Source organism: Candidatus Defluviibacterium haderslevense, from assembly GCA_016712225.1.
GTDB classification, from domain to species: Bacteria; Bacteroidota; Bacteroidia; order Chitinophagales; family Saprospiraceae; genus Vicinibacter; species Vicinibacter haderslevensis.
This window is the reverse complement of the sequence record JADJRL010000003.1, coordinates 3222987-3453672: the sequence shown is the minus strand read 5'-3', so window position 1 is coordinate 3453672 and position 230686 is coordinate 3222987. Positions and strand designations below refer to the sequence as shown.

169 protein-coding genes and 1 riboswitch (2 of these 170 only partly in view) are annotated in these 230686 nt (G+C 33.5%); of the genes, 105 read left to right on the top strand and 64 right to left on the bottom strand.

From position 1 onward, the window contains the following. The 3 genes from IPK88_13395 to IPK88_13385 all read right to left on the bottom strand — a co-directional run. A protein-coding gene (locus IPK88_13395; protein ID MBK8244418.1) for a gliding motility-associated C-terminal domain-containing protein crosses the window boundary here: on the bottom strand, positions 1–2985 show its 5' portion. Its footprint begins 2760 nt before the window's first position; only the first 2985 of its 5745 coding nucleotides appear in the window; it begins with the start codon at positions 2983–2985; its stop codon lies off the left edge, out of view. 248 nt (positions 2986–3233) lie between these two features. Next, positions 3234–8633: a gliding motility-associated C-terminal domain-containing protein gene (locus tag IPK88_13390; GenBank protein ID MBK8244417.1), complete on the bottom strand. Its 5400-nt coding sequence runs from the start codon at positions 8631–8633 to the stop codon at positions 3234–3236. Positions 8634–8857: 224 nt separating this feature from the next. Further along, positions 8858–12070 carry a PKD domain-containing protein gene (locus tag IPK88_13385; protein MBK8244416.1) on the bottom strand — a complete coding sequence of 1071 codons (3213 nt, stop codon included), beginning with the start codon at positions 12068–12070 and terminating at the stop codon, positions 8858–8860. A gap of 115 nt (positions 12071–12185) precedes the next feature. Here IPK88_13385 and IPK88_13380 point away from each other — a divergent pair, with 115 nt between their 5' ends. Beyond that, the gene (locus tag IPK88_13380) at positions 12186–12815 is read left to right on the top strand and encodes a hypothetical protein (GenBank protein ID MBK8244415.1); all 630 of its coding nucleotides are present in this window, start codon (positions 12186–12188) and stop codon (positions 12813–12815) included. Here IPK88_13380 and IPK88_13375 read toward each other — a convergent pair. Both IPK88_13375 and IPK88_13370 read right to left on the bottom strand, forming a co-directional pair. Continuing rightward, entirely contained in the window at positions 12812–15238 is a 2427-nt protein-coding gene (locus IPK88_13375) for a TonB-dependent receptor (protein MBK8244414.1), read from the bottom strand. The genes IPK88_13380 and IPK88_13375 overlap by 4 nt on opposite strands. 32 nt (positions 15239–15270) lie before the next feature. Beyond that, a riboswitch (TPP riboswitch) is annotated at positions 15271–15372 on the bottom strand. After that, positions 15331–15888: an ATP-binding protein gene (locus tag IPK88_13370; protein MBK8244413.1), complete on the bottom strand. Its 558-nt coding sequence runs from the start codon at positions 15886–15888 to the stop codon at positions 15331–15333. It overlaps the preceding riboswitch by 42 nt. 35 nt (positions 15889–15923) lie before the next feature. On the opposite strand from IPK88_13370, the gene IPK88_13365 reads away from it, so the two are divergent. Genes IPK88_13365 through IPK88_13335 form a run of 7 tightly spaced genes read left to right on the top strand, consistent with a single transcriptional unit; the run spans position 15924 to position 23418 of the window. Continuing rightward, entirely contained in the window at positions 15924–16484 is a 561-nt protein-coding gene (locus IPK88_13365) for a hypothetical protein (protein ID MBK8244412.1), read from the top strand. Then, the gene (gene era, locus IPK88_13360; GenBank protein ID MBK8244411.1) at positions 16484–17386 is read left to right on the top strand and encodes a GTPase Era; all 903 of its coding nucleotides are present in this window, start codon (positions 16484–16486) and stop codon (positions 17384–17386) included. The genes IPK88_13365 and era overlap by 1 nt, the downstream gene beginning before the upstream one ends. Next, on the top strand, positions 17383–18684 hold the full coding sequence (der, locus tag IPK88_13355) for a ribosome biogenesis GTPase Der (GenBank protein MBK8244410.1): 1302 nt from the start codon (positions 17383–17385) through the stop codon (positions 18682–18684). Before era ends, der begins: the two co-directional genes overlap by 4 nt. Position 18685: 1 nt before the next feature. Continuing rightward, complete coding sequence (gene rfbC, locus IPK88_13350; GenBank protein ID MBK8244409.1) at positions 18686–19231, top strand: dTDP-4-dehydrorhamnose 3,5-epimerase; 546 nt, start codon at positions 18686–18688, stop codon at positions 19229–19231. After that, complete coding sequence (rfbD, locus tag IPK88_13345; GenBank protein ID MBK8244408.1) at positions 19228–20100, top strand: dTDP-4-dehydrorhamnose reductase; 873 nt, start codon at positions 19228–19230, stop codon at positions 20098–20100. Before rfbC ends, rfbD begins: the two co-directional genes overlap by 4 nt. Positions 20101–20103: 3 nt before the next feature. Next, on the top strand, positions 20104–22818 hold the full coding sequence (locus tag IPK88_13340; protein ID MBK8244407.1) for a gliding motility-associated C-terminal domain-containing protein: 2715 nt from the start codon (positions 20104–20106) through the stop codon (positions 22816–22818). 3 nt (positions 22819–22821) lie between these two features. Further along, on the top strand, positions 22822–23418 hold the full coding sequence (locus tag IPK88_13335; protein ID MBK8244406.1) for a riboflavin synthase: 597 nt from the start codon (positions 22822–22824) through the stop codon (positions 23416–23418). Between the two features lie 2 nt (positions 23419–23420). On the opposite strand, the gene IPK88_13330 is transcribed toward IPK88_13335, so the two are convergent. The 3 genes from IPK88_13330 to IPK88_13320 are packed head-to-tail and all read right to left on the bottom strand — an operon-like array spanning position 23421 to position 28952. Next, on the bottom strand, positions 23421–24146 hold the full coding sequence (locus IPK88_13330) for a methyltransferase (GenBank protein MBK8244405.1): 726 nt from the start codon (positions 24144–24146) through the stop codon (positions 23421–23423). 11 nt (positions 24147–24157) lie between these two features. Next, entirely contained in the window at positions 24158–26197 is a 2040-nt protein-coding gene (locus IPK88_13325) for a hypothetical protein (protein ID MBK8244404.1), read from the bottom strand. Positions 26198–26207: 10 nt separating this feature from the next. Further along, positions 26208–28952 carry a TonB-dependent receptor gene (locus IPK88_13320; protein MBK8244403.1) on the bottom strand — a complete coding sequence of 915 codons (2745 nt, stop codon included), beginning with the start codon at positions 28950–28952 and terminating at the stop codon, positions 26208–26210. A gap of 55 nt (positions 28953–29007) precedes the next feature. Between IPK88_13320 and IPK88_13315 the strand changes: the two genes are divergently transcribed. The 9 genes from IPK88_13315 to IPK88_13275 all read left to right on the top strand — a co-directional run bounded on the left by IPK88_13315 (position 29008) and on the right by IPK88_13275 (position 38193). Continuing rightward, positions 29008–30063 carry an endonuclease/exonuclease/phosphatase family protein gene (locus tag IPK88_13315; GenBank protein ID MBK8244402.1) on the top strand — a complete coding sequence of 352 codons (1056 nt, stop codon included), beginning with the start codon at positions 29008–29010 and terminating at the stop codon, positions 30061–30063. Between the two features lie 301 nt (positions 30064–30364). Next, the gene (locus tag IPK88_13310; GenBank protein MBK8244401.1) at positions 30365–31204 is read left to right on the top strand and encodes a hypothetical protein; all 840 of its coding nucleotides are present in this window, start codon (positions 30365–30367) and stop codon (positions 31202–31204) included. A 13-nt stretch (positions 31205–31217) separates the two neighbouring features. Then, entirely contained in the window at positions 31218–31538 is a 321-nt protein-coding gene (locus IPK88_13305; protein MBK8244400.1) for a DUF3098 domain-containing protein, read from the top strand. Between the two features lie 205 nt (positions 31539–31743). Beyond that, positions 31744–32472 (top strand): tRNA pseudouridine(55) synthase TruB, encoded by a 729-nt coding sequence (gene truB / locus IPK88_13300; GenBank protein ID MBK8244399.1) that lies wholly within the window; start codon positions 31744–31746, stop codon positions 32470–32472. Between the two features lie 41 nt (positions 32473–32513). Further along, positions 32514–33422, top strand: a complete 909-nt coding sequence (gldA, locus tag IPK88_13295) for a gliding motility-associated ABC transporter ATP-binding subunit GldA (GenBank protein ID MBK8244398.1) — start codon at positions 32514–32516, stop codon at positions 33420–33422. A gap of 47 nt (positions 33423–33469) precedes the next feature. After that, positions 33470–34201, top strand: a complete 732-nt coding sequence (gene gldF / locus IPK88_13290) for a gliding motility-associated ABC transporter permease subunit GldF (protein ID MBK8244397.1) — start codon at positions 33470–33472, stop codon at positions 34199–34201. Positions 34202–34205: 4 nt separating this feature from the next. Next, entirely contained in the window at positions 34206–35900 is a 1695-nt protein-coding gene (gene gldG / locus IPK88_13285; protein MBK8244396.1) for a gliding motility-associated ABC transporter substrate-binding protein GldG, read from the top strand. A 2-nt stretch (positions 35901–35902) separates the two neighbouring features. After that, positions 35903–36919: a hypothetical protein gene (locus IPK88_13280; GenBank protein ID MBK8244395.1), complete on the top strand. Its 1017-nt coding sequence runs from the start codon at positions 35903–35905 to the stop codon at positions 36917–36919. A gap of 11 nt (positions 36920–36930) precedes the next feature. Beyond that, on the top strand, positions 36931–38193 hold the full coding sequence (locus tag IPK88_13275; protein ID MBK8244394.1) for a hypothetical protein: 1263 nt from the start codon (positions 36931–36933) through the stop codon (positions 38191–38193). A gap of 15 nt (positions 38194–38208) precedes the next feature. On the opposite strand, the gene IPK88_13270 is transcribed toward IPK88_13275, so the two are convergent. Then, a complete protein-coding gene (locus tag IPK88_13270; GenBank protein ID MBK8244393.1) occupies positions 38209–41145 on the bottom strand; it encodes a S8 family peptidase in 2937 nt (978 codons plus the stop codon). Between the two features lie 162 nt (positions 41146–41307). On the opposite strand from IPK88_13270, the gene IPK88_13265 reads away from it, so the two are divergent. After that, positions 41308–43251, top strand: coding sequence for a tetratricopeptide repeat protein (locus IPK88_13265; GenBank protein MBK8244392.1), 1944 nt, complete (start codon positions 41308–41310; stop codon positions 43249–43251). A 107-nt stretch (positions 43252–43358) separates the two neighbouring features. Here the strand turns inward: IPK88_13265 and IPK88_13260 are convergent, their stop codons facing one another. The 7 genes from IPK88_13260 to alaS form a co-directional block, all read right to left on the bottom strand. Beyond that, the gene (locus IPK88_13260) at positions 43359–45041 is read right to left on the bottom strand and encodes a hypothetical protein (protein ID MBK8244391.1); all 1683 of its coding nucleotides are present in this window, start codon (positions 45039–45041) and stop codon (positions 43359–43361) included. 335 nt (positions 45042–45376) lie between these two features. After that, entirely contained in the window at positions 45377–46357 is a 981-nt protein-coding gene (locus tag IPK88_13255; protein MBK8244390.1) for a pyruvate dehydrogenase complex E1 component subunit beta, read from the bottom strand. 567 nt (positions 46358–46924) lie between these two features. After that, entirely contained in the window at positions 46925–48337 is a 1413-nt protein-coding gene (locus tag IPK88_13250; protein ID MBK8244389.1) for a sugar transferase, read from the bottom strand. 1 nt (position 48338) lies between these two features. Continuing rightward, entirely contained in the window at positions 48339–49199 is an 861-nt protein-coding gene (locus IPK88_13245; protein MBK8244388.1) for a hypothetical protein, read from the bottom strand. Then, positions 49192–50160 (bottom strand): Gfo/Idh/MocA family oxidoreductase, encoded by a 969-nt coding sequence (locus tag IPK88_13240; GenBank protein MBK8244387.1) that lies wholly within the window; start codon positions 50158–50160, stop codon positions 49192–49194. Before IPK88_13240 ends, IPK88_13245 begins: the two co-directional genes overlap by 8 nt. 4 nt (positions 50161–50164) lie before the next feature. Continuing rightward, the gene (locus tag IPK88_13235; protein ID MBK8244386.1) at positions 50165–50452 is read right to left on the bottom strand and encodes a hypothetical protein; all 288 of its coding nucleotides are present in this window, start codon (positions 50450–50452) and stop codon (positions 50165–50167) included. Positions 50453–50474: 22 nt separating this feature from the next. Next, positions 50475–53111, bottom strand: coding sequence for an alanine--tRNA ligase (gene alaS / locus IPK88_13230; GenBank protein ID MBK8244385.1), 2637 nt, complete (start codon positions 53109–53111; stop codon positions 50475–50477). A 190-nt stretch (positions 53112–53301) separates the two neighbouring features. Here alaS and IPK88_13225 point away from each other — a divergent pair, with 190 nt between their 5' ends. Both IPK88_13225 and IPK88_13220 read left to right on the top strand, forming a co-directional pair. Further along, a complete protein-coding gene (locus IPK88_13225) occupies positions 53302–54285 on the top strand; it encodes a M23 family metallopeptidase (protein ID MBK8244384.1) in 984 nt (327 codons plus the stop codon). A gap of 119 nt (positions 54286–54404) precedes the next feature. Next, the gene (locus tag IPK88_13220; GenBank protein ID MBK8244383.1) at positions 54405–55823 is read left to right on the top strand and encodes a glycosyltransferase family 39 protein; all 1419 of its coding nucleotides are present in this window, start codon (positions 54405–54407) and stop codon (positions 55821–55823) included. 42 nt (positions 55824–55865) lie between these two features. On the opposite strand, the gene IPK88_13215 is transcribed toward IPK88_13220, so the two are convergent. After that, positions 55866–56372: a thioredoxin family protein gene (locus tag IPK88_13215; GenBank protein MBK8244382.1), complete on the bottom strand. Its 507-nt coding sequence runs from the start codon at positions 56370–56372 to the stop codon at positions 55866–55868. Positions 56373–56828: 456 nt separating this feature from the next. Between IPK88_13215 and IPK88_13210 the strand changes: the two genes are divergently transcribed. Next, complete coding sequence (locus IPK88_13210; GenBank protein MBK8244381.1) at positions 56829–59039, top strand: hypothetical protein; 2211 nt, start codon at positions 56829–56831, stop codon at positions 59037–59039. A gap of 35 nt (positions 59040–59074) precedes the next feature. On the opposite strand, the gene IPK88_13205 is transcribed toward IPK88_13210, so the two are convergent. The 3 genes from IPK88_13205 to IPK88_13195 all read right to left on the bottom strand — a co-directional run bounded on the left by IPK88_13205 (position 59075) and on the right by IPK88_13195 (position 73865). Then, entirely contained in the window at positions 59075–61300 is a 2226-nt protein-coding gene (locus IPK88_13205) for a T9SS type A sorting domain-containing protein (GenBank protein ID MBK8244380.1), read from the bottom strand. Then, a complete protein-coding gene (locus tag IPK88_13200; GenBank protein ID MBK8244379.1) occupies positions 61284–61922 on the bottom strand; it encodes a hypothetical protein in 639 nt (212 codons plus the stop codon). The genes IPK88_13205 and IPK88_13200 overlap by 17 nt, the downstream gene beginning before the upstream one ends. Positions 61923–62150: 228 nt before the next feature. Beyond that, a complete protein-coding gene (locus IPK88_13195; protein ID MBK8244378.1) occupies positions 62151–73865 on the bottom strand; it encodes an HYR domain-containing protein in 11715 nt (3904 codons plus the stop codon). A gap of 521 nt (positions 73866–74386) precedes the next feature. Between IPK88_13195 and IPK88_13190 the strand changes: the two genes are divergently transcribed. The 4 genes from IPK88_13190 (at position 74387) to IPK88_13175 (ending at position 83812) form a co-directional block, all read left to right on the top strand. Then, complete coding sequence (locus IPK88_13190) at positions 74387–77791, top strand: T9SS type A sorting domain-containing protein (GenBank protein ID MBK8244377.1); 3405 nt, start codon at positions 74387–74389, stop codon at positions 77789–77791. Positions 77792–78226: 435 nt separating this feature from the next. Then, on the top strand, positions 78227–80284 hold the full coding sequence (locus tag IPK88_13185) for an Omp28-related outer membrane protein (protein ID MBK8244376.1): 2058 nt from the start codon (positions 78227–78229) through the stop codon (positions 80282–80284). A 170-nt stretch (positions 80285–80454) separates the two neighbouring features. Continuing rightward, a complete protein-coding gene (locus IPK88_13180) occupies positions 80455–82518 on the top strand; it encodes an Omp28-related outer membrane protein (GenBank protein MBK8244375.1) in 2064 nt (687 codons plus the stop codon). A 94-nt stretch (positions 82519–82612) separates the two neighbouring features. Beyond that, positions 82613–83812 (top strand): pyridoxal phosphate-dependent aminotransferase, encoded by a 1200-nt coding sequence (locus IPK88_13175; protein ID MBK8244374.1) that lies wholly within the window; start codon positions 82613–82615, stop codon positions 83810–83812. Between the two features lie 22 nt (positions 83813–83834). Here the strand turns inward: IPK88_13175 and IPK88_13170 are convergent, their stop codons facing one another. The 5 genes from IPK88_13170 to IPK88_13150 all read right to left on the bottom strand — a co-directional run bounded on the left by IPK88_13170 (position 83835) and on the right by IPK88_13150 (position 89655). Beyond that, positions 83835–85259 (bottom strand): amino acid ABC transporter substrate-binding protein, encoded by a 1425-nt coding sequence (locus IPK88_13170; protein MBK8244373.1) that lies wholly within the window; start codon positions 85257–85259, stop codon positions 83835–83837. After that, positions 85216–86751 carry a glutamine-hydrolyzing GMP synthase gene (gene guaA, locus IPK88_13165; protein MBK8244372.1) on the bottom strand — a complete coding sequence of 512 codons (1536 nt, stop codon included), beginning with the start codon at positions 86749–86751 and terminating at the stop codon, positions 85216–85218. Before guaA ends, IPK88_13170 begins: the two co-directional genes overlap by 44 nt. Before the next feature lie 55 nt (positions 86752–86806). Beyond that, on the bottom strand, positions 86807–87742 hold the full coding sequence (locus tag IPK88_13160) for a transcription antitermination protein NusB (GenBank protein MBK8244371.1): 936 nt from the start codon (positions 87740–87742) through the stop codon (positions 86807–86809). A 73-nt stretch (positions 87743–87815) separates the two neighbouring features. Continuing rightward, on the bottom strand, positions 87816–89327 hold the full coding sequence (locus IPK88_13155) for a hypothetical protein (protein ID MBK8244370.1): 1512 nt from the start codon (positions 89325–89327) through the stop codon (positions 87816–87818). A gap of 1 nt (position 89328) precedes the next feature. Then, positions 89329–89655: a DUF1599 domain-containing protein gene (locus IPK88_13150; protein MBK8244369.1), complete on the bottom strand. Its 327-nt coding sequence runs from the start codon at positions 89653–89655 to the stop codon at positions 89329–89331. Between the two features lie 171 nt (positions 89656–89826). On the opposite strand from IPK88_13150, the gene IPK88_13145 reads away from it, so the two are divergent. Genes IPK88_13145 through rocD form a run of 4 tightly spaced genes read left to right on the top strand, consistent with a single transcriptional unit; the run spans position 89827 to position 93205 of the window. Then, on the top strand, positions 89827–90690 hold the full coding sequence (locus tag IPK88_13145; GenBank protein ID MBK8244368.1) for a DMT family transporter: 864 nt from the start codon (positions 89827–89829) through the stop codon (positions 90688–90690). A gap of 3 nt (positions 90691–90693) precedes the next feature. Continuing rightward, positions 90694–91353, top strand: coding sequence for a YigZ family protein (locus IPK88_13140; GenBank protein ID MBK8244367.1), 660 nt, complete (start codon positions 90694–90696; stop codon positions 91351–91353). Position 91354: 1 nt separating this feature from the next. Continuing rightward, the gene (locus IPK88_13135) at positions 91355–91951 is read left to right on the top strand and encodes a dephospho-CoA kinase (protein ID MBK8244366.1); all 597 of its coding nucleotides are present in this window, start codon (positions 91355–91357) and stop codon (positions 91949–91951) included. 9 nt (positions 91952–91960) lie between these two features. Then, positions 91961–93205 (top strand): ornithine--oxo-acid transaminase, encoded by a 1245-nt coding sequence (gene rocD, locus IPK88_13130; protein MBK8244365.1) that lies wholly within the window; start codon positions 91961–91963, stop codon positions 93203–93205. Between the two features lie 16 nt (positions 93206–93221). Here rocD and IPK88_13125 read toward each other — a convergent pair whose 3' ends face one another. The 3 genes from IPK88_13125 to IPK88_13115 all read right to left on the bottom strand — a co-directional run bounded on the left by IPK88_13125 (position 93222) and on the right by IPK88_13115 (position 95154). Then, positions 93222–93545: a hypothetical protein gene (locus IPK88_13125; GenBank protein ID MBK8244364.1), complete on the bottom strand. Its 324-nt coding sequence runs from the start codon at positions 93543–93545 to the stop codon at positions 93222–93224. Between the two features lie 199 nt (positions 93546–93744). After that, positions 93745–94575 carry a tetratricopeptide repeat protein gene (locus IPK88_13120; protein MBK8244363.1) on the bottom strand — a complete coding sequence of 277 codons (831 nt, stop codon included), beginning with the start codon at positions 94573–94575 and terminating at the stop codon, positions 93745–93747. Positions 94576–94644: 69 nt separating this feature from the next. After that, on the bottom strand, positions 94645–95154 hold the full coding sequence (locus IPK88_13115) for a hypothetical protein (protein MBK8244362.1): 510 nt from the start codon (positions 95152–95154) through the stop codon (positions 94645–94647). Positions 95155–95559: 405 nt separating this feature from the next. On the opposite strand from IPK88_13115, the gene IPK88_13110 reads away from it, so the two are divergent. Further along, positions 95560–96504, top strand: coding sequence for a T9SS type A sorting domain-containing protein (locus IPK88_13110; GenBank protein MBK8244361.1), 945 nt, complete (start codon positions 95560–95562; stop codon positions 96502–96504). A gap of 131 nt (positions 96505–96635) precedes the next feature. Here the strand turns inward: IPK88_13110 and IPK88_13105 are convergent, their stop codons facing one another. Next, the gene (locus tag IPK88_13105; protein ID MBK8244360.1) at positions 96636–96992 is read right to left on the bottom strand and encodes a DUF983 domain-containing protein; all 357 of its coding nucleotides are present in this window, start codon (positions 96990–96992) and stop codon (positions 96636–96638) included. Next, the gene (locus tag IPK88_13100; protein ID MBK8244359.1) at positions 96992–97885 is read right to left on the bottom strand and encodes a 3-hydroxybutyryl-CoA dehydrogenase; all 894 of its coding nucleotides are present in this window, start codon (positions 97883–97885) and stop codon (positions 96992–96994) included. The genes IPK88_13105 and IPK88_13100 overlap by 1 nt, the downstream gene beginning before the upstream one ends. 92 nt (positions 97886–97977) lie before the next feature. Here IPK88_13100 and IPK88_13095 point away from each other — a divergent pair, with 92 nt between their 5' ends. The 8 genes from IPK88_13095 to IPK88_13060 all read left to right on the top strand — a co-directional run bounded on the left by IPK88_13095 (position 97978) and on the right by IPK88_13060 (position 111639). Next, positions 97978–98817 carry a hypothetical protein gene (locus IPK88_13095; GenBank protein ID MBK8244358.1) on the top strand — a complete coding sequence of 280 codons (840 nt, stop codon included), beginning with the start codon at positions 97978–97980 and terminating at the stop codon, positions 98815–98817. After that, positions 98810–99790 (top strand): 6-phosphofructokinase, encoded by a 981-nt coding sequence (gene pfkA / locus IPK88_13090; GenBank protein ID MBK8244357.1) that lies wholly within the window; start codon positions 98810–98812, stop codon positions 99788–99790. Before IPK88_13095 ends, pfkA begins: the two co-directional genes overlap by 8 nt. A gap of 401 nt (positions 99791–100191) precedes the next feature. Then, a complete protein-coding gene (locus tag IPK88_13085; protein ID MBK8244356.1) occupies positions 100192–101061 on the top strand; it encodes a hypothetical protein in 870 nt (289 codons plus the stop codon). A 2-nt stretch (positions 101062–101063) separates the two neighbouring features. After that, positions 101064–102401: an NAD(P)-binding domain-containing protein gene (locus tag IPK88_13080; GenBank protein MBK8244355.1), complete on the top strand. Its 1338-nt coding sequence runs from the start codon at positions 101064–101066 to the stop codon at positions 102399–102401. Next, positions 102398–104239 (top strand): cytochrome c family protein, encoded by a 1842-nt coding sequence (locus IPK88_13075; GenBank protein MBK8244354.1) that lies wholly within the window; start codon positions 102398–102400, stop codon positions 104237–104239. Before IPK88_13080 ends, IPK88_13075 begins: the two co-directional genes overlap by 4 nt. After that, positions 104218–109236, top strand: coding sequence for a hypothetical protein (locus IPK88_13070; protein ID MBK8244353.1), 5019 nt, complete (start codon positions 104218–104220; stop codon positions 109234–109236). The genes IPK88_13075 and IPK88_13070 overlap by 22 nt, the downstream gene beginning before the upstream one ends. Then, positions 109223–110890 carry a hypothetical protein gene (locus tag IPK88_13065; protein ID MBK8244352.1) on the top strand — a complete coding sequence of 556 codons (1668 nt, stop codon included), beginning with the start codon at positions 109223–109225 and terminating at the stop codon, positions 110888–110890. The genes IPK88_13070 and IPK88_13065 overlap by 14 nt, the downstream gene beginning before the upstream one ends. Next, positions 110890–111639 (top strand): hypothetical protein, encoded by a 750-nt coding sequence (locus tag IPK88_13060; protein ID MBK8244351.1) that lies wholly within the window; start codon positions 110890–110892, stop codon positions 111637–111639. The genes IPK88_13065 and IPK88_13060 overlap by 1 nt, the downstream gene beginning before the upstream one ends. Before the next feature lie 78 nt (positions 111640–111717). On the opposite strand, the gene ccsA is transcribed toward IPK88_13060, so the two are convergent. Continuing rightward, positions 111718–114837 carry a cytochrome c biogenesis protein CcsA gene (gene ccsA, locus IPK88_13055; GenBank protein MBK8244350.1) on the bottom strand — a complete coding sequence of 1040 codons (3120 nt, stop codon included), beginning with the start codon at positions 114835–114837 and terminating at the stop codon, positions 111718–111720. A 678-nt stretch (positions 114838–115515) separates the two neighbouring features. Between ccsA and IPK88_13050 the strand changes: the two genes are divergently transcribed. The 14 genes from IPK88_13050 to IPK88_12985 all read left to right on the top strand — a co-directional run bounded on the left by IPK88_13050 (position 115516) and on the right by IPK88_12985 (position 124785). Next, positions 115516–115755 carry a hypothetical protein gene (locus IPK88_13050; protein ID MBK8244349.1) on the top strand — a complete coding sequence of 80 codons (240 nt, stop codon included), beginning with the start codon at positions 115516–115518 and terminating at the stop codon, positions 115753–115755. Beyond that, on the top strand, positions 115740–116033 hold the full coding sequence (locus IPK88_13045) for a type II toxin-antitoxin system RelE/ParE family toxin (protein ID MBK8244348.1): 294 nt from the start codon (positions 115740–115742) through the stop codon (positions 116031–116033). The genes IPK88_13050 and IPK88_13045 overlap by 16 nt, the downstream gene beginning before the upstream one ends. 449 nt (positions 116034–116482) lie before the next feature. Further along, complete coding sequence (locus tag IPK88_13040; GenBank protein MBK8244347.1) at positions 116483–116830, top strand: toxin; 348 nt, start codon at positions 116483–116485, stop codon at positions 116828–116830. A gap of 26 nt (positions 116831–116856) precedes the next feature. Continuing rightward, the gene (locus IPK88_13035) at positions 116857–117861 is read left to right on the top strand and encodes a DUF4065 domain-containing protein (GenBank protein ID MBK8244346.1); all 1005 of its coding nucleotides are present in this window, start codon (positions 116857–116859) and stop codon (positions 117859–117861) included. Between the two features lie 399 nt (positions 117862–118260). Continuing rightward, the gene (locus IPK88_13030; GenBank protein ID MBK8244345.1) at positions 118261–118767 is read left to right on the top strand and encodes an NAD(P)H-dependent oxidoreductase; all 507 of its coding nucleotides are present in this window, start codon (positions 118261–118263) and stop codon (positions 118765–118767) included. 30 nt (positions 118768–118797) lie between these two features. Further along, positions 118798–119220 carry a GNAT family N-acetyltransferase gene (locus IPK88_13025; protein MBK8244344.1) on the top strand — a complete coding sequence of 141 codons (423 nt, stop codon included), beginning with the start codon at positions 118798–118800 and terminating at the stop codon, positions 119218–119220. 35 nt (positions 119221–119255) lie between these two features. Beyond that, the gene (locus IPK88_13020) at positions 119256–119834 is read left to right on the top strand and encodes a Crp/Fnr family transcriptional regulator (protein ID MBK8244343.1); all 579 of its coding nucleotides are present in this window, start codon (positions 119256–119258) and stop codon (positions 119832–119834) included. A 73-nt stretch (positions 119835–119907) separates the two neighbouring features. Further along, a complete protein-coding gene (locus IPK88_13015) occupies positions 119908–120318 on the top strand; it encodes a glyoxalase/bleomycin resistance/extradiol dioxygenase family protein (GenBank protein ID MBK8244342.1) in 411 nt (136 codons plus the stop codon). Positions 120319–120412: 94 nt separating this feature from the next. After that, entirely contained in the window at positions 120413–121882 is a 1470-nt protein-coding gene (locus IPK88_13010) for a class A beta-lactamase-related serine hydrolase (GenBank protein MBK8244341.1), read from the top strand. A 39-nt stretch (positions 121883–121921) separates the two neighbouring features. Further along, positions 121922–122491 (top strand): SRPBCC family protein, encoded by a 570-nt coding sequence (locus tag IPK88_13005; GenBank protein ID MBK8244340.1) that lies wholly within the window; start codon positions 121922–121924, stop codon positions 122489–122491. Between the two features lie 109 nt (positions 122492–122600). Continuing rightward, positions 122601–123149, top strand: coding sequence for a hypothetical protein (locus tag IPK88_13000; GenBank protein ID MBK8244339.1), 549 nt, complete (start codon positions 122601–122603; stop codon positions 123147–123149). Positions 123150–123181: 32 nt separating this feature from the next. Continuing rightward, a complete protein-coding gene (locus IPK88_12995) occupies positions 123182–123655 on the top strand; it encodes a hypothetical protein (protein ID MBK8244338.1) in 474 nt (157 codons plus the stop codon). Beyond that, positions 123645–124355 (top strand): DUF4386 domain-containing protein, encoded by a 711-nt coding sequence (locus IPK88_12990; protein MBK8244337.1) that lies wholly within the window; start codon positions 123645–123647, stop codon positions 124353–124355. Before IPK88_12995 ends, IPK88_12990 begins: the two co-directional genes overlap by 11 nt. Before the next feature lie 31 nt (positions 124356–124386). After that, positions 124387–124785 carry a hypothetical protein gene (locus tag IPK88_12985; GenBank protein ID MBK8244336.1) on the top strand — a complete coding sequence of 133 codons (399 nt, stop codon included), beginning with the start codon at positions 124387–124389 and terminating at the stop codon, positions 124783–124785. An 11-nt stretch (positions 124786–124796) separates the two neighbouring features. Here IPK88_12985 and IPK88_12980 read toward each other — a convergent pair whose 3' ends face one another. Beyond that, positions 124797–124997: a hypothetical protein gene (locus IPK88_12980; protein MBK8244335.1), complete on the bottom strand. Its 201-nt coding sequence runs from the start codon at positions 124995–124997 to the stop codon at positions 124797–124799. 271 nt (positions 124998–125268) lie between these two features. Between IPK88_12980 and IPK88_12975 the strand changes: the two genes are divergently transcribed. Next, complete coding sequence (locus IPK88_12975) at positions 125269–125490, top strand: hypothetical protein (protein MBK8244334.1); 222 nt, start codon at positions 125269–125271, stop codon at positions 125488–125490. A gap of 328 nt (positions 125491–125818) precedes the next feature. Here the strand turns inward: IPK88_12975 and IPK88_12970 are convergent, their stop codons facing one another. Further along, positions 125819–126568 (bottom strand): hypothetical protein, encoded by a 750-nt coding sequence (locus IPK88_12970; protein ID MBK8244333.1) that lies wholly within the window; start codon positions 126566–126568, stop codon positions 125819–125821. 339 nt (positions 126569–126907) lie between these two features. Here IPK88_12970 and IPK88_12965 point away from each other — a divergent pair, with 339 nt between their 5' ends. Next, complete coding sequence (locus IPK88_12965) at positions 126908–127291, top strand: GxxExxY protein (protein ID MBK8244332.1); 384 nt, start codon at positions 126908–126910, stop codon at positions 127289–127291. Positions 127292–127577: 286 nt separating this feature from the next. Here the strand turns inward: IPK88_12965 and IPK88_12960 are convergent, their stop codons facing one another. From IPK88_12960 to IPK88_12945, 4 genes are all read right to left on the bottom strand, one after another. Then, complete coding sequence (locus IPK88_12960) at positions 127578–127748, bottom strand: hypothetical protein (GenBank protein MBK8244331.1); 171 nt, start codon at positions 127746–127748, stop codon at positions 127578–127580. Between the two features lie 158 nt (positions 127749–127906). Then, a complete protein-coding gene (locus tag IPK88_12955) occupies positions 127907–128416 on the bottom strand; it encodes a hypothetical protein (GenBank protein MBK8244330.1) in 510 nt (169 codons plus the stop codon). A gap of 10 nt (positions 128417–128426) precedes the next feature. Continuing rightward, positions 128427–129176: a hypothetical protein gene (locus tag IPK88_12950; protein MBK8244329.1), complete on the bottom strand. Its 750-nt coding sequence runs from the start codon at positions 129174–129176 to the stop codon at positions 128427–128429. Positions 129177–130399: 1223 nt separating this feature from the next. Further along, positions 130400–130594, bottom strand: a complete 195-nt coding sequence (locus IPK88_12945) for a hypothetical protein (protein ID MBK8244328.1) — start codon at positions 130592–130594, stop codon at positions 130400–130402. A 695-nt stretch (positions 130595–131289) separates the two neighbouring features. On the opposite strand from IPK88_12945, the gene IPK88_12940 reads away from it, so the two are divergent. The 22 genes from IPK88_12940 (at position 131290) to IPK88_12835 (ending at position 163839) form a co-directional block, all read left to right on the top strand. Beyond that, complete coding sequence (locus IPK88_12940; GenBank protein ID MBK8244327.1) at positions 131290–132672, top strand: T9SS type A sorting domain-containing protein; 1383 nt, start codon at positions 131290–131292, stop codon at positions 132670–132672. 614 nt (positions 132673–133286) lie between these two features. Next, a complete protein-coding gene (locus IPK88_12935; GenBank protein ID MBK8244326.1) occupies positions 133287–134390 on the top strand; it encodes a hypothetical protein in 1104 nt (367 codons plus the stop codon). A gap of 206 nt (positions 134391–134596) precedes the next feature. Continuing rightward, complete coding sequence (locus IPK88_12930; GenBank protein MBK8244325.1) at positions 134597–135970, top strand: hypothetical protein; 1374 nt, start codon at positions 134597–134599, stop codon at positions 135968–135970. 849 nt (positions 135971–136819) lie between these two features. Beyond that, positions 136820–137518 (top strand): WbqC family protein, encoded by a 699-nt coding sequence (locus tag IPK88_12925; GenBank protein MBK8244324.1) that lies wholly within the window; start codon positions 136820–136822, stop codon positions 137516–137518. Next, positions 137505–138335, top strand: coding sequence for a hypothetical protein (locus IPK88_12920; protein ID MBK8244323.1), 831 nt, complete (start codon positions 137505–137507; stop codon positions 138333–138335). The genes IPK88_12925 and IPK88_12920 overlap by 14 nt, the downstream gene beginning before the upstream one ends. A 549-nt stretch (positions 138336–138884) precedes the next feature. Beyond that, positions 138885–139259 carry a hypothetical protein gene (locus IPK88_12915; GenBank protein MBK8244322.1) on the top strand — a complete coding sequence of 125 codons (375 nt, stop codon included), beginning with the start codon at positions 138885–138887 and terminating at the stop codon, positions 139257–139259. Between the two features lie 408 nt (positions 139260–139667). Next, entirely contained in the window at positions 139668–140366 is a 699-nt protein-coding gene (locus tag IPK88_12910) for a phosphoribosylanthranilate isomerase (protein ID MBK8244321.1), read from the top strand. Beyond that, a complete protein-coding gene (locus IPK88_12905) occupies positions 140363–142060 on the top strand; it encodes a hypothetical protein (GenBank protein MBK8244320.1) in 1698 nt (565 codons plus the stop codon). Before IPK88_12910 ends, IPK88_12905 begins: the two co-directional genes overlap by 4 nt. A gap of 622 nt (positions 142061–142682) precedes the next feature. Next, positions 142683–142955, top strand: a complete 273-nt coding sequence (locus IPK88_12900; protein ID MBK8244319.1) for a tyrosine-type recombinase/integrase — start codon at positions 142683–142685, stop codon at positions 142953–142955. 422 nt (positions 142956–143377) lie between these two features. Then, entirely contained in the window at positions 143378–145186 is a 1809-nt protein-coding gene (locus IPK88_12895) for an SAM-dependent DNA methyltransferase (GenBank protein MBK8244318.1), read from the top strand. Next, on the top strand, positions 145186–146535 hold the full coding sequence (locus IPK88_12890; protein ID MBK8244317.1) for a restriction endonuclease subunit S: 1350 nt from the start codon (positions 145186–145188) through the stop codon (positions 146533–146535). The genes IPK88_12895 and IPK88_12890 overlap by 1 nt, the downstream gene beginning before the upstream one ends. Next, complete coding sequence (locus IPK88_12885) at positions 146535–149579, top strand: type I restriction endonuclease subunit R (protein ID MBK8244316.1); 3045 nt, start codon at positions 146535–146537, stop codon at positions 149577–149579. Before IPK88_12890 ends, IPK88_12885 begins: the two co-directional genes overlap by 1 nt. Positions 149580–149581: 2 nt before the next feature. Continuing rightward, entirely contained in the window at positions 149582–151330 is a 1749-nt protein-coding gene (locus IPK88_12880) for a hypothetical protein (GenBank protein ID MBK8244315.1), read from the top strand. Between the two features lie 1153 nt (positions 151331–152483). Further along, positions 152484–153272, top strand: coding sequence for a hypothetical protein (locus IPK88_12875; protein ID MBK8244314.1), 789 nt, complete (start codon positions 152484–152486; stop codon positions 153270–153272). A 1485-nt stretch (positions 153273–154757) separates the two neighbouring features. Further along, a complete protein-coding gene (locus tag IPK88_12870) occupies positions 154758–155528 on the top strand; it encodes a phytanoyl-CoA dioxygenase family protein (GenBank protein MBK8244313.1) in 771 nt (256 codons plus the stop codon). After that, positions 155515–156579 (top strand): hypothetical protein, encoded by a 1065-nt coding sequence (locus tag IPK88_12865; GenBank protein MBK8244312.1) that lies wholly within the window; start codon positions 155515–155517, stop codon positions 156577–156579. The genes IPK88_12870 and IPK88_12865 overlap by 14 nt, the downstream gene beginning before the upstream one ends. After that, positions 156564–157622: a PAS domain-containing protein gene (locus IPK88_12860; protein ID MBK8244311.1), complete on the top strand. Its 1059-nt coding sequence runs from the start codon at positions 156564–156566 to the stop codon at positions 157620–157622. Before IPK88_12865 ends, IPK88_12860 begins: the two co-directional genes overlap by 16 nt. A 1092-nt stretch (positions 157623–158714) precedes the next feature. Continuing rightward, positions 158715–161315 (top strand): patatin-like phospholipase family protein, encoded by a 2601-nt coding sequence (locus IPK88_12855; GenBank protein ID MBK8244310.1) that lies wholly within the window; start codon positions 158715–158717, stop codon positions 161313–161315. Between the two features lie 101 nt (positions 161316–161416). Continuing rightward, positions 161417–161554, top strand: a complete 138-nt coding sequence (locus tag IPK88_12850; GenBank protein MBK8244309.1) for a hypothetical protein — start codon at positions 161417–161419, stop codon at positions 161552–161554. A gap of 20 nt (positions 161555–161574) precedes the next feature. Continuing rightward, entirely contained in the window at positions 161575–162075 is a 501-nt protein-coding gene (locus tag IPK88_12845) for a hypothetical protein (GenBank protein MBK8244308.1), read from the top strand. A 481-nt stretch (positions 162076–162556) separates the two neighbouring features. After that, complete coding sequence (locus tag IPK88_12840; GenBank protein MBK8244307.1) at positions 162557–162853, top strand: hypothetical protein; 297 nt, start codon at positions 162557–162559, stop codon at positions 162851–162853. Continuing rightward, positions 162850–163839: a hypothetical protein gene (locus IPK88_12835; GenBank protein MBK8244306.1), complete on the top strand. Its 990-nt coding sequence runs from the start codon at positions 162850–162852 to the stop codon at positions 163837–163839. The genes IPK88_12840 and IPK88_12835 overlap by 4 nt, the downstream gene beginning before the upstream one ends. A gap of 142 nt (positions 163840–163981) precedes the next feature. Here IPK88_12835 and IPK88_12830 read toward each other — a convergent pair whose 3' ends face one another. The 3 genes from IPK88_12830 to IPK88_12820 all read right to left on the bottom strand — a co-directional run bounded on the left by IPK88_12830 (position 163982) and on the right by IPK88_12820 (position 167215). Further along, positions 163982–165553 (bottom strand): alkaline phosphatase family protein, encoded by a 1572-nt coding sequence (locus IPK88_12830; protein MBK8244305.1) that lies wholly within the window; start codon positions 165551–165553, stop codon positions 163982–163984. Between the two features lie 141 nt (positions 165554–165694). Next, a complete protein-coding gene (locus IPK88_12825) occupies positions 165695–166444 on the bottom strand; it encodes a hypothetical protein (GenBank protein ID MBK8244304.1) in 750 nt (249 codons plus the stop codon). A 627-nt stretch (positions 166445–167071) separates the two neighbouring features. Further along, positions 167072–167215, bottom strand: coding sequence for a hypothetical protein (locus tag IPK88_12820; protein MBK8244303.1), 144 nt, complete (start codon positions 167213–167215; stop codon positions 167072–167074). Between the two features lie 343 nt (positions 167216–167558). Here IPK88_12820 and IPK88_12815 point away from each other — a divergent pair, with 343 nt between their 5' ends. From IPK88_12815 to IPK88_12790, 6 genes are all read left to right on the top strand, one after another. After that, positions 167559–168428 carry an outer membrane beta-barrel protein gene (locus tag IPK88_12815; GenBank protein ID MBK8244302.1) on the top strand — a complete coding sequence of 290 codons (870 nt, stop codon included), beginning with the start codon at positions 167559–167561 and terminating at the stop codon, positions 168426–168428. Positions 168429–169065: 637 nt separating this feature from the next. Next, positions 169066–170154 carry a Fic family protein gene (locus tag IPK88_12810; protein MBK8244301.1) on the top strand — a complete coding sequence of 363 codons (1089 nt, stop codon included), beginning with the start codon at positions 169066–169068 and terminating at the stop codon, positions 170152–170154. A 744-nt stretch (positions 170155–170898) separates the two neighbouring features. After that, complete coding sequence (locus IPK88_12805; GenBank protein ID MBK8244300.1) at positions 170899–172014, top strand: C1 family peptidase; 1116 nt, start codon at positions 170899–170901, stop codon at positions 172012–172014. Between the two features lie 29 nt (positions 172015–172043). Beyond that, on the top strand, positions 172044–172442 hold the full coding sequence (locus tag IPK88_12800; GenBank protein MBK8244299.1) for a hypothetical protein: 399 nt from the start codon (positions 172044–172046) through the stop codon (positions 172440–172442). Between the two features lie 63 nt (positions 172443–172505). After that, on the top strand, positions 172506–172850 hold the full coding sequence (locus IPK88_12795; GenBank protein MBK8244298.1) for a protease inhibitor I42 family protein: 345 nt from the start codon (positions 172506–172508) through the stop codon (positions 172848–172850). Positions 172851–172969: 119 nt separating this feature from the next. After that, complete coding sequence (locus IPK88_12790) at positions 172970–173554, top strand: transposase (GenBank protein MBK8244297.1); 585 nt, start codon at positions 172970–172972, stop codon at positions 173552–173554. Positions 173555–173872: 318 nt separating this feature from the next. On the opposite strand, the gene dnaK is transcribed toward IPK88_12790, so the two are convergent. Together dnaK and IPK88_12780 are read right to left on the bottom strand one after the other, a co-directional pair. After that, a complete protein-coding gene (gene dnaK, locus IPK88_12785; protein ID MBK8244296.1) occupies positions 173873–175783 on the bottom strand; it encodes a molecular chaperone DnaK in 1911 nt (636 codons plus the stop codon). Between the two features lie 132 nt (positions 175784–175915). Then, positions 175916–176899: a DUF4249 family protein gene (locus IPK88_12780; protein ID MBK8244295.1), complete on the bottom strand. Its 984-nt coding sequence runs from the start codon at positions 176897–176899 to the stop codon at positions 175916–175918. A gap of 110 nt (positions 176900–177009) precedes the next feature. On the opposite strand from IPK88_12780, the gene panB reads away from it, so the two are divergent. Both panB and mltG read left to right on the top strand, forming a co-directional pair. Further along, positions 177010–177825: a 3-methyl-2-oxobutanoate hydroxymethyltransferase gene (gene panB / locus IPK88_12775; protein ID MBK8244294.1), complete on the top strand. Its 816-nt coding sequence runs from the start codon at positions 177010–177012 to the stop codon at positions 177823–177825. Further along, on the top strand, positions 177825–178859 hold the full coding sequence (mltG, locus tag IPK88_12770; GenBank protein MBK8244293.1) for an endolytic transglycosylase MltG: 1035 nt from the start codon (positions 177825–177827) through the stop codon (positions 178857–178859). The genes panB and mltG overlap by 1 nt, the downstream gene beginning before the upstream one ends. 60 nt (positions 178860–178919) lie before the next feature. Here mltG and IPK88_12765 read toward each other — a convergent pair whose 3' ends face one another. Then, on the bottom strand, positions 178920–179468 hold the full coding sequence (locus IPK88_12765; GenBank protein ID MBK8244292.1) for a hypothetical protein: 549 nt from the start codon (positions 179466–179468) through the stop codon (positions 178920–178922). Positions 179469–179571: 103 nt separating this feature from the next. Between IPK88_12765 and tilS the strand changes: the two genes are divergently transcribed. Beyond that, on the top strand, positions 179572–180894 hold the full coding sequence (tilS, locus tag IPK88_12760; protein ID MBK8244291.1) for a tRNA lysidine(34) synthetase TilS: 1323 nt from the start codon (positions 179572–179574) through the stop codon (positions 180892–180894). A 282-nt stretch (positions 180895–181176) separates the two neighbouring features. Here the strand turns inward: tilS and IPK88_12755 are convergent, their stop codons facing one another. The 3 genes from IPK88_12755 to mdh all read right to left on the bottom strand — a co-directional run bounded on the left by IPK88_12755 (position 181177) and on the right by mdh (position 183698). Continuing rightward, positions 181177–182064: a hypothetical protein gene (locus IPK88_12755; protein ID MBK8244290.1), complete on the bottom strand. Its 888-nt coding sequence runs from the start codon at positions 182062–182064 to the stop codon at positions 181177–181179. Positions 182065–182091: 27 nt separating this feature from the next. Continuing rightward, positions 182092–182619: a redoxin domain-containing protein gene (locus IPK88_12750; GenBank protein ID MBK8244289.1), complete on the bottom strand. Its 528-nt coding sequence runs from the start codon at positions 182617–182619 to the stop codon at positions 182092–182094. 143 nt (positions 182620–182762) lie between these two features. Then, the gene (gene mdh, locus IPK88_12745; protein MBK8244288.1) at positions 182763–183698 is read right to left on the bottom strand and encodes a malate dehydrogenase; all 936 of its coding nucleotides are present in this window, start codon (positions 183696–183698) and stop codon (positions 182763–182765) included. A 113-nt stretch (positions 183699–183811) separates the two neighbouring features. Between mdh and IPK88_12740 the strand changes: the two genes are divergently transcribed. Genes IPK88_12740 through xseB form a run of 5 tightly spaced genes read left to right on the top strand, consistent with a single transcriptional unit; the run spans position 183812 to position 189451 of the window. After that, positions 183812–185329 (top strand): T9SS type A sorting domain-containing protein, encoded by a 1518-nt coding sequence (locus IPK88_12740; GenBank protein ID MBK8244287.1) that lies wholly within the window; start codon positions 183812–183814, stop codon positions 185327–185329. 20 nt (positions 185330–185349) lie between these two features. Next, positions 185350–186819, top strand: coding sequence for a T9SS type A sorting domain-containing protein (locus tag IPK88_12735; protein MBK8244286.1), 1470 nt, complete (start codon positions 185350–185352; stop codon positions 186817–186819). A gap of 2 nt (positions 186820–186821) precedes the next feature. Continuing rightward, on the top strand, positions 186822–188027 hold the full coding sequence (sucC, locus tag IPK88_12730) for an ADP-forming succinate--CoA ligase subunit beta (protein MBK8244285.1): 1206 nt from the start codon (positions 186822–186824) through the stop codon (positions 188025–188027). Then, positions 188028–189281 (top strand): exodeoxyribonuclease VII large subunit, encoded by a 1254-nt coding sequence (xseA, locus tag IPK88_12725; protein MBK8244284.1) that lies wholly within the window; start codon positions 188028–188030, stop codon positions 189279–189281. Further along, positions 189257–189451, top strand: coding sequence for an exodeoxyribonuclease VII small subunit (gene xseB, locus IPK88_12720; protein ID MBK8244283.1), 195 nt, complete (start codon positions 189257–189259; stop codon positions 189449–189451). The genes xseA and xseB overlap by 25 nt, the downstream gene beginning before the upstream one ends. 9 nt (positions 189452–189460) lie before the next feature. Here the strand turns inward: xseB and IPK88_12715 are convergent, their stop codons facing one another. Continuing rightward, complete coding sequence (locus IPK88_12715; GenBank protein ID MBK8244282.1) at positions 189461–190969, bottom strand: LptF/LptG family permease; 1509 nt, start codon at positions 190967–190969, stop codon at positions 189461–189463. Positions 190970–191221: 252 nt separating this feature from the next. Here IPK88_12715 and IPK88_12710 point away from each other — a divergent pair, with 252 nt between their 5' ends. The 4 genes from IPK88_12710 (at position 191222) to IPK88_12695 (ending at position 195347) form a co-directional block, all read left to right on the top strand. Next, a complete protein-coding gene (locus tag IPK88_12710) occupies positions 191222–192067 on the top strand; it encodes a GntR family transcriptional regulator (protein MBK8244281.1) in 846 nt (281 codons plus the stop codon). Positions 192068–192230: 163 nt separating this feature from the next. Beyond that, the gene (locus IPK88_12705; protein ID MBK8244280.1) at positions 192231–193571 is read left to right on the top strand and encodes a DEAD/DEAH box helicase; all 1341 of its coding nucleotides are present in this window, start codon (positions 192231–192233) and stop codon (positions 193569–193571) included. Continuing rightward, positions 193568–194125 carry a DUF1415 domain-containing protein gene (locus tag IPK88_12700; GenBank protein MBK8244279.1) on the top strand — a complete coding sequence of 186 codons (558 nt, stop codon included), beginning with the start codon at positions 193568–193570 and terminating at the stop codon, positions 194123–194125. The genes IPK88_12705 and IPK88_12700 overlap by 4 nt, the downstream gene beginning before the upstream one ends. A 16-nt stretch (positions 194126–194141) precedes the next feature. Then, complete coding sequence (locus IPK88_12695) at positions 194142–195347, top strand: TIGR03862 family flavoprotein (GenBank protein MBK8244278.1); 1206 nt, start codon at positions 194142–194144, stop codon at positions 195345–195347. A 26-nt stretch (positions 195348–195373) separates the two neighbouring features. Here IPK88_12695 and IPK88_12690 read toward each other — a convergent pair whose 3' ends face one another. The 3 genes from IPK88_12690 to IPK88_12680 form a co-directional block, all read right to left on the bottom strand. Continuing rightward, positions 195374–195850, bottom strand: a complete 477-nt coding sequence (locus tag IPK88_12690) for a nucleoside triphosphate pyrophosphohydrolase family protein (protein ID MBK8244277.1) — start codon at positions 195848–195850, stop codon at positions 195374–195376. A gap of 91 nt (positions 195851–195941) precedes the next feature. Then, on the bottom strand, positions 195942–196490 hold the full coding sequence (locus tag IPK88_12685; GenBank protein MBK8244276.1) for an RsmD family RNA methyltransferase: 549 nt from the start codon (positions 196488–196490) through the stop codon (positions 195942–195944). 11 nt (positions 196491–196501) lie between these two features. Beyond that, positions 196502–197128 carry a DUF3822 family protein gene (locus IPK88_12680; protein ID MBK8244275.1) on the bottom strand — a complete coding sequence of 209 codons (627 nt, stop codon included), beginning with the start codon at positions 197126–197128 and terminating at the stop codon, positions 196502–196504. A gap of 78 nt (positions 197129–197206) precedes the next feature. On the opposite strand from IPK88_12680, the gene tsaD reads away from it, so the two are divergent. Next, entirely contained in the window at positions 197207–198226 is a 1020-nt protein-coding gene (gene tsaD / locus IPK88_12675) for a tRNA (adenosine(37)-N6)-threonylcarbamoyltransferase complex transferase subunit TsaD (GenBank protein ID MBK8244274.1), read from the top strand. Here tsaD and IPK88_12670 read toward each other — a convergent pair. Genes IPK88_12670 through folP form a run of 3 tightly spaced genes read right to left on the bottom strand, consistent with a single transcriptional unit; the run spans position 198204 to position 206320 of the window. Beyond that, the gene (locus IPK88_12670; protein ID MBK8244273.1) at positions 198204–200630 is read right to left on the bottom strand and encodes a Smr/MutS family protein; all 2427 of its coding nucleotides are present in this window, start codon (positions 200628–200630) and stop codon (positions 198204–198206) included. The genes tsaD and IPK88_12670 overlap by 23 nt on opposite strands. Then, positions 200602–205413 carry a translocation/assembly module TamB domain-containing protein gene (locus tag IPK88_12665; protein ID MBK8244272.1) on the bottom strand — a complete coding sequence of 1604 codons (4812 nt, stop codon included), beginning with the start codon at positions 205411–205413 and terminating at the stop codon, positions 200602–200604. Before IPK88_12665 ends, IPK88_12670 begins: the two co-directional genes overlap by 29 nt. 49 nt (positions 205414–205462) lie before the next feature. Beyond that, a complete protein-coding gene (gene folP, locus IPK88_12660; protein MBK8244271.1) occupies positions 205463–206320 on the bottom strand; it encodes a dihydropteroate synthase in 858 nt (285 codons plus the stop codon). A 423-nt stretch (positions 206321–206743) separates the two neighbouring features. Here folP and IPK88_12655 point away from each other — a divergent pair, with 423 nt between their 5' ends. Then, positions 206744–207874, top strand: coding sequence for a peptidoglycan DD-metalloendopeptidase family protein (locus IPK88_12655; protein ID MBK8244270.1), 1131 nt, complete (start codon positions 206744–206746; stop codon positions 207872–207874). A gap of 4 nt (positions 207875–207878) precedes the next feature. Here IPK88_12655 and IPK88_12650 read toward each other — a convergent pair whose 3' ends face one another. The 4 genes from IPK88_12650 to IPK88_12635 all read right to left on the bottom strand — a co-directional run bounded on the left by IPK88_12650 (position 207879) and on the right by IPK88_12635 (position 210513). Further along, positions 207879–208952: a sensor histidine kinase gene (locus tag IPK88_12650; GenBank protein MBK8244269.1), complete on the bottom strand. Its 1074-nt coding sequence runs from the start codon at positions 208950–208952 to the stop codon at positions 207879–207881. Continuing rightward, positions 208930–209616 (bottom strand): response regulator transcription factor, encoded by a 687-nt coding sequence (locus IPK88_12645; protein MBK8244268.1) that lies wholly within the window; start codon positions 209614–209616, stop codon positions 208930–208932. Before IPK88_12645 ends, IPK88_12650 begins: the two co-directional genes overlap by 23 nt. A gap of 61 nt (positions 209617–209677) precedes the next feature. Continuing rightward, a complete protein-coding gene (locus IPK88_12640) occupies positions 209678–210019 on the bottom strand; it encodes a DUF4296 domain-containing protein (GenBank protein MBK8244267.1) in 342 nt (113 codons plus the stop codon). After that, a complete protein-coding gene (locus IPK88_12635) occupies positions 210019–210513 on the bottom strand; it encodes a histidine phosphatase family protein (protein MBK8244266.1) in 495 nt (164 codons plus the stop codon). Before IPK88_12635 ends, IPK88_12640 begins: the two co-directional genes overlap by 1 nt. Before the next feature lie 68 nt (positions 210514–210581). Between IPK88_12635 and IPK88_12630 the strand changes: the two genes are divergently transcribed. From IPK88_12630 to IPK88_12615, 4 genes are read left to right on the top strand one after another with little or no spacing between them, the layout of a single operon-like run. Continuing rightward, positions 210582–212249: a hypothetical protein gene (locus IPK88_12630; protein ID MBK8244265.1), complete on the top strand. Its 1668-nt coding sequence runs from the start codon at positions 210582–210584 to the stop codon at positions 212247–212249. A gap of 11 nt (positions 212250–212260) precedes the next feature. After that, positions 212261–213580, top strand: a complete 1320-nt coding sequence (locus IPK88_12625; protein ID MBK8244264.1) for a hypothetical protein — start codon at positions 212261–212263, stop codon at positions 213578–213580. Beyond that, entirely contained in the window at positions 213581–214051 is a 471-nt protein-coding gene (locus IPK88_12620) for a 23S rRNA (pseudouridine(1915)-N(3))-methyltransferase RlmH (protein MBK8244263.1), read from the top strand. After that, positions 214044–214640, top strand: a complete 597-nt coding sequence (locus tag IPK88_12615) for a rhomboid family intramembrane serine protease (protein ID MBK8244262.1) — start codon at positions 214044–214046, stop codon at positions 214638–214640. Before IPK88_12620 ends, IPK88_12615 begins: the two co-directional genes overlap by 8 nt. Positions 214641–214654: 14 nt before the next feature. On the opposite strand, the gene IPK88_12610 is transcribed toward IPK88_12615, so the two are convergent. From IPK88_12610 to IPK88_12595, 4 genes are all read right to left on the bottom strand, one after another. After that, positions 214655–216430 (bottom strand): acyl-CoA dehydrogenase family protein, encoded by a 1776-nt coding sequence (locus IPK88_12610; protein MBK8244261.1) that lies wholly within the window; start codon positions 216428–216430, stop codon positions 214655–214657. Between the two features lie 15 nt (positions 216431–216445). Further along, complete coding sequence (locus tag IPK88_12605) at positions 216446–217354, bottom strand: prohibitin family protein (protein MBK8244260.1); 909 nt, start codon at positions 217352–217354, stop codon at positions 216446–216448. A 169-nt stretch (positions 217355–217523) separates the two neighbouring features. Continuing rightward, positions 217524–218981 carry a RagB/SusD family nutrient uptake outer membrane protein gene (locus tag IPK88_12600; GenBank protein MBK8244259.1) on the bottom strand — a complete coding sequence of 486 codons (1458 nt, stop codon included), beginning with the start codon at positions 218979–218981 and terminating at the stop codon, positions 217524–217526. 37 nt (positions 218982–219018) lie between these two features. Further along, positions 219019–222195 (bottom strand): SusC/RagA family TonB-linked outer membrane protein, encoded by a 3177-nt coding sequence (locus IPK88_12595; protein MBK8244258.1) that lies wholly within the window; start codon positions 222193–222195, stop codon positions 219019–219021. A gap of 748 nt (positions 222196–222943) precedes the next feature. On the opposite strand from IPK88_12595, the gene rmuC reads away from it, so the two are divergent. Further along, the gene (gene rmuC, locus IPK88_12590; protein ID MBK8244257.1) at positions 222944–224137 is read left to right on the top strand and encodes a DNA recombination protein RmuC; all 1194 of its coding nucleotides are present in this window, start codon (positions 222944–222946) and stop codon (positions 224135–224137) included. A 65-nt stretch (positions 224138–224202) separates the two neighbouring features. Here the strand turns inward: rmuC and IPK88_12585 are convergent, their stop codons facing one another. The 3 genes from IPK88_12585 to IPK88_12575 form a co-directional block, all read right to left on the bottom strand. Beyond that, positions 224203–225021, bottom strand: a complete 819-nt coding sequence (locus IPK88_12585; protein MBK8244256.1) for a hypothetical protein — start codon at positions 225019–225021, stop codon at positions 224203–224205. 159 nt (positions 225022–225180) lie between these two features. Beyond that, positions 225181–225867, bottom strand: coding sequence for a hypothetical protein (locus IPK88_12580; protein ID MBK8244255.1), 687 nt, complete (start codon positions 225865–225867; stop codon positions 225181–225183). Positions 225868–225974: 107 nt separating this feature from the next. Next, complete coding sequence (locus tag IPK88_12575; protein MBK8244254.1) at positions 225975–226523, bottom strand: glutathione peroxidase; 549 nt, start codon at positions 226521–226523, stop codon at positions 225975–225977. Between the two features lie 508 nt (positions 226524–227031). Between IPK88_12575 and IPK88_12570 the strand changes: the two genes are divergently transcribed. The 4 genes from IPK88_12570 to IPK88_12555 all read left to right on the top strand — a co-directional run. Further along, positions 227032–228249: a tyrosine-type recombinase/integrase gene (locus IPK88_12570; GenBank protein ID MBK8244253.1), complete on the top strand. Its 1218-nt coding sequence runs from the start codon at positions 227032–227034 to the stop codon at positions 228247–228249. A gap of 334 nt (positions 228250–228583) precedes the next feature. Continuing rightward, entirely contained in the window at positions 228584–228808 is a 225-nt protein-coding gene (locus IPK88_12565; GenBank protein ID MBK8244252.1) for a helix-turn-helix domain-containing protein, read from the top strand. Continuing rightward, positions 228801–229574, top strand: a complete 774-nt coding sequence (locus tag IPK88_12560) for a DUF5131 family protein (GenBank protein ID MBK8244251.1) — start codon at positions 228801–228803, stop codon at positions 229572–229574. The genes IPK88_12565 and IPK88_12560 overlap by 8 nt, the downstream gene beginning before the upstream one ends. Then, on the top strand, positions 229538–230686 hold the 5' portion of the coding sequence (locus tag IPK88_12555) for a hypothetical protein (GenBank protein MBK8244250.1). The gene runs 432 nt beyond the window's last position; 1149 of the gene's 1581 nt are visible here — the first part of the coding sequence; the start codon lies at positions 229538–229540; the stop codon falls past the right edge of the window. The genes IPK88_12560 and IPK88_12555 overlap by 37 nt, the downstream gene beginning before the upstream one ends.

The following is a 230686-nucleotide window of genomic DNA, read 5'->3' as shown; positions in this document are numbered from 1 at the left end:
GATTCCACATTTACAATTATAATCATCAACTACAATGAGTGATATACATCCATTGGCATCTTGAACCTGTATTGTGAATTGTGTAATACTTAATAAGGTATCCGAAAACCACTTATTACCAATAATTTTTCCACCTGTTGACAATAAAGTATAAGGAGGGGTTCCGCCGTTGATATCAGCTATTACGACAAACTTACCATCTGGAGTCACAACTCCACCTTCTAATACACAATCCTTAATGACATTAATTACTGCTGGTGATTCGTTGAATGTAATTTCTACAACATCTTGTCTTATACAAATTCCTTTATTACTTTCTTCAATTTCGAACCTGTATTTTCCAAAACCACTTTGTGCACTAACTTGCGTTCCTGCTGCTTTAGCATCTGTAAACAAAGCTCCGTTTCCACTTATGACTTTCCATGTAATATCACTTCCTGGTATAGATTGTATTCCTTTTAAATCATATACACTTCCGCAAACAGCATCATCCGGACCAGCTTGTGGGGTTGGTATTTGATAAAAGGTAAATTCAGTACCAGCAGTTTCACTTAGACAGCCGAGTAAAGCATCAATGCCTCCTCTACCGTCCTTTCTTCCTAGTATGGCTCCTATATAATAAGTTTGGCCAAATACAAAAGAAGGGTCATATCCAAAAGAAAAGGAATTGATGTCTCTAATTTTCGTTGCTAATGGATTGTTTGGATCTGAACAAATAAAGAAAATAACCGTATCTGCTGGATTCAAATCCAACACCTCTTTAGTTTTATCATAATTAACGACAACTGTACCGTCCTCACATAAATTATATCTGTCCGGTTGAATTTCTCCTAAGCTATTGGTGCATTTGCACTCATATGTATGAATAAATGTAAATTCACATCCATTAGCATCTCTAATAATAACAGTATCTTTAGTATTATTTAAAATAAGTTTTGACGTATATACATTTGATGCATCAATAGTTCCATTACCTTTTATGACGGTATATGCAGGTTGTCCACCAGAAATTTGGAAACGCACTTTAAAATCTTTGTTGTTTCCACTACAAATGTATGACTCAGTATCTTTTTTAGGATCATCATTAAATTTGAGAACAACTGTATCTGCTCCAGTGCAACCTAATCTAGATTCAGACCAAACAAAGGTATAAGTCCCATATTGATCAACATTAACATCAGATTTATCATCAAAAACATCAGTGATACTTACATTCCCTGGACCAGATAATTTCACCCATTGACCACCAACGTCTTTTTGACCTTTGAATTTATTTGCCAAACCACAGAGCGCTTCATCCGGACCCGCCTTAGGCGCAGGGGATGGTTCAATTTTCACATCTATACAGCATTCCGGGCTTTGACCACATTGATTGTCATAATAGTAACAAAGCGTACCTACATTAGATGGACCATTCCATAATACTTCAATAGTATTTGATTGAAAAGGGTTAGGTGTTAAAATGGTACCGTTGCTGACAGACCAATTATTTAATGAGTTAGGAGGTAAGATCGTGTCAATAAAATAAATTCCGGTTTTACCTCTACATACCTGAAGATCACCTTTAGGACAAACTTTATAATTTTTAAAGTCATCTTCATTAATCATTTCACAAAAATCGAAGAAACACAACTTAGATTCAGTTCCTAATTTTGCCAAAACGCCTAATTCAAGGCAATAATCTTCTTTTTTATCCATCTGAAAAAGTTCATCTGTACCAAGTGGCTTTTTAGCTGGATCACTTTTTAAATACCATTTATACATAAATTCAAAAGACTCTCCTCCTCCGCAAGTTTTTGTTCTATTAATAACTCTTGGTGTGATTTCTAACATCCCTCCAATACAAGCCTCTCTAAAAGTTACGTTAAAGTCTAGAAAGACAGCAGTTAATTTATATGAACTGTCACATCTGTAAGGCACACTAGCTTTTGACAAGAAAATGATCTTTTCATTTTCACAAGAACTAAAGGTTTGTCTGGTTGTAGGATCAATATAAACCTCCGTATTATCACATCCTATATGATAAATATTTGGTGGTTCAGGAACCGGATAAACTTCAAATGTAACTACTGAGTCGAAAACACAGCAATCAGTTCCCTTGAATTGATTTCGGTATTCACCTGGTCCTGTTACACTTTGATTATGCCATTTAAATGGAATTTGCTCAGCGCATAATAATCTTTGTGGTCCTAACTTATCAGGAATAGGTCGAACTTCAATAGTAGCACATTCAGGTCCTTCCTGATCACAAATTGAACCTGAAGAAGGATTCCCAATATAGGCAGTAACACAAAGTTGAAAATCTCCTTCATCTGGAAAGTCTAAATCTATATTATCATCATCTCCTCCAACTATATTACCATCTAGAGTCCATTCATAAGTAGGCTCACAATTTCCGTTCTGACCTCCTACTTTGAAATTTATATTACAAGCTCCTTTACACAGTTGAATTCTCCTATCAGGATCATTATTAATTTTTCCTAAAGGACTTAAGTTAGGTTGAGAACCACCGGAAGTGGTAATGGTAAAATCACAAACATCACCGCTACAACCATCCACAAACAAATAATAAGTTTTACATGCGGTCAAACTAGCCGTAATGGTAAATTGCCCAGGACCAGTACAATTCGGATTACAAGCTACAGATTCTGCACAATCGCAGTCACCCCAAATCCCCATCTGAACACCTGTACCATTTACTGAACAGTTTGCATATGTAATCGTAATGGTAACCAATCCACCATCGCAAACAAATGCCCACCATGCTGTGTTATGAGCTCCTCCACCCGAAGGACACAAAGGCGAACACCCGGTGGGGTTGCTGTAATTTGGATTGGAACAAGTATAGCCATTTACTTCATCCAAAGAACATAATACGTTAGCATCTTCGCAGTTATCTGCAGATGGCGGCGTACATTGAGCTGAAATTTGGGTCGCAGTTATCCCTAAGAGTCCAATCAATAATAGTTGTAATAATCTATTCATGTTGTTTATGTTTGACTTATGTATTATATTAATTAAATATGTTTTATCCAAATTTTACGTATAAATGTAGGCATTTTGCAAATGTTAATCAAAATAATTTGTAATAATTTATTAACAAACCAAAAACTATACCCATTCTTCAACAATCAAAGAAAAATATTTCGTTGAAACCTTAGGTATTTCCTACTTTACAAGCTTCATAGTGTAGACCTTGAAATTAAGTATTTCGCTGCTTGGAGATAAAAATTTTATCTTAATAATGTAAAATCTCCTGTTTTAGTAAATTCCTCACCCGAAATCGATAACACTTTGATTTTATAAACAAATACTCCCGGATTTACATTTTTGCCATCCAGGGTCCCATCCCAACCAAATTGACCTGCGCTTGGTAAAAAATTGTTTAAAGTGTATACCCCATTTCCCCAGCGGTCATAGATTTCAAAACTAATGACTTTTACGATATCCAAACCCGTTTCAAAGTTAAAGAGATCATTTACTTTATCCCCATTAGGTGAAAAAATAGTTGGGATATATAGGGAAGGCTCTGTAATTACTTTAATCGTCACATCATCAGACTTTTTACAGCCATTTTCGTCAACTATAGTCAATCTATAAGTTGTTGATACAAAAGGACTAGCTGCAGTATTTATACATGAAGAGCAAGATAAATTATTGTTGGGGGTCCATTGAATCGAAAATAAGGTTAATGTATCTGCATTTGTATTCCCATAAAGTTGAGCAGATTGCCCCAATCTTATCGTTTGGTCTCTATCAATGTCTAAAGTTAATACGGGAGGGTCTGAAATGGACAGGGTGGTATCATAAGGACATCCGAATTTATCTTTAAAAAATAGGTGATAATTACCAGGAGGTAAATTATTGATCGTTGAAATTCTGGAGTAGGATTTATTGTCAAATGAAAAGGTAAATGGCCCATCTCCACCAATGAAATCTGAAATCTGTATACTACCGTTGTTAAATCCTGTACATGATGGTAAATTAAGATCAAGATTGACTCCCTTTATTGGTGAAAAGGATTCAACTAAATTAAATTTTGGATTTGAAGTACACCCATTATTTAAATTTTCAATAATTACTTCATAAGTTCCATTCCCTGATACCAAAATGCTATTTGTATTTTGACCAGATTTAATCAATCCATTTGATGTATTCCAAAAATAAGTATACTGGACTGATGAATCCTTAGGTTTCGCTAAGAGTCGAATGTCTGTTTGTTCACATTTTAATGAATCCAATTGTATTAAATCTATAACTGGAGAAATGGTATCTTTTAAAACGATAACAGTTGTATCCGTGCTACATCCTTGGCTATTTGTAACCTTAAGATTATATGATCCTGATTGGGTTACAATAGGAAATCTTTCTTTAGAACGAAATTGATTTGGTCCCATCCATTCAAACAAGGTATCTAATGCGCTAAATTGACTAGTTAAACGAACCGAATCCGTTTTACAAGTTTGATTTCCACCGCTAGCACCAACTATAGGGAAGGTTTTTTTATTGTCTAAAATAACTTGCTTTTGTGCGGTGCACTGATTGTCACATTTGACGATAACAGTATAAATTCCAGTATCACGAGCAATTGGACTTTGATTATTAGAAAAGAAAATATTATTTGGATCCAACCAAAAATAAGTTGCTCCAAAACACTGGCTTGAAGAAATTAATTGTACAGAATCCGCATTACATGGAAGCGAAACATTTGAAGCAACAATATTGGGCGGAAGCGTATCAACAATCACAGTTGCTGAATCCATTGAAATACAATGATTTTTTTTCGATTGTACTATTACTCTATATAAACCACCTTGAATAACAACAGGTTTCGAACCAATTAGCAGATTGTTATTGACATCGTACCAATTTACATTTACAGCAGTATCATTGGAGACTAATGTGATATCTAATTTTGATCTTGGTCTTGCACAATTGATTGTATCGGCTATTGCAATAATTATTGGTGGATTAATGTCTTCAATAACTTGAACAACTGTATCAAAAGTACAATAATTGGTTCCTTCTAGTTTTAAACTATAAATCCCAGCTTTTTGAAATACCGGAATTGAATCCGTAGATGAATTAAATCCAGGAGCAGACCATAAATAATTTACTTTGGTCGAATTCAATTTGACTTTTGCCTTTGCAGTTAAGTTTAAACAATTTATAGTATCGATATTTACATTTAAAATCTTTGGCCTTAATGTGTCATATTTCAAGGTAAAGGAATCAATTGCATAACATCCGTTGATATCAATTATCTTAATAACATACTTTCCTATTATAGGATTTGAAATTATGCGCAAATAAGATTTTTGATTGAGCGGATTGGTCCATTCTACTGAATCCTGAGCATTAATATTTAATACTTCTAGCTTTGGACTAGATTTAATGCGACAATTGATAGATGTGTCGGAAATTTTAAATTTGGGAATGGTAATTTCTGAAATAACTTGAATGGAATCAAATGTCACACATCCAAATTGGTTGGTTCCCTTAGCAAGATATTTTCCTGCTAATTTAGAATTAATTATTTTGCCATTAATCGTTTTTGAGTCAGGCAAAATCCACTGCACATTGAGATTAGGGTCATTAGAATTTGATTTCAAAGTGCTGATGGGATTTCGACATCGCAAGGTATCTGCTGACAAATTTAATGGCGTAAATTTTTTATTTGATATGACGTTGACTTTTGAGCTCGCCTTGCAACCATTTGAGCCGGTCGCCTCAATCGTATGAATACCAGGAACATCTGTTTTCAAGGTTGCTAACCTTGAGGTATCTCCATTCGGCTTGGTCCATCTAAAAACCGTCAATGGATCAGGTGCACTTGCCCTTAAATCTACAGAAGTCTTTATACAATCAATGGTATCCGTAATAATATCAATAATTGGTTTTATAGTATCATAAACGATTTCAACGCTATCCACATTTATGCAGCCGTTTATCCCAATGGAATTAAAGTAATACCATCCTGCATCATAAACAACAATATTTTCATGATTAGAGCTAAAATTATTTGGACCTCTCCATCTGATCGTATCAATACTATATTGTAACAACAATACAATTTCCGAAGAGTCCTTTAAGCATGTCAATGGATTTCGTTTAATTCCTACAACTGGTGAATGCTTGTTTTTATTTATATCTATAGATTGTTGGGATGTGCAACCAGATGCTGATGTCACCACTAATTTATAAAATCCAGGTTCACCAACAGTAATATCTTTTTTAGTCTCTCTAAAATTCGAAGGGCCTGACCAATCAAATAATACACCATCAGGGCAATCAACCAAAATATGTGCACTATCGCGACTACAATCAATACTATCCGATTTAATCCTTATTAGTGGTCTATCATTAGATTCAAAAACGGTTAACGTGTCGACAGATTGACATCCGTTAGCTAAAGTTACGATTACTTTATAAAGTCCTCTTTCATAGATCCATGGATCTTTTGCTTTGGACGAAAATCCAACAGGCCCTGACCATTGATAAGTATAATTAGTACTGGTGGGCATGTTATGATTTAAAAAAATTTGAATGCTATCTTGGTTACATGGTAATTCATTGGCATTCAAATTAAAATCAGGAGAAATGGTATCTATACTAACTAACAAAAAAGTATCCAATATACAACCTGCAGTGTCTTTAATTTTGATATTATATCTTCCAGGGCATGTTATAATTTGGTCTTTTGAACTTGAATCTATGATACATGGACCTTGCCAAGAAATTGATTCAAGCGGATCAAGTATAATTGGATTCAAGTAAACAGTATCCTGATTACAAGAAATGGTATCCACACTACAAGAGAAATCAGGTATTTTAATTACTGATTTTACAATGAAATTAGTATTCGATTCACATCCATTTATACCGATAAGTTTTAAATTATACTGACCTAAATTCGTTGATTTAATCAAAGTATCAGTAGTATTCAAGACATTTGGTCCAGACCATTCATATGAAGACAGACTATCCCGATTGGCAATAAAAAAAATAGTTGAAGTATCAAGTCTACATGTTATATCGGTAACATTGATTTGAGGAATTAATATATTCTTATTTTCTAATACTGACACATCTATACTGTTAGAACAGCCATTCACATCAGTAACTATAACTTGATATAAACCACCTTTAGTAATGACAACATCAGAATCATTACTGATAACATTCATGCCATCCGACCAATTCCATTGTGGTGTATTGATATTCGTTTTTGCTGAAATAATAACTTGAGATTTAAGGCAGGTTATGGTATCAGACTTTACTTCCAAATCAGGTATGGCTCCATTTTGAATTACAGTATATTCAACAGAATCAATGCAACTACCCTTTTCAATAATCAGCTTGTAAGTTCCAGGTTTATTCACTTTTGGCCTAAGCAAATCATTTAGATCAGAAAAATTACCATCTAAGGTAGACCATTTAATATCAGCACCGGTTGGGAATGTAGATGACGAAATATCTATCACAACCAAAGATCTAAGACAATTGATTTCTTCAATAGGTTGCTTAAGTTGAATAACTAAATCTATTAAAGCTAAATTCAAATGAACCAAAGAATCGCAACCATTTGTGGCTGGTAAAAGAACATCATATTGCCCTGCCGTGTTAAAACTTTGGTTTCCAATCAAAAAATCAGAACCTTTACATATTGAAACTGCTAAATCTACAGGAGCTGGAATTGCTTTAATTTCCAAATTGATACAATCCTGAGACAGACCTGCACAAATACCGAATTTATTAGCTGTTAATTCATTTTCAAATGTACTTAAACGATAATTTTGTCCTGTTTTAGGTATTGCATTGCTATCTACTTTTGAATAAGAAATTCCGCAAATTTTATAATTTCCAGGAGGAGCGTTACGAAAATCTAATGATTTGGTCCGTTCAATGATGGTATCATTTTTTGAAACTAAAAATTGATAATCGTATGTATTTGGATCGGGAATGAATGCGGGTTGAATTGGTAAAAAAGGCAAGTTTAAATTGGCATCACCTTCACAAAAGGATTGTGCTGGAACATTAAAATATCCACCATTCGGGCTGCAATCTTTACAGACTATACCCGAGTTATCACAAAACAACAAACAAAAACTTTCAATGTGCCCTTCATAAAACAAATCATCATCTTTAATAATCAAAGTCCAGGTTCCATTGACAGATCCCTGATTAAAGTCTTCCAGATTACCTTTATGTGGATAATAAGTTCCATTGAAAAACTGCCCTAATATTCCCCAAGGCTGAATATTATCCCACCGAGGTTTAAATCCTGCATCGGGGATTGCAATTTGACTAAAGGGAACAAAGACTACATTCCATTTAGATAAGTTGGTGTTACCGCTAGAACCCACAGGGCCTATTAAAGTAATGGATTGCCCAGAGGGTGACATCAATTCAATGGTAAGATCTCCAATAAATTTATGGTCAAATTTAATTCGAACGCCACAAACACCTTGTTGCGGAGAAGCTAAATCATTCAATACTGCACCAGAAATCTGAAATTTTAAGGTCTGTGTTGTCTTATCTTTTATAATTAAATTAGTATCAATGCAACACCATTGAGAAAAGGCACTCTCAACCTTTAATATTAATAATAAAATTATTAAATACAGTCTCATTTCTATTAACTTTCAAGCTACTTTGGCCTAAGATTATGTAAAGATACCGCTATATTTGATTAGCTAAACACTTAAAAGTTGTATTAAGATGTTAATCAAAGCTTATCATTCTCTTAATCCATGATCCCAAAAAATTTAAAATCGTTGCTCTTATTAGAATCCTTTTATAAAAAAAGACCTTCTGCAATAGCTCCAGAAGGTCCTTAATATTATTTTTTCACTAATTATTTAGTTATCGTAAATTTTTTGATGAGCTGGTTTGTTTCAGAATTCACTCTCAAAAAATAGGTTCCTTGTGGAAGATTTGATAAATCTAATTGTTTTGAATCCAAATATTTTCCGTTTGTCTTTTCATGAAATAGTTCATTCCCAATGAGATCTGTAACTACTAGGTCAGTATTTCCAACAATTGGATCGACCATTTGAATTTCGAATATCCCAAAATTAGGATTTGGAAATATTTCCATCTGATCAACTTGATTCTTAATACCAGCAGGATCATTCAATCCAAAACCAGGATCTGAAATGATTTTTTTCTTTTTATTAGGTCTGTCTGGACACAAAACCGGAGATACTACTGTGATGTAATTTTGTTTAATGATAAAACTGGAACCATTTGAATTCTTAACAGTAAGTTTTACGGTATATATTCCAGATTTTTTGTATAATACTCTCGGGTATTGGATTGTGGAAGTAGCCGGTTCACCACCTTCTATCTGCCATAACCAATCATTAACATCTTTTGAAGAATGGTCATTAAATTGAACATAATCTCCGGCACAAACTTTAAATGAATTCACACTAAAATCTACTTTAGGAATTAGATATACTACAACTTGTTTTAGTAGTTCTTGAGTTCCACAAGAATTAGTGATTTTTAAACTCACATTGAATTCACCTTCTACAGTATAAACATGGCTTGGGGATATTTCAGTACTTGTTGTATTATCTCCAAAATCCCATAAATATGAATTACCAAATTGAGATGTATTCGTAAAAAATACTTCAGTTTTTACAATATTTGATGTAAAAGAAGGGATAGGTAATGATTCAACTGTAATAAATTGAGTTTTGGTTGTGCTTTCTTTATCAGACCCATTAATCGCAACTAAAGTTACATCGAATTTTCCAGGTGTGTTATAAACAACAGTTGGATTCAATAAAGTACTTGTACTTGGATTCCCACCAGGAAAGGTCCACTCATAGGAAGTTGCATTGGTTGATGTGTTTTCAAATTGTACAGTAAACGGAGCACAACCTAATGTATTTGGAACCTTAAAATTAGATCCTAAAGCTTTTGCTATTTCAACTTTCTGGGTATCACTGGTTGTACCGCAACTGTTTACAGCCTTCAATATAACTGTATACTCACCTGGCCCAGCATAACTATGAGAAGGATTTGACTCGGTACTTGACTTACTATCTCCAAAGTCCCATGAATAGCTTGTTGCATCAACTGAAGTATTTGTAAAATCAATTAAAGTCCCAACTGGTGGAGCATGAGTAAATGAAGCAATTGGAATTGTGTCTACAGTAATATATCCGTTTTCAACTTTTACAGAAGTAAATCTTGCATTCTTTGCAGTTAATTTAACATCAAAAACTCCTTTTCTTGGGTAAATAATCACTGGAGGATCTTTTAAAGTAGAAGTTGATGGCGTTCCACCTGGAAATTCCCAAATGAATGTATTTGAATTCGTGGAAGATAAATTTTTATATTTAACTTTTAAAGAAGCACAACCTCTAACTACATCAGCTGAAAAATTTGCTTCGTTTTGAGTTACGACAGTCACTTTTATAGTTTTTTTAACCGTACCACAACGATTGGTAACTTCTAGATCAACATTGTATATCCCATCATTTGCATAAGTATGTTGAGGCTCAAATTCAGTTGAAGTGGTTCCGTCTCCAAATTTCCATAGGTAAGTATCACCGTACATTGAGTTATTTGTTGTGGTCATGTCTCTATCGATCACAAAATAATCAAAAGCTGAAACTGCCTTAATTTCAACATCAATATATTGATTAAAGGTTATTACATCAGATCCAAAAGAATTAGTAACTCGGAGTGTTACATCGTATACCCCTCTTGTATTATAGGTTATCAATGGATTCTGTTGATTGGATGAAGATGGTGTCCCACCTGGGAATGTCCAAGCCCAAGAAGTTGGACCACCTGAAGACAAATCTGTAAACTGTACTTTATTATTAGTCGGAACACAAATTACAGTCGAATTGGCTTTAAAATTCGCTACCGGAGCGGCTCCACCTGTACTACAACCACTTGCACATCCTCTTGAATTGGCGAAATTACTGATAGCCGTTATTGAGGGAGCAGACCATTGATTAGATCCATTTACAGAAGGTGCCATAATATATGGTGAGCCTGATGCATCATGACCATAATTAAAATTATGTCCCATTTCGTGTGCTTGAAGGTTTCTAAGATTACCTCCTCCTGTTCCAAAATCACTACACACATTATATCTCAAATTTCCACATACTGTACCTACCCATGCTAATCCTACAGCACCACTGGTATATTTTCTAGTCCACGCAGTAGCTAAGCCATAAGGTGCTCCACCATATCCGCCTCCATTCGCCCAGCTCACATGGGTATCTAAGTGAGCATTTATATTATTAATACCATTCCAGGGATCACTACCAGTAGATGTCGCAACGAATATGGTTGATACATTTAATTCAATACTATGGGTAAATTCATTATCATAATTAGTCTGGACATTGGCTAATACACCTGTACACCATGCATCTGTTCCATTACCTCTAACTTGAAATACAGTAAAATCATTGGCCAAAGCAACATCAAAAGCAATACAATGTGATCTATTTTCATTCCCTAATGCATCATCAGCAATATGTGAGTTATCTTTCAATTCATCATAACCACACTTCACCGCTGCATTAACGAGAACATCACTTTCTTTGTAAACAACCAAAAGATCTTTAGGAGCATTTTGTACAAAACCGTATGCAGGTTCAAAGAAATATTTTACACCATTATCTTCAATAAATCCATAAAAGAATTGATCACTAATGGTCAAACTTCCCATATGTCCTTGAGATGCATTCGTAGTAATGCGATATGTTTTGATTCGGCCATCTTTTGGTATTTTCACGACACCTTGATCAGTTCCTAATTGTAGAAAATAATTAGACTTTAATAAATCGTATTCAAATAAGTCTAGATTCAGGCGTTTTGAGCCTAATTGTAAATCTAAATTTTGATGAACTGATCTGGATGTAAGGGCATTTTGAACTGAGTTAACATCCAGGGAAACTAACTCATAATTAGAGAATACCGTATTTAAAACAGGTTTTACTAATTGATTTTCAACCGTATTAGCTTTAAATTGTTGAGCTATTACCATGGTAGAAAACAATAAAGTAAACGATAGGAAAAATTTAAATTTCATGATTGCGTTAATTTATTAGACTGCAAGTTAAAAAAAAGTCCAAATTTGCACGGAATTATAACAATTCTAACTTTATATTTTTATTAATAAAATACATAATTAATTATATTACAATATGTTAAACATAATTAAAAAACATCTTTGTTTGTCTATTTTTATCTTTGCGATTGGATTTTTAGGGAGTACCCAACTGTTGGCCCAAAAAAAATCGAAAAAGAAAGAAAAAGAACCCAAAGTAAATATTTGGAAAGAGCGCATGTGGTATGGTGGTGGTGTAAGTTTAGGACTTCAGAGTGCAACCCTAGGAAATAGCGTTAATGGTAATATTTTTCAAATAGGAATTTCCCCATTAGTTGGTTATAAAATTAATTCTTTTTGGTCTGTTGGACCAAGAGTTGAAGTAGTTTATACCGGTGGAAGATTTTCAGATCCACCAGATATTTGGAAATACAATGCTGTCGAATATGGATTTGGGGTATTTTCACGACTTAAATTTCTAAGAGTGTTATTTGCACATTTTGAATATTCTGTATATAATGAAATAGATCAAAACGAATCTTTGATTTTAAAAAATAACCGCTTAATATCTCAAAGGAAGACTAGTGATCGATTGTTAGCTGGATTAGGGTATAATGGTGGAAATGAAATCGACTATGAATTTTACCTCATGTATAATTTTTTAGCAGATAAAGAATCCGTCCAATTACCCATTCAATATAGAATAGGATTCACCTATTTATTTTAGAATTGAATGCTAATTCCCAGATTCCAATGCCTTAAAGCTTGAGGAAAAACGCCCTTATAAGCATTATAATCAGAACTAGTACTACTTAAGTATGGGTCGCTTCCTACATTTATTAATTCTGTAGATTTAAATCTTGTACTCCAACCATGAGTACTGAATCTGGTATTAGCTAGATTAGAAATCTGAAAATAGCTACTCCATTTAGCATATTTAAATGGCAGGTTAAAATTTAATCTACAAGAACTGTATGAGTATTCGGGCAATCGTGAATCACTATAATTCGCCAAATTTAAATATTGACTTCCTACCCATTTTTGATTAAATACAAGACTTATTATTTCGATCTTGTGATTACTAAATAACAATGGAATCTTAATCTGGAAAAATAAAATACGATTTGGAGAATAACTTAAATCAACATTATCATGTTCAACCAATTCTTGATTTACCAATTCATAATTAGCATTATAAACTGGCAACTCCTCAACATAATGACTTACTTTATTTATAGAAAGATTACCATTCAAATCCAATTGCAGGTACTTAAATACATCCAGATGAGCTAATAGTTCCACACCTCTTCTAAAAGACTTTGGCACATTAATTCTCAAGGGTTCTCCTGTATCGTTTAAACCCCCATTATAAGCTAATTGATTCCGATATTCCATAACATAAGAATTTAAAATCAAAAGGCTTTTTTGATGTTGTAGTTTGATGCCCAATTCAAGATCTAGTAATTGTTCTTTCTTCACATCAACATTACTTAAAAGATCTTCCCTATACGGTTCACGTTGGTAAAATGATGTTGAAAAACTGGTCTCAATCTTTGAATTCAACTTATAATGGGCTAACAATTTGGGATTCCACAACCAAGCATTGAAATTCCGATGAATAGTACCGTAAACATCATCAAGTCCATCGATTTGATAGGAAATAAATCTGGTTTGTAACTCACCATTTATAGTGAATCTGGAATTCAATTTATAATTCAATTTGCCACTCCAATTGAGTTCATCTTTCTTCCCGGTATTATCATAATAATTTGAACCCAAGCCTTTAACTTGAGTCAAATGAGCCCATATAGCCTGTCCAAAATGATATCCCTGATAATGACTATAACTCAATGAAACCTGACTTGAAAAATATTTATTCCAACCTGTTTCAATACTGGCATTCATAAATAAAAAATGATTGGTCAACCATTTTAATCTAATAATGTCAGCACTAATTGTATCAGGATGCGTTAATCCAAATTCTCGTAATGTTTTATCCGCCTTATAATTCTCGTAATATCCATTTCCATAAGTATACTGACTACTTAAACTGAAATTGGATTTTTTACTTAAAATATGGTTATAAAAAAATTGAACATGTGTTTGCTTGTAATCATCATTTTCATTTTCATAGGGTGCATCTCCTTTTTCCTGTCCTGCGCTGTTGTATGTATACAATGAATCTATGACAAAATACTGAATGGGTAAACCAAACCATGCCTGACCGGTAACTTCAGTGCCGTGAATTACATTACAACGAATGCTATAATTTTTTTTAATTTTAGCCATACTTAAAAATAATGACCTTAACTTACTTTTAGAACGATCGATAAATCCATCAGAATCTAAACGTGAATAACGAAATTCAATATTATACGCATCTTCAAATAATCCTGTATTTAGATTAACTGAAAATTTTCTAGTATGATAATCCCCAAAGCCAGTACTAACCAATGCAAAGGGTTTAAAATAAAGTTTATTTAAAAACAAGTCAATAGATGCTCCAAAGGCGCCTGGACCATTGCGACTTGGAACAAATCCTGTTGAAACAGATAATTCATCTGTACTGGCTAATATATCCGGAATATCAACAAAATAAGCAATTGAAGATTCCGCATCATTCATTGGAATCCCATTTAAATTAATCTGGATATGAGTTGGATCAACGCCTCTTAATCTAATACCTGTATATCCTAAGCCATTACCTGCATCTGACTGTACCTGGGCAGAAGGTAATGCATTTAATGTGTAAGGAAGATCTTTAGTTTGGTCGAGATCCCGAATTGCATTCTCGTTTAAACTAATTTGTGAAACTGCTTGTTGCTGGTGCCATTTATCACCATAGACCACAATTTCATCAAAATTAATTCGCCTTTCTAAAACCACTGAAAAGTTTACATTTTGAGACAAAACATCTATTTTACGATATTCAGTATCGTATCCATAATCGATGGATAAAGCATAAGATCCGGAAGGTATGGAATCAAACAAATAAAATCCTTTTTGATCAGTGAATACCGTTAGATTCAACTGGGTTATTCTAATTTCAATATGCTGATAAGGGAGATTTGCTTCATCCAAAATATAACCTGATACCTTCCATTGAGCAAATGAAAAAATAGGTAAGCATAAAAATAGGAGTAGACGCATCTTATTTAATAAATTAGAGATAAAACAATAGATGCGCGATTTGCATTACTTCCCTTGATAGCATTACCTAACCAGGTTCAATGGGTATAATCTCAGCCAGTAAAATTTACAATACGGCACCCCTTTAACGGATCAAAGATACATGATTTTAGATAACGATTGATATAAAATTTCGCATTTGAAATTCTTTGTTGACCACTCCCTGTGATTATATAAAACGGCACCTTCAATAGGTTTAGTTCAATTAGATATTCCTTTGAAATCAATGCCCTAGTATGCTCATCTTCCCGCAATGGATCAAAAGTCCATGGCAAATCATCCATGCAGAACAAATAAGCATCTGGTTTGAATTCATATAAAGCTTTATAAAGCCAAGGATCTACCTTCCCAAACTTCAATCTGGACCAAATGATATAGGTTAAAAGATCTGTATCCTCTAATTGTAAGACATTAATTCTACCACTTGATTTCGAGCAATTAAGTTGCGATTGGGCCATGATATTCAAGTCATTATAAGAATATTGCCCTAGAGATTTTTGCAAAAAAAATCGCGCTTGTTCTGGAATCAGCGTACATTTGTAGTGATTTGACAAGATTAAAGCTAAACTGGTTTTACCAGTAGATTCCGGTCCTGTCAAAACAATTCTCATCCAAAACGTATTAATTAGAAACTATTTGTTAAATTATGCATGATATAGAGCCTTTTTATAATTGGCGCGATTTTTATATAAGTGAGGAAGACAAGGATTCACCTTTTTATAAAATGACCTATAATGAATTTGCGTATACTAACAAAATCTATAATTATTATGTTCACCCGCAATGGGATCAATTTGGATCTGAAACAATGTATATCAAAATATTGTTTGCAGATTATGAAGAAGGATATGGCATCTTAGAATTAATCGGTGAGTGGAATGATTGCATTGGAAATGATATTATGTATTTAAAAAGGGACATTATAGATGTAATGATTAAATCGGGAGTTAACAAATTCGTTCTTCTTTGTGAGCATGTTTTAAATTTTCATGGTTCTGATGATTGTTATTATGAAGAATGGAAAGAAGATGTAGAAGATGGAGGATGGGTTTGTTTTGTAAACACTTTGCCTCATGTTCTTGAAGAAATGAAGCGCACCATGATTCAATATCATATTCATATTGGTGAATCATTTAATGATATTAATTGGAGAAAGATGACACCTAATTATTTAGTAGAATTCATTGAAGACAAGATATTAAGTTAATGGAATCAAGCATTACTAAATCGGGATTTGTTAGTATTATTGGTCTACCTAATAGTGGTAAATCTACTTTAGTTAATGCATTTATCGGTACAAAAATGTCTATTGTTTCACATAAAGCACAAACAACTAGACAACGTATTTTTTCAATCTACACAAGCGCAGACACTCAAGTTGTATTTTCCGATACTCCAGGATGGATAGATCAAGCTAGATATCCTTTACAACATATAATGAATAACAATGTAGATGAATCAAAAACAGATGCAGATGTTATTCTCATCGTAGTCGACACTACTCAAAAACTCCAATTATCAAAAAATCTTTTGGATGATCTCATATTTATTGAAGCTCCAAAATTATTAGTTGCGAATAAAATTGATCGCATTTCAGAATACATGCTTGATCAAATATTATTACCAATAAAAGAACAAATCAAACACGACGAATTCTTTGCAGTATCTGCTTTAAATGGAATTGGTGTGGATGCATTAAAAAACAGAATACTGGAACACATTCCGGTACACCCACCCTATTTTCCAGAGGATATAAGTAGTGACCGCCCTATTCGGTTTTTTATTAGTGAATTAATTCGGGAACAAATTTACTACTTGTTTGAAGATGAAATTCCATACAGCACTTTTGTTCATGTTACAGCTTGCAAAGGAGTCGATGATCAAGCACCAATGGCAGTTATTTCAGCTATCGTTTATACGAATAAACAAAGTCAAATTCCAATACTATTAGGGAAAGGAGGCATTAAAATTAAACAACTTGGAATAAAAGCAAGGGAAGAAATTGAAAAATTTTTAAATCAGAAAGTATATTTAGATTTAAGCGTTAAACTGAAGAAGGATTGGCGAGATAATACTGAATACATTGAAAAAACAGGCATATTAAGATGAGATTTACAGCAGCAATTGTCGGGAGACCGAACGTAGGAAAATCAACATTATTCAACCGATTGATTGGATATAAAAAATCCATAGTTGATGATATAAGTGGGGTTACAAGAGATCGAATATATGATGTCTCTGAATGGAATGGAAAATCATTTTATGTAGTAGACACTGGAGGATTTGTGGCTCACTCTGCAGATATATTCGAAAAACAAATTCGCCGACAAGTGGAACTTGCCATTGCAGAGGCAAGTGTAATTATTTATATGGTTGATGTAACAACCGGCATAACAGATTTGGATTTATTTGTCGCAGAATTGTTGAGAAAAGTAAATAAGAAAAAGTTCTTAGTGGTTAATAAAGTAGACAATCATGAGCGATTGATGGCTGCGAATGAATTTTGGTCTTTGGGTTTTGAAGAAATGTATTGTATATCATCAATGACAGGCAGCGGTACTGGAGAGTTATTGGATGCTATTACTGCTTTAGTTCCTGAGGAAGAAATAAGCTTACCTAACATTCCAAAATTTGCAATTATAGGACAACCTAATGTGGGCAAATCATCCTTAATCAATGTATTTCTAGATGAAGAAAGAAATATGGTCACAGATATTGCCGGCACAACACGTGATCCCATTCATACTGAATACAATAAATTTGGAAAAAACTTTATGATTATAGATACTGCGGGTATCAGAAAAAAATCAAAAGTTTTTGAAGATTTAGAATTTTATTCAGTCATTCGCGCTATTAAATGCATCGAAGAATCGGATGTATGTTTCCTCATCATTGATGCCACTTTAGGAATAGAATCACAAGATATGGAACTAGTATCTTTAGTTGTTAAAAGAAATAAAGGACTTGTGGTATTAGTAAACAAATGGGATTTAATTGAAAAAACAACCAACACCGCCAAAGAATTCGAAGCCCGAATCAAAGCCAAAATAGCTCCTTTTGATGATATTCCTATTATGTTTATTTCAGCTAAAGAGAAGCAACGTGTATTTCAAGCATTAGAATTAGGTCTAGAAGTTTATGATCGCAGAGCTCAGAAAATTAAAACTTCAGAACTCAATGAAAAAATGTTGGAGGCCATTGGTAAAATTCCACCACCATCTTTCAGAAATCATTTAATTAAAATCAAATACATAACGCAAATTGATAAAGAATATCCAGTTTTTGCATTCTTTTCAAACTATCCGGATCAAATTAAAGCATCATATAAACAATTTATTGAAAACCAATTACGAACCCTTTACAATTTTAAAGGAGTACCTATTCGATTAGTATTCAAAGAAAAATAAAATGACCATCACCCCTACGGAATTCGAAGGACTATTTATTATACAGCCATTAGTATTTAATGATGCTCGTGGATATTTTATGGAAACCTATAATGAATCTGTGCATTTAATAAATAATTTAAATTACAAATACATTCAAGATAATGAATCCCTTTCACAATATGGTGTCATTCGCGGACTTCATTATCAAAGAAACCCCAATGCACAGGTTAAACTCGTTCGAGTTACTTTAGGTAAAGTTATTGATGTAGTATTAGACTTAAGACCAGATCAAAAAACATTTGGTAAACATTTCAGTATCATTTTGTCTTCTGAAAACAAATCACAACTTTTGGTCCCTGTTGGATTCGCTCATGGTTATGGAGTTCTAAGTGACACCGCAATATTTAATTATAAATGTACAGCATTTTACAACAAAAACGCTGAAGGAGGTGTAAATCTAAATGATGAACATTTACAAATTGATTGGCGCATTCCAAAATCAGAACAACTGATTTCTAGTAAAGATTTGAATTGGCCTAACTTTGGTGATCATCTTCCCTTATGATAAAAATTCTGGTGACCGGAAGCAATGGGCAGTTAGGACAAGAGTTTCAATCCCTGGCAAACCAATATCCAACATTTGAATTTGTTTTTTTTGACCGGCAACAATGGGATATCACAAACGAATCACAAAGTGAAGTCATTTTATCTTCTTATAGGCCTCAATTTTTAATCAATACAGCTGCATTTACGGCTGTTGACAAGGCAGAAACAGAACAAGCGAGCTGTTTTTTATTAAACGATCAAGCACCGACCTATTTATCTCAATTGTGCGAACAATATAATATTCAAATGATACATTATTCAAGCGACTATGTATTCGGTGGAAATTCTATGGTTCCCATTCAAGAGGACGCACAAACAAATCCTCAAGGTATATATGCACAGTCCAAATCAATCGGAGAAAAGCATATATTAGCATCGAATCCGAAGGCAATTATCATCCGAAGTTCCTGGATATATTCTTCGTTCGGGCATAATTTTGTAAAAACGATGTTGCGATTAGCTAAAGACAAAAAAGAGCTTTCTATAGTTAGTGACCAGACAGGATCTCCAACTTATGGCAAAGATTTATGTAAGGCAACTTTGGCTATCATTGAATATTTTAGTAAAACCAATGAACCCAGCAAGGGTCGAATATATCATTATTCTAATTCAGGGTATACCACTTGGGATGAATTGGCTCGTGAGATATTTTCCTATAAAAAGATAGATATTAAAGTTAATTCCATTTCCACTCAAACATATAATGCCCCTGCACCAAGACCAAAATTCAGTGTTCTGGATTGTACTAAAATAAAAACAACATTTGATGTAACAATACCGTTTTGGAAAGATAGCTTACATGATTGCTTAGATCTTATTTCAATTTAAAACATGAGTTGGAAAAAACTAAACAGACTATTGATTACCATTTTAATAATCGTTTATATACCAACGATAATAAAGGCAACTCATAATCGGGCTGGTGAAATAACCTATGTTCAACTATCTGATAATTATGTGCGCGCAATAGTAACTACCTATACTAAAACCTCAAGTAGCAGTGCAGATAGAGATACTATCACAATATCCTGGGGCGATGGAACATTCTCAGCAGCAGGTCGCACCAATGGAAATGGAACAGAGTTTCCGAACGACATTAAAAAAAATATTTATATAGCTGAACATCAATATCCAGGGAGAGGAACCTATGACTTAGGCATGGTGGACCCTAACAGAATAGATAATATTTTAAATATTGATCCACCCAATTCGGTTAATATTCCATTTTACATACAATCAACCATCACATTATTTAACACCACGTTCCAGGGCATTAATCATTCGCCAATACTATTGCAAGCTCCGATTGACTTTGCATGTCTTTACCAGACATTTACTCATAATCCTTCAGCTTTTGATGAAGATGGAGATAGTCTAGCCTACGAATTGGTCATACCCTTAATGGATCGAAATCTTCCAGTTCCAAACTATTTATATCCCAATCAAATTAAATCAGGTCTTAATAACAATATCTATTTAGATCAATTCAGTGGAACCTTTATTTGGAATGCACCCCAAATGGCTGGAGAGTACAATATAGCCATTGCAATTTATGAATTCAGAAAAGGAATTCTAATTGGCAAAATAATACGCGATATGGAAATCTTGGTACAAGAAAGTTGTTCTATGAATTCACCGCCTGTAATAAGCACCACTCAGGATACATGTGTTATAGCAGGTACTTTCTTGGAAATACCCATTCTTATTAACGACGCCGATGTAGGAAATAAAGGAGGATTCGTCAAAGTGGAAGCCGCAGGTGCACCATTTGTAATTATGAATAATGCATCCGTTCTTTTTCCTCCCGGATTTAACAAACCCCTAATAAATGGAAAATTTATCTGGCAAACCAATTGTACACATATCCGAAAAGAATATTATAATGTAACCATAAAAGCTACTGATAATTTTTTTGATACAACGGGATTAAGCACAACACAAACCATACGAATAAAAATTATTGGCCCACCTCCCATTGATTTGAAATCAAAAATTATCAATAATCAGATAGAATTAAATTGGACTAAGCCCTATGCCTGTGATTTTGACAGTACCCATTTCAGAGGTTTTTCGGTGTGGCGAAAAATCAAAAGTCAGTCGATAATACAAGACACATGCAATCCAGGACTTGAGCATTCCAATTATCAGAAAATTGCCTATTTGATTAACTCCTATCAACTACAAAATTATTTTTATATAGATAGCAACATCATTCCCGGACAACTCTATTGCTATAGAGTTCAGGCTGAGTTTGCTAAAATAAGCACCGCTGGTTTTCCATATAATTTTGTGGGTTCATTAGCTTCAAATGAAAGTTGTAATTATTTACAAATTGATAAACCCATACTTTTAAATGTTGATGTCATCAATACTGATCCAAACCTCGGTAGTATAGGCATTAAATGGGCTAAACCAAATCCAAATTTTTTTGACACCATTGCACATCAACCACCATATACAATAAAATTATTTTATTCTAATCCTAATGGTTCGCTATCAGAAATAGTAAGTTACACCAAAACATATTCGAGTTATTCAAATGTCTTAGATACAAATTTCACTCACAAGAATTTATCTACAGATCAATTTCCATATCATTATTTGGTACAATTCCTTTCATCAGATGGTTTTATAGCTCAATCAGATTCAAGCGAAAGCATTTTTTTGAAAGTTAAAAACCTAAATGGAAATGTTCAATTGAGTTGGAGTAATAATACATCGTGGAGCAATTACTTATTTTCAATTTTCAGAAAAGAAGAAAATAGTGTACAATTCGACAGCATAGGACAAACGAACACAACACAATTTATTGATTTAACAGCTGAACAACAACAAAAATATTGTTATTATGTAACATCTTTCGGATCATATGGATTTCAGGGTATCGATTCGATCTTAATCAATCATTCTAATATAAGTTGTATAAAAGTTATGGATGATAGTCCGCCCTGTTGCCCAAAATTAAGCGTTAAAGGTTCATGTGATGAAAACAATAATGCCGAACTCTATAATACATTAAGTTGGAATAATCCCAATGTAGATTGCCCCATAAAAGATGTGGTTGGATATGAAATTTATAAATTAAATAAATCTAATCAACGCGAACTTCTAATAAAAATAAATGACCCTACCAGATTGAATTACATACATGAATATACCATAATAGAACCATTATGTTACGAAGTCATTTCCATTGATTCAAGTGGCAAACAATGTGAATCTCCAATTAATATTTGTGCAAATTATTGTCCTGCATATGAATTACCTAACACTTTTACACCAAATGGGGACGGCCACAATGATATATTTAAACCAATAAAAAATAAATTTATAGAACGGGTAGAATTTCAGGTAGTAAATCAATGGGGAGAATTGGTGTTCCGGACTGAGGATCCAAATCTAAATTGGAACGGAACAAATTTGAAAGGATCTATTTTATCTGATGGCGTATATTATTATTCATGCAAAATACTGCCCTACCCCTCAACTCAACCACTCAAAGATTTGATGATTAAAGGATTTATTGAATTATTAAAAGGCAAATAAACTATGTTTTCAGGAATTGTTGAAGAAATCGGGATCATACATGAATGTCGCAAAGAAAAAAACAATGTAATTTTGGATATTAAGGCTCTATTTTCCAATGAATTACATATCGATGAAAGTGTTTCACACAATGGTGTCTGTCTTACAGTCATAAAAAAAAATAAATCGACATATCGTGTAGTTGTTGTGGAGGAGACCTTATCAAAAACAAATCTGGGTTCATTAAAAAAAGGAGATCCCGTAAATCTTGAAAGATCATTAAAAGTTTCTGATCGAATCAATGGCCATTTCGTTCAAGGACATGTGGACTGTGTTGCGAAGTTAATACGGATAAAAGAATTAAATGGAAGTCATCTTTTTACTTTCAAACTAAAAAAAAATCAGCAATATCATTTAATTGGTCGCGGGTCCATAGCCATCAATGGCACCAGTCTCACTCTTGCAAATATTCATAAAAATGAATTTGATATTGCTATTATTCCATACACTTATTCCAACACCATCTTTAAACATCTGAAAGAAGGCGATCAAGCTAACATAGAATTTGATTTGTTAGGTAAATATATTTTTTCCTATTTAAAAAATAATGTATTAAAATAAAGTTATTCCTTATTAAAGTTCAGAAACGGGTAGGTTAAATCTCGAAATGAAGGAGTTAATGTATCATCGTCTTCAAATAATATCAAATGCGTTTTATTCAGTACACCCTGTCTTAATGCATATCGGCACAGACATAAGGAAGGTTCAGATGACTGCTTATGTTTCACTACAACCAAATCTACCAAATACAAACGTTCTAATGACATTCTAAAACTTAATTCGGTTTCGAAATGATAAGGAATTACAACACAAACACATCCATCTTGAACTAAATGTCGGTTACAAAAAGAAGCAAAAGAATCAAAATTAAAATGAGTGGCATGTCTTTGCCTTTGTCGCTCAAGATTAGCAGGCAACAAACTAGATTTAAAATAAGGAGGATTACAAATGATTAAATCCACTGGTATTAATTCAGTGAGCAGTTCATTGAAATGGTTATGAACAAATGAAACATGCGTTGCAAAAGGAATCGCAGCTTTGTTTCTAATTGCCAACTCAACAGCTTGATTTGAAATATCGACTCCAAGGATTAGTGCGTCACGGCGATGTTGAGCTAACATAAATGACAGTATTCCTGATCCACAGCCGATGTCAAAGGCAGAAGAAAAAACAAATTGTGAAGCCCAAGCTCCTAATAGAATACTATCTGTGGATGTCTTCATGACACTTTGGTCATGCATCAAATCAAAGTCCCTAAATTTAAAATGATCAATGTCCTTATCATTCATCCTTAGGCCACTTAAGGAACAATATCTGCAAGCGTTCTAATGAGTAATTGTTTAGACGTAAATTGCGATACAATTGCTGTGATACTTACCGGAGTTACATTAAATGCAGTTCCAGAAAAAAGTGCCTGACTTCTTGTAAACATGTCAATGCTGTTCGTACCATCATTCAATATCACGGTTCCAGAATAAGTCGAACCTGATGATTTAGACATATTAACATTAGAAATTTTTACAAGTTGGCCTTCTAAAGCTTCGAATTGATCAATAACTTGTTGAATGGTCAAACTCTTTGGAGTAATGGTTTGACCGATATTTATTAGACTTGAATTTGCCAAGGGAACATTATTAATTTGCAACAAACCATTAAATTCAGACAGCTCCATTCCCTTCACATTTATTTCTATTTCATCACCAAGGTTGTAAGGTTGTGTTGCAGTAAACCTTACAGCAATAGCAGCTCCATTGTCCTGAATATAGATATTTTGAGCTACAATATTCAAAGCGTTTTTTTCTGAAGTGACAATTCCTTTTATTTTGTAATCATTAGCAATATTCAATTTAGTGCCAGAAAACAAACTTCTGATTTCTTGGATCGACTTAAGTTCTACAGTTCCTCCACCTCCAATTACTGTAACATCAGAAAGATTACGCAACAATAATTGATTCGAGGTAAATTGTGATGCTATTGCTACGACGTCAACAGTACTGGTAGGAAATACATCATTAGCAAAAGTTGCTATAGTACCACCAACAGTAAAGGCTGTAAATAAATCAATGACATCCGTATTATCATCTACTTTAACTGTACCACTATAAGTATTCCTGGACGATTTACTCAACTTTGCATTTTTAATGATCACCAATTGACTTTCATAATTTTCAATTGAAGTGTTTAAATTCTTAATACTTACAACTTTTGGAGTAACTGTATTTCCAGAAGAAACTAATTTGGGAGAAGTGATTTTCAAATTATTCAATTGCAACAATCCTTTAAAATCACTCAATTCAATACCAGTAACACTTAACTCCAATTCATCTCCCAAATTGAAACTATGCTTAGCAGTAAATCGTAGAGCTATACCAGCTGTGGCATCCTGAAGAAATAAATTTTGTCCATTTATATTATTTGTAGTCCTATCAGAAATGACGACACCTTTAATTTTATAATTGTCGGAAATATTAATTGTAGTCCCGGAAAATAAATTTCTAATTTCTAAAATACTTTTGGAAACATCTTGACCACCGTTACCTCCACAGGGGTCTTTTGTAAATTGGACATCATTCAAATTACGAATCAACAATTGATTATCTGCATTAAATTTTCCAAAAACCCCAACAATAGTACCATTTTTAACAGGAATTTTATCTCCGGAAAAATCCGCAAAATCGCTGTTGTGCAAGATAATTTTGTTATTGTCGCAAGATGTTAAATCAAGATTTAGAAATGAGCCGCCACCTACTGTTGCAAAGGTTTGATTGGGATTTTTGTCTACAAACTCAACATCATCAAATTGGATCAGAGTACTTAATTCACTAAATCTCAAATCATTAATTCGTTTCACTTTCGGAATAACGGTTTGATTTCTAGGGCCGGCAAAAACAAACTGATTAGCCACTGCATCTTCCAATCCGGAGAGACTTGATCGTCCATTGTTCAAATAAGTTCCTTTACCTAATTGAATAAGTCCGCCGTAATCACCTATCGTTAATCCCTTACATTTCACACCAATTTTCATACCTATGGGGTATGTAGTATAAATACCTGATCGATTAATTTTAAGCTCTATTCCCGCAGTACTGTCTTGAATAACTAAGGTTTTATAAAAATTTCCACTCGCATCATCTGCAATTACTGTGGCAATGATATTCAGTTCATCTGTTATGTCAACAAACTTTCCAGCAACGTATCTATTCTTCAATTCAGCAATGGATGAATTAGCGGTAAATGGAATTGAATCCACTTTAATTGGAGGAGCATCAAAATCATGTTTTATACACGATACTACAATCAATAAGCATAAACTAAAAAATACAATTTGTAATTGTTTCATTATAATAAATTTAAATCTTTTCTAATGAAAGACTTATGTTTAGAAAATAATTAATTCCTTGAAGGTTAAAATATTTATTTGGAAATTGATCTAATTGTTTGTCTTTAAAATCAAAACGATTTTGTTCGAATCCACCTGAAACCAGATTTTTATTGTTGAAAATATTATTTACACTCAAGCTAACACTAGAATAATGTCCTAAAAATCGATAACTTTTAAAAATAAATGCATCTACCACAACAGCAGATGGCAATTTTTCCTGATCATTAATTTTCTTAAAGGTTTCTCCATCACGATCTAGATCTCCTACAGTTTCTGGAATTCTTTTTAAAGGATTAACTTCAACAAAAGATTTATCTAAATAAGAAACATTGATTCCAAAAAATCCATTCCTTTTAAAATTATATTTTAGCCCGGCTGTAATAGCTATCTGGGGTGTACCAGGAATGAAGAAATTCTTTAAATAAATCAAGTGGCTAGCCTCTGCGTTGCTGTATTGATCAAAAAGCAAAAGTGTAGGTCTGTTTGAATAAATATAATCCCCCACCTGACCTGCGAAAGTCAATTCAAATCTTGACGACAAATTGTATTCCATAGCTAGATCAAGACCTACATATCGCTGATCCATATGCGTATAAAAGGCATTTATAAATCCACCATTTGCTAATTCTTGAGCTGTAGCATCTTCCAAAGCCTCATCTAAATAAAAATTCTTGTTTTGCGTTAGATCTTTAATTTCAATTGCGTATCCGCCAAGTTGAATTTTTGCACCAGGACTCCGATAAAAATAATGTAAACTGAATTGGTAGACTGTTGCATTAGTAACATCCTGGATCCTATCAGATCTCCACTGAGGATTAATAAAAATATCCGTAAAAAATGGTGCTTTAGAAGCATATGCTAAATTAGCTAAAATATAATTTCTACCATTTAATTTATAGGTAAGACTGGACTTTATTCCATACTGAATAGCTTTAAAAATTTCAGAACTTCCGGATGAATTCTCGAATATCAAATTCTTATAATCACTCCTTCTCACATCAGATTTATAGCCTCCATCTACTCCAAACATTAAATCCCATTTCTTGAATTTATGTTCCCATTGAGTGAAGATATCGTATCGATAATGCACAGAAGCATAATCATATCCATATCGATCGCCTTCATAAACAATATGATTTAAATTATTTACATTTGGATGTGCCAGGTTTTGATCATCAACAAAATCTTCTTTATCTACAAAAAAATCAGCTCCTAATAAATCAGACATAAGCAAATAATTTTCTTTCATCAAATATTCAATTCTATATCCCAATAGAATTGAATTTCTTGACTTATGCCATTTCAAATTTAAAAAGTGTTCAAGATCAGTGGGATCACTATGTCTTTCATTTAGAAAATAAACGGCCCTTCTGCCAATCACTGAATCATTTCCTCCATTAATATTTCTTACGGTCGTATATTGATTATAATTAGATTGATAAAATTGATCCCAATTTATTTGTCGCACATTGACATTATTTTTCCATTCATAGGTAACCGCAGCCTTTGATGCTGAATCCTGAATGTATGACGGTAATTTTTGATAATAATCTGGTCTAGGATCAGGCGAGTTGGTCCAATCAATGCTAGAATCAGAACGCTTCCCTTTGGTAGCCATTAAACCAAGATTCAATTGAAGTTGGTCTGAAAGTTTAGAAGACAAATTTAAGAAAGCAGTAGGTAATTCTATTTTTGCAATTCTTGAATTTCTTTTTTTACCGGATTGATAGCCCCAATATGAATTGTATAAACGATCGTCGCTTAATTCAAAAACTTCCTTAGTCCCTGGACTGCTTTTTCCTCTTTGCACCGGAGCATTGACCAATAATAATTGAACATCTGTTCGACTATTTATTTTCTTGGATAATCCTATATATGTTCCCCATGCATCGTAAAAAGTTCCGGGAATAAATCCCTCAAAAGCCCATCTTCGATTCGCACCTAGAACTAAGCTGACCTTACTTCGATTAAAATGTTTAACATATTGAGCTCCTAATCTATGCGTATAACTTCTATTCGAAACAGAATAATTCAAACTAAGACCTTTTCTATAGGTTATGGGGTTAAAACTAATCCATTGGTTCAAGCCCAAATCACCAAAGTCATCTTCATTACTATTATACCCCATGATACCATCAGTATAATCTGTCAATTTATTTTGCCCAGAAAATATCTGATATGTGGATTTTCCTTGTTGCAAATCATTTAATAAAAATCCATTAAACCCCAACCTTGACCACTGATCACCAATACCTCTTAATTTCAATCTAAAGATGCCAAATTGAAATGCAGCGGCTTTTTGAATTGGATCATCAGAACTAGTCAATAAACTATAAACATCCGATTCATCGGTATCATCAGATTGATCTAACTCTATAGTGGCTATTTCTTGCTGAATTGTTTTAATAGGTACCAAATTGAATATTCGTTGGGTACCATTTAATTTGTCAATATTTACGTTTTGTTGTAAGGGGTAGTATCCGGATTTACTCAATTTAATACTAAAAGTAGCAGGAAGTTTAGTTTGGTCAATATTAAAATCTCCGGTTTCATTCGTAGTCATCTCAAGTTTGACTTGATCGATTTCAACAGTGACATTGGTTATTGGAGTCGATTTAAAGGCATCAATTACTTGACCCATAAAGACTTGGCCCTCAGCAGTGATAAATAGCAAGCCATTAATGATAAAGAGCAAGATTCGTTTTGGATTCATGTTTATTAGCCTTTCAGCCACAAATTTATTTACTTTGCAGCAGGAATCGTATGATATGAAGAATAAATTTAAATTAATTATTAGGCCATTGTGGATATTACTCCTTTTCTTGATTCCACTGAGCCAATATGGTCAAAAATCAGTCATTGCTGGTGTAGGTTTTTATAATTTAGAAAATTTATTTGACATCGTTAATGATACTTTGACTTTAGATGAAGAATTTACACCTCAAGGTGATAAAAATTGGACTGAAGAAAAATATAGGGACAAACTCGATCGCCTCTCTACAGTGATCAAGGACATAGGCACAGATTATACTCCAGATGGATTGGCCATTTTGGGTGTTTCTGAAATTGAAAACAAAAAAGTATTGGAAGATTTAACTCAAACAGCAAACCTAAAAAACAGATCTTATCAAATCATTCATTACAATTCACCTGATGATCGAGGTGTAGATGTAGCTTTACTCTATCAAAAAAAATATTTTCATGTTGTAGAAAGCAAACCATATAGTATTTTATTGAAATTGGCTAATGGGAATACAAAAAAAACCAGGGACGTGTTGTTGGTAAAAGGCTATCTAGATCAACAATTGGTGTATATTCTAGTCAATCATTGGCCATCCCGTAGAGGTGGTGAAATAATAACTAAACCCTATAGACTACAAACAGCACAGTTAAACAGACATATAGTGGATTCCCTACGATCCATCCATCCTGATGCTAATTATATTATCATGGGAGACCTCAATGACAATCCGGACAATGAAAGCCTCACTGTTGGGATTAAGGCTATTGGGGTTAAAAATAAAGTGGGCAAGGAAGATTTCTACAATCCGTTTTATTGGAATTATGATCGAGGGGAAGGTTCTACTAGTTTTAATGACACTTGGAGTTTATTTGATCAGATTCTCATTTCTGAAAATTTAATACAACAGAATGTAAATCAATTCCAATTCTACAAACATCAGATTTATCGCAAATCATTTATGCTGGAAGCCAGTGGACATTATAAAAATCATCCTAAAAGAACTTTTTCCGGGAATGTATACAACTATGGATATAGTGATCATTTTCCGGTTGTGGTTTATTTGAGCAAAAAAGCGGAATGAACATTTAATCTAAATTATATCTTACAACTTACTATAAATTGATTTCCAATTCCTTTCAAGTTTCTAAATGAATACGTATTTTTATTATTTAAAATATTTAATACAATCACAATAATAAATTTTAAAATTCCTAATATTGACAAATTAACCAAGATGATAATATAAAAAAAGCAATTAGGTACTTTCAATAAATATTCATTATAATAAGGGTCTCCTTTCACCATTAATATTAAACTTTAAAACAAGCTTTAATACTTTTTTTATATATAAATTATCCTAATATAATCTTACCTTTGCGGTAATGAAGCAGGAATCCCAGATTGATATTATGATCCACGTCGTTGCAGTAGCCCTTGTTATGTCATTGGTGGGAATTGCGCTTTTAGCATTCGTACATAGCTTCAGTCTTAGTAAAAAACTTAAAACCCAAACACCTATTTCAATTCAGTTAAATGCTGCATACAATAAGGATTCCTTAAAAACATTATCAGAATGGCTAAAAGCAAAGACACATATCAGTCCTGAATCAGTACAATTGGTAACTAAGGAAGTTGCCTTATCGGAAATGAAAAATGACCCTGATTTTAAAATTAATCTGACCGCAGACGAAAACCCCTTTTTTGATGTTGTGCTTTTTCAATTCAAGACGGGACCAAAACCAACCAATGCCATCAATGAAATTCAGGAATATTTAAAGACTCAATCGATAGTCACTCAACCCATACAACTTTTGGATGTCAACCCGAGTGCAGACCAAAGCATCCAGAATGCTAGTAATGTACTGATATTCACTACTTTAATCTTAACCTTACTCGCATTTCTCATTATAGGTTATTTAGTTAAAATGTATATACTCAGCAAAGATTCATTAATCAGACTCATGTTTAATTTGGGTACACCCATTGAGAAGATCATTAAACCATATATTCGAATCTCTGTAATCCATGGATTGGCTAGTGCCTTTCTCAGCATTGTTTTTGTGGGCTTATCCCTTTTGGTTTTCTTTTATTTAAGTCCTTGGATCTATAATTTACTGGAATTAAAAAATTTTATGCTGGTTATGCTCGTTTTACTCATAATTGGCCCAACTTTGCATGCAATTGTCGTTAGGCGTCATATCAATATTTTATTAAATCAATAAATCATATTAAAAAATGGGAGAAGCAAAATCTAAAAAAACAACTACTGCTCCAGTGACAACCAATATTAAGACCGGACCAAAACCCTCTGAATCAAGCAGTTTTACCAGAAATAATCCAATAAAAGAAGTGACCTATGGCAAGACTCAATTCAAATTTGTCTTTATAGGATTAGGTTTAATAGCATTAGGACTCATTTTGATGTCCGGTGGATGGATGCCATCACCAGATGTTTGGGATGAGAGTATCATATATAGCTCAAGAAGATTAGTATTAGCTCCAATTTGTATATTGGCCGGACTAGCTGTTCAGATCTACGCCATTTTTAAAGTTTGATTTAATAAGGGCTAATCTGATCTTAATTCAAGACCGGACTAAGCGAATTTGTACTTTATAGAGCCTTAACTTTAGGTTAAGTAGGTTTTAGACAAATAAGATAAATTCATTTCAGAATTAACTAAATAAACAACTTGTAACTAAGTCATTCATTGAACACTTAATTATACTTCAACATGGTTCAAAAAATGACGTCATAAAAATCATGAATTATCCCATTTTGACTCTGGAAAATTTAAATCAAATAGATTTTCATGAAGGCGCGGTTATATTAGTTGATAAGCCTTATGAAAGGACGTCTTTCTTCGTAGTAGATAAATTACGCAGAGCCATTCAGACTCGGACCCACATCAAACCAAAAATTGGTCATGCCGGAACTCTTGATCCCTTAGCAACAGGTTTGTTGATATTGTGCACAGGCAAAATGACCAAAAAAATAAGTGATTTTCAAGATTTTGAAAAAACCTATTCAGGTACATTTACGCTAGGTGCAACCACCCCCAGTTTTGATCGGGAAACACCAATAAATCAAGAATTTAATATTGACCTAATAGATCAATCGCTCATTGAATCCATCAGATTATCATTCTTAGGACCACAAGAACTTATTCCGCCAACACATTCTGCTGTCAAGGTAGATGGGAGACGTGCTTATAAATTAGCACGAAAGGGAGAACAAATGGAACTTAAACCCAGAAACATTATCATCCACTCCATAGATATCAATGCTGATTTGTTTCCAATCATACAATTTAAAGTTCAATGCAGTAAGGGAACCTACATCAGATCCATTGCTCATGAATTTGGCAAACGCTTAGGGAGTGGAGCATACCTGTCATCATTGTCTCGTGACCAAATTGGGCCATATTCCTTATCCAAAGCCTGGCATTTTGACGGATTAAAAGAATTACTATACCAAACTGAACACGAATAATCATTTGAATCGTTTTACCTTTGTAAATTGAACTGAATGCTATGTCCATAGTCGTAAATCAAATCACCAAAATTTATGGAACTCAACACGCTGTTGACGAACTCAGTTTCACTGCTCATAAAGGTGAAATACTTGGTTTTCTTGGACCAAATGGTGCCGGAAAAACAACAACTATGAAAATGTTGAGTTGTTATATAAAACCAAGTTCGGGCTCTGCAGAAATATGTGGTTATAATATATTGACGCACCCTTTAGAAGTCAAAAAGCATATTGGATATTTACCGGAAAACAATCCATTATATAAAGACATGTATATCCGGGAATATTTAGAATGTTTTGCACGACTTTCTAAAGTTGAAGGTGTTCAGAAAAGAATTAATGACTTAATAGAACTCACTGGCCTTGGTCCTGAACAAAATAAAACCATTGGATCTGTATCAAAAGGATATCGGCAAAGAGTGGGATTAAGTCAGGCCCTCTTACATAATCCTGAAGTATTGATCCTAGATGAACCAACAAGTGGTCTAGACCCGAATCAATTGGTGGAAATCAGGTCATTGATCCGGAACATAGGAAAAGAGAAAACACTGATTTTTTCTACACATATAATGCAAGAAGTAAAATCACTTTGCGACCGTGTTGTAATTATTAAAAATGGCAAATTAGTCGCTGATGATTCTATTGAAGTCCTTCAAGAAAAATTAGGAGATCGACAAATGGTTACGATTGAATTTTCAACAGAAATCCCTATTTCAACTATAAAATCGCTACCCTATGTACAATTTATAAAACAATCGGGTAAACACCAATTTACGATTTACTCAGATTCAGCTAAAGATCTTCGCGAATTATTATTTCAAACTAGTGTGGCAAATGGATGGGTCATTTACGAAATGAATAAAACAAAAAACAGCATTGAAGATGTATTCAATGTTTTAACCAAACAATAATTATTTAAAAAAGCTAAATAGTTTTTTAAAATAAAAAAAGAAACTTCATGTGGACTATTTATAAAAAAGAAATTTCAGGATATTTCAGTTCGCTTATCGGATATATCGTTATTGCGATATTTATTCTACTTATGGGACTTATGATGTGGGTTTTTCCAGATTACAGTATACTTTACTTTAACTATGCTTCGCTTGACCAATTATTTATTGTGGCTCCTATAATTTTTTTATTCCTAATTCCTGCTATCACTATGCGCTCTTTTGCAGAAGAAATACAAACCGGAACACTTGAGATTCTATTGACCAAACCCATTACTGAAATTGATTTAGTATTAGGGAAGTATTTGGCACATTTAAGTTTAGCAATAATAGCTTTGTTGCCTACATTAATCTATTTTTATTCTGTATATCAATTAGGAGCTCCCCCGGGGAATATAGATACTGGAGCCGTTGTTGGATCCTATATTGGATTGGTTTTTTTAGCCGCTACCTTCGTTGCCATTGGAATATATAGTTCTACGCTATCCAGAAACCAAGTCGTATCTTTTCTTATTTCCATAAGTTTGTGTTTCTTTTTTTATTATGGATTTTATTTTTTTAGTAAGCTTCCTATCTTTTTTGGCATTACAGATGATTTAATACAACTGTTTGGAATTGATGATCATTACACTTCAATCAACCGTGGTAAGATCGACAGTAGGGATCTCATTTATTTTTTCAGCATCATTGGATTTTTTATTTGGTTGACCATTCATGGCATTAAAGAAAGAAATTTTTAACATCATGGAAAAAAGAATACCAGGTTTCTTACAGATTCTATTGATTTTAGGCATAATATTATTTATCAATATTCTATCTCAATATTTCAATACCTATTTAGATTTTACAGAAGAAAAGCGATTTACCTTAACGGAACCCACGAAAAAATTAATTAAAGATGTAAAAAATGTTGTTTACATTCAAGTATTATTAGAAGGAAATTTTCCATCCGGATTCAAACGATTACAACAATCTACCAAAGAAATATTGGATCAATTCAATAGTGAAAATGGTTACATTGAATATGAATTTGAAAATCCAAATGAAGGTACTGTTGATGTTATTAATGCCCGTAGAAAATCCTATAGTGAAGAGGGACTAATTCCAACTAACCTTATGGTTAGATCCGGTTCCGAGAATAAAGAACAATTGATCTATCCGTATGCCATAGTTAAATTGGGCGACCGTAAAATTTCTGTGAACCTATTAGAAAATGCCCCTGATTTAGATCAGGAATCCAATCTTAGTAATTCCATAAGCTTACTGGAATACAAATTAGCAACTGCCATCCAAAAAGTACATTACCCGGAGAAAAAAAATATTTTATTCACCACAGGTCATGGAGAACTTGCAAGAGAACAAACCAAATCTTTAGTTTCATTATTAAATTCATCCTATAACTTAGCTTGGATTAATCTGGATAGCACCTTTATTATAAAACCAGAAATAGATTTACTAATTATTGCCCGTCCTATTATTCCATTCACCGAAAAAAATAAATTTGTACTGGATCAATATGTAATGAATGGTGGAAAAATCATTTGGCTGGTTGATGGATTAAAAATGTCATTGGATAGTTTAAGCACCCGGAATGAATTTATTCCCGAACCTTTAGATTTGAATCTAACAGATTATTTTTTTAAAAATGGAATTCGGATAAATTCAAATCTCGTTTTGGATTTAGAATGCAGCAGAATACCGCAAGTTATTGGAAGAACTGGAGACAAACCCCAGATTGAATTATTTCCATGGTATTACCACCCATTGATTGCCCCCCGTTCCAATCATCCAATAGTGTCAAATATTGATAGAATAAGTCTTGAATTTCCATCAACAATTGATACCCTAAAAACAAAAACGGACATCAAGAAAACCATTTTATTGCAATCTTCACAATATAGCCGATACCAAACTTCGCCTATGAAGGTGGGATTTGAAATGATGCGTTACAAACCTGATCCAGATAAATTTAACAGACCCAATTTATCGATTGGTATATTATTAGAAGGAACGTTCGGTTCTTTATTTGAAAACAGACTTGATGAAGACATGAATAACATACTATCTTCTATCGGCATTCCTTTTAAAACAATTAGTTCTCCAACATCCATGCTTGTTGTTGCAGATGGCGATGTCATCAAAAATTTATATGATAAAGAAACTGGAAAATTTGCACCCATAGGTTATAATAAATATGAAAAAGCCACATTCAATGGCAATAAAGATTTTATACTGAATTCCATTGAATTCATGATTAATCAAAACAACATACTAACAGCGCGAACTAAAGAATTTAAATTACGTATGCTGGACAAAGTAAAAGCCGAAAAAGATAAATTGTATTGGCAGTCTATAAATATAGTTTTACCGATAATTTTAATTGTCATATTTGGTACCATTAACTTTTATTGGCGCAAGAAAAAATTTATTAAATCCTGAATATGAAATCTAAATCAATATTAATACTTGTAGCCTTATTTGGGGTATTAGGTGCTGCCAGCTATTTTGTTATTCAAAATAAAAACACAAAATCAACTATAGATACTTCTGATAGAGCATTTGCAATAAAAGATATAGAATCGGTGCATAAAATATTCATGACCTCCAAAAAGAGCCAATCTATAACTTTAGAAAAAATAAATAATCAATGGATTGTGAATGGCAAATACAAAGCATTTGCCAATCCAATAAAAAATCTATTAGAAGCCATTCAGTATGTGACTATTTTATCGATTCCTCCAAAAGAAGCGTATTCCTATATCATGAATGATCTGGCAACTATTGGATTAAAGGTAGAAATTTATGGACCAAACAACACCCCGTTAAAAACCTATTATATTGGGGGTGTTAATGATGATGAATCCGGGGTATATTTTCTTATGGATAATGCTCGCCAACCCTACACGATGTATATGAACAGGGGAACATCGAATATAAGACATCGATATGAAATTCCTTTGGATGATTGGAGAGATCGATCCTTATTTGCAATTCCAAGTTCTGAAATCGAAGGAATAGATGTACAATTTCCACATGACCCTTTAGCTTCTTTTCGTATTTCAAAAACCGGCAAACAATTTCAGATGTTTGCAAACTTAACAGAAATCAAAACCATTTCATCTAAAAAAATTGAAAGTTATGTGGGGCTATTTGAAACTGTTAATACTGAAGCATTTGAAAATTTAAATGAAAATCGTTCAATGATAAGTTCCATGCTACCTTATTGTCGAATTGGCATCAAACAAAAAGACAAACAAGATTCTCTTATCGTCAGCTTATATCCCATCAATGATAATGTAGACCAACTCGTTGATTTAAGTCCTGAATTTCTAAATCAGAAAAAGTTTTTTCGATTTTTTGCGAACAGAAGTGATGGCGATTTTCTAATATTGCAACATAGTCAGATAGCATCAGTTCTTAAAACTCAACAAGAATTAATGTTGCTTCTGGCCAATTAAGTTTCTTAATCATGAAATTAAATCTAAAAATCGGATTACTGCTTTTATGGTTATCAGTGTCCATGTTTGGATTTATTACAACACCTCATGAAAAACCCACATCGATGGTTTGGGGCTTTTATGCACATAAGATGTTAAATAAATTAGCTGTATTTACACTTCCTGAACAATTGATCGAATTCTATAAAGAACATATTGAATTTATTACAGAACATGCAGTTGACCCGGACAAAAGGCGATATGCTATACGAGGTGAAGCCATAAGGCATTATATAGACTTGGATCATTGGGGCAAAGACGCTATTAAACAATTACCAAGGAACCTTAATGAAGCCATCGTCAATGAAGCCCAATATTATTTAGTAAATGACCAAGATACACTTTTGGTTTTTGACACTTTACAAATTAAAGAAAATCAAAAAGACACTTTTTATTATACAGAACAATTTAAACAACATTTTACAGTTTTTACAAATGGTATTGAAAAAAAATCATTGCTGAAGTGGGTGGAAAAGTGCGCCATGTCCACTTACGATGAGGTTGAATGGATTGTTTCTACAGATTTCTTTTCAGATTTTATCTCAAGTCCTACAAGATCAAATTATAACTTACACATTATAGATAAATATAGTCCACATGGGATACTCCCCTATGCTCTTCCCCAAGTATATCGAAGGCTTGTCAATGCATTTAAAGAAAAAAATATTTCAAAAATAATAAAACTATCCGCAGATATAGGTCATTATATTGGCGATGCTCATGTACCATTACACACTACAAAAAATTACAATGGTCAACTCACCAATCAAGATGGTATTCATGCTTTTTGGGAAAGTAGAATTCCGGAATTATTTGCTGAAACCGAATTTGATTTTATTGTTGGACAAGCAACATATATCGATAATATTTCCGATTATGTTTGGAGAATCATAGAAAAAAGTCATTCCCATGTAGATAGTGTCCTTGCTATTGAAAAACGGATTAGTCAATCCGTTCCTAAAGATCAGCAGTACTGCTATGAACAAAGATTAGGTGCGGTTACTAAATTACCATGTTATGACTATGCCAAACTTTATAATGTTCAGCTAGATAACCAGGTTGAAGAGCGTTTCAGATCTTGTATTTTAGCTATAGGTTCCATTTGGATGTCGGCGTGGACAGATGCAGGTCAGCCGGTACTTAACATTACTGATTTTAAAAATTGGAATCCTGGAGCATTGAATGATAGTCTTTCTGTGAAAACAATTAACAATAATATTCGAATACATGAATAATCATTAGGTATAAAATTAATTTACAATTAATTTTTTTATAATTTGTTGTCCCCCTTTAAGAGTCAGTTTCATAAAATATATTCCAGATACCTCTTGTGAAATGAAGTCACATCTAATATCTGTAGTATTTAAACCATGATATTGGATGGGAATTTCGGTTCCGGATAATGAGAACACTTGTAATTGTTGAATGTGAATGGGTTTTAAAGATTGTATGATAAAAAAATCGAAGCAAGGATTCGGAAATACATTGATATCCAAATTCACATAATCTGAAGTATTTACAATGCAATGAGCCCCTGTAGTCTTAAATTGAGTGATCAAAGGTTTCTGATTAAACAGGTGACACGTTGTTTGAATTCGCAATTCATATTCTGTGCAACTATCCAGATTCATCAACTGAATGAAGGCTGTTTTTGTTGTCCCAAAAAACCAAATTGGATCATATAACCGATGGTATTGATAACTCAATTCATTTATAGATTGACCTCGGTCAACTTCAAACATAACTTCGTTATTCGATATTTTTTTTATAGTTGCTGATAGTATGGGAAGACATTCATCTTCTGAAATATCGACGCAATACTCTTCATATTCACCAAATTCAAGTGATTGAAAACAAGGTGTTGGAGCTTCAATATTATTCTCAGCATATTTAACCATTATTCTCATTCGTGTAATTCCTAATGTAGCATTTGACGGAATCGTAAAAATACAAAGTTCTTCCTTCTTGGATTTTAACCCGGGTTTTAAAATATTTTCTGATGATTCAAATATTCCATTTTGATTAAAATCAATCCAAGCTACCATATGAACTAAGCTTGAATCTTCCAAATAACCAGGTGTAATCATTATGCTATGTTGGATATTCTTATCCAGTTGCCATCTAAAAGGTGTCCCAATAAAATTTCCGTAACCCGAATTATTTCCATTTAAAAATGATTGCTGATCTATGGCTATATGGTCCAACCATTCGAACTCAGCATTAGGTCTATTACGCGTACAATAACCCATAGAAGAACATTGTTCGCATCCCGTAGTTGTTACATTTAATAGTTTAAAATATTCTGTAATCCGATCATTACATATCGAAAAAAATTGAATGTCATACTGATTGCATGGTTGCAATCCTCTAATTCTGATCCTTGGTGTGCTTATGGTAGGAATATAAATAGTATCCCACTTGTTGGAATATTTTGGTCGAATTAAATAACCTATTTTTTGAATAGATGGGTCCAATTGCATTGTGAAACTTGCTTCATTAGATAATGATTCAACCAGTGTTATTTTATTCGGAGCCAAACAACAACCTTTAGTTCTAATTTTTATTGGATTTGAAAATGCTTCTTTCAAGCGATCACAAGATCCTTTAATTCTGAATTCATACTCGGTACAAGATTCTAATCCCTGAATAAGGTATTCCAATCCACTATTCATTCTAAGTTCAATCCAATTCATATTACCCAAAACCCTGTATTGGATGATAACTGGATATTGTGAAGCCAATTGGGCTAAGGAAAACTTAATACTATTGATATCTTCTTCTACATGAAATGGCTGAATCCCCATCAACGAATTAAACAAATTTAAGGCTCCACCGCTTACCGTTTTATTTTTTAGACTTGCTAAAGGTTTTACATTATTCAATAATAAAGATTTTACCTGAAGGGCAGCCTGATTCGGATTTGTAAATCTAAATTGCCCCAGATTATTGCATGGTAAACTATAGAGTAAACCAATGGCCCCAGCCACCTGAGGCGCTGCGGCGCTAGTTCCCGCAAAAGCTTTATAGGCATTGTTTGGAGCAGTAGTAAATACATTTTCACCGTATGCACCCAGATCAATTGAAATATTGCCAAAGGCAGACCGACTATCTTTGATATCAAACCAATTGAGATTAGTCACACCAACTAAATAATCACTTTCGCAAGTAGTAGGCAGGTCACCCAAGACATCAACATCTATATCTAAATTCGCTGTGGCTGCGGCATTTAAAATACCTACAGATCCTAACGAATCATAAATCGCACACCAAATGGGAGCATCCTCAGGTCGCCCATAATTAGAACCCCAAGATGCATTTGTTGCCACTACAAATGCCCCTGCTTTGCCTTTTGATTCATTGTAAGCTTTTCTGGCGATCCAGGGGTATTGATAAGATTCGATAGCATTAGCTTCATCTCCTCCACCTGCGACAAACATTAATTTGACTTGCCAATTGATACCAGTCACTCCCAAAGAATTATTACCTCGGGCCGCAATCAGTCCACAAACCGGAGTGCCATGAATCCCCAAGGCGAAAGAATCATTTTTCAAATAAGTGTTCCATCCGTAATAATCATCAATATATCCATTTAGATCATCATCTATGCTATTATTCGGTATTTCAGCACGATTTAGCCATAAATTATCAAGCAAATCCGGGTGATGAATATCTAGCCCATCATCGATAACACAAACCACTATCGTATCCCCTTCTTCAGTTAGTCCTCCTGTAGTTAAGTCCCAAGCTAAATCTGAATCAAAATCTGCATTAAAGGTACCGCCAGTCAGACCTTCATTGAGATGATGCCATTGGTTGGTAAAAAAATCGTCATCCGGTTGTTTTCTGGAATGCAGGATATGATTTACCTGCACTTGAAGAATTCCTGGCAATTGCTTTAATTCATTCAACAATTCGAATTCATTAATTTTTGTAAAATCAAAATCGATCAGGGCTATATTCCAATCTTTTGATAACATTTTATTTAGATGAACTTGGACATTGCGCCCTCGGGATCTAAGACCATTTTGGAATATAGATTCTAGGTTGCTGCTATGGTCTGCTTGAATAATAAACTGTCCTTGTCTGTATTTAAGTGACTGTGAATTAATACTTAATACATTAAATAAAAAACAAATAATAAAGCTAATGAGAGACCATAATATGGAATAATAGGAATTATTTTTCATGTTATACGCAGCTTTATTTGACACAATATAGGAACCCAATACCTTGAAAATGAGAAATATATTAAATAAAATCGTCATTTATTATGATATTTAATATAATCGTCATATATTAGCACTTAATTTTCAACACTCAACAATTATCGCAACCAAAACTCTCCTTTTATGAAAGAGATTAAAAAACTGTTCTTGTTTTCTGCTTTAGCCTTTATATTCACTAATCTCATTGCCCAACCTTCTGATAGCAAATTAGCTGCCAAATATTTTGAATCTAAAAATTATTCAAAAGCACAATCCAGTTATGAAGCTGAATTGAAACTTCACCCCAATGATTTAGACATCAAACACCGTTTGGCAATTTGTTATACCCATAATAACGAAATAAATCGAGCAATGTCTATATATCAGGAAATATTAAATTCTGACAAAGTTGACCCGGAGATTTATTTTGAATATGGAGAATTATTGAGAAGTCAGGCTGATTTTGCTCAAGCCAAGGTCTATTTTGAAAAATACGCTCAAACCAATCCGGCTATAGGTCAATACTTTGCAGAATCATGTGATTATGCTTTGGAACAATTAACTCAATCTAAAGATTGTAGTTTAGCTAATTTAAATAAAGAAGCCAATCCTAACAATCAAGTGCCCATAGTCTATAACAATGAGATTTATCTCGGCAAAGATCAATTGAGCCAAGCTATGGTGAAATCTGCAGCAGTAGACCCAATCACTATTCCACAGCTAAAAAAAGCAACATCAAATCAAACAAGTGCTTTAGATGAAATCATTAAACATGCCGTGAATAATAAAAGCAATGTTTCTTTTAGCGATGACGGTTCTCTAGTGGCTTTTACAAAATCCAACTCTAACAGTCTGACCGAATTAATCAACTCATCCAACATGACCATCTTTTTTGCTACTGTAGATGCATCGGGAAATTGGTCAGATTTAAATGCTTTTTCTCAGGCAAATTCAAATTATTCATATGGATTTCCTAATCTTTCGAATAATGGTCAAACACTTTACTTTGCATCCAATATGCCCGGAGGAATGGGTGGTTATGATCTATACAAATCTGAAAAAAATGCAGAAGGTATATGGTCAGAAGCTCAAAACCTCGGATCTTTAATTAATACACCCGGTAATGAAATTTGTCCTTTTTTCAAAAAAGGGGATTTGTTTTTTTCAACTGACTGGCATCATGGTTTCGGAGGATTTGATGTGTTTAGAACCACTAACCGTGGTATTGTATGGAGTGACGTAGAGAATCTAGGAACCTGCGTTAATTCTGTAAAAGATGACTACAATTTTATCCTTGATAAAAACAATGATGGACTTTTTACTTCGAATCGAGATGGCAGTAAGAATGCGGAAGACATATACAAAACCTCAAAAGTTGCATTAGCGAATAACCGAATGGATCAACATCCAATCATGAATGGCGATATCGGAATTAAGTCTCCGTTCGAACAATCGATATCTGCACCAGAATTGAGTCAAAAAAACGAAGATGCAAATGTCATAGTATTCGATGATCCCAATCTAAAAATATCCAAGAAGAATCAGGCCAACAAATTATATTTTATCCAGATTACGGCATTGTCTAATTCCAATGAACAAACAATAGAACGGTTTAAAAAGTATGCCAAATATGGTGATGTTTACAAAGTCATGGATAAAGAGGTGATCAAAATACGATTAGGTGCATTCAATAAATTAAATGAAGCCATCACTATATTAAACACCTTAAAGAAAAATGGAATCAAAGATGCCTTCATCGTAGGTGACTTTATTGATAATAGCAGAATGCAAGTCATCGCCAAAGCAAACACTGCAACTGTTGATCAAAAACAACAATTAAACACAGATGAAGAAGGAAAATTTAAAATCAGAGTAGCTGAATATAAGGCTCCGGATTGGTTTGATTCATCCAATTTAAAAGATCTTGGAACCATCGAAAACTGGACCAAAAATGGTTGGACCATCATCATCTTGGGAAGTTTCCAAACAGGTTTTGATGCTGCAGCAACTTTAGATAAAGTAAAAGCCCGTGGTTACAAAGAAGCTTATATTGTTATTGAAGAAGGCGGAAAATTGTTCAGACAATAATTAAATTGTTTAATAGATTAATACAGAGCCCCGAAGTGATTCGGGGCTTTTTTTTTTAGTTTTTATTTAATACTTTAACAAACTAAATAATATTCTGTAGGGTAAATTTATTTTTTTACTCTCCACCCTATCCTTACCATTCCTGGCAGAATAAATTCTTCCCACCATCTGATAGAGTCGTCAAAGGTTCTATTTACAAATCTCCGGGGAGGCATACGATTATTATCTTTGAGAGCCCATTGCGAATCCATAGATTGCAATGGCGACATATAACGCTCAGCAAGAGGTCTATTCCCTTGATCAAAAGCTTCACCACTCAATTGGACTAATTCACGGGCCATTGTCTCATTTATCAGCTTGTGCAAATAAAACTTAGAATAAGAAGCAAGCTTTTCATTGTTAGATGTAAGCCATGATCTCAACATGGGTTGGAATGGCCACCATACTCTAAAGACCAAACTAAAACACTCTTCGGTCCAAGCTCTACTAGTGTCAATTGCAAGGACTTGTTCACAAAATGATAGCAATCGATTAATCTCTTTGGCCTGACTGGTATCCAAAACAAAAGTGCCTGTTATGATGCGGTCTCCAATCAATTGGGTTATTTTACGAAGATGGATAATTTGAGCCGTAGAGTTTAGGTCTGCTTCAGTGACTAATCTATCCGCAATTAACTGATAATTATACATGCTTAATAAGTCTATTAATTCCTGGTTATTCAGCGTATCAAACCTTCTGCCATCATCTCCGAAATATCCATTATGTTTCCCGGTATTAGAATTAAGTGTCGTATCAGCATGCTGATAATAATCAAGTAATTCAGCAGCAGTATGTCTCGGATCAGTTGGATCAAAAAAATATATGTTATACTCTTCTCCTGTTTGAATCATATTTTCTAAATAGGCCTTGTAATTCTTGTCCATTCTATTCCAATCCAGGTTTGTTATCCATTCATCGATTTCCTGTCGATGTATGATTTCTAGACTATCTAATTCGGGTTCTTGGTTTAAAAAATCTAAATGACCATCCATAGCTTTTTCTAACCATTTTTCTGAATTATTGAAATTATAGTCATACGAATTCATATCTCTTTCATTTGTGGTATCCATTATGGCTTCATATCTTGTTTTTACCATTTGTATGATACTATCTTTTTCGATTTCTGAAAATAACTTAGCATAAGTTAATTTAAATTCATACATTCTAGCAGTGTTATATATTTGGCTTTCTATATTATCAAATATAGTGTCTAGTTTTGACCTATTAAACATACTAAACATATAAGATAATAATGCCACTTTGTTATCCTCATTAGCTTCTTCAAATAATATTAAAAAATCTTTTACATTAGTACCTTTCAATGCTTGAAATAAAAAATTAAAATTATTTCCATTCAAGATCGCCCTTATTCGATTTAGCCCATCAAGGCTACCATATGCCAATGAATTAATGTAGTTCTCGATTAATCTTAATAATTCATCTTGAGGCAATCTATATTCAATTTTATAAGAATCACTAATTAAAAGATTTGAAAAATTACTATTTTGATTTAGCAAGTCAAGGAATGAATCTATTGTAAAAAAATAAATATTTCTTAAATGTAATCTAAAAGAGTCAATAAATAAATCCAAATATTCTTCTCTTTCTTCAATTCCACAACCCGCCAATTCTTGATTGAGATTAACTAATTTTTGATAACAATATGTCCCACTATAGGCTTGATTTACTTGAGCATTCATTTCAGAAATGGATGCTGTAAAAATAATATACAAAATAAATATTTTTTTCATTGCATAATTCACTTTCATGGTCTATAAATCACCAATAAAATTTATAATCAAAACTTTAAAATTAATTAAATATTTTAAAACCTTAAATTTATTTTAATTCAAAAGTGCTCACAGAAAAAAGATATTATGAAATATAATTATATTGTAATTCCCGTTTAAATTATAATCTCAATTCTAACCGATATGGTTGAAAATTTTATAGACGAATAATTACAATTGATGTCCAGTGTAAATGATAAAAACATATAAATTAAGGCACCCTTTGATAAAAGCGTATAACCAATTTAAAATTTAAATTAGTAAATAAATCCTACCCAGTGGAACTTATATACTACCTACCTATACATTACTTCCTTAACAGCCTTGATCACTTTAGCAGGATTCGGTAAATATTCTTGAACCATAGTAGGCGCATAACCCAAAGAGGTATCAGCGGAGTTAACTCGAGTAACAGGAGCATCAAGATAATCGAAAGCATACTTCTGGATAACATATGCGATCTCAGATGAGATACCGGCGAATGGCCAACTTTCATCAACTACCACCAGACGATTTGTTTTTTTAACAGAGTTAACGATGGTTTGGTGATCTAAAGGGCGTATAGTTCTTAGATCTATGACTTCTGCTGAAATGCCTTCCTTTTCTAATTCAATGGCAGCTAATTTAACGACTTCCATCATTTTGTTGAATGAAACTATGGTTACATCTGTTCCTTCACGACGAACTGCGGCCTGACCAATTGGGACCAGATATTCGCCCTCAGGAACTTCACCAGTGAGTCCATAATAGGATTCTGATTCCATCATACAGATGGGGTCATTATCCCTTATAGCGGACTTGATGAGACCTTTGGCGTCGTATGGATCTATGCAAGAAACAACCTTCAATCCTGGACAATTCGCTAACCATGCTTCAAAAGATTGAGAATGTTGTTGGGCTAATTGACCAGCAGCTCCAGATGGCCCACGAAATACGATAGGACAACCGAATTCCCCTGCGGATTGTGACAATGTTTTAGCTGCATTATTTACAATCTGATCAAAGGCCAATACGGCAAAGTTCCAAGTCATGAATTCAATAATCGGTCTGAGTCCATTCATTGCTGCTCCTACGCCAATCCCTGCGAATCCAAGCTCCGCAATGGGTGTATCGATCACTCGTTTAGCCCCAAATTCATCAAGCATTCCTTTACTGACCTTGTAGGCGCCATTATACTCAGCGACTTCCTCGCCCATTAAAAATACATTCGGATCGCGACGCATTTCTTCGCTCATCCCTTCTCTTAAAGCATCTCTAAGGCTAATTATTCTACTCATATCAATAAATTGGGACAAAAATAGATGATTTGTATCAGTTTTTACACCTTGAATTGAACTCTGTGAAATTAACTTAAACCGTTCATTTAAGTGTAACATGCTTTGCATGACTTCAAGCACTTTTTATTGCGCCCTTTCAGGGCTTAAACCCTTCTTATGCAATTCGATGGGCTAACGCCCTTCGTTAGGTTATTACTCCCTTTCAGGGCATATAATGATTCAAAGATATACTATATGTCCACCGATCTTTCTTTGATTATATTCTTTCAAAGTTATATCAATTCTTAAGTTGTGAACTAAGTGATATGATTCAAAATGCAGCTATCTTGGAGCCTCTGATCCAGTTTACCATAGTAATTAATTAAACATGTTAAATCTCATTATAATCCTTGGATGAGCCGTGGATGAGTCGCGGATGTGTCTTCAATAAGCCGTCTCGTCTTATCACATGATGAGTCTTGTTGCAAGAAAAACGAGATATACTGAGGAGTGACCCTAATAATTAGTAAAGTAAATACCTTAAGGGACTGAAATAAAGGACTGCAGGGCCTGTAAAATATTTTGTGTTTACTTCCCTTTACCTTGAAAAAGGACCCAAGCGGTGTAGAATAAAATCTTGAAATCAAGGCCAAGAGATCGATTCTCAATGTATAGAATATCGTATTTCAATCTCTGGACCATTTCGTTAAGGTTCGATGCATAGCCGAATTTAACTTGCCCCCATGACGTAATACCGGGTCGCACCTTAAGTAAGTGTTTATAGTGAGGTGCAATTTCCATAATTTGCTGAATGTAAAAATTGCGCTCAGGTCTAGGACCTACCAATGACATATCACCTTTTAGGACATTGAAAAATTGAGGTAATTCATCGATCCTCCATTTACGCATAGTTGCACCCCAGGGTGTGATTCGTTGATCAGACTCATGTGATAGTTGTGGTCCATTCACTTCTGAATCCATGTACATGGACCGAAATTTATAAATCATAAACGGCTTTCCGTTCAATCCTATTCGCTCTTGGCTATAAAACAAGGGTCCAGGGCTTGATAATTTAGTGCGGATTAAAAAGTAAACGATGAAAGGAGATAATAATATCAATACAAAAACACTGACAAACAAATCTATACATCGTTTAACAAAAATCTGCCATTGCGGCATCATTTCTTGTTTGATTTCTATTAGAACAGCACCATAGAGGTGATTCATCTTTACAGTGCCCAAAAGGATATCATACATATCGGGAATAATCCTTACCATCATCTTATTGCCCAATTCAAACAACACATCCAAAATGGTTTTTAATTTGGTATGTTCAGTGGATTCTATAGCAATGATGACTTCCTCTATTTTATTTTGTTCAATGACTGCTGCGATATCGTTCAGTCCACCTAATTGTGGTAAATATTGAATTAAATCATTCGATCTTCCACCATTGGAATGAATAAATCCCTTGAATTTATGCCCCAAACTAAATTTCAACGAAGTAATATCATTATACAATTCTACAGCCCGTTGATCACCGCCAATGATCAATGTATTAAATCCTACCGTTCCATTTTTTATTCGATGACTGATGAAAGATAAAAACAAAATCTTGGCTGTAGTAATCAATCCAAAATGGTATCCAAAATAGGTCATTAATGCTTGAAAAAATCTATTTTCAAAATTGAGTTCCTGGTTTAATATCAAAACAAAAAAAACAACCAAACATCCAAATGCAGATAATAAAAATGTTCTCGAAAAAACTGACCATCTGGAAAGCCGATACACATCCTTATATTGTTCAGATAATAAATAAAATAAAAACCAGGCTATGGGAAGAAATAAAGCTCCTTGTACAAATAAGTTTTTACAAACCTGATCGGCATCACCTAAAAAATACTGATGGCTATGCAAATAGTTAATAAACAAATACCATGCTAATAAGGATAACATTAAATCCATAAATCGATAAATGGCATTCTCCCAGCGAATATTCATATCAACGATGAAGTACTTTAATATTATCAATCAAAATTTCTTGTTTCTTGATGGTTGTATCGTTAATGTAAAATGCTGCTAATGCAACACGATAAGCATTTCCCTTATAATTATTGACGATATCTTTAAATTCAAAATAAACTTTATTCCAACTAGATTTTGGCAACACAACACCATCGATGAATTGGGATTCAGTTTCTCCAGCTTTGAATCCAACTAGACCTATATTAAATGGAATTGTAGATTTATAATTCAATTCAATATACACAGAATTGGGACCATATGGAATGGGCCTATCATAGTCGAACCATGCTTCCAAATAATTTCTAGCTGAAGTTAATTCAATCAAGCCCGAATTCGATCCTTCAAATGCATCACTAGCACTGGACAAAATGACTTTTGTTTCTTGATTATTGTCTTTATCAAAATTAAAATAATGGAGATGATCAAAGTTTTCAATAAAAGGAAAAACTATGTCACTTGAATAATGAACCGTTGGAAATACAGTATCCGTTTTTTGTTCTTCCAATTCAACAGTTGTAATATAAGGATCAGTCATGGGATAAATAATTGGATTAGTAATACTTCCATTATTTCTAATACCAGCAAAAATTTTTACTTCTACCCTACCGTGATTTAATACTGGAATAGTAGCAGGTAATTCATAGGCACCAACGTATTGTGAATCTACAAAAACCCAGGCATCTTTAAAAGCCTGATTCGCTGTGCCTTGATGGCCCAAAACATTCATTTGAATGGGTGCTATGTATAAATAAGCTGGTATGGTTTCATCCTTGTCCCATGCTTCACAAGCATTAAAAATTAAAATGGGGATGATGAGTGTTATGAGTTTTTTAAACATTACTGCTTTCGATTTGGCTCAAAATGGCATCCACCAGACTTAATGCCCGAATACCATCTTGTAAATTGACTTCCGTTTCTGAATCTATAACGATACTTTTTGCAAAAGATTTTATCTCTTCCAAAATTGCATTAACAGGTGTGATTTCTGCTTGAAACAATTGGATGTATTTTTTGCCTTTATAGGTATCTAATTCTAAGGTATTTTCCTGATACTCATCCAATAATGAAATGACTTCAGCTTCTTTACTCAATAAATCCATACTGATATATGCATCCTCTTGAAAAATTCTAATTTTCCGCATGGCTTTCATGGAAATCCTGCTGGCCGTAACATTACAGACCAAACCACTTTCGAATTCAATTCTAGCATTGCAGATATCTGCTTTTTGACTCACTATACTTACACCGCTGGCCCTGATTTCACGAGCCGGTGACTGTGCCATAAGGCTTATGATATCCAAATCATGAATCATTAAATCGTGTACTACAGATACATCTGTACCTCTTGGATTAAAGGTGGATAACCGATGCGCTTCAATAAATTTTGGATATTTAATAAAAGGTTTTATGGCAAGAAAACTGGGATTATACCGCTCTACATGACCTATTTGAACCTTAACAGGATAAATACTTAATAAATTCTGCAAATCCAAAGCCTCTTGCAAGGTCTGAGTTACAGGTTTTTCAATAAAACAATGTTTGCCTGCCCGAATCGCCATAGAAGCAATGTCATAATGCGTTGTCGTTGGCGTCACTATATCAATAGCTTCAGCATCCTGAATAAGTTGGTCGATGGATTCATAATGAACCACTCCAAATTCCTTACAAATCGATTGGGCAGATTCCTGATTTACGTCAAAACACCCTACCAAAATAATTTCAGGAATTTGGAGGATACATTTTAAATGTATCTTTCCTAAATGCCCCAACCCAACAAGTCCTAATTTTATTTTATTCAAGTTGCTATTTTAAAAGTATAAACGATAAGGTAATGCCAACAATTAAAATGATAGAGATAAAAACGCCACCTGTAATTAAAATGTGTTTTCTAAAATGATTCAGCAATTGTTGGTCCTGAGGATATTTTCGCAGTACTTCATCTTCCCATAACTGTTTATTGAACATCTGCTTAAAATTGAATTGAAGGCGTTTTTGAACCAATGTCTTGTAATATTTTAATGTCCTGATACGAATAAACAAATTTAAAAAAACAAAGATCGCAAAAACAGAAATGAGCAAAATAATCTTCATAAAGTTGGTATTGAATATAATTTTATGCTTTCAATTCTTTTATCACAATATCTTTTACAGCTTCAATTGCAGATTGAATGCCTGCAACATTTTTTCCTCCGGCAGTTGCAAAAAAAGCTTGACCTCCGCCACCACCTTCTATGTGTTTGGATACTTGCTTCAACCAATTTGAAGCATTATACTGATTTGTTTTTACCAATTCTTCAGACACATAACACATCAGTTGAGCTTTATCATTTTCAACAAATCCAAAAAACAAAATTGCTGGACTCAATTCTTTACCCAATTGATAAATCAAACTCTTGACCAGTTTACTATCCGTTAAAACAATAGAACAAAACAAAGTTTGAATTCCACTGATTCGCTCTGCGCGCGCCAACAATTGATCTTTCAAAACCAACGATTGCTCTTCTTTAAAATCCTGAATTTGTTTATGCAATGATTTATTTTCATCTAACAGATGATGAATATGTTGAATCATATTTGGTGGATTATTGAAGACCGCTTTAATCTGATTCAATTCGTCCATTTGGTCTCTGATGTATTGCTCCGCTTTAGAAGAACTAACTGCCTCTATTCTACGAATTCCGGCTGCAACAGATGCTTCAGATACGATTTTAAACAATCCAATATTACCAGTAGATTCCACATGACATCCGCCACATAATTCTCTAGAAAACCCTGGATCGAACGTAATCATTCTAACATAATCACCATACTTTTCACCAAACAACATCATGGCACCTGATTGTTTAGCTTCTTCAATTGGTAAGTGTCGTTTTTCTTCTAATGCAATATTTTCTCTTATTTTTTCATTAACAAGTATTTCAATATTTTTTATTTCTTCAGCGCTTAATTTTTGAAAATGTGAAAAATCAAAACGCAAATAATCTTCGTTGACCAAAGATCCTTTTTGCTGTACATGTATTCCTAAAATATTTCTCAAAGCGGCATGCATTAGATGTGTAGCACTATGATTATTCTCAATCTGTGATCTTCGATATCCATTAATCACACAACGAACTGGAGCCTCAAGATGTTGAGGTAAAATTTCAACAATATGTAAAATAAGATCATTTTCTTTCACCGTATCCAATACCTCTATGGCTTGTCCATCAAAATATAATAAGCCTTTATCCCCTACCTGACCGCCACCTTCAGGATAAAATGGCGTCGTCTCTAACACTAATTGATACAAAGCATTTCCTTTAGATTCCAGTTTACGCCAGCGCAACAATTTAGTTTGTTCCACTTCATTCACATCATATCCTATAAATTTGCACTGACCATCCTGAATAAAATTCCAATCGGAATATTCTTTTTTAGCATCAGCTCTGGACCTTTGTTTTTGTTGATCAAGTGCTAATTTAAATCCCGCCTCATCTATCGTCCAATTTTTTTCAGCAGCAATCAATTTAGTTAAATCTAAAGGAAAACCGTAAGTATCATATAATTCAAAAGCCAAACTTCCAGAAATCAGACCTGAATCTAATTTTAACTGATCCAATTTTTTTAATCCGCCTTCTAAAGTTCGTAGAAATGATAATTCTTCTTCATGAACTACTTTAATAATAAATTCCTGCTGGGACTTAATTTCAGGAAATACATCTCCCATAGTGTCCACTAAAATAGGGATTAACCGAAATAAAAAAGGATCCTTAATTCCTAAAAACGAATAATAATACCTAACCGCTCTTCGAAGAATTCGACGAATGACGTAGCCGGAACCTGTATTTGAAGGAATAGATCCATCTGCTATTGTAAAGGTTATGGCTCTAATATGATCTGCAATAACCCGCATCGCAAGATCTGATTTGGCCTGTGGAGCATAGGATGCGGTATAAGGATGACCGCTAAAAGTTGCTATGTACTGAATCAATGGGGAAAAAATATCGGTATCGTATGATGATGTTTTTTGCTGGAGAACCATGGATATTCGTTCAAATCCCATACCCGTATCGATATGCTTGGCAGGCAATTCTTCCAATTGCCCATCGACTTTTCTATTGTACTGAATAAAAACCAAATTCCAAATTTCCATAACTTCAGGAGTCCCGACATTCACTAAGTCGGCTCCGGAAATTCGATTTCTGACATCATCAGGTCTAAGATCAACATGAATTTCAGAACAGGGTCCACAAGGCCCTGATTCACCCATTTCCCAGAAATTATCCTTCTTACCAAAAAAAAGTATTCGGTCTTCGGGAACCCATTTTTTCCAAAATTCTACAGCTTCGAGATCTTTGCTTAATCCTTCTTCGGCATCGCCGCCAAAAACAGAAATATACAGTCTCGAAGGGTCCAACTTGTAGGCTTCTGTTAATAACTTCCAAGCGAATGCTATGGCTTCCTCTTTAAAATAATCACCAAATGACCAGTTGCCCAGCATTTCAAACATGGTGTGATGATATCCGTCCGTACCCACTTCTTCAAGATCATTATGCTTACCACTAACACGCAAACATTTTTGGGTATCGGCGATTCTTGGAATATCAATCAACTTATTCCCCAGAAAATAGTCTTTAAATTGGTTCATACCGGCATTGGTAAACATTAAGGTAGGGTCATTTTTGACCACGATGGGTGCCGAAGGAACAATTTTGTGCCCGTTTTTTGCAAAAAAATCCAAAAATGTCTGTCTGATCAATCGAGACTCCATATGAAATATTTAAGATTATTAGTATGTATAAATTTACAATTCAAACAATTATACATTTTAAAATAATATATATAAATTTGAATTTTGATATTATTCAAATATTTGTCATTTTCTTTCTAAATTTGTTCCCATCAAACATAATGATTAAACAAGAATTGCAAAAGTAGTATTTTTAGTAGAGCTGCGTAACGTGAGATCTGAAAAATATGAATATAATCCCCAGACCCTCCAATTTGAGAAGGTCAAAATAACCAAGAAGTCTGTACTCCTTAGGGTTTTTACTTTCTTGTCATCAGTTATTGTTACCACTTTATTGTTTTACTTCATGACCTCTGAGTATTTCCCATCCCCTCGGGAAAAGGCACTTAAGAAAGAAATCACTCAAATGGATTATCAGTTTTTATTAATGAAGGACCAATTGGAACGTGCTAATAAAGTATTAACAAATCTTCAAAATAGAGATGCCAAAGTGCATAGGGTATTATTTGGCATGGACCCTATAGATCCTTCCGTTTGGAATGGTGGGGTTGGAGGACACGATCCATATGCTTGGACTAGCCAACTGAGAAATTCCAGTGGTACTGTTAAAGACGTCAAACAATATTTAGATAAGCTGGAACGACAGATATATCTTCAATCTAAATCTTTAGACACGATTGAGAAATTAACCCGTACCCGCGAAGACATGATCGCCAGTATCCCTTCTATTAAGCCCGTAAGATTGGATCATTTATCAAGAGGCGTTCAACAATTATCAGGTTTTGGAATCAGGCTCCATCCAGTGCATAAAGTTAATAAAATGCATGCTGGAATAGACTTCACTGCACCCGAAGGCACTTCTATTCAAAGTACAGGTGATGGAAAGGTTATTCGAATCGAAAATAAACCATCAGGATATGGTAAATCGGTATTGATTAGTCATGGATTTGGCTATGAAACATTATATGCCCATATGCAATCCATTAAAGTGCGGGAAGGTCAAAAGGTGAAAAAAGGTGAAATTATTGGTACGATAGGTAATACTGGAACTTCCACAGGTGCCCATTGCCATTATGAAGTCCACTTCAATAAAAAACCAGTAAATCCTATTCATTACTGTCTTGATGGCCTAACGCCTCTGGAGTATCAGGAAATGGTCGAAAAAGCAGAAATTGCAAACCAATCTTTTGATTAAGACGACTCTTTAATAAACATCTACTTTTAATTACACCACTATTTATTTTTTCAAGGATTATGGAAGATTTTAAAAATAATTCAAACCTTGTCCTTGGTAAAGGGAAAACCAGTTAGTAGATGAATCAACTGATGCTTAGATTAACGAATTTGAAACCCCTATTACCATTACTATTAAGTTTTATTGCTGCAATTTTATTGGCCCTATTAGCCTATTATGTTCCTGTTCATGAATGGGATGAATCCAGAAATGGGATCAATGCCATTGAAATGTTGGGAAATGGTGATTGGCTCAACCTCCATTATGCAGGAAAAGTCGACACCTGGAATGCGAAACCACCTTTGCTTATATGGTGCATAGCATTATCGTTTAAAATATTTGGAATCAGTGTATTTGCCTTAAGAATTCCCAGCATTATTTGCGGGGCATTATTTATTTACTTTTTCTATCTGACTTCCAGACTTTTTATTAAACCAAGCATCACTATTGCAATAACTATTGGTTTAATCTTTACTAAAATATTTTATTTAGATCATATTGGATTTACGGCAGACTTTGATGGAATGCTCAATTTGATCATCATCATGGCTACCTATTTTTATTTTAAATTTATACTAACTCAGCAATCCAAATTCTTACACTTTGCTTCCTTAATATTGGGTATAGGATTCTGGGTAAAAGGGCCTGCAATAATATTATTTTGCATACCAGTATTGATTCACTATTTAATAACTACATATAAATCATTTAATCTTAAAAGAAGTTTAATTGCTCTTGGCTGGTTTTTGATTTTACCATTATTATGGATATTCTTAATTTTATTATTTGGCAAACCACATGATGGAGGATTCTACGGACAGAGTGGAAATGCCATTCACACATTGCTTTTCAATGATTTAGTAGGACGCGCATTAGATTCGGATTTTCCAAACGCTCAACCGGTTTGGTATCAATTTTTTTCATTTGTCAATATCTATTTCCAATTGTTTGAAGCTTTCATATATATATGTTTAGGGTATTTGATTTTTCTGTATTATAAATCAGGCAAGACTATACCTACATTTTATTTATTTTCAGGAATCGTTTTTATCATTTATATGATTTGCATTTCACTTATGAAGGAAACACATAGATGGTATATTGCCCCCATTTCAGCTTCCGTTTTTTGGATACTTTCCATGGTATTCAATTGGGGTAAATCGAGATGGTTGTATGCTATTTTTTATTTGCTAATTGCAATCAATTTTGGAGATTTTCTCATGAATTCCAGAATCATGAAAGAGGTCAACGGCCCAGAACAAAAATTCTTTGATACAGTGTCAACATTGGATAGCATCACTTTCCTACCCTATTTTTCACAAAGGATATTTTTTATTGCGCGATCGAATCATACGCCAATAGATTTTTTCTATCATCCAGGAGATGAACATGTGATCTGCTCGATAAAACACTTTGAAAAATTTGTAGAACAGTTTCCTTCACTCTGCGACATGCATATAATCGCAACTGGCAAAGACTATTTACTTTTGGATCATTGACTTAGAGTGTATCCAAGTCAAATCTATATATAAATAGATGGCTTATTTAGTTCGTTTTTCCAACATTTGACCTACACCCGTAGTAAATTCTTCTACTGTAGGTACGTATCCGATTTTACCTAAAGATCCAATTTGATAGGTATTGTTTTTGGCATCTTTTTCGAGATCAAAAACCCAAACTGTAGGGAATCCGGATACATTAAATGCGCGTTGTAAGTCAGCATTTTGGTTTTTAATTTTCTCAGGTATAGCTTTACCTCTTGGAAAATCTAGCTCCAATAAAATGACATTTTTAGCAGCCCAGGTTTTGAATTCAGGTTTGGAAAAAACTGCGGCAGTAAGTCTTTTACACCATCCACACCAATCGCTACCTGTAAAGTTAGCCATAATAGGCTTGCCCGTTTTCTTAGATTGACTGTATGCTTCATTTAAATCTACCAACCAGCCTTCGTTCTCAGCTTTATAAGCTTGAGCATTCAAAGATATAGCCATAGAGAACAAACAAAAAACAACAGAAAAAAATGATTTTGAAAGAAGGATAGATTGCATAAGCCAATGGTGATTTAATGAAATAAAGATCAAATTTATTATAATTTCAAAAATAGACTGGTAATAATATTGATTTTAACTGATAATTAACCAAGGCAATACTGTATCCATAAACTAGAATCAAGCCAGATTATTAAATACAAGGAACGCCAATCTAATCCCTTATATTCATTTAAACCAACTAAAATAAACTTGAATTAAGTACTAGGATTCTGATTAAGCCTCATTATAGCTTCAGTACGATTAGAAATTTGTGGTTTATCTATTTTCAAGCATTGTGAAATTAATGGTTATGCCTCATTATTGAAATGATACTATTTGATCATCCGATTTCAAAAGATTCTCTGACATACTTTATTAAATATAAAGGAATATTTATACACATTTCTTTGATATTACAGTTTCCGCATTACCTTTAAGTTTTAGATTTTTAACCAGCGATATTCTAATTCCTATATGAAACTGATCAGCGTTCAAGCACTACGAGGGCCCAATATTCACAGCTTCAATCCATATAAACTCATTCATTTGAGATTGGATTTTTCAGAACAACTTGAAATGACTGAATATGAAGTCAAACAATTAGAACATACAATTAATGAAAACTTAATATTACCGGCTTCAGATCAAATGACCTTGATTTTCGAAGACCAAAGCCAAATTCCATCGCCCACTTTAGATCAGTTAGCTATACTTGCCGGAAGAATTGCCTTACAACTTCAGATTGAGGCTGGTTGTTCAGTTAAGTTTTTAAAAATATTAAAGACTATTTATTTTGGAATTTATGGCGTGTTGTTTGAATACGATCAAGAAGATATCGGAAAATATGCAGCCAAATCTACAGCTGAAATTCTTGATCAAATATTAAATAAGAAATCTTTCAACCCTAAAAGTGCTCTTGAAAAAATAAAGCAACTGAAAGCACTGGATGAACAAGATGAAAGCTTAAATCTTGTTCTTAAAGAAATAAAACATCGGAACATTCCAGTTATTCCATTATTTGGAAAAGAATTATTGCAATTGGGGTACGGAAAATTTCAAAAAAGATTACACGGTAGTCTTTCTGACCTTACTAATGCAATATCCTATTTGATTGCATCAAATAGAAATTGGTTGACTGATATTTTGTATGAGCATTCAATCCCATATATCAAAAATCCTGAAAATATAGACTCCTATCCATCATCTTTTGGTATACTAGTTTTAAACCATCGTGTGCAAAAATCAATTCATTATCTCCATGGAATTATTGATCAAAACTATAAAGCTGATTTGAATGAGAATACCTGTTTACGATTAGAACGATGGTGCCAATTATTAGGATTAATTCATGGAGAAATCCAAATAGTCTCAGATGACATCAATAATCCTGATGCTGAATTGCTCCAGATAAACGCCAAGCCGAAGTTTCATCTTTACCAAAACAATGTAGCGAGAGATAATTCGTTCGTTTCAACTTTTGTGGATTCATTGTTTCCTGAATCTGAAAAATCAAGAATACCCATCATTGCCGTTTCAGGAACAAATGGGAAGACTACCACAACTCGCTTGATTTCACATATCATCCAACAATCAGGAATTCTTACAGGATTTACCACCAGCGATGGAGTTTATGTAGGAGGGAGAATGGTTGAAAAAGGAGACACTACCGGTCCCGGAAGTGCACTTATTGTACTTCGCGATCCAACTGTGGATTTAGCCATATTGGAGACGGCTAGAGGTGGTATTTTAAGAGCGGGTCTTGCTTTTACGGAGTGCGATGCCGCCGTGTTAACAAATATAACAAGTGATCATCTTGGATTATCAGATGTTCACACTTTAGATGATTTATCAAAAGCAAAAGGTCTTATTGTTGATGCTGTTAAAACAAATGGCTATGCAATTTTGAATCTGGAAAATGAATATACTTATCAAATTGGCCAGAAAGCAAAATGCCATGTCGCTTATTTTAGTTTAGATCCGAATCACGAAAACTTAAAAGTACATATCCAACAGGGTGGAACATCTGCATTTGTTGAGAATGGATTTATAAAAATATTCCATCAAAACACAACTACAACGTTAATCAAAACTGAAGACATTCCACTTACTTTTGGAGGTAAGGTTCCGTTCATGATTGCCAATGCTCTTGCAGCGAGTCTAACTTGTTTTACACAAGGCTTCACAGTAGAACAAATTGCCAACGGATTAAAATCATTTTTTCCTTCAGTAGAACAAACACCCGGTAGGTTAAATATTTATGATTTTCCCAATTTTAAAGTCATGGTTGATTTCGCTCATAATCCTGAAGGATTTAGTGGCATTCGTGATTTTCTAAGTTCAATTGATAGTCCAAACAAAATTGGAATTATTACTGGAACTGGCGACCGTCCGGATGAATCAATTATCCAGTTAGGTGAATTATCAGCTGAAATGTTTGACCATATTATTATTCATCAGGCTAAATTTTTACGGGGCAGGTCTGCCAAAGATATCGTTGAATTATTAATCCAAGGTATCCAAAATTTCAATCCATCATGTAGTTATGAATATTTAGCTGACGACATTGAACCATTGCAATACTCCATAAAGCTCGCAAAAAAAGATTCCTTTATAACTGCTTTGAGTGATGTATTAAATGATCCCATCGAATTGATTAAACAATATCAGGATTCTTATACTAAATAGATTAAATCATTATATACATTGCACAATATTCAAACTTAATACTTAATAAATTTTATAGCTTCGCTAGATTGATTTGGATAAATTACTTTAAAATAATAGATGCCAGATAGAGCTTGTTGAATATTTATAGAATTACTTTTGTATTCAAATTTTCCTTGCTTGATTAATTGACCTAATTGATTTAAAATTTCAAATTTAATAGATCGAAAATCTACATTTTCATCAACCATTGTGATTTGTAACTCACTTTGATCAAAATTGACTTTAAGGAATTTACTATGCATTAAAGGTCTAAGGTCTTTACTTGAAGTAAAAATATTTTTAGTAGCTTTGTACAAACCATCAAAACCCAATGAAACATAAATTTTTTGTTCCTCATCATACAATAAACCATAATAATATCTTTGATCAAAAGTATTTGGAGCCATTCCACTTTCATCTATGGTAATATTTTTGCCTAAATCGGTACTAAAAAAAACACCATCGTTATATGATGCATTTCCAAAGATAAAATTTGGACCTATATAGTAAATATCAAAAATTTTGTTTTCAAAATAGGAATTCATTAATTCATATTCATTAGATGTACTAGAAATATAAGCTCCATATTTCTTTTTATATCTTCCACATATAATTTTACGATTATCCGGCAATTGAATAATATTTCTTGCTCTAGAAAAATTTTCAAACAATGGATCAATATTCCATGTTAAACCAAGATCATTGCTTGACACAATCGTATCTACAATATCTCCATGTCCAATCCATGTATTATTTTCCAAAACTGAAATACTAAGTCCAGAATAATTATAATAAGCAGATTTTCTAAAAGCATTAATTTTACTCCAATTCATGCCTCCATCAGATGAATGAAATAAAAAATATTTAGCATTAGGACTATCAAAGTCGCCTAATGCCCCTTCTATAAAAAGTTCTGATCCAGATTTAATAAAATACTTCAATTTAAGATTTGGAATTTTAAAGATGGTGTTATTTGCAATTTTCCACAATCCTGAAAATTTGTCCAAGATAAATATTTTTTGATTTACCGCTGCAACAGCATCCCCATTTTTATTCGTTGTTATCTGTTCGACAGGCTCCCCATTAATAGATAAAAAATTCCAATTCACACCATCATCTTCACTATATTTAAAATAACAATTATGATAAGCATATAGTATATTGTTATTATCTTTGGTTAAGCTTTCAAAAGTATTTACATCAATATTTAAATTTACTAATTTCCAATCTAAAGTTGAGGGTATAAAAAAATAAGCTTCAGTGTAATCACATTCATCTGTAACCGTTAAAATTGCATTTAATGTATCATGTATTACTATTTTATCAATTTTGGAAGGTATATTTAAACTTAGATTTATTAATTTGGTCCAATGATTTAGACCCAAATTAGAATTAATATAAATCCCTTTGTCAGTAAGCACAAATATTTGTCCATTTGCGATTCGGCCTATTTGTTCTACTTTTAAAATATTTAGAGCTGAATCCAATTTAACTTCCTCAAAAATATCAGGTGTGCGATGATCTGCAAGTAACAATTGATTATTTATTGCAAAAAGTATATCACCAGCTTCTGTAATATGAATATCTTCTTTTCGTAAATTTGTATTAATTTGCAAATGAGAATACATTTCAACTTGCCCTGAGCCTGTATTCAATTTATACACTACAATACTATCATTAATTACTTTATCATTTGATGTGATTACATAATTTTGATCTGCACTAAAATAACTTACTTTAATAATTCTATTGGGAGCTATAAATATGATATTAGCTAAATCCGGTCTCCAATTTTCTAATACAGGATAAACACCTCTTGAATTAGAATAAAAATATTCTCCTGCAAGATTAAATCCCAAGCCATCAGTGGAAATGGGAAATTGCACTAAACTCCTCTTGAAAACGCCTTGTTCATATTTAAATATAGTACACGCTGAATTACAATTGGTATAAAATAGATTTTTATTAGCGCCTATAAATAAATTTTTTTTATAAAACCAAATTCTATCATATTTGAATTCATGATCTGAAACATCAGTCCAACTAATACCATGATCCCTTGATTCAAATACGGAAGATTTATCTTTAGCGTTTACATAATAAAATCCTTCATTTGAAATCGTCACATCTGCAATATTAAATTGCAAATTCGTATGCTTACGATTCCAAGTATCTTGAGCAATGTTTGATGAAACATTGCAGATTAATATACAAAATAATATGTTACGGATTTGGCCCACAATTACAACAATAAGTTACTTTTAATACAATTTCTAAATTAGTACAATTAGGTTCCGGAATCGGACCCCCAGTTGAATTATCACAAAAAATTTGAGGTTGTACAGGAAACGCAACAAATTCTAATTTATCAATTTGAACTGCACCAGTGCAAGTTGGCATATTATTCATCGCAAGTTGATTTGCGTCTAAAATAATCCAATCTTGGTGCCACGTATACAGATCAATATGTACTTGATAATATGGATTCAAAGGCCCAGAACAATAATGGAAAGGAACCCAAAATGCATCCTTGCAATATTTGTAAGGACTTTCTCCAGAGCCCCAATAAAATGTCCAATAAAAATCTAATTCACTCAAAGTAAGGTATTTAACTATTTTACAACAATTTTCATATTCCCAAACTCTTGGTGGACAATTCGCGATATCTGTTAATTCGGCTGCTACTCTATCACAATAAAGTTCCATATTTGGAAATGCAGATGCAAATAAATGGTGTCGTGGGCATGCTAGCAAACTAGCTTCTTGAGCAATAAAACTTTTATTGGAAATTTGAAAATTCTGTTTACTATCTATCTTTTTCTTATTATCTATCCCTAATTCTGAATCACATGAAAAAAACAAAACAATTAATATGCAAATAACGCTAAATTTTAGTTGTGTTGTGTTGTGTTGTGTTGTGTTGTGTTGTGTTGTGTTGTGTTCATAATAAAAATTTTAACAAACATAAAACTAATTAACAATAATTCCAAATTAATTTTAAACATTTTAATAAAATTCAGAATAATTAACTAATAAAAAAGGCCTGCCAAATATATAGCAAGCCCTTTTTATTTAAATTCTGTTGAACGATTATTCTACTACAATCATACGCTTTGTAGAAGTATGATCCGCTGCATCTAATTGATAATACAAGACTCCTGATACATTTAATTCACTCTTTGTGATCTTATAAGTATTCAAGCCTTTCTGTCCTGACAATTCGTATACTCGAACCACTTTACCCGTAACATCGTATACTGTTAATTTAACAGCAGATGCTTCCGGTAATCGGTAGCTGATAACACTTTCTTTGTTGAATGGATTCGGTTCGTTCTGATACAATTCGAATACACCTGTCTCTACGATGCCTGTTTCTGTGCGTACGCCTAATTTAACCTCTTTCACTTGATCAAGCTTGTCATAAGCTTCTGCTCTCGTTACATCGCTGGTGATGCTGATCATTCTACTGATATTGCCACTTCTTGTTGCTTTAAACACGATGCTGTACAATACTTCGTTTGATTTATAGCTTTCTCCCACATTTGAGTTCCAGCTTGTTGTGATCACTCCACTTCTGATAGTGCCGATATTGCTCTCCGTTACATTCAAACTTCCTCTTTCTACACCTTCGTATACTAAACTTTCGTTGTCATACTTCATCGTAAATTGATATCCTGTTATTCCTGCAAAATCATTTGATCTGATATCCATTCTATAGGTCTGACCTGCTACCACATTGCCTTCTTCGATTACAAAATTCAGTGTTCCTGCTGTTCGAATTGTAGTTCCATTCAATCCAGCTTTCGCATTACCATTCACATCCCCCATCTTGATGGCCATAAAGTTCTCTTTGTACTCTATTGGTGATGTTGGTATTACAATTGATGTACGTGGTGCTGTCCATGGTTTCGTAGGATCAAAGAATGTGTAGGTACTTGGTACAAAGGTCCATGATGCCACTTTTGTAAATGTTGGTATTACACCTAAGATTAATTTTCTGATTTCAGAAATATCTGATGCTGTTATACTTCCACTTGCATTTACATCTGCTGCGATCAACTTGTATGGACTTGTTATTACTGTTTGACCCAGGATGTGTTTTTGGATCTTAACGATATCTGCAGTACTCACTCCGTTCAAGTGATCATCATTTCTCGTTGGCTTAATTGTGTATTCATCATTCACAACTAAATTACCGAATGAATAAGGACTTCCCGTCATTTCTCGCATCATCCTTGCATTGCGTTCTAACTGAACATTTACAGGTCTGGCTTCTTCATTTCCTTCGGTCATGATATTTCCTGTAATCTTAGCAAACGAGCCTACATTTAAACAGATGCTATCATTGTCTTGTACCACAATTATCGTCTTGCAATAGTCTTTGTTTCCTTCTTCATCTTCTACCCACATTTCTACATTGATTATTAACTCATCGTTTACTTTCGCATTTACAAAATCATCGCAACAGATCGTCAAACTTGGTTTGTTCGCATCACCATCAAAGTAGATCTTCAACTTATCTTTTGGTGTACAATTATCATAACTTCCGTGATCTAAATCTTTAGCCCATATATCCACACATCCTGATGATGGCATTGGAACTGTAATCACGCCTGTTAAGCAATATGGTGTCGGTGCTTTACAATCTTTGATTTCAAATAAGGTTTCGCATACACCCGTATTGCCGCAACCATCTTCTACATTCCATCTGATTTTGTGGATTCCTATTGGATACGTTCCACTCGCATTGAATGGATTGTGTCTGTCATCTGCAAATGGATTATGGCTATACTCTACGGTATCCCCTGCATTGTATTGTCGTTGAGTTAAGGTTCCTACTCGATAGTCCCAGCCTCCATGGATTCCTTTTCCATCATTGTATAAATCGATCTTATATTCATAGAACAACCAATCTATTGGTGTACAATTATCTGTCGCTGTAGCTGTTAAGCTAATATGACCTATGCATACTTTCAATGTTGGATCCAACACTGCTGGTTCGCATGGTCCCACACTACAGGTAACTACTGGTTTGTCCTGATCTCTTACTTTAATCACTTGTAATGCTTCCCATCTTCCAAAATTTGGATCAATAAATGGATCATATTGACACCAGTCTATCACTACCCATTTACGCAATACCTTGAAGCATGCATCAGGTTCTATGGTGAAGATCTCATCAAATTTTTCGATGGAGATTAACGCACAATTGTCATCTGCGTTATTCACCACTACTGGTTTACCCAATTGTGGATTCTCTGGGCTGATGTCTGCTCCACAACCATCGATTACGATAGCATTTTGGTTACATACGCCATTTGGCCATTGGATATCTGAATATCTTGGATCATTACAATTCAATGGATCTATAAAGAATGGATCACAATCTACTACCCAAATCGTTTGGATCGCATTCACTCGACTGTTGTTTGGTCCAGTGGCTGTGATAATACGTTGGATTTGTCCTTGACCGCACTCTCTTAAGTCATTAACTACAATCGTTGCTGAGGTTCCACAGGCATTGATTGCATATCCATCAAATCCCCATACTAACTCATACTTACGATCCCAATGTGCGGTATCGAACAATTGGTTGTAATAGTTGCACGCCAAATTTGGTGCAGGTATTGGCAATTGATTTGTTTGTACATAGCCTGGATATCCTGTGTATTGATTTCTTTCGCAGAACTTGTGACATACGATATCTGATGTTTTCACTTTTGCTCTATTCGATAAGCTGGTTACTACTCGACCAAAGGTTGGATCATTTGGATCTGTTGCTTTGTTGATATCAAACCAATACCAACAGCTTACAACCATATTTGGTGGTGCTACTACTGTTGGTACGCTCTTATCCTGTACTTCTACTTCTACCATACAATCACTGAACCTTCCAAACAATGCACTATTTGGATTCGTCATCGATACCGGTGTCAGTGGACCTGCTCCTGGATCTACATCAAATACACGCAATACAACCATGATTTTCTGACCTACATCTGCACAACAGAATTGAGTATAATCATCAAAGTATACCTGGTTACCTGCTAATATCACATTGTCATCGCCATTCAATCCTGCACATGCTACCGTATTATTGGAATTACTTCCACTGTTGGTTCCCAACAATTCTGCCATCCTGATAACTTTATACCATACATGTGGCTGACAGTTATCGAATGATCCCTCGTTGAGATCTTTTGCATATAATCTGGCATAGTTGGTTCCCGGATCTTGATTTCCATTGAGACTCACCACTGTTCTGGTTCTACATACCGCTTGTGGTGGTGTTCTGTCCAATACGTTTAATACAACTCGTTTCTTCGTTATATTCCCACAGCAATCCACTGCGATAATGTAACCATATTGTATGCCTTCCGGTAAATCTATCACTACAAATCCTGCTATTTCATCGCCCAATACCGTTCCATTTTCTACCTCAACGCTATAGTGTAATTCTTCTGAGCAATTATCTAATAACCATGGTTTTGGTACTTCCCATCTTCCCGTACATGTCCATGTTTCCATATTCACACGGGTGCTATCCGGATACAATACTTGTGGACCTTCTTGATCCATTACCTTGATGATTTGGTTGTGTCCGCCTACTTGTGACGTACACCAATCCAATACCGTCCATTGACGCAATACTTTATAACAACCTATTGGGCCTGCATTACAGTTTGGTGTCGCTAAATCAAATATGATATCCTGGAAGGTTATAGCTAAGTTTGCACAGTTCGATCCACTTGGGCGACCCGTTCCATGCCACATCACTCTTGTATCAGGACCCCAACACAATGGATTGGTTTGTGACCACTGTCTGTGTGCAGGATAATACACCACATCAGGACTTGGATGTCCGTAATTTGGACTATTTGGGTTATCTATACAGTTCCAGCCCAATACTCTTGGGATTCTTCTGTTTGGATAGATATTTGGTTGATTTGGATTAGCTCGCCAGTAGGCTGAGTCTAATAAATATCCGTCTACACATTCAGGGAAGTCTGCCATATGTGGACCAACATTCTTATTCGGATCGATTTTTTCGTTACAATTCAATGCCGGTTCTTCGATATTATCATAATTTCTTGGTACCGATACCGTTGCTAAGGTTCCTAGGCTTACTGTGATTTTTTGAACACAGGTCGATTTATTCCCTGATGCATCCTCTGCTGTCCAGGTTCTAACAATAATCAATTCATAACCTGCAGCACAGCCTCCTTGGGTTTCATTATCTCTATAACTTACACTAGCTCCTCCACAATTCTCGATCACTGTTGGCACTCCTGTTATTGAAGGTGTGGTTGCTGATGAACATGGCAAGCACGTATCTCTTGGACAAGTCAACAATGGGGCTAATTTATCTTCCACGGTAGCATGACCCCAACAGCTATTGCCTGTCTCAGGATCTATTATCGTTATTTTTAATTCTTTTCCAATTTCATTTCCATTGATTTGAATTCCCGGCTTTGTTAAATTGCGATCGATCAAACCACCGTTTCCAGTAGTTGTCCAATATCGAACTTGTACTATATAATCATCGTAGCAACCATAAGGACCACCTTCCAATACCATATCTGCTCCGATTGTAGCCTCACAGTTTTGATCTAATGAAATCTGTACTTCATCATTACATACTAATTCTCGAATTGGGTTGGCGTATTCTAAGACCGTGATACAATATTGACAAGTTACCGAATTTCCTCCGGCATCTGTAGCTCTAAAGGTCAGACATGATACCCCTCTTGGAAAATCACTTCCACTCACCAATCCTCCTGTTTGAACTACTGTAGGTGGAGGTGTACAATTATCTGTTGCGTCAGGTAATGCGAAGTTTATGATTCTACTACATTCTCCTGGATCCAAATGTACCGTATAATCCTTAGAACAATTGATAACTGGTAATATGTTGTCTTGAACGGTAACTTGTGAGATACAAGTTGAAAACAATCCACATGCATCTGTAGCTCTCACCGTAATATTTTTAATGCCAAGATCAGCACATGTAAATGTAGTTTGACTAGCAGTAAGTGTTACCCCGGCAGCACCCCCACAATTATCGGTTGCACTAACTATCATACCTGAAGGAAGGACAACTATAGACCCACTAAGTGGTACACTAACAGTGATATTTTTACATACAATAATAGGTACCGTTTGATCATTAACTGTGATGATTTGAGTACATGTACCTAAATTACCACATACATCTGAAGCGCTGTATATTCTAGTTAATGTGTACCGATTTGCACAGGTCTGATTGGTAATAGCATCACTAACGAAAGCCTTTGTGATGCCGATATTTCCACATAAATCTGCAGCTACTACTAAATTTGGATCAGGTGCTGGCACTAAAGATGCACACATTAATGTCGCTGGTGCTGGACATATGAGTGATGGATGGGTAATATCATTTACTGTTATCGTTTGACTGCAAGTCGTTGAATTTCCTGCTGCGTCTGTTGTTCTATAAGTTCTGGTAACCGTGTACCTATTGGCGCAAGTCTGGTTAGTTATAACATCTGTTAAAAATACAGTCGAATATGGACCAGGACAGTTATCCGTAACTATCACCAATGCGGGATTTGGCGCCGGAACGTCAGTTGCACAACCAACATTTAAGGCAACTGGACATACATTCGTTGGTCTTGTTGTATCGACTACCGTTGTTCTGGTCGTATCTTGTATACATCCGGGATGACTACCGTTTGGTACTCCATTGGCAGCATCAAAACTATATTTTACGGTGTGTACTCCTCGACCAAGAGTTGCCGGATTAAATGTAGTTGTAGTTGTACCATTAACCATAAAGGTACCAACACCTGTAGCTACACCACTATTATCTCCTAATCTGGCTGATCCTTGTAAAGTAAATGGTGGATCTGTGATACAATAAGTAGCATTCAAGTTATCAATTTGTGGATTAGGATAATAACAAGTCTCCCCTATAGAGCTTGTAAAAGTTCCATTTGATACCGTAACACTATAACCCTTAGCATCTATATGTCTACCATTAAGAATATACATACTCGTTCCATTTCCTACTGCCATCTCTGTCAATATGGTTCCTATCGGAATTAATACTGGCATGGATGGAGGAGCAGGACTTGTGGTCGTATACAATCCTGTATTTGCAGTTAAGGTCCATATTTGACCTGATGGTGCCGTAACTTTTACCTGTTCACCAAACTGTCCATTGGCAGTATTGGTCGCATTATTTAAACAAGAACACGGATCTGATATGGTCACTTCACAAAGTGTGATAATAATCGTATTATTTGCTGAAGGTCTGCATGATGTTGCAATTGGCGTTGGCGATAAAATTGCATACAAGAAATAATTTCCAGCAACAGGAATTGAGGTATTTAATACAGCAGTCGTTCCGCCTCCAGTTAATCCACCATTTGGTATGGTTCCAAGTACAGTCCCTCCTACATATGGATCAGGTAATGCTGAGAGGGAATACTTAAAGGTAATACCATATGTGGATCCCATATTCACTAAACCAGTCGCGGTTAAAGTTATGGGTGATGTTTTGCAAGTTACATTTGTACTTTTACTTAAGCCACCAATAGTTGGACATATAAAACATCCTCCTGGACCAACTAAACTTATACTCTTAGTTGAAGAACAACTGTTATTTCCTGTTACTGTAACAACATAAGTTCCCACACTTATATTTGTCTGATCCTGAATTCCATTAACTAGACCAGCACCATCAGAGGTAAACCAATTATAGGTAAATGGTCCAACACCTCCAGATACAGTTAAATCAATGGAGCCATTTAGTGAGGTACATGTAGTTGGTTCTACATGGGTTTCAGTTATTATTGGACTAGGTTTTATGTTAACCGTTGAACTTGCAGTCGCAGTACAACCATTTGACCCTGTTACGGTAACCGTATAAGTAGTCGTTATCGAAGGACTTACCGTAATTGAAGTTGTAGAAGCTCCTGTACTCCAGAAATAGCTTGACCCACCATTTCCAGTTAATGTTATAGATTGGCTTTCACAAATAGATGGATTTAATGGGGAAATAGACCCCGGAGGTGCTGGGTTAACCATCACGAATACGCTTGCAGTAGCTGTACAGCCATTTGCATTAGTAACAGTTACCACATAAGTGGTTGATGTTGAAGGACTTACTGTTATAAAAGATGTTGATTCACCAGTACTCCAAAAATAAGAAACGCCTCCTGAAGCAGTAAGGCCGACACTTTTACCTTGACAGATGGCTGGAGCTGACGGAGAAATACTAGCGGTCGGCAATCCAACAACATTTACTGTATCAACCATAACTACTTTACAGCCACCTGCTAAAGTCACAGTATCAGCATAAAAAGTGGTTATGGAAGGAGAAACGTTTATACTTGTTGTTACAGCGCCAGTACTCCACTTGTGGCTTATTCCTCCTGTAGTAGTAATCGTTGCCGATGCGCCAATACAGATAGTTTTATTGTTTGGCGTGCCTGAAGTTTCGGTTACTGCAATGGTGATGTCTGTTCCATTGAATTCATCTGCGCCTATATCTGGATTGGTGGTACTTCTAGTAGCACAATCAATATCCACAGTAAAACCAGATATAGGTGTAGCTGTTTGATTTAAACAAGCATTTGCCGGATCCATGACTAAATGCAAATTGGAACTGGAAACAAAAAGAGGAGTCACATTTATTGAATTTAAATCTCTGCCTGTTTCAGCTTGCCAATTGGCCAAGGTCAATTTTTGAGTACCCCCGGTAGCTAAAGCTCCAACAACTCCAATACCTGATAAAGAACCTCCACCTGGCGCAAAAAAGAAATTATTATAATCTGAAGTTAGGTTTGCATAGTTTCCAACTGTACTAGTATAAGCTAAACCTATAGCATAATTATTACCTGTGCCATTATTTCCGATGCTACCTAAAATATTATTTTTTATATCAACTATTGGTGTCACACCTCCGATTGCTAAAGCTACATTATTTTGAGAACCACCCGTACCTGTGCCACTTAATTGAACCGTATTATAATATACTTTAGTCGTTGAGCCTACTCCTCCACCAAGAAAAATACCTGCTGCAAAATCTCCACTTGTTCCATTTGCAAAAACTCCACTAACAATATTATTATCAATTATATTTGTTCCACTTGTTGCTGATGCTGCGGTAATCCCACAAGAAGAAAAAGTTCCAGTATTTGATATTACTCCAACCATATTTTTCGATACGGTTGTATTTGTAACCTCATTTCCAGTAAAACCTGTACCTGAAATGGTTGTCAAACCTAGTGCAATACCAAAAACATCTGGAGAACTTGTTTGAGAAATATTAGAAACGTTATTGGCCAACACCATAGCATTGTTCTCAAAACCTAATTGAATTCCACCTTTAGCCACATTGTCAGGGCTCGCAGAATTGATGAGATTTAAGTTTATAGTATTACCCTCATTTTTATTAGAAATTGAAGCACCTTGAGTGTAAATACCGAATTGGGTCTTTTTAATTGAATTGTTGATGAATGAATTAAAACTGTTTCCTGTACCTAAACTAGTTGTACTTATTGATGTAGAACCTGATCCGATACCAAACAATGTTGAAGTGTTTGATTGACCCTCAATATTGCAATTAAGTATATTGTTATTTGTAGCTCCATTACTTCCTGTTGCCGTTTGTAACCAAATAACAGCAGAAGTCGTGGAAGCATTGGTATTCATCATAGTTAAATTTCTAGAAGCCGTAACTAATGGACAAACACTATTAATTACGTTGCCGTTTGATCCATTAATTGTAACGTAGTCAGCACCATTTAACACAATAAGTCCTGTTGATGAAGATCCAGAAATAGTTGCATTAACTCCTGTATTAGGTTTAATGGTCAAAGTATTCACCGAAGATTGCCCTGAAACTTGATTAATTGTTATTGGAAAGGTCTCACTAGGATAAGTAGCGTCAATCAAACTAAAAATAACCGAACCAGTTACACAACTGGTATTATAAGCATTTACAGCAGCAGTTAACGTGTTGTAATTTCCTCCAATTCCAACCGTGTAAGTCCCATTTAATGCGGATAGCACATTCATTGTATATGGAGTTGCAGGTGGTATTGTTACATTATTAACATCGACTGCTGAAACACAGGATGGGTTTGAAGATATATTGGTCGGAGATTTAATATCTTGGGCAATAACATAATAAGATATTATATCACCTAAAATGATTCCTCCCAAATCTGCAACAACAATATTAAAATTCCAAAATCCATTCGTACTATTTCCTGATCCTAAAGTTCCTGGTCTAGAGAACCATGATCCTGCATTCTTTTTAAAATAAATTCGAGGAACTAATCCACCAGTTGTAGGTACACCAGATGCATCAATAATATTTACATTATTCAGCGCAATATCACCGGTTCCACAAGCAGCAAGTAAAGGTGTTAATATTATTCCCGGTCCAGAAATGTCATTTACAATAAAATTTCCTGCGTCAGCTCCAATATCAGTTGGAGTTAATGAAGATCTAGTTTGATTGTCATAATCTAATGTTATACTTGAGATATTGGTACCACCTGCCTCTACAACAGAACCAAATGATGCTGAGATATGAAGATCTACAGTTGAAGAAGATCCATTTTGGTTATTGTATTTTGGATCACCAGAAATACTGTTGCAGTCTTGACCAATTGCTGTTCTCCAATCTACCAATGTTAATTGATCAATAACATTATATTGACCTACGAAACCGCCCGTCCCAGTTACATAATAATCATTATAATTTAAAGTTAATCCTGTTGGGTTTGTTCCTGAACCTCCAACTTTAATTGCATAATGTTTACCAGTTGATCCACTATTTGATCGTGCATTATAAAAAATATTATTTAGGTAATTTCTAACATTCACAGTAATAGTACTATTCAAAGCAAAAGAATTAGAAGTTCCACTTGATACTGCAGATCCACCAATATAAATAGAGTTAAAATAGAAATTATTGGTTCCAACTGTTTCATTAATACCATTTATGATTCCACCAACATTAATATCTGCTCCAGATTCATCAATACCTAAACGGATCATATTATTAGCATACAATGCAGTACCACCGGTAATATTAATACCATTTATCTGAGCTGTTGTACTTGAAAATCCTAAGGAGTGAATCAAATTATTTGAATAGGTAATCGTAGTAGTTGATGTAGGCCCAGTAGCATTTATACCTGTAACCCAAACAGCTGAAGATGCATTTGTATTTTTTAAGGTATGAATAGTATTCAAGCTAATGAGATGATTCCCTGATGTCGATGTAGCACTTTGAAGTATACCAACAACCGAAGCAGATGTACCTGTACCAACGTTTGGTGCAGACATTGTGAAATTTCGAATGATATTATTAGTTATTGTGGCGAAAGGAAGATCATTTTGAATTCCGATGATCCTTGATGATGTTGCAGTAGCGGTATTGTTAATTGAATTTGTTGTTGTCCCACCAATTATATTATTACTTACTGTAGCAGCTTGGCCAGATGCCGTGTTTAATCTTATACCACAAAAAATTGATGACCCTGTAGTATTGTTAGTTACCGTAATACTTCCTATTTTATTATCAGAAATATTGGTAAAACTTGAACTGAAATTATAAATTCCATATACCTCACCGGTTGATGTAGATGTTGAACTAATTGAAATATTAGTAGAGTTATCTAAACTACCAATGGTATTATTCTTGGCATCAGATAATCCAACTAAATAAATCCCAAAAAAAGGACCTGATGTTGAAGTTCCTGAAAAAGCACCTGAAAGGGAAATAGCAGTTATAGTATTATTTTGTACTGTAGTTGTAGAAGTAGTACCCAAATTTGAAATATATATTCCATAAAACCGTGTAGAAGCCAATCCATTAAATGTATACGTGCCGGTAGCATTATTAGCTGAATATCCAATGACATTACCCGAGATCAAACAATTATTTATATTAGTACTTGCTAGCTGGATACTAGCATGCACTGTACCAGTCGTTTGAGTTCTTGCAGCCGTTTGGTAAAATTTATTATTTGAAATAATCCAATCAGCATTAGCGCCAGCAACATAGATACCATTACTCTGTGTTGTGGCATTAAAATAATCAAAAAACTCACAGTTATTAATGGTAATGTTGCTATTATAAGTGGTGGTTGAAGTAGTGGAACCATTACCATAGAACGTTTTGGTCGGAAGACCCGCCGTGGATGGCCCAAACTTACAAGATTGAAATTGATTATTATCATTTCCGGTAGTAATGGCACCTGCACCTATCCAAACATTTCCACCATTTGTGGTGCTACCCATTGTTGACGCTCCATTTATACTCACATTGGTAAATAAATTATTAGTTGCATCGCCTTGTAAACGTAGTGTACTGGTACCAGAAGTGGATGAAATGGTAGTATTATCTATTGTTAAGGAATTTCCTCCTGTATTTAATCCATCTACTGTCACATTATCTGCTCCATTTAGATCTATGAGTGGTAAGCCAGCTGTGGCGGCTCCAGAAATAATTCTTGCAGCACCTCCCGTTGGTTTTATCAATATCGATGTATAATTCGCAGACCCAGACCCGCTGGCATTTAAAATGGCACCCCCAACAGGCTCCGAAGTATTGCCTGAAATATTTAATGTGATGTTCCCAGTATGCGTTCCTGTATTGATAGCATCAAATGCAGCTTTAACTGTAGTATAAGACATCATTGTTGTCCCTCCGGAGGCAACCAAATCGACTTGTGAATAAATATTATTGGATAAAACAAATATAGCGGCAATAATAATCGAAAAACGAGTAAATCGTAATTTCATGAGCTCAGGTTTGGTTTGTTAAAAATATATTCTCATTCGCTAAAAAAACCACTATATCAATATTATATATATTATTAAATATATAAATATGTCATAAAGTAGGTTCTTAGACACGACAAATATGCGCATTAACAATTACATATCCTAATTTATTATATAAATACTATTATTATATAAATTATTGATTTTTATATATAACTGTCCGGAGTCCACTCCAATTTTGATTTCATTCAAAAAAATTGATTAAAAACTAGACCCTTCATCTAATCCTACCAATTTAATTTACTATTCAGAGTCACCAACTATGATAAAACATAGATACAAATGTGTTTTAGGTAAAAATCAGTGAAATAAAAACATATGTAGACGGGATACAGCTGGTTGTGCAATAATAAATGAATGGAAAGAATCAACCCAATCATATATGGGTTCAGAAGCTTATTATATTCTTAAAATATTTTAAGCTTTAAAGCAACAAATTGCTTACTTTTGATATCTTAAAGCTAAATAAACAGCGCTAAATGAAAAAAATCTACTATTCTCTCTTATTAATATTGGTATTTTCAGCTAACAGTTTTGCTCAAACCTGCGAACTTTCCGATCTGCAATTGACAGTTTCTAATTGCAATCAGGATAAGAAATTTTTTGTTGAAATAGATTTTAAGCATGCAAACACCAGTGAATGTTTCATAGTCAAAGGTGGAGGGCACAATTATGGCACTTTCAAATATATTGATTTGCCAATAACCATAGGGCCACTTGCCGGAGATTGTACCACTAATTATGAATTCGTTCTTTTTGATTGTAATAACGAAAGATGTAGACTCGACACCGTCCTTGGCAAAAAATGTTGCGAAACCAAAGATTGTTTAATAGACGACCTACGAATTGAAAAGGGAGAATGTAATTCCGAAGCGAACTTTTACGTTTCTTTGAATTTCAATCATCATAATACTTCTGATTGTTTTAATGTCAATGGAAATGGGGTTCATTATGGCACCTTCAATTATGCAAATCTTCCCATTAAAATTGGACCTTTAAAAGGCAATTGTGAAACTAATTATGGATTTGTGGTGCGTGATTGTGTCAAAGAACTTTGTGCAGCAGATATAGGATTGGGTGTAGTTTGTTGTGAATCAAGCGACACTTGTGAAATGTCTCATTTAGTCTTTGAGAAAACCAAATGTGATTCAAATAATCAAGTTTATATTTATTTTAAATTTAATCATTCTGGTGGCTCGGATTCATTCAATGTAAAAGGAAATGGTACATCATATGGCACTTTTGCATATTCTCAACTTCCAGTTAAAGTAGGTCCGGTAAATGCAGATTGCAGTACCCACTATGAATTTATATTTAGGGATAAGAACAATGAACATTGTGCAATTGATACTACAATTGAAAAAATCTGTTGTGAACAACAAGGTGATTGCGAATTAGGTGATATTAGATGGGAAAAATCAGAATGTAAGGAGGGCCAATTCTATATCTCTTTAAACTTTGATCATGCCAGAACTTCTGATTGTTTCAGAGTCAAAGGAAATGGACATGATTATGGTGAATTCTCTTATGCTAATCTTCCGATCAAAATAGGCCCACTTAAGGGCGATTGCACAACCGAGTATGAATTCGTGGTTGTAGATTGTAAAAATGAACACTGCTCTTCAAGTGTACAGGTTGGTAAAGTGTGCTGTGAGCAACAAGGTGATTGCGATTTAGGTGATATTAGATGGGAAAAATCAGAATGTAAGGAGGGGCAATTCTACATCTCTCTAAACTTTAATCATACCAATACTTCTGACTGTTTCAGAGTCAAAGGAAATGGACATGTTTATGGTGAATTCTCTTATGCCAATCTTCCGATCAAAATAGGACCGCTTAAAGGTGATTGCACAACTGAATATGAATTTGTTGTCGTCGATTGTAAAAATGAACATTGTTCTTCAAGTGTTCAAGTTGGAAAAGTGTGTTGTGAGCAACAAGGCGATTGTAAACTTGGTGATATCAAATGGGAGCGAACTGATTGCAAAGAAGGACAATTTTATATTTATTTAAAATTTGATCATGCCAATACTTCGGACTGTTTCAGAGTCAAAGGAAATGGACATGATTATGGTGAGTTCTCATATGCTAACCTACCAATCAAAATAGGACCACTTAAAGGTGATTGTACTACTGAATATGAATTCGTAGTAGTGGATTGCAAAAATGAACGTTGTAATTCAAGCGTTCAGGTTGGCAAAGTGTGTTGTGAACAACAAGGTGATTGTAAACTTGGCGATATTAAATGGGAGCGAACTGATTGCAAAGAAGGACAATTTTATATTTATTTAAAATTTGATCATGCCAATACTTCGGACTGTTTCAGAGTCAAAGGAAATGGACATGATTATGGTGAGTTCTCATATGCTAACCTACCAATCAAAATAGGACCACTTAAAGGTGATTGTACTACTGAATATGAATTCGTAGTAGTGGATTGCAAAAATGAACGTTGTAATTCAAGCGTTCAAGTTGGTAAAGTGTGTTGTGAACAACAAGGTGATTGTAAACTTGGCGATATTAAATGGGAAAAATCAGACTGTAAAGAAGGTCAATTTTACATAACACTGAGCTTTGATCATAGCAATACTTCTGATTGTTTCAGAGTCAAGGGGAACGGACATGATTATGGTGAATTCTCATATGCGAATCTTCCGATCAAAATAGGTCCACTGAAGGGCGATTGCACTACAGAATATGAGTTCGTTGTAGTAGACTGCAAAAATGAACATTGTAATTCAAGTGTCCAGGTTGGAAAAGTGTGCTGTGAACAACAGGGTGATTGCAAAATTGGTGAAATTCACTGGGAACGTACAGACTGCAAAGAAGGTCAGTTTTATATATATTTGAAATTTGATCACGACAATACTTCGGATTGTTTCAGAGTCAGAGGAAATGGACATGATTATGGAGAATTCTCATATGCTAATCTTCCGATCAAAATTGGACCACTTAAAGGCGACTGTACCACAGAATATGAATTCGTTGTGGTAGACTGCAAAAATGAACGTTGTAATTCAAGTGTTCAAGTTGGAAAAGTATGTTGTGAGCAACAAGGTGATTGTAAATTATATGAATTAGAAGTCAAACCTTCCGATTGTAATGACCACAAGCAATTTTATGTTACCATCAATTTCTTGTTCAAAAATACAAGTGATAGTTTTGATATAACCGGTAATGGTAAAAACTATGGTCGATTTGCATTTGCTAAATTACCTATTAAACTAGGTCCTTTTGAAGGCGACTGTACCACTAATTATGAATTTGTAATTACAGATTACAAAAACAAATTATGTAAGGTTGGAAAGTCGTTGGGAAAAATTTGTTGCAACAAAGAAGAAACTTGTGAAATTTATGAATTGTTAGCCACTCCAATAGAGTGTACTGGTCAAGGTCAATATTCATTGCGTATTGATTTTAAACATAAGGGTACAAAAGGTGTAGGATTTGATGTTTATGATCGTAATGGATCTATCGGGTTTTATCCTTATTCTTCCCTTCCATTGACAATTCCTAATTTCAAACGCAGCGGCAATACTTATGATTTTATTAAAATATGTGAAAACGATAATGAAAGATGCTGTAAGGCTATAGAATTCAAACCGCTCATTTGCTTTACAACAACACCTGGCGGATTTTCTTTGGGTGAAATTATTCCAACACAAGGCTTATCATCAGGAGAAGTTCTCATTCAGTCCAATGTAAGTTTCCCTGAAACGTTCCAATTCAAGATCTATGATGTTAAAGGAAGCCACATACCTGTAGAAGTTTTAAGCAGAGATGCACATGTAATAAGAATATCAAGTAAAGAATGGAAAGAAGGTGTTTATATTCTGCATACTAATTATGATAACAAAAATAAATATTTCAAAATATTAAAATAAAAAAATTAAAGTTTTGATTTAGTTTGTTTTTTCTAAACTAAGACCAATTGTATTTCATCATTTCAAATGAAAATGCAATTGGTCTTTTCATTTAATACTTAGCTCTTTTTAAATAAACATTTCGCTTGAATTAGAGTATTCCATACTTGGAATAAACTTCATTTTAGGTCTAAAATCATAAATCATTAAAGACATCTATTAAGCATAAATAGATAGTTCCAAACAAAAAAGCAAAGCTCTGTTACGCATCCATTTACTTACAACCATTTTATCATGACATTTTTAAAGCTATATTTATATTAATTGATAACTATATTTATAATATACATATAATAAAACGATTATATATTACTGATTTACACAATGTGTTAATTATGATAATCCAATACCATTTAGCTAATAATTGTCTAGATTTGATTTCATAAAACAAACAACATGAAAAAACTTTTACTCCTTTCTAGTCTATTATTAATACATGCATTAGTGATCGCTCAAGCACCAAAATATGTATTATTCGAACATTTTACCAATACATCATGTGGCCCTTGCGCCCAACAAAATCCTGGATTCCAAGCAGACCTGATTATTCCCAATGCCTCAGTTGTCAGACATATTTCATATCATCCTTGGTGGCCATCCAACACGGATCCGTTTTATCTCTATGATGTCCCTACTCAAACGGATCGAACTATGTTCTATGAAGTTAGTGGAGTACCTGATGTGAGGTTAAATGGCAATGTAAAAAATGGAGGACCAAGCTCTTTTTCACAAGCAGACATTGATCAAGTTCAATCGGAAACGAGTCCCATTTCTCTAGATGTTAGTTGGTCTGATTTGGGTTCAGAACGAAAAATTATTGTAAAAGTAAATACTGTGGGTGATAAACCAACTGGAGACTTTACCTTACAAACTGTGATTATAGAAAAATTAGTAACCCTTCCCGTTCCAGCAGCAAACGGTGAAAAAGAATTTCCCAACGTCATGCGTAAAATGCTTCCAGACGTTAATGGGCAAGCAATTACATTAGCTGATAAAGGAAGTACTGTGATTCAAGAATATACATACTCAGAAGATGCTTCCCTCCAACTAGACAAATTAGAAGTAATAGCTTTTGTACAAAATAATGATACCAAAGAAGTCTTAAATATCGGGTCAACTTTCGACCCTGCTATTATCACACAAAACAGACCAACTACTGTGGTAAAAAATTTAGCGGCAACTAAATCAACAACATTTGAATATGAATATTTGAATAAAAATTCACAAACAGAATCATTATCTATTAAATTAAATTCAGATCAACCTTCCAATTGGAAAAAATCAATGGCCATCGGATCTCAAACTTATATAGATGAGGCCACTGTAAGTGTAGAAGCAGGAAAAACTTTAAAGGTAATCGTGAATATTGAGCCCGGTATAACGCCTGCGGTATCAACTTATACTCTTAGTGTTTATTCCGCAACAAATCCAAATATCGCCCCTATCAATAACCGAATGTATGTCATTTCAGGAATCTCCGACTTAGTTGTACATAATAGTTCAGCTACCGGTGATGGAAAGAAACATCCAATTGATTGGAAAACACAATACGATGAAGGTTTTAACTTAGCTAATGGCACTACTTATGGTCATGGTACAGAATCCATCTTGAAAAATGCTGTAAAAGATAAGGCCATGGATGGAATAAAACACATTTATTTTAATGCCGGATGGAGTTTTCCAGCTTTAACTTCAGAACTTTCTACAACATTAAAAACTTTTGCTGAATCTGGTGGAAATATCATGATATCGGGTCAAGACGTTGCTTGGGCTACCTTTGATCAGGGAACCTCTAACACTTATGCTAATGAAGAAGCTCAAGATCTGGCCACCCAAATCATGGGTGTAGACTATGTAGATGACGGAGCAAGCACATTAACTAGATTTACACCAGTGAAAACCGATGCATTATTTGGAAATGAGCTGCAAAGTACCTTAACTGCTTATTACACTTCCACTTATTTTTTTCCGGATCGTTTAAAAGTATTTGGAACAGGTGTGGCTACGCATAATTACAATGGATTATTAAATGGCACAAACTGTGCAGCCATTCGAAATCAGGGTCCCAATTACAAAACATATTGGTTGGCTCCTGGGGTAGAACAATTATCAATAGCTACAAGAAAAGAACTTATAAAATTGATTTATAATTGGTTTCATGGAATTATCTCTTCGACGGATTTTGATTTGCAAGCAAGTCGACTCGAATTGGGTCAAAATATTCCAAATCCTGTAAGTGAAGAAACAACAATTTCTTATTCACCTATTCCAACTGACCATATGATTTTAAAAATTTACGATGTTAATGGATACAACACTGACATGCAATTATTAAAAGTTGGTCAAACAAGTTCAAAAATAAATGTATCAAACTGGAAGTCAGGAATTTACTATTACAACATAAGTGATTCAAAAACCTCAGGATTGCCTCGTAAAATGATCGTCATTAAATGATTTATCTTGGGGACATTTGTCAGGCATTATCTGATTAACTATTCCCCTTGTAGATTATCACTTAATACCCAATGCCAATTGCGAAAAATTGGTGGAATTTAATTTTTGGGCTTATTTGTTATTTAAATGTTATATTTGGCACATTATTCATCATTAAATTATTATTAAATATGAACAGAATTTTACTTTTTGTTTTTTCATTTATACTTCTGGGTGCACTCCAAGCCCAAACTTTTAAAGACGACATGGAGAAGTATAATGTGGATGATTATATTGCGGCATCCGATGCTACCTGGACAGTTTGGAGTGGTGCAAATGGCGAAGGCACTGATGAAGATGCCTTAATCACTAATGAAAATGCACACTCCGGCAAAAATTCAATTAGATTAGAAGCTGGATCAGCAGCGGGAGGTCCAACAGACTTGGTTTTACCTTTTGGAGGTGAATTAAATGTTGGTACTTTCAAATATGAAATGTGGATTTTTACAGTAGCGGATCAGGCTTCTTATTTCAATTTTCAAGCTAAGGCTAAAATTGGAACTACTTGGGCACTTGACAACTATTTTGATGGCGATGCCAAATTTAGGTGTTCGCTAGGTTCCGCATCAGCAGAAAATTTAGTTGAGGTGGATTATGCTCCTGACACTTGGGTTAAGTATACCTTAATTGCTAATCTTACAGACAATGTTTGGGAAATATTGTTAAATGATGTCAGTGTTATTAAATTCGCAAACCCAAACAATAGCATTGCATCCATTGATATTTACCCTAATTATATAACAGGCTCAAATACAAGAGGATCGGGTTCACTATTTTATGTTGATGACGTCTCTTTCGAATTGATTCCATTTGTAAAACCTAATTTAGATGCAGCCGTTCTTAACATTAATTATAAACCAAAATTTATAAGCGGTGCAAACGGTGCTGGTTCAATTAATGTTAGGAATTTAGGTATTACACCAATAACTTCTATAGAAGTAAGTACTAGAGTCAATGGAGGAACACCAACTACGACTACCATCAGCAATTTAAATATTCCATCATTGGGATTTAGTTTGGTCAAATTGCCTGCTTACCTTTATACACCAGGAAAAAGTACTATGGAAATTGAGATTTCTAAAGTAAATGGAACGGCTGATGACAATGCTGGAAATAATATTAAATCACTTGATTTATTAGGAGTAGTTCCTGCTCCAGATAAGAAAGTAGTAGTTGAAGAGGCTACCGGAACATGGTGCCAATGGTGCCCAAGAGGTGCTGTTTATTTAGATTCTATGGCCAGAACATACCCTGACTATTTTATTGGAATTGCAGTTCATGGTGGAAGTACAACAGAACCGATGATGGTTCCAACTTACGCTACTGGGATAACCACATTTCCTGGATTTTCAGGATATCCAAGCATCATCAATGACCGCAAAACATTAAGTGACCCATTAGCTGTTGAAACAGAATTTTATAATTTAATTACTGAACCTAATCCTGCTAAATTAACAAATGGTGCCAGATGGGATTCCGTTAAAAGAGAATTGGTTATATCTGTGCGAGCAGATTTTAATTCTGATCTAACAGGTGATTATAGATTTAACATGGTTATTGTTGAAAATGCAGTCAAAGGAACCGGCACACCTTATAACCAAGCTAACGCATATGCAGGAAATGCAAACGGCCCTATGGGAGGTTATGAATTGTTAACTAATCCTGTACCTGCTTCAAAAATGACATATAATCATGTTGCACGAGCAATATTGGATGGCTATGCAGGTATTCCTGGATTTTTATCCAGTACTATTAAGAAAGGTTCTAGTTATTTCATCAACTACACATATATAGTACCGGCAAACTTCAAAGTTCAGAATATTAAATTGGTAGGATTATTATATGGACCAAATGGTGAGATTATTAATGGAACGGAGACCTCTATTGCGGAAGCTGTTGCCAATGGAATTGTATTGGATGTTGACCAAACTATTGAGCCATCTACGGTAATAGAACTAAGTCCAAATCCAAGTTCAGATATCTCTTTAATTCAATTAGAATTGGCTAAACCTTCCTTTGTAACTATGGAAGTTAATGATTTAGTAGGAAAAACCATTTCCCATAAGTCATATGGTCAATTGGATGGAAACATTGAATTACCTATTCAAACCAATCTTTTACCTACTGGAACTTATCTCGTAAAATTATCTATTAACGGTGCAATACAAACCAAAAAATTGGTTGTAAGCCATTAATTAATTCATATCACATTATAAAAGGAAGTACTCATTATTTTGGGTACTTCCTTTTTTATTTAGACCTTTGCAGAATTCAAAAAAAGACCTCTGGATGAATACATTTGAAATTGCGGATCGTGTAGCAGGAATGAATGAATCGGCTACTTTAAGAATGGCTCAAAAAGCTCGTGAACTTACAGCCCAGGGTTTTGACATTATCAATCTAAGTCTTGGCGAACCGGATTTTGATACACCACAACATATCAAAGATTCTGCAATAGCTGCTATCCAGGCAGGAATTACAAAGTATACTCCGGTATCCGGCGCTTTGGATCTCAGACAAAGCATCTCAGAAAAATTTAAGAGGGATAATTCATTAAATTACTCCCCTACCGAAATCATTGTTTCTAATGGAGCAAAGCAGAGTTTTGCTAATCTGTGTTTTGCTTTACTTCAAGAAGGTGATGAAGTCGTATTACTTTCACCCTATTGGGTTTCTTATTATGAAATTATTAAATTAGCAGGTGCAAAACCCATCATCGTCCATGCCGGTGTGGATCAAAACTTTAAACCAAAAGCAGAATCAATTCTAAAAGCTATTAGTCCTAAAACCAGAATGTTGGTTTTCTCTTCGCCTTCAAACCCAACTGGTAGTGTATTTTCTAAATCTGAATTAGAATCATATTGCAATGTTTTAAGATCCTATCCTAATATCTTGGTTGTATCTGATGAAATTTATGAGTATATCATTTTCGATGAAATCCATACCAGTATTGGTTCATTAGAAGGAATGAATGAACGGACTGCAACTATTAATGGTTTTTCAAAAGGGTTCTCGATGACCGGTTGGCGATTAGGGTATATGGGAGCACCTAAAGAAGTTGTAGATGCATGTGTTAAAATTCAAGGCCAATTTACTTCAGGGGCTGCATCTTTCACCCAGAAAGCGGGATTAACGGCACTAACTACACCGTTGACACCTACCTATCAAATGCGAGATGAATTTAAAGCGAGGAGAGATCTTCTATTAACTGAAATAAAAACAATTTCAAATTGGAAGGTTAATATGCCTCATGGGGCCTTTTATATTTTGCCTGAAGTTGATTTTTATTTTGGAAAGCGGAATCAAGACCATATCATTTCCAATGCAGAAGATTTAGCTCTGTTTTTACTACATGAAGCAAAAGTAGCGGTAGTATCTGGTGATGCATTTGGAGCTCCGCAATGTTTGAGAATATCTTATTCATTATCCAAAGAGAAGATTATCGAAGCTATTCGGAGAATCAAGCAAGCCTTGGATCAATTGCATTGATGTGAATGATTTTTTACAAGAATTAATCTATAATTTTGAATTTGTTGCTCCTTAATTCAACAATTTTAATAAAAGAATTTTCAAAATAATCGGCATCCATAGGGTCTTCTGAAATTTTCTTGGATTTATATATGGGCATCAATTGATAACTCGTCTCCAAATAATTTGCAGTAGTATTCATATCTTTCCATTGAAACTCAGGTCCGTAATTTCTCAATGCACGAATTGAAAACTTTACAACATCATAACCCTCCAAGGCTTCTTCTGTAGGATATTCACGATATTTCTCAAAATATTTTTTCTTAAAATTGCGCACATCGGATTGATCATTATCTATATAATTACTAATACTCAATCTGATTTTTTGTATGTTGAGGTAATCAATAATATCACTTTTTAATTCTAACCATTTATAAGTACCATAAACTACTACATCCTTGGTCCCCTTCTCAATGGATACCCTTCTCAAAAATTGATAAATATAATTTTCATCTTTAGAACTAGTTAATGGCAGAATAAATACAGTAGAACCCTCTTCTTTTAAAAGTGGGGTTAATAATAATTCCTGGGAAGTTCCCAATTCATCTTCAAGAATAACCTTCTCTGAAATAGATTCAGAATACAATGTGCTATCATTAAAAAATCTAGACTTGGACTCTTCAGTAGATTTAGAAATCAAATAAATATTTTTAACCGGATAATTTTTTCTTGCATGCTCATTCAATAATTTGTAATGTGCTGCTAATCCTGCTTTCGCCTGTATATAATATGGGTTTCTTTCTGTTATGGTAGAACTACTTACCCAAGGACTGATTAAAGATGTCTCATGTGCTTTTGCCCATTCGGCAGTAAATTTTACAGATTCTGATTTTTGAGGTCCAATGATTAAATGAGGTGGAGTTGTTTCATACTTCGCTAAAATATTTTTAGTATCATCTCCGGATTGTGTATCATAGACATCTAAAATAATTTTTTTTCCCGGCTCATTATCTAATTCTTCCAATGCCATTTTGATTCCTGCATAAAATTGGACAAAGCGCAAACTTCCTGTATTGATTTTTGATGCAGTAGAATCATTATCTAATGTTTTAAATGGCATTAAAGCTAAGACCCGATATGCTGTATCTTCTTTTACAAATTTATTTTTTGTTTTATTTTTCTTGTTAATCACTACCTGGTCTGAAGGATTAGTGGATTGATCAGGATCGGATTTTACAATTACTTTATCTTCGGGAAAAGATTTTTTCCAAACAATAGTATCTACTTTAGCCGGCAAATGTGAATTATTTTTATTGCGATTGTTTGTTTCCGATTTATCTGTTTTAGGAATCGTGTGCATAGACGATTTCTTTACAGCGCACGCTGATAAAAACATCATGAATAGTGTAATGACTACTAATGAGCTATTCCCATTCAATAGTGGCTGGTGGTTTTGAGCTAATATCATAGACTACTCTATTTATTCCTTTTACTTTATTAATTATTTCACTAGATATTTTTGCTAAAAGGGAATGTGGTATTTCACTCCACGATGCCGTCATACCATCTAAAGAACTCACCGCCCTTAACGCCAGAACATATTCATAAGTTCTCTCATCCCCCATAACTCCTACCGTCTTAACTGGAAGTAAAATAGCTCCTGCTTGCCATATTTGATCATACCAACCAAATTCCTTTAACAGATGAATGTATATGGCATCTGCTTCTTGGAGTATTTCAATTTTTTCTTCTGTAATTTCACTTAATATTCGAATCGCTAATCCAGGACCGGGAAATGGATGTCTATTAAGGATAATACTTGGCAAACCTAAGGTACTACCGACTCTTCGGACTTCATCCTTGAATAATAACTTTAAGGGCTCTATGATCTTTAATGCCAAATTCTTGGGTAATCCGCCTACGTTATGATGCGACTTTATCGTAACTGATGGTCCAAAAACCGACACAGATTCTATTACATCCGGATAAATAGTACCTTGGCAAAGCCATTTCACATTTGGAAATTCTTTAGCAGCTTGTTCAAACACATCTATAAATGCTTTTCCAATCGCTTTGCGTTTTAATTCCGGATCAGAAATTCCTGATAAAGCATTTAAAAAATACTTTTTAGCATCAATGCCCTTTACATCTAATCCGATATGTGCATAGGCGTCAAGAACTTCTTGAAATTCATTTTTTCTTAATAATCCATTGTCAATGAAGAAACATCTTAATTTATTTCCGATTGCTTTATGCATTAACAAAGCCGCTACAGAAGAATCAACTCCTCCTGAAAGCGCTAATAAAACTTCATCATTTCCTATTTGTTTCTGAATATCTGCAACAGTATGTTCAACAAATGAAAATGGTGTCCAAGAAGCCTCTAATTGGCAAATTCCAATTAAAAAATTGCCCAGTATTTGGGTTCCATAAGGACTATGAACGACTTCAGGATGAAACTGTACAGCGTAAATGGGATGCTCAGTATGAGTGGATTTAAATGCTGCTATAGGAATATCGTCTGTTGCCCCAATACATGTATAATCCTTAGGTAATTGGGTAATGGTATCACTATGTGACATCCAGATTTGACTTTCATTAGGAATTCCCTCCCATAAGGCATCTGATCCCAATTGTTTCAAATTCGCATTACCATATTCACGATGCTTTGATGGACTAACTTCACCACCAAGCTTTGCTGCAATTAATTGAGCTCCATAACAAATACCCAAAACGGGACACTGACTTGCAATCTTATTCAAATCAACACTTGGCGCATTATCTTGTCTTACTGATGCAGGACTACCTGATAAAATAACTGCTTTGATATCTTCACTTTGCCAATCGATTGTAGCATGAAATGGCACAATCTCGCAATATATATTCAATTCTCTAACCCGTCGAGCAATGAGTTGAGTTACCTGGGAACCAAAATCTAAAATAAGTACTTTCTGGGACATATATAATTTGATCTATGAATGGATTTATGAAAAGGATAAAACAGGATAAATAAAACTATTCTTCCAGTAATCCTCTGCCTTCCTTAATGATGTGTCCTTGCTCAATCAAGTTTTTTAATAATTTATCTAAAACCCCATTGACAAATTCTTTAGACTTATCTGTACTATAATTTTTAGATAGTTCAACATATTCATCAAGAGATACTTTAGTTGGGATGGTTTTAATGTTCATCATTTCCACTATGCCCATTTTTATCAAAATCATATCAATTATCGCTACCCTTTCAGAATCCCAATTTTCCAAGACAGGATTAATCAGATTTTCTAACATTTCATTTTCGTAATACGTCTTTTCCAAAAGGAACTCACCGAAATCTTTGACGGTATCTTCATCTGGAATATGCTCTTGATAAAATGCTCCTTCTGTAGGTAATGCCTTCAAGGATTTCTTTAATGCTCCAATGACTAAAGATTTATCATCTGTCCAACTTGCAAAACGATCATCCATGATTTCGTTAAATAGTTCTGCCTTTCTACAAGCTCTGTATAGTTCTAATAGAATTTCGATATAATCATCTTTCGTGGAATCAGACAAAAGGAATTTCTGATAGGCTGCCTCTTTAGAAAAATCTTTATAAATCTTCCTAAACATATCATCATCAAGACCTTCCTGAAACTGTTCTCTTTTATACCTAGCTTGAAGTGCTTTGTTTTGCACTAAACTAGAAATGAGAGGGTTCGTATATAATTTATCAGAAAACTTAAGATCCTCTTCAGTCTTTAGGTGCTTCTTAGTTCGATTAATACCATCTTCGACAGCAAATGAACATACTTTTTCAATACAATAAAGATTCAGTAAATACAACAGAAAGGTATCGTCAACAGACTTAAAATAGGCTCTTTTTGCTTGGGCAAAAGTCAACTCTTTATCTTGCTCTAAACTATACAATTGTTGCATCACTTTGACGCGAACATTTCTCCTACTAAGCATAAACCTATTTACTGTATGATCATGCAAATAAACAGAAAATTACAGAATTACTGTAATTAAATGTAATTATTTTTTAATGTAATAGCGTTGGATTATATGGCAGAAAGTCTTTTCTTAATTCTTCCAATGAAGGAATATGCCTATAATGCCATTTATGAATCAACATTCCACTCCTCATAAGCACTAATCCAGGATTAGACCTCATGATGGTTTTAAGTAAGATATCATCCGTTGAATAGAATGGAAATGCAACGCCTAATGTTTTCTTTAAATCCATGATAGCTTCCTCTCCTGCCCCTCCAGCAACGAGGCATGCCTGCACTCCATCGGCTTTTAAGGAGTCTATTCTCGGCAAAATATCTTTGTTCAATCGATCCAAAAATCCCGCATCCCAATAATATTTGTTTTGTTTTACTTCTTTGGTTTTAATTTCTGATATTCTGCTTTGGACATTAAAGCTGTCTTTTTTAGCACCTATCCATGTGGTATCCTGAACATAAATGGTATCCTGAATCGTTACCATTTCTGATTTTGAAGTATAATATATTTTAGGACATACAATGATTAGCAAATTTCTTGTTTCATCTAAAATCATTTCTGTCATGTCAGTACCATCTAATGAAAAAATGGCAAAATCAGATATTTTGGTTTGTTTTACAGTTGGCTCACTTTTGACCTGATCCAATACCTCAAATTCTGTTTTTGGATACTTGGCTAAATTACTCATGTATTCCTTATCCGGAACATCCTCAATCTTATTGGTAGTCTTATTTCTAAGTTTCCATGCAACAATCTCCACATCTGCCATTGCTTTTTGCTCTTTTTCTTTAACTGCTTTAATATCTGTTCCATTTGAAAAAGGTCTAAAGTCAATCATCGGTTCGTCCCATTTAAAATTGCTCAACGAAAACAAGAACAAACCAACTATAGAAAACCAACTAATAGATGACCTAAGAGAAGGCGTAAAAAGTTCATGACACCTCTTCCAAAAGAATAAAAACAATATAGCCGGTATCATTAAAAAAATATCCTTAAAGAAAGAAGTTTTTGGTACTATTTGTAAAAAATCCCCAAAACAACCACAATTTGTTACCCTCATAAATGATTTGTCGAAAGTCGTCCATTTGCTAAACTCGAAAAAATTGACATCTTTCGGAACATAGCCTGTCAAATAAGTAAAACCTGTAAGCATGGTAAAAAATACCATGATTCCAAAAAATAAACCTACTGTTAATTTTCTTCTGGTTCCAAGGATTAACATAATACCAATCATGATCTCAAGTATGATCATGAATACAGAAAATCCAATGGCATACTTCAATAAGAATGGAAATAAATCAGACATAAAAGATAAAAAAGAACCTTTACATGTCAATTCAAATTCCTTAAAATAATCTTCCATTTTGTAGGCTGTACCCATCGGATCTATCGCCTTTACAAATCCTGAAAAAATGAACAATATGCCACAAAAATTCTGCAAAAAACTAACCCACCATGATTTAATGAGTCCTTGTTTCATGGACATTAAAAATGTCAGTATTAAAGCTGCAACACCAATGTAAAGATTCAATGTAACTATTGTCATATTAATTTATTTTAAAGGAACAAGGTTGAGTTTCACTCCAGTTAACTAATGCAAAGATGGCATAAATAACAATAACTAGGTTTTTAGCATTAATTCCTTCAGAAATCAAGGTTTTTAGTTTGTTGTTTTCAATTTTTCTAAGTTGAACTAAATCCATATTGGAATATTTCATTAAACCTAAATATTCAATATCTGGCTTTTCATCAACTAATGGTTGATTTTGTTCTTCAATATATTGTATTCTAGAAAGCTTAATATAAATTTGATCAATACGTGTTGAAGGGTGCAAAAATCGCCAAGAGGCCCCATAATCATTTGCTTTCTGCACAAAGATGTTTTTGCAGATATGTAAAATATGATCATTTTGGGCTAAGGTCTTGCTCAAGAATTCAATTTAAACATGAATATAGAGCTACAAAAGTGCATAAAATATTGCTTTTCAAGGGTTAAATTAAATTAAATCCTTATTCAATAAAATGTTAATACATTCGTATTGAATATGGTGTATCTACTCATTTGCATACTGTGTACCAGTTGTCTGGGATTAATGTTTAAGTATTTTGATCTAAAAGCTCATGCCTTGGACCGAATCATTTTAGTTAATTATCTTACTTGCGGGCTTATTGGTTGGTTCTACTTTCAAGATAATATTTTATTGGTGGACAAGGCATCATGGTTTAGTTATTCCATTATTTTAGGATTCCTATTTATTTTGGGATTCACATTATATGCTAAATCAGTGGTTTTATATGGCCTATCATTAGCGACCGTCGTCCAAAAATTATCAGTAGTTATCACCGTTATTATAGCCGTTTTTTTAGGAGATCGATTGACTTTATTACAATGGATTGGTGTGGGCCTGACACCGGTAGCCTTTTATTTTATTTTTTATAAACCAAAATTAAATGTGCCGCTTATTAAGAAACCGCTCCAAAGCCAACTCTATCTTTTTGGAATTATCTTGATCTCATCAGCCATTGAAATATTATTTATTATCCTGAATAAAAAAAACTTCAACATTGCATCTTTTCAATTGGTCTTAACCACTTATGTTTTCATTTTTGCATTTGGTTTTGCTTTAATATTTTCCTTCATAAAAACAAAAACAATTCGGATTTCTAAAATTGAAATGATTGCTGGTGTGTTTTTGGGTATACCCAATTTTTTTTCTATATTTTACTTAAATAAAGCCCTGAATAATGGGCTTCCAGGCAGTATATTATTTCCATTATTGAATTGTACGGTCATCATCATTTCCAGTAGTCTGGGTATCCTATTATTTAATGAACCAGCTTCAAAACATAAAAAAATAGGTTTGGCCTTTGCAATCCTTGCTATTTTTTTAGTAAGTTATTTTAAATAAATTATGGCAACAGAATCCTACCATTTTTATACAATCGAAACACCAAGTGAAGGTTTGTATGTTTCAAAAGGAAGTAAATTCATTTCTTATGCCATTCCATTAACATCATCTGATGATATAAAACAACTCTTTAATCATATAAAAACTTTACATCCTAAAGCAAGACATCATTGCTATGCCTATCGAATCGGAATTCATGGCAATAATTTTCGAGTTAATGATGATGGTGAGCCAAGTGGAACTGCAGGCAAGCCTATCTTGGGTCAAATAGATCATTTCAAATTGTGCAATGTGATCATTTTTGTCGTGCGATATTTTGGCGGCGTTCTTCTTGGAACTTCCGGATTAATCACCGCTTATAAAATGAGCGCAAAAAATGCGATTGAATTGGCAACCATAATTGAAAAACCAATTGGCTGTGTTTATCATCTTGCAAGTGATGTCGTTAGCATACAAATTATTATGGGCACTTTGAGAAAACTTCAAATATCCATTGATAAAATGGAATTAACTCATGATCCACATATTGAATTCTTTGTTCCTAATAAGGACAAAATAACTATTTTTACCAAACTGAAATCGCAGTATGAAAAGATCAGCATGTCCGATATCGGTGATCCAATGGATATTCGAAATTGTGAAATAACGATCATAAATAAATAGCATGAAACATGTCGGTTTGACGGGTCTGATAGGAAGTGGAAAATCTTTAGTTGCTCATATTTTTGAATATTTGGGAGTGCCTGTTTATTCTTCTGATCTAAGGGCAAAATACCTTATGGAACACGATCCTGGATTATCACATAAAATAAAATTGCTTTTGGGTTCAGACGCTTACGATGGTACAAATAAATTAAACCGAAAATTTATTGCATCAAAAATTTTTTCAAATACGGATTTACTGCATCAGTTAAACAGTTTGGTACATCCTATGGTTGGACTGGACTACTTAGAATGGGCTAAACAACAAAATACACCTTATGTCATTAAGGAATCTGCTTTATTGCTTGATGTCATTCACTCACAACCTGTTGATAAAATCATTGTAGTTAGCGCCTCCGAATCCATTCGAATCCAAAGAGTCATGCTGCGGGACAAGCTTTCTGAACTACAGGTAAGAAACAGAATTCAAAATCAAAGACACGAATCTGAACTTTTAGCTCAAGCAGATTATGTTATCCATAATGATGGCAATTCTTTCATTACCAAACAAGTGCTTCTGATTCATATGGAATTGCTTAAATTTGCATCTCAACAGTGATTCGAATTTATGAATAATACATCGACCATTTCACAAGCTTCCTATTTTATTGAATTGGAGGACCAATATGGAGCTCATAATTATCATCCAATTCCGGTAGTACTGGAACGAGGAGAAGGAGTATATGTTTATGATGTTGAAGGCAAACAATATTTTGATTTTCTTTCCGCATACTCGGCTGTAAATCAAGGTCACTGCCATCCAAAAATTATCTCAGCACTTATTGAGCAAGCAAGTCAGCTCACCTTGAGTTCCAGAGCTTTTTACAACAATAGATTAGGTGAATACGAAAAATACATCTGCGAGTATTTTGGATATGACAAAGTACTTCCTATGAATACTGGAGTGGAAGGCGTTGAAACCGCTCTAAAATTATGCAGAAAATGGGCTTATCAGGTAAAGGAGATTCCAGATTTAGAAGCAAAGATCATAGTGCTAGAAGGTAATTTTCATGGTCGGACTATGACGGCTGTATCAGCATCCAATGATCCTTCGAGTTATAAGGGGTTTGGACCCTTCTTGCCCGGATTAATTCGAATTCCTTACAATAACCTTGAGGCACTTAAATCCGTAATTAAAGATCCCCATGTTGCCGGATTTTTAATAGAACCCATACAAGGTGAAGCCGGGGTTGTTGTCCCTGATGATGGGTATCTTAAAGCAGCATTTGATTTATGTCAAAGCAACCGCGTATTATTTATAGCTGATGAAATTCAGACTGGCATAGCGCGAACAGGAAAATTATTAGCTTGTGATCATATAAACATTCGGCCAGATATATTAATCCTTGGCAAAGCATTGTCTGGTGGTGTTTTACCCGTTTCTGCAGTTTTAGCAGATGATGAAATTATGTTGTGCATCAAACCGGGAGAACATGGTTCCACCTTTGGTGGTAACCCATTGGCTTGTGCAGTAGGAATAGCAGCCTTAGAAGTGGTCAGGGATGAACAGTTAGAAAAAAATGCACAGATAATGGGTGATTTTTTCAGACAAGGTTTACAGCAATTAAGTATAAAACATCCCATCATTAAAATCATTCGGGGCAAGGGTTTATTAAATGCCATCGTAATAGATGATCATGAAGAAAGTTCTACCGCGTGGAATTTATGTATAGAAATGGCCCAACAAGGGCTTCTAGCTAAACCAACTCATGGAAATATCATCCGTTTAGCTCCTCCATTAACGATTACTCAAGATCAATTGGAAACTGCATTAAGTGCGATCGATCGCGCTTTTACGAATTTGGGATATTGATTAAGTAGTCGTTATTCTAATGAGGGTTATTTGGTCTGAATGGTGATCGGGTGATCGGGTTGAATGGTGATCGGGTAATCGGGTAATCGGTTTGAATGGTGATCGGGTAATTGGGTAATCGGGTAATCGGTTTGGGTGGTAATTGGGAAATCGCAGAGGAAAGTTGACAGTCAAGGGTCTCCATCATTTTCTGGGGGAGTAAAATGATTTTAATATTTTTTAATCTTGGAAGGAAACATTTAGTACCAATAAATAATTTGAAACTTAGAATACCTTGCCTAAGATTATTCGGACAGTGCTTAATTATAGAACAAGCCATTCGTTCGCATGTTCGATACAAGTAAGAGGAGCGTTTAGTATTAACAAGTATCTAAACTTCTACTTCCATAGTGCCTTAGTTGGTATCAAACCTACCCTAAAGGAGTACATGCTTGTGGTATACTTGTGGTATACTTGTGCCTAAGGTCATGGAAGTGTATGATTCGACTATTAGTTCTTACAGACTCCATCTAAATAAATAGTCAGGGGTCCCAAATGGATTATCTAACCATTTTTGCTTGGACTTCTGTAATTTTTTCATCTATTTCGGATTCAAAAACCTGATCCGGCATAATGACATAGGGATCGGCTCGATGATTTTTAGGATATAGGGATTTGGCTTTTTGTAGCATTTCTATAGCTTTTGACCATTCTTTGTTATGGTTGTACACCAAGGACAGATAATAATAAGTATCTGGAAATTGAGGATAATTATTGATTTGTAATGTAAGATCTTCTAATGCTAGATTCCATTGATTCAACTTCATATAAGTCACTGCCCGATGCAAATAATCATAGGTTCCAACGGCTCCATTTTTGAAATTTTCATCGATACTTTGAGTGATCTGTTTTAATGCTTCTGATAAATCTCCTTTATCCCGATAACAAAGCCCCATTAAGGTTCTAATTGGGTAGTCTCCATTAGCATTATAACCCAGGTGGCCTTTTTTTATGGATTCCAATTGAATAAAGTCGGTAAGTGCACCATCATAATCATGAATAAATTCATAACTGCATGCTCCCCTGTAGCCCAACCAAGATATGGGATCGTATTTCACAGCAGAGTCAATAAGTGATCTCCATTTATGATAATCCCCTCGTTTTAAATAAGCCACTGAATTCTCACTCCAAGAATATGCAAATTCAGGACAAATAGCAATGGCTTGATCCCGCAACTCAAGTGCTTGCCGTGAGCCTTGGTACAAGCGACTGGCTTGTTCACATAATTCACAGGCTTTTCTACAAGGACTGTCCTTGGGATAAAGCAAACAATTGCCCTGAGCTATTCCAAGGTATGGCAATAAAATTATGAGTAAGATATTATAATTCATACACGAGCTTCATTGTCTTATTGTACAGTAGTTTTATATTTAGATTATTGAACCACATTTCCATTAGAATTAGGGTTTAATAGATTCTATTTTACCATTGACTAATTTAATAGTGATGCGATAATAAGAATCATATGCTACTCCTTCAGCCTTGCCAGGAATCCAGTGATTTAATGATTTTGCTATGTTTAACAATTGATCCTTCAATGGAACCGGAAAATGTTTCAGCGCATAATGTTCATCGATTTCATAAACTCTAAAACGATCCGTTTCACCTTTGCAATTCACTATAAAACGAAAGGTCATATACCCACTTTCATTACTGTATTTGGGATCGAACAGATATTTGGTTTGAAATTGTTTATAAATCTCTTTGCGTTCACCAAGATAATCCGTTTTAACACTGTAGTATTGAACTATTCTTTGCTCGTTGCATAAATGAAAATCCTTCTTATCCAGCTTTGGATCAAAATCAATGTCGCCTGTATGTTCAGGATAAATGGATTGACTAACTGATTTACATGAGTGAATTCCATTTATTATAATTAAAAACATCAATGCTTTTATAATCCAATTCATATAAATAATCTAGAAGAAAAAAAATAAAACGGACAATGCATTATAATATTGTTGATTACACATAGTCTGGCTGTTCCAATAAAGAAAATAAAAGACCCAATAGTGTTTTATTGCAGCTTGGTTTTACTGTTGCATACTTAAAAAAAAAGTATACCACCTGACTGAAACCTGGATAAGAACAATGTTGCAATAAAAGCAACAAAATCTATAATTACCCATGAGCCTAGCGTTGATGCAAAATTCTTGTAATGCGTCAAACCAAAATATCCTATCCATTAATCAAAGTGTTACATGAAAAACTAATTTATTAGAATTAGTTAATGTTTGATCAAAAGATTAAATATTTGAACAATTACTAATATAAATTCCCAAACATTAATATATTTGCTATCAAAATTTAATTATATGAAAAATATCGCTACAATTATTGCCCTGATATGCCTTGTTCAGACTGGTTTTGGACAATCTATGACCATCAAATTCTGTGGAAAGACCAATGCTGTTTCTCCAACTATTGACCCAAACAATGGACAAGACCAAAGAGGAAAAGCTGCTATTCGATTGGATTACATCAAAGTTGGTATCATTGGAAATTCACTTTACAATCACTTTTATAATTTAGGTGACGATTTTGCAGGCTTTGGATTTCCAAATTCTGTTTTTGTGGACCAATGCGATAATGCAACCGGAAGTCTAACGACTTGTGCACAATGTAATGTATGTAAAAACATAACCTCTAAAACGGGTGTATTACTTGGTGTATCTGAAGGAAGAATGTTAGGTAATGTAAAAATCGAAGGAAAAAATAATGATTTATATTTGATGAGCACTGGTGACAATAATGTAGTTTGTTATGAAACGGATCGCATTTGGTTGTTTGGGCAAAAAAATAAAAAAATTGAAGTTTCAGTAAAATACGAAGGAATTGCACAAGGTGGATACACGGTTAAAAATATCAATATGAATTATCGATATGATAACAATGCCTATTTTAGTACGCCATATTTTTTTAATAAAAACAGCAATAACACTGGTGTGTTTACTGAAACATATGTCATCCAAAATGCTGTTCCAAATGCAGTTCAAGATCTATCTTCAAAACTTAGTTTTGAGATAAATCCAAACCCTATCATTGACCAATTAAAAATTGAGTACGGTGCGACAGAATCTTTTAATGGATCCGTACATATTCTCAATGATTTATCACAAGAGCTTAAATCAACACAAGCTTATTTTAATGAAGGTGAAGGCGTTCAAACTGTAGATGTAAATGAATTAAAATCTGGATTTTATTTTGTCCTTATTAGTGATTCAGAAGGAAGAACTAGTGTTAAAAAATTCATCAAATAACCAGACGAATTAATCCCAATAAAAATCAAATTACTTCCAGGAAACTTAGGACTCAATTAGACTAAAAAGTTGATTGCTGTGCTATTTAATATGGTGCCAATTATAAATTCCTAACACATTTTAATACATAATTATTTTTTCTTACCCACCATTAAATGAATCCAAACCGTTCTGGATAATTTAAAGAGATAACTAAAACTAAAAATCAATACCAGACCCAATAAGACTATAGCCCACTCCCATTCCACATGAAATCCCAGTATAGCTGTACCAACAAATATCAAGCTAAAAAGTCCTGATATAATGTAAGAAATAAACATCGCTCCATAATAGAAACCTGGCTCCCTTTCTAAATCCTCGCCACAAGATGGACACTTTTTATTCATGTCAAAATTCCACTTGACAAATTTACTTTTTGAGGCAAATAAATATCCTTCATAACAGGCAGGACATTTAAGTTTACCTATTGCTTTTAATTTGTCGAACATTAGCTATTTTTAAATTTAGGAGATACGATGACCATTTTAGGATCATCCATATATTGATAAAAGCCTTCTTTGGTTTTTACACCCAGCTTTTTAGAATTGACCATATTGATTAATAAAGGACACGGAGCATATTTGGGATTCCCAAAACCATCATGGATCACTTTTAATATGGCAAGACATACATCCAAACCTATAAAATCAGCCAACTGCAAAGGTCCCATTGGGTGCGCCATGCCAAGCTTCATGATTGTATCTATTTCTTCTACATTGGCAACACCTTCATACAATGAATAAATGGCTTCATTGATCATTGGCATCAAGATCCTATTCGCAATAAATCCCGGATAATCATTGACTTCTACAGGTACTTTATAAAGTCGTTGTGCTAAACTAAAAATTTGGTGACAAACTTGGTCTGATGTAGAATATCCCCGAATTACTTCTACCAGTTTCATTACAGGAACAGGATTCATAAAATGCATTCCAATCACTTTATCGGGCCTATTGGTTACGCCAGCAATCTTGGTTATTGATATGGATGAAGTATTCGTTGCAAGTATACATGTAGGCAAGGTCAATTGGTCCAATTCCTTAAACAGATTGAGTTTGATATCCAGATTTTCTGTTGCGGCTTCGACAACAAGATCTGCTTTCTTTACCGCTTCACTCAAGGTTGTTGAAGTGGAAAGTCTTGAAACAGCGGAGGCTTTATCTTCTGCTGTAATCTTTTCTTTTTCAATCATTCGATCGAAATTCTTATGGATCGTAACTAAAGCCTTATCTAAAGCTGGAGCAGAAATATCAAACAAAACAACATTAAAGCCATACTGAGCAAATACATGTGCTATTCCATTTCCCATTGTCCCCGCCCCTATCACAGTTATATTATTCATATTCTAAATTTCGGGCAAAAGTAATCCATCTGGAAGCTTTTAATGCTATTATACTGAAAACTCACCGAAATTTATTTTAATTTGCCCTTTAAATGAAGATAATTGTAGATTCTGGTTCAACCAAGGCTCATTGGGCGCTAATAAATGATCATGGCTTGATTTCTATATTCGAAACGATAGGAATCAACCCCATGACGACCAGCAAAAGCTCTATATTATCTTCATTAAACATTGTTTATCAACACTTTATTAAAGAAACCATTGAAACCATACATTTCTATGGCGCAGGATGTAAAGGATCGGCAAAAGAGGGCCTGCAAACCATTTTTCATGACATTTATCCAAACACAAAGGCAATACTCGAATCTGACCTCCTAGGGGCTGCCAGAAGCTCTTGCGCGGGCAAACCCGGAATAGTTGCTATACTAGGGACAGGAAGCCATTCTTGTCTAAGCGATGGGCACCAGATTATTCATGAAAGGCCAGGACTCGGATATCTTTTAGGAGATGAAGGAAGCGGGAATCATTTAGGCAAGCTTTTGTTAAAATCCTATTTTTATGATGAGCTAACTACAGAACTTAGATTAAAGCTTGAATTATCCCACCCTATTGTTAAAGATAATTACCTGGCCACACTATATTCCTCCAATAGGGTTTCCAAAGAGTTGGCTTCATTTGTACCTTTTATTATAGCCCATCTTCAATATCCAGAAATAATTGACATCGTCAGAACAGCATTCAAAGAATTCTACAGCAATCGCTTATCGTATTATTCTGATAAAAAGGAATGGCCGCTTTATTTCAATGGTTCTGTAGCTTACCTCTTGAGAGAACATCTAAAACCTTTTCTGCTTGAATATGGTTTTACGAATGTACACTTTAATCAAAACCCCATCCAATCACTTGTTCAATATCATTTGATGTATGACTGAAATAAAACGAATCGGAGTATTTACTTCTGGAGGCGATGCTCCGGGAATGAATGCCGCCATAAGAGCCGTGATACGTACTGCGAGTTTTTATGACCTTCATGTTTATGGAATCCATCGCGGATTTGAGGGTATGATTGATAATGAAATCAGCAGATTAGAAGCAGATGATGTCAGAAATATTCTCCAAAGGGGTGGAACTATACTAAAAACATCAAGAAGCCAACGATTCATGACTCCTGAAGGCAGAAAAATAGCTTTCGAAAACTTGCAGGCTAATGATATTGATGCATTGGTTGCCATCGGTGGAAATGGTACTTTTACCGGAGCTCATGTCTTTAACCAGGAATATAATATACCTACTGTAGGCTTGCCGGGAACGATTGATAACGATTTATTTGGTACCGACTTCACGATAGGATTTGATACCGCGGTGAATACAGCCATTGAAGCTGTTGACAAAATCAGAGATACTGCTGATTCTCACAATCGGCTATTTTTAGTTGAAGTCATGGGCAGACATTCAGGGTACATCGCCTTACATACAGCAATCGCCTCAGGAGCAAGTGCTTTTTTAATACCTGAACATGAAACCAACATTGATGGTTTGATTGAAAATTTAAAAAAAGCACTCCGTAGAAAAAAATTATTTGGATTAGTCATTGTTGCAGAAGGAAATCACATCGGAGATACCATGACGATCAGTAAATTACTTAAAGAACGTGTTCCTGAATATGACATTCGTGTTGCCATTATTGGTCACTTACAACGAGGAGGTTCTCCAACTGCTTCAGATCGATTACTCGCCAGTCGCTTGGGTTATGAATCGGTCATTGCATTGTTGAAAGGCAAATACAATGTCATGGCAGGACTTGTCAATGATAAGCTCATGCTAACTCCATTTAATGATGCTGTGGTCAATAAAAAAGAGCCTAGTGATTATATGATAAAGATGGCAGAAATTTTAGGGATGTAAACTGTAAATTATTAACCGCCTCTTTATGACAATTTATCAATACCCTATTAAACTTAATAAAAGGTTTTTATTCTGAAATAAAGATAATTTGATTATTATTGAAATTTCATTCCTACTTTTGCAAATATTCCCATTGCACCAACAACTTGTTTTTTGCCCTTATTTTTCAAAAATCTTTTAAATACTTGATCACACTCTCGATCCGTAAGAGTTAATAAAAATATTTTATTACTTCTTCATGTGTTATCGTTTATGAGTGGGAACAATCAGGTTGCATCAACAAGCTAATTATCTAAATATTCATATCTTAATTGCATATTAACAAATAATGAACTTTTATGGAGACTAATTCTTTCATTTAATAGTTATTATCATTAAAACATATAATTGATTTAAAATAAATGACACCATTCGCACATAAAATATATATTGCTACTTTAGTTTCTATTGTTGTCATATGTACTGGTCTACTCTTTTTTTATGGAGGTTCTTATTATGGCACCAGTCTCGAAGAACGATTTTATCATCAAGATCACAAATTATTAAAGCCGAGTGGTATTTATGGTCATGGATTAGGTATTATCGGTACATTGCTTATTATTATTGGTGTCTTTGGTTATATTATTAGAAAAAAAATGAAGCATAATTCTAAATTAGGTGCTCTTAAATACTGGTTAGAATTTCATATTTTTCTTTGCACCCTTGGGCCCATTTTTGTATTATTTCATACTGCATTTAAATTTGGAGGAATCGTTTCCATAAGTTTTTGGAGCATGGTCGCAGTAGTTGCCAGTGGTGTGATTGGAAGATTTATATATAAACAAATACCGAGAACCATCCAGGGAAGAGCGTTGGATCTAGATGAAATCATAGGAATGAAAAATCAAATCCATGAAGAATTTAAATTAATACTTAATGAACAAGTTGAATCGAATATGAATTACCGTGATTTGGAATTCGCAATGCAACCCAATCATGAAAATCTTTCCACTTCTAAAGTCTTTAGACAATATTTTATTCAAAATCAACAACTCAGTGATTTTAAAAAGAAGTTAACTGCGTTATCTATTCCATCCAACAGGAGAAAAAAAATAATAAGCTTATTGAAAAAAGAAATGGTGCTTAAATGGCGGATTGAGAACCTAAAAGTCATGCAAAAATTATTTAAATATTGGCACGTCATCCATCTACCCTTTGCTTTAATCATGCTGATCATTATGATTATCCATGTCGCTGTAACATTGGCCTTTGGGTATAAATGGATTTTTTAATTATGGAAACACTCTTAGAAGAAATTGGGATTTATGGTATTGTCCTATTATTGATAGTAGGGATCCTCTTTATTTATCTTAGAAAACTAAGGAAAGAATCTCAGGTAGTTGAAACAAAAATAAAAAAAGCCATAGTTGAGGGCATCCATGAACCTGTATCCTTATACCCACACATAGATTTAAACACTTGCATTAAAAGCGGTGCTTGCTTAAAAGCTTGCCCGGAAGAAGACATCTTAGGCATACAAAATGGTAGAGCTACTTTAATCAATGCTTCACATTGTATTGGTCATGGTGCTTGTTTCCATGCCTGCCCTGTAGAAGCCATAACCCTTAGAATAGGAACTGAAAAAAGAGGTGTTGATCTACCCCATGTAAATCAGAATTTTGAATCCAATATGCGGGGTATTTTTATCGCCGGAGAATTAGGTGGTATGGGATTAATTAAAAATAGTATTGAACAAGGAAAACAAGCCATGGATCATATATTTACTTCAAAAGATGCTGGTCATGATCAGGAGTTTGATGTTTTAATTATTGGTGCTGGTCCCGCTGGTATTTCGGCTAGTTTACAGGCTAAAAAATATGGTTTAAAACATATACTATTGGATCAAGATTCCCTTGGAGGAACTGTGTACAATTTTCCAAGAAAAAAAATCGTAATGACATCTCCGGTAGATTTACCGTTGTTTGGAAAAATAAAATTATTTCAAACAAAAAAATCTGAATTACTAGAACTCTGGCAAGATGTGATTCGAAAAAACAGTATTAATCTTCATGAAAATACCCGGGTAGAATCCATTGCAAAAAAAGGAAGTGGATTTGAAATTATTACACAAAAAGGAGTTGCTTTCACTTCAAATAAAGTACTGCTGGCGATTGGTCGTAGAGGAAGCCCAAGAAAGTTAGGTGTAGCCGGTGAAGGATTGGAAAAAGTGAGTTATAGGTTGATGGAATCAGAATTAATCCAAGGTAAAAAAATCCTAGTAGTTGGCGGAGGTGATTCTGCTATAGAAAGTGCCTTGTTATTAGCCGAACAAAATGAAGTAACCCTTTCTTATCGCGGCGATAAATTCAATCGTCTAAAACCTCTAAATGCTGAAAAAATAGATTTAGCTGCTCAACAAAAAACAATTCACTTACTTCTGAATTCTAATGTAACTGAAATTTTAAATGATGCTGTTCGAATAAAAATAAATGGAGCAGAACAACCTATTGAATTGTCAAATGACATGGTCTATATTTTAGCTGGAGGAGAACTACCGACTCAGTTTCTTCAAAAATCTGGCATTGAAATTACAAAACGATTCGGATACACTGTTAAATCTCATTCGAAGTGATAAAACTACACCACACATCACTTTTAGAATTAAAATATATCCTGTATGGTATATTAATTATTTGTTTCTTTCCCCTTAGTGCACAAATTTCACCTGGAAAATTATCCAATCCTCACAAACAACTAGAAGGTATAAGTAATTGCACCCAATGTCATGATTTGGGAGATCAAATTTCAGAAGCGAAATGCTTAAATTGTCATATAAAACTCAAAAGTAGAATATCTAGTAACAAGGGTTTTCACGCATCTCAGGAAGTAAAACAAAAAAATTGCATTTCGTGTCATAGCGAACACCATGGCCTTAAATTCGAAATGATTCGTTTTGATAAAAAACTATTCAACCATAATTCCACAGGTTATGAATTAAAAGGCAAACACAAAACCATCGATTGCAGAAATTGCCACAAACCGGATTTTATTCAGGACCCGGAAATTAAAAAAAATCAAACCACCTATTTGGGTTTGGATCCCAAATGTTTAACATGCCATGCAGATTATCATCAAAAGACCTTATCCAATGATTGTATCAAATGTCATAATTTCAACCAATTCAAACCAGCAAGTGAATTTAATCATAGCCGAACTGACTTTCCGCTGACAGGTGCTCATCTAAAAGTAACTTGTATAGAATGTCATAAAAAAGAAATTCGAAATAATGTATCGTTTCAAAAATTTGCTTCAATAGATTTTCAAACTTGCCATTCATGCCATAAAGATCCACATGATAATAAATTTGGCACCAATTGTAAGGCATGTCATACTGATGAATCTTTTCACAAAATCAAACCCACACCACAATTTAATCATAACCTTACAGGCTTTAAACTAGAAGGACGTCATAAGTCCATAGATTGTCGTAAATGTCATGATAATCGAGCTGGCACATCAGGAATGTTTAAAGAATTTGAAAAGATTAGTAAACTGGAATGTATCAGTTGTCATAAGGATATTCATGAAGGCAAATTCGAAACTGATTGTAAAAAATGTCATAATCAAGAAAGTTTTAGGGCTAATAAAAACCTGGACCAATTCAATCACAATCTAACTAATTTTCCGCTTGAAGGAAAACACCAATCTTTAGATTGTAAAAAATGCCATAAAACAAAAATGACAGATCCATTGCCACATGAATTCTGTAATCAATGCCATACGGATTATCACCATGGTGAATTTGCTCAGCATAAAATTTATAATGACTGTTCAAGTTGTCATACAGTACAAAATTTTAAAGGCACTACTTTTAGTATTGAGCAACATCAACAGTCTGCGTTTCCTTTAAATGGGGCGCATCTGGCAACTGCTTGCAATGCATGTCATCAAAAGGATGGAAAATGGAATTTCCGAAACATTGGAAAACAATGTATCGATTGTCATGAAGATTTTCATAAGGGCTACATAGATCCATCGTTTTATGTCCCAAATCAATGCCTCAACTGTCACGCAGAAGAAAGTTGGAATGAGGTCCATTTTGATCATTCCAAAACCAGCTTTCCTTTATTGGGAAAACATCTGGAAACACAATGCAATAAATGTCATTTTACTAAAGAATTAAATAAAGCTATTGTCCAAAATTTCAAAGAAAAACCAAAAGAATGCAATACATGTCATAAAAATCCACACGGTAATCAGTTCACAGAAAACAATATAACTGATTGTAATCGCTGTCATGGTTTTGATGATTGGAAAGCTTCAAAATTTAATCATAATAATTCAAGATTTCCATTGAAAGGTGAACATATTGTCGTAACTTGCGACAAATGCCATAAGGCCGAAGCATTGGATATAAAGATTATCCTTTACAAAAACGGGATGTTGGAATGCAAAGATTGTCACAAATAATATTACCCTTAATTTTAAGTGTATTCGCACTTAATGCACAGTCCCCTCATGGAGATAAGTTGGCTATAGATTGTGCTAAGTGTCACAGTCCGGAATCCTGGAGTTACAATTCAAAATTGGCCTTATTTTCTCATGATAGTACTGCGTTCGCTTTATTTGGACAACATAAAGCCTTAGATTGCAAATCGTGTCACCAAAGTCTTAAGTTTGATGAAGCGCCAACTGATTGTAACTCGTGTCATGTAGATCCTCATAATCAAACCGTTGGATTAGATTGTAAAAGATGTCACACATCTGCCTCCTGGATTGTCGATAATATTACAGAAATTCATGAACAAACCAGTTTTCCATTAACCGGTGTTCATAGAACCGTTAATTGCAACCTATGTCATATTTCTGAGACCAATATTCGATTTAATACGGCTGGTATCAATTGTATAGACTGCCATCGAAATGATTTTGAAAGAACCACATCCCCGGATCATAAGAAAAACAACTTTTCGACCAATTGTACAGATTGTCATAGCCTAACTGAAGCTGATTGGAAGACAGATAAAGTCGATCACAATTTCTTTCCTTTGGAACAAGGTCATTCCATAAAAGATTGTGCTCAATGTCATTTATCTAAGGACTACTCAAATATTTCAAAGAATTGCATTTCTTGTCACAATCAAGATTTTCAATCGACCAATAATCCAAATCACATTAGTGCGAAATTCTCAAACGATTGTGCATCATGTCATACTCTTTCTCCAGGATGGAAGCCAATTCAATTTTCTGCTCATGATGTGACTTTTCCAATTTACAGTGGGAAACATAAAGGGAAATGGACCCAGTGTATAGATTGTCATAAAAACGAAAAAGACTTCACCTCATTCACTTGTATCAGTTGCCATATAAATCCAGAAACAGATAAGGTTCATCAGAAAGTCAATGCCTACATTTATCAAGATCAGGCCTGTTTAGCTTGTCATCCCACTGGAAGCGCAGATGAAGTGTTTGACCACAATAAAACACAATTTCCACTCACGGGGATGCATACTACCATTGATTGCATTCAATGCCATAAAAATGGCTTTAAGGGCACTCCTACTGAATGTGTCAGTTGCCATCAAATGGATTTCAATAACACCTTAAATCCAAATCATAATAAACTTGGTATAGGCACTGATTGCATATCCTGTCATACTACAGAAGCTAACTGGAATCCTGCAAAATTTGACCTTCACCCGAAATTCTATCCATTAAATGGAGCACACGCTAAAATTGCCAATGATTGTATCGCATGTCATAAAGGAAATTACAATAACAATCCAAATACGTGCTTTGAATGTCACCAAATAGACTTTGATCAAACCGTCAACCCCAATCATAAAGCAGGACAATTTCCTAATGATTGTGCAAGTTGTCATTCTGAAAGTTCATGGGTTCCTTCGAAATTTGATCATGATGATTTGAATTTTCCAATATTTTCTGGAAAACATAAAGGAAAATGGACCCAATGCATTGATTGTCACAATAATCCTTCAGATTACAAACAATTTAGTTGTATTAACTGCCATATGAATCCTGAAACGGATCAAATTCATAAAGGTACCAATGGTTATACCTATAATGATCAAGCTTGTTTTGCATGTCACCCAACAGGTGATGCAGATATTAAATTTGATCATAATGCAACTGCATTTCCGCTGACTGGCGCCCATAAAACAACGGATTGTTTGATGTGTCATGCTAAAGGATTTAAAGGAACCAGTACATCGTGTGCTTCCTGCCATCAATTAGACTATGATCAATCATTAAATCCATCGCATAAAAAATTAAATCTTTCAAACGATTGTGCTTCCTGCCATACTACTGCCCCAGGGTGGGAACCTGCCCAGTTTGCTAATCATAATTCATTTTACGAATTAAAAGGTGCCCATGCCAGAATAGCATCTGATTGTATTAGCTGTCATCAGGGAAATTATAATAATACTCCCAATACTTGTAATGGATGCCATAATTCAGATTATGTAGCTGCTAAAAACCCAGATCATAAACAAACTGGATTTTCAACTGATTGTGCTACTTGTCATGGAGAAAATTCATGGAAGCCATCTACTTTCAATCACGATGGCATGCATTTTCCAATATATACCGGCAAGCATAAAGGGGTCTGGAATCAGTGCATTGAATGTCATAATAATCCATCTGACATCCACCAAGTTACTTGCATATCTTGTCATATAAATCCTGAAACAGACCAAAAACATGCAGGAGTTGGTGGCTATGTTTATCAAGACAAAGCCTGTTTCGCTTGTCATCCAACAGGAGATGCAGATGTTAAATTTGATCATAATACCACACAATTTCCTTTAACAGGAGCACACACCACAACCAATTGTTTGGAATGTCATACCAAAGGATATAAAGGAACTTCTACAGCTTGTATGGATTGTCATCAAAAAGATTTTGATCAATCGCAAAATCCTAAACATAAAGATTTAGGCTTATCGACAGATTGTATTAGTTGTCATACCACCACTCCAGGTTGGAGTCCTGCAAGATTTGATATTCACAATAATTATTATGTACTTCAAGATGCTCATGCTCAAATAGCTAATGACTGTAAAGCATGTCATAATGGGAATTATAACAATACACCAAACACCTGTGTTGGATGTCACCAAAAAGACTACAACAATACCAAAGATCCAAATCATATTACTGCTCAATTTCCTACAGATTGCGCAGCATGTCACAATCAAAAAACTTGGGATCCATCTACATTCAATCATGATGGCATACATTTTCCGGTCTACAGTGGCAAGCATAAAGGCGTTTGGAATCAGTGCATAGAATGTCATACCAATCCAGGTGATTTCAAACAAAATAGCTGTACTGTATGTCACATAAACCCTGAAACAAATGATCAGCACAAAACGGTATCAGGATATTACTACCAATCTGACGCTTGTTTTGCATGTCACCCAACTGGTGATGCTGATTTTAAATTTGATCACAATTCAACTATGTTTCCATTAACGGGGGCACACAAGACAGTTAATTGCCAGGAATGTCACAGTAAAGGATTTAAAGGAACCAGTACACTTTGCGTGGATTGTCACAAAACAAATTTTGATCAATCTCAAAATCCAAAACATGTGGATTTAAATTTTTCAACAGATTGTATCTCATGTCATACTACAGATCCAGGTTGGGCACCTGCTAAATTTGACATCCATAGTAATTATTATGTATTAGATGGCGCTCATGCAAATATTGCAAAAGATTGCAATTCTTGTCATCACGGAGATTACAATAACACACCGAATACTTGTGTAGCTTGTCACTCAAAAGATTATGATCATTCTTTAAACCCAAATCATACAAAACTTCAACTTCCGACAGACTGTGCCTCTTGTCATACCACTAAACCAGGTTGGGATCCTGCAAGTTTTGATATTCATAATACTTATTATGAATTGAAAGGAGCACATGCTAAAATTTCTAAAGATTGTGCCACTTGTCATAATGGTGACTACAACAATACACCAAATACTTGTGTAGGATGCCACAATGATGAATATAAAGGAACTACAAATCCAAATCATGAAGCTGCGCAATTCCCTACCGATTGTGCAAGTTGCCATTCTGAAAATGCGTGGGTGCCTTCTACTTTTAATCATGACGGAATGTACTTTCCTGTTTATACTGGCAAACATAAAATGGTATGGGATAAATGTACTGAATGCCATACCAACCCAACAGATTATAAACAATTTACTTGCATTACTTGTCACATGAATCCTGAAACAGATGAAAAACATATGACAGTAGGCGGTTATTTATATGCGAGCTATGCTTGTTTGGCTTGTCATCCTACAGGTGAAAAAAAGATGGCATTCGATCATAACATGAGTTCTTTTCCACTAACAGGGGCGCATAAAACTACAGATTGCAGAGAATGTCACATTAAAGAATACAAAAACACACCAACTGATTGTTTCTCATGTCACAATAAAGATTACAATCAATCTACAAATCCAAATCATGCCAATTTAAATATCACAACCGATTGTATTAGTTGCCATACCACCGCACCTGGTTGGGCTCCTGCAAAATTTGATATTCACAATCAATTTTATGTCTTGGATAATGCCCATGCTGATATAGCTAATGATTGCAAGGCATGTCATCATGGAAATTATAAAAACACACCCAACACATGTCAAGGATGTCATATTACTGATTACAATGCTTCAATAAATCCAAATCATAAGAGACTAAATATTCCAACAAATTGTGTGGATTGTCACACTACAGTAAAAGATTGGAAGCCAGCAACATTCGACATTCACAATAATTATTATGTTTTGGACGGTGCACATGCAAGCATTGCTCACGATTGCAATATTTGTCATCATGGAAATTATAATACCACACCAAAAACATGTGCGGGATGTCATATTACTGATTACAATGCTTCCACCAATCCAAATCACAAAAAATTAAACTTATCAACTGATTGCGTAAGTTGTCACACCACCGCACCAAATTGGGAACCGGCTACTTTCGATGTGCACAATAATTATTATGTCCTTCAAGGTGCACATGCCAACATAAAAAATGACTGCGCATTATGTCATAAAGGAAATTATAACACGACTCCAAATACCTGTTATGGTTGTCATAAAACCGATTACGATCAAACCACTAATCCAAATCATAAAACCGCTAAATTCCCTACTGATTGCACTGTGTGTCATTCACAAACAGCATGGACCCCTTCTACATTTAATCATGACGCCAATTATTTTCCCATATATTCCGGAAAACATAAAAACGAATGGAACTTATGTAGTGAATGTCATACCAACTCGAATGATTTTAAAATATTCAGCTGTTTAGTCTGTCACAAAAAAAATGAAACAGATAGCGATCATAATGGAGTGAGCGGATATTCGTACAATAGTAACGCTTGTTATTCATGCCATCCTGATGGAAAAAAATAATTGTATATATAAAAGAATATTATTCTTGTTGTTAGTTCTGATTTCCTTTCAAGCTAGCATCAATGCACAAACCAATATTAAAATATTAGACGGCACCGTTTCTTATGTGAATGCCAAAAGCATTTATGTAAAATTTTATTCTACAAAAGAATTGCATGTTGGTGATACTTTGTACACTTATCAAAATGAAAAACCAATACCCTCATTAGTCATCACTCGCCTTTCTTCAATTTCCAGTGTATGCGAACTCATTGGAAATGCGCAATTTAAAATTGGAGATCCTGTAAAGGGAATGATAGTGCCCTCCCCTATACCAACTATAATTAAAGATACACTTCAAAAACCAACAATTAAACAAAATATTACAGAATCAGACACCAGCATTAAGGTAACAAATACCGATAAGGTCAAAGAAATTAAAAAAAATAAGTCATTGATCAATGGAAGGCTTTCCGTTTCTATGCTTGGAGATTTTAACCAACCCTTTAATTCTAAATCCACCAGAACCAGAGTCTCCAATTCTTTAAATATCGGTAATATAAATGGATCCAAATTTTCTTTAGAAAGTTATATTAATTATACACACAACTATTCCAAAGATCAAATAGGTGTTGGATTTTTTGATGAATTCAAATTATATACTTTAGCGTTAGGATATCAATTATCTAAAAATAAACAAATATGGATTGGTCGTAGAATCAATCCCAATATTTCAAACATGGGTGCCCATGACGGGATACAATATGAACAAAAATTAGGTCTCTTTTCTTATGGCATATTAGTAGGATCCAAACCCAATCTTTATGATTATGGATATAATATAAAATTAGAACAAGCAGGTGCTTTTTTGGCACATAATGCCAATACTAAAAAAGGATATATTCAGACATCTATTGCTTTTATTGAACAAAGGTATTCCTGGAAAGTGGATCGAAGATTTACTTACTTCCAACACAGTAGTCCTATAACTAAAAACATCAACTTTTTTATTTCTGCTGAATTGGATTTATTTAAACGCATACATGAAGAAAACATAAATTCTGTCAATTTCACCAGTTTATATGCTAACGTACGTTATAGGATTTCTAAGAAAATGTCTATCCAAAGTTCATATGACAATCGCAGGAATATCATCTATTATGAAACTTACAAAACCATTATTGATAAGCTAATAGATCAAGAAACAAGACAAGGACTTAGGCTACAATACAGTTATAATGTATTTCGATATCTATCGATGAATGCCAGTGCATTCTTTAGATTTGAAGGCAAAAATGATATTCCTACTAAGAATTATTTATTCAATATCTACATGAATAATATTCCTAAATTACATGTTACACTATCTGCTTCTACCAATTATTTAAAAACAGATTACATACAAGGAATGATTTATAGTGGTCGGATTTCCAAAGATGTATTTAAGTCTAAATTAAATGTAGAATTGAACTACAGAAAAATAAACTATATGTATTTAAGTAGTGAAACTAAAACCAATGAAGATGTGATCGGAGCTAACCTCAGCTTTCAACTATCCAGATTGTCATCTGTTTTAATTGATGTCGAATCTACTTTTGCAAATCATGATGCCAATTATAGATATTATATAACAGTATTACAACGTTTTAAAAACAGCAAAAAAATCAAAAAATAATGAAACCAATTCCATTTTGTCTACTCATTTTATTAGTCATTATATCATGTGATTCCAAACCAAAAGTCATCATAGCTGATGAAAAACCGAGTACCCCTTCTGAAATGCCAAGTAACAGTCCTGGTACTATGCCGAATACCGACGTTCACCAAGTTGTTGCGGAGGAAATACTACAAGCTGAAAAATATACCTATGTCTATGTGTCTGAAAACAAAGAAAAATTCTGGATTGCCATTTCTAAACAAGATATTACCAAGGGACACACCTATTATTATCGCGGTGGGTTGAAGAAAACAAATTTTGAAAGCAAAGATTTTAACAGAACCTTTGATGTACTCTATTTAGTATCAAGTATTATTGACGCCAATGAACATCCTGGAGGACAAATAGCTGGTCAAGAGCCATCGATGTCTGAAACACCGAATGAAAAGCCTGTTACAGGTAAAAAAATAGCCGGAACGATAGCTTTATCCGATTTAATGAACAACAAAGCTAAATACAACGGAAAACAAATCTTAGTTCGTGGTCTATGCAAAAAAGCAAATTTCCAAATCATGGGTAAGAACTGGTATCATATCCAGGACGGCACCAAAACCAAAGATAAAAATGTAGATTTCACGATTACATCAACCGATGTTATTCAGATTGGCGATGAAGTCACGTTTGAAGGAACAATATTTCTAAATAAAGATTTCGGTGCCGGTTATCGATATGATATCATTATGGAAAATGCTGTTGTGAAAAGATAAGATATTGGTTGTTTGTCTCGTCTTATAATCGAGACTAGCTGCTTGAAGCAATCTTGAAGCAAACATTCAACTTCATCCTTATATCACAATCCGCTCTTTATATTTTCTTCTATAATTTATGAAAGAAAGTATACTTAATATAATCAATGCTATCAAAGTATAATACACTTCCACCGGCAATGGAACCGGATCTCCAGCTGCATAGGAATGCAAACCAGACAAATAATAATTCACCCCATAATAAGTCATGATAACAGTAGCAAAACCAAACAGCGATGCAAAATTATATGCATATACACTTTTTAGTGCAGGGATGAACCTCATGTGAAGTATGAATGCATAAACCAAAATGGACACTAATGCCCACGTTTCTTTAGCATCCCATCCCCAGTATCTACCCCATGATTCATTAGCCCAAACACCTCCTAAATAAGTTCCAATACTTAGCATTATAAGTCCACCTGTAATTGTGATTTCGCTAATTATGGTCAACTCCTCTATTGATCTTTTAATCTTAATTTTATTATTGTCGTTAGTTAAGATAAAGAGCACTAAGTTGAGCATACCAATGACAGCTCCAAGCAAGAGAAAGCCATAACTTCCAGCCTCCATAGAAACATGTATTGTCAACCAATAAGAATTTAATACAGGAACTAATGGCGTGATCTCCGGATCTAACCAACTCATTCCTGCTACCAAAAGAATTATAGTAGATAACACACATGTTGCCGCCAATCCTCCAAGTGATGTTCTTGAAAATATTAATCCCGCTAATGTTGTGGTCCAGGCTATATAAATCATGGACTCATAGCCATTGCTCCATGGTGCATGACCTGATACATACCAACGCATTAGTAATCCTAAGGTGTGCATTACAAAAAATCCTAACAAGGTGTAAAATCCAATTTTTGAAATCCTATTAATATTTACTTTATGGTTGAAAACGGAATACAAAAAAGTAAAGAGAAAACAAAGTCCAAGTAAGGCATAAATATTTCTCAGATTAGAAAAAATATTTAATCGATTCAACCATATTTCAGTAGTCACTTTTTGTTTTGCAGGAAGTATAGTTCCAGAAATGGATTCTTGGTATGTCGTTAACTTAGTTAGCATTTCATCGGGGATGGTCCAGTTTCTGGTTTCTGAGGATGATTTTAATTCAGCAAAATAAGTTGTCACGAATTCTTTGATAAAAATACTTAAAGCTTCCGGGGTTTTTGGATTTGAAATATCGGTAGGTGAAATCCAAGTATTATTTGGATCTCCCTTGATCGGAAATACTTTAAATAGTTGTGTTGAAAAAACCATATTCGCAATGTTCACCTTCTCATCCACCTTAATAATAGCCTTTTCAAATGTACCATGATCTTTAGGGTTCATGACCTGTGCAGCGCGAATGAATTCTTTAAGTTTATACTCCCCTTCGTCATTGAAAAAATTCCGATAACTTGTTAGTCCAGCATTTATTCCTAAGATCTTTAATACTTCCGGATGATTGCCGGATTGAATGATGGGTACATTTTCCCAGGTCTCCGGATCCAACATCATTGAAATGTAGATTTGATTTTCACTTAGACCATAAAGCTCACTTTTCTTTGAAAGTTTGCGAACGACTTCACTGGCTAAAGTATTTATGGGTTCAAATCGTCCCTTAAAATCCTGTACCAATAATTGACCTAACTTATTAGCGTGTTCCGGACTTACTAAAACCGCAGGTTGCGTGATTTCCGAATTGGAAAAACCCATTACAGGAACTGCAAAAAATATACTTATCCACAAGAATAACAGCATGGATGAATTCTGAATTTCCTTCAACTTCTTCGTCAAATAAGCAAATCTGGTGTTGGGTTGAAAGAAAACAAACAGCAATCCAATCGTTAATAATATATAACCAATATAGGACAACCATGTACCTAAAAAATCGTGATTCACACTCAAATAAGTTCCTAATTCATCCTGATCAAAAGACGATTGAAAAAAACGATAACCCTGATAATCCAGGATGTTATTCATAAAGATGCGTTTATCCATTTTAACATCTTTAACCGGATCTGTTAAAGTAACTTCACTAGCATAGGATGATGGATTTTCAGTACCTGGATATTTATCCATGATAAAATCCTTGAGGTACAACGAAAACGGCAATTCTATTCGTTTGGAACCATAAGCTATTCCAATGGTGCTTTCGGCAGATTCTATAGTTTTGTATTCACCTTCAGATCCTTTTCTTCCAGTAAGCATAAGTTCATGATGTTGACTGTCCATTTCAACATCCAGTCTTAATCTAACGATACTTTCACTCTTTACTTTGATGTCCTTCGATGTTGTATTCAGAACAGCAGAACGTGCAAACTCAGCAATAACAAAATTAGAATTACCCATATTGTACAAGGACCGGGTACGCAATGGTCGTAATTCACCGGGAGCAATGGTATCCAACTTCTGTGTCGCCATCACCATTTGAGTAATCGGTCTGTCCACTTTAAAATAAAGGGAATCGTTTTGCATTGAAATATTTACATAACCAGGCATTTCAGGGTTTCCAAAATTGATTTTGGTTCCGCTTAGATTGACCTGATCACCATACTTTACATGATATTCTTCCCTACCATTCATCCCCCCAATGACTACTTTGAGCATGGCAAGTCCATCGGGGCTATCGGTCATTTCTTCAACCGGGTTGGGAATAAAATCCTTGAGTTTAACCAGAATAATTTTATTTCCAATTTGGTATTGCTTATCGAATTTATTTTTTCCTAAAGAAGAAAAATACACTTTTTCAGCAAAGCTATAGGTCTTCTCATGATACAATACTTTAAAATTCAGATAGGTCTCTGCCGATAAAAAATCACTTGAAGCCGAACCTTCCCGAATATGCATGATTCCTTCATAGCCAAAGTACCTAGTCACTCCAGCTCCAAGAAGAATAATGATGATCGCTGCATGAAAAGTCAGAGCTGCCCATTTCCTTTGTTGGATCATCCTGAACCTATATATATTTACCAGAATACTTAGCCCAAATAGTACAAGCAATAATTCAAACCACCAGGTTCTAAAGATGAGGTCCTGAGCGGAGCTGGTGCCAAAATCGTTTTCAACAAATGTGGCAACTCCAATAGCAATTGCAAATAGCAACATATACAGCGATGCCGCTTTAGAAGAGCACAATTTGTCTGCCAGCCAGGTCAAATATTTCATAGTATTATAGTATTAAGCAAATGTTCGGTAAAAATGATTTTAGTAAAAGACAATACCACTTTAAAAAGGAGTTAAACACATTCAAATATCAAAGGAATATACATGGAATTGGTTCATTTTGCGATTTCTCAATCCTAAAATGTAACGCTAAATGGAGTCACAAATATACAAATAAATGAGCTAATATTGGGACCTTTAAAAGAAGTAAATCTAATAGAAGATAAACTCAGATTAGTCCTGTATCTTAGACTGGGGAGGGTATTTACTTTCCAAAAAAAACAGGTAAAAAAGAGTACTAACTAAAATTTATGCTATAAGGCAGGAAGTAACGAATTTCAATAAATTTAGGATTAAATGGCATCGAAGTAAGAAACTTCGACGATCGTGGGCTTGGTAACTTGGCTTTAGCCAACAAAACAAAGATACAAGCATAAACCTAAAGACCCAATAAACAAAATATTGTGCAGTTTATTAAATACACATGGAAATATTGTGATCAGCACTACTTAGTTTAGGTAGCATTTGAATTGCTTAAATGGCATCAATTACATTGAAAGAAATCAGAGACTTCTACATTCGTTAATTTAAGTGACTTTATCAATAAATTAAATTTTGGATCACTTATAATCATGATATATTGTATGTTTTAATATCCCAAATTATTAGTAATTTTATGCGATGAAAACAAAAGAAGCGTTCCATAAACTCATTGATAAAATTGAAGATGAGGGTCTATTAAACGATTACTATAATCTTATTTCTAAACTAAACAACAGCCAAGAAGGGGCATTGTGGAATTCCCTTACTCTCGAACAAAAGGAGGAGCTAATGCTTTCATATGAAGAAAGTAAAGATCCGATAAATTTAATTAGTCATGAAGAAGTTGTTGGCCGATTCAGCAAATGGTTAGAAAAATAATTTGGTCTAAAAGAGCTACTTCAAATTTAGCTTCATTGACTGAATATCTAAATCAGAATTGGAGTGAAAATCTCGCCAAACAATTTGTTCAAAGAACATTTGAGCTTGTAGAACTCCTAAGTAAACAACCAAATATTGGACCTTATCAAAATTCCGAAAAAAAAATCAGAGGAATACTTATATCAAAACATAATAGACTATTTTATCGAACAAGCTCAAACAAAATCATAATACTCAGTATATTCGATACGAGATCCAATCCTAAAAAACAAATTTAAAAAACACAGTATAATCTATTGGACTACTATTAAGAGGTAGAAACATCATAGCCACCAAAGATGAATTTTACAAATTATTGGTATTGGAACAGAGACTCTGAAGAAAAGGGTAATCGAGTAATCGGTAATCAGATAAGAATTAATAATTACATCGAAGTCAGAGACTTCTACGATTGTAGTAATTTTATAAAAAAGCCAGTATTACTTAACATTACTAGACTACAAAACATATCGAAGGTACATTTTACACTTATAAAGTTGGACGAAAGTAAATTTTCAGGCTTTTTGCCCTTGTTTAATAAACGTGAGTAAAACTACTGAGAAAGACTATCATGGTATATTTAATTTTAATAACTTTAAAGTTGATTTTTATCGTAAAATAATTAATTTAACAACTTTATAGTTGAGTATTACAATAATAGATGTACCTTCGTTTAGTAAAACAATGTATGAGCTTAGAAGAGCAAGTAGCATCCTTTTTAAAAGACTTCAAAGAAAAGATGAAGATTTGGGATGTGCTCTTTCGTGACGATAGCGGCAAAAATATCCAGGCTCTTGTGGACTTAGAACTTCGCCCTATAGAACGAAAAGCTGCTCTGGAAGCACTCGAAACCAAAGACTATTGCGAAGGCCCAATCGAAGAAAAACTTTACAGAGGTACTGAGATGTGGGTGTTTGGCAAAAACATAAAGAGACGGGAAGTGTATATTAAAATTACAATGGGTGCAATGGGCTGCAGTGTTATCTGCATTTCTTTTCACCTAGCACAACATAAAATGAAATATCCTTTAAAATAATAAAATATCGGTTAAAATAAATAATTATGAAAAGTCCAATCACAGATAAGGAAATGAAATTGACCAAAGAACGCAGGTCAATGGATTTCAGAAAGGAAACATTTGAAATTGTGTTTCATTTTTACAGATGCGAGGATAGCGGAGAACAATTTACCTCTACATCATTAGATGAAGTGAATATGAATCAGGTATATAATCAATATCGAGACAAATTCAACATCCCATTTCCAGATGAAATCATCAGAATTCGAGAAAAGTATGGTTTGTCCGCAGTCAAGATGTCGGAAATTTTAGGCTTTGGTGTTAATAGTTATCGCCAGTACGAAGCAGGTGAAATGCCAAGTATAGCCAATGCCAAAATGATACAGATGGTGGACGATCCTAAGTTTTTTATTGATATGGTTGAGTTATGTGCAACCCTAGATGACAAAGCAAAAACAAAGTATATTCAGAAAGCACAAATATTGTTAGAAGAGAGAAAACGAAACATGTTCAATTTGAATTTCAAGGAATATTTATTAGGCAACCGCATGGCAGATATTTATTCAGGATACAGAAATCCCAATTTTGAAAAGTTTACCGAAATGGTAGTCTATTTTTCAGAAAAAATTGCACCCTTCAAAACCAAGATGAACAAGTTATTGTTCTATACCGATTTTCTAATGTTCAAACAAAGTTGTTTTTCAATCAGCGGAGTGCGGTACAAAGCCATTGATATGGGACCTGTGCCCAACAATTTTCAAAGTATTTTTGAATATTTAGTCAATAAAGATGAAATAGAAATTCACACCACCGAATTTCAAAATGGCCATACAGGCGAACAATTCAAAGCAAGAAAGAACAGACCATTTAAAGCTGATTTGTTTTCACAAAGTGAATTGGAAGTATTAGATAAAGTAGCAACGGCATTTAAACTCACCAGTACCAATGGCATTATTGAATTAAGTCATTTAGAAGAAGCGTGGAAGAAAAACGAAAAAGACAAAAGCGTCATCAGTTATGAATATGCTTTTGAGTTAAAACAGATTTAATCAATTACGAAACAATATCGAACCTAAAGTGATAGAAAGCCGATAATTAAAAGGCATCAAAAACTTATTTGATATAATTTTCAACAATTATTGATGAAGTATTTATCTTTAGCAATTCAAATGAAAAAAATGAACTTTTGGCACAAAAAATGATCACTAAACTTACTTTAAAGCAGACTATTCTTCAAATTAGAATTCCAATTATATCCATTATACTATGTTGGCTTTTATCTTATTTGAATCAGCCAGTACAAACAATTTTTATTACATCCTAAAATTAAGAACACAAACAAATTAATTAATATAAGACTATGCCCTATCTAAATTTAAACCGTATTATGTATATTTATCATAAAAATAAGCAATCTCATTCTCATACAGCTTTTAAAACCATCAAAAATGAATATCGTTATAATATTGGGTAGCTCGAGAACCAATGGCGAAACTGGTCAAATAGTCAACCAGTTACAAAATATTACCAAATGGGATGTGATTGATTTGAATGATTATAATATAAATAACTACGATTATGAGCACAAAAATAAAAATGATGATTATTTAACACTTATGCGACGTATTATAAACAAATACGATGTGTTCATTTTTGCGACTCCAGTGTATTGGTATGCTATGAGCGGTAAAATGAAAACATTCTTTGATAGATTTACCGATTTGTTAGATGATGAAAAAGAATTAGGAAGAAAATTAAGAACGAAAAGCATGGCTGCCATTAGTTCCTCACAAGGTAGTAATCTAGGTGATGGATTCTGGCTACCATTTTCAAATTCTGCGGAATACTTAGGTATGAAATATTTAGGAAATACTCATTTTGTAACCGGTCAGAATGAAAAAGAAAATATGACATATTTCATAGATTTAATTAATAAATCTACCAAAGCAACTTAAATTAAATAATTGATATAAATAAATTGTGAAATGAATCTTCGATTTCAATATAACACCGATAATATTAATTGGGAGGAAGTATCTAAAATTCTTCAAAAAGTAGGCATGGCTTTTCATGCAGGGGAAAAACACAAACGAGCTTTTAATAATAGTCACACTGTGGTTTTTGTTTTTGAAAATGATCATCTTATTGGTTTTGGAAGAGCTATTTCAGACGGGGAGTATCAAGCAGCTATTTACGATGTAGCCATTATTCCTGAGTATCAAAGAATGGGAATTGGAAAAACGATTATCCAAAAAATGATAGATAATACACCTGGATGCAATTACATATTGTACGCTGCTCCAGGCAAGGAACGCTTTTATGAGAAAATAGATTTCAGGAAAATGAAAACAGCTATGGCGCTATTTATAAACAAAGATAGAATGCAACAAAATGGATTCACTGATTAGTAATTCAATTCATTAATTATACATACACAAATTCAATGAATACTGAACCTTTTTTTAGAAAAATCAGAAGCTATCATAATATTTCAGAACAAGCTGAAATGGAATGGACCAAATTATTGCGATTGAAAACATATAAGAGAGGAGAATATTTTGTATCTGAAGGTCAGTACCCAAAAGATGTAGGATTTGTTGTTAAAGGCTTGTTTTCGCAATCCTACACATCTAATGCTGGTGATATTGTCATTAAAGTCTTTTTCCCCGAAAATAGACTTGCTGCATCTGTAGGTGCCATGTTAAGCAATTCACAAAGTGCCTATAATATAATCGCAATTGAAAATAGCACTATTTTAACCTATAATTTTTTTGATTTTAAAAACCTGGTTTCAAGGTATAGTGATGTTGCAGCATTTTATATAAAATACATAGAACACCATTGGATTATAGAAAAAGAACCAATGGAAATTTCATTACGGCATTTTGATGCAAAAGTCCGATACGGAGAATTTCTGGAAAAGTATCCACAATTGGTAAAACGGTTAAAAAAACATCATATTGCTTCCTATTTAGGTATCACGCCTACACAATTGAGTAGAATTCTTTTTGTAAATAAATAAATTCTGAGTTTTCTCAACATATGTAAAGGGTTTAAAGAAATTCCCTTTAGAATTTTGTGCTATAATTTAAAAAATGGCAACAAAAGTATTTATAAATTTACCTGTTAAGGATGTTGAGAAATCAAAATTCTTTTTCTCACAATTGGGATACCACATAAAAGAACAAATCTCTGATAACCTTGCAGCCTGCATCATAATCAGTGAGAATATATTTGTCATGTTGCTGAAAGAGGAATACTTTAGAACGTTGATACAGCATGGCAAAAGTGAATTAAAAACATATAACGAAGTGTTGATTTCATTGGATGCTGGATCCAAGCTGGAAATCCAAAACATCATTCACAAAGCCCAACAAATGGGAGCACTGATATATGCCGAACCACAGAATCATGGGTGGATGTATCAACACTGCTTTGCTGATCTGGATGGACATCATTGGGAATTTATTTTTACTGATAAAGATCTCTTGCCAGATTATTTATAAATATTTTTCATTTTCTCAACATATGTAAAAGGAATTCATTTTAAGGCGCCTTTCCTTTGCATTACCAAATAATAAAACAATAAAAATAAAAGTCATGTTAAAGCAATTCCTAGTAATTCTAATTTTCGTATGTGCAAACCTTTTAGCTAAAGGACAATTAGCTAAAAACTCAACACTATTTCTGGAATTGAAAAAACAAGACAGTGTATTCTTTGAACGATCGTTTAACCTTTGTGATATAGAATATCTTGAGCAAACCATTCACCAAGACTTGCTTTTTTTCCATGACCAAAGTGGTATTCAAAACAAAGCAGATTTCCTTATTGCTGTAAAGCAAAATATTTGTTCAACACCTCATCAAAAACCCATTCGAAAGTTGGAAGAAAACAGCTTGGAAGTTTTTCCATTATATAATGATGGGATACTCTACGGTGCCATAGAAAGCGGAATACACCATTTCTATATAAGAGCGTTGAACAAAAAAGACACACCAACTAGCACTGCTAAATTTACGATGGTATGGCTATTAGATAAAGAAAAGTGGTTATTAAAAGAGGTATTGAGTTATGATCACCATGACCCTGATAATTCAGATTTAAAAACCAATTTTGAAAGCGAAATAAAACAATTACTGATCAATGAAAAAGTTCCCGTCTTAGGGTTAAGTATAGTTGAAAACGGACAATTGAAACATATTGATGTCTTTGGAAATATCGACAAAAACACACCTGCTGCTTACAATTCAATTTTTAAAGTAGCATCACTCACTAAACCTGTAACAGCATTGATTACTTTAAAATTAATAAATGCCGGAAAATTAGGATTAGATGAATCACTAAATAAATATTGGATAGATCCCGACCTAAAAAATGATATACGCACAAAAAAAATAACCCCAAGAATTATCCTTTCACATCAAACAGGTTTTCCGAACTGGCGATACTTAACTGAAAGTAAAAAACTAAGTTTTGAATTTGACCCTGGAACTCAATTTCAATACTCAGGTGAAGGTTTCGAATATCTGCGAAAAGCATTGGAAGCCAAATTTAACAAAACGCTGGAAGAACTTGCGACTGAATATGTATTCAAACCTGCAAAAATGAAAGACACACATTTTTGGTGGGATAAATCAATGGATGAAAAAAGATATGTCAAAAACTATGACCAAGATGGAAAACTAATTGATACATCTAAGTATTATGAAGCGAATGCTGCCGCAAATCTTTTAACAACAGTTGAAGATTATGGAAACTTTCTTGCCTATATATTAAATGGTGCTGGATTATCTTCACAGGTATTAGAAGAAATGCATAAAAATCAAGTTCAATTAAATACCAATGATTTTTTTAGTCTGGGTTGGGAAAAATTAACAAACTTCAGTAATGACGAATACGCCCTAATTCATACAGGAAAAGATCCAGGTGTAAATACAATAGCTGTTCTATTTCCAAAAAGTAAAAACGCCTGGTTGATATTCATGAATGGCGACAATGACACAAAAATAGTTGAAAAACTATTGATGGAAAAAATGTATCTCGGAAAGGAATTATGGAATAAAAGATAATATCGAATAAATCATTTATTAAAATATAAAAATATTGAAATGACAAACTACATTTTCACAACTGTATTAATTTCATTAGTACTAACCACAAATCTATTCTCACAACAGAAACAAAATTATAACGACTCAACCAGAATTAATTGGACTGATGAGTATAAACCAGAGAATAGTAAATTCTTTGTCCACAACGAGATAGAAATAAATGCTTCACCAACGATTGTTTGGGATCTAATAATAGATGCATTAAAGTGGGAAACATGGTATAGTCATGCAAAACATGTTTCTTTTATGAATACTTCTGACACAGTTTTGAAAGCCAACACAGTCTTTAAATGGAACACTATGGGCATGAACTTTCAATCTGAAATCAAGCAATATGTTCCTAATCAACTGTTGGCCTGGGAATCAAAAAAGAAAAGCGTTCAAGCTTATTCTGTTTGGCTTATTGTACCTACTGATAAAGGTTGTAAAGTAATTGTGGAAGAATCCCAAAACGGATGGATTACATTTTTGGAAAAAATATTCCAACCCAATAAATTGAGAAAACACCACGATGTTTGGCTTACAGAACTAAAAAAGAAATCAGAGGAAAAACAGAATAGAGAATAATACAAATGGTTAATGGTTAATGGTTAATGGTCAATTGTTAATGGTCAATTGTTAATGGGAAAATAGTAAAAACTATAAAAATTAAATTATAAAAATTAAAACATCTGTTATGAATAAAAGTGAATTTGAAAACAAAAGTCTTGTATTGATAATACTTATCGGGTATGGTTTAAATTTAATTTGTACTGCAATGGGCTATATATTTAGTGATAGTCTAAGGTTTGAATTGTTACACTATCAAATTGCAAATGCCTTCGCAATTTCAGCATCAGTAATGGCAGCAAGATATACTGGATTGAGAGGTCAACATGTAAGTGCATCTGCTTATATCTTACTTGGCATAGCACATGGAATTTCATTAGCTTCATTAGGTAAATCTGGAATTAATGCGGACAGAGGTATAATGATAGCTATACCTATGATTCCAGCATTTATTTTTATGTTTTGGTGTAATCTTTATCCCATTTGGCTCCGAATTGCAGGTTTAATTCCAAGTATCCTTTTCTTATTAGTTTTTATTAATGTGCAATCAGGTGAATCCTATTTTGGATTTGCATTATCATCTGGATATGCTATGCTCCAAATTGTTGAGCTTGTCTGGGGCATTTATCTCTATAATGACTGGAAACGAATAAATCAAAAAACAATACAACAATAATAAATATTCAATCACAATTTAAATCAAAAAAAATGAAAAAACAAATCTTCTTACTAATGTTATTAGTGTCAACTTCTACCTATGCGCAAAGTCGCTTTTCAAAACATGAATTAAGTATTAACGCCTTTCGGGCGCCATCTATTGGTGCTGAATTTAGGCAAAACCAGGTTTCCATTCATGCTGGATATTACCTAACTGCATTTTCGGGTGTTACCAACAATTTTGTAAAAACTGGTCTTACTTTTTGGTGCTTTCCTGTTGGCAAAAAGTATAACCCTTCATCCTTTTATGCTGGTGTTTCCTATTTGCGTGGACTGGACAGTGATTATAAAAACAAAAATGCAATTGGAACAGAAGCAGGTTTTCGTTGGATGATTTGGCAAGGACTTAACCTACGCATAGGCCTGATAACAGTTGCAGCCAAGGATAAAACCTTAAAGTTAAATCCCGCAGGTGGTATAAGTTATTCATTATTCTTTAATAAAAATAAAAAATATGCAAAGTAATAACAACAAAACAATAGCTTACTTATTGATCACTGGGGCAATCGCTTTATTTGTTCCATACACAATACTATCCATCATTTTTGAGTATCCTGTCATTTTAAGACAGGATACTGGTATCATTCTTTCCAAATTTCATCAAGGTGGTACTCAATTAATTTGGACTTGGTTTGCATTTGCGATCACTGGCATTCCATTATTGCCTGCTTATATTTTGATGGGTCAACAATTAGAAAACAAAACATCATGGATTCGTGTCGCTACTAATATTGGCGTTATTGGATTAATTGTTCAAATGATAGGTTTGCTTCGATGGACATTTGTTGTACCCATTTTAGCAAACATCTATGTTAACGCTCCTGACGAACCAACTAAAGCAGCTGTTATAGTTGCATTTAAAACAATTCACCAATATGGAGGAGTTATTTTAGGTGAGCACTTAGGACAATTATTTACTATTGCATGGACTATTATGATGACTTACTTTTTTGAGAAATTAAATATGTTTCCCAAATGGGTTAATTGGCTTGGCTATATCAGTTCGGGTATTTATTTATTAGCACAGGCTGAGCTATTTGCTATTGTAATACCTAATTTTCCAGTTTGGGATATGGCAGGATTTATCGGAAGTACGCTTTGGTTGATTTGGTTGATTGTCATTGGCGTTTTATTCATCAAGAACCAAAATAAGAGAATTGATTAGAACTATTAAAGAAAATCTAAACTTAAATAATATGCAATTTTTTATTTCAAATTTTAAATGGATCATGCTTATCTCAGGTCTTTTAACTTGTACAATGCTTATGGCATTAATCTCACCTCAGGCTTCGATTCAATCAAATTTTGGACAAACAATAGAAAGTAATTTATCCGAAATCATTGTTCGAAACTGGGGTGCATTGATTGGACTTATGGGCATTATGTTAATTTACGGAGCGTTTACGGAATCTGTTAGGCGATTCGTTCTTATCATAGCAGGTAGCAGTAAGGTTATATTTATTCTACTCATACTTTTTTCAACTGAAAATTTTATGGAATTCGGAGTAGGAAAAGCGGTAATTGCTGATTCAATCATGGTCGCTTTATACATCGCTTTTCTCCTTTTCTCTGGACAAAGAAAAATTACTTATTAAGAAACAGACACCTATTCAATTGCATTAAACGATCCAGTCTTCAATGCATACAATTGACCATTAACTTCCTGAAGAAAACTCACATTTATAACTACAAATAAAATACCTGCTCCTGTCGGTAGCATAGCTGGATTTAATACAACATCACTAGAAGTTAGATCCAACGCTAATGTTACCGCAGGACTCTTTGAAGAACTAAATGCGCCTGTCATAAAATCAATTTCGGCCCAAGCACTTTCAATACTGAATTGTGTCGCAGAGGCAGGATAAATGAAATCCCGGAATTTGCTTTTGAGTTAAAACAAATTTAATCAATTACGAATTTCGAATTAAAAATTACGATAATGAAGTCACCAATTTTAGAAATGACGCCATAGAAGAAGCTTGTATTCCATCGAAGTCAGAGACTTCGACGATTGTTGTCAGAAGCAAAAGTCAATAAACTTAAAACTTAATTCGTATATTAGCATAAATATTAACACAATGCCAACTGTTAAAGATAAGATTATCAAAGGAATACAGAATATTGACAATGAAGAACTACTTCAAGAAGTTTATACACTATTACAAGACATTCAAGAAACAAAGCAGATTATAACTTTAAATTCCGAACAAAAATTAAATATTGAGGAGGCCAGAAATGATTATAGAAATAATCGTTTTTTTACAACCGAACAAGCATTTAAAGATTTATTAACTGACTAAATTAATTGTATAGTATGAAAGATCAAAAAATGACTTAAAAAGTATTAAGAAGTTTTTTGACTTGTGAAATCAATCATCTGTTTATTTGTTAAACTTAAATTCCAAACGACCAAAAAATGTTTGGATCAATAGTTATTCTATTTATCATATTATATTAACTTACATGCTGTCTAAAGCTAACTAAAAATGAATAAACCAAATGATCTCGTCATATAGACGAGATCATATTGGTATTTATGCCTAAACAATTGACGTTGACAAAGTAGCCAATTATTGAAGCATTAAAACATATTTAATTTGATTATGGCAAGGTCACCATTCGAAAAATTTATTTAATAGCCACTATTTCCATAGCATTCTTTGCTCCATACTTCGCAGGATAAAACCGACCATTATCTTCCTTAAGAAAACTCACTTTTAATACTACTAACAAAATGCCATTACCTGTCGGTGGTTGAGCTGGTGTTAGCACTACATTATGCTTAGTCAAATCTCTAGCTAAAGAAACAGCAGGACTTATTGAAGCATTAAACTTACCACTCGCAAAATCAATTTCAGACCACGCACTTTCTAAACTGCAATGTGTCGCAGTATCAGGAAAATATAACTCCTTCTGAGGCACGAAATCTGGGATGCTCACCACCCCACTTTTAACATCCACATGATAGTCCGTTTTAAGCACTCCGTACAACATGGATTTAATGTTGAAGTTGAACTGGAGTAAATGTGCCTTGCCATCCGAAGTCAATAGACCAAACCCTACTTTTCTATCTCCACGCAGATGAGTGGTATCTGTTTTAATCACCAGAGCTAGATGTTTTACCAATCGGTTCACCATCTTATCATCTGATTCAGTGCCAGTAACAAGTTTAAAGGCATTACGAATCCATTTACCCGCTCTATTTATTTCACCAAACTCTTGCATGATTTCTCTGGTTCTGGCGAATGCTGGATCTGTTTTAATTTGGGTCCCACTTGCCCCTCCTTTTTTTCGAAAGAAGGACCCATGTTTGCTATGTAAAAAACTAAGCCCATTTAACTTGCTGATCATTTTAATTAAATTGATTTGGTGATCCATGTTTAAAAATTTAAAAAGTGTTATAATCATTGCAAAACTTTTTGCTCATTTCAAAAATATTTTGCTGTCATTATTAGAACGAAGTATGAAATCCTAATATGATAGCGCTTGTTGTTTTAGACGTTTTGATACAATCTAGACGTTTTAATACGATCTAGACGACTTTGTACGTTCTAATCCTTTTTAGAAAGATAGATTTATTTACATATTACTTATACAAACAACAAATATTATTCAAATGAATTGTTGGGCTGTTGAACACAATTAATGTCTTAACCATGATTAGAAGGATTAAAGGATTAGCATGATTTTAAAAACACTAAATAAAGCAAATTAAAAATGAAGCACAAAGAAATAACTGAGAAGATAATTGGATGTTCAATGCAGGTTCACCGAACACTTGGCAACGGCTTTCAAGAAGTGATTTATCAAAGAGCTATGGACATAGAAATGCGTTTGGGTGGGTTGTCATTTGAACGGGAAAAAGAAATGGACATCTATTACCGTGATGAAAAAATTGGAAAAAGAAGAGTTGACTTTTTTGTTGAAGGAACGATAATGGTTGAATTGAAAGCACTTATAAAATTAGAAGATGTTCACCTTGCACAAGCCATGAACTATTGTGAAGCCTACAACATGGAAATTGGTTTGCTCATCAACTTTGGTGGAAAAAGTTTAGAGTTCAAAAGAGTTCACAATAATAAATTAACCGGCGAACAATAATCAAGAAATCCTTTAATAAAATAATCGGTAAACAATAATCAAGAAATCCTTTAATCATGAAAATCAAGAAATCCTTTAATCATGAAAATCAAGGTTAAGACAATATGAGATAAAAAACCCCGAACGCCTTTCGACATTCAGGGTCGGGTGAACTCAATGAATTATATTCTTAAGTAAGAATATAAAGAGTGTTAATAAAAATCAAGAAATAGTCGTAGGAAAACACGATACAGCAATCATTGGAATCATTAGGAATTAAGCATAGAAATTATGCTATAGGATATTATTAATCCTTCTTTTTGGTCATTCGCTTAATCCAAGAGGTAGCCAGATAAGATGCTATAGCGCTTAATGTAGACATGATGATGGTCTTGAGCATATCATGTATGTCGAAACTGGTACAAATGCCTACTATCGATCCACAACTCATCGCCAGAAGACTTTGATCGAATCTCATAAACCGATCAGGCTTCAGATTCTACAGTTACCTGGCTCACGGCACTGAGGACACCAGATGCCACCATGATGTAACCTGCTGCGGTGATGACTGCTGATGGCAAGGTAATGGGTGCACTTAATATCCCTCCTGCTATGGCGGCTAATAGGAGCCCTGCATTACGAAGCGTTTTGAAGAAGCTCGGTGTTGGAGCTTGGAGTCTGTCCAATAGGGTTAGTGGACGGACTTCCTGATTCTGATTTGTTTTCATAATGATCATGTTTAGTGTTAATGAATAAAAATAATTTCCCCTGGCGTTCTAAACTCAGATTGGCAATGCGAAGCATTTGTTGTAGTGCAGTATTCGAGGAGAGTCCTCTACCCGCTCCGGTGTGAACCATTACGGGAGCAATACATCCGCGCAATTCTTTTGATGCATCATTAGCGGGATGAATCAGGATGGCTTCACGATCCTGCACATTCAATACTTGAATTACCGATCCGAATTTCATGCTGTGAAATTTAGTGAGTTTATACGTTCCTTCAGGAATGCAAGAGATATTTCTTACATTATTACACCAGGGAAGTTCAATGGTATGGCAGATCAATTGACTGCCACACCAGAGACTTCCGTTGGTGCCATTCGGAAAATAAGTACGAACCAATTGCCAGTTCATAATCCGACTCATGGCAAGTTGATTAACTTACGGAAACAATTTCAATAGCATTAAGCGAACCATTATTCAATGGATACAACTGTCCATTGATCTTCTGAAGAAAGCTCACTTTCAATGCGATAAACACGATACCGGAACCGGAAGGAGTTTGAGCCGGAGTTAACACAACATTGCTGTTCGTAAGATCAAGGATTAAAGACACAGGCGGACTAAATGATGATGTAATTTCTCCGGTAGAGAAATTAATTTCTGACCAACCACTTTCAATGCTGCAATGTGTCGCAGCTGTAGGAAATTCCAAATCCTGTTGTGGAATAAAATCAGAAATACTCACATTGCCTGTAGCAGTATCAACCTGATAGTTGGATTTAAGCACTTGACTCAAGACGGATTCATTATTAAAATTAAATCCATTCAAAATGGCCTTGCCCTCAACGGTTGATAAACCAACACCTACTTTTCTAAATCCGCGAAGATTAGTGGTATCTGTCTTCAATACTTGAGCTAGTTGCTTCACCAATCGGCTTACTGCCCTTCCATCAGAACCATTGCTTGATATACTTCTTAATGAAGTACGAATCCACTTACCCGCTTGATTCATTTCTGCAAACTCTTGCATGTTCTCTCTGGTTCTGGCGAATGCAGGATCATTTTTAATTCGAGTCCCACTGACTCCCCCTTTCATTCGGACCATATGTCCGTCTTTGGTTTTGTAAAAACTTAGATCATCTAGCGTACCAGTGATCTTAATCAGACTGCTTTGGCGTCCCATAATAAAAAATTTAAAGTGTTAAAAAAATAAAATGCGCAATCATTTTTGGCTAGCTTCAAAAACTTTGCTGTCCCTATTAAAACGAATGATGACATCAGAATATGTTAGCCCTTGTCGTTTCTGACGTTCTAAAACCCGCGTGACGTTCTAATACTATAGAGTCGTTTTTGCGCACATAGATTTATTCCAATTATACAAATACACACAAAATAAAATTTACAAATGAAATGAGTATAAATAGTGGCTTGGATCCTCGACCGTACCTCGAGGGTAGAGCGACCGTAGATACTTGCTTGTGAGTTGTACTTAATTATTTCTAAAATTTTGACTTTTTCTAAGTTGCAAAATCAATCAAAAAATGGTTAAATAATAGCTTCAAACTCAAATCAAGGAACTAAGTATATTTTTTAACCTCAATCTCAAATTAAATTCAAGTAATATTTGATAGCAATAAGTAGCCGTAGAAATTTGGAACGGCCTTAATGGATGAACGAACCAAAAGATCTCGTCATACCGACGAGATCTTTTGGTGAAGTGAACCAAAATAATTGGCGTAGTCTTCGAAGCCAATTATTTAGGCATGGAGGAAGCTGCATTGAAAACTAAATGTAAAAATTCAAAACTGTATGACTGAACGAACTTTGATTATTTATCAAAGTAATGAACGACAGTTCATTAAGTGAAGGAACGCGTTAGCGAGGAATGGTGATGAAATTTTTATTTGAAATAGAACTGTTTATGCTTAGAGTGGATTCATGGAATCATTTTAGGCTTAGACATTACAGCCCTGACTGACTGACGTCAGTCAGTCAGGCTAGAATTTTTGGTTCTTTTTTTTCATGAAAAAAGAACAAAAAGATTTTATTATAAACGCTTCTTAATCCATAATTAAAATGTCAAACAAGCTAATAAATCTTTATTCCCACTCTAACTTTGGACAAAACAAGGAGTACCAAGTAAGTTAAAATCCTATTCATTTAATTTTTTTCAATAGTTTCATTAAATAAATTTACTGTTTTTTCGTTTTATATAGATTGAGAATATTTCTTATAAAATAGATATCCTTTTAGCCATTCAAAAGACAACATTTGACACATTGATACTTTCATTTATAAAAAATGTAGATTATAACACTAAACATGAATGCCAAATATAATGAAAAAAATTTCAAGGATTGCAGTTTACCCCAAGGACCTTTCGGAACTCACCGGCAGAGGTCTGCGCTATTGCCAACGGATCATCTCCAATGCCCGCTGCCAATACAAAAAATCTAAGTACGAACCCATCACCAAAAGCGAAATCGCAGAATTTCTTAAACTACCTAAGGAGGATTTGGAGCATTGGAATTTGGATTGAATGAGTGCTTTCTGACTTGAATTCTGGGCAAATCCTTCAGAAAGACAAATCTTGTTACCCATTTGAACAATAACTTTGCGGGTAACCTCGGTTTTTTGACGAGACAAGTGGTATGTGATTTCCAATTAATCATTTCCTTAATATTTATAAGATAATTTGGTGCATTTTGAAGGACAAAAATATATATTGAAAATAATCAATTCCTTCAAATAAGAATACCTTATATTTGTTTTACAGAAGTTTGGCTTAATATTATAGGAAATATAGGAGGTTTTTGTCTTGAATTTGTATTTCTACATTTAATGGCAACCCTAAGGATTTAAAAGTAAAACCTAATCGCAAAATTATGAAATCAATACACATGGATTCTAAGATTCAGTAAACTGAATCGTTCATTTGACATGGAGGGATGTATTATCAGATTGACTTTGTTAATCAGAAATGGTATTTAAAATAACACTCAAATACTCTTCAGGATAATTTTACATTAAATTTTAATAAAGTAAATTTCATACTTTATTAATTTCAATTGTAAACAATTAGAACCCAAGGATTATTTAAATATTTGTAAATGCAACAATAATTACAAAGACATATATATTATATTAACAAAGCTCTTGATGTAAGTTTCGTTAGTACAAATTTTATTAACAATCAATAAAACCTGAAATTGAGATTATCACCCAAAATCATTTTATTAATATTTCTTCTAGGAATAAGAATCCTATGCCGTGGACAAATCCAAATCGGAAATGACATGATTGGTGAATTTGAGAATGACCAATTTGGATATTCAGTTTGTATTTCTGGAAATGGAAATTTTGTAGCAATTGGGGCTCCAGCAAATTCTGATCCTATATATCATGCAGGCCAAGTGAGCGTATACGCGTTGATAAATGAAAATTGGGTACAGATAGGGAGCGATATTAACGGGAAAGCCAAGCTTGATTGGTTTGGTTTTTCAGTGGCCTTATCAGATAATGGGTTGAAACTAGTAGCAAGTTCTCATAATTCCCAATACGTAAGAGTTTTCGAATTTAATGGGAGAAATTGGGATCAAATCGGGAAAGATATTCCAGCGGGACGCGGATCAAAAGAAACTGCAGAAGTTGCTATATCAGCTAATGGGAATATCATTGCTGTTGGAGCAGCGGCATTTCCAGACCTAGTTATTCACAGAGGTGTGGTGCGAGTATATCAGTTTAAGGATTCCGATTGGCAACAAATTGGAAGTGACATTTTAGGTAAGAACGAAAAAGACCAATGTGGGTTTAGTGTCTCCTTGTCAGCTGATGGAACAATATTGGCAACTGGTTCAATCAATAATAACAGTGGAGGCGATCAGGCAGGTCAGGCAAGAATTTATAAATTAATTGATGGAGACTGGAGCCAACAAGGTGAGGATATTAATGGAAGAGGCGAAGGGTATCTTTTCGGAGCGACGACATCACTTTCCGCTGATGGAAATAGAATTGCTATAGGTGGATTTAGAGGATTTCATCATGGTGATAATACTGGTTACGTTGGTATTTATGAGTTTATTACAGGAAATTGGAATAGAGTAGGTCAAGAGATTAACGGTTTTGAGGATGAAGAATTAGGATGGGATGTAAGTCTCTCTGGAGATGGAGAAAGAGTGGCCATTTCTTCTCCCGAGAATTCCGATTGTCCAGTTAGGATTTTTGATCTCATCAATGGTAAATGGGAGCAAGTTGGAAAATCAATTAAAACTAATCGAGAATCACCTAGCACTGGTATTTCAATTAGGCTTTCACGAGATGGAAATAGAATAGCAACTACCACGTTTCAATATGGTGGAATTGCACAAGTTTATGATATATCAAGTGTTTCAACCGGGGACACCATTGGCCAAGATTGCGGAAAGAGGTATAAAAAACCTGGAGAAATTCCAAAAGTCATGATCTCCCCAAATCCGACCTCCGGAGAACTATTTGTAACAGGAATTGATTTGATCAAAATAAATGATGAAAAAAAACTTATACTTTTTGATGCATTGGGTAGGAAGGTAGAAGGATTTGCTATTCAAGAACATTCAATTCATTTAAATTTTATTCCACCAGGACTATATTTCTTGAAGATTGAAAATAAATTAGAAAAGATCATTAAGATTAGTTTTTAAAATAGCAATATACCCCAAGGACCTAACGGAACTCACCGGCAGAGGTCTACGCTATTGCCAACGGATCATCTCCAATGCCCGCTGCGAATACAAAAAATCCAAGTACGAACCCATCACCAAACGGGAAATCGCTGAATTACTTAAACTACCGAAGGAGGATTTGGAGCATTGGAATTTGGATTGAATTGGAAATTATTGAATTAATTCAGGATAATTAATCCGAATAGATCGATTTTGTGGTAAATAGGCGAGTATATTTTTACTGTATATTTTCTATGGATGACTGATTTTCGTTCTAGACCAGAGCATAAATTGCCAAATGCACTAATATACAATAATTTATTTTGCCTTCTTTGCCTTTCAATCAGATAAGTTTTGCTATATTTGTTAAGCAAAGATATGGCTTAAGAAAACGGTATTATCCTTTTACTTTTGAAGTGATATCTATTATTATTAAACAAAAACAATTGCTCTCTATTACAATTTAAATACCTGAAAATGAAATCATTAAAGTCAATAACATCACTAATAAATAAACGCACCTTTTTATTAATAAATACATTAAGCCAAAAGTAAGCGGCAACTTTAGACCGACCACTCTGAAAACATCAAGTATGACAAAAATTACTAATAAACTTTCTGACAATTTAAAAAGTGCATTTAAGACAGCTGACGAAATATGGATAGCCGTTGCATTATTAAACCTGCATGGCTTTGACTTTATTTTCAAGACAATTAAGAAAGACTGCAAAATAAATTTTATTGGTGGAGTGGACTTACCAACAGACCCTGCAGCTTTGACAAACTTACTTTTGCTAAAAACCAAGCAAAAGCATACTGTCGGAGCTTATATTATGACTAAAGAAGTTTTTCATCCTAAGGTATACATTGTTAGCACAGACAATCATTTAAAATCTTTCATTGGTTCTGCAAACTGCACTAATGGCGGACTTGACAGCAACATAGAAATGACTGTAGAAATTGACAATCAAGAAACATCAAAACAGTTATTAGATTGGTTCTTTAAAATTCAACACAAATCTCAAATTTTGACAACCGATTTTATCGCTGATTACCTGCCTAAATACAAGAACAGACTTAAACGAAGAAAAGAAGAACAGGCAGAAATTAAAGACTTTAAAGAAACTGAACAAAAAAAGCTTGAAGCCAATTTAAAAGCAAAAGATTTGCTTATTTCAAAATTGAAAAACATTAGAAGTAGTGCAGATTATCCAAAATTCAAACAAACAAGAAATGAAAAAATTAAAGAACTGAAAAAAGCATTAGATTATCCAAATTTTGTAAAACTTGATCTTCCATCATTTTGGAAAATTAAGGAATTAGGGACAATTGTTCCTATAAAAGTGAAAGCGAAAATTGATAATGACAGACCAAAATTTACAAAGTTGATGAAATACATATGTGATGACAATATTCATTTAAACACACGTATTGATGAAGCGTTAAATGGAAAACTTTCAATAGACAATGTAAGCGAAGGCTTCATTTCTAAAGTACTTGTAATTCATAATCCAAATTTATATTTCATACACAACAAAGAGTTTACTGAAAATTTAAAACCTTTTGGACTTTCATTTCCACGTGGTTTAAGTTTTGGCGACAAGTATAGATTAACACGAGATACTTTAATAGCTATTCTCAAGGAAACTAATATTGAAGATTTTGCCGTTTTAGACCGCTGTCTAATGGAATTATAATATGAAAAACATAGAAAAAGTAGCCACTAACGAGTCCCTCCAAGAAATTGACGGATCAGGGGTTAAATTGAAGTTTTGTGCTTCGTATCAAGTTCAACGGTGGCAGACAGTTTAGTGCTTCGAAATCGCCAACTTCTTGTAGCTGAAAAACGTTGAGTTATGCACAAGATTATAAAAACAAGAAAAACGATTTAATCATAGAATAGATGGATCCAAAAGCAGAAATTATTAAAGCAAACAAAAAAACATTCGACTTACTTCTTGATGAATGGGGTTTTGTTAAAGATACTTCTTTGAGGGATAATAAAAGAGGACAAATAATACTTTGGTTGAATAATTTTGCCCCATCTGAAATTGAAGATGCAATTTTATTGTTATCAAAAATTCAATATAAGGACAATCATTTGATTCAAGATGCAATTACACATTTAGCGAAGGAAATTAAAAATATATTCCATCATAATTTGGATAAAGTGAAGTTCTTTCCACTTGGTGAATCACCTAGTTCAAGTGGTGGGATGTATTTATATGAATTCAGAAAAGAACTAGGGTTATCTGAAGACAATTTTCCTTATTCTCCATTCAATGAGAATTTGAATCATGCAGATGCAATTGTCTTCTTTGATGATATAATTGGTTCTGGAAATCAAGCTATGCTATTCGCCAAGAATAAACTACAGCATATAGAAATTGACACTTATTATTTTTCCATTTTTGCTTACAAAGATGGCTTAGATGAAGTAAGAAATTCAAAATATTTTAAGAATGTAATATGTGAGCACGTTTTTTCAGATGAAGAAAGAGCGTTCCATGATATTTCTTATGTTTTTAAAAATGATGAAATAAGAAGTAGATTAAAAGCGCTATGTGAAAAGTATGGTAAATTACTTTATCCTGAGCATTCGCTTGGATACGATAACTCACAATCACTATTAGTTTTTCCTCATAATACTCCAAATAACACATTGCCAATTTTTTGGGCAAGCGAAAACAATGAAAAAGTGACTGCAGTCCGATGGAATCCAATATGGGAACGCAAAAAGAAAATACTGGAAAAGATTAAATCATCCGTGCCTGAGAAATCACAAACAGTAAATGTTATTGTTGAAGATAATCGAAATGCAACAGATGATGATATTAAGTTTAAAAAGTATATCAAAGCGACCAAGGTTCTTGAGGTTCACCCATTAAATTCTCAAAGGGTAGAAATAGGAAGTCCGAAAGGAATCGAAAGATTTAAAGAGCTATACCAATTTGCATATGAAACCAATGGTCTAAACATGACCAGTGACAACGCAAAAGAATGGGCTCTTGCTAACCTTAATGACTTTAAGATCGAAGATATCTCAAGGTTTAAAGAGCTATCCCAATTTGCATTTGAAACCAATGGTTTAAACATGACCAGTGACAACTCAAAAGAATGGGCTCTTGCTAACCTTAATGACTTTAAGATCGAAGATATCTCAAGGTTTAAAGAGCTATCCCAATTTGCATTTGAACCATATGGTCTAAATATGACCAGCGACAACGCAAAAAAATGGGCTCTTAATCAATTAAAAAAAAACGGAATAATTGATTAAAATCCAGTGCATAAAAGCACATACAAGAAATTGGCGGTTTGTATAGTATTGAAATAGGTTAACTTCAGAAATTTGGAAAAGTCAACTTATAAAAGGACTTAAAAAGAGTAAATAACAAAGTTCAATTAGATCAGAAGCTTAAATAGTATTCTACAATGAAGAATTTAAAAGAAAAATAGTTAAAGAAATATTGTGTAAAAAACTCAATAGAAGACAAGCTTCATTAATCTATTTCATTAAAGGACATGGTACAATTCTTTACTGGATAAGATAAAGTCAGGGCTTAATCAAAGATGAACCAGTGCCAAAAACCTTTTCAAACTTTGCAGATATGAAAAGAGATGTTCATAATATGAAATCAAAAAAAGAAACTAAAGAACTCAAGGAACATGTGTGTATAGCTGTAATTTGGGCTGATTTCAGGTAAAATGACTATTCTTCAAGACTAATAGAATAAGTTGTCAAGAATCTCGCTAAAAAGGCGATAATATATCGCAGAGTTACACTATATACCACTTGACATAGTTGAGTTTATACCACATTATATGAGGGACTATCCATAATCTAGATACAGGTGTCACCTTGCCTTATATACAAAAGATGCTTGACCATAAGGATATTAAAACAACTCTTATCTATACTCATGTAACAACACTACGACTTGAATCAATTCAAAACCCCTTAGACAGACTTAAATTGAATAAAAAAGACGAATAAAGCGAAAGTTGATAGTATATTTGATTCGGAAATAACAAATTTAGCCGACACCAAACGAAATATCTCAAAAATTTGTAAAATTTGACATCTGACAAAAACATAGTAATTCATCAACCTAATTTTCTGCCTTGGTTGGGCTATTTTGCAAAATTAGTTTACGCAGACAAACTTGTTGTACTCGACAATGTTTATTTTTCTAAAAGAAAACATATAGACAGAGTTCAAATTGTTAATATGCAAGGTGAAATTATTTGGATTGGACTTCCTGTTGGCAATAAATTCAAGACACCGTGTAATAAAATTTATTTTAACGATAAAGAAACTATTGAAAAAATTATTAAAACTTTATATTCATCGTATTCCAAGGCAAGATATTTTAAAGAGAATATTTCATATATAGAAAAAATCTTGATTGAAAGTATAGATAAATCAGATATTCTGTCGGAAATTGACATTTTTATTACGACCAAATTAATAGAACTTCTCAAAATAAAGTCGCCTGAAATAAATAGAAGCAGTCAGTTTGTTGAGTCAACATTTTTAGAGCCAACTGAAAGGCTAATTTACTTATGTGAAAAATTAAAAACAAATAACATTATTGTAGGTTCTATTGAAGCAACAGAAAAACACGATGTGAAAAAATTAAATAAATTTGGAATAAATATATTACTTCAAGATTACTTAAACAATCATCCTACCTACTACCAAACTCGTAGAACACAATTAGGTTTTGCTAAAGGTTTATCAATAGTGGATTGCATTTTTAACATCGGCATTGAAGAAACAAAAATTCTTTTAAATTTAACACCATTAAAATATGGAAAAGGATAAACTATTAGAACTTTTTGATAAAATCATTCTAATTTCTGTCACAATAATTTGTGGCATTGTTATATTTTTGGGATTAATGGGTAAGGAAACAGTTTTTGGCTGGACAATTAACTATGCTTACATCTCAAGTGTATTCTTATGTGCGATTACTTCTCATTATATTTTTTCAATTTTTGGCACTTTTGGACAAAGACAAATTGAAAATAAAATTGACAAAAGTGTATCAAATATTGTGGAATCATTGAATGGCGTAGAAAAAACAACATTCAATACAATCAAAGAAGTAGATATTTACGTTGCAAGTAAAATCAGGAATGCCAAATATTCTGTTCAGGATTTAAATTGGCAAGACTTTAGAACTCCAAGCTCAAGTCATTCACAACAGCATAGATTAGAATTAGATGACGAAATCGACGAAAGCATAAATTCTTTTTGTAAAAGAAAGAGAAGTGAGCAATTAAAAAGAAAATCAATTTATGAAGAAATTTTCACCTTTCCACCATCAAACAGAAGGAATTTGCAAAAGATGAAAAGTCATATAAAGAATGGTGATGTATATAGTTGTTATTATTATGAAACTTTAGAAGAATTAAGATTTCCAAAATTACAGTTTGTAATTATTGATACCGAAGAAATCATTTTTGTTTCATCAGAATATAAAGAAAATTTTTGTGCTGTAAAAGACAGACGAATTGTAAATATATGTTCAAATTATTTTATGCAAGCACGAGAACTAAGCACTATCATAAAGCAAAAGAATCATCAGGCTGACCAAAATTTAATTAATCAAATTGAAGCAAAATATAAATTAGAATGATGGGTGGTCGGCTAACAGCAGTTTGACAACATGGCGGGTTTAGTGCTAAAATCAAGGTCAGTCTTTCAAATAAACATTGGCGCAAAATTAAAAGTAAGTACCTTATAATCCGCCACTTCGCCAAGCTGCAAAGAGTCAGGTTGTGAAAAAACTAATTCAAAAATAATTTGCAAATCTCTTTGTTACAATAATCATGATTTGTATTTTTATATATTATGAATCATGTAAAAGGCATAACAAAATTACAATTGCAAATGAGTTCATTGGAAAATTCTATTGACAAAGAGAATCCATATAAATTTATACCTGTCCGACTGCTTTTCCGATCACATGATCCAAGTGTAAAAGTGAGGATGTATTTGTTATACAATTAGATTTATCAAAGTTTGGATTTGAAGTGAAAACTTTACAGAAAGAAGGTCCTCCAAGCTTTGACTCCTCACTCTATTAAAAATTTATTTATTTGGCTATTTAAATGGATTGAGAAGTAGCTGTAGATTAGATAGCAAATGATGTCTCAACATTGAACTTCAATGTTTAACTTTATGATTGAGACCAAACTATCATACGATATCTGATTTCAGAAAAGACAATCCGAAAGCACTTAAGAGTGTATTCATATTGTTTGTTACATTTCTGAAGAATATCAATTTAATTGGTGGAAATATAATAGCAATTGATGGTACTAAGTCAAGAGCACATAATAGCATAAAGAACAATTACAACCAGAAGAAGATATATAAACACCTAGCATATATTGAAGAGAAGAGTTCAGAGTACAAGAATCTGTTAGAGCAAAACGATAAAAGTGCAAATTTAATTAAGGTTTCTGATATTCAAGAAAAGATAGATAGACTCAAGATGAATAAAATAAAGTATGAAGTACTTCAAGAACAGCATAATTCTTCTGATGAACCACAGTAAGCGCCACAGATCAAGACTCAAGGGCATTGGTGATTGTAGCTTCATGTTTTGATAAATTAGTTGAAGGCGCTTTGTTTATCCTTGGTGTGTTAAATATCCAGTATGTCTAATTTTAACAAATCGCTTAGGTAATAGATGCTATTCAATTCTTCTCAAAAATTCTTCATGGGACAGTGTCATTTTTTTTACTAGATGCGTGGCCATAAGGATATTAAGAACACTTTTATCTATACACATGTAACAACACATCGATAGGAATCAATTCAAAGCCCATTAGACAGAATTTAATTGATTTAAAAAGCTAAAAAAAACAAAAGATGATAGTATATTTGATTCGGATATAACAAAGTTGTAGGCATTTTTTTTTACGAGCCTTCAATTCATTTCAAGAAACATAAGCTATTTAATGTGAAACTGTTTGACAACAATACTTCTGAAATTAAAGTAAAAATTTGCGGAATAGCGAATCAAATTGACATTCAAGAATGTACAAAAGCAGGTGTTAGTGCACTTGGCTTTTTGTTAGGAGAAGCAAATGGGGAACAGCCGACAGATAAATTATCAATTCGTGAGGCGAAAGAACTTGTAAAAAAAGTACCAACCAGTGTTGCTTCTGTTTTGTTATTGAAAGATGACGATTTTGATGAACTCGAAGCTAAGATAAGCTATATTAACCCTACGGCCATACAATTGCAATCTCAAAGTCTTAATGAAGAAACAGTTGCGAAACTTAATATCTCATTTCCAAATCTTGAAATAATAAAAACTATAAAAATTCAAGACCATTATATTTTGCAGGATATAATTCAAATATCACAACCCTTTTTAGTTCATATAAATGCAGTGCTGTTCGACTCCCCGAAAGGTGGCTCTGGAAAAACACATAATTGGAGTTTAAGTAATAAAGCTTTCGAATATTTTAAAACTAAAAACATTGCAACAGTTCTTGCTGGAGGCTTAAACACAACAAATATTTTAAGTGCAATTCATATTGCTAAACCAAATTTAGTCGATATAATGAGTGGTGTCAGCACTACAAGAGGTGTAAAAAACATTCCTGAAGTTATTAACTTAATGAAGCTTATTAATCAACTCAATATATCATGAAGTTTAGAGATTCATACTTAACAAAAAAATTTGAAGAGAATAATGAATTTTTCCAAAAATTAAAAGCAGATTGGCAAATAGCTGAAAGTGAATTTACTAATAAGCTAGACTCTTGGTTTAATAACTTTAATATCGGAGATAAGGATTTAGCAATGAAAATCTTATCGAAAATTCGCTATTACTCTAAACCTAATTTCGAAATGCGACTCAGGGAATTATTTCAACCTATAGAAAAATATTTGACTCAGTTTAATATTGATTCATCTAATTTATTAATTATTTTGCCTGAAAACATAATAGATAGTTCTGTACATCATGCATATTCACTTTCAAAAATTTGGAAAATTCCTGAGGATAATTTTGTAAGTATAGAACACATATCTTCTAAGGCAATTACTAAAGAGACTGTTTTAATTGCATTTAATGACACTCATGGAAGCGGCAATCAGTTCATGTATGATATATGGTTAAAGTTGAAAAAGTTGAAATCGAATCTTGGTGGATTACCAAAATTGTTTATCCTTTCTATCACCATTTCAGAAAAGGCCTTACAATATTTTAAACATAGTTTTATCGGCGAAAAAATTACTATCATACCCGATTTCCCTGAACCTTCAGCATTAGAAATATTTTCAGCTAAAGATTTCAATAGAATTTCAGACCTATGTTACGACGTTTATCCTAAGCACCATATGGGATTTGGTAATACTGGCTTGTTGACCGCCTATTATTTCCAATGTCCAAATAACTCTCTACCAATTATTTGGGCTGACGGCAATAATAATAAAATAACCCTTGCCAAAGGCACTCCATGGAGTCCTTTATTCGTGTATAACCCTAAGCCTAAAGCTTTAGAAGAACACAGTAGCGATTGCAATGACAGCTTTGTGAAATTTACAGAAAAAACGAACCTTAGTTTTAACGAAACAGAAATAACTGAAATAAATAAGGTATTAAAGACCTGGAATTACGATCAAGACAATGGCGGAAAGAAAATCAATAGCCTTACTACATGGTTTAATAATTTTACATTACCTGACAAGGAAATTGCACTAAAGCTCTTTAGAAACACGAATTTTATGACTATAGAAAGAGTGCGAAGCTTGATAAGCGATTTGGGAAAAAAGGTTTTTAAAGATATTCATGATAATGGTGGTGAAAAATCAGAGATATTGCTTGTCTTAACAGGTTACGAAAAAGCTAGTGTTTACCACCATGTATATGACTTCTTGAAAATTTGGAATCTCAAAATTACTCAAGCTATCACCATTGAGGAGCTAGTCAAAAAAAAGTATGATTCGTTAAATAAAAACTTAGTTTTTTTCTATCATACTAGAGCTGGTAAAGGCAATTATTTTATTAGCGAGATTTGGAATCAAGTTAAAGATTTACCCGTAAAAAAACACTATTTACTTTCATTCGTACTTTCTGAACAGAATATGGAATATTTCAATAGTATAAAACAGAAATATCAAATTGAATTTTATTATAGCAGTGAATTATCCAAAACAATTAAACAGGTTTTTGACACCTCTGAATTAGAGAGAATTAAAGCTATATACGACCAACATAATTTTGATGTTAAATTCCAACTTGAAAATGATTTACTATTATCATACTATTTTGTAAGCCCTAAAAAAACAACTAAGTTATTGAATGGAGTTGCCGAATCTTGGCTTCCACTTTTTATCTAAATAAGAATAAACATCAGGGTTTATCTAAAATTGCCTACCACATTGGCATTGCTACAAGTGAGGCCTGACTCTGAAACTTCGGCTGGTTGCATCGCTGTACTTTTGTGCGAGCAAACGAGTTTCTATTTGGCTTTTTGTTGTTAACTTCAACTTTGTATTTTCAATTAGGCAGCAGTTCCGGGCTGGGCATTATAAATATCCCATCTGCAGCAATACTTGTCTGTTGTGTGCTACTTTATCCCCAATCAAGGAAAAAACTAAAATACAAATAAATAACTTCTGAAAATTCAATTACGAAAAAGTATTATTAAGGGAACGTTTTTTATTACAGATCTACGACCAAAAAGATCAACAACACTAATAGATATCTATCAGAAGTTAAAGTAGAAAGGCTGTTAGATAACAGATCAAATATAAAACACAAAACCATATTATCTTTAATTTATACTGCCGGATTGAGACTCAGAGAAGTCTTTAATTTGAGCTAAACAGACCTATTCATAGAAAAAAGGAGATACATGTAAAGGTGGAAAAAGTCAAAAAAGCAAGGATATCTATATTCTTTGAAAAAATTATTCTCAGATTAATGGAATATAACGATATTTACAAACCTAAGTATTGAATGTTCGAAGGTCAAGATGATGATAAACACAGTCCAAGAAGTGTACAACTCATATTTAGAATAGCATTGGATCTTTCAAAAGTGAATCCATACGCAACCGTTAATATGCTCAGTCACAGCTTTGCAACACACCTATTGGAAAGGGGAACCGATCTTAGACTCATACAGCATTTGTCAGGGCATGGATCTGTTAAAACAACAGAAATATATACACACATACCTAATGTAAGCAAATCAAAAATAATTAGCCCGTTTGACCATTTAAATATTTGAAAATGAATGATTTAAATACATATAGATGTAAGCGATATTCACGAAATTTCCGGATTGAGTTTAGGGGATGCAAATGTTACAAGCAAGCCTAACAGACGACACAACAACGACCAAACAGACGACTATAAACATAAAATGAAACGCTAATTTTGACAGGTGACCAACATACGGACCATATTTCTACTGGACAGCAACTGAGCCGACACTCATTGCAGACCATTCTGTATTTTTTATTTTCCCAACCGAACATTTTTTTTAATTCAATTTTATCCAGTTACTCATTGAAACATTTACAAACCTCACAAGCCGACACACAAACCCAAGCTTGTAAAAGAGCCAATTTTGCCAACGCACCTGTGACAATCATTGGGTTTAAAAACGTAATTTGGCCAACTAATATTTAACGAACAGACAATAGATAAATGAGTTTAAATACACAAAATCTTCAATCAATTATAAACTTCATCTGGACAGTTGCAGACGATGTATTGATCAATAAATTTCTTGAAAATCAGTACCAAGACGTAATACTTCCAATGACTGTTTTGAGGCGTTTGGACTTGGCTCTCGAACCTACCAAAGACAAGGTTTTAAAAACGCACAACGAGTTTAAAAGCAAGATCGACAATGTATCTGGACTTTTGACCAGCGAATTACATGGTAGTGGTTTAGCGTTTTACAACACTTCGCAGTTCACTATGAAAAAACTGCTTGCCGACCCAAAAAATATTGACACCAACTTTTTAGACTACCTGAATGGGTTTTCTGAAAATGTTCAAGACATTATTACAAAGTTCAAATTCCGCAATCAGTTGAAGACATTTGAGGATACAGGCATAACTTTTTCTCTCATTGAGAAATTCTGCAACCCAAGAGTTGAGTTAAGCCCCGACAAAATATCGCCAATGGCAATGGGCTATATGTTTGAGGATTTGATCCGAAGGTTTAATGAAAAAACAAATGCAGCAGCAGGGCGACACTTTACGCCAAGAGAAATTATTGAGTTAATGACGCATTTGGTTTATCTGCCAGTAAAAGACAAAATTCAAAAAGGAACTTTTTTAGTGTATGATCCTTGTGCTGGTTCAGGTGCAATGCTAACACAATCGAAACTTTTTGCAACAAATCCTGAAGGAGAAATAAAATCAAATGCAACTTTCCATTTATACGGACAAGAAAACACGGGAGAAATGTACGCCACTTGTAAATCAGATATGTTGCTGAAAGGCGAAGACCCAGACAAAATAAAGTTTGGCTCAACGCTTAGTGAATATGGTTTTGAAGCAGATTTGAAATTCAATTTCATGCTAACCAATCCGCCATACGGTACAAGTTGGAAGCAGGATATTGATAACTTGAATGTTGGTACAGAGAAGAAAATCAGCATCGTTGACAAACGCTTTAATCTTAAAATCAAAAACTTTAAAGGCGAACTAGAAGAAACTTGTTTGACTTCACGAAGCAATGACGGGCAATTGATGTTTATGCTTCATATGCTTTCAAAAATGAAAGACCCTAAAGATGGAGGAAGCCGAATTGCTTCTGTTCAAAATGGTTCTGCCCTTTTCACTGGTGATGCTGGAAGCGGTGAAAGTGGAATAAGACAATACATTTTAGAAAATGATTTATTGGAGTGCATCATTCAATTGCCAAATGATATTTTCTATAACACTGGTATTGCAACTTATGTATGGATTATCACAAACGTAAAAGATGTGAAGCGTAAAGGGAAAGTGCAGTTGATTAATGCTTCAACGGAAGAGTTTTATAAAAACATGCGAAAACCGCTTGGAGAAAAGCGTTTAGAACTTTTACCTGAACACATAATCAAAATTCAAGAGTTGTATTTCGCATTTGAAGAAAACAAATACTCCAAAATATTCGACAATACTGATTTTGGCTTTTATCAAATTACAGTTCATCAACCTGAAAGAAACGAGAAAGGAAAAATTGTGCTCGATTCAAAAGGAAATCCACAATCTGACAGCGAATTGAAGGACTTTGAGAAAGTACCAATGAAAGAAAGTATTAAGGATTATTTCAAAAGAGAAGTTTTGCCTTTTGCTCCTGATGCTTGGTATGATGACAAGAAAATGAAAGTTGGGTATGAAATTTCATTTACCAAATATTTCTACAAACACGAACCTTTGAGAGACCTTGCTGATATTGAAAAAGACATTATGCTATTGGAAAAAGAAACCGATGGTTTACTAAATGAAATTGTAGCGTAATGAGCAAGGCGAAATATCCAAAATATAAACCATCCAAAACGCTTTGGCAAGAGCAGATACCGAGCCATTGGCAGGAAACCGAATTACGTATGTTGTTTGCCGACAACAAGAACAAAAACATTGGACTTATTGAAAGGAATTTACTTTCGCTTAGTTACGGAAAACTGAAACGAAAAGACATAGACAACGCCACAGGCTTAGTACCTGCATCATTTGAAGGATATCAGATAATTGACCAAGGATACATTGTTTTACGTTTTACTGATTTGCAGAATGACAAAACTTCTTTGAGAGTTGGCTACGCCAACGAAAAAGGAATTATTACAAATGCCTATTTAGGTTTAGCACCTAAAACTGATATTCATTCCAAATACTTTTATTACCAACTGCACTTTATCGACAAGATAAAATATTTCTACAATCTCGGTGGTGGTGTTAGACAGTCCTTAGCGTTTAAAGAATTTGGACGAGAAACCATTTTAGTTCCCGAAAAAGAAGAACAAATCAAAATTGCAAATTATCTTGATTTCAAAACTTCTAAGATTGAGAAACTAATCTTTAAAAAGGAATTGCTTCTAAAGCAGTTGCTTGAAAGAATAAACACATCTATTCAAAAGTCAGAAAGTTCAAGTGATGAACCCGAAAGTATATTTTGGCCGTCTATCAATAAAACATGGAAAGTTGAAAAGGCAAAACGGATATTCAAAGAATTTAAGGAAACAAATCATCCTGACGAACCACTTCTTGCTGCAACGCAAAAAAGAGGTGTATTGCCAAAATCAATGTGTGAAGAAAATTTTGTTGCACCTACTACTGGCATTGAAGGACAAAAATTGGTTGAACCAAATGATTTTGTAATCAGTCTTAGAAGCTTTCAAGGCGGTATAGAGTTTTCAGGTTATAGAGGCATTATAAGTCCTGCTTATACCATAATAAGATTGAAAGCTGAATATTCTAAATATGAATACATACAGTTTTACCGATATTTATTCAAAACGAAGCAATTCATCAACCAGCTTAATACAGCAATTACCGGCATTCGTGATGGCAAGAATGTACGTTGGACTGACTTTTCTGAGCTTCTAATTCCTATTCCAAAGATTGAAGACCTTACTATTTGTATAAAACATATTGAGCAATATGAGAAGCAAGTTGCAATTTTTACCAAAGAAAAAAATCTAATTAACGAATACAAAGATGCTATTGTCGCTGAAGTTGTAACTGGAAAAATTGATGTGAGACAATTCAACTTGTCAACTATTGAAGAAGAAACTTTTGAAGACCTTGAAGAGGAGATGAATATTGCAGCAGAAGAGGAAGCGGAGTATAAAAAACAAGAAATGGAATAATGAGTAAACAAACAGACACAACAGAAAAAGGCTTGGAAGCTCACATCTCTCAATATCTGGTTGAGAAGAACAAGTATTTACTTCGTGAAAACAAAGTTTACGACAATGTTTCTTGTTTAGATAATGAATTGCTGTTTCGATTTTTAGAAGCCACACAACCCAAAGCAATAGCTAAACTTAAAGTCTTTCACAAAGACCTTTATGAGCAAAAAATAATAAAACGCCTAAACGACCAAATACAGGCAAAAGGTGTAATTGAAGTTTTACGCAAAGGAATTACAGATGGCTTTACCGACACCAAACTGAATTTGTTTTACGACAAACCAGTTTCCGCCTACAATGCTGATGCAAACGCATTGTATCAAGCCAATTTGTTTTCGGTAATGCGTCAGGTATATTTTTCTCCAATCGATAAAAAGTCGTTGGACATGATGATTTTCATCAATGGTATTCCTGTAATATCATTTGAGTTGAAAAATGAATTGACCAAACAGAATGTTCAACACGCTATAAAGCAATACAAATACGACCGTGATCCGAATGAAGAATTATTCCGATTGGGTAGGTTGATGGTAAATTTTGCGGTTGACACCGAAGAAATTTGGATGTGTACGCAACTCAAAAAAGAGAAATCCTATTTTTTACCATTTAACAAAGGCTGCAATAACGGTGCAGGAAATCCGCCAAAAGACGGAATAAAAACAGATTATTTGTGGAAAGAGATTTTGACTAAAAATAATCTGACTGACATTGTTCAGAACTTCTGCCAATTAATAACAGAAGAAAAGGAATATTTAGACGAGAAGGGAAAAATTAAAACAAGGAAAGAAAAGAAATTAATTTTCCCTCGTTATCATCAATTGCTTGCAGTAAGAAAACTTTTAGCAGATGCACAAGAAAAAGGTTCAGGGCAAAAATATTTAATTCAACATTCGGCAGGTTCAGGTAAATCAAATTCTATTTCTTGGTTGGCTCATCAATTGGTTGGTTTACATGACAAATCAGGCAAAGACAATATTTTTGATACGGTAATTGTAGTTACCGACCGTAGAGTTTTAGATGTTCAAATCCGAAACAATATCAAACAGTTTCAACAAGTGAACGGAGTTGTTGAAGCTATCACAGAAGGAAGCAAACAATTAAAAGAAGCATTAGAAGAAGGTAAAAAGATTATCATTACCACAATTCAAAAGTTCCCTCACATTGTTGAAGAAATTGGAGAATTGCCAGGAACAAACTTTGCCATTATCATTGATGAAGCTCACAGTAGTTTGAGTGGACAAATGGCAAGGAAACTCAATGAAACTTTATCTAAACTAAATCTTGACCAAGCCACACAATCTGAATTAGAAAAAGATTTGGAAGACATTGCAAGCATGGTTGATGTTGAAGATGCAGAGGAAACAATTACAGGCGAAGATTTAATCAGGGTTTTAGTAAAGTCAAGAAAGCTATTGCCAAACGCTAGCTACTTTGCATTTACTGCAACGCCCAAGAATAAAACATTGGAATTATTTGGTGTTCCATTTGAAGAAGGAGGAAAAACAAAGTTTCGAGCCTTTCATTTGTATTCTATGAAACAAGCCATTGAAGAAGGTTTTATCATGGACGTTTTACAGAATTACACTACCTACCAAAGCTATTACGCTTTATTAAAGAAAATTGAGGACGACCCCGAATACGACAAACTTAAAGCCCAGAAGAAACTAAAGCACTATGTAGAAAGCCATGAACACGCCATAAAAAAGAAAGCAATTTTAATTGGAGATCATTTTATGGAAAACGTTATTCGTAAAAAACGAATGGGTGGCTTTGCAAAAGCCATGTTGGTAACAAGTTCAAGAGCTAACGCAGTGAAGTACAAAAAAGCATTTGACGATTATTTGCACAAAATAAATAGTCCTTACAAGGCTATTGTGGCGTTCTCTGGAGAAATTGACGGCCAAACAGAAGCAAACCTAAACGGATTTTCGAGCAACTCAATTCCCACGGAATTTGAGAAAAACGAATATCGCTTTTTACTAGTTGCTAATAAATTTCAAACTGGATTTGACCAACCTCTTTTGCATACCATGTATGTAGATAAAAAATTGGGAGGTGTAAACGCAGTTCAAACTCTTTCAAGATTGAACAGAAGTCATCCACTAAAGAAAGACACGTTTGTTTTAGACTTTGCAAACACAGCCGAAGACATTGAAAAGGCTTTTAAACCATATTTTGAAAGCACTATTTTAGGCGAAGCAACCGACCCAAATAAATTGTTCGACTTGCAAGATGCTTTGGATAATTATCAGCTTTACACAAAAGAACAGGTTATTGAATTTTCAGAAAAGATTTTGGCAAACGTTCCCGTTGACCAACTTCATTCAATGCTTGACAGTTCATCCGCGATTTTTAGAAATGATTTAGCTGAAGAACAACAAGCAGATTTTAGAGCAAAGGTTAAAACTTATGTTCGCTTGTATATTTTCCTTTCTCAAATTGTGCCGTTTGAAAATCCGTATTTGGAAAGGCTTTATATTTTCTTAAACCACTTGCAAAACAAATTAGGTGGTGAAACTCCAATTGATTTAGCACAAGGCATTCTAGACAATATTGACATGGACAGTTACCGTTTGCAATTGGAAGCAACAACCAATATTGCAATGGAACAAGGGGAAGATTTAAAGCCAATTCCTACCGACATGAGAGGCGGAACAAATCAACCAGAGATTGACAGGCTATCAAATATTCTCCAAACTTTCAATGACCGCTACGGAACACAGTTTGAAGATGCCGACAAAGTTCGACAAATGGCTAAAAACATTGCAAATGATGTTGCGAAAAATCAAGAGCTCATTACTTCAATAAAATATTCAGACGACCAAAACGCAAGAATAACCAGCGACAAAGTTGTTGGCGAAGAATTGCTAAAACACATTACAACAAACTTTGACCTTTACAAACTATACTCTGACAACAAAGAATTTAAAGAGGATTTCTCTGCAATGATGTTTGGCGTTGTGAAAGAGTTAATTAATAGAGGTATTAATGCACAGAAATAGAAATGAAAATTAAAACCATTGAAATAACAAATGTAAAAGGCATTGGCAACAAAGCTTTCAATTTGGATTTGCTACCCAACAAGCCCAATCTTTTAGTTGCCCCTAATGGTTTTGGCAAAAGTTCATTTAGTATTGGGTTTGACTCACTTAAAAGAGCTAAAATTGAGTTAGACACAAAGCATTATTACCAAGATAATGATGCCAACAGACCTATACTCTCAATGGTTGTAGAAGATGCTGCTGGTACAAGAATACTTTTAGCTAACGATACAACTAACACTATTCCCAACGAGTTTGATGTTTTCGTTATCAATAGTCAATTGATGGCTAAGGCTACTAAAATGAATATTGGTGGAAATGTAATTGTTAAATCTTCATTAGAAATTTCACCAACTATTCTAGTGCCGACCATTCCACCAAAAGTTGCGTTCAGTTACAATTCAGGTGATGCAAAAAAAGCATTCGGTGCAAATGGAAAAATTTTACCAAATATTTCAAATGCTTATAATTGTGCTCCATTGCTATGGGACATTGCAAACGAAGTTGATTTTTCAAAGTTTGGTCAAGTGAAAAATTCAAAATCACTAAATGACCTTAAAGCCGAAATAAATGCTCAAGCAGGTACATCCGAAGTAATAAAAAATTGGATTGAAGCCAATAAAAAAGCAGAAATCCAAGCAATAGGTGAATTTTCTAAATTGGCAGATATCATAAGAAAGTTTGATGAAATAAAAACTGATGTTGATAGTTACTTGGCAGCATTTCAAATTATTGATGTTGCAAACACTATGGCAGCGAATTTTAAAAAAGCTGTCAATTACGCTTGTTATCTTGATGACAAAGCATACTACGAAAAAACAATTTCCAATTTTAATACCACTCGACATACAATCAGACCAAAGGAAGACAAAAACCACAACAGCTTAATTGTTGAGTGGCCAAAAGCACATGAAATTTCAAACGGTCAAAGAGACGTGTTATCATTCATTACAATGCTAATGAAAGCAAAAAGAAATTTCAGACAACGGAATTGTATTTTAATCATTGATGAAATATTTGACTACTTAGATGATGCAAACTTAATTTCATTTCAGTATTTCATAACGACAATGATTGAAGAAATGAAATTACAAGGGAAAAATTTCTTTCCAATTTTAATGACACATTTAGACCCACTTTTCTTTAACCATTTTTGCTTTAATCGTCACAAAATTAAAGTCGTTTACCTCAAAGATGTTCCATATCATTCAAATCCAAACTTGGTTAAACTGATAAAGAAAAGAGAGGACGCAACAATCCAACAGAATGTAGATAAACATCATTTTCATTTTGAGCCGACACCGATAAATATTTCTGCTGAATTTACTGCTTTGAGTTTACCAGCTTCGTGGGGTGACTCAATTAGATTTCATCAATTTATTATAGCCGAAGTTCAAAAATATCTCAACGACCAAACAAACTATGACCCATTGGCAATTTGCTTTGGGGTAAGAGTAAGAATAGAAAAATTAATTCATCAACAAATTGCAGACCCTGCAAAACAGTTACTATTCCTTGCAGAACATGGAACTAAAAAGAAATTAGATTACTGTGAAACAATTAGACATTCTGTGCCAGATATATATTATCTACTTGGAATTATTTACAATGATAGACTTCATTGGAGAGAGGAACTCGACAATGTTAGATCTGTTGCAATCAAATTGGAAAACCTAACAATAAAGAATATGATACGTGAGATATTCAACTAACCAAAACCATTGCACACGCGTAAGATCCTTTGCAGCCTAGTCAAAATTGAATTAAAAAAAAATCTCCTCCTCTCCGAAAAATAAAAAATACTCAACCACACAAGCAGACACGGCAAAGACAATTAAACGCATTATTTCCGATGCCTTGCTAGGTCGGTGGACAGAAAGCCACCAGATGCATAATCCGGAGCGGATTGACCCACTGCATAATCCGGAGTAAATTGACCCATCAAATCAGGCGAATGTTGACCAATTAAATCCGCATCAAAGTAACCCACCCTAAATTTGATAAAAAAGAGGAATTGAAGTAGTCAATGATGCCAAAATCTTGAGTAAAGTGACCCTCTCCTTTTAGCGACCAAGAAATTAATGCTTTGTATTTGAATCAATAAATCCAAATACTATTGGCAGCACAACGAAAATAATTGCATCAAATTAGCCTTGAACCGTTCGATATCAGTCCTAATGGGCTTTACCTTCAAGAAGGCTTTATTCAGCGCTATTTTGGGTTTTCGTTCTTTTAATTTCATGGATCATTTCAATTCCTAGGTGTGTCGAAGGTAGTGAAAATGTAAATGTGGAATAATATAATTTGTCTACATCTATGCATTGTTAATATTTGGGTAGACACCAAAGTGTTGATTTGTTAATTAAATAAGTACTGGGTAATACTTAAATAAAAAATATAAAATTTATTAAAAAATAATATACTGAAAATTAACTACGATAAAAAATATTATTATATTTGCTTAACAAAACGCGAATTCAACAGGAACTTAACATACTTCTATTGACTCCGTGACCTTTATTTTCTAAAACCAACTTAATCACGGATGATGTTTGAAATGCATCAATTCTGCAAGATAAATATTGTCATAATATTTGGCTTGGACAAAGACTCTAAAGCAAGCAATGCTTGCATACCTCGGCTTAGATTTGTCTTAAGGAAGTTTTGTATTCTTTATTTACCTTATTGGATTTTGTTTAGTTATCGGTTGTTGTCATCTAACTAGGACTGAACTGTCCTCACTAAAATAAAAGATAGTCCACCTGGAACATTGACTCTATTATGATTGGCTTATGTTAAAAGTAATAGCTTTAATTTGAATGGCATCAACGTTCCTTTAAGTTATGAACTATAATTGTAAAAAATATGAAAAAAAAATTGAGTTTTATTCTATTTGTTCTAGGAACAAACTTGTCATTTGGACAAGGATTTGAACCTGCAAGAAAACTAAATTATACTCAACCGTCTATAAACTTAATGGATTCTGATAGTTTGAATGGAACAGGATCTGAAATATTTCAGCAACTGGGAATTAATCTAACAAATACGGTGCCGAGAGTGAATATTAAAGCTATTAAGCTATATGCTAAGTTGGGTAAAAAAACTTTTTTAGATTTTTATATATTATCATCTATTCCAACACTTTCTACAAATCCAGATGACTCAATAAAAAGTCTTGGCAATGAACTTCAAAATATATATGGAGGATTACTTAATTCCTATTTTTCTAAAACTTGGTATTTTAACAAGGACAAAGATTATCAAACTAGAGGCTTACAGTTAGATATAAAAGGAGGATATAAACTTAATGAATCTACAAAGAACGGGGGCACTAAAAACATTTACCTCCATTCAGGACAGTTTTCCACTGAAATAAGATTTTTAGTCCCACTATTTGGCTCCCCTTCTGATGAAAATCTATCTGGTTTAGCACAATTCAAAATATATGGACAAGCTCTCTATAATAATAACAAAGATTACTTAAAATTCTTTGAAGATGATAATCAGGTTAAACCATCAAAAGTACTGTTTTCGTCAACAATAGAAGCAAGTATTCATATTTTTAAACAATTCTTTATTTCAGGAGGCTATTCTTTTAGTTCAATAAGTACAATTGAAAATATGGGATATTTCAAATTAACTTATAGCAAGTGATTACTGTGCATATTTTGAGATTCAATCAAGAAGAACAAATCCGGTTTTCATTTTGGGAAAGGTATTAAATATTATTTTCAAGTATTCACCTTAAACAGACAACTAAAATGCTCAGCCGCATCAATCTCAAAACCATCATGCTGTGAAAAAATCAATTTGAAAATAATAAATAAACTTCTCTTCTATATTAATATAGATTTATATTTTTATATATTATGAATCACCTAACAGATATACCTAGATTGCAATTACATATGACTTCTATAGAAGATTCAATTAGCCAAAAAATCAAGTGAAATTTGTGGATGAATTTGTTCTATGTAAAATCATGGGCATATTGAACCGCCAAATCAAGAGTAAAGCAACCCATCCTAAATTTGATAAAAAAGTGGAATTTGAGTGGTTTATGATGCCAAAATCCAGAGCAAAGTGACCTACCTCTTTTAGCGACCAAGAAATTAATAATTTGAATTTGAATCAATAAATCCACACCATTGACAGCACAACGATAATAATTTCAAAAGATTAGCATTGAACCGTTCGATATCAGTCTTAATGGGCTTTACTTTCAAGAAGGCTTTGTTAAGGGATATTTTTTGTTTTGGTTCTTCAAATTTAATGGATCATTTCAGTTCATAGTTATGTCTAAGGTAGTGAAAATGCTTAAGTAGGCGAAATTAAATTCTCGTTTATTATTGATTTGGCAATGTTATCTACTTGTAGATGAAATCATATCCGTTTTTAATTGAATAAGTTAGGGGCTTCTCGAGTGGTCATATTCAATATTTTGAATTTATAATTATTACATATATAAATGATTGGATTATTAGCATGTTTTCTTGGGTGAAAGTAATGGCATATTGAGATCGGATTATTATATGGGATGGGTGCCTTGGAGTTGATTGTAATATCTACATCCATTTAAATTCCTTTTAATATTAATATTTGGGTGGTCACTTTGGTCAAGTTTTAGAGAGTAAATATGGACTGGATTATGCAAATTTCAACAATCACTATCAAATCTCCTAGAGTGTCGGATCCATTATCACTCAATTGAAAACTACAATTTAAAAACAGCTCAATAAAATGTACATGCTGAAATATTTACTTTTTAAATCATTAAATTTTCCAAAAGCCACTTAAATATAATTTTTTTTAAAAAAAATTATAATATTTAAATTCTAACTATTATTTTTAGGCTTCGCAAAGAATAAAGCTTTAAATTAAACCGCAAATTAGGCATAAAATATGAAAGTCTTACTTTTTGACTGTCTTCCATTTAAATCATGGGTGGCGTTACAAATTGCCCTAGCTGTTCAACATAATCATGAATATTCATTAATATCTTAAAAAAAAATATCATAGAAAATTCATCACTTTAAATTTTAGTTTCAAACACACTTCATTACAAGTTTTAATATAATTCTTCTATTGTATTATTTAAAAAACATAACAAAAATAAAAAAATAAAAATTACAAATAAGTATGAATATATATGATGGAGTCATTAACAAAAAAAAAGAACTATATGAAAGGGATGGATTTGTTGTATTATCAAATTTCTTTGACGATGAATATGTTAAAACGCTAATTCTTGAAAGCAATAGACTTTTATTAATTGCTAATAATAATAAAGAGTCTAACCCAATCAAATTCAATCAAGTAAATTCGCAAATATATCGAATTGACCCAATTATAAATATTTCAAAAATATATAAAAATTTGCTTAAAAATAAGAATTTTATTAATATTTTAGAATTCTTTGAAGGTTCAGAAATTTCGCTATTAAAGGACAAATTAATTTATAAACCTGCTGGCTCAAGGGGTTATCCCATGCATCAAGATTATGCTTGGTGTCAAGGGATATTTCCAAGTTCACTATTTTCTGTTATGATATCACTATGCAAAGCAAACGAAAAAAATGGCGCTGTTAAATTTTTTAAAGGTTATCATGATAAACTACTCTCTACTGAAAATGAAATAAGGCATATGAACCAAAATGAAGTCAAGCAAGTCAATCTAGAAAAAGGAGTGATTGTAGAATTAAATATGGGGGATATAGTTATATTTAAAGGGTTAACACCGCATCAAAGTAGTGAAAATTTATCAAATGAGTCAAGACCTCTATTATACTTTAGTTTTAATCACAAAAAAGATGGTAATTTTTACAATGAGTACTGGAATCAATATGAAAAATATTCCCAATCAACATTAGATATTAACGGTAATTATATTAATCCATATGAGTCAAAATAAGATTCAAATTTCCTTTGGAATTGAAGAGGAATTTTATGTAAACTCTTCTTCTCACTTGAAATCTCAAAATTTCAATAATATTTCATTTGAATTATTTGACCACCAAATTGAATTAAAGACTGAAGTGCACACTTCATTAAATGAACTATATATTGAAGCTATAGAAAACCGGCACCTTTTATCCAATCAATTTAAAGAGACTCAAATAATTGGCAGTGGAACATATCCAGGGTTAATCTGCGAAAATCAAAAAAAACTAATTAATGACAGGTGTGACTATTTATTCAATATGTTTGGCCAAGTTTTATCAATGGTTAATACTTGTGGTTTACATGTTCATATTGGAATAACTGACCCAAATAATTCCATCTCAATAATTAATAGAGCAAGACAATATGTTCCTATGCTGATAGCGATTAGTGGCAATTCACCATTTTATGAAGGAAAAGATACTTTATATTCTTCATTTAGGAATATTCTATTATCATTACTTCCAAATACAGGTATCCCTCCATATTTCAAAAATTTCAATGATTACATAAAATTCACTACTTTATTAGATTCAAAAAATAAGGATAAAAATTATAGCAACAAATGGTGGGACATTCGTTTCAATGAAAAATATTCAACTATTGAATACAGGATGTTTGACTCCCATTCAGATTTTCACATGGTTCAATTATTTGTTTCACTTTGCTTATTAATTACTTTAAAATGTTCTGAAGATAAAGAACCAAATGATTATAATTCCCAGCTTTTAAATGAAAATAGGTGGAGAGCATGCAAATTTGGTAAATTATCAAACTTTATTGATTATCAAACGAAAAATGAGAAACCAGTAATCGAATTATGGAAGAACTTTATCATTGAAACAAAATCTTACCAAAGTTTGTTTGAAGGATTGGAAAATCAAATAAACAATTTTGAAGAACTTATTTCTAAATCAAATGGAGCAGATATACAAAGGAGAGAATTTACTTTTCAAAATAAAATTATGTCAATTTTAGATTTTCAAAACAAACAATTCATTTCATCATGTCAGAAAATATAATTTCAATTGTTTTAGATTTCTCTAAATGGGAGTATAATACTTATAGATGGACATTACCGAATACTTCCATAATAAAAGGGGTCAAAAGATTATGGATTAATAATAAAGAGTTGCTTCCTTCGGCATTCCTTGTAGAAAATGGCTTTCTTGAGTTAATCGATAAATCACATAATATCACAGCGTCAGATAGAATTACAATAGATATTATATTAACTAAAAAAGCTTCTTTAAGTTCATTTGCACAAAATGCCATTTTAGCCTTAATCGCAATTCTTCCTGCTTTACTTACTTTTTTTGCTACCACTTCTTATACTCAAATTCATAAAGAAAAAGATTATAAAAAAGATGCATTTGGGCCACCACTAGTTGCATATAATAACTATCCAATAGTTTGGAGTCCTAACGAAAAAACATTAAAACTTGACCATGAAAAATTTATGATTAATGTCGATAAATTTATTAGAGAAGATAATTATCATGCTGGGTCTGATTTAATATATCTAGGTCAATCTAATAATATTTTGCTAAATGATAATGAAAGCAAAAGTTATAAAGAACTATTGAGAAAATATCAAATAAATCAATTTGAGGATTTAGAGGAATATAAAAACGGATTGTTTAAAGTGCCAAAAACAATAATCGAAACGATTGGACAAATGTTTCCTGATGTAAAATTAGAACTTGTCCTTCACGATGCTCGTGATCCTATTCATTCTGTAAGGGCAATTGCGAACAACATGACAGATCGCAAATTAGGCTCTCCAGCGTCTCAACTTGCACCTGAACTAATAAAGCATTATTCATCAACATCATTAGATATTAAACCATTAATATCATATCAGCTTAAATTCAAGAATAGAATTTTTAAATCAACCTCCATACCTTTATTTGATAATAAATTTGGGTTATTTGGATTTATTTGTATTAATTTCGATATAACAGACATTACAATTAACCCAAATAAACAGTATATAGCACAAATAGTTAGTAAATTAGCAAGAATTGAAATGGGAGACTTAGGAGAAGAGTTAAAGCGAAATTAACTTCAATATAAAAGTTTACTTTAAAATAGATCAATATAAATCTCAGGACAAACTAAAAATAATGCTTGGCTATAATTACCAATAATGAAATTAATATTACCTCGTGCATTAAACTATAGAAATAACCAAGTATGGTTCAATGCAAATGGAGCTTATTTATACATCAGGGCAAGTAAACTTATAAATACGGGTAAGAGTGATTGTACTATTAAAATAAAAAAAAATTTACAATAATTTGGTTTGAAAATATTTTTATTTATCTTGTAATTATTTGGAATAATAATCTTTTAATATTAGTCAGAAATATAAAGTGATTAATTTCCAATTTAAGAATGAAGACTTCATATTTTGTCATATATACTTTTAAAATATATTGATAATACCTTAACTTGATAATATTTTTATACTAAGATTTTATTCACTTAGAGAAATAATTAATATTCTTGAAATTGAATTTAGTTAAAATTTAACGAGGCATTGGATGTAAATATGTTAAAATTGAGAAAGGTATTGTCAACATTGAAATTTTGTATTATCGCATATAGTTACAGTTTAGTATTTCTCATTAGATGCAACATTAATCATAAATCAATTAATTTTCATTTATTTAAAAATAATCCATTTTAAAGTAAATACAATAGGAAATATTATTATATTTGCTTTGTTACTTCTTATGTCTTAAAGAATTTTGTAAGATTTCATTGATATTGTAAGTTTTCATTAATAACCAATTTATCATGAATGATTTGTCACTTGGATCAATTCAACAACTTAGGTATTGTATTAGTTTTTAAATAAAAAAAATAATAGAGAAAATATAAATTTAAAATTTACTTTTTTTCAGGAAATTTTCTGTTCACTTTATTACTATATTTGATTTAGATTATATAAATATTTTAAATATATAACTAAATTTATGTTAATTGCAAATTATTGAAGAATAACTTTGCCCTATATTTAATAAATTCATGGATTAATTTTATGAAATATTAGAACTTTTGATTTGTCACATCAAAGAGAGACATTTTAAGCGGTTCAATATTTCAAAATAACCTATTTTAATTCTTCTTATACTTTAAAAAAAAAATTTGTATGGCAGGTAAAAATTTAAAAGTGTGTCTTTCTATGGGAGGTGGTGTTTCACTAGGTGCTTTTTCCGGTGCGGCTTTGACTGAGGCATTAAAGCTATTGGTCTTATTTGGTCAAGACAAGTATGGAAATAAATATGAAGATGTAATTCTTGATGGTATGAGTGGGGCAAGTGCAGGTTCAGTGTCATTGGCTATTATGGTACGCTGCTTGATTGATTATAAATCAATCATGTACAAAGATTTCTTTTTAAACCATATTGGTACAAGTAAGGAAAATGTTATTCTGGAGCTTGAGAAAAGACTAGAAGAAACATATTCTCAAGAAGCATTAAAAGAAGATGTTAAAAGCAAGATGTTGGCTTTGGAAGTTGCTCAATTAATGCAAGAGCTGATATGGGTAAAAGAAATAGATACAGCTAAATTATTTAAGGAAGCTGATTTTGATCCATTGAAGCCATTTGGGTTGTTGAATAGAACCGCGATAATTGATCTAGTTAGGAATTATTTTCTGGAGGGCACAGAAAAAATTGATGTAAGTAATAGACAACTTTTAGGAGATAGAACTCTTATGGCATTTTCAATGGCTAATATGTCGCCAATGGCATATGGAGAGAAGGGAACAAATTTAGATGATCCGCCAAGTTTGGTGAAAACATTTCAAACAGCCACCAATATTAATAACCATAATGAATTGAGAGTATTTAACTTTTTGTTTGAAGATATAACCGAATTAAGAACTGATAGTCGATATATTACTATTTCACCAAAAGGAACCGTCAATAGTATAAAAAATGGAAAATCATTAAATTCTACTGAAACATGGTCTATTATAACTGCTTCAGCTATTGCGAGTGGTGCATTTCCAGTTGGATTTGCACCAGTTGTCTTAGAAAGGTATAAACATGAATATTCGAAGAAAGAATGGAAACCAAAAAATGTCAATATTGATAAGATGAATTATGCCTACATAGATGGTGGTACATTCAACAATGAGCCAATCAAAGAAGCTTTTAAGATGGGATACTACAATGACTTTGAATCTGTTGAAGATGGAGATCGTCTGATTTTGTTTGTCGACCCTTCAATTCCAGATGAAGTTAAAGTACAGCAATTAAAATCTTTAGACCCATTAGGAGATCTTGAGAAAAGTAAATTATCCAGTCTAATGGAAAACAAGTTCAAAGGTGAATTTGGAAAGGCTTACGCAATCGTAACGGATTTAGTAGGAATGATCCATGGACAAAGCAAGATTAATGAAGAAGCTAAAGTAGCTAAGTTTTATACCAGTGTATTATTTAAAAATACATTAATAAATTATCTGAAAAGTATTAGAAATTTTAATCTAAATGCACTATTCAACATTGATTTGATCAAATCCACTTACAATGCATTGGAAGAGACACTTGAAGATAGGCAAATTTCAATTGGAACTAGAGATGTCTGGGAATTAATCTGGAAGAAATACAAAAAACTTTGCTTAGAATCAAATTCAGAAACTTGTTTAAGTGAGTCAAGCTTTAAGGATCTTTATAAATTAATTAATTTGGGTAACTCACAAGGAGAAATTGATAAGTTGCTTTCTGAATGTTCTAGGGAAGACAAGGATAAAATTGCCGCCAGCTTTTTGATTACAATAACTGAATCTGCCTTAAATCAATCTGGCAAAAGTGAGCTAGCCGAAAGAGCTGGTATTTTCCCGGTAATACTTAGTGATGTAGATAATCCTCGATATAGAATTGAAGATTTACCAGGATCCGAGTTTTCTGCATTTGGTGGATTCGCAAGTATATCAGCCAGAGAAGCATGTTTTATGAAAGCAAGATTAGACTCGATTATTTGTTTGTCTGAAAATGATTTTCGTGAGTACCACTATAACACCATGCTCAAGCAAAATTTACTAAATTTAAAGCCATATATTGATGGAAAAACTGTTTCCAAGTTGCTAGATAGTTTTAAAGCAAAGTATACTGAGAAAAAATCAAAGCATTTACTTGAATATGAGAAAAATATTCTTAACAATTTAAGAAAGCCATTGATAAAACGCATTTCTTCAATAGGGGATAATGTTATAAATATTTTTCTATATTTAAAAATATTCGGAAGTGGAATAGCATCTATTTTTAACAAAAATTTCGCTTATAGCTACATACTTAAAGAAAGCTTATTTAAAGACACAATTTCTAAAGCAGCAAATATTGCAATTAAATTCAGATATAGAATTACTTCTGACAACGCAAAGTTAAAGATCAATAATAAAGATATTTCTGTTGAAAAGGGTAATGGTTATTATTATTTTAAACTATTTCTAGCACAGAAAGAATATATACTAGATATAAACAAAACCAATATATTTAATAAATGTTATTTATCAACCGAGAGTCTTCGTCCATATAATTATGATGAGGCAGGCAAGGTACATAGCATTCAAATTGGTATGTCAACCGTGTTTAATATTGTTGATTTAAATTTTCTAGAAAATGATAGAGACAAATTGGTTTTCGGGATTAATCCGGTAGTTGAAATTGAAATAAATGATAATGTAATTTCTATCACTAAAATATCTGAATTATCTAAATCATTACATGAAGAAATTAATTCTTAGAAGGTAATTTAATATAGACAGAGTTGTGCTTTTAACAAACTTTAAAAAAAGAAACCATTATTATTCAATTGGCCATAAGGTCTAATATAAAAATATCACAAATGTCCTTAGTATCGCAATTTATCAAAGGAATAGCATTTACTTCTGGATCAACTTTCATTTGTGTTGGTCGCCATTCACTATTAGCTCCATTAGGAGAAGAAAAAAATCTAAAACCGACTGCTCTTTCAGTAAATTAATTAATCAAAATATGCTTAAAATGGAAAATCAAGGAAGTGCATTTTACTTTCAATTAGAAATGTTAAAAAAGGAGCTAGACCATTTGAACTCCTCCATTGATAAAATAGATACTATAACACAAAGCATTAAATATTGGACCATTGGGCTATGGGGTGGAGCAATTGTTTTGGCCTTAGGAAAAGATAATGAAACTACTCATTTTCATGGGCATTATCTTTCCACAACTGTAATTCCTTTATTATTTTGGTTTATTGATGGATGGTACAGAAGAATCCAAAGAGGGTTTATTTTTAGGGTTATTCAAATTTCCAAATTTTTAAATAGTCCAGATTTTACCACATCATTTGAAAAGCAAATTTTAGTAGGCTTCTACATTTTTGACTTAAGAAGCAGAATGAGCGGAAATCAGCAAGAGCTTCTAAAATTTACAAATATTTGGAAAATATTATTTTTCCCCTCAGTAGCAATTTTTTATATAGGACTAATTCTCTGTTCAATCATTGCAAGTTTTATAGTATAATTGACCTTGACTTTTAACAGCATCCACCATTAGCCATACATCTCAAAACCACTATAAGTAAAAAACATTGGACTAAATCTCAGATCAAGGATTTACAAAATAGGCATATTGCTATGTCAATTTATTGTCTTCTACTCTGCTATAATTTCGATCCTGGGAGATTGCTGACGAGTATTCAACTTATCTCGCTATAAGCGAGAAAGTTCCTAATGCGTCTGGTAAGCAAGTCCCTACAATAATGACAAGACTAGTTAAAGAGATCCCGTTTTGTAATGGGGCAAGCGCTAATGATTGGGTAAAGTATGATATTCGTGTAAATTCCTTAGGAAAGATATCCTCCTTAACTTTTAATAGATTATAAGAAGATAATATAATATCTCTTAATTAAATTGATAAATTAAAATTATCAAAATAAAAATTGTTTTTATTAGAAATTTACTTAAACTTGTGTAATAATTCATATTTTTTAAACTATTCTTTTATGCCTAGTGAATCAATTAAACAGAGATTTTGCATTATTAAAATTATTGAAGCATCTCCGACACAATTAGCTTTTGTCAGGGTTTGTTTGAATGAATTATTCAATATTGAAATTGACAATCTATTTGTTGTAAGCTGTTTAAAATCATTTAAAAACACTTTAGATATTAAGTTAAAAGCAGAAGGTATAAAATACATTTTGGTATATATAAATCATAAAACTGGAGCTGATGTTTTAGTAAATGGAATTAACAATCCTGATACGATAAGTCTTGAAAAAATTATTTTAGACACATGAAAAATACATTAATTGCTATAATTGTTATATACTCGACCCTTTTAAAAGGTCAATTTAATGCCGTTTATCCAATTGGTGATAAGCCTGATATTGGTTTTAAAAACAGTTTAAGAAGAGATAAAGAGAAAATTCTTTTTGAAGCCAATCCAATAATTCGGATGTCAATTTATAATAACATTGTAAGAAGACTACAGAATGCTAGAACGATAGAAGCTAAACAGCAAGCTAATGCGTGGTATATATCATTCAGACCACAGATCAGAATGTATCAAGAAAATTCATTGCCAGTAAAGACACCTTCATATAGAATTAGCATTCTTGGTTACCAACATTTATGCCGGTTTATTCATAATAACAAAATCAATCTTTTGGCCATTTCTTATGAATCTGGCCATTACTCAAATGGTCAAGCTGATTGTGCCTTTGATCAAAACTATAAGGACGGAACGCTAGAATGTAAGAGTTTATATAGTACCTTCAATGATCAAACGAATTTATCTGATAACTTAAATCGCAGAAGTGGTAATTTTTCAACTAATTATACTGAAATAATAATAAAAAATAGAACTATAATTAAATATGATAATGACAACATATTGACACAATGGTTGGGATACAAACTTGGAATTGACCTTTATCACGATAAGCTTCTTTACGCTTTTAATGCTGGAGGATATTCGGATGAGGATATTAAATTCTACGGGCGCGCAAGAATTAAGTCTGGCATTGATTTTATGACAAAGCTTAAATCTACTCATTTTGATCGTTTTTTGTTGGAATTAACATCAGAATATATTACAAACCCACATAGATCAGTACAAAGAATGAGAGTCGAACTTACCGCAAATATTTACTTAGAAAATAATCTAGGTTTCTTTATAAGTGGAGTTTATGGTCATGACAATTACAATTACAGGTTTGTTGATAGTGGTTTTCAAATGTATGGTGGGATAAATTTTGATATATTTCCACGAATTCAACTTTAACAATTCTACTGTTTATTGAATTCCAAGCTCTCCAAAAAAATTGGGTGTGTTAAAGTTTCGATAAAAACTGTAAAAACAATGAATGTTTTGCCTTTAATAATTTATTTCATGTGCATTTATAAACATATACTTTTTAAGAATTTTATTTAAATTTATTTAAATTCCTAAATTCTGGTTTAGTATTTTTCCATCCGGAATTCTCTTCAACATAAATTGATGCGTTTAAGCGTTTATTCTCAATTTGAGAAACTTTAATGAAATTTCGTTTAATTATATTCTTTCTTTTAAAAGTTCCAAAATATTTAAAATCTAGTTCAAATCCTTCCAATCTATTTTTATCTCTAGAAAGCCAACCAAAAAAAATATTTAAAAAAGATGTAATTGGTTTATTAACTATGGGTGATGAAACCAATTGAGTGGCTGTTCCAATTACAGTACCGTTATTGCGTTTAGAAATACTGGAAGCTCCGCTAGAATGGACATCTCCACTAAGTATTAATAAATATTTAGGATGTAATAAAATACCAAAATCAAAGATAAGATTAAGCATTTTCAATTGCTCCGTTCTATGATAATAATGATCCCAATGATCCCTTAAGTCATCACTATTTGAGAATTTTAAATTCTTTATAATATTGCGCTTTTTTGAATATATATTTAAACTGGATATTTGATCCATTATGGAAAAATAATTCCTATGTGCTATCGGAACTGGAAGCACAAAACAAATTGTAAAATTCGAATTTGAAGAACCTTCTGCAATATTTAAATTTTCATCATTAATAATAATTGATTTCAACAATGCCTCTAAGTTAAGATATTGACCACAGGATAAAATTCTAGTACGAGTGCGATTTGTACGGGTATCTGGACAAATTATCCAATAATTCCTTATCTTTAGTTGTGTTCCACGCACTGGCTTTTCATATAGCGTTTTATTTTCCATTGTTCGCAATTGAAATAGCTCATAATAAAACCTAGCAGATTCAAAAATGGCTATCATAATGGGACTCGATTGAAATTCATCATTATATGAACCATACCCATCAAATATATCATGATCATCCCATGTCATTATGTTAGGTATAGTAGCTAGCGCGAGTGCCATATTGCTATTTGACCAACTTTTTATATACAGATTTAAATAAAATGATTCAATTTGTCTAATAATATCTGGTGGAATCGGTATTTTTAAATCTTTAAAATATTTATCAATTCCATTAATTTTATATAGTATTGAATCTGCGTAAATTTGATCTCCACCCATGATCAGAAAATCAGGCGAAACATCAAGGAGCTTCTCCCATCCTTCATAATATTTTAACGGAACATCATTAGGATAAATGTCTGTTCCATTGCATGAAACAAAACTTATTGAAGGAACACAATTCGAAGGTGGAATCCTAAAACTAAAAATAAAATGATTATTGAAAGTTTTTAATGGTGTATCATTATAGTTTACACAATATTGAATAAATTGGTATTTATCTGCAAGTCCAGGTTTTTTAAATTCAAAACGTAAATAGAAATATTTATCAATTAATGTTAATTTTTTACTAGGCTTGATACTCAAACCATCAATATTAATTGAAAATGCATTAATATCTTCAAAATTGGAGATTTCTATTAATACACATATGGTATAATCTTCGTCTGACTCAATGCCTAAAAGTGGCCCCAAAACAATCCCATTATATACAATAAGTGTATGCAAAATATATTAATTTAAACTCATTTCTTATTTGCAAAAATCATTTTTTCAATCTGATTAACTTAACCAATTAATACTGACATAAAAAATAATATAATTATTATCAATATGCTATATGGCTATTTTCTATAACTAAAACAAATTTCAATCTTTCAAAACAATTTTACTCTTTATAATCCAGCTAACCCCAAAACCCCAAACAGCAATAGACTCCATCCAAAATGTCAAACTATACTTATTATAAATCTCCTGAGATAATATTTTGGGGCCAATATAAATAAATGCCATTGCACAAATCATAATAATTCCCATTGTAATATAAATCATATTCCTAAGTTTTTTATTAAGTTTCATGTTTCCAGATGGAGTAATTTGGTCATTTTTAACTCTTGTAAATGAAAATAATGACATAAATGTTAGACAGCCCAAAAATATACCTGCCGAAACATAATGAAATAATTCTCGATCAGGGTTACTTGAAATAAAGGTCACACAAGCATCAATTTGACTTGGGGTATTGCAACAAGATGAGACATTAGAAATATTATCTGTAGGAAACAATAATACAAATATTGAAAATAGACCTGCAATAAAGGAAATAATAAAATCAATTGGCTCTTCTCCCTTGAAGTTTAACAAAAGCAAGGCTAACATTGACATAATGACTACAAAAATTCCGCAAACTCTTGTATAGTAATAATGACTTATGGATTCTAATGGGCATATTAATTTAAGATCCCAATAGGTAAAGCCCCATAGCAAAATAGGTAAAAGCACACCTAAAATACCTACAAATAAGGTTAAGGATTCTTGTCTTGTCAGCCAAATATCCTTTTTACCAGTATAATCTAGGCTGAAAAAGTTTTCTAAAATTTTAATAAAATTTTTTATCATATTGTATATATTTAATAAAACAAATTGAATCTAGCCAATAATATATTCACCTGTAAATATGAAATACTTCGTTGAATTTTAGAATTCAACGAAAACTAATTTATACATTTAAAAGCTTATTGCTGTAAATAACTATTTATTAGTTATCACACCTCCAATTTAAGTTTAGAACTCAACTCGTAAAGTAATTACTCATACAAAATTATCATTTCACACTTACCTCCAATATATAACTTTTGTTATATATAAAATAAACCACAACATCTAAGTAAAGACCAAGATAAAAATAGACTTAAATATAATTCAGAAATTAACTTAGAATCAATAACTCTTAATGAAATGCTCTCATTAATATTTGTCGAATTATGTATAACTAAAATTAGTACAAATAATTCAAATGAAGATATAGGCAATGAAAAAGTCTAATCATTACAGCGGTTAGTTAATAAATAAATACTCTGGTATAAAAAACTGAATTAGTTAGAATAAAACTCCTCAATTAATTATATTCCGTTCAACAAATATAATAGATATTTTGAATTTCCAAATAAAATACAATATTTTTTTTGGATCTAATTAGAACAACGCAATAATTGAATTACTCGTTGGATTAAAATCAATGACATATTAACTATTATCTGGAAATTTAGGCACCAAATGCAATGCTAATATATATAAATTCATTCTCAAAGATTTAAGCCATGGAACAAAATGGTATCCGAGACTAGCCTCTATTATAATGGGTAATGTTTCATGGCATAGAAGTTTCATTCAGGCCAATTTAAAGAAATATCGATACATATTGATGAATTCTAAATAATTGCATTAGAAGTTGACATTAATTACCTGAGCGTTCCATTGACATCCATAATCCGGAGCATATTGACACACAATATGAAGAGTAATGTGATCCAACCCAAATAGTGAGCTATAAATTGGAACGAAAGGATTTGTATTGTAAGATTTAAATCCAGCTTCTCACTTCAGTCAAATAAAAGCTTATGAATCAGTTCAAGATTATTATACAAAAACATTGCAATATTCAAAAACAATGCATTATTTTTAGGCTTGATAACACCCATTACATCAAAAAATAACACTCCTAGAAATAAATATGAAACCCTCTCCCCCAATACCAGAATCAGATAACGAATGTCCCTTCAAAATCACAGTAACGTTTGATAAACAAAACCTTACTGATAAACTTATGCCAAAGTTAAAACTACTTCGGCCAAAGATTATATTTTTAAATGGATTTACACAAAGTATAGTTTCAGGAATTGACATCGTCTGCTATTTATTTCACAAGACAATTAGAAGTATTACTTATGCTATCTTAATTTTTTGCTTTATCCTTACTTCCTTAGGCGCTCAAGAAAATAATAATACTTTTGATTTGATTATACGACCTAGCATTGGCATTAATAAACTTATTGCGCATAAGGACGGACAATTTTCTTCCATTCCTACAAGTTCATGTGCAGGATTGAATGTATCTATTAGTACATTGGTTGAATATAAGGCCTCTTATAGAATTCAAATAACTACAGGGATAGGTTATAAACTTAATCAATTCCATACTGAAATAAACAATATTCTTACTAATGGAAATATAAACAATGGTTTAAATCCAACACAGATTAAAGAAACGTACACCAATAGTTATTTGACCATTCCCCTATTATTAAGTTGCAGGATTAATGATAAAATGTATGTTGGTACTGGTATATCCTATGATTATTTATTCAATTCCCACTGTAGAAAAAAGGTCATCAATAATACAGATCCAATATTTGATAAATACGGCAACATATATTATTTCGGAAAATATAGTCTAATGCTATACTATAAATACACTATCATTCGTAAACTGTCTATAGGACCAAATATATCGATAAGCCCTAACAGAACAAGATCAGAGCTCTTGAGTAATTCAACAGGGCCTTCTATAAGTGTGGATCTGCATTTTGAATTAAGAATTTGAATGGACTTTAAATTGCCATTTAAGCTATGCCCTAAAAATAAATTGCTTTCGCATAATTACAAAATAATAACTCTACGAAAGTAATATGCAGAAATTCCCTTGAAATGAGTATTTCAGTACCTTAGTTTCAAAATCTCAATTCAACGCATAATCCGAAGCATATTGACCCACCAAATCTGGAGTAAAGTGACCCAACAAATCCCGAACATGTTCACCTACCTCATCCCGAACATGTTGACCTACTAAATCCAGCGCAATGTGACCCACCCCTTGCAGTTGGTAAAAAATTGATGCAAAAGTCCTTGTATATGGATAATTAGTATAAAAGCCTTTCTCAGCTTTCCAATTTCATTTACCGGGTTTATAGCCTTGCGGACGAGACCTGACACTGAAAATTCGTCTATGCAAAAAGTAAATAAAAATGAGTAAAAGTGGATCCATCCCTTCATATTTATTAATTTTGAAGGGATCAACTTTTCTTTGAGCTAACGTCTATTATAAATAACAATCCAGAAACGATAATAACTATTCATTGCTGAACGAGAGTAATTTTTACCTTCATTATGACAACAAGAGTAATTTTTTAGTATTTTTACACCCGTATTGACAACAAGCGTAAATCAGACATTTGAACATAATGGGAACATTTGACCGAAAAATTCCATATAACCACCTGCCACTGCTGCCACCAGAGGAAGACATAGAAACTAAAAATATACTTCGAAAAACAATTTCGGTTGGACGAGCATTAGCTCAATTAAATGTGACTTTGATAAATCTCCCAAACCCAACGCTGTTTTTAGACACCATATATTTACAAGAAGCGAAAGCGAGTTCCGAAGTAGAAAATATTATCACAACAAACGATGAACTATATAAGTCTTTGGTTGCTGACCGAAAAATCGAACATTCCGCTACAAAAGAAGTTTTAAACTACAAAGAAGCACTGTGGTTAGGTTTGGAACAATTGAAAACAAAACCATTTATAACAACTAATCTTTGCATAAAAATCGTACAATGTATCAAACAAAATGATGCTTCCATTCGTGTTACACCGGGAACTACATTGAGCAACTCACTTGGCGAAATTATCTACACTCCTCCAAGTGGTGACCAGATTATCCGTGAGAAATTAGCAAACTTAGAAAAGTTCATAAACGAAAATATAACAATAGACCCATTAATAAAAATGGCAATATTGCATTATCAATTTGAAGCAATACACCCATTTTCGGATGGTAATGGAAGAACTGGAAGGATTTTATTGTTATTGTATTTAAAACTTTCAGGCTTGTTAGACACCCCAGCAATATACTTGAGTGAGTATATCATTAAAAACAAAGTCGAATATTACAGGTGTTTACGAGGTGTAACCGAAAAGAACGAATGGGAAGCTTACATTTTGTATATGTTAGATATGATTGAAGTAACTTCCAATAAAGGATTGAAAAGATTAAATAAAATCACAACCGCAATGGAGAAAACTGCCAAGGAAATCAAAAAGAAATTACCAAAAGTTTATTCTAAAGACCTGATTGAGATTTTATTTCGTCTGCCTTATACCAAACGTCAACACTTGATTGACGAAAATATTGGAAACTTAAAGACAGTTGGAAACTATTTGATAGCGTTGGAAGAAAACGGATTTTTGAAATCAGAAAAAGTAGGAAAAGAGAAATTATACTTAAACCAGAAACTATTAGAAATATTGGAGGACAAAGAATAACTGCCGAAATCTTAATTATTCGTTGGCAAATAGCCTAGCAAGCTGTTGCATTCGGAGAATAACCTGTCTCGTTATACGAAAAACAAAGAATGCATTGTTACACATCTTACCTCGCAATAAAGACGAGAACACCTCTTGGGTGCGGCTGCCTCATCCGGAGCATATTGACCCATCAAATCCGGAATAAAGTAACCCACAAAATCAGGAAGATGTTGACCCACTAATCCAGAGCAATGTGACACACCCTTTAAAGTGTACAAAAAAATGCTTTATTTCAAAAGCAAATTCTTAAAATTTAGATTTCAAATATCATAACAATATGGTATCCCAATTCAGACTATTATAAGCAGAGTCAAAGACTGTAACTTTATCAACGACATTTATTCCAAGCCATTTTTCTTCTTTACCATAAAGATGAATTGGAAAATCATTTTGCTTTGATTGGACACTAGCATAGAAATTTCATCCAAACTCATTTAAAGAAATATCATAAATATTAATGCATTCAAAATAATAGCATTAGAGGTGATATTTATTTATCTGTAATTTTCATTGACTAATCACACATTATAAAAATACCGTAAAAATCCGGTAGAAAAAGGGGTGTATTTCCTTTAGTATATAGACTTCAAAAAACTGAATTTTGCTTTAACAAATATGGAGTCATCTGAAAATCCTTAAAGAGTAAGACAGGGAAGCTGAAAACTGAACAGAGTAAGCATCGAAATTCAATTTTTTATAAAAATGGCAAAAGAGAAATTAGAACTTAGTGCAATTCAAGATGCAATTGCAAGTTCAAATGCCGGATGGGAAGCCGGCGTCACAAGCGTATCAGAATTATCTGATGCAGAGAAAAAACATCGACTTGGATATACTCCCGGACCGGACGCTCCAAGTTTAGAAGACCAGGAACAGATATGTTCTAATGCATTGACGCAATATCTGTCTGATTCTGCAATGAAGTCAGCAGATACATTTGCTGCACCTGCATCTTTAGATTGGCGAAATAATGGAGGAAATTTCGTAACTGATGTAAAAAATCAAGGAAATTGTGGTTCTTGTGTGGCATTCGGAACAATTGCTTCAATCGAAAGTCAAATCAAAATATTGCGCGGTGCGACTTATGCAATTGACCTTTCAGAAGCGCACCTTTTCTATTGTCATGCAAGGTCTGAAAGTCGCAATTGCAGAAATGGTTGGTGGCCAGATAGAGCATTAAACTTTTTTCAATCTCAAGGGGTAACGGAGGAAGCGTATTATCCATACACTGCCGGTGATCAAAATTGCTCAGGAAAACTTGCCGGTTGGGATACCCACCTAACCAAAATTACAGGCTATTCAAAAATCAACGGCATTGAAGCCATCAAAGAATTTGTCTCAACCAAAGGACCAGTAGAAGCTTGTTTTAGTGTTTATAATGATTTCTTTAGCTACAGATCAGGTATCTATAGACATACTACTGGAACGCTTGCAGGTGGTCATTGTGTATGCATCGTTGGTTATGACACCGCTGGTGGATACTGGATATGTAAAAATAGTTGGGGAACAGGTTTTGGTGAATCTGGATTTTTCAAAATCGCTTTCGGTCAATGCGGTATCGAAGGACAAGTGTATGGAGCTACCGGAATCGTAAACAACTACAACATTAATGGAGTAAAAGTTCAAGGATTATGGGCGACTAATGAAACCAGAAACGCTTGGGTTTACCTTAGTGGTGGAAACGGTTGGAAGAAAATTGGCAATTCAAACGACACTGCCTTTCTTAACATGCTTACCCAATTAGCTTCGGCAAAAACTACGAATTCAAATGTTAACGTAATAATCAAGGACAGTTTTATTCAACAAGTTTATGTGTTTTAAATCATTAATTAATTTATAAAAAAAATATCATGTCAAAATCGCCAGTAAATAATCCCCCATTAGCTCAAATTGAAGCAGGGGAAGCAAGCGTTCCATCTTTAATAGTGGAAAGTACTAACAGTTCATCAATAGTAAGCGGTAATGAAGCAGTTCCCATCTTAGATCCTCCTGCTGCAAGTGGTGCTATGGAAGACAGTTTTGGTGCAGGTGTTTGGAACAACGACAAAAGAGTTAATGCTTTGTTCTCAACAAACGATGCACGCAACTCATGGATGAACGTAGTGGGCACCGGTTGGGTAAAATTGGCCAACACCATTGACTCGGCTAATGAAGCACTAACTGTATTAGCTACAACCGCAAAAGTAAAAAATTCACCCATCAATTATCTTCTTGACGGGGGACAAGTAACTCAAATTTACGTTTGGTAAACTTGTATCATTGAAACATCTGGAAAGTTGCTTCGTTATAATATATAGCTTGGAACTTTTCAGATGTTTTCAAATTTTAATTTAAAAAAAATGATAACGATAAATAATACAGATAATGGAAAGAAAATCCTGACCAAAAAAGGCGATGTAATTAAATTGCAGCTTCCAGAAAATCCTACTACAGGATATTTTTGGAAAATAAATGCTCATGATGAAAATCACCTAAAATTAACGGAAAAAGAAAATGAAATATCGAACAAAGCTGTTGGTGCAGGCGGATTGAAAACCTTTTATTTTAAAGTTATGAACGAAGGTATAAGTGAATTGCAAATTGCACTTGGCAATCCTTGGGAAAATGATACCGTAGAAACTTTCAATGTAACGATAGAAAGTAAGAACAAAGGGTGAACTAAAAGGAAAACACAATTCACTATCTGGTCGTTAACAAAATGAGCACAAACATAAATCCCCAAACCAGCAAGCCAAGTACTACAAAAAAGGAATGTAATTAAATAGGTTTGTTTGGGATGGAAAAATTCAAAAATAAATATCGTATACCACCTTCCCGTTTACAAACCTGGGATTATGGCAGCAATGGTTCGTATTTTATTACCATCTGCACTAAAAACAGAGAACATTTTTTTGGTGAAATTGTGGATAGGGAAATGCAATTAAATGACATTGGAAAAATTGCAGAACAATATTGGTTGGAAATTTCCAATCATTTTTCGTTTATAGAATTAGGAAATTTTGTGGTAATGCCAAATCATACCCACGGAATATTGATTATTGGCAAACCGGATATGATTGATGACAACGGTAATACCGTAGAGACGTTGCAATGCAACGTCTCTAACAACGCAACCAACCCGACCAACCCCAACAAAAACCAACAAATGGCAAAAATTTCTCCAAAATCAGGGACAATTTCAACCATTGTCAGGTCATACAAATCTGTGGTATCAAAATACGCCCGACAAATCCATGCCGATTTTGCATGGCAACCCCGATTTCATGACCATATTATTCGTGATGCACGATCATTTGAAACCATTCAAAATTATATTGCCAATAACCCAAGGAATTGGCAAAAAGATAAATTTAAGGCCTAAGCAAATTGAACAAATATTAGAAAAACAAATGGTGGCCCAACTGCAAAGGTTGGGCATAGTCTGGTGCAATTAAAAGACGCAAAAGGTTTTATATTAGAATTGCAATAATGTGAATCAATTATTTTTCTAATAACTTTTATTAAATTGAAAATAAAATACAGTTTATTTGAGTAAAAGGGATTATAGACATTTGTGGCGTTAAAATATGTGAAAATGCCTGATGGCATTAGCTTTGGGTCATTTGAAAGGTACTGAATAAAAAAATGCCTCGTTCCGTATTACCAAAATCGAGGCATTCCACAATTACTTTATTTAAAACTAACTTTTCTTAACTTCTTCGAATTCTACATCAGTCACTTGGTCAGATTCTGAATTGGAATTATTTGCATTTGCATTTCCAGATGCATCAGCACCAGCACCATCGCCTTGAGTGGCATTGTACATATCTTGAGATGCTGCCATCCATGAAGTGTTTAAGGCTTCAAGGTGTTGGGTTATAGCATCTAAATCCTGTGCCTGATGTGCTGCTTTCAATGCTGTAAGCGCAGCTTCTATAGGGGCTTTCTTTTCAGCAGGGATTTTGTCACCGAATTCTTTCATTTGCTTTTCAGTTTGAAAGATCATGGCATCTGCTTCATTAAGCTTATCGACTTTTTCTCTGGCTTTTTTATCAGCATCTGCATTAGCGACTGCCTCATTTTTCATTCTTTCTATTTCTTCTTTAGAAAGTCCGGTAGAAGCTTCTATTCTGACATTCTGACGCTTTCCTGTGCCTTTATCAAGTGCTGAAACGTTCAGGATACCATTGGCATCCATATCAAAAGAAACTTCGATCTGAGGAACTCCCCTTGGCGCTGGTGGAATACCATCCAAAATAAATCTTCCTACTGTTCTATTGTCCTTGGCCATCGGTCTTTCTCCCTGAAGGATATGAATTTCTACAGATGGTTGTTGGTCTGCGGCAGTAGAATATACTTTTGACTTTTTAGTCGGGATCGTTGAATTCGCTTCTATGACAACATCATATACCCCACCCATGGTTTCGATCCCCATGGATAATGGTGTAACATCAAGTAATAGTACGTCTTTAACTTCTCCGGTTAAGACACCACCTTGAATGGCAGCACCAATGGCAACTACTTCATCAGGGTTAACACCTTTGTTTGGCTTTTTTCCAAAGAATTCTTCAACAACTTGTTGGATTTTTGGAATTCTGGTAGAACCTCCTACCATGATGATTTCATCAATATCGTTTTTAGTTAACCCAGCGTCCTTTAATGCATCTGCACAAGGCTTTAATGTGCGTTGTACTAAAGCATCTGCCAATTGTTCAAATTTAGCTCTGGTTAATTTTAATACCAAGTGTTTAGGCACACCATCTACTGAAGTTACATAAGGTAAGTTGATTTCTGTTTCCGAAGAAGAAGATAATTCAACTTTAGCTTTTTCAGCAGCTTCTTTAAGTCGTTGTAATGCCATTGGATCTTTGCGAAGATCTATATTTTCCTGAGATTTGAATTGCTCTGCCAGATGATCTATTATCACATGGTCAAAATCATCACCTCCTAAGTGGGTATCACCATTGGTCGATTTAACTTCAAATACACCTTCTCCTAATTCAAGTACCGATACGTCAAAAGTACCTCCGCCTAAATCATAGACAACGATCGTCATGTCTTGCTTCTTCTTGTCAAGGCCATACGCTAAGGCTGCAGCAGTAGGTTCGTTAATGATACGCTTTACGGTAAGACCTGCTATCTCACCGGCTTCTTTAGTAGCCTGACGTTGTGAATCATTGAAATAGGCTGGAACAGTAATAACTGCTTCAGTCACCTCATGACCCAGAAAGTCTTCAGCTGTCTTCTTCATTTTCTGAAGTATGATTGCAGAAATTTCTTGTGGAGAATACAACCGACCGTCAATGTCTACACGACAGGTATTGTTATCCCCTTTTTGAACTTTGTATGCCATTCGACTGATCTCCTTAACTGATTCATCGAATCTACCTCCCATGAAACGTTTGATCGAGGCTACCGTTTTAGTTGGATTGGTTATGGCCTGGCGTTTAGCAGGATCCCCTACTTTTCGTTCTCCGTTTTCCAGGAAAGCCACAATCGAAGGAGTCGTTCTTCTCCCTTCATCATTTGCAATTACTACCGGTTCATTACCCTCCATTACTGAAACGCAAGAATTCGTAGTTCCTAAGTCTATTCCTATTATTTTTCCCATTTCAATTAGTTTTATGCAATACTCCTATCAATGGTTGTGCCATTTGAATTTTCATGAACAAATGTCATGTATTTTGAAAAATTGCGGCGATTTTGACATATTAAAGATTATTTATATGCCAAATAGTCTAATTTACTGGAAATTTAAAGCACTGGTGGCTGGATCTGTTTTTAAATAAGATTTAGTATCACTGGAGATTCCCATCGTTCTAACTAATGTTGCAGTACTTGCAAATAACCCGAACCCTTCAGAAAGGTTAGAATATCGCGGAATTTCCTGTGAAGCAGTAATTCCGGTATTTGCATTTACAATACTATTGAATTCCAATAAATCCTGCCCCCCAGCTTTGACTTCTAAATCCACTTTCAAAATCTGTCTTTTAATATTTCCATCAACAATCAATCGATCTCGTAAAATATTATAAAATGACTGATTATTAATAAGTGCTTTTTTGGAAAAGTCACCTTTTTGTGCACTCCAGATTATCTTCTTAATTTCTGTTGCGGAAGTAACAACATTAACTTCCTGGACATAAATGTTGATTATAAAATCAAAAATTTTAGCATCATTTTTTGCGCTCCATGCAAATTGTTGTGATTCGGATGGTTTAAAAACTAGAACTTTTTGATCATCTGCCGGTGTTGAAAAACTCATATCATTTAGGACTACAATTCTTGCTGTTACTAATGGGAGTTCGGCACTTCTATTCAATTTAAATAAAATACTATCTCCACTATTTAAAACCATATCTGAAGTTCGAATTTTATAGATGTAATTAGGGCTGGTCGCGAATGGCCCATCTTCTCTCATATATCCTTCCAAATTAGCATCTACCATGGTCAGAATGTAATCTTTATTTCTGTTTTTAGTCAAATTTACTAAACTGACGACAGCATTTTTATAATAAAGTGAATCTACATTTTTTGCAATCTGACTAGCAGGAATGTTCTCATCAACGAATAGTCTTTCCACTCTAACATACTGAGCCGTATCCCGAACATTTATAAATCCATATACAACCGGAATATCCTTCCAAGGCTCTGTAAGTTGAAAATCCTCTGAGCAAGACAAACTACCCAACAAACACAGTAAAACCAAGCCTTTTATTCGTTTCATGTCGCAAAATTAATCAAATTCGGTTCAAATCAATATCTAAGACGAAAATATAAACGTTTGATTTAGTAATGTGTTTTCTCAAATCAAAGCTATTTCATACTTTTACACCCATGTCAGTACAAAAGGAAATAAAAAAAATAACCACTCGTACCCTTCAGGATATGAAGATGAATGGCGAGAAGATTGCCATGCTTACAGCCTATGACTTCACTATGGCCAAAATCCTGGATTCAGCCGGTATCGATGTATTGCTGGTAGGTGATTCAGCATCTAATGTGATGGCAGGTCATGAAACGACCCTACCCATTACTTTGGACCAAATGATCTATCATGCCCAATCTGTCGTAAGAGCGGTAGAAAAGGCATTAGTTGTCGTAGATCTGCCTTTCGGTTCGTATCAAGGCAACTCTAAGCGAGCACTGGACTCCGCCATCCGAATCATGAAGGAAAGTGGGGCTCATGCAGTCAAATTAGAAGGGGGTTCAGAAGTTAGCGATTCCATTCGTCGGATTCTGAAAGCTGGAATTCCTGTCATGGGTCATTTAGGCCTGACACCACAATCCATATACAAATTTGGGTCCTACACCGTAAGAGCCAAAGAGGAAGAAGAAGCAGAAAAACTCAAACATGATGCTCAAGTGTTGGAACAATGCGGATGTTTTAGTTTGGTATTAGAAAAAATTCCTGCTAAACTTGCTACAGAAGTCACCAAAGGCCTTAGTATCCCTACTATAGGTATCGGAGCAGGATCTGGTGTGGATGGTCAGGTACTCGTTTCACATGACATGCTTGGACTGAATAAAGAATTTCACCCACGATTCTTACGTCGCTATTTGACCCTCGCCGAAGACATAAAAAACGCTGTTATTCAATACACTGTCGATGTCAAAAAAATAGATTTCCCAAATGACAAAGAACAATATTAATGACTAAGAGGAAGTCGCGGTTCATATTTATTAGCGTATTAGTATTTACCATTATTTTATTTCTTTTTGCTTACAAAGAAGGATTTAGAAATAATGTGTCTAATAATAAACCAAACTATGATTTATACATAGAAAATGAATCCACATATCAGTCGGTTTTTGATCAATTGGTTAACCAACAAATACTCATTGATACCGTCTCCTTTAAACTTATTGCTAAACTATTAGGATATGCCGATCACAATATTAAATCCGGCCATTATCTGTTAAAACCCGGAACCAACAATTACAAACTCATTGCTAAATTGCGATCGGGAAATCAGGATCCAATCAAAGTCACCATCAATAATGTTAGAGATATCGATCGTCTATGTGGTAAATTAGACGGCTATCTGATGTTGGACTCGGTCGCTTTATTAGAACGTTTTAAAGACACTATCTTTCTTCAATCCATCGGTTATACACCAGAAAATATATTGAGCCTTTTTATTCCGAATACTTATGAAATGTATTGGAATATTTCTATCGATAAATTCATCCAAAGAATACAAACCGAACATGATAAATTCTGGACTAAGGATGACAGAAAATCTAAAGCTTTGGCTCTGGGATTAGATACTAAAGGAGTCTATAGTTTAGCTTCAATAGTAGAAAAAGAAACCATAGTAGAATCCGAACGACCGAGTATAGCCGGAGTTTATTTAAACCGTTTAAAAACCGGCATGAAACTACAAGCAGATCCTACAGTGGTTTTTGCACTAGGCTTAGCAGGCATTCAACGCGTTCTGTTAGAACATTTACAATATCCTTCGCCCTATAATACTTATCTCAATGATGGATTGCCTCCAGGCCCCATTTACATGCCATCAGTGAATAGTATTGACGCGGTATTGAATGCTGAAAAACATGACTTTATTTTCTTTTGTGCAAAACCTGGCTATCAAGGCACTCATTGTTTTGCAGCAACTTTATCTCAACACTATGAAAATGCGCGGCATTATCAAAAATGGTTGAATACTGAACGGATTAGATAATCTAAGTCAATTGACCACCTCATACAAAGCCTAATACATCAAATATAATTTTAATCTATTTTATTTCCTAACTGGAAATAATGTCCTCCTCATTAGTTTGATCTGCCATGGGTTATTATTGTATTTGGCAGTTCCAATCAACAAAAGAGCATCCGGATCAACTCTTACATCCCATTCTGAAGAAGAATCAATAACTTCAGATCTTAACTCAACAAATTTCGAATTTGAATTATAATAATACAAGCCACTATCTGTTGTTTGATCATAAAGACCTTTTTTGTAGGTTCCATTCTCCAGAAAATCTATCCATTCACCTTCATAAATATTTTTCTTTGGTGCTTGCTCTTTTAATGATAAGGCAAAATAAAAATGCCAGATACTATCTGTGAGCATCAAATAAGGTTTTTGCTTTGTTGATAAGTCCTTGAAAGGAGCATCTATCTTTGCATAAGGTTGTGATGGGGTTTTAATCTCTTGCAATTTTCGAACATCAATATTATCTTCTTGACTGGTCTGTTCAGATAGGACCTGAGGAGTCTTATTTTTATCGCTTTTGCAAGCTCCAAAACCAAGGATAAGAACAACTAAAATTCGCAATATGCCATTCATAATAATAACTTTATTTGATAGAGAATCAGCAAATATCTTATTTTTGATCCACATGAAGGTAAAGGCCTATTAAAACTTACAATTCATTAACGTTTATTGATAAATGAACCCGATCATCAGTAGTCTTATTAAAAATCAACCTTGGCTAGGTGCTCAAAAAATACTGGTAGCAGTAAGTGGAGGGATTGACTCTATGGTTCTTTGTCATGCATTGCTGAAGGTAGGATTTCAATTCGGAGTAGCACATTGCAATTATCAGTTGAGAGGTGAAGCATCAGAACTTGATGCCCTATTCGTTTATGATTGGGCCAATTCTAATCATCTTCAATGTCATACATTGGTTTGTCCGATTGATCCCAATGATGCGGGAAATATTCAAGAAAAGGCACGCCAATTAAGATATGATTTTTTTCATCGTTTAATGACTGAATATGGATATCAGATCGTCTTGACGGGGCATCACAATGGCGATCGGATAGAAACTTTTTTCATGCATTTAGGAAGAGGCGCAGGTCTCAAAGGATTGGTCAATATGTTGGATTTCACCTATCCCATATTTAGACCTTTATTACAAATGAGTCAGGAGGACATCAACGAATATGCAACCCAAAACAATATTGAATTCAGAAAAGATAGCAGCAATGAACAAGCGAAATATTTAAGAAATTTCATTAGGCTTGAATGGTTACCTAAAATCAAGGAGCGCATTCCTCATTACGAATTATCTATTCAACGAAGCATACAACATCTTGAATCTGCACAACACTTAATAGATTTCTATCAATCCAATTGGAAAAAAAACAATGTAGTAGAAATTGAAAATGGTATTCAGATTAAAATCCTAAACAGTCCTGAAGATTATTACTTATTTGAATACCTCTCCGAACTTGGATTCCACATTAATACAATTGCCGAAATAAAAAAACACCTGCATGACAGTGGGAAACAATTCACTTCGCAGCACCACAAAAAATTGATCATTGATCGACAGGTTATTTATATCTTTCATAATAAATCAGAACTTGAATCCGAATCAAGTTATGTGATTCACGAAAATGATCAAAGCATTACACATCCACTCGGTCAACTTAATATTCACAAAATAAAGCACGATGTCTTAAATCCGGTTTATATCAATGCACCTACTGACCGTATTTATGTTGATGCTGCTTCAATCCAATTTCCTATAACGCTTAGAAACTGGCAATCAGGAGATTTCATTAGACCCTTCGGCATGAAAGGCCAGTCAAAAAAACTTCAAGATGTGTTTACTAATTTAAAAATTCCGATTCATCAAAAACACCAAATACTTGTGATCGCATCAGGTCAAGAAGTTTTGTGGATTGTAAATAGGATGATGAGTCATGCACTTCAAGTTACGGATCAAACTGATGAAATACTTGTGTTTACTTGGACCAACATTTAATGTTTATTGACTTTTTGAGAAGAAAATATTCAGTTATTGTAACAATGGTAGTAAAAAAAATAAAGGTTAGTTTTTGTCATCTTTTTTACAAAAATCAGGCAAAAATGTACCGTTGCTTCGAACGAGACAAGTCGCCAAAAACAATATGAATTTATCTTATTCGACGGATTACATCCGTCGCAGCAACATTGATCGCCTCCAAAGTACTTGGTCTTAAATAATTACAACAATGTTTCATAATCATTTATTTAAAATGTAATAGATTGAAATATTTTATCCCATTTATTTCTTCACAGGTTTTCCGAAGATATTTTTACTTTTATTGTCCAAAATAGGATGCTCGCGAGGTGGCGTTTTTACTTCCGTATTTTTTAATTTTTCTACATAATTCCAGACGCCGTTTTTGTAGTCATAGGCTTCATAAGTGCCGTCCGGAATAAATCGTATTAAATTAGCCGCATTGGGATCTTCATAACTTGTAATGTGATCGTAAACGATCTGATTTTCTGCTTCATTAAAAGTTACAGAACAATTCGCTTCCTGTGAATATCTGATTACAATTCTGGATTTGGCTTCCTTTTTCTTATCTTCATCCACAGCAATAAATTCTGCTTTGCCAAAAATTGGTCTTCCGTTTACTAATGATAAAGGTTCTACTATTTTGAATTTTTCATTATTGCCATTTTGAGCAAAACCAATTAATATGTAGTGATCATCTGATCCAAATGTTTTAGGGATCAAATAAAAATAAACTGCACCATACCAAGTATCAGCATTGAATGTTTCAAATCTAATTCTTTCATAATCCCGTTCTTCTCTGGTTAATTTGACCAATGCTCCAGATTTCAACACCATGACTCCATCATAAATCCAATTACCCTCCTGACCTTCATATTGCCAGGTATAAAGCTGGAATGATTGATCAATGGGCATTAATTTTACTATATTAGGATTTAGGATAGGATTGGAATGAATAAGCTGTGACCTACATAGAAAGTCTTTAACATGCTGTGCTCCTAATTGCCGGTATTCATATTTTTTGGAATTAAACATAACATCAGACCAAAAATCTAAACTGTCTGTAGGTAACCATGATTCTGATTGACAAAACACATAGGATGGAATGAATAATCCAATAAAACTAAGGTGAAACAAAAGCCTTTTTAACATGTTTTTTAAACGAATGAGACTTGATCCTTATTGTGGTTGTTTTAAATTCATCATGCTGAGATAGTCGGGCTTATCGGATGCATACTTGTGTTTGAATTCACTCAATATTTTTCCTTTTGAAATGAAAAACACTCCGGGCATTTGGAAGCCATCTCCAAGTTGATGCCCCCATCCATGTCCCTTGATCAAACTTGCCTCAATCCCACGTACCCATGATCGAAATCCAAACAATTGATTAAAAGTTCCCTTTATCAATCCAAAATGCTTATAATAAGTACAATCAAGGTCAGAAATTCTTAGTAAATGTTCAATTTTGTAACGCCTAAAATAATTCACAGCAATTTCTTCAGAAGACATATGAACCAATATGATGGCTGTACTTTCATGATCCAAATCTTTATCCAAAATGGAAATTTCCTGCATGGCTTCTCTACAAAAAGAACAACCAAAGTGACGTAAAAAAACCAACAATACATTCTTTTGATTGGATATTTCCATTAAGGAATACCCCTCATTGGTTTTCATATCCTTTAACACCTCAAGAACTCTTAACATGCTAAATTAACAAGAATGGACTCTTATAGTTTAAAGCGAGAAATGTACATTAATACAATTAATATCTAAGAACACGAAACCATTAGGTGATTACAAGATTATGTTTTAGAAATTAAAAACCTTATAAGTTCTTAAAAGCTATATTATTGTTTTGGCAAAGCGTCGTACACATGCATGGTACTCAATACCTCATCAGCAGATTGTTTTAGCAATTGCGTCTCCTGATCATTTAATTTCAATTCGTATATATTCTCTATTCCATTGCGGCCCAACTTAACAGGAACTCCAACAAAAACATCTTTTAATCCATATTCGCCATTTAATTTAACACAACATGGAAAAATTCGTTTTTCATCCTTTAGTATGGCTTCAACCATTTGAGCTGCAGCAGCTCCCGGAGCATACCAAGCAGAAGTCCCCATAAGTTTAACCAACTCTCCCCCACCATATTTGGTTCTTTCGATAATTTGGTTCAATGTTTCGGCATCCATGAGCTCCGTAACCGGAATTCCAGACACAGTTGTGAATCTTGGCAATGGCACCATGGAATCACCATGTCCACCCATCAAAATAGCTTGAATATCTTTAGGCGAAACATCCAAAGCCTCTGCTAAAAAAGCCCGATATCGTGCAGTATCCAAGACACCAGCCATCCCGATCACACGTGAAGCATTCAATCCACTCACTTTATAAGTGGCATAAGTCATTACATCTAAAGGATTAGAAACCACAATAATGATTGGGTTTTCTGAATATTTCATAATCGAAGCGGTAACTGAATTAACAATACCTGCGTTCGTACTAATAAGATCGTCTCGAGTCATTCCGGGTTTTCTAGGGAGTCCGGCAGTAATAACTACAACATCAGAATTTGCTGTGAACTTGTAATCATCAGTACCCATTAACCGGGTGGAATAATGATCTACAGGTGCTTGTTGCCAGGTATCTAAAGCCTTTCCTTGGGACATTTCGGCTTTGATATCTACAAGAACTATTTCTTTAATAAAATCTTTATGTGCCAATACATTAGCGACAGTAGCACCCACATTTCCGGCACCTATAACAGTAACTTTATTCATTTTCAGACGTTGTATTTAGTGAGGGGATCAATTATTTCGCAAAACTAATCATTTGAAATGAAATTAATATCCTAATTTTGGACCAATTTTTAAACAAATTAAAAAAATCAATCATGAGTAAAGGTGGCTTTTCACTATTAATGTTGTTCTTTATCAGTCATTTAGCCTATTCTCAAACATTTAAAGGTTTCTGTGGCACTTCAATGGAAGATCAAGCTGAGATTAAGGCCAGAATGTTAGAAAACAGAGCAAACTTAGGGCATATCTTTGCTTCAAGATCCGGAGCCCCTACCTATGTGCCTATTACCTACCATTTAGTAGCTAAAGATGATGGAACAGGACGTCTTAAGGTTACCAAGGTATTCGAGAATTTATGCAAAATAAATGAAGTTTATAAAGATCAGAATATCATTTTCTTTCTTAAAAACATCAATTTCATAAACAATACTTTTCTATATGATGATCCTTCAAGTGCTTTTGGGGAATCATACGCGAAGCAATTCAACAGCAAAAATAGAAATGCTATAAATCTGTTTTGTGCAAAAATTGCAAATGGTGGAAATACTGATGTTTTAGCTTTTTATACACCAGGTGGCGATTATTTAGTTACTGGAATTGAACGTGGTCAATTAAATGATGGTTATGTTCTGGGTCATGAAATCGGACATTTTTTTAGTTTAAATCATACTTTTTATGGCTGGGAAGGAACCACATATAATTGTAATGTACCTACACCAAAGAGCATTTTTTACAACAATCAAAATATTCTTGTAGAATATGTAGATAGAGCTAAATTGCTTAATGGAAATCAAATATGCAAGTTGGCTGCTGATGGATTTTGTGATACTCCAGCAGATTATAATTTGGGATTCGGATTCAATGGATGCAATTATAATTTATGCGCAAAAGATCCGGATGATGTACCGCTTGATCCTGATGAGAAAAATATCATGAGTTATTTTTTAAATTGTCATCAATACTTTTCACAGGAACAAAAAAATGCTATTGCACAAGATCTTTTGTCATCTAAACGTGGTTTTCTTAGAATACCTGTGTATAATCCATTACCTGATGTAGCATCTAATCCAATTATTGTAGAACCTACGAATGGTACTTTTACGAATTATTATGATAAAGTTTTGATGAAATGGCAAGCAGTTCCTAATGCTACACATTATGTAATTGAATATGGTGAAACCGTCATTTCAGTTAATCCTAAATATTTAATTACTACTCGAACTGATACAACCCTTACATTTTCACCAAATAAAAAATATGCATGGAGGGTGTTTGCATATAATTCCAATAGTTTTTGCAATGCATTAGCTACGCCTATGACTTTTACCTCCGGGAAATTCAATGTAGCTACCAATGACTTGAATCCCGATGTTATTTCAGCACATGTTTATGCAACTGGAATAAATCAATTCAATCTATTGGTTACAGCTAATCATAATAGCGAGGGTGGATTTAAAGTTTTTAATGCAGAAGGAAAATTGATTTCAAATCAAGTACTGAACATTAATGCTGGAGAGAATAATTTAACAAATACAGTCCCTAACCAAGGGGTATATTTTTACCAACTCATACTTGGAGGATATACCAAATCGGGCAAAATCATAATAGACTAAAGCTTAAGTTAATCATCTAAATGAAATCAATAAAATTAATCTTATTAGGATTATGTCCTGTTGTATTGTCCGCTCAAAATCCTGAGTCTTTTTGTGGAACAAGTTTTGGAAGTCAATCCACATTGATTCAATCCAGAAAAATACCAGTGGATCAACATAAAGAGTTTTCTCAATTACCCACTTATGTTCCACTTCAGGTTCATATTGTTCAAGACGATAATGGATCTGCAGGATATAGTTATCTTAATCTCATGGAATCCATCTGTACGCTAAATGAAGATTTTGAACCCTCAGGATTACAATTTTATTTAGAAAATCCGGTCAATTATATCAATAAAACAGCCTGGAATACCCACCTCACCTATAACCCGGGTGAAGAAATGATGATCCAAAGCAATGTACCCAATATGGTCAATTGTTATATAGTTTCAAACCCAGCGGGAAATTGTGGTTATTTTACTTATCGTGGCGATGGAGTTGCTTTAAGCAAGGGTTGTCTAGGCAAAAAGTCTCATACATGGGCTCATGAATTAGGGCACTATTTTTCTCTTGGACATACGTTCTTTGGATGGGAAGGTATCGTATATAATAGTAGTAAACCTACTGAGGAATATCAATCCCAGGTTAGGACTGAAATTGAAAATGTTGTGCGCGATCAATGTCATAATCAAGCCGATCATTTCTGTGACACCTATCCAGATTATATCAGTAACCGATGGTCATGTGATGGTAATAAAAAAAGCACTCTGGTTCAAATTGATAAAAATGGCGTTTCTTTTACTTCTGATGGAACCTTGTTTATGTCATATGCCTCTGACGCATGCATGAATAGATTCTCAACTGAACAAATGGCAGACATGAATAATTTCTATTCATTTAATAGAAGTTATCTGAAAAGAAATCAAATAGAGTTCAAAGCCATTTCTAATATTGATTATTCCTCGTTCAAACCATTGGATTCAAGCACTATTTATTACAAAAACCCAACATTCACTTGGGATCCTGTCCCTGGAGCTGATGGATATATATTTCAATTATCCAGAAATGATATTTTCACAGCAGTATTAAAAACGGTGTATCTAAAAACGCCTTTCTATCAAACTGATTCTTTAGTGCTTGGCAAAAATCATTACTGGAGAATTAAACCTTTAAATGCCTTTAATTTCTGTACACCATTTTCGAAATACCATACTGTAGTTGGATCATTACTGAGTTCGAATCAACAAGCAGAAATTAATACCACCATTAAACTTTACCCTAGCCCGGTACAAAGTGGACAAAAACTTTATCTTGAAAACAAAAATACGGATCGTATTCTTTCAATTGCCATTCAAGATCTTACTGGAAAAACCATAATGTTGTTTAATCCTATCAATACACAAGATCACATAAGTATTGATGTTCCCCAATTAAAAGCAGGACTTTATTATTTGATTATGAAATCAAATACTGGAAATCAATCTACAAAATTTATAGTTACCAATCCATAATAATGAATCTACACGAATATCAAGGAAAAGAAGTACTTAAGCAATTTGGAATTCCTATTCAAAAAGGAATATTAGCCAACACAGTTGAAGAAGCAGTAGCTGCATTTGATGTCTTACAAAAAGAAACCAACACAGAATTTGTTGTCGTTAAAGCACAAATACATGCAGGAGGCCGTGGAAAAGGCGGTGGTGTCAAACTAGCTAAAAATAAAGAAGACGTTAGGACTTACGCATCTGCAATTCTAGGCATGATGTTGAAAACACCGCAGACTCCGGGAGGCATGAATGGAGAAGGAAAACTGGTGCGCAAGGTACTTATTGCAGAGGATTCATATGCTCCGGATTTCAATGCATGCAAAGAATATTATTTCTCCATATTAACAGATCGGGCTTCACAAAAGAATGTCATTATATATTCTACCCAAGGTGGTATGGATATTGAAAAAGTCGCAGAAGAAACACCACATCTCGTTCATAAAGAGTATGTTGATCCGGCACTTGGATTTCAAGATTTCCAGGGAAGAAAAATTGCTTTTGCTTTAAATCTTTCCGGCAAGGCATTCAAAGAAATGTGTTTGTTTATTAAAAATTTATATAAAGCATTTCAACAATCAGATGCGACCTTAATAGAAATTAATCCTTGTCTTCATACTGCCGATGATCGAATTATTGCTGTGGATTGTAAATTTGCAATAGATGAAAATGCAGCATTCAGGCATTCTGACCTTGAAGCCATGGTCGATGAGTTAGAAGAAGATCCAACGGACCTTGAAGCGAAAAAATATAATTTAAATTTTGTAAATTTAGATGGTAATGTGGGCTGCATGGTCAATGGAGCAGGTTTGGCGATGGCAACGATGGATATCATTAAATTGTCAGGTGGAAACCCTGCTAATTTCCTAGATGTAGGAGGAACAGCAGATGCCACACGTGTGGAACAAGCTTTCAGAATTATCCTTAAAGATCCAAATGTAAAAGCAATATTGGTAAATATTTTTGGAGGCATTGTACGTTGTGATCGAGTGGCGCAAGGGATTGTTGATGCTTATCATAATTTAGGTAATATTAATGTCCCTATAATTGTTCGTTTACAAGGAACAAATGCTGAATTGGCAAAAAAAATTATTGATGAATCAGGACTAAAAGTTCACTCCGCCATTTTACTTCAGGAAGCAGCTGATTTGGTTAAAGAAATTCTTAAATCATAATTGGAAACCATATCACTTAGTCGGTTAAATGAATTTGTAAGACGTGTTATTGCTTTAAACTTTGATGATCCTGTTTGGATAGTCGCAGAACTATTACAAATCAAAGAAAGCAAAGGACATTATTATATTGAACTCGCAGAAAAATCAGATCAAGGCGACATTATTGCCCAGTCTTCCGCTGTCATTTGGAAACCCAATTACGGGCTTATAAAAAAATCATTAAGTGCCGATATATTCACTATTTTAAAGGAAGGAAATCAAATCAAAGTCCAAGTTCTCGTGGATTATCACCCTCGTTTTGGATTAAAACTCAATATTCAAAAAGTAGATGAAAGTTATACCTTAGGTAAAATATTACAACAAAAAATACAAACCATAGATCGACTAAAAAAAGAAAATCTTTGGCAAATCAACAGAACATTAGAATTACCGATCATCATTCAAAATCTAGCTGTAATTACAAGTATGACTGCAGCTGGAAAAATAGATTTCGAAAATCAACTGATGTCTAATCCTTTTGGGTATCAATTTAGGTTAAGCTATTATCCGGCAGCGATGCAAGGCCTTCAAACTGAAACTGAAGTTAGTCAAGCCATCATTAACATTAATGAACAAGAAGTCACTCCATTTGATGGCATAGTCATTGTGAGAGGTGGTGGTTCCAAATTGGATCTAATGGATTTTGACACTTATCAGATATCAAAACAAATTGGACTTTCTGCATTGCCGGTTTTAATAGGTGTTGGGCACCATATTGATGAGTCTGTAGCAGATATGAATGCCTTCGCCTCATTGAAAACCCCAACCGCAGTAGCTGAATATATAATTAATCACAATCGACTCGCTGAAGAAAATGTTATTAAAACCATGGAAAGTATTCGGTTCTATGGTTCTCAAATCATTTCTACCTATGCGATCGAATTGCGCCACATCAAAGAATCGTTAAACACAAGTTTTATCAATATTAAATATACTGAACAACAAAAAATAATACGTTATAAAAATAAACTCTATAATCTAGTTCAACAATTTATTCAAAATAAATTCACCACTTTGTTGCAATTGGATCATAAAATTAAGATTAACGATCCATCTATATTTTATCAAAAGGGATATTCACTTTTATTTCAACATGAAAAACCGATTACATCTATTCATGAATTAGATTTATCTGATCCTATGATTACTAAGTTAAAAGACGGATCTGTCCTCAGTCAACCAATAAAAATATGGCAAAATCAAAAATCAAACTAAATTATCAAGAAGCCTTTGACATGTTAAATGCCATAGCGGAACGACTTGAAAAAGGTGAAATTGCTATTGAAGAAATATCATCTGAAATTATTAAAGCGAAGGAGTTAATGTTATATTGTGAAACGATACTTAGAGATATTGAAAAAGAAATATCACTGGATAATAAATAGTTATCTTCTTTAATTTCGTTTTCTTTGAAATAATTTACTCAATAACATATAAACATCGGTAAAAATATTTCGATCTCTTTGAGCAGACCAGGTCAACATTAGACAAGGTGGAATCATAACAATACAAGGTATCCAGGCAGCTATATTAGGATCTATACTTAAGCTTTCAGATAAACGTTTACAAAAAGTATTCAACAAAATATAACAGACGAATACAAATATACATAAAATGAGAGGATATCCATATCCACCCTTTCGCACTATCGCACCCAGCGGTGCACCTATGAAAATAAAAATAAAACAAATCAAACCAAAAGAATACTTAATGTATAATTCATAAGAAAATTTTGCCTTTTTCTTAAGTAATGATTTTTGATTCTCCGTGAATCCACCTTTTCGGTCGATCTGATTTTTCAATGTATTTTTAGCCTTAACCGCGATGGTGGATATTTGATTAGAATCTAGATGTTCGAAATTTTGAATCAAAGAATCCAATTGGTCTCTTTTTGTAAAACTCTCTTCCAGACTATTTCTAAATTTTTCAAAATTCAAATTTCTCTTTTGTGCACTAGTTACTGCTTTATCATCAACAGAAACCGGAGTAAGTTGTTCTACTTTTCTCCATGTACTCACATGGTCAAAAACAGGACTAACTGTTTTGGAAATTTCTCTATCAATCGTATCAATCTCAACACGCAATTGCTTGGAATTCTGCATCCGTTGATTATTCTTGAATAAATCCTCATCTGTACGTTCCAAATTAAATTCTTCAAGGCCAAAGACTTTGGTCAAATGATCGAAACGGGTCCGAATGAATGGAAAGGAAGTCCTGTTATTGGATGGTCTATCAGGTGTTTGGTAAATTTCACCATCATAAAGTTCCATGACTAAAAATTTATTTCCAGTAGTAACGTACATGATTCCTGTCTTGGCTACAATTGTCGCTTTAGAGCCATTACCAGCAGAACTATTGTGATCATCAATTAAAATATTGGTAATTGACTTACCATCACTACCCTTCTTCTCAATCCTAATGACGTATCCATAAAAATCATCGTTAAATACACCTTCCTCTAAGCTTAAAGTAGGTTTCTGTCTTTTAAGATCGTGAAGTCTACTTAAAAATTTTAGATTGGATTTAGGAATAACGAAATCAGAACAAACCCATGAACTCAAAGCAATCAACCCTGCAAAAAGCATTAATGGAATCATAATACGTATCAATGAAATTCCTGACGATTTCATACTGGATAATTCATGGCGTTCTCCCAAATTTCCAAATAAAAAAACACCGGCCAATAACACACCTATTGGAAGTGCCATTGGTATTAATGATACAGACAGATAACCCAGAAATTCAAAAATTACTAAAATACCAGCCCCCTTTCCTATGATATCGTCGATATAGAGCCATAAGGTCTGCATGACCAACACAAATAAAGCAATAAAAAAAGAAGCCAAGAAAGGTCCGACATAACCTTTAATTAACATTCTATCCAATTGCTTAATCCGAATCATAATGGTTGCAAAATTAGTTTTTTTTAAGTTAAAATAATGCTATAAATAAGTCTTTAATGACAATTGATAGATAAGAATAGATCCATAGTTGATGGATAGTAAAAAAAAATTCAAAAAAAATTGTCCAAATAAAATAAATCCCAATTCAGCTATGATTCATAAGACATATAAACTTAACAAAAAGTTTACAATATAATAATTATTAGATTTCAAAGAAATTCTTTAATATCTTTGTACGTTGAAAATATTTGAATGTTAACTATTGGAATACATCATACCTTACAGGTACTTCGAAAGACAACTGTTGGTTTATACCTTGGAAACGGAATTGACGAAGTATTATTACCCAATAAATACGTTCCCAATTCCATTGAATTAGGGGCATCAATCCGGGTATTTGTATATTTGGATTCAAGTGAACGTGTCATTGCTACTACTTTAGAACCTTTAATTAAATTAAATACGTTCGCATTGCTCAAAGTAGCACAAACCAATGATATTGGAGCCTTTTTATACTGGGGATTGGAAAAACACTTATTTGTTCCCTTTAATGAACAAGCTACTAAAATGATTGAAGGGCAAGATTATGTGGTCTATTGCTATTTAGATGAACTCACAGATCGACTAATCGCGTCAAGTAAAATTAATAAATTTACATCCAATCAGGAATTGACTGTTAAAAAGTTTGATGAAGTGGATCTTCTGGTCACTCATATTTCTGATATCGGCGTGAATGTCATTATTAATCAATGTCACAGGGGATTAATATATCATGATGAACTCTTTCAGCCCTTACACATTGGTGAACAGTTGAAAGGCACTATAAAATTAATTCGTCCGGATCATAAAATTGACGTTTCCATACAAGCAATAGGCTATAAAAATATTGAGCCAAATGCAAAATTCTTACTTGAATGTCTAAACCAACAAAATGGTTTTATCGGATTACATGACAATAGTCCTGCCGAAGAAATACATGCAGCACTTAATATGAGTAAAAAGAATTTTAAAAAAGCAGTAGGCTCATTATTCAAACAAAAAGTTATATTACTTAAAGAAAATGGAATTCAATTAATTACTAAAGAGACCAATAATTAAAGCCAAAAATAAAATTTTGTTTTAAATAATAAATTAAATAAATATCAACTTCAGTTCAAAAGAAATTATTGAATTAGCGACAAAGCCCAATCTCATATAAATCGCTTTTATTCATTATTACAATTTCAATTAAGAAAACCAACAAAATATTTTTATAACATATATGAACACGTTTGAAGAATTAAATTTAAATCAGTCTTTAAGAAAAGCTTTAAACGACTTGGGCTATACGGTTCCAACAAGCATTCAATCTAAGGCTTTTTCAGTAGTGATGTCCGGAAGTGATGTAATAGGAATCGCACAAACAGGTACCGGTAAAACCCTAGCCTATTTATTACCTTGTCTTCGACTTTGGAATTTCACAAAGGATATACATCCTCAAATACTTATTATTGTACCTACCAGAGAACTGGTCGCACAAGTAGAACAAGAAATACAAAAATTAAGTACTTATATGACCATAAGAATCTGTGGAGTCTACGGAGGTACTAATATTAAAAATCAAGCTAAAATAATTCAGGAAGGTATTGACATTATTGTTGGAACACCAGGCAGATTATTGGATTTAGTATTAAATGGCCATTTGAAATTAAAATCTATAAAAAGATTAATCATAGATGAAGTGGATGAAATGTTGGATTTAGGTTTTCGACCACAACTGATTCGGGTATTTGATTTATTACCTAATAAGCGACAAAATCTTATGTTCTCGGCTACACTAACCTATGATGTAGAACAATTAATTCTTACCTACTTTTCGAACACTATAAAAATTGAAGCAGCTCCTTCCGGTACTCCTCTAGAAAAAATCATTTTACAAGGATACAAGGTGCCTAATTTCAATACAAAAATAAATGTACTAGAGTATTTATTGAAAAAAGAAGAATTTAAGAAAACACTCATTTTCACAAGAACAAAAGCTTTGGCAGACCAGGTTTTTGAAAAATTAAATCTTTTGTTTCCTAATCAAATTGGCATTATCCATTCTAATAAAGAACAAAATTATCGTTTTAAATCAGTAGAAGATTTTAAACAAGGAATTACGACTGCATTAATTGCTACTGACATCATTGCCCGTGGTATTGATATAGAAGGGGTTTCACACGTTATCAACTTTGATATACCCGATTTGCCTGAACTCTATATCCACAGAATTGGTCGAACAGGAAGGGCCGACAAAGATGGTATTGCCATCAGTTTTATTACAGAAAAAGATGAACCATTGCACGATGAAATAGAAACATTTATTCAAAAAGCAGTAAGGATAATTCCGCTTCCTGAAGTTATCAATATTTCAGATATTCTAACAGATGATGAGCTACCAAATACCGGCACACGAGAAATACAAATTAAAAGACCCAAAATAGATTTAACTTCATCCGCATTCCATGAAAAATCTGATAAAAACAAAAAAACAAATCACAAAATCAGAAGGAACGAAAAAATGATGAAAAAATATGGTAAACCCATAACCCGAGGTCAAAAGAAAAAGAAATCCTCATGATAAATCAAGAACAAACGATCATTAATCAAACTATAAACTGGATCAAACAGGTGGTTATTGGTTGCAACTTTTGTCCCTTTGCCGCCAAGGCATTGAGTATAAAAAATAATATACGATTCAATGTAGTATTTGCGAATAATAATGTTTCAATAGATGAACTTATTTTATCTGAACTTAAATACCTCAGTGAACATGAAGATATTGAAACGAGTTTTACATTATTCCCGGATTCTTATGAATCATTTGAAGACTTTTTAGATTTCGTAGAAGAATCTGAAATCATTTTAGAAGAAGAAGGATATGAAGGCATCATACAAATAGCAAGTTTTCATCCACAATATTGCTTTGAAGGTTCTAATGACGAAGATCCTGCGAATTATACCAATAGATCAATATATCCTATGTTACATTTCTTACGTGAAGATAGTATTGAAAAAATACGACTTCATTATGATGATCTGGAATCAATACCTGAAAGAAACATCCAATATGCCCAAGAAAAAGGTTTGAATTATATGTCATTGCTTCGTGCAGCTTGTATACAACAATCATAAGTACAGGAATTGATTCATGAAAAAATCAATTGCAATTATTGGAGGAGGTGCAGCCGGATTAATGTTAGCATCATGCCTGGATGAATCTCAGTTTGATATTACAATTTATGAGCAAAATAATACATTAGGAAGAAAATTTTTAGTAGCCGGAGATGGTGGACTCAATTTGACCCATTCAGAATCGTTAGCATCCTTCCTTACAAAATATCATCCTAACGGTTTTATGGATGAATGCATCTCTGCTTTTCCAAATTCTTCATTAGTACAATGGCTCCAAGAACTTGGCATAGAAACATATATTGGAAGCAGTGCAAGGATTTTTCCTCAAAGGGGAATAAAACCTATACAGGTACTCATGACCATCATAGAGCATATCAAATCAAAAAATATATCCATACAATGTAATCACACATGGATGAGTTGGAATGAAGACATGCAATTGGTTTTTCAAACTAAAGTGCAACAGCTAGTCCTTACATTTGATATCATTATCTTTAGCTTAGGTGGTGCAAGTTGGAAGAAAACAGGCTCCAATGGGTTGTGGTCAAAACGATTTGAAGAGAAAAATATTAAAATAATTCCATTTCAAGCTTCGAATTGTGCCTTTGGAATTCACTGGCCTGCTGATTTTTTAAAAATAGCTGAAGGTCAATCACTCAAAAATATTGCAATACATTGTGAACAAAAATCCATTAAGGGGGAACTGATGATTACCAAGTTTGGATTGGAGGGCGGTGCTATTTATGCTTTAAGTCAAGAGATTCGAAATCAATTAAATACTCATGACGAAGCTAAAATATATATTGACCTGAAACCCCAATTACCTTTTGATCAGATTGAATGGTCTTTAAAACATAGGGGTAATCAATCCATCCAAAAAATATTGATCACAAAAATAAAATGTAGTTCTGAAAGCATTGCGCTATTAAAAAATACTTTATCTAAAGAAGAATTTATTAATCCAACCCTACTCGCTCATAGCATAAAACATTTACCTCTGACTATTTATGCATTAGCTCCTATAGATGAAGCCATTTCTACTGTAGGTGGTGTCGCATTGAATGAAGTCACTTCAAATTTTGAATTAAAAAAATTAAGCCATCATTATGTTATAGGAGAAATGCTGGATTGGGATGCACCAACCGGAGGATATTTATTACAGGCATCTTTGAGTATGGGATATTTCTTAGCTCAACATTTAAATGCTACAGAAAAAAAATAAATCATTCCTATTTTAAAACACAAAAACTATAGTATACTTCTCAAATCAGCAGGACTATAGGTTACAGATTTGAGCACCTTTCCGTCTTCCTTTCGGTAAACTAAAAATTGATCTTCCTTTATCCTAATTTCAGAATTCATTTGCTTTTCATCAAAATATTTTTTCTGTGTGGTTTCGGCAATCTCCATTGTTGCACATGCTTTACTCATATTTGATCGTTGTACTTCATCAAATAATTGTTTAAATTTATGCGCTAAACCAAATTCAAGAATGGCCCCGGATAATACATACTGTAAATCACAAAAAGCATCTGCTGCTTCAACAATATCATTATTCTCAATAGCTTCCTTCAATTCCTCTAATTCTTCTGAAAGTAAGGCAATTCTCAATTTACATCGCTCTATATCCGGAATACCAGGTGTATCCAAAATGGGCATATCAAATAATTGGTGAAATTGAGCCACATCACTTAATGCTTCAGGTTCTTCAAATTTAATTTTCATTGTTGTGCATTTAAAAAAAATGTTCTTGAATTTCAATATAACTAAAAATAAATATCTCGATATTGGTTATCATTTAACCGAATCATAAAATTTAATTTTGTTTCTTTTTAAAAAAAGAAAAATGAGTCTGACCGTAATTACGTACATCTAATAAGTTACCATGATTTTTAAAATCGTGACTGGGATCATGTTCTAAAACGAATAAGCCATCATCATCCAGAATATTCGATTCAAACACCACATCTGGTATCCCGTCTAACTGAACTAAACCATATGGCGGACCAGCAAAAATATAATCAAATTTCCGGTGACAAGTTTTGACGAACATCAAATAATCTGAATGAACAATTTTGAGTGAAGTTGATATTCCAAATTCAATAGCTTTTTGGTGTACAAATAATGTCGCAGGTTTAAATTTATCTACATAGGTTACATCGGTGCAACCTCTAGAAATAAATTCATAGGAATGAGCACCAGTTCCACCGAATAAGTCCAGCATTCGCACGGATTCAAAATCCAATTTATTTTGTAAAATATTGAATAAAGCGGTACGAGACATATCTGTTGTAGGCCTTGTAGGCCAATTGTTTGCAGGAGGATAAAAAGTTCTTCCTCGTAATGTTCCACCAGATATTCTCATTGAATTAGAACTTAAGACTCAATTAAGGATTTAAAAATTAGACTTTTATCCATTTCCAAATGTCTAAAGTAAACTGAAAATAAATCGTATATTTTTGATTCTGTATCAATTTCACCCATGAACACGATACGTCCCACCTCTCTATCTATATTTAAATGTAAATACAATTGAGTTATGTAATAGAGTAGTTCTTCAGCTTGATCAAATTCAAAAATATTGTAAAACAAATAATCATTCAGACGTTTTGTCATTACTATAGCATGATTGTGCAATAATAAAATAAACGTACATGTTTGATCATTACAAATGACATGTGAGGTCAATTCATTTATAAATGATGCAGCATGGTGGCCTTGTCTAAAAAAATTAATAAATGCTTTGTTTATAATATAGGAAACTTGATAGTTAGATTGATCTTTAAAATCATGAATAACCTGCTCATTGGGGTAAACCGGAAAATATTGCTCTATACGATCGTTAGTATGGTTTTTAGGAAATAAAACAAACTTCCTTGAGATGGAAAGGTACTTTGAGGACTTTATCAAATCCATATTTTGAACTGAATCTAAGGGTTCAATCTTCACATGACCATCCTGATTTAATAAATGTACTTCCCTTTGATTTATAAGTCCTAACATGAAATGATAATCAATTATATCTAATAATACTTCTAATAAAGCTATTTTTGTGCAAGTTTAAGTCTTTTTTTCAAAATCATGGCAGATATTTTACTAGGGATCGAATCTTCATGTGATGACACTTCAATGTCTGTAATCAAAGACGGAATGATCCTTTCAAATGTGACTTTTAGTCAATCCATCCATGCCAAATATGGCGGAGTGGTGCCAGAATGGGCCTCCAGAATGCATATGGAAGCTATGATCCCATTGACTAAGGAAACTTTACAAAAATCAGGATGCCAGCTCCAAGATCTCAAAGGTATTGCTGTAACAAAAGGCCCGGGTCTGATTGGTTCTCTTATTGTAGGTATTAGTTTTGCTAAAAGTTTGGCTTTAAGTTTGAATATACCGCTGATTGAAGTCAATCATCTTGAAGCACATGTGCTCTCGTTATTAATTGAAGAGCCAAAACCTACCTTTCCATTTCTTTGCCTAACCGTCTCTGGGGGCCATACCCAATTGGTTTATGTATCAGGTTATAACCAGATGGAATTAATTGGTCAATCCTTGGATGATGCAGCCGGAGAAGCTTTTGATAAAACGGGTAAATTATTGGGTTTATCCTACCCTTCAGGTCCGGTTATAGATCGTCTGGCAAAATCCGGCAATCCAGTTTTTACCTTCCCGATTTCAAAAATGAAAGATTTCAATTATAGTTTTTCAGGTTTAAAAACTTCGGTTCTTTATTTTTTACAAAAACAATTGAAAGAAGACCCATCATTTATTGAAAAAAATCTTAACGATTTATGTGCTTCCATTCAGCATACGATTATTGAAATTTTAGCCTTTAAACTGATCGCAGCTGCAAATCATTACAAGACAAAAAACATTGGTGTTGCAGGTGGTGTATCTGCTAATTCCGGCCTAAGAAATAAATTAAAAGAATTAGCATTAAAATATCATTGGAATACCTTTGTTCCATCGCTACAATATTGTACAGATAATGCAGCTATGATAGCACTTGCAGGTTACTACAAATTTTTAGATAAGAAATTCGCAGCTGATGACTTTGGACCATTAGCCCGATTTCCAATTAGCGAAGTTCCACAATCGTAATCCCATCACCACCCTGATCACTTGAAGGGTGAAATAATTTTTTCACATAATTTTGGCCGCGCAATGTCCTTGCCACTGTTTCTTTAAGTATTCCACTCCCCTTTCCATGAAGGATATTTACTGCATTTACATTAGCCAACAAGGCCTTATCAATAAAGGATTCCAATGACAATTGCGCTTCTTGAATTTTCATACCGCGCATATCCAACGTTGCATTAAAAGGCTCATTAGTACGAATTGTATTGGTTGTTATAGCCTGTGCTTTTTGAATATCAATGACTGATTTGAGTTTAATAATTTCTTTAAGTTTCAGCTTAAAAGTCATGTGTTCAGTTATTACTGTTAGTTTGTCGTTATCAATAGCAACAACTTTTCCAATCATTCCATTTAGAATTAACTTTACCGCATCACCAATTACTATAGGCGTGTCTTTTTTATTCTGTTCGTGAATTTGAATTTCTTGATTCAATTGATAAAACTCTTCAGTATTCTTTTTGTACTCCGCCTTTTCTTTCTCTACTTTATCACGCAATTTTATTTCGTCTTGTTCCTTCCTGAGTTCTTTAGAATATCGATCCAATTCCTTCAACTTCAAAGCAGCGTGCTGAATTGAAGATTGTTTTTCCTCCAGACGTAATTTAAGTTTTTTTACATCCAGTTGTCGTTGCATATCCTGATAGGATTTGATCAATTTATCAAGACCTATTTTTTTAGTATTGTATTCTGCAATTTCTTTTTGTAACACACTGGATTCCTGATCTAGTTTGGCCAACAATTGTTCGAAGCTTACGGTTTGATTTCCCACTCTTTGTTTAGCATAGGCTATAATATGAGCAGGTAAATTATTTTTTTCAGCAATTTCAAAAGCATATGAACTTCCTGGCCTACCTACTTGCAGTTGGTAGGTTGGACTTAGATTTTTTTCATCAAAAATCATGGCACCATTGACCAATCCACTATGTTTGTGTGCAAAGGTTTTTAGGTTGGTATAATGCGTATTAATAACTCCAAAAACATGTTTCTTATTGAGTGCAAATAATAAAGATTCTGCGATGGCACCGCCCATATGTGGTTCCGTTCCACTACCGAATTCATCAATTAAAACAAGTGAATCCCTTGAAGCATGCGCTTCAAAATCCCTCATATTGGCAAGCTTAGCACTATAGGTACTTAAAGCATCATCCATGGATTGATGATCGCCTATATCAGCACATATTACTTTAAATAAATTAAACACTGAACCTTTGGCGACCGGAACTAAAAATCCAGATTGAACCATTAATTGCAACAATCCAAGAGACTTCAAAATTACAGACTTTCCTCCTGCATTAGGTCCGGAAAGTATGAGTATTCTATTTTTTTCATTGAGATACAATGAAAAGGGTACTAACTTTCTATTTAATTCTTTCAATTTCAAAAACAACAATGGATGTTTTCCATCTTTTATGGACATCTGATATTCTTGTGATAATTCTGGCTTTAATCCATCAATTGACATTGAAAATTTCACCTTAGCCAACCAGCAATCCCAGTTCACTAAATTAACATAATCCATACCCAATTCTTCCGCATAGGGATGCATTAATTTACAAAGGTCGGAAAGAATTTTTTGGATTTCTTTACGTTCTTCGGACTCTAAATCAAAGATGTCATTATTTAATTCAACCAACTCCTGAGGTTCCAAAAATACTGTTTTGCCGGATTCAGATTCATCATGTATAATCCCCTTAATCTGTCTTCTATATTCTGATAACACACGCAATACAAGTCGTCCATTTCTAATACTTTCCTCTCCTTCTGCCAAATATCCAGATTGTCTGTATTGGGTTACATGTTTTTTGAAGGTTTTATAAATTTCATTTTGCTTACTTTTTAATTGCTGCCTAATAGACAACAATGCTGGGGAAGCATGATCATGAATTTTTCCTTCACGGTCAATAATTTTATACAACCTATCCAAAATAAAATTCAGATCGTGAAATTTAAGCAACTCATCTTGCAAAATATGATATCCATGTTGTAATGGAGCCTTCAATATCTCACGAATATTTCTAATATTTTGCAATAAACTTTTAATTCGCAACATAGCCTCTATGTCAAGAATATAATTCTCTATCCCAAGCAATTTAACATCAGCAATAATCGATTCAAATCCCAACAATTGTATGGTTGATTGCTTCAATAATAATCTTAACTGATCGGCACGATTCAACCAATAATTGATTTCATCATATTGGGTACTGATCTCAGTATTTAAGATCATATTTTGTCCATCAACAGAGACTGCATATTGAGCAGCTAATTGAATGACTTCTTTATAATCTAAATCATCCAAAATCGTAGCTGGCAAAAGCTTACAAAGCCCTACTTCTTGTTTATAATTTTTTATTTTTTCTGTTGTCACGTTGATTTTTAATTCCGTTTTTAAAATCACCCAAAGAATCGAACTCCTTCCTATAAGTAATACCTGAACCAACTTTGTGTTTAACTCCTTCAATGGAATCAACACCCTTATAATAAACTCTTAATTTCAAGCCCGGAATAGGAGTATTCCATTCGATTACCGTTTCCGGATTAAAATAATTTGATTTTAATGTTGTTGGCGCTGAATTATAATTACCGCCTAAGGTCACGGCTAATTTATCATCCCATAATCTACTTTGAAAATTAACCGCAACATCATTACCTGTGGATTGAGTTAAGCTTGTGGCATCAGCTTGATCATAAAGTACATTAACATCAATACCACTAATAAAATCAACACCTTCAAAAGCTTCTGACAGTAGACTCGAAACAAACACAGAAAGTTGATTGGACAAAAACTCACTCATAGTGTTTATAGTTGTTTTACCAATAGAACCAACTCCCACATCTTTAGCACCTATAAAAGTTCTTAGCGCTACGAGTGCGGCCACCTGCTGGTTAAGTTCATCAGGATTTTGCTCTAGTTCACGCACTTTATTTTCGCTTAAATTTTTTAAGGTTCCAGTTAATTCCGGAAATCCTAAACGAAAATTAATGTCAGGTTTTAACAAGGAACCTGTCAATATCATTGTTAAATCTACCTTAGTTCTTCTTCTGGCTTCTTCTCTTTGAACATCTGTAGTTAAATACTCCTGAAGCAGTATAGAGGGACTAACATTCAGACCTTCATAACTCGCTTCCAAATTAATATCAGCATCTAAAGGATCTCCTGACCAAAGAATAGTTCCCCCGCGTTTCAGTTTAAATGGTTTGTTTACAAAATTAAATAAAGTAAACAGGTATTGACCCTGGACGACTTCATAATTACCTTTTATCGTAAATGTATTGTCTCTGAGAGCAGCTATTTGTAAATTGCCACGCCCATTACTCCGCAAAATATCACCAGTCAATTCATCAAAAACTATAGAGATTTCTGCTTCTTCTGTAATCTCGATATTCATTTTCACGCTTAAGCCTTTAATGGATTGATTAACTTTAGTAGCAATGAATTCGTTTGCATTTTTGTGTTTAAATCGAACGAATTTGGTATCACCAGCATCCTGATCATAACGCATAGGGATGACCAACTTACTACCTTTCTTTGACTTGCCTATGATGTTCATATCCATACTCCATGTCGGCCCTTTGAAGGTACTTACAAAATCTAATATCCCATATCCATAAAAATAAATATTGTCCCCCTTCTTTGTATTCAATACCAATGCCTGATTAGCGGTCAATTCAACATCCATAAAAAATCGCTTAAAATTCTCATGGCGGATGGTACCATTTACAGCAATTGGATTTTTTAATTCATCATAGATTGTTGTATTTTTAAATACAAATTCGTCCTCTTTAAAAATTACTTCTTCCTTATCAAAAGTGTATTCCGTATTTAAATAATTAATTTTAGTAGATCCTCTCTGAGCCTCTAATACGCCATTACTGGTCAAGATTCTATCCTTAAAGTCAAGCGACATATTTCCTTGCAAAGTCCCTTTTGTTTTACTTATACTGGTCATGAAATTTTCTAAAAATGAAATCGGAAAACCTGAAGTTTTAAAATCAAAATGAAAGTCAAATTTAGGCAATGTGTAATTCGAAACCAAAGGTAGATTCAAAGTGCCCTGACCGGTTAAATAACACTCTTTATAATTGTTTTCAATCGTAATTTCAAGTGGCTTATAAGGATCCTTTAATTCAAATGCTAAATTAATCCTTCCATAATTATTTGCATTAATACGATAATTAGAAATTGAAATTTGCCCTGTAATATCCTTCAAGGTTTTTAAACTGGGAACAATAATTTCTGAATTAAAGAAGCCTTCCATTCGTACACTTTTATTGTATATGAACGTATTAAGAAATGAAAGATTAAAGTTTTCAGCTATCAATTTAATACCTGATTGATTGATATCTTCCACTCGAATAGATCTAATGGTATCACTTACTTCGAAATTTGTAATTTTAAAACCTTTTTCGAAAAGATCTAGTTTAGCTTCTGGATTCACAAACCATTGTAAACCCTGAATCATTAGCGCATTTCGATCCATATATACCAATTTATGGTCACTAAAAAAATCAATAATAAAACCGAGATCATAGGCAGGTTTGACACCTGTGGAGTCCATGGCAAATAATGTCGTTGATAATTTATTATTCTCAATTTTTGGTGATATGCTTATCGCAGTAAATAATTTATTTTGTTTAAAGTAAATAGATTCAAAATTAAATTGACTATTTAAAACACTATTCTTTGACACAAGATTAATGTTACCATTAACAAACTTGATATCATTTACAATTAATTCAGGTAAATCTCCTTTAATATTTTGCACATTTGCATTTCCATCATGAGTCAATTCAAGATTAACTGTATTCAATTTTATTGGAATGTCAAAAAATAGAAAAATTCTATTAATTGACTTTCCCTGAATGCTGAGATTAAAATCAGCTATAGAATGATCTTCTTCGAAAGGAATTTTAATCGTTGATAACACATCATGATAATTGTGATCAAAATGGGTCATGATTACATTGAATAAACTCTTTAATTTATAATCTCCTAATAAATCCACATGAAGAGGATCTGAATCAATTAGTAAATGAGACTTAGCATCCTTCCTGTTTTGATTTATACTAATTGACCCTAAATTCAAGATTCGATTTTTTGCATAATCATAGATCATGGCCTTTTCCAATTTGATTTCCCCTCTAACTTTATCCAACTCCAAACTCTTAAAGTCAGAAGAAATATCTGCAGAAACAATATAAGACTCTTGGGTCAAATTTAATGCCTTAAGATCCGCTTTGTTGATTTTCATATCAAAAACAAAACTTGGATTATCTTTTAAATTACTCAATTTACCATTAAACACTAAATCCAGATTGGTATCTTTTATTTTGACTTCACCATCTAATAAATTTTGATTTACCTTTCCATTAAAACTTGCGTTTCGATAAATATAATGTCTAAAACTAATGGATTGAAAATTAGCTTCCAAGTCTGCACTCAATTTATCTATAGTTAATCCTGTACCATTTCTAATTTGTGCTCTTAAACTAACTTCCTTCAAGTCCTTAATATTTAATAAAGAACCTAGAGCAAAATGTTCTAAACTTATGGATCCACTGAAAGTTGCCTTTTCTTTTCCAGGTCTTAGATTAAGTCTTAAGTCAGATCTGACATTTCCTAGTTCCGTTTCAAATAAACCATATGAAACAAAATCTTCAAAGTAACCATCAAATGCACCTACAAATTGAAACTTACCTATCTTATTATACAAATCAGGCATTTTTAATCCAGGGATAATAGTAGATATAAAGGGCAAGGAGGTTTTTAATTTATTAATTCTTATATTTAATAATTCATTTCCCTTCTTAGTTAAATTTCTGGAACTAATATCACCTGTAAATTCAAATTCTGATCCTATGTTGGCAGTAAAATCAATAAATTTTAGACCATTTATTTTACCTAACACCCTTCCCGAATAATTTAAAGATTCGTTCCTGTTGGTAATAAAAAATTTATTATTCGTCAAGGCTTTGGAAAAATACTGAATATCTAAAATAGCAATACGCGCATCATGTGCATAATGATCAATATAAATTTTATCATTGAATGATTTGAAATCTGTATATTTGGAATAGCTCAAATATAAGCTATCCCGAATCCAAGAATGATCAGTCTTTAATTCAAATTGTTCAATACTTGCTTTTTTATCATTAACATTGAATTGACCGACACTAAAGGATTGAATATTAAACTGGTTATTAATCTTAGCATTAAAGGTTTTTAATTGTCCTTCAAAATTTAGATCATTAAACAAAAAAGATTCCAATTTTGTGTTTATATGATTAACAAAAAAGTGATTAAAATCAACATAGGGCATTGAAGTATCCAAATCTTCATTGGTCAGGCTTTTATTCAGATAAAAAGCACTTTCCTCAACTTCTGCATGATGACAATATACAATAAATGGATTAGAACAATAGTAAGATGTATCTTGAACTATTGAAATAATCTTCTTTGGTGTTAATGGCTGAACTGCATAATGTTTAATTTCCACAACTGCATGGTTCGCTTTAACATTCTTCAATTCCAAATAATTCGCATTGAAATTTAATTTATTAACCTCTATTTCGCCCGTTGAAACATAATAATGTTCTTTAATTCCGGATCCTTGTCTATCCCTATAGTGGTGGAATGATTTCAACAGGACCGATTGCAAACTAAATTTAAATGGATTAGATGCACTTGATGATTTAGTTTTAGAGATGTGTTTAATAAACCAGTTCAAACTATTATATTCTTCACCTTGATAAGATATTATTTTAAATACGCCTTGATCTAAAATGACATCGCTGATAGACAATTCATTTTTAAATAATGAGCTTAGATCCTTTTTAAAATTTACATTAACCTTGGCTGCATATAATAAAGTATCATGATGATGATCATAAATGATCAAATTTGTAATAACGCCACCATGAAATAAATCAATTTCAACCTGGCCCAATTCGAATTTATTTTGAATTTTTGTACTGAGGTAGACCAATAGTTGATTTTTTGACCAATCCTGAATTCTTGAGGAGCTCAACAAAAAAAAACCAACTATAAAGATTAAGCTTAAAATGAATAATATCAAACCCATACCACGCAGTAGACCTTTGAATCTTCTGAGTATTTGTTGTTGATACTTTTTTTCTTGTTTTTCAAGCATACCTTAGATAACTAAATATTTCTTCTTTTGATTGGTTATTCAGTGGCTATTAACTTAAATTTATCACTTTATGTTTAGTATATTGATTAAAGATGGAAACCGCTTGCTTTGCCGCTTTAACATCATGTACCCTTAATATTTGTGCTCCTTCCATTAATGCCAGCATATGTGCAGCAGTAGTCCCATTTAATGCATCTTCAGGGTCATTATTTGTCTGTTTATATATCATAGATTTTCTGGATATGCCAACCAATATAGGACAGTCAAGTATGCTCAACAGATGTAGGTTTGCTAATAGTTCGAAGTTTTGTGCTAATGATTTACTAAACCCAAATCCCGGATCTACAATAATTTGATAAACACCATGATCTTTAAATTTTTTAATTTGTGCCACAAAAAAACGCATGATTTCAGAACTCAAATTGGTGTAATTTAAATGTTCTGGTTGATTCATCGTTTTTGGAATTCCCCTCATATGCATCATAATATATGGAACTTGGTATGTATTTATGATCTTTGGCATGTCAGGATCAAATTGCCCACCTGAAATATCATTTATCATATGTGCACCATTCAAAATAGCTTGTTCAGCAATTTCAGAACGCATGGTGTCAATGGATAGGATCAAGTTTGGGAATGCAGCTTTAATTTGTTTTATTGCTGGCAATAATAATGACAGTTCTGTTTGTGCATCCGGAATGTTAGAGCCTGGTTTGGATGACATGGCACCCAGATCAATTAAATCAACCCCTTCCTCAATGTAATTATTTACTCGTTCCAATAATTGGTCTAACTGGACAATGCTGGAGTTGTAAAATGAATTGAGACTAAGGTTTATAATTCCCATGACAGCCGGATAATCCAATGACCAAATGGTGGAATTAGAATTAAATAAGCTCTTATTCATGACTGATTTATGCACCTTTTATGATCATATCCAATAGCAAAGTTAGTAAAATTAAAAAACATTGGCATAGCTATTAATATTATTAAAATATTGATTATCTTAAATTTATAAATTATATAATATGTATACTTATAATATACTGTTTTACTTATATTTACAAAATTATTGGTCATAAAATTTGGTATTGCAAATATTTATTGTACCTTCGCATTCGATTTAGTTACCCATTATTATCCAGCAAGCGAGATCTACATGGCGAAAAAACAATTATTTTTCAAACTAATACAGGTTTTCGCCCTAACATGTCTTCTTGTTTTTAATGGAATGTTACTTAAATACATTCTAAATCAAGACTTTTTCACTCTAAGCAAGCATAAACAACAGGCTGAAAGCGCAGAATGCCTGACTTCAAAGGAAAATTTCATGGGTTTTGATTTAAATCATTTTGAAATCAGCAAATCAAAAATCAAAACAGGTCAGCTTTTACCCGAAATTCTATCGGATTACGGCGTTGCTTCCAGTAAAATTAACCAGATCATTGAAAATCTAAATGGGATATTAGATGTAAAATCAATTAAAGCAGGCAATTCTTATGCCATGATTCACTCTAATGTCTGTGTTAGACCAGATTATTTTGTTTATGAGATTAACCAGTATAAATCTCTGTTATGTGACTTGAGTCTGGTGAATTGTCCCATTGTAATCGAAAAAGAGCGTGAATTCAGACGTGAACTGGTCGGAGGAACCATCAAATCATCTTTGTGGAATGCTTTAGAAGAACAAGGCGTTTCACTAGGAATTATTGATCAAATGGAAGATGCACTAGCCACTTCAATGGATTTCCATCAAATTCAATTGGGGAATTCATTCAAACTTATTTTTAATAGGGTTTGGATAGAAGGAGAACCGACTAATGAAGGTGATTTAATAGCTGCTTATTTTAATACAGATAGACATGAGCATTTTGCTTTTAAATATGAAGTCAATAATAAAAAGGACTATTATGATCTAAACGGTCGTCCATTACGTCGATCTTTTCTCCAAGCACCTTTAAGATTTAGCAGAATAAGCTCACCTTTTAATACGAAAAGATTTCACCCGGTATTAAAATATTCCAGACCTCATTTTGGAACTGATTATGCAGCACCGACAGGTACTCCAATTATGTCTGTTGGTGAAGGTGTAGTGACTGCAGCCTCATATACAGGTGGTAACGGGAATTTTGTTAAAATCCGTCATGATAAAACCTATGAAACGCAATATTTACACATGTCCCGATTTGCATCCGGAATTCGACCGGGCACACACGTCAATCAAGGCCAAATCATAGGTTATGTAGGTTCAACCGGATTAGCTACCGGCCCTCATGTATGTTTCAGATTCTGGAAAAATGGTGTACAAGTGGATCACAGAAAGCTTAGTTTCCCTGCAGGATTGCCTTTGCCAGGTTCTATATTGAGTGATTATTTAGCTTTCAAGGATAAAATTATGGCTGAGTTAAATACGATTACTAATGAATCTGCATTAGTAAATTCTACAAATTCCAAGATCTAATTTACTATACCTGTTCTAAAGTAAAACCAAAGGTTGTGCCTTTATCGATGGTACTTCTGACATTTAAGGATTGTCCGTGACTTTCTATGATGTGTTTCACAATGGACAAGCCTAAACCACTTCCACCCTGGATTCTGGATCTGCTTTTATCTACTCTGTAAAAACGATCAAAGACATGTTTCATGTGGTCTTCAGAAATTCCGATACCATTATCTGATACTTCTATTAAAACATTTTTATCTAATTCATAAAAGCTGACTTTGGTGCGCCCGCCTTCAACTCCATATTTGATGGAATTTTGTATCAAATTATTCAGCACTAATCTAATTTGGCCCATATCACCTTTGACAATATGTGGTATATCTGCACCAGATTTAAATGAAAGTTTGATTTGTTTTTTTTCAGCTAATCCTTCCAAATCATCAAATACTTCCTGAACCAAATCCTTAATATTGAATTCTTGGATTTCCAGGATATTGCTTCTAGCTTCCAATCTGGAAATAGACTCAAGATCTTCAATGATGGCCTGAAGTCGATCAGCATTAGCTATTGCTTTTTCTAAAAATTTATGGTTTACTGCCGGATCTTCCAAGCCTCCATTTAATAATGATTGAAGATATCCCTGAATATTAAAAATAGGAGTCTTTAATTCATGTGATACATTCCCAATATATTCTTTGCGATATTCCTCGAGCTCTGTATTTAAAACGATCTCTTTATCTTTTTGGATTAAGTATTCGGATACGTCCTCTTCTACTTGCTGAATGATGTCTATTCCAAAACCGCGCTTTTCTTTGACAAAAGGTTCTTCAGTTTTTGTTCCACGTATCAACTTATAGATGACTTTAATCCTTGATAATAAATATTGATCCAATAAATATTTTAGAATAACCCAACATACAACAAATAAAATTACACCAAATAGATATACATAAAGTACATGACTTAAAACTACTTCTGTAAGGGATAATATGATATAGATTACAGAAAACGTCAAAACGATACATAATGCTGCAACAGATACTAAGGCATTAATATTGCCTCGTTTATATGAACTAGAATTCCAGTTTGTACCCAATACCCTTAATCGTTTTTATATTAATTCCCTTTAATTTTTCACGAATCTTTCGAATGTGAACATCAATGGTTCGTTCTCCCACTAGAATATCTTCACCCCAAACCTTATTTAATATTTCTGCCCTATTAAACACTCTTCCTGGTTTTCCAGCTAATAAATAAAGTAATTGGAATTCCTTTCTAGGCAAATCTACATCTATTTTATTAAAATTAATTGTAAAAGTGATGGGATCTATGGTTAATTGATCTAGTTGTATGATTTTTTGATCTTCAATTTCATTTTTTGCCAACTCTCTACGCAACAGCATATTTATTCTACTGATAAGTACATTAGGCTTGATGGGTTTTGTAATAAAATCATCAGCTCCAAGATCTAACAAATCAGTGTGAGTTAAATCGTCAGTCTTAGCTGTCAAGACTGCAATTTTAATTTGCTTAAACGCTTGAAAAGATTTGACCTTTTGTAAAAAAGATCTGCCATCCATTTCAGGCATCATATAATCTAAAACAATAAGGTCGGGAATAAAATGACTCAATAATTGGAAAGCATCACGACCGTTTAAGGCTGTTTTAACTTCAAATCCTTGCTTCGTTAAGTTATAAGATAAGAATTCTAATGTGTCTTCTTCATCATCGACTATTAGAATTTTATTTGCTTTTTCCATATTTCACCGCAAAGATATTCCAAAGTCAATGCTTTCGATCATTCCTGATGTTACCAAATAATTAATTCTTTTGTTTCAACGAATCAACTTTAATAAGTTTATCTACTTGTTCTACAACTTTATTTTCAATTTGCTCCATTAATTTATCATTTCTGGAATAATACTTTCCTGCTTCATTAAAAATGGAATCTGTCAATCCATATTTGGCAAGGACCTCAAGCTTTTTTACAGCAATCATGGAGTCCTTTAGGTTGCCAGACAATGATTCAAAATAAGCTTCTACAAAATACAAATCAGTCAAGACATTAACCATCATGTCCTCTTGTATTGGCACTTTTTTTTGATCCCTGTTACAAGAAATCACTATTACGAAAAATAAAAAAAATAGGTAAAAATTCTTCATTACAATTCTTTTGGAAAATAATGGTTCAAATATATCAATTTATTCCAACTCAATTCATTCCATAACAGACCTTCGTATTCAAATGCCATTATAGCGCAGGTAGGCACTTCTCCAAGATATGGGTTAGACACCCTTGCAGCAAAATGTTCAATCTTAGGATTATGTCCAAATATGGCAACAGATAGATTATTATTATCTACAGAAGTCAAACAATCCAAATAATCTGTCTCATCGCCATAATACAAAATTTCTTCTTTGCGAATATCCTCAGGTTTTTGTTGAAGAGCTGCAGCAAATACTTCGGCAGTTGTTATTGCTCGATTTGCTGGACTGCTAATCAATTTAACCTGATCTTTAATCAGACCTTTGAATACTTTAGCCATGACCGGAGCATCTTTTAATCCTCTGTCATTTAACGGGCGATCAAAGTCCTTTAATCCTACGTGATTCCAACTAGATTTTGCATGACGAATAATAAATATCTGCCGTTTCATTTTTATATCCAAATTAATGCCTAAATTTAGGGTTTTATTTATAAAAAACATAAGTCTAAGCCGAATTAATGAAAATACAACTAGATAGTATAGAATTTAGTATAACAGAGGAGCGGCTTGGTAAAATAAAGCATTGGATACAAGGAGGCCAAATCAAAAAAGCCATACAGACTTCTAAGGATACCTGGAATTATCATCTCAAAGCAGAAGATATGCTTATCGAATGCGAGATGAGTTATGGTAAAAATAATGTCAAGAAAATAAATTGTGCCTGTGGGCAAGGTAATAGAATCAATCCCTGTATTCATGCGTGGACTTTAGCTTACTGGCATTATATCAATATAGTCCAAGAAAAAAACAAAGCTTCCAATCCGGTAATAAAACTGGAGAGTCGAGCACAAATCATTCAGAAATTATCCATAGTTCCACAAGATGAATTAATCCGATTTATCAATATTAGCCTCAAAATTCATCCAAGCTTAAATGCCTGGGCAAGATTAGCCTTTCTTCATCATGAATCCGAAGAACACATTTATGATTCATACCTCGAAGCATTGGATTATTTTACCATTTCCGGAAAAGACCTCTCTGCATTTTCAAAAGTTAAACATTATAAACAACAATTAGCACTACTCGACACTTTATATGATATCGGTATACAACAATTTATCAATGGAGAAGTGTATTTACCTGTTCAATCCATGTTGGCTGCAGTGATTCAATCTTATAAATGGCTTTTACAATATCAAGATATCAATACGGATAAACTTAAACTAGTTATTCAAAAATTACACCTGGTCCTATTTCAACTCATCAAAGGTATTAAAGCTCCCGATTTGCGAGAAACCATTTACACACTCTTACATACTTCATTGAGTAAAAACAACTATTATATATTATTTGATGAAGAAAATTTATTCCAATTACTTATTTTTTGTTTTCAAGAAAAAAATTATAAAACACGGACGATCCAATTAATAGAAGATAAAATAAATACGGAACCTCATTTTTTTAGGGAAGGTATTACCCCTATTTTGTTTCTAGCTAAACTATTTCCAACGAATGCATTTATAAAAATCATAGACCAATATCAATTATTTGATCGCATTCCTTCACCACATTGGCTTAGCTTAATTCAATATATTAAAGATCGTTCTCAGGTAAAAGAATCGGCTAAATTTTTTGAGTATTTTGTAGCTAAACATCCTTCCATGGATGTTAAACTTTTTGCAGCTGATGCCTATCTCAAATTATTAATAATAGAACAAGAGACGGACAAACTGAATAAATGGTCAAGAATTTATTCATTACAATTTCAACATTTAGCTTTTGGTCAAATATGGATGACCAGTGCGAATCCTGAACCAACAGAAATTCAAAAATATATCGAAGAATGCAATCACCAAGCTACCCATGCAAAACATTATTTGTTGGATTTATTAAATAACACGAACCAAGATCATTTTCTATTTGAAGAATTATCAAAATTGGATCAAATAGAAACCATCATGAAATATGATCACCGATTATTAAATTCCGAGCCTCAAAAAATGATTCAATTGTTTGTTAAACTGACAAAAAATCATTTAAATCAATATGTTGGAGCTCCAGCTTTTCAGTTTATGGATAAAATAAAATCTCACCTTTTAACCCAGGGCTCGAAAGAACATATGAAGATATATACACAAGAAATCAACCAATTGTTTCCCGAACGACAAAGCATTTTAAATCAATAATTATATTCTGCATGCATTTGATCAATTATATTTCAGTATTACTTCTAATGGTATCATCATCATGTACCCAAACCAAATTGATTAAAACCGAACCTCCTGAGTGGACCAAGACAGCTGCCATTTATGAAATAATGCCCAAGCAATTTACGCCTCAACATAATTTAAAAGGAATTACACAAGAACTAGCTCGATTAAGAAATCAATACGTTTCAGCCATCTCCATTTTACCCATATTCACAACACTAGATATTAATAACGCCTATAATCCAGGAGATCCTTATGCCTGCTCAGAATTTCTTACCATAGATCCAGCACTTGGAACAGATCACGATTTCAAAACACTTATAGATTCAGCGCATCATTTTAACATTAAAGTACTATTAGAATTTAACCTGACCTATACCACTCCAAATCATCCATGGAGAAAAGAATATCCTGAATTTTATAAATCATCTCAAGCAAAAAATGATACTGCATTCAATCAAGATTACATTCGTTTTAATTTAGAACATAAAACTTTACAAAAAAAACTGATACATATATTAGAACATTGGATGAAGGACTTTCCATTAGATGGTTTTGTACTCATGAATGCAGATCAATTTCCTGAATCTTTTTTGAATCTGTTGGGATCAAAAATAAATTCTAAAAAATTCTATTTGGTTAGTGGTTCCAATACCCCTGAATTTGTGGAACGTGGATATTTTGATAGCTATTTCAATTATGATCTCTATCATTTATTTATTAAAATGGTAGATAACACTTGCACTTCACAAGATTTTAAATCATTGATGGAAATCAATGAAAAGGCAACATTCAAAAATGCTTCCATACTATTCAACCAAAACGCGTTGTTGAATAATAAAGATGGTACGGAAACCCAACGTTTCTATGGCTTTTATAAATTATGCAGCGTATTGAGTATATTAACAGGAGGCATTCCAATGATAATGAATGGACAGGAAGAACCGATGTTTGATAGAATTAATCCTTATTCCAATCAAGCCATTGTTTTTAATAAATTTTTTTCCAGAGATTTTTTCCGATCGCTGTTCATCCATCGTGTAGATAATCCAGCTATACAGTCTATACAAGATAACCTGCCTGTGATCATTTCTGACGCGACACATGTCCTTGCATTCGAACGAAAGCATGGGGAGGCATCCATCGTAGTCATGGCCAATCTTACCAACCAAGTTCAGTCATTCACTTTAAAAAATGACTACATACAACGTCTAGAATTTTTCACAAGAGCCTTAACTAATTTTGAGAAAAATAAATCTTATACTCTAAATCCTTATCAATATATCGTACTCACGAATATTAAGTAAATGGAATATCAACTTTGGTGGACAGGAAAAACACAATTCGGATATCTTGATGTTGGGATAGCTGATTATATTAAGCGCATTCGACATTTATGCAAATTCAATACCCTTGAATTTCCAAATGCGAAAGAAAAAAAAGATCAACTCATCATCCAACAGGAAGAAGAATCACAACTTCTTAAAAAAATAGATTTTCGAAAAGATTATATTATATTATTAGATGAACGAGGATTAAAATTTACATCCATTAAATTCGCCCAACATTTAGAACAATTGCAAAATAATAGTCTGCATCGCATTATTTTTATTATTGGTGGAGCTTATGGATTTACACCTGCTTTCCGGAACCAAGCACAAATGCTTTTATCCTTTTCAGACTTTACTTTTTCACACCAACTCATTCGACTTATATTTGTAGAACAATTGTACAGAGCTCAAAGTATTTTACACCATTTACCATATCACCATGAATGAATTATTTCCATTAGTAACGGTATCTTTACTAGCTGCCATGTTATTGATTTCCTATTCCGGATTTACAAACTATAGTGTCATTGAAGCCTGTCGACATTATCCCTATTTAGAACACAGAGATAAATCCTATTACCGATGGATAACCTGCGGATTTGTACATGGAAGTTGGATGCACTTATTACTCAATGCGTTTGTGTTATACCAATTTGGTTTTGTTGTTGAAAAAATGATGATCATGCAATTTGGTCAAATACCTGGCATGATGGTCTACCTAACGCTGTATTTAATCATACTGATTTTATCTTGTCTTCCGACATACCTCAAACAACAAAACAATGCTTCTTATGCAAGTATAGGCGCATCCGGGGCTATATCAGGAATTCTGTTTGTATACATTTACCATTTTCCCTTTTCTACCCTATCTCTTTATGGAATCCTTCCATTACCTGCGCTTTTAATGGGTGTCTTATATCTTATATATTCCTGGTGGGCGGCAAAAAATTCAAATGATGGTATAGACCATGATGCCCATTATTATGGTGCTGTCATTGGATTGGTTTGTGCATTTATTATTGACAAATTAGGATAAATTGAATTTACTGACTAAAAACAATATTGATTTTTTTCAATAACCATTTTTGCAATTTGTCTTCTTTTCTCTTTCACATTAATGGCTTCATATCTGGCGAACCGTTTAATGCCCATCATCATGATTCGCAATTCATCACCCAGGGCAAATGAGGCCAAAGCGTCTTGAGCATTTTTAACCAATCGTGATTGTGCATCCCAAATAAACACCTTCATGATGTTTTCATACAATGTCATTTCTTCTTCAGATTTGGTGTCTGCTAATTTTTGAATTCGAAGTAATACCGATTCTGAATTATATAAATCCATCAAGATATCTGCGACATTCATCAATATTTCTTGTTGATCTTTGAGATCGTGCTTACCATCAATTTGATATTTAACAGCGGCCCCGGCAACCATTAATGACAATTTCTTAAAATCATGAATTGTTCTACGTTCGAGCCCGTATTTACCTTCAGGAATTTCCATATTTGGTAATCCCGTTAATTCCTTTTGAACTTCCCAGGCTGGGCCCACCAGATCTAATTCACCTTTCATCGTGCGACGTAAGATCATATTGATGATCAACATTCGATTGATCTCATTCGTCCCCTCATAAATTCTATTGATCCGCGCATCTCTGTATGTACGCGCAGGCAAATATTCTTCGCTATATCCATATCCTCCATGTATCTGAAGCATTTCATCAACGACGTAATCCAGCACTTCTGATCCGTAGATTTTAATGATAGCGCACTCTACAGCGTATTCTTCAGCAGATTCAAGCATAGCTTGTGCAAAATTTTTACCTGCTGCCATGGAATCCAATTTCTGATCATCCATTAAATCACTAACACGATACACTGTTGATTCTAAAACAAAGGTTCTGATGACCGATTCAGCTATCTTATACTGCATGGCTCCATAAGCGGAAATTGGATGTCCGAATTGTACTCTCTCATTTGCATAACGGACGGCTATGTCAATGCATTTTTTACAACCACCCATCGCCATGGTCCCCAATTTATAACGACCTATATTAAGTACATTGAAGGCTATCAAATGACCTTTACCAATTTCACCCAATACATGTTCTTTAGGGACATGTACTTGATCTAAGAATACTTGTCGGGTTGAAGAGCCTTTGATTCCCAATTTATGTTCTTCTTCACCTAAGGTTAAGCCCGGCGAATTTTTTTCAACTAAAAATCCAGTAAATTTATCACCATCAACTTGGGCAAAAACGATAAAAACATCGGCAAATCCCGCATTGGAAATCCACATCTTTTGCCCTGTTAATATAAACTCGCTACCATCCGCCGATCTTTCAGCTTTGGTTTTGGCACTCAGTGCGTCACTACCCGAGCTCGGCTCTGTAAGGCAATAGGAGGCTTTCAACGTTCCATTACTCAATCCAGGCAAATATTTCAATTTCAATGCTTCAGAACCAAAATATAAAATGGGTAACATCCCAATTCCGGTATGAGCCGCCAGTGTGGTATTGAATGAAGCATCTCCGCGACCTAATTCTTCTGAAATCAAAGTATTGGAATGGGTATCCATAGGTGAACCGCCATACTCCTCCGGAATATGAGCACCCAACAATCCCATAGATGCTGCTTTTTCCAATAAATCAACCTGAGAAGCCAATATATGTCCCTTGACCCAAATTTCTGATTCCACAAACTCACGAACTGATTGGCGAATCATGAGTTGTTCTTCACTAAGATCTTCAGGAATAAAATTATTTTTATAGGGCGTGTCTTTGATTAGAAATTCTCCACCCTTCAATACTTTGTGTGTGCTCATAAATAAAATATTACATTAATTACCATTAATTAATAAGGGTGCATTTTTACCATTCATGACGATGACTTTAGCATTTTGTGATGTAGCTAATTCTTTGTAAGCTTTGATCATTTCGTACTCCAATTGTTTATCGGTCAAACCTGTATTGATAATTTTTTGGTAATCGGCGATACCTTGTGCTTCTACCCTTTTTCGTTCGGCTTCTTGCCGTTCTTTTTGTAATACAAATTGCATTTTTTGTGCATCTTGCTCAGCACGAATTTTATCTTCAATCGCAGTTTTAACCGGTGTTGGAAGACTAATATTTCTAACCATTAATTGTTCTAAGACTAAACCACGTGAAGCAAAATCGATTTCTATACTTTTAAAAATCTGCAATTGAAAGGCATCTCTTTTACTGGAATATAATTCTACGGCATCATAATAAACGGTATAGTCTCTAATCTTGGTTCTGGCTGTAGGTCTGATCACTTTATCCTGATAATCCACACCTGTTTCATTGATGATCTTTGGAGCTGAATTGGCAATAATTCTATAAAGAACTGTAACATCAATAACAACCTCAAGTCCATCTTTAGTCAAGGCTCTTATAGCATCATCTCCTGACTTGGTTCCTTCATCATGAACCCCGCTCATGGTATAATTTTGCGTTTTGGTATCCATTTGTGTTATGGTAAGTAGCGGGTTAATGACATGCAAGCCCGGGTAAAGCACATCTTCCTGAATCTTACCAAACAGAGACTTTACGCCGATATACCCAGCTTCAATTTGAACAAAACAAGAAGTAAAAAAACCTAAGGCAAGTAAAATAAAACTAGCAACTCTAAAATATCGACCCATTTGTTGGAGATTAGGATGCTTATCTCGTTGAGTTAATACTAAAAATGCTGCCAAGGCAATAAGAGCTAAAGCGAAAAAAATCATGTTGGAAATTTTTGTTATGCAAAGAACATAAGTTATTTCCAACAAGTTCAAGAAAGCAATAGAATTTTGAATAAGCTAATATTGGCTCGATAAAAGTTTAAGCACATCCATGCGTATTAATCGACTTCTCTCTTATTCATAAGTATCATCAAACCCAATATCAATCAGTCTAATTTGGTTCACATAATTTATTGGTAGATAATTCTCCGCTCGGAATAGGCCAAATATAATTTTTAGCCGTAACCAACACTTCAGGAGCTGTCCCGATACTTCCAGTCTTTGCCGGAAGCGTTTTGGTCAATCGTTGCAAATCCATCAACCTAAATCCTTCACCTAATAATTCTATTCGGCGTTCGGTAATTATGGTTTCAATTATTTTGTCTGGTCCTTGTAGTTCCTCAGCTGGAAAAACATAGTTTGGGTTGGAACGATTTCTAACTGCTTTTAATAATTCTACTGAATAATTGATATCATTTAATTTAGCTGCTGCTTCTGAACAATTTAATAAAACCTCAGCATATCGAATGACCGGTACATAGTCTCTAAATGGTGCTGTAGAAATAGCAAATTTCTTCAATACTTTATGTTTTGCTGCATCAAACGTAATTAATGTAGATCTGGCATCTTGATTATCTGAAAAAGCAGGATTCCCAACTATACCAAGCGTAGCTAAAAAAATGATCGGTTGGGACAAATAATTAAAAGCAAGTGAAAACTGGGATGGAGGCGTTTCAGTAGTGGAATTTGCAAAAGGAATTGAAAATATAGCTTCAGTTCCGGTATAGCTTCCTGTAAATACATTCAGAATATTAGCTTCCAAGGCATGTGTTACAGCACCGGCACTATAGCGAAAAGGAGCTACACCGGGCACTATTTTAGATCCTTCATTCAATACATTCTGATATTGAGACATATTGAGATAAACTCTGGTCTTCAATGCAATAGCAGTAGCCTTATGCGCTCTTGAAGTATTAAGATATGAAGTGCTATAGGACGTTGGCAAATCATTCTCAGCCTCATTCAAATCTTTAATGATTTGAGTATATACTTCTTCTACAGTACTTCTTTTGAGATCATTATTTCCAGCTGAAGTAATCGGTGCTAGTCTTAATGGAACTCCCAATGCATTTTTATCTAAATTAAATGGCTTTGCATAAGTTTGAACTAAACTTAAATAAGAAAGTGCTCGAACATATTTAGCTTCAGCTGTATATAATTTAGCTACACTGTCTGACACTACTTTTGTTGATGCTAATTTATTGATTAGAATATTTGATGCATTAATAGCTGTATAGGCTGCAGACCAAACATTATTTATATATTCATTGGTAGTAGCAACATTTTGATTCCACACTGCTGAACCCGTTGCAGCATTTCCATCATTTTGACCAAATTCATCACCACGTTGTTCATTAAAAACAATATATCGACCACCATAAAAATTTGGATTTTGCAATTGAGCATATAAATTATTGACTTGCCCTTGAATTTTACCAGGCGTATTAAATGCTTCTGTTTCACTTATACTTGTGGAAGGCACTGTGTCTAAAAAATCGCCCTGGCATGAGGTCAAAAAAGAAGTAAGAAAAGCAAGTATTGTTAGTTTGATATATATTGTTGTTTTCATGTTTTTCATTTTAATAATTTGTAATCTGAATCAATAATTAAAATCCGATGTTCATCCCTACTGAGAATACCTGAGCATTGGGTGGAACATTTTGATCTTTTCCAGAATGTATTGAATTTCCATTGATCGAAACTTCAGGATCAGATCCCCTATACTTGGTTAATGTATATAAATTAATGGCTTGAACATAGACTCGTGCTGATGCAAATTTATTTCTGAAATATTCTTTTTTGATCGGTACATTATATGCTAAAGTTATGTTCTTAAGTTTCAAATAATCACCTTTTTCAACTTTAGATGTTGCTGAAAATGAAAATCCGGCAGATACATTATCACCGTATTGCAACTTTTGGATCTCGGTTTTTTGTCCCGGAGTAGTCCATCTATCCTTTATAAATGTCCCATTATTAAAATATCTTTGATCTGAATTTGTAGCTCGTGTACCGTTGTAGAGTTGATTGCCACCAACAAAAGTCAGATTGATATTTAATTCAAAATTTCTATAACTCATATTACTATTAAGACCTCCAAAATATTTAGGTAAAGATGGACCTTGCATGACACCATCTTTGTAATTATCGATAGCAGGTGCAGCAGTACCGTCTAAATAAGTCCATCTTGGTGAACCTATATGATTGTATTGCACAGTTTTTCCTTCACTGTTGACAAACATCATTAATCCGTTGTCCGGATTAACACCAAGTGTTGGAACTGCAAAAATAGAACCCACAGAATAACCTACACGGGTCATATTCTGCACCCCAAAAATGCTTGGAACATATACATCACTTACTAAGGAAGTTACTTTATTTTTTAAAGTTGAAAAATTAAGATTTATATCCCATTTAAAATGGCCTTTATGAATAACATTACCATTTATTCCCAATTCAATTCCTTCATTAAACATGCTACCAACATTGGCATTGATATAATTACCTGGTATACCGGCGGAAAGAGCTTGTGGTGCTTTTAGAATTAAACCATCGATTAAATTTTTATAATAATCAAATTCAATATTTATTTTTTCTTTTAATATTGAAAAATTAATTCCCACATCCAATTTCTTACTGGTTTCCCATTTAAGATCCGGATTCGCTGCTTGTGCATATACCAATGTCGGTGCACCACCATATGTAGCCGATGTGTATGCTCCAATAGCGGGATAATCCCCTATTTCACTATTTCCAACGATACCATAACTTCCTCTTAGTTTTAAATTTCCAAAAATATTTTGGAGTGAGCTATTTTGAAAAAATGATTCATTATAAACATTCCATCCCAAAGATCCACCACCAAAATTTCCAAATTTATTTCCATCAGCCAAAGCAGATAAACCATCCCTTCTAAAATTTAAACTTACAAAATATTTTTTTGAAAAGTCATACGTTAAATTCGAAAAGTAAGAAAGTAATGCATTTTCAGAATATACATTTCCGATCGGTGAAATATTTACAAAACCTCCCTGATAATTGGTGTAATAAGGATCAGAAATATTGGATCGTTGTGCACCCCATGAATCAATGGATGTTTTAATTCGTTCATAACCTACTAGTAAACCGACATTATTTTTTGGACCAAAACTTTGGTTAAAGTTTAATGTATTGACCCAATCAAATCTATTGTATTTTGTAAAAATATTACTTGCCACGCCATTAGATGAAGCACCTCCACCATGGATAGGATTCATAAAAGATTTGTTTTCACTCAACAAATTATTGAGTGCATAACTTGTCCTGAATTTTAAGTTTTTCAAAAGGTTTATTTCTCCAAATACATTTCCAATTAGACTGTTATTTTCTGAAGAGTTTATATCATACTTCTGAACGTAAGCGAGATTGTAGGCATTGATAGTTCCGATCGTGCTGGGGTTATTCAAGCCATAACCCACGCTGTTTCCGTTTTGAATAGCATAAGAACCATCCGGATTGTAAACTGGTACATTGGACGGTAAGACATAAGTCATCCTTGCTAAGGGTTCATTTGTAATATATTGTGAATTGTATGCAGAAGATGATAAGGTGTTACTCGGAATAGCACCAGTTAATGGGCCGATATTTAAACCATTGCTATAACTGACGTTGGTTCCAATTTTTATATATTTGTTCAATTGATTATCTATATTCAATCGGGTTGAGTACCTTTCAAAACTATTGTACTTAATAAAATTATTCTGATTGTTATAACCTAGAGAAAAAAAGTAGGTCGTCGAATTATTAGCACCTGCAATACTTACATTGTGTCCGTGGGAAATCCCTGGACGATATGCCACATCATACCAGTTGGTATTTACTGTACTACCATCAGGATTCTTCATCAATACATAACCGGGCGCACGTCCTGAATTTACCATAGCTTCATTCTTGATCATCACATAGTCTTCCGCATTTAATAATTCAGGTAAATTGTAAGGTGTACTAACACTTAAGAAATTATCATAATTAACTTTTACTCTACCTCTTTTACCTCTCTTAGTGGTGATCACCATTACACCATTAGCTGCTCTGGATCCATAAATCGCAGCAGATGATGCATCTTTCAATATATCAATAGACTGAATGTCATTAGGGTTAATATCGGATAGTGGATTATTACCAATTGCACCACCTATATATCCGGTGAATAAACTGACACCATCGACTACTACCAATGGAAATAATCCCGATGTAATCGAATTGATTCCCCGGATTCTCATTACCGGTGTGTTGTTTAGAATATTAGTCGGTTGAATGATATCCACACCTGGAGCTAAACCACCTAAGAGTTGATCAAAACTAACAGCAGGTCGTGTTAACAGTTGCTTACTACCTATATTAGCCACAGCTCCTGAAAATTCACTTTTCTTCTGCACTGTATATCCACTTACGATTAATATTTCCTCTAAATCATTTCGCTTTTCTTCTAATGCTACGGTTATAAAATCACCAGAATTTACAGAGATCTCCTGAGGTGTGTAGCCGATGTAGTTGAACGATAAAATGATTGGAAATTTATCGTCTATTGAAAAAGAAAATTCTCCAAGCGTGTTGGTAGCGGTAGATAAACTACTCCCTTTAATTTGAACATAAACATCTTCTAAGCCTTGCTTATTTTTTGAATCAACAACTTTACCAATTAGGTTGATTTTTTGTCCAAAAGTTGAATTTAAAATAAATAAGAACAAGATTATAGACAATGCAACATTTTTGAAAACTGTTTTAATCATAAGTTGGGTCATACACATTCGATTTTTGATAAAATATTAGCTCCATTTTTTTATATAACACGAGAAGTCAATGTATTATAATAAGGGACAAAAGTATCCTTTTAGCTTTGAACTAATGCTTATCATATTAAAACATATAATAATATGATGACGAAATGGCCAAAAGAATACATGAAACACGTAAAATAATTGACGAACACGAATAGCATGGTTTTATTATGGCCTTTTTACACTCTTTGCATCATCCAAATCTATACTTGAAAGTACTACACCATAAGAAATGTTTTAAGATGAGTGGAATACATAACTATATATTGATTATATAAAAAAATCAAATACATTGCATCATACTTTGAATTCAAATAAAAAATTAACTTTATGCCTTATCTTCAACACTTTAAATAATAGATTTTACACTCATATGGATTAAATCATCAATAATATGGATACCTACATCATATATATCATAGGCATATTACTCAGTGTTGTCATCGTGTTATTCATCTTCTTTCTCAACAAAAGCAGTAATGACCTTCCTTTTATCAAAGCCAAAATCATCGAATTACAATCGAATTTAACAAAAATAGAAAACAACTTAAAAGAAGATTTTAGAATCAATCGTGAGGAAAATGCTACCATAGCAAAAGACAACCGAATCGAATTAAATTTTACTTTAAAAAATATTTCGGACCAAAGTCAATTTGCATTAAAAGAAATAAATAAAACGCTGGATGAAAAAGTCGGAGCGTTGATTTCAAAAATGGATGAAAACAATAAAACTAATCGGGAAGAACTTAATAAAAATATGCATCTATTATCCAATTCAAATATTGAGCAGTTGGAAAAAATAAATGTACAAGCTAAAGCAGATTACCAACTCATCAGAGAAACATTGCTTTCTGCCTTCAAAGGATTTCAGGAAACGTTCGATCAAAACATCAGGTCATTCAATGATCTCCAACGAGAAAAATTTGGTCTGATGGATGTCAAACAAAATGAATTGGTAAAAAGCACTGAAACAAAACTGGAGAGCATTCGAGTTACTGTCGAAGAGAAGTTGGAAAAAACCTTAAGTGATCGCTTGGGTCAAAGTTTCGAGACCGTCGGAAAGCAATTGATAGAAGTGCAAAAAGGCTTAGGTGAAATGCAAACGATTGCTACAGATGTTGGCGGTTTAAAAAAAGTGTTGAGCAACGTCAAGTTACGAGGTGGTGTTGGAGAAGTTCAGTTGGCTTTGTTACTAGAACAAATTCTTGCCCCGAGTCAATATGATGCTAATGTAAGAACTAAAAAAGGAAGTAACGACCCTGTTGAGTTTGCCATCAAATTACCTGGACGAAGTGAGGATGAAAGCAGTTTTGTCTATTTGCCCATTGACGCTAAATTTCCAAAAGACACTTATGAACATTTGATTGCAGCCTATGAAAACGCCATACCGGATGACATAGAAACAGCTACCAAAAATTTAGAAATGGTCATAAAAAAAATGGCCAAAGACATTAGAGATAAATATTTGGATCCACCCCATACAACAGACTTCGCCATCATGTTTCTCCCCTTTGAAAGTATTTATGCAGAAGTGATTCGAAGGAGTTCTCTGATAGATCAATTGAGAACTGAATTTAAAATAACCGTAGCAGGGCCTACAACCCTAATGGCCATACTTAATAGCCTACAAATGGGATTCCGAACACTGGCATTACAAAAAAGAAGTAGTGAAGTGTGGAAAGTATTGGGAACCGTCAAAAAAGAATTCGAAAACTTTGGAGGATTGTTAGAAAAAGCTCAAAAAAATATTCAAACCGGGTTGGGACAATTAGATGATGTAGTAGGTACCCGGACGCGAGCAATCAATCGTGAATTAAGGAATGTAGAAATGCTTCCTGCAGCAGAATCAACATTGGAAATACCTGAAATTATCATCCCCAATGATGATAACAATGAAACCTTATGAAAAACATTACATAAAAAAAGCCAAGAAATATTACTCTTGGCTTTCTAGAGCTTAATCAATATTTTTTACCACCAGCGTCTAATGCTTATTTCTCTGGTACTACCATCAGGTAAGATTAGAGTTGCGGTGTTATTACAGATTCCATCGCCATAATCTATACTCACTGTTTTCAAATCAAATGTTACAGAAATCAATCCATCTACAATATAGGCGCATGTGAATTTTGTTATTAGAGGTTCACTGGTATTCACACTAAATGGTTTTCCTTCACGATTTACACCTTCTGAAGTTCCACTTGTGGAATATACATCATCCAGTTTGATTAATGGCGTATTCAATCCTTCCAGATGGGTAATATATTGTGTTGCATTCCAACTTATACTTTTTCCTGAAGGAAAGCTTAGGACCCTATTAGATACATTCCTAAGAAATGTATTTTGACCTTTAGTATTTAATCCCTGATTGATTAGTGTTACGGTACCATCCACCTTTACATCATCAATATAAAATTGATCATGACTAACTGTTCTAACAGACCCTGGTGTATTGAGTGGGGCGGAAATCTGAATGATCAACTTACCACGACGAACTCTTCCATAAGGACCAGTCACTCCGGTAGTACCATAATCTATAGTAAGGATATTTGGGTAAGTTCCTTTTGGATTGGACCAGGTTCGGGTCGGGAAACTCCTGCTAGACACAGCTAATAAACCGTTTTCGATTTGTTCGGAGATTTCTGTTTCATTGGATTCGAGTATATCTTGCTGGGTGGTATAGTCTTCAGAAACTGTGGTAAATCCATTACTAAAAAGGTCCAAATCTTTTCGGCATGAACTTAACATTACCAAGGCCATCAGCAAGCCAATTATTCCATACATTTTCATAACTAAATTTTTAAAAAGTGAGCTAATTATTGTTGTAGATGATCTATAGACTCCTGATTAATAACTTGGTTTAAACATGGATTTCAAAAAATAAAAAATTAGGATATTCCAAAATGATTTTCATAAAGCCAACATAGGGTATATCAGCTAAATATCATCTCACTTTTGCAAATTATTCAAGCCGATTTTTTGCCATATTTTTCCGGAGAGACTTGAACAAAGTATCTCGATGTCATGGATCGTAGTGAGGATCATCTGATCTCTATTGTTATTCCCATATATAGCTGCAACTTTCGAGGTTAACGAAAGCATTTCAGAACAATAATCCAAATACCTGCTTAAATCATTCTTCGTTAGTTCTCTCGTGGGTGAATGCTCTGTTCGTTCTACAAGCATATAAGATGGATCTTTGGTCAATTGATGCATATCGATGACATGTGCTATTGTCCTCAATTCATTTAAAGCCTTTAAAATAATTTTCTGTTTTAGGATATCTTCCAATTTGTATAAGAAATAAAATGAGGCTCCAATCATGGCTATTTCATTGATCATGGCTTCGCTTACGGTTACAAAATTCTGTATAGTTGTAATGGATTCATCCACTTTTAATTGAGAAAAAGTATAAAATATGGAGGCCGCGGCAATCAAGATCAATAAATAAAATGCTAGTCTAAAATATGCATAAGGTTTATCTACGCTCTCAATATTTTGTTTGCTGATTATCGCCAAAGCTTTTAACTCGTTGCACACTTTTAGCAATCCGGATTCGGGAAATCGATCATTAATTCTTAGTGAAATTAAATGAATCGCATCAATTATTTTTTCAATATTTAATTTTCTATACATGAAAAATAAATTTCCTTTCTAAGGCTCAAATCATCATATCGGAATCCATACTTAAAATTAGAAAATACCGTTTTCTGAAACAATAATTCCACGATATAAATCTAAGCTCATGGTTTGATCCAGTTTAAAATCTTCTCACATTTTGGACTTTCTTTATATCCAACCATAGCATACCATTGTCCTTGTTCATCAATAAGGTATTTTTGAAAATTCCATTTGACTTCGGTATCCGCTACCCCATTTTCAGCTTTGGAAGTCAACCAATGATACAGCGGAACCATGTCTTCACCTTTTACTGAAATTTTAGACATCATGGGAAAAGTAACCCCAAAATTCACGGTACAAAATGTGGCTATTTCTTCATTTGTCCCAGGTTCCTGAGCGCCAAAGTCATTAGATGGGAATCCGATAATGGTAAATTGGTCACCACCGAATTCTTTATACAAGGCTTCCAATTCAGCATATTGGGGTGTATATCCACATTGTGATGCCGTATTTACGATCAATACCTTTTTGCCTTTAAGGCTACTAAAATTAAAGTCTTTGCCATCAATCGTTTTGGCCGTAAAATCATGCAGTGTTTTCATATTCGGTTTTTGAGAAAAGGAAGTTGCCCCTATCAACAAAGCAAGGAGTAAAAAGATGTATTTCATCATAGGCCAAAGATACGTAAAAAGTGAATTGTAATGTTTAAGGGTTAAGGGGTAATGGTTAATGGTTAATGGTTAATGGTTAATGGTTAATGGTTAATGGTTAATGGGGAATCGGTATTGGGGAATCGGTATTGGGGAATCGGTATTGGGGAATCGGTATTGGGGAATCAGCAAGGGTGAATATTTATTGACTATTTATTGGGTAAATGTAATAAATCTATCACAACATGGATAACGTAAATAGGATGAAAAATGAATATTGAAATTTAATAAAAAACAAAAAACCCTTGCAAATCAATGACTTACAAGGGTTTAAAGTGATCTGTTTGGGATTCACACTACAAAAAACAGTAAACACCAATAAACGCTAATAAACCATAATAAACTGACAGTTAATTAATTACACATTTACATGAACTTAATATGTTCATTAAGGATTGTAGTTAATCTCTAAGGATCACCAAAAGTGAGACCCTAATGAGACCCTTTTTTAATCATAAAATAAAATATAATGTCAGTAATTAGATTTTTATTAAGAACAAACAAAGTAAACAAAAGTGGTTTAGCGCCTTTAAGGATGATAATAGCAAGTGGTAAAGACAGAGTTGAGATAACTGTACCATCTGTAAAATTAAAACCTGACCAATGGGATGATTCCAAACAAAAAGTAAAAGGACATAGTATTATAAACAGCCAACTAGAAGGGTTAAAATTGAAGGCTGAAGGAGAAATACATAAAAGAATTGTAGAAGGTGTAAAAATAAAACCAACAGAAATAAGAGATTTCCTCTTTGGCAAAATCTCCAAAACTGCTGTAGTAACAAAACCAACAGCTATATCATACTGTGAGGCAAACTTTGTTAAAGATTTAAATTTAGCTTATGGTACAAGAAAAAATTATAAAGCCATTTCAAAATTTATAAGTGCTTTTGATAAAGATGTACTTCTAGAAGATATAGATAAGGAGTGGTTAACAAAATTCAATGCTTGGTATATCAAAAATCATACAACAGTTAAAAGTACGATACATGCTAAAATTAAGTGCCTAAAGAGAATTGTTAATCATGGTTTAGATGCTGGTATTGTTAAAACCAATAAAATAAGAGGATTTAAAGTAGTTAAAGGTAGCTCACAAAAGAAGTATCTAACAATAGAAGAAATCAAGCTATTAGAACATCATTTGTTAACAAACCCATGTGATGCCAAAATACTAAAACCATTCCTATTCTGTATATATACAGGTATGAGGTATGGAGATATGGTAAGTTTAACAATGAAATCAATCAAAAAAGAATATCATGGCCAAAACATAGTTTATAGACTATCATATCATATGGGCAAAACTGGAAATCTGGTAAACGTTGAATTAAATAAAAAGGCTCAATCATTAATAAATTTCACAGTGTCTGGCGACAATGTGCCTATTTTTGGAATAATTGAAGAAACAGATCTACAAAAAGATAAAGATCATTTATCAAAGAGAATTGAAAGTACTAATGTAATTATGAATACAAGATTGAAAGAAATATGTCTATCTGCTAGTTTAACAAGAAAATTTAGTTGGCATGAAAGCAGACATACCTTCTTCTGTTTAGGCATTCAATTAGGTATTGGGATAGAAACATTAAAAGAACTTGGTGGTCATAAATCAATTTTAATGACTAGTCAATATGTTCAAGTTGTTGATAATCAAAAAAATAAAGCTGCATTACTATATGACACAATATAAAAATAAAAAAAATTAATAAAAAAAATAAAACTAGATGAACTTTATCAATAAAAATATTGTCTTTTTGAATATAAAGCCCAAAACTGCCTAGAAAAGTCTGGCAAGCTTATTAAAAATATGAACCCACCGCCATCCAAGTCAATATTGCATTAAGGGGACTCTGGAGCCTAAGAAATATCTATCTAAATAGATCTAATTACCATTTTAATGGGTGGACTAATTATTAAAGTCCATAAAATTAAAGATGGTTTTCGAAAAGAAAACAATCTACAAACAAAATTTCTTTTTAAAACTGCTTTGAACATAAAAATTCAAGGCTAAAATCTATTTAATTATGGCAGAAAATAATCTACATAAATGGGTAACTCTTGCCCAAGCACAAGAGATATTAGGCATTAAGAGAACTAAGATGTTTCAGTTACGTAAAAATCATGAATTGAAATATGCAGTTGATGGACATAAGGTGTATGTACTCAGAATAAGCATTGATGAATACTTAGATAGACATATGGTTGTAACTGATTTTACACAATTAAAAAAAGGAGGGCAACATGAATAAAACACATATACAATGGTCTGATTACTCATGGAATCCATGGATGGGATGCAGAAGAGTATCTGCAGGATGTGACAATTGCTATATGCATAGAATATTGAATAACAATAATTCAAGTTTAGTATGTAAGTCATTCCCCTCACAATTTATGAAACCATATGGAATTGCAGGTAATCAGAAAATTTTCACTTGCAGTATGTCTGATTTTTTTATTGAAGAAGCAGATCCATGGAGAGATGAAGCATGGGATATAATTAGAAATACACCACAGCATACATATTTAATTCTTACAAAAAGGGTTGGAAGGATTAAACATTGCCTACCAGCAGATTGGGGAAATGGGTATCCAAATGTAATTCTAGGTACATCAATTGAAGAACAGAAAGTAATAAATAGAATGGTGACTTTATCTAAGCTTAAAACACCACAAAGTAAATTCAAACTGTTTATAAGTGCAGAACCATTGATAGGACAAATAGATTTCATTGCAAACCAAAAATTAATTAATGCTTTCCAGAAAATGGATTGGATTATTGCTGGTGGTGAGTCTGGTGATGCTCCAGTTGGGACTCCAGGTATAAAGTATTGTTATAGACCGTGTGATTTAAAATGGATCAAAAAAATCATTGATGATTGCAAGCAATATAATATACCATTTTTTTTGAAACAAGTAGGAAATCATCTAGCTAAATTTCATGGACTTATAGACAAAAAAGGTGGAGATATTAATGAATGGGATCCAAATTATCAAATAAGACAATGGCCATGATAGTATTATATTTAATAAAACCAAAAGGAGTAAAACCTACTCCTAAAAAGGTGGTAAGCTTAAAGGATAAAACAGCAAATGTAAATATTCCTATTAATATGGAAATAAGGGGGCTCATTAGAGAGTCCCATATTCCAGTTATAAAATGTGCTAATAATATACATCAACAATCAGATAAGGTAGCTTATATAGTCTCTCAGATAATAGATAGACAGCATTTAAAGAAGTTAACTAATTCAGAAAATGGATTTGTTAGAATGAACTCAAAAACAATGCAAAAAGCAATTAGGGATTATAAGATCTATATAGATTGGATGGAGATAAATCACATAATTAAAAGTGATAAGACTTATACAATTGGTTTAAAATCTAGAGCTTATAAAATAGGTAATAAGTATAGAGGAAAAGGCATAAAGAATTATGAAGTTACTGACAAGGTTTTAGTAAATAAAATCAAAGTTGGAAAAATAAATGCTAACACTAAGACCAAATATCTAGATCTATATAATGATCTAATAAACTTACAAATAGATAATTATAAGAATGCAATAGCAGATACTACATCTGTAGGAATGAGAAAGCTTGCTTCTGATGCAGCTAAGTTAGATATTTCAAATGAAAACAGAATACGAGGCAAGAATAGTAGATATTTTGGAATGCCTAAGAATGTCTTAAGAGTAGTAACATTTAAAATTGCAATGGATAAAATTAGCAGCTGGCAAAATGCTCTTTGTAAAATCCATGAGAAGCAGTTTTATTTCAATCAAGACAAGACTTCATTCAGACTACATACAAGTGCTGTATCTGTTAAAAAGGAGCTTAGAAAGCACCTGAGAGTAAATGGAGAGAGATTGGTAGCTTGTGACATAAAGAATTCACAACCATACTTTAGTGTTGGCTTATTCCTGAATCCAAAAAAATTTGAAAAAGTAGTTTTAGATCAGATAAGTCACTATCAGGGGACTGAGTTAGATTGGGTTTACTGTATAGTATACAATATGTTAGTAAAATTTCATAGTAGGGATTTTCTTGATTCAACAATTAGGTATATTAATCTTGTTGCGTATGGTTATTTTTATGAATTTATGGTTGATGAGCTGCAAAAGTTAACT

Excerpts from the sequence above, each read along its gene's own strand:
- IPK88_12645 (MBK8244268.1), bottom strand. The coding sequence starts at position 209,616 with ATGGAAAAAGCAAATAAAATTCTAATAGTCGATGATGAAGAAGACACA.
- panB (MBK8244294.1), top strand. The coding sequence starts at position 177,010 with ATGTCAGTACAAAAGGAAATAAAAAAAATAACCACTCGTACCCTTCAG.
- IPK88_13085 (MBK8244356.1), top strand. The coding sequence starts at position 100,192 with ATGACACCATTCGCACATAAAATATATATTGCTACTTTAGTTTCTATT.
- IPK88_13370 (MBK8244413.1), bottom strand. The coding sequence starts at position 15,888 with ATGAGAATTGTTTTGACAGGACCGGAATCTACTGGTAAAACCAGTTTA.
- IPK88_12980 (MBK8244335.1), bottom strand. The coding sequence starts at position 124,997 with ATGACAGGCGCATTTAGTTCTTCAAAGAGTCCTGCGGTAACATTAGCG.
- IPK88_13065 (MBK8244352.1), top strand. The coding sequence starts at position 109,223 with ATGGAAAAAAATAATTGTATATATAAAAGAATATTATTCTTGTTGTTA.
- IPK88_13180 (MBK8244375.1), top strand. The coding sequence starts at position 80,455 with ATGAACAGAATTTTACTTTTTGTTTTTTCATTTATACTTCTGGGTGCA.
- IPK88_13145 (MBK8244368.1), top strand. The coding sequence starts at position 89,827 with ATGGTGTATCTACTCATTTGCATACTGTGTACCAGTTGTCTGGGATTA.
- IPK88_12740 (MBK8244287.1), top strand. The coding sequence starts at position 183,812 with ATGAGTAAAGGTGGCTTTTCACTATTAATGTTGTTCTTTATCAGTCAT.
- IPK88_12620 (MBK8244263.1), top strand. The coding sequence starts at position 213,581 with ATGGAATATCAACTTTGGTGGACAGGAAAAACACAATTCGGATATCTT.
- IPK88_13190 (MBK8244377.1), top strand. The coding sequence starts at position 74,387 with ATGAAAAAAATCTACTATTCTCTCTTATTAATATTGGTATTTTCAGCT.
- IPK88_13185 (MBK8244376.1), top strand. The coding sequence starts at position 78,227 with ATGAAAAAACTTTTACTCCTTTCTAGTCTATTATTAATACATGCATTA.
- IPK88_13385 (MBK8244416.1), bottom strand. The coding sequence starts at position 12,070 with ATGAAATTTAAATTTTTCCTATCGTTTACTTTATTGTTTTCTACCATG.
- IPK88_12825 (MBK8244304.1), bottom strand. The coding sequence starts at position 166,444 with ATGATAAAAAATTTTATTAAAATTTTAGAAAACTTTTTCAGCCTAGAT.
- IPK88_12965 (MBK8244332.1), top strand. The coding sequence starts at position 126,908 with ATGAAGCACAAAGAAATAACTGAGAAGATAATTGGATGTTCAATGCAG.
- IPK88_12985 (MBK8244336.1), top strand. The coding sequence starts at position 124,387 with ATGCAATTTTTTATTTCAAATTTTAAATGGATCATGCTTATCTCAGGT.
- gldF (MBK8244397.1), top strand. The coding sequence starts at position 33,470 with ATGTGGACTATTTATAAAAAAGAAATTTCAGGATATTTCAGTTCGCTT.
- IPK88_12945 (MBK8244328.1), bottom strand. The coding sequence starts at position 130,594 with ATGGGTAACAAGATTTGTCTTTCTGAAGGATTTGCCCAGAATTCAAGT.
- IPK88_12835 (MBK8244306.1), top strand. The coding sequence starts at position 162,850 with ATGAAAAATACATTAATTGCTATAATTGTTATATACTCGACCCTTTTA.
- IPK88_13000 (MBK8244339.1), top strand. The coding sequence starts at position 122,601 with ATGAATAAAAGTGAATTTGAAAACAAAAGTCTTGTATTGATAATACTT.
- dnaK (MBK8244296.1), bottom strand. The coding sequence starts at position 175,783 with ATGGGAAAAATAATAGGAATAGACTTAGGAACTACGAATTCTTGCGTT.
- IPK88_12820 (MBK8244303.1), bottom strand. The coding sequence starts at position 167,215 with ATGAAACTTCTATGCCATGAAACATTACCCATTATAATAGAGGCTAGT.
- IPK88_12630 (MBK8244265.1), top strand. The coding sequence starts at position 210,582 with ATGAAAATACAACTAGATAGTATAGAATTTAGTATAACAGAGGAGCGG.
- IPK88_13015 (MBK8244342.1), top strand. The coding sequence starts at position 119,908 with ATGGCAACAAAAGTATTTATAAATTTACCTGTTAAGGATGTTGAGAAA.
- IPK88_12790 (MBK8244297.1), top strand. The coding sequence starts at position 172,970 with ATGGAAAAATTCAAAAATAAATATCGTATACCACCTTCCCGTTTACAA.
- IPK88_12865 (MBK8244312.1), top strand. The coding sequence starts at position 155,515 with ATGAGTCAAAATAAGATTCAAATTTCCTTTGGAATTGAAGAGGAATTT.
- gldG (MBK8244396.1), top strand. The coding sequence starts at position 34,206 with ATGGAAAAAAGAATACCAGGTTTCTTACAGATTCTATTGATTTTAGGC.
- IPK88_12895 (MBK8244318.1), top strand. The coding sequence starts at position 143,378 with ATGAGTTTAAATACACAAAATCTTCAATCAATTATAAACTTCATCTGG.
- IPK88_12695 (MBK8244278.1), top strand. The coding sequence starts at position 194,142 with ATGAAAAAATCAATTGCAATTATTGGAGGAGGTGCAGCCGGATTAATG.
- IPK88_12950 (MBK8244329.1), bottom strand. The coding sequence starts at position 129,176 with ATGGGACGCCAAAGCAGTCTGATTAAGATCACTGGTACGCTAGATGAT.
- IPK88_12765 (MBK8244292.1), bottom strand. The coding sequence starts at position 179,468 with ATGAATGGCATATTGCGAATTTTAGTTGTTCTTATCCTTGGTTTTGGA.
- IPK88_12935 (MBK8244326.1), top strand. The coding sequence starts at position 133,287 with ATGACAAAAATTACTAATAAACTTTCTGACAATTTAAAAAGTGCATTT.
- IPK88_13175 (MBK8244374.1), top strand. The coding sequence starts at position 82,613 with ATGAATACATTTGAAATTGCGGATCGTGTAGCAGGAATGAATGAATCG.
- IPK88_12850 (MBK8244309.1), top strand. The coding sequence starts at position 161,417 with ATGTCCTTAGTATCGCAATTTATCAAAGGAATAGCATTTACTTCTGGA.
- IPK88_12890 (MBK8244317.1), top strand. The coding sequence starts at position 145,186 with ATGAGCAAGGCGAAATATCCAAAATATAAACCATCCAAAACGCTTTGG.
- IPK88_13115 (MBK8244362.1), bottom strand. The coding sequence starts at position 95,154 with ATGAATTGGATTATAAAAGCATTGATGTTTTTAATTATAATAAATGGA.
- IPK88_12885 (MBK8244316.1), top strand. The coding sequence starts at position 146,535 with ATGAGTAAACAAACAGACACAACAGAAAAAGGCTTGGAAGCTCACATC.
- IPK88_12855 (MBK8244310.1), top strand. The coding sequence starts at position 158,715 with ATGGCAGGTAAAAATTTAAAAGTGTGTCTTTCTATGGGAGGTGGTGTT.
- IPK88_12755 (MBK8244290.1), bottom strand. The coding sequence starts at position 182,064 with ATGTTAAAAAGGCTTTTGTTTCACCTTAGTTTTATTGGATTATTCATT.
- pfkA (MBK8244357.1), top strand. The coding sequence starts at position 98,810 with ATGACTGAAATAAAACGAATCGGAGTATTTACTTCTGGAGGCGATGCT.
- IPK88_12690 (MBK8244277.1), bottom strand. The coding sequence starts at position 195,850 with ATGAAAATTAAATTTGAAGAACCTGAAGCATTAAGTGATGTGGCTCAA.
- IPK88_13040 (MBK8244347.1), top strand. The coding sequence starts at position 116,483 with ATGAGCTTAGAAGAGCAAGTAGCATCCTTTTTAAAAGACTTCAAAGAA.
- mdh (MBK8244288.1), bottom strand. The coding sequence starts at position 183,698 with ATGAATAAAGTTACTGTTATAGGTGCCGGAAATGTGGGTGCTACTGTC.
- guaA (MBK8244372.1), bottom strand. The coding sequence starts at position 86,751 with ATGTCCCAGAAAGTACTTATTTTAGATTTTGGTTCCCAGGTAACTCAA.
- IPK88_12920 (MBK8244323.1), top strand. The coding sequence starts at position 137,505 with ATGGAAAAGGATAAACTATTAGAACTTTTTGATAAAATCATTCTAATT.
- rocD (MBK8244365.1), top strand. The coding sequence starts at position 91,961 with ATGAATAATACATCGACCATTTCACAAGCTTCCTATTTTATTGAATTG.
- IPK88_12905 (MBK8244320.1), top strand. The coding sequence starts at position 140,363 with ATGAAGTTTAGAGATTCATACTTAACAAAAAAATTTGAAGAGAATAAT.
- IPK88_12610 (MBK8244261.1), bottom strand. The coding sequence starts at position 216,430 with ATGAGCACACACAAAGTATTGAAGGGTGGAGAATTTCTAATCAAAGAC.
- IPK88_13135 (MBK8244366.1), top strand. The coding sequence starts at position 91,355 with ATGAAACATGTCGGTTTGACGGGTCTGATAGGAAGTGGAAAATCTTTA.
- IPK88_12665 (MBK8244272.1), bottom strand. The coding sequence starts at position 205,413 with ATGCTTGAAAAACAAGAAAAAAAGTATCAACAACAAATACTCAGAAGA.
- IPK88_13160 (MBK8244371.1), bottom strand. The coding sequence starts at position 87,742 with ATGCTTAGTAGGAGAAATGTTCGCGTCAAAGTGATGCAACAATTGTAT.
- IPK88_12800 (MBK8244299.1), top strand. The coding sequence starts at position 172,044 with ATGTCAAAATCGCCAGTAAATAATCCCCCATTAGCTCAAATTGAAGCA.
- rmuC (MBK8244257.1), top strand. The coding sequence starts at position 222,944 with ATGGATGAAAACAATAAAACTAATCGGGAAGAACTTAATAAAAATATG.
- IPK88_13025 (MBK8244344.1), top strand. The coding sequence starts at position 118,798 with ATGAATCTTCGATTTCAATATAACACCGATAATATTAATTGGGAGGAA.
- IPK88_12570 (MBK8244253.1), top strand. The coding sequence starts at position 227,032 with ATGTCAGTAATTAGATTTTTATTAAGAACAAACAAAGTAAACAAAAGT.
- IPK88_13215 (MBK8244382.1), bottom strand. The coding sequence starts at position 56,372 with ATGCAATCTATCCTTCTTTCAAAATCATTTTTTTCTGTTGTTTTTTGT.
- gldA (MBK8244398.1), top strand. The coding sequence starts at position 32,514 with ATGTCCATAGTCGTAAATCAAATCACCAAAATTTATGGAACTCAACAC.
- IPK88_12580 (MBK8244255.1), bottom strand. The coding sequence starts at position 225,867 with ATGTATAGAAAATTAAATATTGAAAAAATAATTGATGCGATTCATTTA.
- tsaD (MBK8244274.1), top strand. The coding sequence starts at position 197,207 with ATGGCAGATATTTTACTAGGGATCGAATCTTCATGTGATGACACTTCA.
- IPK88_13080 (MBK8244355.1), top strand. The coding sequence starts at position 101,064 with ATGGAAACACTCTTAGAAGAAATTGGGATTTATGGTATTGTCCTATTA.
- IPK88_13110 (MBK8244361.1), top strand. The coding sequence starts at position 95,560 with ATGAAAAATATCGCTACAATTATTGCCCTGATATGCCTTGTTCAGACT.
- IPK88_12565 (MBK8244252.1), top strand. The coding sequence starts at position 228,584 with ATGGCAGAAAATAATCTACATAAATGGGTAACTCTTGCCCAAGCACAA.
- IPK88_12735 (MBK8244286.1), top strand. The coding sequence starts at position 185,350 with ATGAAATCAATAAAATTAATCTTATTAGGATTATGTCCTGTTGTATTG.
- IPK88_12640 (MBK8244267.1), bottom strand. The coding sequence starts at position 210,019 with ATGAAGAATTTTTACCTATTTTTTTTATTTTTCGTAATAGTGATTTCT.
- IPK88_13005 (MBK8244340.1), top strand. The coding sequence starts at position 121,922 with ATGACAAACTACATTTTCACAACTGTATTAATTTCATTAGTACTAACC.
- IPK88_13260 (MBK8244391.1), bottom strand. The coding sequence starts at position 45,041 with ATGAAAAAAATATTTATTTTGTATATTATTTTTACAGCATCCATTTCT.
- IPK88_12680 (MBK8244275.1), bottom strand. The coding sequence starts at position 197,128 with ATGTTAGGACTTATAAATCAAAGGGAAGTACATTTATTAAATCAGGAT.
- alaS (MBK8244385.1), bottom strand. The coding sequence starts at position 53,111 with ATGGAGTCTCGATTGATCAGACAGACATTTTTGGATTTTTTTGCAAAA.
- IPK88_12975 (MBK8244334.1), top strand. The coding sequence starts at position 125,269 with ATGCCAACTGTTAAAGATAAGATTATCAAAGGAATACAGAATATTGAC.
- IPK88_12585 (MBK8244256.1), bottom strand. The coding sequence starts at position 225,021 with ATGAAAATGTATGGAATAATTGGCTTGCTGATGGCCTTGGTAATGTTA.
- IPK88_13255 (MBK8244390.1), bottom strand. The coding sequence starts at position 46,357 with ATGAGTAGAATAATTAGCCTTAGAGATGCTTTAAGAGAAGGGATGAGC.
- IPK88_12870 (MBK8244313.1), top strand. The coding sequence starts at position 154,758 with ATGAATATATATGATGGAGTCATTAACAAAAAAAAAGAACTATATGAA.
- IPK88_13275 (MBK8244394.1), top strand. The coding sequence starts at position 36,931 with ATGAAATTAAATCTAAAAATCGGATTACTGCTTTTATGGTTATCAGTG.
- IPK88_12990 (MBK8244337.1), top strand. The coding sequence starts at position 123,645 with ATGCAAAGTAATAACAACAAAACAATAGCTTACTTATTGATCACTGGG.
- IPK88_13365 (MBK8244412.1), top strand. The coding sequence starts at position 15,924 with ATGCATGATATAGAGCCTTTTTATAATTGGCGCGATTTTTATATAAGT.
- IPK88_13170 (MBK8244373.1), bottom strand. The coding sequence starts at position 85,259 with ATGATATTAGCTCAAAACCACCAGCCACTATTGAATGGGAATAGCTCA.
- IPK88_13375 (MBK8244414.1), bottom strand. The coding sequence starts at position 15,238 with ATGCGTCTACTCCTATTTTTATGCTTACCTATTTTTTCATTTGCTCAA.
- IPK88_12815 (MBK8244302.1), top strand. The coding sequence starts at position 167,559 with ATGAAACCCTCTCCCCCAATACCAGAATCAGATAACGAATGTCCCTTC.
- IPK88_12805 (MBK8244300.1), top strand. The coding sequence starts at position 170,899 with ATGGCAAAAGAGAAATTAGAACTTAGTGCAATTCAAGATGCAATTGCA.
- IPK88_12960 (MBK8244331.1), bottom strand. The coding sequence starts at position 127,748 with ATGAGATTCGATCAAAGTCTTCTGGCGATGAGTTGTGGATCGATAGTA.
- IPK88_13060 (MBK8244351.1), top strand. The coding sequence starts at position 110,890 with ATGAAACCAATTCCATTTTGTCTACTCATTTTATTAGTCATTATATCA.
- ccsA (MBK8244350.1), bottom strand. The coding sequence starts at position 114,837 with ATGAAATATTTGACCTGGCTGGCAGACAAATTGTGCTCTTCTAAAGCG.
- IPK88_12705 (MBK8244280.1), top strand. The coding sequence starts at position 192,231 with ATGAACACGTTTGAAGAATTAAATTTAAATCAGTCTTTAAGAAAAGCT.
- IPK88_12700 (MBK8244279.1), top strand. The coding sequence starts at position 193,568 with ATGATAAATCAAGAACAAACGATCATTAATCAAACTATAAACTGGATC.
- IPK88_13220 (MBK8244383.1), top strand. The coding sequence starts at position 54,405 with ATGAATCAACTGATGCTTAGATTAACGAATTTGAAACCCCTATTACCA.
- IPK88_13035 (MBK8244346.1), top strand. The coding sequence starts at position 116,857 with ATGAAAAGTCCAATCACAGATAAGGAAATGAAATTGACCAAAGAACGC.
- IPK88_13280 (MBK8244395.1), top strand. The coding sequence starts at position 35,903 with ATGAAATCTAAATCAATATTAATACTTGTAGCCTTATTTGGGGTATTA.
- IPK88_12840 (MBK8244307.1), top strand. The coding sequence starts at position 162,557 with ATGCCTAGTGAATCAATTAAACAGAGATTTTGCATTATTAAAATTATT.
- IPK88_12875 (MBK8244314.1), top strand. The coding sequence starts at position 152,484 with ATGAAAAAAAAATTGAGTTTTATTCTATTTGTTCTAGGAACAAACTTG.
- IPK88_12635 (MBK8244266.1), bottom strand. The coding sequence starts at position 210,513 with ATGAAACGGCAGATATTTATTATTCGTCATGCAAAATCTAGTTGGAAT.
- mltG (MBK8244293.1), top strand. The coding sequence starts at position 177,825 with ATGACTAAGAGGAAGTCGCGGTTCATATTTATTAGCGTATTAGTATTT.
- IPK88_13095 (MBK8244358.1), top strand. The coding sequence starts at position 97,978 with ATGAAGATAATTGTAGATTCTGGTTCAACCAAGGCTCATTGGGCGCTA.
- IPK88_13120 (MBK8244363.1), bottom strand. The coding sequence starts at position 94,575 with ATGAATTATAATATCTTACTCATAATTTTATTGCCATACCTTGGAATA.
- sucC (MBK8244285.1), top strand. The coding sequence starts at position 186,822 with ATGAATCTACACGAATATCAAGGAAAAGAAGTACTTAAGCAATTTGGA.
- IPK88_13310 (MBK8244401.1), top strand. The coding sequence starts at position 30,365 with ATGAAGCAGGAATCCCAGATTGATATTATGATCCACGTCGTTGCAGTA.
- IPK88_13305 (MBK8244400.1), top strand. The coding sequence starts at position 31,218 with ATGGGAGAAGCAAAATCTAAAAAAACAACTACTGCTCCAGTGACAACC.
- IPK88_13380 (MBK8244415.1), top strand. The coding sequence starts at position 12,186 with ATGTTAAACATAATTAAAAAACATCTTTGTTTGTCTATTTTTATCTTT.
- IPK88_12655 (MBK8244270.1), top strand. The coding sequence starts at position 206,744 with ATGGGTTTTGATTTAAATCATTTTGAAATCAGCAAATCAAAAATCAAA.
- IPK88_13155 (MBK8244370.1), bottom strand. The coding sequence starts at position 89,327 with ATGACAATAGTTACATTGAATCTTTACATTGGTGTTGCAGCTTTAATA.
- IPK88_12625 (MBK8244264.1), top strand. The coding sequence starts at position 212,261 with ATGCATTTGATCAATTATATTTCAGTATTACTTCTAATGGTATCATCA.
- IPK88_12715 (MBK8244282.1), bottom strand. The coding sequence starts at position 190,969 with ATGATTCGGATTAAGCAATTGGATAGAATGTTAATTAAAGGTTATGTC.
- IPK88_13195 (MBK8244378.1), bottom strand. The coding sequence starts at position 73,865 with ATGAAATTACGATTTACTCGTTTTTCGATTATTATTGCCGCTATATTT.
- IPK88_12710 (MBK8244281.1), top strand. The coding sequence starts at position 191,222 with ATGTTAACTATTGGAATACATCATACCTTACAGGTACTTCGAAAGACA.
- IPK88_13265 (MBK8244392.1), top strand. The coding sequence starts at position 41,308 with ATGAAAGAGATTAAAAAACTGTTCTTGTTTTCTGCTTTAGCCTTTATA.
- IPK88_12810 (MBK8244301.1), top strand. The coding sequence starts at position 169,066 with ATGGGAACATTTGACCGAAAAATTCCATATAACCACCTGCCACTGCTG.
- IPK88_13250 (MBK8244389.1), bottom strand. The coding sequence starts at position 48,337 with ATGAATATTCGCTGGGAGAATGCCATTTATCGATTTATGGATTTAATG.
- IPK88_13100 (MBK8244359.1), bottom strand. The coding sequence starts at position 97,885 with ATGAATAATATAACTGTGATAGGGGCGGGGACAATGGGAAATGGAATA.
- tilS (MBK8244291.1), top strand. The coding sequence starts at position 179,572 with ATGAACCCGATCATCAGTAGTCTTATTAAAAATCAACCTTGGCTAGGT.
- IPK88_12600 (MBK8244259.1), bottom strand. The coding sequence starts at position 218,981 with ATGAAAACAACAATATATATCAAACTAACAATACTTGCTTTTCTTACT.
- IPK88_13070 (MBK8244353.1), top strand. The coding sequence starts at position 104,218 with ATGCAAAGATTGTCACAAATAATATTACCCTTAATTTTAAGTGTATTC.
- IPK88_13105 (MBK8244360.1), bottom strand. The coding sequence starts at position 96,992 with ATGTTCGACAAATTAAAAGCAATAGGTAAACTTAAATGTCCTGCCTGT.
- IPK88_13245 (MBK8244388.1), bottom strand. The coding sequence starts at position 49,199 with ATGTTTAAAAAACTCATAACACTCATCATCCCCATTTTAATTTTTAAT.
- truB (MBK8244399.1), top strand. The coding sequence starts at position 31,744 with ATGAATTATCCCATTTTGACTCTGGAAAATTTAAATCAAATAGATTTT.
- IPK88_12615 (MBK8244262.1), top strand. The coding sequence starts at position 214,044 with ATGAATGAATTATTTCCATTAGTAACGGTATCTTTACTAGCTGCCATG.
- rfbC (MBK8244409.1), top strand. The coding sequence starts at position 18,686 with ATGACCATCACCCCTACGGAATTCGAAGGACTATTTATTATACAGCCA.
- IPK88_12750 (MBK8244289.1), bottom strand. The coding sequence starts at position 182,619 with ATGTTAAGAGTTCTTGAGGTGTTAAAGGATATGAAAACCAATGAGGGG.
- IPK88_13335 (MBK8244406.1), top strand. The coding sequence starts at position 22,822 with ATGTTTTCAGGAATTGTTGAAGAAATCGGGATCATACATGAATGTCGC.
- IPK88_13315 (MBK8244402.1), top strand. The coding sequence starts at position 29,008 with ATGAAGAATAAATTTAAATTAATTATTAGGCCATTGTGGATATTACTC.
- IPK88_13330 (MBK8244405.1), bottom strand. The coding sequence starts at position 24,146 with ATGAATGATAAGGACATTGATCATTTTAAATTTAGGGACTTTGATTTG.
- IPK88_13050 (MBK8244349.1), top strand. The coding sequence starts at position 115,516 with ATGAAAACAAAAGAAGCGTTCCATAAACTCATTGATAAAATTGAAGAT.
- IPK88_12575 (MBK8244254.1), bottom strand. The coding sequence starts at position 226,523 with ATGATGAAATACATCTTTTTACTCCTTGCTTTGTTGATAGGGGCAACT.
- IPK88_13020 (MBK8244343.1), top strand. The coding sequence starts at position 119,256 with ATGAATACTGAACCTTTTTTTAGAAAAATCAGAAGCTATCATAATATT.
- IPK88_12860 (MBK8244311.1), top strand. The coding sequence starts at position 156,564 with ATGTCAGAAAATATAATTTCAATTGTTTTAGATTTCTCTAAATGGGAG.
- IPK88_13140 (MBK8244367.1), top strand. The coding sequence starts at position 90,694 with ATGGCAACAGAATCCTACCATTTTTATACAATCGAAACACCAAGTGAA.
- IPK88_12930 (MBK8244325.1), top strand. The coding sequence starts at position 134,597 with ATGGATCCAAAAGCAGAAATTATTAAAGCAAACAAAAAAACATTCGAC.
- IPK88_12560 (MBK8244251.1), top strand. The coding sequence starts at position 228,801 with ATGAATAAAACACATATACAATGGTCTGATTACTCATGGAATCCATGG.
- xseB (MBK8244283.1), top strand. The coding sequence starts at position 189,257 with ATGGCAAAATCAAAAATCAAACTAAATTATCAAGAAGCCTTTGACATG.
- IPK88_13325 (MBK8244404.1), bottom strand. The coding sequence starts at position 26,197 with ATGAAACAATTACAAATTGTATTTTTTAGTTTATGCTTATTGATTGTA.
- IPK88_12955 (MBK8244330.1), bottom strand. The coding sequence starts at position 128,416 with ATGAGTCGGATTATGAACTGGCAATTGGTTCGTACTTATTTTCCGAAT.
- IPK88_13235 (MBK8244386.1), bottom strand. The coding sequence starts at position 50,452 with ATGAAGATTATTTTGCTCATTTCTGTTTTTGCGATCTTTGTTTTTTTA.
- folP (MBK8244271.1), bottom strand. The coding sequence starts at position 206,320 with ATGAATAAGAGCTTATTTAATTCTAATTCCACCATTTGGTCATTGGAT.
- IPK88_12970 (MBK8244333.1), bottom strand. The coding sequence starts at position 126,568 with ATGGATCACCAAATCAATTTAATTAAAATGATCAGCAAGTTAAATGGG.
- IPK88_13045 (MBK8244348.1), top strand. The coding sequence starts at position 115,740 with ATGGTTAGAAAAATAATTTGGTCTAAAAGAGCTACTTCAAATTTAGCT.
- IPK88_12595 (MBK8244258.1), bottom strand. The coding sequence starts at position 222,195 with ATGACCCAACTTATGATTAAAACAGTTTTCAAAAATGTTGCATTGTCT.
- era (MBK8244411.1), top strand. The coding sequence starts at position 16,484 with ATGGAATCAAGCATTACTAAATCGGGATTTGTTAGTATTATTGGTCTA.
- IPK88_13010 (MBK8244341.1), top strand. The coding sequence starts at position 120,413 with ATGTTAAAGCAATTCCTAGTAATTCTAATTTTCGTATGTGCAAACCTT.
- der (MBK8244410.1), top strand. The coding sequence starts at position 17,383 with ATGAGATTTACAGCAGCAATTGTCGGGAGACCGAACGTAGGAAAATCA.
- IPK88_13270 (MBK8244393.1), bottom strand. The coding sequence starts at position 41,145 with ATGAAAAATAATTCCTATTATTCCATATTATGGTCTCTCATTAGCTTT.
- IPK88_12995 (MBK8244338.1), top strand. The coding sequence starts at position 123,182 with ATGAAAAAACAAATCTTCTTACTAATGTTATTAGTGTCAACTTCTACC.
- IPK88_12880 (MBK8244315.1), top strand. The coding sequence starts at position 149,582 with ATGAAAATTAAAACCATTGAAATAACAAATGTAAAAGGCATTGGCAAC.
- IPK88_12845 (MBK8244308.1), top strand. The coding sequence starts at position 161,575 with ATGGAAAATCAAGGAAGTGCATTTTACTTTCAATTAGAAATGTTAAAA.
- rfbD (MBK8244408.1), top strand. The coding sequence starts at position 19,228 with ATGATAAAAATTCTGGTGACCGGAAGCAATGGGCAGTTAGGACAAGAG.
- IPK88_12605 (MBK8244260.1), bottom strand. The coding sequence starts at position 217,354 with ATGATTTTTTTCGCTTTAGCTCTTATTGCCTTGGCAGCATTTTTAGTA.
- IPK88_13320 (MBK8244403.1), bottom strand. The coding sequence starts at position 28,952 with ATGAATCCAAAACGAATCTTGCTCTTTATCATTAATGGCTTGCTATTT.
- IPK88_13030 (MBK8244345.1), top strand. The coding sequence starts at position 118,261 with ATGAATATCGTTATAATATTGGGTAGCTCGAGAACCAATGGCGAAACT.
- IPK88_12780 (MBK8244295.1), bottom strand. The coding sequence starts at position 176,899 with ATGAAACGAATAAAAGGCTTGGTTTTACTGTGTTTGTTGGGTAGTTTG.
- IPK88_12795 (MBK8244298.1), top strand. The coding sequence starts at position 172,506 with ATGTTTTCAAATTTTAATTTAAAAAAAATGATAACGATAAATAATACA.
- IPK88_12900 (MBK8244319.1), top strand. The coding sequence starts at position 142,683 with ATGTTCGAAGGTCAAGATGATGATAAACACAGTCCAAGAAGTGTACAA.
- IPK88_13390 (MBK8244417.1), bottom strand. The coding sequence starts at position 8,633 with ATGAGACTGTATTTAATAATTTTATTATTAATATTAAAGGTTGAGAGT.
- IPK88_13210 (MBK8244381.1), top strand. The coding sequence starts at position 56,829 with ATGAAACTGATCAGCGTTCAAGCACTACGAGGGCCCAATATTCACAGC.
- IPK88_13340 (MBK8244407.1), top strand. The coding sequence starts at position 20,104 with ATGAGTTGGAAAAAACTAAACAGACTATTGATTACCATTTTAATAATC.
- IPK88_12940 (MBK8244327.1), top strand. The coding sequence starts at position 131,290 with ATGATTGGTGAATTTGAGAATGACCAATTTGGATATTCAGTTTGTATT.
- IPK88_12685 (MBK8244276.1), bottom strand. The coding sequence starts at position 196,490 with ATGAGAATATCTGGTGGAACATTACGAGGAAGAACTTTTTATCCTCCT.